233 protein-coding genes and 9 pseudogenes (2 of these 242 cut by a window edge) are annotated in these 224,891 nt (G+C 55.5%); 122 read left to right on the forward strand and 120 right to left on the reverse strand.

All coding sequences use genetic code 11. From position 1 onward, the window contains the following. The 7 genes and pseudogenes from RZS32_RS06620 to RZS32_RS06650 all read left to right on the forward strand — a co-directional run. Positions 1-453 (forward strand): annotated as a pseudogene (locus tag RZS32_RS06620) (RluA family pseudouridine synthase) (it extends 587 nt beyond the left edge of the window). Then, positions 450-1,136 carry an HAD-IA family hydrolase gene (locus RZS32_RS06625; RefSeq protein ID WP_317056227.1) on the forward strand — a complete coding sequence of 229 codons (687 nt, stop codon included), beginning with the start codon at positions 450-452 and terminating at the stop codon, positions 1,134-1,136. Before RZS32_RS06620 ends, RZS32_RS06625 begins: the two are co-directional and overlap by 4 nt. After that, the gene (locus RZS32_RS06630; RefSeq protein WP_317056228.1) at positions 1,133-1,843 is read left to right on the forward strand and encodes an ATP12 family chaperone protein; all 711 of its coding nucleotides are present in this window, start codon (positions 1,133-1,135) and stop codon (positions 1,841-1,843) included. The genes RZS32_RS06625 and RZS32_RS06630 overlap by 4 nt, the downstream gene beginning before the upstream one ends. Before the next feature lie 208 nt (positions 1,844-2,051). Further along, positions 2,052-3,074 (forward strand): amino acid ABC transporter substrate-binding protein, encoded by a 1,023-nt coding sequence (locus RZS32_RS06635; protein ID WP_317056229.1) that lies wholly within the window; start codon positions 2,052-2,054, stop codon positions 3,072-3,074. A 114-nt stretch (positions 3,075-3,188) separates the two neighbouring features. Beyond that, a complete protein-coding gene (locus RZS32_RS06640) occupies positions 3,189-4,418 on the forward strand; it encodes an amino acid ABC transporter permease (RefSeq protein ID WP_317056230.1) in 1,230 nt (409 codons plus the stop codon). Between the two features lies 1 nt (position 4,419). Then, positions 4,420-5,725: pseudogene (locus RZS32_RS06645) on the forward strand (amino acid ABC transporter permease). 12 nt (positions 5,726-5,737) lie between these two features. Further along, positions 5,738-6,505 carry an amino acid ABC transporter ATP-binding protein gene (locus tag RZS32_RS06650; RefSeq protein ID WP_317056231.1) on the forward strand — a complete coding sequence of 256 codons (768 nt, stop codon included), beginning with the start codon at positions 5,738-5,740 and terminating at the stop codon, positions 6,503-6,505. A 137-nt stretch (positions 6,506-6,642) separates the two neighbouring features. On the opposite strand, the gene RZS32_RS06655 is transcribed toward RZS32_RS06650, so the two are convergent. The 10 genes from RZS32_RS06655 to ttcA form a co-directional block, all read right to left on the reverse strand. Then, on the reverse strand, positions 6,643-7,764 hold the full coding sequence (locus RZS32_RS06655; protein WP_317056232.1) for an acetoin utilization protein AcuC: 1,122 nt from the start codon (positions 7,762-7,764) through the stop codon (positions 6,643-6,645). Between the two features lie 6 nt (positions 7,765-7,770). Next, positions 7,771-8,265, reverse strand: a complete 495-nt coding sequence (locus RZS32_RS06660; RefSeq protein ID WP_317056233.1) for a SixA phosphatase family protein — start codon at positions 8,263-8,265, stop codon at positions 7,771-7,773. Further along, the gene (locus tag RZS32_RS06665; RefSeq protein WP_317056234.1) at positions 8,262-8,894 is read right to left on the reverse strand and encodes a ferredoxin; all 633 of its coding nucleotides are present in this window, start codon (positions 8,892-8,894) and stop codon (positions 8,262-8,264) included. The genes RZS32_RS06660 and RZS32_RS06665 overlap by 4 nt, the downstream gene beginning before the upstream one ends. Next, entirely contained in the window at positions 8,891-9,685 is a 795-nt protein-coding gene (locus tag RZS32_RS06670; protein WP_317056235.1) for a sterol desaturase family protein, read from the reverse strand. Before RZS32_RS06670 ends, RZS32_RS06665 begins: the two co-directional genes overlap by 4 nt. A gap of 87 nt (positions 9,686-9,772) precedes the next feature. After that, a complete protein-coding gene (gene argB / locus RZS32_RS06675) occupies positions 9,773-10,636 on the reverse strand; it encodes an acetylglutamate kinase (protein ID WP_317056236.1) in 864 nt (287 codons plus the stop codon). 62 nt (positions 10,637-10,698) lie between these two features. After that, the gene (gene yihA / locus RZS32_RS06680) at positions 10,699-11,349 is read right to left on the reverse strand and encodes a ribosome biogenesis GTP-binding protein YihA/YsxC (RefSeq protein ID WP_317056237.1); all 651 of its coding nucleotides are present in this window, start codon (positions 11,347-11,349) and stop codon (positions 10,699-10,701) included. Next, positions 11,349-12,092 (reverse strand): MOSC domain-containing protein, encoded by a 744-nt coding sequence (locus RZS32_RS06685; RefSeq protein WP_317056238.1) that lies wholly within the window; start codon positions 12,090-12,092, stop codon positions 11,349-11,351. Before RZS32_RS06685 ends, yihA begins: the two co-directional genes overlap by 1 nt. After that, positions 12,092-13,906 (reverse strand): membrane protein insertase YidC, encoded by a 1,815-nt coding sequence (yidC, locus tag RZS32_RS06690; RefSeq protein WP_317056239.1) that lies wholly within the window; start codon positions 13,904-13,906, stop codon positions 12,092-12,094. The genes RZS32_RS06685 and yidC overlap by 1 nt, the downstream gene beginning before the upstream one ends. 118 nt (positions 13,907-14,024) lie before the next feature. Next, positions 14,025-15,341, reverse strand: coding sequence for a putative bifunctional diguanylate cyclase/phosphodiesterase (locus RZS32_RS06695; RefSeq protein WP_317056240.1), 1,317 nt, complete (start codon positions 15,339-15,341; stop codon positions 14,025-14,027). Between the two features lie 244 nt (positions 15,342-15,585). Then, positions 15,586-16,455, reverse strand: coding sequence for a tRNA 2-thiocytidine(32) synthetase TtcA (ttcA, locus tag RZS32_RS06700; protein ID WP_317056241.1), 870 nt, complete (start codon positions 16,453-16,455; stop codon positions 15,586-15,588). A gap of 156 nt (positions 16,456-16,611) precedes the next feature. Here ttcA and RZS32_RS06705 point away from each other — a divergent pair, with 156 nt between their 5' ends. Both RZS32_RS06705 and RZS32_RS06710 read left to right on the forward strand, forming a co-directional pair. Then, a complete protein-coding gene (locus RZS32_RS06705; RefSeq protein ID WP_317056242.1) occupies positions 16,612-17,646 on the forward strand; it encodes a helix-turn-helix domain-containing protein in 1,035 nt (344 codons plus the stop codon). 104 nt (positions 17,647-17,750) lie between these two features. After that, positions 17,751-17,987, forward strand: a complete 237-nt coding sequence (locus RZS32_RS06710; protein WP_317056243.1) for a hypothetical protein — start codon at positions 17,751-17,753, stop codon at positions 17,985-17,987. Here RZS32_RS06710 and RZS32_RS06715 read toward each other — a convergent pair. Beyond that, positions 17,984-18,541 carry a TlpA disulfide reductase family protein gene (locus RZS32_RS06715; RefSeq protein WP_317056244.1) on the reverse strand — a complete coding sequence of 186 codons (558 nt, stop codon included), beginning with the start codon at positions 18,539-18,541 and terminating at the stop codon, positions 17,984-17,986. The two genes, RZS32_RS06710 and RZS32_RS06715, sit on opposite strands and share 4 nt — an antisense overlap. 22 nt (positions 18,542-18,563) lie before the next feature. On the opposite strand from RZS32_RS06715, the gene argH reads away from it, so the two are divergent. Genes argH through RZS32_RS06740 form a run of 5 tightly spaced genes read left to right on the forward strand, consistent with a single transcriptional unit; the run spans position 18,564 to position 24,458 of the window. After that, positions 18,564-19,955 (forward strand): argininosuccinate lyase, encoded by a 1,392-nt coding sequence (argH, locus tag RZS32_RS06720; RefSeq protein ID WP_317056245.1) that lies wholly within the window; start codon positions 18,564-18,566, stop codon positions 19,953-19,955. Then, the gene (locus RZS32_RS06725) at positions 19,952-20,209 is read left to right on the forward strand and encodes a hypothetical protein (protein WP_317056246.1); all 258 of its coding nucleotides are present in this window, start codon (positions 19,952-19,954) and stop codon (positions 20,207-20,209) included. Before argH ends, RZS32_RS06725 begins: the two co-directional genes overlap by 4 nt. Continuing rightward, entirely contained in the window at positions 20,206-20,526 is a 321-nt protein-coding gene (locus RZS32_RS06730) for a DUF2834 domain-containing protein (RefSeq protein ID WP_317056247.1), read from the forward strand. The genes RZS32_RS06725 and RZS32_RS06730 overlap by 4 nt, the downstream gene beginning before the upstream one ends. A gap of 23 nt (positions 20,527-20,549) precedes the next feature. Further along, entirely contained in the window at positions 20,550-21,815 is a 1,266-nt protein-coding gene (gene lysA / locus RZS32_RS06735; RefSeq protein ID WP_317056248.1) for a diaminopimelate decarboxylase, read from the forward strand. A gap of 36 nt (positions 21,816-21,851) precedes the next feature. Beyond that, the gene (locus RZS32_RS06740) at positions 21,852-24,458 is read left to right on the forward strand and encodes a TIGR02302 family protein (protein WP_317056249.1); all 2,607 of its coding nucleotides are present in this window, start codon (positions 21,852-21,854) and stop codon (positions 24,456-24,458) included. Positions 24,459-24,491: 33 nt separating this feature from the next. Here RZS32_RS06740 and RZS32_RS06745 read toward each other — a convergent pair whose 3' ends face one another. Further along, complete coding sequence (locus RZS32_RS06745) at positions 24,492-25,466, reverse strand: zinc-ribbon domain-containing protein (RefSeq protein ID WP_317056250.1); 975 nt, start codon at positions 25,464-25,466, stop codon at positions 24,492-24,494. A gap of 170 nt (positions 25,467-25,636) precedes the next feature. Here RZS32_RS06745 and RZS32_RS06750 point away from each other — a divergent pair, with 170 nt between their 5' ends. Genes RZS32_RS06750 through RZS32_RS06765 form a run of 4 tightly spaced genes read left to right on the forward strand, consistent with a single transcriptional unit; the run spans position 25,637 to position 28,542 of the window. Beyond that, complete coding sequence (locus RZS32_RS06750) at positions 25,637-26,314, forward strand: cell division ATP-binding protein FtsE (RefSeq protein WP_317056251.1); 678 nt, start codon at positions 25,637-25,639, stop codon at positions 26,312-26,314. Further along, on the forward strand, positions 26,311-27,216 hold the full coding sequence (locus RZS32_RS06755; protein WP_317056252.1) for a cell division protein FtsX: 906 nt from the start codon (positions 26,311-26,313) through the stop codon (positions 27,214-27,216). The genes RZS32_RS06750 and RZS32_RS06755 overlap by 4 nt, the downstream gene beginning before the upstream one ends. After that, on the forward strand, positions 27,213-27,953 hold the full coding sequence (locus RZS32_RS06760; protein ID WP_317056253.1) for a lysophospholipid acyltransferase family protein: 741 nt from the start codon (positions 27,213-27,215) through the stop codon (positions 27,951-27,953). The genes RZS32_RS06755 and RZS32_RS06760 overlap by 4 nt, the downstream gene beginning before the upstream one ends. Then, positions 27,940-28,542 carry a pyridoxamine 5'-phosphate oxidase family protein gene (locus tag RZS32_RS06765; RefSeq protein ID WP_317056254.1) on the forward strand — a complete coding sequence of 201 codons (603 nt, stop codon included), beginning with the start codon at positions 27,940-27,942 and terminating at the stop codon, positions 28,540-28,542. Before RZS32_RS06760 ends, RZS32_RS06765 begins: the two co-directional genes overlap by 14 nt. 33 nt (positions 28,543-28,575) lie before the next feature. Here RZS32_RS06765 and RZS32_RS06770 read toward each other — a convergent pair whose 3' ends face one another. The 13 genes and pseudogenes from RZS32_RS06770 to RZS32_RS06830 form a co-directional block, all read right to left on the reverse strand. Next, positions 28,576-29,427, reverse strand: coding sequence for a DUF533 domain-containing protein (locus tag RZS32_RS06770; protein ID WP_317056255.1), 852 nt, complete (start codon positions 29,425-29,427; stop codon positions 28,576-28,578). A gap of 117 nt (positions 29,428-29,544) precedes the next feature. Beyond that, complete coding sequence (gene lpdA, locus RZS32_RS06775; protein ID WP_317056256.1) at positions 29,545-30,933, reverse strand: dihydrolipoyl dehydrogenase; 1,389 nt, start codon at positions 30,931-30,933, stop codon at positions 29,545-29,547. 138 nt (positions 30,934-31,071) lie between these two features. Continuing rightward, positions 31,072-31,482 (reverse strand): MAPEG family protein, encoded by a 411-nt coding sequence (locus RZS32_RS06780; RefSeq protein ID WP_317056257.1) that lies wholly within the window; start codon positions 31,480-31,482, stop codon positions 31,072-31,074. Then, positions 31,479-31,853 (reverse strand): hypothetical protein, encoded by a 375-nt coding sequence (locus tag RZS32_RS06785; protein ID WP_339106855.1) that lies wholly within the window; start codon positions 31,851-31,853, stop codon positions 31,479-31,481. The genes RZS32_RS06780 and RZS32_RS06785 overlap by 4 nt, the downstream gene beginning before the upstream one ends. Positions 31,854-31,882: 29 nt before the next feature. After that, entirely contained in the window at positions 31,883-33,427 is a 1,545-nt protein-coding gene (gene odhB, locus RZS32_RS06790) for a 2-oxoglutarate dehydrogenase complex dihydrolipoyllysine-residue succinyltransferase (protein ID WP_317056259.1), read from the reverse strand. Between the two features lie 6 nt (positions 33,428-33,433). Continuing rightward, entirely contained in the window at positions 33,434-36,391 is a 2,958-nt protein-coding gene (locus RZS32_RS06795; protein WP_317056260.1) for a 2-oxoglutarate dehydrogenase E1 component, read from the reverse strand. Between the two features lie 33 nt (positions 36,392-36,424). Further along, positions 36,425-37,099, reverse strand: coding sequence for a hypothetical protein (locus RZS32_RS06800; RefSeq protein ID WP_317056261.1), 675 nt, complete (start codon positions 37,097-37,099; stop codon positions 36,425-36,427). Then, positions 37,099-37,979 (reverse strand): annotated as a pseudogene (sucD, locus tag RZS32_RS06805) (succinate--CoA ligase subunit alpha). Before sucD ends, RZS32_RS06800 begins: the two are co-directional and overlap by 1 nt. Positions 37,980-37,997: 18 nt before the next feature. Beyond that, positions 37,998-38,591 (reverse strand): hypothetical protein, encoded by a 594-nt coding sequence (locus RZS32_RS06810; RefSeq protein WP_317056263.1) that lies wholly within the window; start codon positions 38,589-38,591, stop codon positions 37,998-38,000. Between the two features lie 5 nt (positions 38,592-38,596). Further along, positions 38,597-39,790, reverse strand: a complete 1,194-nt coding sequence (gene sucC, locus RZS32_RS06815; RefSeq protein ID WP_317056264.1) for an ADP-forming succinate--CoA ligase subunit beta — start codon at positions 39,788-39,790, stop codon at positions 38,597-38,599. Between the two features lie 222 nt (positions 39,791-40,012). Further along, positions 40,013-41,524, reverse strand: a complete 1,512-nt coding sequence (locus tag RZS32_RS06820; RefSeq protein WP_317056265.1) for a hypothetical protein — start codon at positions 41,522-41,524, stop codon at positions 40,013-40,015. 77 nt (positions 41,525-41,601) lie between these two features. Further along, positions 41,602-42,564, reverse strand: coding sequence for a malate dehydrogenase (gene mdh, locus RZS32_RS06825; protein ID WP_317056266.1), 963 nt, complete (start codon positions 42,562-42,564; stop codon positions 41,602-41,604). A gap of 289 nt (positions 42,565-42,853) precedes the next feature. Then, positions 42,854-43,156, reverse strand: a complete 303-nt coding sequence (locus RZS32_RS06830; RefSeq protein ID WP_317056267.1) for a hypothetical protein — start codon at positions 43,154-43,156, stop codon at positions 42,854-42,856. 208 nt (positions 43,157-43,364) lie between these two features. Here RZS32_RS06830 and RZS32_RS06835 point away from each other — a divergent pair, with 208 nt between their 5' ends. From RZS32_RS06835 to RZS32_RS06885, 11 genes are all read left to right on the forward strand, one after another. Then, positions 43,365-44,228, forward strand: a complete 864-nt coding sequence (locus RZS32_RS06835; RefSeq protein WP_317056268.1) for an HpcH/HpaI aldolase/citrate lyase family protein — start codon at positions 43,365-43,367, stop codon at positions 44,226-44,228. A 5-nt stretch (positions 44,229-44,233) separates the two neighbouring features. Next, positions 44,234-44,782, forward strand: coding sequence for an NnrU family protein (locus RZS32_RS06840; RefSeq protein ID WP_317056269.1), 549 nt, complete (start codon positions 44,234-44,236; stop codon positions 44,780-44,782). A 4-nt stretch (positions 44,783-44,786) separates the two neighbouring features. Then, positions 44,787-44,990, forward strand: coding sequence for a DUF1737 domain-containing protein (locus tag RZS32_RS06845; protein WP_317056270.1), 204 nt, complete (start codon positions 44,787-44,789; stop codon positions 44,988-44,990). A gap of 2 nt (positions 44,991-44,992) precedes the next feature. Continuing rightward, the gene (locus RZS32_RS06850; RefSeq protein ID WP_317056271.1) at positions 44,993-46,024 is read left to right on the forward strand and encodes a MaoC family dehydratase; all 1,032 of its coding nucleotides are present in this window, start codon (positions 44,993-44,995) and stop codon (positions 46,022-46,024) included. A gap of 46 nt (positions 46,025-46,070) precedes the next feature. Then, positions 46,071-46,760 carry a DUF1194 domain-containing protein gene (locus tag RZS32_RS06855; RefSeq protein ID WP_317056272.1) on the forward strand — a complete coding sequence of 230 codons (690 nt, stop codon included), beginning with the start codon at positions 46,071-46,073 and terminating at the stop codon, positions 46,758-46,760. 171 nt (positions 46,761-46,931) lie between these two features. After that, the gene (sdhC, locus tag RZS32_RS06860) at positions 46,932-47,315 is read left to right on the forward strand and encodes a succinate dehydrogenase, cytochrome b556 subunit (protein ID WP_317056273.1); all 384 of its coding nucleotides are present in this window, start codon (positions 46,932-46,934) and stop codon (positions 47,313-47,315) included. Positions 47,316-47,325: 10 nt separating this feature from the next. Continuing rightward, positions 47,326-47,697, forward strand: coding sequence for a succinate dehydrogenase, hydrophobic membrane anchor protein (gene sdhD, locus RZS32_RS06865; protein WP_317056274.1), 372 nt, complete (start codon positions 47,326-47,328; stop codon positions 47,695-47,697). A gap of 15 nt (positions 47,698-47,712) precedes the next feature. Beyond that, entirely contained in the window at positions 47,713-49,518 is a 1,806-nt protein-coding gene (gene sdhA / locus RZS32_RS06870) for a succinate dehydrogenase flavoprotein subunit (RefSeq protein WP_317056275.1), read from the forward strand. Beyond that, positions 49,518-49,844, forward strand: coding sequence for a succinate dehydrogenase (locus RZS32_RS06875; RefSeq protein WP_317056276.1), 327 nt, complete (start codon positions 49,518-49,520; stop codon positions 49,842-49,844). Before sdhA ends, RZS32_RS06875 begins: the two co-directional genes overlap by 1 nt. Next, positions 49,841-50,167, forward strand: coding sequence for a hypothetical protein (locus RZS32_RS06880; protein ID WP_317056277.1), 327 nt, complete (start codon positions 49,841-49,843; stop codon positions 50,165-50,167). The genes RZS32_RS06875 and RZS32_RS06880 overlap by 4 nt, the downstream gene beginning before the upstream one ends. 51 nt (positions 50,168-50,218) lie before the next feature. Further along, positions 50,219-50,998, forward strand: a complete 780-nt coding sequence (locus tag RZS32_RS06885) for a succinate dehydrogenase iron-sulfur subunit (RefSeq protein WP_317056278.1) — start codon at positions 50,219-50,221, stop codon at positions 50,996-50,998. Here RZS32_RS06885 and RZS32_RS06890 read toward each other — a convergent pair. After that, the gene (locus tag RZS32_RS06890; protein ID WP_317056279.1) at positions 50,995-51,441 is read right to left on the reverse strand and encodes a MarR family winged helix-turn-helix transcriptional regulator; all 447 of its coding nucleotides are present in this window, start codon (positions 51,439-51,441) and stop codon (positions 50,995-50,997) included. The two genes, RZS32_RS06885 and RZS32_RS06890, sit on opposite strands and share 4 nt — an antisense overlap. Before the next feature lie 136 nt (positions 51,442-51,577). Here RZS32_RS06890 and creD point away from each other — a divergent pair, with 136 nt between their 5' ends. The 5 genes from creD (at position 51,578) to RZS32_RS06915 (ending at position 57,475) form a co-directional block, all read left to right on the forward strand. Further along, on the forward strand, positions 51,578-53,005 hold the full coding sequence (creD, locus tag RZS32_RS06895; protein ID WP_317056280.1) for a cell envelope integrity protein CreD: 1,428 nt from the start codon (positions 51,578-51,580) through the stop codon (positions 53,003-53,005). 63 nt (positions 53,006-53,068) lie between these two features. Beyond that, the gene (locus RZS32_RS06900; RefSeq protein ID WP_317056281.1) at positions 53,069-54,715 is read left to right on the forward strand and encodes an FAD-binding dehydrogenase; all 1,647 of its coding nucleotides are present in this window, start codon (positions 53,069-53,071) and stop codon (positions 54,713-54,715) included. An 85-nt stretch (positions 54,716-54,800) separates the two neighbouring features. Next, on the forward strand, positions 54,801-55,766 hold the full coding sequence (locus RZS32_RS06905) for a D-cysteine desulfhydrase family protein (RefSeq protein ID WP_339106857.1): 966 nt from the start codon (positions 54,801-54,803) through the stop codon (positions 55,764-55,766). A 207-nt stretch (positions 55,767-55,973) separates the two neighbouring features. After that, entirely contained in the window at positions 55,974-56,816 is an 843-nt protein-coding gene (locus RZS32_RS06910) for an urea carboxylase-associated family protein (RefSeq protein WP_317056284.1), read from the forward strand. A 17-nt stretch (positions 56,817-56,833) separates the two neighbouring features. Then, the gene (locus tag RZS32_RS06915) at positions 56,834-57,475 is read left to right on the forward strand and encodes a class I SAM-dependent DNA methyltransferase (RefSeq protein WP_317056285.1); all 642 of its coding nucleotides are present in this window, start codon (positions 56,834-56,836) and stop codon (positions 57,473-57,475) included. Between the two features lie 3 nt (positions 57,476-57,478). Here RZS32_RS06915 and RZS32_RS06920 read toward each other — a convergent pair whose 3' ends face one another. From RZS32_RS06920 to RZS32_RS06970, 11 genes and pseudogenes are all read right to left on the reverse strand, one after another. Next, the gene (locus RZS32_RS06920) at positions 57,479-57,769 is read right to left on the reverse strand and encodes an SCP2 sterol-binding domain-containing protein (protein ID WP_317056286.1); all 291 of its coding nucleotides are present in this window, start codon (positions 57,767-57,769) and stop codon (positions 57,479-57,481) included. A gap of 74 nt (positions 57,770-57,843) precedes the next feature. Continuing rightward, positions 57,844-58,287: a molybdenum cofactor biosynthesis protein MoaE gene (locus tag RZS32_RS06925; protein WP_317056287.1), complete on the reverse strand. Its 444-nt coding sequence runs from the start codon at positions 58,285-58,287 to the stop codon at positions 57,844-57,846. 5 nt (positions 58,288-58,292) lie between these two features. Next, positions 58,293-58,538: a molybdopterin converting factor subunit 1 gene (gene moaD, locus RZS32_RS06930; protein ID WP_317056288.1), complete on the reverse strand. Its 246-nt coding sequence runs from the start codon at positions 58,536-58,538 to the stop codon at positions 58,293-58,295. 3 nt (positions 58,539-58,541) lie between these two features. After that, positions 58,542-59,201, reverse strand: coding sequence for a CDP-diacylglycerol--glycerol-3-phosphate 3-phosphatidyltransferase (gene pgsA / locus RZS32_RS06935; protein WP_317056289.1), 660 nt, complete (start codon positions 59,199-59,201; stop codon positions 58,542-58,544). 99 nt (positions 59,202-59,300) lie between these two features. Beyond that, positions 59,301-61,184 (reverse strand): excinuclease ABC subunit UvrC, encoded by a 1,884-nt coding sequence (uvrC, locus tag RZS32_RS06940; protein WP_317056290.1) that lies wholly within the window; start codon positions 61,182-61,184, stop codon positions 59,301-59,303. 287 nt (positions 61,185-61,471) lie between these two features. Beyond that, the gene (locus tag RZS32_RS06945) at positions 61,472-62,269 is read right to left on the reverse strand and encodes an SDR family oxidoreductase (RefSeq protein ID WP_317056291.1); all 798 of its coding nucleotides are present in this window, start codon (positions 62,267-62,269) and stop codon (positions 61,472-61,474) included. A gap of 13 nt (positions 62,270-62,282) precedes the next feature. Beyond that, a complete protein-coding gene (locus RZS32_RS06950) occupies positions 62,283-63,251 on the reverse strand; it encodes a calcium/sodium antiporter (protein ID WP_317056292.1) in 969 nt (322 codons plus the stop codon). Further along, positions 63,248-63,438 (reverse strand): annotated as a pseudogene (locus RZS32_RS06955) (hypothetical protein). Before RZS32_RS06955 ends, RZS32_RS06950 begins: the two are co-directional and overlap by 4 nt. Further along, positions 63,419-64,215, reverse strand: a pseudogene (locus RZS32_RS06960) (S49 family peptidase). The pseudogenes RZS32_RS06955 and RZS32_RS06960 overlap by 20 nt, the downstream one beginning before the upstream one ends. Positions 64,216-64,341: 126 nt before the next feature. Continuing rightward, on the reverse strand, positions 64,342-65,103 hold the full coding sequence (locus RZS32_RS06965) for an ABC transporter permease (protein ID WP_317056295.1): 762 nt from the start codon (positions 65,101-65,103) through the stop codon (positions 64,342-64,344). Further along, positions 65,100-66,029 (reverse strand): ABC transporter ATP-binding protein, encoded by a 930-nt coding sequence (locus tag RZS32_RS06970; RefSeq protein ID WP_317057853.1) that lies wholly within the window; start codon positions 66,027-66,029, stop codon positions 65,100-65,102. The genes RZS32_RS06965 and RZS32_RS06970 overlap by 4 nt, the downstream gene beginning before the upstream one ends. A 247-nt stretch (positions 66,030-66,276) precedes the next feature. Here RZS32_RS06970 and RZS32_RS06975 point away from each other — a divergent pair, with 247 nt between their 5' ends. Then, the gene (locus tag RZS32_RS06975) at positions 66,277-66,642 is read left to right on the forward strand and encodes an SGNH/GDSL hydrolase family protein (protein ID WP_317056296.1); all 366 of its coding nucleotides are present in this window, start codon (positions 66,277-66,279) and stop codon (positions 66,640-66,642) included. After that, the gene (locus tag RZS32_RS06980) at positions 66,639-66,959 is read left to right on the forward strand and encodes an SGNH/GDSL hydrolase family protein (RefSeq protein WP_317056297.1); all 321 of its coding nucleotides are present in this window, start codon (positions 66,639-66,641) and stop codon (positions 66,957-66,959) included. The genes RZS32_RS06975 and RZS32_RS06980 overlap by 4 nt, the downstream gene beginning before the upstream one ends. Here RZS32_RS06980 and RZS32_RS06985 read toward each other — a convergent pair. Beyond that, positions 66,949-67,452: a CoxG family protein gene (locus RZS32_RS06985; RefSeq protein ID WP_317056298.1), complete on the reverse strand. Its 504-nt coding sequence runs from the start codon at positions 67,450-67,452 to the stop codon at positions 66,949-66,951. The two genes, RZS32_RS06980 and RZS32_RS06985, sit on opposite strands and share 11 nt — an antisense overlap. Positions 67,453-67,585: 133 nt before the next feature. Between RZS32_RS06985 and RZS32_RS06990 the strand changes: the two genes are divergently transcribed. Then, entirely contained in the window at positions 67,586-68,572 is a 987-nt protein-coding gene (locus tag RZS32_RS06990; protein WP_317056299.1) for a DMT family transporter, read from the forward strand. Positions 68,573-68,582: 10 nt separating this feature from the next. After that, positions 68,583-69,674 carry a CaiB/BaiF CoA transferase family protein gene (locus tag RZS32_RS06995; RefSeq protein ID WP_317056300.1) on the forward strand — a complete coding sequence of 364 codons (1,092 nt, stop codon included), beginning with the start codon at positions 68,583-68,585 and terminating at the stop codon, positions 69,672-69,674. On the opposite strand, the gene RZS32_RS07000 is transcribed toward RZS32_RS06995, so the two are convergent. Continuing rightward, positions 69,666-70,373, reverse strand: coding sequence for a helix-turn-helix transcriptional regulator (locus RZS32_RS07000; RefSeq protein WP_317056301.1), 708 nt, complete (start codon positions 70,371-70,373; stop codon positions 69,666-69,668). The two genes, RZS32_RS06995 and RZS32_RS07000, sit on opposite strands and share 9 nt — an antisense overlap. Positions 70,374-70,454: 81 nt before the next feature. Between RZS32_RS07000 and RZS32_RS07005 the strand changes: the two genes are divergently transcribed. From RZS32_RS07005 to RZS32_RS07050, 10 genes are all read left to right on the forward strand, one after another. Then, entirely contained in the window at positions 70,455-70,907 is a 453-nt protein-coding gene (locus RZS32_RS07005) for a hypothetical protein (RefSeq protein WP_317056302.1), read from the forward strand. Next, a complete protein-coding gene (locus RZS32_RS07010; RefSeq protein WP_317056303.1) occupies positions 70,904-71,368 on the forward strand; it encodes a hypothetical protein in 465 nt (154 codons plus the stop codon). The genes RZS32_RS07005 and RZS32_RS07010 overlap by 4 nt, the downstream gene beginning before the upstream one ends. Beyond that, positions 71,365-72,186 carry an isocitrate lyase/PEP mutase family protein gene (locus tag RZS32_RS07015; RefSeq protein ID WP_317056304.1) on the forward strand — a complete coding sequence of 274 codons (822 nt, stop codon included), beginning with the start codon at positions 71,365-71,367 and terminating at the stop codon, positions 72,184-72,186. The genes RZS32_RS07010 and RZS32_RS07015 overlap by 4 nt, the downstream gene beginning before the upstream one ends. Then, positions 72,183-72,365 carry a hypothetical protein gene (locus tag RZS32_RS07020; protein WP_317056305.1) on the forward strand — a complete coding sequence of 61 codons (183 nt, stop codon included), beginning with the start codon at positions 72,183-72,185 and terminating at the stop codon, positions 72,363-72,365. The genes RZS32_RS07015 and RZS32_RS07020 overlap by 4 nt, the downstream gene beginning before the upstream one ends. Further along, the gene (locus RZS32_RS07025; RefSeq protein WP_317056306.1) at positions 72,358-72,804 is read left to right on the forward strand and encodes a hypothetical protein; all 447 of its coding nucleotides are present in this window, start codon (positions 72,358-72,360) and stop codon (positions 72,802-72,804) included. Before RZS32_RS07020 ends, RZS32_RS07025 begins: the two co-directional genes overlap by 8 nt. 34 nt (positions 72,805-72,838) lie before the next feature. Then, the gene (locus tag RZS32_RS07030; protein WP_317056307.1) at positions 72,839-73,480 is read left to right on the forward strand and encodes a LysE family translocator; all 642 of its coding nucleotides are present in this window, start codon (positions 72,839-72,841) and stop codon (positions 73,478-73,480) included. Positions 73,481-73,741: 261 nt separating this feature from the next. Then, positions 73,742-74,218, forward strand: coding sequence for an SsrA-binding protein SmpB (gene smpB / locus RZS32_RS07035; protein WP_317056308.1), 477 nt, complete (start codon positions 73,742-73,744; stop codon positions 74,216-74,218). A 107-nt stretch (positions 74,219-74,325) separates the two neighbouring features. Continuing rightward, entirely contained in the window at positions 74,326-74,616 is a 291-nt protein-coding gene (locus tag RZS32_RS07040; RefSeq protein WP_317056309.1) for a hypothetical protein, read from the forward strand. 69 nt (positions 74,617-74,685) lie between these two features. Then, on the forward strand, positions 74,686-75,543 hold the full coding sequence (gene sseA, locus RZS32_RS07045) for a 3-mercaptopyruvate sulfurtransferase (RefSeq protein WP_317056310.1): 858 nt from the start codon (positions 74,686-74,688) through the stop codon (positions 75,541-75,543). Further along, positions 75,543-76,727: an amino acid aminotransferase gene (locus tag RZS32_RS07050; RefSeq protein ID WP_317056311.1), complete on the forward strand. Its 1,185-nt coding sequence runs from the start codon at positions 75,543-75,545 to the stop codon at positions 76,725-76,727. The genes sseA and RZS32_RS07050 overlap by 1 nt, the downstream gene beginning before the upstream one ends. Here the strand turns inward: RZS32_RS07050 and RZS32_RS07055 are convergent. Together RZS32_RS07055 and RZS32_RS07060 are read right to left on the reverse strand one after the other, a co-directional pair. Continuing rightward, positions 76,724-77,353, reverse strand: a complete 630-nt coding sequence (locus RZS32_RS07055; RefSeq protein ID WP_317056312.1) for a TetR/AcrR family transcriptional regulator — start codon at positions 77,351-77,353, stop codon at positions 76,724-76,726. The genes RZS32_RS07050 and RZS32_RS07055 overlap by 4 nt on opposite strands. Before the next feature lie 106 nt (positions 77,354-77,459). Further along, complete coding sequence (locus RZS32_RS07060) at positions 77,460-77,618, reverse strand: hypothetical protein (RefSeq protein ID WP_317056313.1); 159 nt, start codon at positions 77,616-77,618, stop codon at positions 77,460-77,462. A 224-nt stretch (positions 77,619-77,842) separates the two neighbouring features. Here RZS32_RS07060 and mbfA point away from each other — a divergent pair, with 224 nt between their 5' ends. Genes mbfA through RZS32_RS07105 form a run of 9 tightly spaced genes read left to right on the forward strand, consistent with a single transcriptional unit; the run spans position 77,843 to position 86,089 of the window. Beyond that, positions 77,843-78,820, forward strand: a complete 978-nt coding sequence (gene mbfA / locus RZS32_RS07065; protein ID WP_317056314.1) for an iron exporter MbfA — start codon at positions 77,843-77,845, stop codon at positions 78,818-78,820. A 47-nt stretch (positions 78,821-78,867) separates the two neighbouring features. Continuing rightward, positions 78,868-79,800, forward strand: a complete 933-nt coding sequence (locus tag RZS32_RS07070) for an AEC family transporter (protein ID WP_317056315.1) — start codon at positions 78,868-78,870, stop codon at positions 79,798-79,800. Positions 79,801-79,810: 10 nt separating this feature from the next. Then, complete coding sequence (locus tag RZS32_RS07075; protein WP_317056316.1) at positions 79,811-80,521, forward strand: nitroreductase family protein; 711 nt, start codon at positions 79,811-79,813, stop codon at positions 80,519-80,521. Position 80,522: 1 nt separating this feature from the next. Next, positions 80,523-81,356, forward strand: coding sequence for an S-formylglutathione hydrolase (gene fghA / locus RZS32_RS07080; RefSeq protein WP_317056317.1), 834 nt, complete (start codon positions 80,523-80,525; stop codon positions 81,354-81,356). A 3-nt stretch (positions 81,357-81,359) separates the two neighbouring features. Further along, positions 81,360-82,790: a Si-specific NAD(P)(+) transhydrogenase gene (gene sthA / locus RZS32_RS07085; RefSeq protein WP_317056318.1), complete on the forward strand. Its 1,431-nt coding sequence runs from the start codon at positions 81,360-81,362 to the stop codon at positions 82,788-82,790. A gap of 3 nt (positions 82,791-82,793) precedes the next feature. After that, on the forward strand, positions 82,794-83,246 hold the full coding sequence (locus RZS32_RS07090) for a YaiI/YqxD family protein (RefSeq protein ID WP_317056319.1): 453 nt from the start codon (positions 82,794-82,796) through the stop codon (positions 83,244-83,246). Then, on the forward strand, positions 83,243-84,196 hold the full coding sequence (locus tag RZS32_RS07095) for a DMT family transporter (protein WP_317056320.1): 954 nt from the start codon (positions 83,243-83,245) through the stop codon (positions 84,194-84,196). Before RZS32_RS07090 ends, RZS32_RS07095 begins: the two co-directional genes overlap by 4 nt. Before the next feature lie 58 nt (positions 84,197-84,254). After that, a complete protein-coding gene (locus RZS32_RS07100; protein ID WP_317056321.1) occupies positions 84,255-85,172 on the forward strand; it encodes an ornithine cyclodeaminase family protein in 918 nt (305 codons plus the stop codon). Then, positions 85,169-86,089, forward strand: a complete 921-nt coding sequence (locus RZS32_RS07105; protein ID WP_317056322.1) for an alpha/beta fold hydrolase — start codon at positions 85,169-85,171, stop codon at positions 86,087-86,089. Before RZS32_RS07100 ends, RZS32_RS07105 begins: the two co-directional genes overlap by 4 nt. A gap of 3 nt (positions 86,090-86,092) precedes the next feature. On the opposite strand, the gene RZS32_RS07110 is transcribed toward RZS32_RS07105, so the two are convergent. Continuing rightward, positions 86,093-87,334, reverse strand: coding sequence for an MFS transporter (locus RZS32_RS07110; RefSeq protein ID WP_317056323.1), 1,242 nt, complete (start codon positions 87,332-87,334; stop codon positions 86,093-86,095). A gap of 130 nt (positions 87,335-87,464) precedes the next feature. On the opposite strand from RZS32_RS07110, the gene zapE reads away from it, so the two are divergent. Then, positions 87,465-88,526 (forward strand): cell division protein ZapE, encoded by a 1,062-nt coding sequence (gene zapE / locus RZS32_RS07115; RefSeq protein WP_317056324.1) that lies wholly within the window; start codon positions 87,465-87,467, stop codon positions 88,524-88,526. Further along, complete coding sequence (locus RZS32_RS07120; RefSeq protein ID WP_317056325.1) at positions 88,523-90,169, forward strand: choline dehydrogenase; 1,647 nt, start codon at positions 88,523-88,525, stop codon at positions 90,167-90,169. Before zapE ends, RZS32_RS07120 begins: the two co-directional genes overlap by 4 nt. On the opposite strand, the gene RZS32_RS07125 is transcribed toward RZS32_RS07120, so the two are convergent. Together RZS32_RS07125 and RZS32_RS07130 are read right to left on the reverse strand one after the other, a co-directional pair. Continuing rightward, positions 90,170-90,889, reverse strand: a complete 720-nt coding sequence (locus tag RZS32_RS07125) for a type 1 glutamine amidotransferase (RefSeq protein WP_317056326.1) — start codon at positions 90,887-90,889, stop codon at positions 90,170-90,172. A gap of 94 nt (positions 90,890-90,983) precedes the next feature. After that, entirely contained in the window at positions 90,984-91,943 is a 960-nt protein-coding gene (locus RZS32_RS07130) for a GlxA family transcriptional regulator (protein WP_339106860.1), read from the reverse strand. Between the two features lie 84 nt (positions 91,944-92,027). Here RZS32_RS07130 and RZS32_RS07135 point away from each other — a divergent pair, with 84 nt between their 5' ends. The 6 genes and pseudogenes from RZS32_RS07135 (at position 92,028) to RZS32_RS18985 (ending at position 98,140) form a co-directional block, all read left to right on the forward strand. Continuing rightward, positions 92,028-93,278, forward strand: a complete 1,251-nt coding sequence (locus RZS32_RS07135; protein ID WP_317056328.1) for a sarcosine oxidase subunit beta family protein — start codon at positions 92,028-92,030, stop codon at positions 93,276-93,278. A 13-nt stretch (positions 93,279-93,291) separates the two neighbouring features. Continuing rightward, positions 93,292-93,578 (forward strand): annotated as a pseudogene (locus tag RZS32_RS07140) (sarcosine oxidase subunit delta). Continuing rightward, positions 93,575-96,523 (forward strand): sarcosine oxidase subunit alpha family protein, encoded by a 2,949-nt coding sequence (locus RZS32_RS07145; protein WP_317056330.1) that lies wholly within the window; start codon positions 93,575-93,577, stop codon positions 96,521-96,523. Before RZS32_RS07140 ends, RZS32_RS07145 begins: the two are co-directional and overlap by 4 nt. Then, on the forward strand, positions 96,516-97,085 hold the full coding sequence (locus RZS32_RS07150; protein WP_317056331.1) for a sarcosine oxidase subunit gamma: 570 nt from the start codon (positions 96,516-96,518) through the stop codon (positions 97,083-97,085). Before RZS32_RS07145 ends, RZS32_RS07150 begins: the two co-directional genes overlap by 8 nt. 60 nt (positions 97,086-97,145) lie before the next feature. Next, on the forward strand, positions 97,146-97,949 hold the full coding sequence (locus RZS32_RS07155; protein ID WP_339106861.1) for a hypothetical protein: 804 nt from the start codon (positions 97,146-97,148) through the stop codon (positions 97,947-97,949). A gap of 20 nt (positions 97,950-97,969) precedes the next feature. Beyond that, positions 97,970-98,140, forward strand: a complete 171-nt coding sequence (locus RZS32_RS18985) for a helix-turn-helix domain-containing protein (RefSeq protein WP_422395960.1) — start codon at positions 97,970-97,972, stop codon at positions 98,138-98,140. 51 nt (positions 98,141-98,191) lie between these two features. On the opposite strand, the gene RZS32_RS07160 is transcribed toward RZS32_RS18985, so the two are convergent. After that, the gene (locus RZS32_RS07160) at positions 98,192-100,660 is read right to left on the reverse strand and encodes a hypothetical protein (protein WP_317056333.1); all 2,469 of its coding nucleotides are present in this window, start codon (positions 100,658-100,660) and stop codon (positions 98,192-98,194) included. 258 nt (positions 100,661-100,918) lie between these two features. Between RZS32_RS07160 and RZS32_RS07165 the strand changes: the two genes are divergently transcribed. Next, positions 100,919-101,566: a thiamine diphosphokinase gene (locus RZS32_RS07165; protein ID WP_317057854.1), complete on the forward strand. Its 648-nt coding sequence runs from the start codon at positions 100,919-100,921 to the stop codon at positions 101,564-101,566. 9 nt (positions 101,567-101,575) lie between these two features. Here the strand turns inward: RZS32_RS07165 and RZS32_RS07170 are convergent, their stop codons facing one another. Then, positions 101,576-102,949: an L-serine ammonia-lyase gene (locus tag RZS32_RS07170; protein ID WP_317056334.1), complete on the reverse strand. Its 1,374-nt coding sequence runs from the start codon at positions 102,947-102,949 to the stop codon at positions 101,576-101,578. Positions 102,950-103,368: 419 nt separating this feature from the next. Between RZS32_RS07170 and rpiA the strand changes: the two genes are divergently transcribed. The 6 genes and pseudogenes from rpiA (at position 103,369) to RZS32_RS07200 (ending at position 109,450) form a co-directional block, all read left to right on the forward strand. Continuing rightward, the gene (gene rpiA, locus RZS32_RS07175; protein WP_317056335.1) at positions 103,369-104,157 is read left to right on the forward strand and encodes a ribose-5-phosphate isomerase RpiA; all 789 of its coding nucleotides are present in this window, start codon (positions 103,369-103,371) and stop codon (positions 104,155-104,157) included. Positions 104,158-104,168: 11 nt separating this feature from the next. After that, positions 104,169-105,527: a glutathione-disulfide reductase gene (gene gorA, locus RZS32_RS07180; protein WP_317056336.1), complete on the forward strand. Its 1,359-nt coding sequence runs from the start codon at positions 104,169-104,171 to the stop codon at positions 105,525-105,527. Between the two features lie 72 nt (positions 105,528-105,599). Beyond that, positions 105,600-106,744: pseudogene (gene hflK / locus RZS32_RS07185) on the forward strand (FtsH protease activity modulator HflK). A gap of 1 nt (position 106,745) precedes the next feature. Beyond that, a complete protein-coding gene (gene hflC / locus RZS32_RS07190) occupies positions 106,746-107,627 on the forward strand; it encodes a protease modulator HflC (RefSeq protein ID WP_317056338.1) in 882 nt (293 codons plus the stop codon). Further along, entirely contained in the window at positions 107,624-107,821 is a 198-nt protein-coding gene (locus RZS32_RS07195; RefSeq protein ID WP_317056339.1) for a DUF2065 domain-containing protein, read from the forward strand. Before hflC ends, RZS32_RS07195 begins: the two co-directional genes overlap by 4 nt. A gap of 102 nt (positions 107,822-107,923) precedes the next feature. After that, a complete protein-coding gene (locus tag RZS32_RS07200; protein WP_339106862.1) occupies positions 107,924-109,450 on the forward strand; it encodes a DegQ family serine endoprotease in 1,527 nt (508 codons plus the stop codon). A 49-nt stretch (positions 109,451-109,499) separates the two neighbouring features. Here RZS32_RS07200 and RZS32_RS07205 read toward each other — a convergent pair whose 3' ends face one another. The 4 genes from RZS32_RS07205 to rbfA form a co-directional block, all read right to left on the reverse strand. Further along, a complete protein-coding gene (locus RZS32_RS07205) occupies positions 109,500-110,078 on the reverse strand; it encodes a DUF1643 domain-containing protein (protein WP_317056341.1) in 579 nt (192 codons plus the stop codon). Next, positions 110,071-110,991, reverse strand: coding sequence for a tRNA pseudouridine(55) synthase TruB (truB, locus tag RZS32_RS07210; RefSeq protein ID WP_317056342.1), 921 nt, complete (start codon positions 110,989-110,991; stop codon positions 110,071-110,073). The genes RZS32_RS07205 and truB overlap by 8 nt, the downstream gene beginning before the upstream one ends. An 84-nt stretch (positions 110,992-111,075) precedes the next feature. Next, positions 111,076-111,840: a phosphodiester glycosidase family protein gene (locus RZS32_RS07215; protein WP_422395938.1), complete on the reverse strand. Its 765-nt coding sequence runs from the start codon at positions 111,838-111,840 to the stop codon at positions 111,076-111,078. Then, a complete protein-coding gene (gene rbfA, locus RZS32_RS07220) occupies positions 111,812-112,207 on the reverse strand; it encodes a 30S ribosome-binding factor RbfA (protein WP_317056343.1) in 396 nt (131 codons plus the stop codon). Before rbfA ends, RZS32_RS07215 begins: the two co-directional genes overlap by 29 nt. Positions 112,208-112,292: 85 nt before the next feature. Here rbfA and dapB point away from each other — a divergent pair, with 85 nt between their 5' ends. Continuing rightward, entirely contained in the window at positions 112,293-113,111 is an 819-nt protein-coding gene (dapB, locus tag RZS32_RS07225; protein WP_317056344.1) for a 4-hydroxy-tetrahydrodipicolinate reductase, read from the forward strand. Positions 113,112-113,166: 55 nt separating this feature from the next. Then, positions 113,167-113,520, forward strand: a complete 354-nt coding sequence (locus tag RZS32_RS07230) for a dihydrodipicolinate reductase (RefSeq protein ID WP_317056345.1) — start codon at positions 113,167-113,169, stop codon at positions 113,518-113,520. 21 nt (positions 113,521-113,541) lie between these two features. Here the strand turns inward: RZS32_RS07230 and RZS32_RS07235 are convergent, their stop codons facing one another. Next, the gene (locus RZS32_RS07235; RefSeq protein WP_317056346.1) at positions 113,542-113,718 is read right to left on the reverse strand and encodes a DUF1674 domain-containing protein; all 177 of its coding nucleotides are present in this window, start codon (positions 113,716-113,718) and stop codon (positions 113,542-113,544) included. Positions 113,719-113,797: 79 nt separating this feature from the next. Between RZS32_RS07235 and RZS32_RS07240 the strand changes: the two genes are divergently transcribed. The 7 genes from RZS32_RS07240 (at position 113,798) to RZS32_RS07270 (ending at position 122,338) form a co-directional block, all read left to right on the forward strand. After that, positions 113,798-115,069: an RsmB/NOP family class I SAM-dependent RNA methyltransferase gene (locus tag RZS32_RS07240; RefSeq protein ID WP_317056347.1), complete on the forward strand. Its 1,272-nt coding sequence runs from the start codon at positions 113,798-113,800 to the stop codon at positions 115,067-115,069. An 82-nt stretch (positions 115,070-115,151) separates the two neighbouring features. Continuing rightward, positions 115,152-116,897: a heparinase II/III family protein gene (locus RZS32_RS07245; protein ID WP_317056348.1), complete on the forward strand. Its 1,746-nt coding sequence runs from the start codon at positions 115,152-115,154 to the stop codon at positions 116,895-116,897. Between the two features lie 28 nt (positions 116,898-116,925). Continuing rightward, positions 116,926-118,515, forward strand: a complete 1,590-nt coding sequence (gene purH, locus RZS32_RS07250; protein ID WP_317056349.1) for a bifunctional phosphoribosylaminoimidazolecarboxamide formyltransferase/IMP cyclohydrolase — start codon at positions 116,926-116,928, stop codon at positions 118,513-118,515. 46 nt (positions 118,516-118,561) lie between these two features. Continuing rightward, positions 118,562-119,032, forward strand: coding sequence for a signal peptidase II (lspA, locus tag RZS32_RS07255; RefSeq protein ID WP_317056350.1), 471 nt, complete (start codon positions 118,562-118,564; stop codon positions 119,030-119,032). A 52-nt stretch (positions 119,033-119,084) separates the two neighbouring features. Next, on the forward strand, positions 119,085-119,615 hold the full coding sequence (locus tag RZS32_RS07260) for a DUF3035 domain-containing protein (protein ID WP_317056351.1): 531 nt from the start codon (positions 119,085-119,087) through the stop codon (positions 119,613-119,615). 78 nt (positions 119,616-119,693) lie between these two features. Then, positions 119,694-121,028, forward strand: a complete 1,335-nt coding sequence (locus RZS32_RS07265; RefSeq protein WP_317056352.1) for a M16 family metallopeptidase — start codon at positions 119,694-119,696, stop codon at positions 121,026-121,028. Beyond that, complete coding sequence (locus tag RZS32_RS07270; protein WP_317056353.1) at positions 121,025-122,338, forward strand: M16 family metallopeptidase; 1,314 nt, start codon at positions 121,025-121,027, stop codon at positions 122,336-122,338. The genes RZS32_RS07265 and RZS32_RS07270 overlap by 4 nt, the downstream gene beginning before the upstream one ends. Here RZS32_RS07270 and RZS32_RS07275 read toward each other — a convergent pair. The 15 genes from RZS32_RS07275 to RZS32_RS07340 form a co-directional block, all read right to left on the reverse strand. After that, positions 122,331-123,224 (reverse strand): dihydrodipicolinate synthase family protein, encoded by an 894-nt coding sequence (locus RZS32_RS07275; RefSeq protein ID WP_317056354.1) that lies wholly within the window; start codon positions 123,222-123,224, stop codon positions 122,331-122,333. The genes RZS32_RS07270 and RZS32_RS07275 overlap by 8 nt on opposite strands. Before the next feature lie 15 nt (positions 123,225-123,239). Further along, positions 123,240-124,208 (reverse strand): D-2-hydroxyacid dehydrogenase, encoded by a 969-nt coding sequence (locus RZS32_RS07280; protein ID WP_317056355.1) that lies wholly within the window; start codon positions 124,206-124,208, stop codon positions 123,240-123,242. Next, positions 124,205-125,590: an MmgE/PrpD family protein gene (locus RZS32_RS07285; protein WP_317056356.1), complete on the reverse strand. Its 1,386-nt coding sequence runs from the start codon at positions 125,588-125,590 to the stop codon at positions 124,205-124,207. Before RZS32_RS07285 ends, RZS32_RS07280 begins: the two co-directional genes overlap by 4 nt. Then, complete coding sequence (locus RZS32_RS07290) at positions 125,587-126,333, reverse strand: maleate cis-trans isomerase family protein (protein WP_317056357.1); 747 nt, start codon at positions 126,331-126,333, stop codon at positions 125,587-125,589. Before RZS32_RS07290 ends, RZS32_RS07285 begins: the two co-directional genes overlap by 4 nt. Further along, positions 126,333-127,415, reverse strand: coding sequence for a pyridoxal phosphate-dependent aminotransferase (locus RZS32_RS07295; protein ID WP_317056358.1), 1,083 nt, complete (start codon positions 127,413-127,415; stop codon positions 126,333-126,335). The genes RZS32_RS07290 and RZS32_RS07295 overlap by 1 nt, the downstream gene beginning before the upstream one ends. Further along, positions 127,412-129,070, reverse strand: coding sequence for a hydantoinase B/oxoprolinase family protein (locus RZS32_RS07300; protein ID WP_317056359.1), 1,659 nt, complete (start codon positions 129,068-129,070; stop codon positions 127,412-127,414). The genes RZS32_RS07295 and RZS32_RS07300 overlap by 4 nt, the downstream gene beginning before the upstream one ends. Further along, positions 129,067-131,163, reverse strand: coding sequence for a hydantoinase/oxoprolinase family protein (locus RZS32_RS07305; RefSeq protein WP_317056360.1), 2,097 nt, complete (start codon positions 131,161-131,163; stop codon positions 129,067-129,069). Before RZS32_RS07305 ends, RZS32_RS07300 begins: the two co-directional genes overlap by 4 nt. A gap of 217 nt (positions 131,164-131,380) precedes the next feature. Next, on the reverse strand, positions 131,381-133,798 hold the full coding sequence (gyrB, locus tag RZS32_RS07310) for a DNA topoisomerase (ATP-hydrolyzing) subunit B (RefSeq protein ID WP_317056361.1): 2,418 nt from the start codon (positions 133,796-133,798) through the stop codon (positions 131,381-131,383). Between the two features lie 185 nt (positions 133,799-133,983). Next, positions 133,984-134,790, reverse strand: a complete 807-nt coding sequence (locus tag RZS32_RS07315) for a nucleotidyltransferase domain-containing protein (protein ID WP_317056362.1) — start codon at positions 134,788-134,790, stop codon at positions 133,984-133,986. Between the two features lie 97 nt (positions 134,791-134,887). Next, entirely contained in the window at positions 134,888-135,706 is an 819-nt protein-coding gene (locus RZS32_RS07320) for a hypothetical protein (RefSeq protein ID WP_422395939.1), read from the reverse strand. After that, positions 135,670-135,891: an AAA family ATPase gene (locus RZS32_RS18990; RefSeq protein ID WP_422395940.1), complete on the reverse strand. Its 222-nt coding sequence runs from the start codon at positions 135,889-135,891 to the stop codon at positions 135,670-135,672. The genes RZS32_RS07320 and RZS32_RS18990 overlap by 37 nt, the downstream gene beginning before the upstream one ends. Before the next feature lie 85 nt (positions 135,892-135,976). Then, positions 135,977-137,095 carry a DNA polymerase III subunit beta gene (gene dnaN, locus RZS32_RS07325; RefSeq protein ID WP_317056364.1) on the reverse strand — a complete coding sequence of 373 codons (1,119 nt, stop codon included), beginning with the start codon at positions 137,093-137,095 and terminating at the stop codon, positions 135,977-135,979. Positions 137,096-137,184: 89 nt separating this feature from the next. Further along, the gene (gene dnaA / locus RZS32_RS07330) at positions 137,185-138,555 is read right to left on the reverse strand and encodes a chromosomal replication initiator protein DnaA (protein WP_317056365.1); all 1,371 of its coding nucleotides are present in this window, start codon (positions 138,553-138,555) and stop codon (positions 137,185-137,187) included. Between the two features lie 481 nt (positions 138,556-139,036). After that, positions 139,037-139,300 (reverse strand): 30S ribosomal protein S20, encoded by a 264-nt coding sequence (gene rpsT / locus RZS32_RS07335; RefSeq protein WP_317056366.1) that lies wholly within the window; start codon positions 139,298-139,300, stop codon positions 139,037-139,039. Positions 139,301-139,475: 175 nt separating this feature from the next. Further along, entirely contained in the window at positions 139,476-140,345 is an 870-nt protein-coding gene (locus tag RZS32_RS07340) for a LysR substrate-binding domain-containing protein (protein ID WP_339106864.1), read from the reverse strand. Positions 140,346-140,444: 99 nt separating this feature from the next. Between RZS32_RS07340 and glyA the strand changes: the two genes are divergently transcribed. Further along, the gene (glyA, locus tag RZS32_RS07345) at positions 140,445-141,758 is read left to right on the forward strand and encodes a serine hydroxymethyltransferase (protein ID WP_317056368.1); all 1,314 of its coding nucleotides are present in this window, start codon (positions 140,445-140,447) and stop codon (positions 141,756-141,758) included. Between the two features lie 22 nt (positions 141,759-141,780). Here glyA and RZS32_RS07350 read toward each other — a convergent pair whose 3' ends face one another. Together RZS32_RS07350 and mutM are read right to left on the reverse strand one after the other, a co-directional pair. Beyond that, a complete protein-coding gene (locus RZS32_RS07350) occupies positions 141,781-142,557 on the reverse strand; it encodes an enoyl-CoA hydratase (protein ID WP_317056369.1) in 777 nt (258 codons plus the stop codon). A 65-nt stretch (positions 142,558-142,622) separates the two neighbouring features. Next, positions 142,623-143,474: a bifunctional DNA-formamidopyrimidine glycosylase/DNA-(apurinic or apyrimidinic site) lyase gene (gene mutM / locus RZS32_RS07355; protein ID WP_317056370.1), complete on the reverse strand. Its 852-nt coding sequence runs from the start codon at positions 143,472-143,474 to the stop codon at positions 142,623-142,625. 96 nt (positions 143,475-143,570) lie between these two features. Here mutM and ubiE point away from each other — a divergent pair, with 96 nt between their 5' ends. Then, positions 143,571-144,314 carry a bifunctional demethylmenaquinone methyltransferase/2-methoxy-6-polyprenyl-1,4-benzoquinol methylase UbiE gene (ubiE, locus tag RZS32_RS07360; protein ID WP_317056371.1) on the forward strand — a complete coding sequence of 248 codons (744 nt, stop codon included), beginning with the start codon at positions 143,571-143,573 and terminating at the stop codon, positions 144,312-144,314. 3 nt (positions 144,315-144,317) lie between these two features. Further along, positions 144,318-145,850: a 2-polyprenylphenol 6-hydroxylase gene (ubiB, locus tag RZS32_RS07365; protein ID WP_317056372.1), complete on the forward strand. Its 1,533-nt coding sequence runs from the start codon at positions 144,318-144,320 to the stop codon at positions 145,848-145,850. A gap of 126 nt (positions 145,851-145,976) precedes the next feature. On the opposite strand, the gene RZS32_RS07370 is transcribed toward ubiB, so the two are convergent. Further along, on the reverse strand, positions 145,977-146,648 hold the full coding sequence (locus tag RZS32_RS07370) for a flagellar hook capping FlgD N-terminal domain-containing protein (RefSeq protein WP_317056373.1): 672 nt from the start codon (positions 146,646-146,648) through the stop codon (positions 145,977-145,979). Positions 146,649-146,665: 17 nt separating this feature from the next. Continuing rightward, positions 146,666-148,318, reverse strand: a complete 1,653-nt coding sequence (locus RZS32_RS07375; RefSeq protein ID WP_317056374.1) for a flagellar hook-length control protein FliK — start codon at positions 148,316-148,318, stop codon at positions 146,666-146,668. Here RZS32_RS07375 and RZS32_RS07380 point away from each other — a divergent pair. The 6 genes from RZS32_RS07380 to RZS32_RS07405 all read left to right on the forward strand — a co-directional run bounded on the left by RZS32_RS07380 (position 148,317) and on the right by RZS32_RS07405 (position 152,362). Continuing rightward, entirely contained in the window at positions 148,317-148,832 is a 516-nt protein-coding gene (locus RZS32_RS07380) for a rod-binding protein (protein WP_317056375.1), read from the forward strand. The genes RZS32_RS07375 and RZS32_RS07380 overlap by 2 nt on opposite strands. Next, positions 148,822-149,181: a flagellar protein FlgN gene (locus RZS32_RS07385; protein WP_317056376.1), complete on the forward strand. Its 360-nt coding sequence runs from the start codon at positions 148,822-148,824 to the stop codon at positions 149,179-149,181. Before RZS32_RS07380 ends, RZS32_RS07385 begins: the two co-directional genes overlap by 11 nt. 223 nt (positions 149,182-149,404) lie before the next feature. Then, positions 149,405-150,715 carry a flagellin gene (locus tag RZS32_RS07390; protein ID WP_317056377.1) on the forward strand — a complete coding sequence of 437 codons (1,311 nt, stop codon included), beginning with the start codon at positions 149,405-149,407 and terminating at the stop codon, positions 150,713-150,715. An 83-nt stretch (positions 150,716-150,798) separates the two neighbouring features. Next, complete coding sequence (gene flaF, locus RZS32_RS07395; RefSeq protein ID WP_317056378.1) at positions 150,799-151,176, forward strand: flagellar biosynthesis regulator FlaF; 378 nt, start codon at positions 150,799-150,801, stop codon at positions 151,174-151,176. Beyond that, the gene (gene flbT, locus RZS32_RS07400) at positions 151,173-151,577 is read left to right on the forward strand and encodes a flagellar biosynthesis repressor FlbT (protein ID WP_317056379.1); all 405 of its coding nucleotides are present in this window, start codon (positions 151,173-151,175) and stop codon (positions 151,575-151,577) included. The genes flaF and flbT overlap by 4 nt, the downstream gene beginning before the upstream one ends. Then, on the forward strand, positions 151,577-152,362 hold the full coding sequence (locus RZS32_RS07405; protein ID WP_339106865.1) for a DUF1217 domain-containing protein: 786 nt from the start codon (positions 151,577-151,579) through the stop codon (positions 152,360-152,362). Before flbT ends, RZS32_RS07405 begins: the two co-directional genes overlap by 1 nt. A 172-nt stretch (positions 152,363-152,534) precedes the next feature. Here the strand turns inward: RZS32_RS07405 and RZS32_RS07410 are convergent. Continuing rightward, a pseudogene (locus tag RZS32_RS07410) lies at positions 152,535-153,921 on the reverse strand (FliI/YscN family ATPase). A gap of 84 nt (positions 153,922-154,005) precedes the next feature. Between RZS32_RS07410 and RZS32_RS07415 the strand changes: the two are divergent. The 9 genes and pseudogenes from RZS32_RS07415 (at position 154,006) to RZS32_RS07455 (ending at position 158,566) form a co-directional block, all read left to right on the forward strand. Next, positions 154,006-154,392 (forward strand): FlgB family protein, encoded by a 387-nt coding sequence (locus tag RZS32_RS07415; RefSeq protein WP_317056382.1) that lies wholly within the window; start codon positions 154,006-154,008, stop codon positions 154,390-154,392. Between the two features lie 14 nt (positions 154,393-154,406). Beyond that, the gene (gene flgC, locus RZS32_RS07420) at positions 154,407-154,796 is read left to right on the forward strand and encodes a flagellar basal body rod protein FlgC (protein ID WP_317057856.1); all 390 of its coding nucleotides are present in this window, start codon (positions 154,407-154,409) and stop codon (positions 154,794-154,796) included. A gap of 21 nt (positions 154,797-154,817) precedes the next feature. After that, the gene (fliE, locus tag RZS32_RS07425; protein ID WP_317056383.1) at positions 154,818-155,108 is read left to right on the forward strand and encodes a flagellar hook-basal body complex protein FliE; all 291 of its coding nucleotides are present in this window, start codon (positions 154,818-154,820) and stop codon (positions 155,106-155,108) included. 4 nt (positions 155,109-155,112) lie between these two features. Beyond that, positions 155,113-155,381, forward strand: a pseudogene (locus tag RZS32_RS07430) (flagellar biosynthetic protein FliQ). Between the two features lies 1 nt (position 155,382). Further along, positions 155,383-156,096 (forward strand): flagellar hook-basal body complex protein, encoded by a 714-nt coding sequence (locus tag RZS32_RS07435; RefSeq protein WP_317056385.1) that lies wholly within the window; start codon positions 155,383-155,385, stop codon positions 156,094-156,096. Positions 156,097-156,113: 17 nt separating this feature from the next. Beyond that, complete coding sequence (gene flgG, locus RZS32_RS07440) at positions 156,114-156,899, forward strand: flagellar basal-body rod protein FlgG (protein WP_317056386.1); 786 nt, start codon at positions 156,114-156,116, stop codon at positions 156,897-156,899. Continuing rightward, positions 156,899-157,324, forward strand: coding sequence for a flagellar basal body P-ring formation chaperone FlgA (gene flgA / locus RZS32_RS07445; protein ID WP_317056387.1), 426 nt, complete (start codon positions 156,899-156,901; stop codon positions 157,322-157,324). Before flgG ends, flgA begins: the two co-directional genes overlap by 1 nt. Before the next feature lie 12 nt (positions 157,325-157,336). Next, on the forward strand, positions 157,337-158,065 hold the full coding sequence (gene flgH, locus RZS32_RS07450; protein ID WP_422395941.1) for a flagellar basal body L-ring protein FlgH: 729 nt from the start codon (positions 157,337-157,339) through the stop codon (positions 158,063-158,065). Positions 158,066-158,074: 9 nt separating this feature from the next. Further along, complete coding sequence (locus RZS32_RS07455; protein ID WP_317056388.1) at positions 158,075-158,566, forward strand: flagellar basal body-associated FliL family protein; 492 nt, start codon at positions 158,075-158,077, stop codon at positions 158,564-158,566. A 6-nt stretch (positions 158,567-158,572) separates the two neighbouring features. On the opposite strand, the gene RZS32_RS07460 is transcribed toward RZS32_RS07455, so the two are convergent. From RZS32_RS07460 to RZS32_RS07500, 9 genes are all read right to left on the reverse strand, one after another. Continuing rightward, the gene (locus RZS32_RS07460) at positions 158,573-159,007 is read right to left on the reverse strand and encodes a hypothetical protein (RefSeq protein ID WP_317056389.1); all 435 of its coding nucleotides are present in this window, start codon (positions 159,005-159,007) and stop codon (positions 158,573-158,575) included. Continuing rightward, positions 159,007-160,092, reverse strand: a complete 1,086-nt coding sequence (locus RZS32_RS07465) for an EscU/YscU/HrcU family type III secretion system export apparatus switch protein (RefSeq protein WP_317056390.1) — start codon at positions 160,090-160,092, stop codon at positions 159,007-159,009. Before RZS32_RS07465 ends, RZS32_RS07460 begins: the two co-directional genes overlap by 1 nt. After that, complete coding sequence (locus tag RZS32_RS07470) at positions 160,089-160,865, reverse strand: flagellar biosynthetic protein FliR (protein WP_317056391.1); 777 nt, start codon at positions 160,863-160,865, stop codon at positions 160,089-160,091. The genes RZS32_RS07465 and RZS32_RS07470 overlap by 4 nt, the downstream gene beginning before the upstream one ends. Positions 160,866-160,950: 85 nt before the next feature. Then, complete coding sequence (flhA, locus tag RZS32_RS07475; protein WP_422395942.1) at positions 160,951-162,945, reverse strand: flagellar biosynthesis protein FlhA; 1,995 nt, start codon at positions 162,943-162,945, stop codon at positions 160,951-160,953. 204 nt (positions 162,946-163,149) lie between these two features. Further along, positions 163,150-165,429, reverse strand: a complete 2,280-nt coding sequence (locus RZS32_RS07480; protein WP_317056392.1) for a tetratricopeptide repeat protein — start codon at positions 165,427-165,429, stop codon at positions 163,150-163,152. Continuing rightward, positions 165,426-166,295: a flagellar motor stator protein MotA gene (gene motA / locus RZS32_RS07485; RefSeq protein WP_317057858.1), complete on the reverse strand. Its 870-nt coding sequence runs from the start codon at positions 166,293-166,295 to the stop codon at positions 165,426-165,428. Before motA ends, RZS32_RS07480 begins: the two co-directional genes overlap by 4 nt. Positions 166,296-166,368: 73 nt before the next feature. Then, positions 166,369-166,971, reverse strand: coding sequence for a MotE family protein (locus RZS32_RS07490; RefSeq protein ID WP_339106866.1), 603 nt, complete (start codon positions 166,969-166,971; stop codon positions 166,369-166,371). Continuing rightward, entirely contained in the window at positions 166,961-167,341 is a 381-nt protein-coding gene (locus RZS32_RS07495; protein WP_317057859.1) for a hypothetical protein, read from the reverse strand. The genes RZS32_RS07490 and RZS32_RS07495 overlap by 11 nt, the downstream gene beginning before the upstream one ends. 10 nt (positions 167,342-167,351) lie before the next feature. Then, positions 167,352-167,843, reverse strand: coding sequence for a flagellar basal body-associated FliL family protein (locus RZS32_RS07500; RefSeq protein ID WP_317056394.1), 492 nt, complete (start codon positions 167,841-167,843; stop codon positions 167,352-167,354). 123 nt (positions 167,844-167,966) lie between these two features. On the opposite strand from RZS32_RS07500, the gene fliF reads away from it, so the two are divergent. The 4 genes from fliF to fliP are packed head-to-tail and all read left to right on the forward strand — an operon-like array spanning position 167,967 to position 171,239. After that, positions 167,967-169,598, forward strand: a complete 1,632-nt coding sequence (fliF, locus tag RZS32_RS07505; protein ID WP_339106867.1) for a flagellar basal-body MS-ring/collar protein FliF — start codon at positions 167,967-167,969, stop codon at positions 169,596-169,598. Beyond that, entirely contained in the window at positions 169,598-170,203 is a 606-nt protein-coding gene (locus RZS32_RS07510; protein WP_339106868.1) for a hypothetical protein, read from the forward strand. The genes fliF and RZS32_RS07510 overlap by 1 nt, the downstream gene beginning before the upstream one ends. Continuing rightward, a complete protein-coding gene (locus RZS32_RS07515) occupies positions 170,203-170,502 on the forward strand; it encodes a FliM/FliN family flagellar motor switch protein (RefSeq protein ID WP_317056396.1) in 300 nt (99 codons plus the stop codon). Before RZS32_RS07510 ends, RZS32_RS07515 begins: the two co-directional genes overlap by 1 nt. After that, positions 170,499-171,239, forward strand: a complete 741-nt coding sequence (gene fliP, locus RZS32_RS07520) for a flagellar type III secretion system pore protein FliP (protein ID WP_317056397.1) — start codon at positions 170,499-170,501, stop codon at positions 171,237-171,239. The genes RZS32_RS07515 and fliP overlap by 4 nt, the downstream gene beginning before the upstream one ends. A gap of 102 nt (positions 171,240-171,341) precedes the next feature. Here fliP and RZS32_RS07525 read toward each other — a convergent pair whose 3' ends face one another. From RZS32_RS07525 to tsaD, 10 genes are all read right to left on the reverse strand, one after another. Beyond that, the gene (locus tag RZS32_RS07525) at positions 171,342-172,463 is read right to left on the reverse strand and encodes a flagellar basal body P-ring protein FlgI (protein ID WP_339106869.1); all 1,122 of its coding nucleotides are present in this window, start codon (positions 172,461-172,463) and stop codon (positions 171,342-171,344) included. Continuing rightward, entirely contained in the window at positions 172,460-173,470 is a 1,011-nt protein-coding gene (locus RZS32_RS07530) for a flagellin (RefSeq protein WP_317056399.1), read from the reverse strand. The genes RZS32_RS07525 and RZS32_RS07530 overlap by 4 nt, the downstream gene beginning before the upstream one ends. 2 nt (positions 173,471-173,472) lie before the next feature. Further along, positions 173,473-174,927: a flagellar hook-associated protein FlgK gene (gene flgK / locus RZS32_RS07535; RefSeq protein WP_317056400.1), complete on the reverse strand. Its 1,455-nt coding sequence runs from the start codon at positions 174,925-174,927 to the stop codon at positions 173,473-173,475. Positions 174,928-174,966: 39 nt separating this feature from the next. Continuing rightward, positions 174,967-176,268, reverse strand: a complete 1,302-nt coding sequence (locus RZS32_RS07540; protein ID WP_317056401.1) for a flagellar hook protein FlgE — start codon at positions 176,266-176,268, stop codon at positions 174,967-174,969. Positions 176,269-176,390: 122 nt separating this feature from the next. Then, positions 176,391-177,266 (reverse strand): flagellar motor protein MotB, encoded by an 876-nt coding sequence (locus tag RZS32_RS07545; RefSeq protein ID WP_317056402.1) that lies wholly within the window; start codon positions 177,264-177,266, stop codon positions 176,391-176,393. A 296-nt stretch (positions 177,267-177,562) separates the two neighbouring features. Next, the gene (locus RZS32_RS07550; protein WP_317056403.1) at positions 177,563-177,958 is read right to left on the reverse strand and encodes a DUF1761 domain-containing protein; all 396 of its coding nucleotides are present in this window, start codon (positions 177,956-177,958) and stop codon (positions 177,563-177,565) included. 54 nt (positions 177,959-178,012) lie between these two features. Continuing rightward, positions 178,013-178,432: an EVE domain-containing protein gene (locus RZS32_RS07555; RefSeq protein ID WP_317056404.1), complete on the reverse strand. Its 420-nt coding sequence runs from the start codon at positions 178,430-178,432 to the stop codon at positions 178,013-178,015. 3 nt (positions 178,433-178,435) lie between these two features. Then, on the reverse strand, positions 178,436-178,705 hold the full coding sequence (locus RZS32_RS07560) for a YciI family protein (RefSeq protein WP_317056405.1): 270 nt from the start codon (positions 178,703-178,705) through the stop codon (positions 178,436-178,438). Continuing rightward, on the reverse strand, positions 178,706-179,665 hold the full coding sequence (locus RZS32_RS07565) for an NAD(P)H-dependent glycerol-3-phosphate dehydrogenase (protein WP_317056406.1): 960 nt from the start codon (positions 179,663-179,665) through the stop codon (positions 178,706-178,708). Next, entirely contained in the window at positions 179,662-180,756 is a 1,095-nt protein-coding gene (gene tsaD, locus RZS32_RS07570) for a tRNA (adenosine(37)-N6)-threonylcarbamoyltransferase complex transferase subunit TsaD (protein WP_317056407.1), read from the reverse strand. The genes RZS32_RS07565 and tsaD overlap by 4 nt, the downstream gene beginning before the upstream one ends. 72 nt (positions 180,757-180,828) lie before the next feature. On the opposite strand from tsaD, the gene RZS32_RS07575 reads away from it, so the two are divergent. The 3 genes from RZS32_RS07575 to RZS32_RS07585 all read left to right on the forward strand — a co-directional run bounded on the left by RZS32_RS07575 (position 180,829) and on the right by RZS32_RS07585 (position 184,402). Beyond that, entirely contained in the window at positions 180,829-181,560 is a 732-nt protein-coding gene (locus RZS32_RS07575) for a uroporphyrinogen-III synthase (protein ID WP_317056408.1), read from the forward strand. Between the two features lie 93 nt (positions 181,561-181,653). Then, positions 181,654-182,874 carry a COG4223 family protein gene (locus RZS32_RS07580; protein WP_317056409.1) on the forward strand — a complete coding sequence of 407 codons (1,221 nt, stop codon included), beginning with the start codon at positions 181,654-181,656 and terminating at the stop codon, positions 182,872-182,874. 19 nt (positions 182,875-182,893) lie between these two features. Further along, positions 182,894-184,402: a heme biosynthesis protein HemY gene (locus RZS32_RS07585; RefSeq protein ID WP_317056410.1), complete on the forward strand. Its 1,509-nt coding sequence runs from the start codon at positions 182,894-182,896 to the stop codon at positions 184,400-184,402. Positions 184,403-184,588: 186 nt separating this feature from the next. On the opposite strand, the gene RZS32_RS07590 is transcribed toward RZS32_RS07585, so the two are convergent. After that, on the reverse strand, positions 184,589-184,969 hold the full coding sequence (locus RZS32_RS07590) for a GFA family protein (RefSeq protein WP_422395943.1): 381 nt from the start codon (positions 184,967-184,969) through the stop codon (positions 184,589-184,591). 94 nt (positions 184,970-185,063) lie between these two features. Between RZS32_RS07590 and RZS32_RS07595 the strand changes: the two genes are divergently transcribed. Continuing rightward, a complete protein-coding gene (locus RZS32_RS07595) occupies positions 185,064-185,780 on the forward strand; it encodes a DarT ssDNA thymidine ADP-ribosyltransferase family protein (protein WP_317056411.1) in 717 nt (238 codons plus the stop codon). Then, complete coding sequence (gene darG, locus RZS32_RS07600; protein ID WP_317056412.1) at positions 185,777-186,814, forward strand: type II toxin-antitoxin system antitoxin DNA ADP-ribosyl glycohydrolase DarG; 1,038 nt, start codon at positions 185,777-185,779, stop codon at positions 186,812-186,814. The genes RZS32_RS07595 and darG overlap by 4 nt, the downstream gene beginning before the upstream one ends. A 5-nt stretch (positions 186,815-186,819) precedes the next feature. Here darG and hslU read toward each other — a convergent pair whose 3' ends face one another. The 12 genes from hslU to regB form a co-directional block, all read right to left on the reverse strand. Further along, positions 186,820-188,127 (reverse strand): ATP-dependent protease ATPase subunit HslU, encoded by a 1,308-nt coding sequence (hslU, locus tag RZS32_RS07605; RefSeq protein WP_317056413.1) that lies wholly within the window; start codon positions 188,125-188,127, stop codon positions 186,820-186,822. Between the two features lie 46 nt (positions 188,128-188,173). Continuing rightward, complete coding sequence (gene hslV / locus RZS32_RS07610) at positions 188,174-188,728, reverse strand: ATP-dependent protease subunit HslV (protein WP_317056414.1); 555 nt, start codon at positions 188,726-188,728, stop codon at positions 188,174-188,176. Positions 188,729-188,836: 108 nt separating this feature from the next. After that, positions 188,837-189,157: a thioredoxin gene (gene trxA / locus RZS32_RS07615; RefSeq protein ID WP_317056415.1), complete on the reverse strand. Its 321-nt coding sequence runs from the start codon at positions 189,155-189,157 to the stop codon at positions 188,837-188,839. A 57-nt stretch (positions 189,158-189,214) separates the two neighbouring features. Continuing rightward, positions 189,215-189,595, reverse strand: coding sequence for a PD-(D/E)XK nuclease family protein (locus RZS32_RS07620; protein WP_339106870.1), 381 nt, complete (start codon positions 189,593-189,595; stop codon positions 189,215-189,217). 5 nt (positions 189,596-189,600) lie between these two features. After that, entirely contained in the window at positions 189,601-192,594 is a 2,994-nt protein-coding gene (addA, locus tag RZS32_RS07625) for a double-strand break repair helicase AddA (RefSeq protein ID WP_422395944.1), read from the reverse strand. After that, a complete protein-coding gene (addB, locus tag RZS32_RS07630; protein WP_339106872.1) occupies positions 192,594-195,149 on the reverse strand; it encodes a double-strand break repair protein AddB in 2,556 nt (851 codons plus the stop codon). The genes addA and addB overlap by 1 nt, the downstream gene beginning before the upstream one ends. Then, positions 195,149-195,532, reverse strand: a complete 384-nt coding sequence (locus RZS32_RS07635) for a hypothetical protein (RefSeq protein WP_339106873.1) — start codon at positions 195,530-195,532, stop codon at positions 195,149-195,151. The genes addB and RZS32_RS07635 overlap by 1 nt, the downstream gene beginning before the upstream one ends. Then, entirely contained in the window at positions 195,525-196,211 is a 687-nt protein-coding gene (locus tag RZS32_RS07640) for a nucleotidyltransferase family protein (RefSeq protein WP_317056418.1), read from the reverse strand. Before RZS32_RS07640 ends, RZS32_RS07635 begins: the two co-directional genes overlap by 8 nt. Continuing rightward, the gene (locus RZS32_RS07645) at positions 196,193-197,212 is read right to left on the reverse strand and encodes an aminoglycoside phosphotransferase family protein (protein ID WP_317056419.1); all 1,020 of its coding nucleotides are present in this window, start codon (positions 197,210-197,212) and stop codon (positions 196,193-196,195) included. Before RZS32_RS07645 ends, RZS32_RS07640 begins: the two co-directional genes overlap by 19 nt. Next, positions 197,205-197,681 (reverse strand): tRNA (adenosine(37)-N6)-threonylcarbamoyltransferase complex ATPase subunit type 1 TsaE, encoded by a 477-nt coding sequence (tsaE, locus tag RZS32_RS07650; RefSeq protein ID WP_317056420.1) that lies wholly within the window; start codon positions 197,679-197,681, stop codon positions 197,205-197,207. Before tsaE ends, RZS32_RS07645 begins: the two co-directional genes overlap by 8 nt. Before the next feature lie 44 nt (positions 197,682-197,725). Continuing rightward, complete coding sequence (locus tag RZS32_RS07655; protein WP_317056421.1) at positions 197,726-199,243, reverse strand: PAS-domain containing protein; 1,518 nt, start codon at positions 199,241-199,243, stop codon at positions 197,726-197,728. An 81-nt stretch (positions 199,244-199,324) separates the two neighbouring features. Further along, a complete protein-coding gene (gene regB, locus RZS32_RS07660) occupies positions 199,325-200,719 on the reverse strand; it encodes a sensor histidine kinase RegB (protein WP_317056422.1) in 1,395 nt (464 codons plus the stop codon). 88 nt (positions 200,720-200,807) lie between these two features. Between regB and RZS32_RS07665 the strand changes: the two genes are divergently transcribed. Together RZS32_RS07665 and RZS32_RS07670 are read left to right on the forward strand one after the other, a co-directional pair. Continuing rightward, positions 200,808-201,428 (forward strand): SCO family protein, encoded by a 621-nt coding sequence (locus RZS32_RS07665; RefSeq protein ID WP_317056423.1) that lies wholly within the window; start codon positions 200,808-200,810, stop codon positions 201,426-201,428. Positions 201,429-201,496: 68 nt separating this feature from the next. Beyond that, positions 201,497-202,048: an ActR/PrrA/RegA family redox response regulator transcription factor gene (locus RZS32_RS07670; RefSeq protein ID WP_317056424.1), complete on the forward strand. Its 552-nt coding sequence runs from the start codon at positions 201,497-201,499 to the stop codon at positions 202,046-202,048. Positions 202,049-202,051: 3 nt separating this feature from the next. Here the strand turns inward: RZS32_RS07670 and RZS32_RS07675 are convergent, their stop codons facing one another. The 3 genes from RZS32_RS07675 to RZS32_RS07685 all read right to left on the reverse strand — a co-directional run bounded on the left by RZS32_RS07675 (position 202,052) and on the right by RZS32_RS07685 (position 204,082). Further along, entirely contained in the window at positions 202,052-202,543 is a 492-nt protein-coding gene (locus RZS32_RS07675) for a GNAT family N-acetyltransferase (protein WP_317056425.1), read from the reverse strand. Next, positions 202,534-203,100 (reverse strand): HD family hydrolase, encoded by a 567-nt coding sequence (locus RZS32_RS07680; protein WP_317057862.1) that lies wholly within the window; start codon positions 203,098-203,100, stop codon positions 202,534-202,536. The genes RZS32_RS07675 and RZS32_RS07680 overlap by 10 nt, the downstream gene beginning before the upstream one ends. Positions 203,101-203,179: 79 nt before the next feature. Beyond that, positions 203,180-204,082, reverse strand: coding sequence for an FkbM family methyltransferase (locus RZS32_RS07685; protein WP_317056426.1), 903 nt, complete (start codon positions 204,080-204,082; stop codon positions 203,180-203,182). 243 nt (positions 204,083-204,325) lie between these two features. Between RZS32_RS07685 and RZS32_RS07690 the strand changes: the two genes are divergently transcribed. From RZS32_RS07690 to RZS32_RS07705, 4 genes are all read left to right on the forward strand, one after another. Then, positions 204,326-204,640 (forward strand): hypothetical protein, encoded by a 315-nt coding sequence (locus RZS32_RS07690; protein ID WP_317056427.1) that lies wholly within the window; start codon positions 204,326-204,328, stop codon positions 204,638-204,640. A gap of 138 nt (positions 204,641-204,778) precedes the next feature. Beyond that, complete coding sequence (locus RZS32_RS07695; RefSeq protein ID WP_317056428.1) at positions 204,779-205,096, forward strand: hypothetical protein; 318 nt, start codon at positions 204,779-204,781, stop codon at positions 205,094-205,096. A gap of 76 nt (positions 205,097-205,172) precedes the next feature. Continuing rightward, positions 205,173-206,561, forward strand: coding sequence for an adenosylhomocysteinase (gene ahcY / locus RZS32_RS07700; RefSeq protein WP_317056429.1), 1,389 nt, complete (start codon positions 205,173-205,175; stop codon positions 206,559-206,561). Positions 206,562-206,807: 246 nt separating this feature from the next. Beyond that, entirely contained in the window at positions 206,808-207,149 is a 342-nt protein-coding gene (locus RZS32_RS07705) for a DUF2853 family protein (protein ID WP_317056430.1), read from the forward strand. A 46-nt stretch (positions 207,150-207,195) separates the two neighbouring features. Here RZS32_RS07705 and RZS32_RS07710 read toward each other — a convergent pair whose 3' ends face one another. Genes RZS32_RS07710 through RZS32_RS07740 form a run of 7 tightly spaced genes read right to left on the reverse strand, consistent with a single transcriptional unit; the run spans position 207,196 to position 213,053 of the window. Further along, positions 207,196-207,843, reverse strand: coding sequence for a DUF1989 domain-containing protein (locus RZS32_RS07710; RefSeq protein ID WP_317056431.1), 648 nt, complete (start codon positions 207,841-207,843; stop codon positions 207,196-207,198). 1 nt (position 207,844) lies between these two features. Beyond that, complete coding sequence (locus tag RZS32_RS07715) at positions 207,845-208,294, reverse strand: nucleoside deaminase (protein WP_317056432.1); 450 nt, start codon at positions 208,292-208,294, stop codon at positions 207,845-207,847. 9 nt (positions 208,295-208,303) lie between these two features. Further along, a complete protein-coding gene (locus RZS32_RS07720) occupies positions 208,304-209,185 on the reverse strand; it encodes a polysaccharide deacetylase family protein (protein ID WP_317056433.1) in 882 nt (293 codons plus the stop codon). Next, a complete protein-coding gene (locus RZS32_RS07725) occupies positions 209,182-210,252 on the reverse strand; it encodes an ABC transporter ATP-binding protein (protein WP_317056434.1) in 1,071 nt (356 codons plus the stop codon). Before RZS32_RS07725 ends, RZS32_RS07720 begins: the two co-directional genes overlap by 4 nt. Next, entirely contained in the window at positions 210,249-211,043 is a 795-nt protein-coding gene (locus tag RZS32_RS07730; protein WP_317056435.1) for an ABC transporter permease, read from the reverse strand. The genes RZS32_RS07725 and RZS32_RS07730 overlap by 4 nt, the downstream gene beginning before the upstream one ends. After that, on the reverse strand, positions 211,040-211,888 hold the full coding sequence (locus tag RZS32_RS07735; RefSeq protein ID WP_317056436.1) for an ABC transporter permease: 849 nt from the start codon (positions 211,886-211,888) through the stop codon (positions 211,040-211,042). The genes RZS32_RS07730 and RZS32_RS07735 overlap by 4 nt, the downstream gene beginning before the upstream one ends. Before the next feature lie 34 nt (positions 211,889-211,922). After that, the gene (locus tag RZS32_RS07740; RefSeq protein WP_317056437.1) at positions 211,923-213,053 is read right to left on the reverse strand and encodes an ABC transporter substrate-binding protein; all 1,131 of its coding nucleotides are present in this window, start codon (positions 213,051-213,053) and stop codon (positions 211,923-211,925) included. A 155-nt stretch (positions 213,054-213,208) separates the two neighbouring features. Here RZS32_RS07740 and RZS32_RS07745 point away from each other — a divergent pair, with 155 nt between their 5' ends. The 4 genes from RZS32_RS07745 (at position 213,209) to RZS32_RS07760 (ending at position 217,250) form a co-directional block, all read left to right on the forward strand. Continuing rightward, complete coding sequence (locus tag RZS32_RS07745) at positions 213,209-213,946, forward strand: adenine phosphoribosyltransferase (RefSeq protein ID WP_317056438.1); 738 nt, start codon at positions 213,209-213,211, stop codon at positions 213,944-213,946. Beyond that, positions 213,943-214,563: a phosphoribosyltransferase family protein gene (locus tag RZS32_RS07750; RefSeq protein WP_317056439.1), complete on the forward strand. Its 621-nt coding sequence runs from the start codon at positions 213,943-213,945 to the stop codon at positions 214,561-214,563. The genes RZS32_RS07745 and RZS32_RS07750 overlap by 4 nt, the downstream gene beginning before the upstream one ends. Positions 214,564-214,569: 6 nt before the next feature. Further along, positions 214,570-215,787 (forward strand): NAD(P)/FAD-dependent oxidoreductase, encoded by a 1,218-nt coding sequence (locus RZS32_RS07755; protein ID WP_317056440.1) that lies wholly within the window; start codon positions 214,570-214,572, stop codon positions 215,785-215,787. Between the two features lie 239 nt (positions 215,788-216,026). Further along, positions 216,027-217,250, forward strand: coding sequence for an MFS transporter (locus RZS32_RS07760; protein ID WP_339106874.1), 1,224 nt, complete (start codon positions 216,027-216,029; stop codon positions 217,248-217,250). On the opposite strand, the gene RZS32_RS07765 is transcribed toward RZS32_RS07760, so the two are convergent. From RZS32_RS07765 to RZS32_RS07775, 3 genes are read right to left on the reverse strand one after another with little or no spacing between them, the layout of a single operon-like run. Then, on the reverse strand, positions 217,233-217,784 hold the full coding sequence (locus RZS32_RS07765; RefSeq protein ID WP_317056441.1) for a Smr/MutS family protein: 552 nt from the start codon (positions 217,782-217,784) through the stop codon (positions 217,233-217,235). The two genes, RZS32_RS07760 and RZS32_RS07765, sit on opposite strands and share 18 nt — an antisense overlap. 26 nt (positions 217,785-217,810) lie before the next feature. Further along, positions 217,811-218,848 (reverse strand): murein transglycosylase A, encoded by a 1,038-nt coding sequence (locus RZS32_RS07770; RefSeq protein ID WP_317056442.1) that lies wholly within the window; start codon positions 218,846-218,848, stop codon positions 217,811-217,813. Then, the gene (locus RZS32_RS07775) at positions 218,845-219,507 is read right to left on the reverse strand and encodes a Tim44/TimA family putative adaptor protein (RefSeq protein ID WP_317056443.1); all 663 of its coding nucleotides are present in this window, start codon (positions 219,505-219,507) and stop codon (positions 218,845-218,847) included. Before RZS32_RS07775 ends, RZS32_RS07770 begins: the two co-directional genes overlap by 4 nt. 110 nt (positions 219,508-219,617) lie before the next feature. Here RZS32_RS07775 and RZS32_RS07780 point away from each other — a divergent pair, with 110 nt between their 5' ends. Both RZS32_RS07780 and secB read left to right on the forward strand, forming a co-directional pair. Beyond that, on the forward strand, positions 219,618-220,115 hold the full coding sequence (locus RZS32_RS07780; RefSeq protein ID WP_339106875.1) for an FxsA family protein: 498 nt from the start codon (positions 219,618-219,620) through the stop codon (positions 220,113-220,115). 57 nt (positions 220,116-220,172) lie between these two features. Then, complete coding sequence (secB, locus tag RZS32_RS07785; protein WP_317056444.1) at positions 220,173-220,706, forward strand: protein-export chaperone SecB; 534 nt, start codon at positions 220,173-220,175, stop codon at positions 220,704-220,706. A gap of 9 nt (positions 220,707-220,715) precedes the next feature. Here secB and dnaQ read toward each other — a convergent pair whose 3' ends face one another. The 4 genes from dnaQ to RZS32_RS07805 are packed head-to-tail and all read right to left on the reverse strand — an operon-like array spanning position 220,716 to position 223,423. After that, entirely contained in the window at positions 220,716-221,411 is a 696-nt protein-coding gene (gene dnaQ, locus RZS32_RS07790; protein ID WP_317056445.1) for a DNA polymerase III subunit epsilon, read from the reverse strand. Next, positions 221,404-221,997, reverse strand: coding sequence for a dephospho-CoA kinase (gene coaE / locus RZS32_RS07795; RefSeq protein WP_317056446.1), 594 nt, complete (start codon positions 221,995-221,997; stop codon positions 221,404-221,406). Before coaE ends, dnaQ begins: the two co-directional genes overlap by 8 nt. Further along, entirely contained in the window at positions 221,994-222,827 is an 834-nt protein-coding gene (locus tag RZS32_RS07800; protein ID WP_317056447.1) for a shikimate dehydrogenase, read from the reverse strand. Before RZS32_RS07800 ends, coaE begins: the two co-directional genes overlap by 4 nt. Then, positions 222,824-223,423 (reverse strand): Maf family protein, encoded by a 600-nt coding sequence (locus RZS32_RS07805; RefSeq protein ID WP_317056448.1) that lies wholly within the window; start codon positions 223,421-223,423, stop codon positions 222,824-222,826. The genes RZS32_RS07800 and RZS32_RS07805 overlap by 4 nt, the downstream gene beginning before the upstream one ends. Positions 223,424-223,835: 412 nt before the next feature. Between RZS32_RS07805 and hemJ the strand changes: the two genes are divergently transcribed. Together hemJ and rho are read left to right on the forward strand one after the other, a co-directional pair. Continuing rightward, the gene (gene hemJ, locus RZS32_RS07810; protein ID WP_317056449.1) at positions 223,836-224,285 is read left to right on the forward strand and encodes a protoporphyrinogen oxidase HemJ; all 450 of its coding nucleotides are present in this window, start codon (positions 223,836-223,838) and stop codon (positions 224,283-224,285) included. Positions 224,286-224,404: 119 nt separating this feature from the next. Beyond that, positions 224,405-224,891, forward strand: partial view of a transcription termination factor Rho gene (gene rho, locus RZS32_RS07815; RefSeq protein ID WP_317056450.1) — the 5' portion only. 785 nt of this gene lie beyond the right edge of the window; 487 of the gene's 1,272 nt are visible here — the first part of the coding sequence; its start codon is at positions 224,405-224,407; its stop codon lies beyond the right edge, outside the window.

Raw genomic sequence — 224,891 nt, forward strand, 5'->3', positions numbered from 1 at the left:
CCGGGTCACGGGTCCAAAGGTGAAGGCGAAAAGATGTTGTGCCTGCACCCGCGTGATATTGACCAAACACCGGGCGCCAAACCCGCGACGACAGATTACGCTGTGGTCGAAAATGCGGGCACGCGTACGTCCTGGATGGCTTTGGTGCCCATTACCGGACGCACACATCAACTTCGCGCGCATATGGCCGAGATCGGGCATCCGATTGTGGGGGATGGCAAATATGGCGGCTCAGGTCAGGAAAACCTGGGCGATGGGTGGGGCGCGCAACTCGGTGGGGATATCAGCCGCAAATTGCATCTGCATGCCCGGTCGCTCAGCCTGAAACACCCTGTCACCGGAGCGCAGCTTTCCCTGACCGCTCCATTGCCGGACCATATGGCGCGAACATGGGAGACGTTTCAGTGGCGGCCTCAGGATGCAGCGGCAGATCCGTTTGAGGACCTGTCATGACAGATCCGTTGCGCCTTGTGATTTTTGACGTCGACGGCACGCTGGTCGACAGCCAGGGCGATATTGTGGCGGCCATGACAGCCGCCTTCCAAGACGTGGACCAACCCGTCCCTGATCGCGCGACGATCCTGTCGATTGTCGGTCTCTCGCTTGATCATGCGATGGCCCGGCTTGCGCCGGACCGTTCCGCAGCAACTCAGGCACGAATGGTCGAGGGATACAAAAATGCGTATGTCAACTTGCGCGCAAAGACAGGGGCCGCAGACTCATCTCCGCTTTACCCAGGCGCGCGAGACGCACTTGAGTTTTTCAAGCGGCAGGACAATCTTCTTCTTGGTGTAGCCACTGGTAAGTCCCGGCGTGGTCTGGATAAATTACTGGAGGCACATGATTTAGAACATATGTTCGTCACCCAGCAAGTCAGCGATCATCACCCCTCTAAACCACATCCATCAATGATAGAAACCGCGCTTGCGGAAACGGGTGTAGAGACGCAAAACGCCGTAATGGTTGGAGATACTAGCTACGACATGGACATGGCGCTGGCCGCGCATGTTGGCGCGATTGGTGTTGGCTGGGGATATCATGACGTAAGCTTGCTAAGCTCAGCGGATCGGATTGTCTCAGCTTTCGCTGAGCTGCCAGACGCGGTAGCAGGCGCTTGGAAGGTGACAGCGGCATGAGCGAATGGAAAGCCAAGCGGTTTTGGAAAACGGTCAATGTCGTACCAAGCGGCGCGGGCTATGGAATCCGCTTGGATGATCGTCCGGTCAGAACCCCTGCAAAATCAGAACTGATCGTCCCATCTGAGGCGCTGGCACAGGCGATTGCACTGGAATGGGAAGACCAGAGTGAGAGTGTGAACCCGCTGTCGATGCCGATGACACGGTCTGCCAATGCGGCGATTGACAAAGTAACGGCGCAACATGCCGAGGTTGCGGACCTTGTGGCGGCTTATGGTGACGCGGATCTTCTGTGCTATCGCGCAGACGGCCCGGCCTCTTTGGTCAAACGCCAGGCTGAGACCTGGGATCCACTTCTTGATTGGGCCGCGGACAGATTCGGCGCAAGGCTCTTACCGGTATCAGGTGTTATGCATAGCCCGCAGAACCCAAAGGCATTGATGGTGCTGACGCAGAACGTTCGGGAGATGGACGCATTTACGTTAACGGCGTTCCATGACCTTGTCGGATTATCTGGGTCGTTGGTGATCGGGTTTGCAGCACTCTACAACTATGCCGATCCGGTGGTGCTTTGGGGTTGGTCAAGAGTTGATGAAACCTGGCAGGAAGAGCAATGGGGCGTGGATGAGGAAGCTCGCGAGCTTGCGGAGCACAAGCTTGGAGAGTTTGAACACGCCAAGAGATTTCACGATCTCGCGATTAAATAACATGCGGATTCGCTAAACATTGGTTTCCTCAGCGGAAACAACAGAAAAAGTGGCATTTTTTTGTCACCAAAACCCTTGACCTTGACGGGTGAATCCACACAAACTCCCGGGCACTGACATGGGGAAATGACCCTTCACAGTATCGCCCGGTCCGGAAGGACCGATTGAACCGCCCTAGAGAGGGCGGGCATATCAGGAAGAGGTAAACATGAAAAAATCCGTAATCTTCGGCGCGCTGACTGTTGCTGGCATGGCCGCAGCTGCAAGCGTCGCCTCTGCAGGTACGCTTGACGACGTGAAAGCACGCGGCAAGCTGAACTGCGGCGTAACAACCGGTCTGGTCGGCTTTGCTGCACCTGACGCAAACGGTAACTGGGACGGCTTCGACGTCGGCGTTTGCCGTGCGGTCGCAGCGGCTGTTCTGGGGGATCCGGCGGCAGTGGAATTCGTTCCCACCACAGGTAAGACACGCTTCACAGCGCTGGCTTCCGGTGAGATCGACATGCTGGCACGGAACACCACCTGGACCTTCAGCCGCGACGTTGACCTGAAGTTTGAATTCGTCGGTGTGAACTACTACGACGGTCAAGGCTTCATGGTTCCGAAAGATCTCGGCGTTTCTTCGGCCAAAGATCTGGACGGTGCGACCGTCTGCATCCAGACCGGAACAACAACCGAGCTGAACCTGGCGGACTTCTTCCGCTCCAACGGTATCAGCTACGAGCCGGTTCCGATTGAGACAAATGCCGAAGCGCAGCAGCAATACCTTGCAGGTGCATGCGACGTTTACACAACTGACGCGTCCGGCCTGGCCGCGACACGTGCTGCGTTTGAAGATCCTGCAGGCCACGTGCTTCTGCCAGAGATCGTCTCCAAAGAGCCACTTGGCCCACTTGTTCGCCACGGCGATAATGAATGGGGTGACGTTGTTCGCTGGACGCTGAACGCTCTTATCACCGCAGAAGAGCTGGGCGTCACAAGTGCCAACGTCGGTGAATTGGCTGGCGCTGCTGGCGACAATCCGGAAGTCAACCGTCTGCTCGGCACCGAAGGCAACCTGGGCGAAATGCTCGGCCTTGACGCCGACTGGGCTGTGAAGGCTCTGGCCGGTGGCAACTACGGTGAGATCTTTGAGAAGAACATCGGTGAAAACACACCGGTCGGTCTGGCTCGCGGCCTGAACGCGCAGTGGACCGAAGGCGGCCTGCTCTACTCGCCGCCCTTCCGCTAAAATCACTACTTCAAAGGGCGCGGTCACTCCGCGCCCTTTGTCTATGAAAAGCAATGATCGGCCCACCGCGCAAAAGCGCATCAAACAATCCGGGCCGGCAAGGGGACACCTCAGATGACAACCATGACCGACCCTCCTCAGGAGTCGTTTAGACTGTCTATGTTGCTGAACGATACGCGCTATCGTTCCTACACCTTTCAGTTTATCGCCCTGATCGCTCTGATTTCTCTGATTGCCTATCTCGGTTCCAATCTGGTGCAAAACCTTCGCGCTGCAGGTTTGAACATTTCCTACGAGTTTCTTGGGGAACCAGCAGGCTATGACATCAACCAGCGACTGATTGAATACGACAGTCAAAGCTCACATTGGCGCGCCTCGATTGTGGGCATTCTCAACACGCTTCTTGTGGCCTTTCTGGCTTGCGTGACCGCAACAATCCTGGGGGTCGCCGCCGGTGTTCTTCGGTTGTCGAACAACTGGCTTGTGCGCAAGCTCATGGCGGTCTACGTCGAAGCGTTCCGCAACGTGCCTGTCCTCATCTGGATCATCATCATCTTTACCGTAATGACGGCTGTTTTGCCCGGGCCCCGTGCCTTTAGAGGGGATGATCCGGCCGCCAGCATGGTGCTCGACATGTTCGCCTTTACCAACCGTGGCGTCTATGTCCCCGCCCCTGAATTCACATCAGGCATTTTCCAGGGTGCCGGAAACTGGCTCGTCATTCTGGCGTCGCTTGTCGCATCCTTGTTCATCACGCGCTGGAATGTACGGCGTGCCGATCAGGTGCAAGAAGCCACCGGCCAAAGGCCAAACACGTTGTGGGCCAATCTGGCGATCTGGTTCGTGCCTTTGGTCGCATTGTGCTGGATCATGGGGCTCACCTGGAATTACCCGGAACTCAAAGGCTTTAACTTTGCAGGTGGTTGGACCATTCGAGGCTCCTTGATCGCCCTCTGGTTCGCTTTGGCCATCTACACAGGGGCCTTTATCGCCGAAAACGTCCGCGCGGGCATTCAGGCGATTTCCAAAGGTCAGACAGAGGCCGCAGCTTCGCTGGGTCTGCGCCCGGGCCGCATCATGAACCTTGTGATCCTGCCTCAGGCGCTTCGAGTGATCATACCGCCGCTTATCTCGCAATACCTTAACATCACCAAGAACAGCTCGCTCGCCATTGCCGTGGGTTATATGGACATCACCGGCACGCTGGGGGGCATCACGCTCAACCAAACTGGCCGCGCGATTGAATGCGTGCTGCTTCTGATGCTGTTCTATCTGATCATCAGCCTCAGCATCTCTGCAGTGATGAACATCTACAACAATGCTGTTAAGCTCAAGGAGCGCTGATATGACTGATGCAACTTCACAGCGCACTGAGCCCTTTGTCAGAATGGATATGCTCCCAGAGCAGGAGCCACCGGCCACACAGCGTGGCGTGGTCAAATGGGCGCGCGAAAACCTGTTCTCCAGTACCGCCAATTCCGTCCTGACGGTCGCGGCGATTGTCACCGTTTACTATATCCTAGTTTCATCAATGCCCTGGCTTCTGAACGGGGTCTGGAACTCGGACTCGATCCGGGAATGTCGCGAAATCCTGGAAGGTGCCACAGGCGGCTGTTTTGCCGTTCTGACCGAACGGTGGAACCAACTGCTCTTTGGCTTCAAGTACCCACCGGATCAATACTGGCGTCCGACGCTGGCCTTTGTCCTGCTCTTCGTTGCGGCGGCCCCGGTGATGTTTTTCAAGTATCTGCCGAGCAAGATGCTGATCTTCACCGGTCTCTACCCCTTTATCGCCTTCTGGCTGATTTGGGGCGGCTCGATCCTGACACCATTGCTGGTTCTGGTCGGGTTCGTACTCGCAGCACAAGCCTTTACCCGGCTGGAGCACAAAGGCTTTGCCATCGCTGCACTGGCGGCTATCGCAGCCGCCGCGATCATGTTCTGGCTCGCCAGTACGATTGGCTCTGGTGGCGGCTCCGGTGGCTTTCTAAGCCTTGAGCCGGTGCAATCGCGCGACATGGGGGGCTTTATGCTCAACATGATCCTCGGCACGGTCTGCGTCTCTTTGTCGATCCCGTTTGGTATCGCATTGGCCCTTGGACGTCAGTCAGACATGCCGATCATCAAGTGGATTTGTGTGGTCTTCATCGAGTTCATTCGCGGTGTGCCTCTTATCACGCTGCTTTTCGTCGCCAACGTGGTCCTGGCCTACTTCCTGCCACCGGGCACAACCTTTGACCTGATTGTGCGGGTGATCATCATGATCACGGCCTTCTCTTCGGCCTATATCGCCGAAGTGATCCGGGGGCCTCGCGGCCTTGCCCAAGGGTCAGTATGAGGCCGCAGACAGTTTGGGGCTGGACTACGCCCAGGCCATGCGGCTCATCATCCTGCCTCAGGCGCTCAAGATCTCAATCCCGGGTATCGTGAACGTGGCGGTGGGTCTCTTCAAGGACACCACGCTTGTCTCGGTTATCTCCATGTTCGACCTGGTCGGCATGATCCGGGGTCCGATCCTGGCATCCACAGAATGGAACGGTGTCTATTGGGAGCTCTTCGGCGCTGCCGCGATCCTGTTCTTCGTCGTGTGCTACGGCATTTCACAATATTCGCAATGGCTCGAACGTGAGCTTGCGACAGATCATCGATAAGGAGGGTTCCCCATGGCGGAAGCTGCTCAACTGCAAGTCAGCGACGAGATCGCGATCCAAATCGAAAACATGAACAAATGGTACGGGTCATTCCACGTTCTGCGGGACATTGACCTGACCGTTTACCGCGGTGAACGCATCGTGATTGCCGGGCCTTCTGGGTCCGGTAAGTCAACGCTCATCCGGTGCATCAACGCATTGGAAGAGCACCAGCAGGGTAAAATTGTTGTCGATGGCACGCTGCTTAGCTCGGATATCAAGAATATCGATACGATCCGCTCAGAGGTTGGTATGGTGTTTCAACACTTCAACCTCTTCCCGCATCTGACAATTCTTGAGAACCTGACACTCGCTCCGATCTGGGTGCGCAAAACGCCCAAGAAAGAAGCCGAAGAAGTGGCGATGCACTATCTGAGCAAGGTGAAGATCCCTGAACAGGCCGACAAATACCCCGGCCAGTTGTCAGGGGGTCAACAACAGCGTGTAGCGATTGCCCGCTCGCTTTGTATGAAGCCTCGGATCATGCTCTTTGACGAACCCACTTCTGCGCTCGACCCAGAAATGATCAAAGAGGTGCTCGACACGATGGTCGAGTTGGCCGAGGAAGGCATGACCATGCTCTGCGTCACCCACGAGATGGGCTTTGCCCGTCAGGTGGCGAACCGCGTGATCTTTATGGACCAGGGTCAGATTGTAGAACAGAACGAACCCGAAGAGTTCTTCAACAACCCCAAATCTGAACGGACCAAACTGTTCCTGAGCCAGATCCTCGGCCACTGAACAGGGCCAAAAGACATACAAGACCCCCGGCGTTTTGCGACGCCGGGGGCTTGTATTGGAGGCTGCGCCGTCCCCCGGTTCGGCACTGACGCGGCTTTGTGTCACTGTCCCCAGCACTCCCAGCAGCCATCGCCCTCTCAAACCCAGATCTTCCGTCGCGCGCGCAAAACCTGCATTCGGTCTCGCACCGCCTCCGACACATCCCCGCCTCGCGGCGTATCGCGTAGCGTCTCCACCAGATACTCTGCCCGTTCCCCCCGTTGCCGGGTCCAGCTCAGAGCGGCCAGCACCGCGCGGCCTTGTTCCGGCAATCGGTCCGGGATCTCGATGCCGTTAAGTGTCGCCCACACGCCAGACCAAAGCCGCCCGACGCTCCATGGGTTGTACCCGCCGCCGCCCAGCACCAAAAGCCGAGGTGCCATGTCCATGAGCGCCGCCACCAGCCGCCAATGGCTGTTATTCGACAGATCAAGCCGCGCCAATGGGTCCTCAGTGACGGCGTCCGCCCCGCATTGCACCACAATCACCTCTGGTCGGAACGCCTGCACATTTGGCAAAATCACCTCATCGGCAATGCGCGCGAAATCATCGTCATGCGTGCCCCGCGGCAAAGGCAGGTTGATCGCCTGTCCTCCCGCCCTGTCCTCTATAGGACCGGTAAAAGGCCAGCGCTTTTCCTCATGTGTCGAGATCATCTGCACGCGGCTCTCGCCCTGAAATGCCGCAGCCACCCCATCACAATGATGCGCGTCAATATCCACATAGACCACACGGCAAAGCCCTTGTGCCAGAAATGCCTTGATCGCCAGAACCGGGTCATTGAGATAGCAAAACCCTGCCGCGTGATCGGCCATGCCGTGATGCGTACCGCCGCCAGGGTTGTAGACCACACCGCCCTTGGCCAGCAGCTCAGCCGCAAGCAAGGATCCTCCTGCTGCAGTGGCGGGACGACGATAGATTTCGGGGAATATCGGATTGCTGAGCGTTCCGATCTTGTGCCTAACCCGGGTCTCATCCGGTACAGCGCCCTCGGCTTCGGCGTCTTTCAGCGCTTCGATATACTCAGGCGTGTGAAACGTAGTCAGCGCCGCTGGTTTGGCCATAGGGCTCACGCGGTATTGCGACTTTGGCAGCCAATCCATGGCGCGGCACAGGTCGATCACAGTTGGCACGCGCGGAATGCTCAGTGGGTGTTTCTCACCATAGCTGGACCCGCGGTAAATCTCTGAACCGATAAAAAGAGGCTTGGGCAGAGACATGCCCGGCTACTCGCCCAAGAGTTCCCGTGGGGTGACAAAGGCCTCGACCCGCCCTCGACCCGGTCGAAGATCGTGCCAATGCGGGATGTCGAACCGTGCAACCAGCGTGGCGCAGGTTGGGTAGTCATCAAACCTCGGATGATCGGGCGGCGTGGCAACAAGATCATGGGCAAACCAAGCAATGCCAGGATTGTGGCCAAGCATGAGAACAGTGTCGCCAATAGCAGTGCCCAGCGCTGCGCGCATGTCATGGGCCCCGGCATGGTAGAGACGATCAAGATAGGTGACGTCACAGGCCAGCCCAAGAGCGTCGAAGGTCTCTCGCGTCCGGGTCGCACTTGAAACCAATGCCTGATCAATCGCGACACCTTCGGTACGCAACCAATCTCCGAGCGCCTTTGCCGATCTTTGGCCGCGCGCGTTCAAAGGCCGGGCATGATCCCCATCCACCGGACTGCTCCAGCTTGATTTGGCATGGCGCATCAGAACCAGTCGCTTCATTTGAACGCTCTCATGTGAAAGGCGGATTGATCTTCGACCCGGCCATAGTTTTGGCTCACAGGACAGACACGCCGGACAGCGCACCCTTGGATCATGCAGGTGTTGGCGGGTCTATCGAGATCCGCTTTGCAGGCGACAACATCGTAGCCTTCACCGGCAAAGGCGTCGACGGGGCAGGCCGTGATGCAGGGCTTTGTCTCACAAGATGCACAAGGCGATGGTCCGGGGCGCGGTGTCTCTATCCTTTCAGAAAACCCCAACGCCCCGCGATAGGACACCATCAAACCCGCCACATCATGAACCAATAATCCAACCGGAGAGAGATGCGCCCTGCCACTGTCTTGTGCCCATTGGATAAACGGCTGATAGGGCGGGCCGCCGAATGGGAAGAACGCTTGCGCTCCGAGCGCGCCTGCCAGTTGTCCGATCACGCGTGCAGACCAACGATCCAAGGGATTTTCTGCACCGTCCTTGTATTCTTCGGACCCGGTGAAATGTCGCCAAAATCCCGGTTCGAGCGGACCTAATAGCACCAGCGTTTTGACATTTTCTGGCAAATTGTCCGAAACCGTCCCAAAGACGGTCAACTGCGTTTTAGCCGCCAGGTCTTCGATCTGTTCCAATCTCATTTGCGCTGAAAAGGTAGGCTGAGAGACCAGCCCAGTTTGGAAGGCCGATCATCCTGCCATTCAAGACCAATGGTCATCTCGTCATGCCCCTTTTCAGGTTGCGCAATATAGGTGCCAAACATCTGGTCCCAAATCGACAGGGCAAAGCCGTAGTTGCTGTCATGCTCACTGCGCTGATCAGAGTGATGGACCCGGTGCATATCTGGCGTTACCAGAATACGCCGCACGATCGCATCGAGCCAAAGTGGCAGCTTGATATTCGCATGATTGAACATGGCCGTGCCGTTCAGAACGATCTCAAAAATGATGATGCCAATCGCGGGTGGGCCAAGCAGATAGACCAGCCCGATCTTCAAAAGCATCGAAAGCGCAATTTCCACCGGGTGGAATCGGATTGCCGTGGTGACGTCAATGTCACGATCGGCGTGATGCACACGGTGAAATCGCCACAAGATCGGGACTTTATGCGTGATCAGGTGCTGTGCCCAAATCGCAAAGTCAAAAATCAGGACAGTGACAATAATGGCCAGCCAAAGCGGCAGATCCAAAGCGTTCATCACGCCCCAGCCTTGGCTCTGCGCATCCATGGCCGCGCCCACGGCGAGAAGCGGCAAGGCGAGCGCCAGAAGGCGAAGGGTCAGCGTGTCAATCACGATAATCGCCCAGTTGGTGATCCAGCGCGTCCCGCGCGGTTGCGTGCGCACACGACGCGGCACCCAGGCCTCAATTAAGGCAAGGGTTGCAAATAGGCCCAAGAACACGCCCAATCGAATGACAGTTTCGTTTTCCATGCGCTAGACGTTAAGCGAAACTTAAGCCGGGGCAAGCGCCAAGACTTCACAAAACCGCAAACGCGACCGAGCACCGCACTTGATACGCTACCCCGTCCGGATCAGTGATCCCGCGCCATGTTCGGTAAAGAGTTCCAGCAAAACCGCATTGGGCGCCCGCCCATCCAGGATCACAACCGCCCGAACGCCATAGGATAGTGCATCCAGCGCCGTTTCTGTCTTGGGGATCATTCCACCAGCAATAACGCCGCCTTTCGTCAGCTCTTGGATTTGACTCGACGACAGTTCGGTTAGAACCGCGCCATCGGCTCCGCGTACCCCGTCCACATCGGTCAAAAGCAAAAGCCGGTCCGCCTGCAACGCTGCGGCAACGGCTCCGGCGGCGGTGTCGCCATTGATGTTAAACGTCTCACCATTGCGGCCTGCACCCAAAGGCGCAATCACCGGAATGGTGTCATCACGGAACAGAGTATGAAGAATAGACGGGTCCACCTTATCGGGTGTGCCAACAAGCCCCAGCGCCGGGTCAGTCGGCACACAGGTGATCAGGTTGGCATCCTTGCCCGATAGTCCCACGGCCTTGCCGCCTTGCGCATTGATCGCTTGCACGATCCGCTTGTTGACCTGACCCGAAAGCACCATCTCAACCACTTCCATGGTGGCTTTGTCCGTGACCCGCTTGCCGTTCACAAACTCTGACTTTATGTCGAGCTTTTCCAGGAGCCGATTGATCATCGGCCCGCCCCCGTGAACGATCACCGGATTCACGCCCACCTGACGCATCAGAACGACGTCACGGGCAAAGCTTTCCATACCTTCGTCACTGCCCATAGCATGACCGCCAAGCTTGATAACGACAATCGCATCATCATAGCGTTGCAGGTATGGCAGCGCCTCGCTGAGCGTGCGCGCGGTGGCGATGTTGTCGCGGGTCATTTCTCGTTTCTTCATAAAGCCGTCCCTCGGATGCATCCTCTAGCGCGGATGAAACCGTTTTGCCAAGCAGCTTTGCTTTATTCCAAACCGGCGATGACTGCGCGCAAGGTAGCGATCCCATCGCCTTTTTCCGAGGATGTTACGATGAGTTCCGGAAAAGCCGCCGGATGTTTTGACAGTTTTTCCCGGACTTGGGCCAAAACCTTGTCCAGTTCCTTCGACTTCAATTTATCGGCTTTGGTCAGCACACATTGGAATGTCACGGCCGCGCTATCGAGCAGGGACATGATCTCTTCATCAACGGCTTTGATACCATGGCGGCTATCAATCAGAACAAAGGCCCGGCGCAGCGTGGCGCGGCCCGAGAGGTACTGTTTCAGCAGAGCCTGCCATTTTTGCACCTTGTCGAGAGGCGCGTTGGCATAGCCATAGCCCGGCAAATCGACCAGGTAACTTTGGCCTCCGAGATCGAAGAAGTTGATCTCTTGCGTCCGTCCGGGCGTGTTGGAGGCGCGCGCGAGTGATTTGCGGCCGGTCAGCGCGTTGATCAGGCTTGATTTCCCGACATTGGACCGCCCGGCAAAACAAACCTCGGCGCGATCAGCGGGTGGCAGGCCGGACATGGCAACCACGCCTTTGACGAAGTCAACAGGCCCGGCGAAAAGCTTTCGCCCAAACTCGGAGGTGATTTGATCAGGCGCGTCCGCGACAGGGAATGGCAAAGGCATCAAAGCACCTCAACTTTGTCGCCAACCGTAACTTCGCCAGTTTTGGTGACAATCGCGTAAACACCAAAATTCTGATGTCCAAATGTGCCGTTGAGCGCACCCAATGTATCCGCATCCCGGACACCAGTCTCTGGGTTTGCCGCAGTGGCCAGGCAGCGTTCAATACGTTCCTCAATCTTGAACTCAGCTGTCCCGATGCGCAGGGATTTCCCGACCCAGCCGAACTCGGCCCACGCTTCTTGACCCGTAAGATGGATGTTTCCACGCCAGCGGTGCATAGAGATGTCTTGCTGTAAAACCTCTGCAACGGCATCACTTGAGGCTTGGTTGATCAGACTGAGGGTCGGGTAGTTGCTATCGGTCATGCCCTGAGTTTGGCTGCGGACCAGACGCACGGATTGCGCGCGGTTGGCGGGCATTAGCGGACGCACCCAATTGAGAAAGATGTCGCTCTCTTGGTCCGGGTCGAAGGTGATGTCTTTTAGCTGAGGGTGCGAGAGTGTGAGCTGGCCAGTGCGCTTATCCGTAATGGCCGTGATTGCCATGATCGCGGGCACTTTGGCCGCTCGTGTAAACGACGCGCAATGCGCCCATGCAGACCCGTCTGCTTCAGACATCTCATGCGCAACAGCCCACTGGCGGTCACCGGGCATGGTCTGCCCCTCAGTCAGCACGATATGATCAAGCGCTTCGCGCCCATGCGCCTTGATGGGGTGGCGCCAGAGGGCCGCCACCTTGGCCATCACTTGTCCTCCGCGTCGGGCTTTTTCTTAAAGCTTTCCATAATGTTGCCAAAGACATCCGGTTTGTAGCCCTGACTGCGCATGATCAGGTATTGCTGTGAGAAGGTGATCACGTTGTTGGCGATCCAGTAGACAACCAGACCCGAGGCAAAGCTGCCCAGCATGAACATGAAGACCCAGGGCATCCAGGCAAAGATCATCTTTTGCGTGGGGTCGGTCGGGGCCGGGTTGAGCTTTTGCTGCATCCACATCGAGATGCCGAGCAAGAGCGGTAGAATACCAATAAAGATCAGCGCAAGGATGGATCCGGGCTCTGGTCCGGTCCAAGGGAAGACACCCCAAAGGTTATAGATCGAGGAGGGATCCGGCGCAGAAAGGTCTTTGATCCAGCCAATCCAAGGGGCGTGGCGCAGCTCAAGCGTGACAAAGATCACCTTGTAGAGCGAGAAAAAGATCGGGATCTGCAACAGGATCGGCAGACACCCCGAGGCCGGGTTCACCTTTTCCTTTTTGTAGAGCGCCATCATCTCTTGCTGCAGCTTCTGACGATCATCGCCAGTGCGTTCCTTGATCTTCTCCATCTCGGGCTGAAGCTCTTTCATCTTCGCCATGGAGACATAGGATTTATAGGCCAGCGGCAGCAGCACGAGTTTGATGATGAAGGTGAGCGCGATGATGGCCCAGCCCATGTTGCCAATCAGTACATTGAGCCAGTGCAGCACCGCAAAGATCGGCTTGGTCAGGAAAAAGAACCAGCCCCAGTCAATGGAATCGAGAAACTTTCCGACACCCTCGTTGTTCTGGTAGTTGCGGATTGTGTCCCATTCCTTCGCCCCGGCAAAGAGGCGGGTGGTTACGGCCATGTCTTGCCCGGGCTGAAGCGTCGTGGTGCGTTGTTTGACGTTGGTTTGGTAGATATTCCGCGATGCGTCCTGAAAGGTACTGAATTGCGCGCCTTCGGATTGTCCGGGAATGAGTGCGGTCATCCAGTAGTGGTCGGTGAACCCGGTCCAGCCGCTTTCGGTTAGTGTGACATCTTCCTGAGCGCCGAAAGGTTCGAAATCGTCATAGTCTGTCTCGACCAGTTCGCCATCTGCGATGCTGATCGCTCCCTCATGCAGAATGAAGAAGTTTTTCAGATCTGTGGGTTGGCCGTGACGCGCAAGGATACCATAGGGCGCGACGGTTGCAGTGGTGCTTCCGGTGTTCTGCACCGATTGCGTGACAGTGAACATTGACTTGTCGTCAACCTGCATTTCGCGTCGAAAGGTCAATCCGGCACCGTTGTTCCAAGTGAGCACCAGTGGCGTTTCCGGTGTGAGAGTTTCACCCGAGGTCACCTGCCAGATCGTGTTGGCACCCGGCACTTGGTCTGCACTCAGCCCACTTCCCGGAGCCCAGCCAAACAGAGCGTAATAGGCGTGATCGCTGCCTATGGGCGACAGCAAAGTCACAATAGGCGCATCCGGCTCAAGTGTTTCGCGGTAATTCTTGAGAAGCAGATCATCAATCCGACCGCCACGCAACGACACGGATCCTTTCAAGGTGGGTGTGTCGATGTCCACGCGTGGGGCTTCGGGCGCGTCCTCAGTGATCTCTTGAGCCGTGGCCGTTTCGCTGGTTTCGCCCGTCCCGGCAGATTGCGGCACGAGTGCTGTGTCTCCTGCAGGCGCAGTTTCACCAGAGGTGGTTTCCCCGCTTGCAGTGTCAGTAGGCTCCGGCGGTTCGGGCGGTGGGAAAAGAGCGAACCAAATGACAATCACAAACAGGCTCAGGCCTGTCGCAAGCAGAAGATTCTTATTCTGTTCATCCATCGCAGATGACCACCCAATCGTTGTTTGTCACCCCGGGGGTTCAACAGAGTGCGGGGACAAAGGTCAAGGGGTATGCGCAGATTCCTTGTCGTTTGCAGGTTGTCAAAATGCAGCTTGTTTAGGCGCGTCCAATTTTTGGTGGAGTTTGCACACGAGCCAGATGATCTCCGATCCAGGCATATGTGTCCTCAAGCGGCATAGGGCGACCCAGACCAAACCCTTGTACATATTGGCATCCCAGCTGGGCCAGCATCGCGTGTTCACCCGCCGTTTCGACGCCCTCTGCCAGCGTTTCCAGGTCCAGTTGCTCAGCCATGAGCTGAATGGCGTTCACTATGCGTTGTTGTTCTGGGTCGCAATCCACCTTTGTAACAAAGGACCGGTCAATTTTCAGACGCTTCACCCCAAATCGTCGGATCGACGCAATGGATGTGTGGCCGGTTCCAAAGTCATCGAGGTCAATGAAACATCCCAGCTCTGCCAAGCGCCGGATGTTACGTGTTACTGTATCGTCAGGCGACGAAGACACGACCGTTTCCAAAACTTCTATGGCAAGGCGTTTCGCCTCGACTCCAAACGTATCAAGTTCAAATTGCACACGATCTGTCAGCTTAGGATCACGCAACTCTTCTTGTGAAAAATTTACACCGACCTGAGCAATATCCCAACCTAAATGGTCCCATTGCTGCAGCGCGGTTAAAGCGTCACGGAGAATCTTGGCACCAAGCACATGAGCTTGGCCTGTGGTTTGCACGGTCGAAAGGAAATCACTGGGTGGAATTACACCGCGCGTCGGATGTTCCCACCTTGCCAGAGCTTCGAACCCACACACCTCTCCAGTGTCCGTTGACACTTGTGGCTGGAACCAGGCACGAATCTCGCCATTTTCGAGCGCATGCGAAACTTCCAATTCGTTGTCTTGGATATTGGCCAAAAAATACTGAAGTTCAGGACTATACGTCCGGATTGCAGTCGGCCCATGACGTCGCGCATCCAGCAAAGCAATACCAGCAGCCTTGGTTAGATCACTTCCGCGGTGCCCTTGTACAAACGTGTCAAGGCAGATGCCAATGGACACCGAAATATACACAAAAGTCGACCCCAGAGACAACGGCGCATCCAGTGCATTTTGCAGCCGTTTGGCCACCTCCAAAACATCATCTGTGCCGAGCTTGCGTACTGGTTCTAGAATGATCCCGAACTGACCGTTGGCTAAGTGGAACAATCTGTCCTGTTGACGTAAATAATCATTGAGCTTTTCTGCCACAGTCCTTTGCACGTGATCCGCTCCGGTTAGTCCATAGCGGTCGAGAAGCGTGTCGAAGTCATCAATTTCAACGATCATACAAGCCGTTCTGCGTAAATGCTGACGTGCGGAAACCAGCGTGTCGTGAACAGATGTTTCAAACGTGTCAGAAGATATATTTTTGTTCATCTTTTGTTCCAATTGCTTTGGCAACAAAACACAAATTGGCAACAAGATCGCAAACACCAGTAAAACAGTTTGTCCGCCAAACCAGACAGCCGCGAGTGTCAAAGACGGCAGAATCAACAAAGCCTGCGTACTGGACAAAACCGACGAAACCGTCGCCCTGAAATCAAAATCTGGTCTGCTGGACTGCATCTATCTTCATCCTGATCACGCCGCAGAACACTAGATGCCGTGTCTCAAGATGCGCTTAACGCAATCTCGGCAAACCTTCTTCGTTTGGATCAAATTTTACCGTTTCCCGCTCCAACCCCGCAAAATCAAAAAGCTTGGGATCCAGCAAATGCGAAGGTCTTGCATTCATCAGTGCGCGAAACATCACCTGGCGGCGTCCAGGGCTTCGCGATTCCCAGCCATCCAGGATTTGTTTGACCTGCTGACGTTGTAAACCATCCTGCGACCCGCACAAATCACAGGGAATTATTGGGTATTTCATCGCCTTGGCAAAGCGATCACAGTCTTCTTCGGCCACATGCGACAGAGGACGATAAACGAATAGATCTCCCTCTTCATTCACTAGCTTCGGCGGCATCGTGGCAAGCCGTCCCCCATGGAACAGATTCATGAAGAAGGTCTCAAGGATGTCATCCCGGTGATGGCCAAGTACCACAGCCGAACACCCTTCCTCACGTGCAATCCGATAAAGATGCCCGCGACGCAGGCGCGAACAGAGTGCACAGTACGTCCGGCCCTGTGGCACCTTGTCGACCACAACAGAATACGTGTCCTGATATTCGATCCGATGTGGGACATTCATGTCTTCGAGGAATTTAGGCAGAACCGTCGCTGGAAATCCCGGCTGACCCTGATCAAGATTGCAGGCCAAAATATCCACGGGCAGAAGGCCGCGCCACTTCAGTTCATAGAGAATAGCCAAAAGCGTGTAGCTGTCTTTGCCACCCGAGAGACAGACAAGCCAGCGCGTATCCTTTTCCACCATGCCATACGCCTCAATCGCCTCACGCGCATTGCGCACAAGCCGCTTGCGCAGTTTGCGAAACTCGGTGGTCTTGGGCGCACCGGAAAAGAGCGGGTGGATATCGTCGGCCTCATCGAGCATGGGCTGAGGCTTTAGACAGTTTCACGTGCAGCGGCAAGCGGACGGAGCGCAGCTACCAGTCATCGATTTCTCGAAAAGTGACTGATTTTGAGAAATCGATAAGCCAACCGCCGGGCGTGTTCATATATAAAACAGGCATTACAGAAGGAGCCGCCCGTGCTGGCCGAAATTGATCTTCTCATCCGAGGCGCCCTCATCGGGGTCTGCATGTTGTGTTTTATCCTCTTGTGGTTTGGACGTGAGACCCGGCAAAAATCCTACTCTCTGGGGGCCATTGCCCTGTCACTCTCTGCCGCTATGGCCGTTGAGCAGGGGATTGGAACCGTCTGGTCCACACAGGCACAGAATATCGCGCTGGTGTTTAAAGAATTCATGCCACTGGCCCTGACATGGTTCGTGCTGGATATCTTTCTGGAACCCAAAGAACAGCGTGGTGCGTGGCTTGGTCTCTTCGCGCTTGCGGCCTTGATCACAGCGCTGTCCTTTTTGCCAATTTCGGCTGGGTTGCTTCAGGCAGGTCTCAAGCTCGCGCTCTACCTGGGTTTGCTGGCCGTCGTCATCAAAACGGCGGCCTGTGATTTGGTCGAGGCGCGGCGGTCGTTCCGGATTGTGTTTGTCAGTGCCGTCGCAATTTTCGGCGTATCAAAGTCTGTTCTTGATCTGTCACTTGATGCGGCAGCGCGGCCAGAATGGTACGGCACAGCACATGCCATGGCGCTTTTGGCCTTTGCAGTGGTTTTTGCGCATTGGGCTTTGCGCCCGGGCAGTGACATTTGGATAAATGAACAACCCAGAGCAAAACCGGTTGCCGCCAATATCCGTCTTGTTGACAAACAGACGCTCGACCGGATTGAGACGGCGATGCAGGACGAAATGTGGCGACGCGAGGGCTTAACGATTGGGGCCATGGCCGATGATCTCGGTCTTCCGGAACACCGCCTGCGGAAGGCCATCAATCAGGATCTGGGGTTTCGCAACTTTGCCACCTTCGTCAATGGCTACCGCATAGATGCCGCCAAAGAGGCACTGGCCGCGCCGGACCGCGCGCATCAGACGATACTTGAAATTGCCTATGAATGCGGCTTTGCCTCCCTGGCGCCCTTCAATAAGGCCTTTCGTGCAATGACGGGGCAAACGCCCACGGATTTCCGCCGACAGCAGCTCGACGGATACGCCTCGATTTCTGCATAAAGCGCCTCGTTTCCCAAAAAACCCAAGCGATTTCGAAACCGAAGAGAAGGCGGCACCCGCCCACCACATGTTGAGTTTCACACAGTCCGAAAAGGAGACTCTACATGTTGAAACAGTATATCACCGCAGGCGTTATCGCAGTCACACTTGGCGCAGGCCCAGCCCTGGCTCTGACACCGTCATTTGATGTGCCCGGAACGTGGCCTGCAGACGGGGCTTTTGATGGTAAGAAGTCACGCAAGTCAGACGCTGGTGTCACGCAGGACCGCATAACGCCACTCACCAACCCTGAAGCAGAGCCCAAAGCTCAAAATCTTGGGGACGAAGCGAAAAGCCGTTAAGTCCCGGCTTTCATCATCGCGCGGATGATATTCTTGGCACTGTCCGAGTTCCACTGTGCATCCCCCTGCAACCGCGCGACCTCTTGTCCGTTGCGATCCAGAAGGATCGTGACGGGCAAACCAAAAACACCCATTTCGCGCGAAAGACCCATACGCGGGTCCGCATGCAATGGTAGGTTTTCAACACCGATCTCGCCAAAGAACTGCACCATTGCCTGCGGCGCGTTGCGTCCCATCGCAATCGTGACGACTTCGAAATCATCACCGCCAAGTTCCGTTTGAAGGTCCGACAACATCGGCATTTCGTGACGGCATGGTGCGCACCATACGGCCCAGAAATTCACTGCCGTGACTTTGCCTTTAAAATCCTTGAGAGACATTTGCCCGCCATCTTCCGCATTGAATGGCGTGTCGGACACGTTCAAGGGCTCTGAATGCACCACGAGCTTTTTCATGTCCCCTTCACGCAACTCCGCAATTTGCGCAGAATCCGCCAGCGCAGCGTTTGCACCGAACGCGAGGGCCATATAAAGGACCAAAGACTTTACTTTCATAGGGCCTCCGAGGGGCTGGAACATGACAAAAAAGACCTCAAACCAGATGTGGGGCGGCCGCTTTGCCGCTGGGCCGGATGCGATTATGGAGGCAATTAATGCCTCAATCGGTTTCGACAAGCGGTTGGCAGCCCAGGATATCGAAGGCTCAAGGGCCCATGCCGCCATGTTGGCGAGCACCGGCATACTGACTGATAAGGATGCCAAGGCCATTCGGGAAGGCCTGCTCACGGTGTTGTCAGAGATTGAAAGCGGAGATTTCCAGTTTTCAACCGCGTTGGAGGACATTCACATGAATGTCGAGGCGCGTTTGAAAGAGATCATTGGTGAGCCTGCAGGTCGATTGCACACAGGGCGCAGCCGCAACGATCAGGTCGCGACAGATTTCAAACTCTGGGTGCGGGATCAGCTGGACGCGTTTGAAGAGGCGCTTGTGACGTTGATCCAGGCCTTTCTTGGGCAGGCCGAACAAGGGGCTGATTGGGTGATGCCGGGCTTTACCCATCTTCAAACAGCACAGCCGGTAACATGGGGCCACCACATGATGGCCTATGTCGAAATGTTTGGCCGCGACCTGAGCCGCGTGCGGGATGCGCGGGCGCGTATGAACGAAAGCCCGCTGGGGGCTGCGGCGTTGGCTGGCACCTCGTTTCCGATAGATCGGGATATGACAGCCAAGGAACTGGGCTTTGATCGCCCTGCTGCCAATAGCCTTGATGCCGTGAGCGACCGGGATTTTGCTCTCGAATTCCTCAGCGCGGCGAGCATCTGTGCGATGCATCTCAGCCGTTTGGCCGAAGAACTGGTGATCTGGTCCTCAGCGCAGTTTCGCTTTGTGGCGCTCTCGGATCGGTTCTCAACCGGCTCCTCTATCATGCCGCAAAAGAAAAACCCGGATGCGGCAGAACTTATTCGTGCCAAGATCGGGCGGATTTTCGGGGCAAATGTCGCGCTGATGACGGTGATGAAGGGCCTTCCGCTGACTTATTCAAAGGACATGCAGGAGGACAAGGAACAGGTCTTTGATGCCGCCGACAACCTGATGCTGGCTCTAGCAGCCATGAATGGCATGGTGCGCGACATGACAGCTAATCGCGAGAGCCTGGAAGCCGCCGCCGGTTCAGGATTTTCCACCGCCACTGATCTGGCAGACTGGCTTGTGCGTGTGCTTGGCCTGCCCTTCCGCGAGGCGCATCACATCACTGGCGCTCTTGTGGCCATGGCCGAAGCGAAGGGATGCGATCTGCCTGAGCTGAGCCTGGCCGACATGCAATCGGTGCATGGCGAAATTAGTGAATCGGTCTATGATGTTCTTGGTGTGCATAACTCCGTGGCCTCGCGCACGAGTTATGGCGGCACCGCCCCAGTGCGTGTGCGCGAGCAGATCGCACGTTGGAAGGAGGCACTGAAATGAGAGTATGGATTGCGTTTGCCGGCTTGCTGGCGCTCATGGCCTGCGGAGTCGATGGAGAGCCTATCCCCCCCGGTCAGGAAGATGCACCGGCTGTGGATGAGGCTGAGGCGGATGAGACCGTATCCCAGAACACGCCTCAGACGACCACGTCGACCTCAGTCGTCTTGTCCGGTGGATCAAGCGGCGTAGGTGCGGGCGTTGCGACAACGCTCAATCGTGGCAATGTTAGCGTAACATTGGGAACCTTCTTTTGAGATACCTCTTTCTGGCGCTGGCCATCTGGGGGGCGATCCACCCGATGGCCTATTTCCTGCAATGGTTTAACGAAAACGGCTACGACATCATGGCCATGGTCGACGCGTGGCACGTCAATGCCGCGACAAGCGGTCTTGTCTGGGATCTCACGATTGCCGCAGTTGCGCTGACCTTTTGGGTCATTTGGGAAAGCGGCAAGCGGCGCGATTGGCTTGGGTTTTTGGCTATTCCGGCAACATTTTGTATCGGTGTCAGTTGCGGATTGCCGCTCTATCTGTTTTTGAGAATGCGGCACGGCGATACGCCGGGCAACTAAGCACTCAAGCCAAGAAGAAGCGTATGGACCACTTTCTCTACAAGGACGGCGCCTTGCATGCCGAAGACGTGCCAGTGGCGGATATCGCCGCCGAGGTGGGCACGCCCTTCTACTGCTATTCTACGGCCACACTGACCCGGCATTTTCGACTGTTTGACGAGGCATTGGACGGCATTCCCCATTTGGTTTGCTATGCCATGAAAGCCGCAAGCAATCAGGCAATCCTGAAAACGCTCGCTCAGGCGGGTGCTGGTATGGACGTCGTATCCGGCGGCGAATACCTGCGGGCCAAAGCGGCGGGTGTGCCCGGAGATCGCATTGTGTTTTCCGGTGTGGGCAAAACCCGTGATGAGATGCGTGTTGCATTGGAAGGCGGCATTCGGCAGTTCAATGTGGAAAGTGAGCCTGAAATGCAGGCTTTGAGCGAGGTGGCCAGCTCTTTGGGGATCGAAGCCCCAATCACTGTACGTGTGAACCCGGATGTAGATGCCAAAACCCACGCCAAAATTGCCACGGGCAAAAGCGAGAACAAGTTCGGTATTCCCATTGCACGAGCGCGCGAGGTCTATGCCGAGGCCGCACGTTTGCCGGGTCTCAAAGTCATCGGCATTGACGTGCATATCGGCAGTCAATTGACCGAGTTGGAGCCATTTCGCATTGCCTATCAGAAAGTAGCCGAGCTGACAGAAGTTCTGCGCGCCGATGGGCACGAGATCACGCGTCTGGATTTAGGGGGTGGGCTCGGCATTCCATACACGCGTTCTAACGAAGCCCCACCGTTGCCCGTCGAATACGGTGAACTGATTAAAGAAACCGTAGGGCATTTGGACTGTGAGATAGAAATAGAGCCCGGTCGGCTTGTGGCAGGCAATGCCGGGATCCTTGTCACCAAGGTCATCTATGTCAAATCCGGTGAAGGGCGCGATTTCCTGATTCTGGACGGGGCAATGAATGATTTGATCCGCCCAGCGATGTACGAGGCCTATCACGACATCATTCCGGTCACTGAGCCTCATCCAGGCGTCGAACAGTCAAAATTCGATATCGTCGGCCCGGTTTGCGAATCTGGTGATACATTTGCCAAGGAACGCCTTATGCCGCCTGTGTCAGAAGGGGATTTGGTGGCGTTTCGCAGTGCTGGAGCTTACGGCGCCGTTATGGCCAGTGAGTACAATACGCGGCCTCTTGTGCCCGAAGTTCTGGTGCATGAGCATCAATTTGCCGTCATCCGACCCCGTCCGACCTTTGACGAGATGATAAATCGCGATACCATCCCAGAATGGCTGTAGCGTAATCTTTGCGCTGGAGCGAAAAGGGAAAGGCATATGTCACAAGGGCAGACGCGTCTGACACCTGTACTGAAACGCCTGCGCAGACCGCTTTCATTGACTTGGGCGGGGCTGATCGCAGAGCGTGTTGTGCATTCCTTCTGGCCTTTGTGGAGCATCGTAATTGCCGTGGCTGCTGCCTTGATGCTCGGGCTGCACGAATTGGCGCAAGTCGAAGCGGTCTGGATCATCGGGACGCTTGCGGCAATGGGCGCACTTTATTTCGCATTCAAGGGCGCAATGCGGTTTCGCTGGCCAAACCGACAAGAAGCCATCGACCGCATGGACGCCGCCCTTCCCGGGCATCCGCTGGCTGCGCTTTCGGATCAACAAGCCATTGGGGAAGGCGATGCAGGTTCAGAACAGCTCTGGCGCGCGCATTTGCGGCGGATGGAAGACCGGGCGGCAACCGCAAAAGCAGTTGAACCTGATCTCAAGCTCTCGCGACGCGATCCATTTGGCCTGCGTTACGTGGCGCTTCTTGGTCTCGTGGTGGCAATGCTCTTTGGTTCGGTTTGGCGCGCGGGCACGGTGACGCAACTGGGCGTTGGCGCGGCGCCACAGGTGGCCAGTGGCCCAACATGGGAGGGCTGGATCGAACCGCCCGCCTACACAAACCTGCCCAGCCTTTATCTGAATGATCAGGAAGACAGCATTCGCGTGCCCCAAGGCAGTCGCGTCACCATCCGGCTTTACACAGATGTGGGCGACCTTAGCGTGGCCGAAACGGTATCCGGTCGGACAGAGGACCTCGGCGCGGCCACCGATACGGAACAGGAGTTTGTGATCAACTCAGATGGTGCTTTGCGGATTGATGGTCCGGGCGGCAAAGAGTGGACCGTCACCGCCATCCCGGATGCGCCCCCCAATGTGGCCGCGAACCCCGGCGATCTTGAGGTCACATTTGATGGTCAGATGAGTCAGGCTTTTGAGGCCAGCGATGACTATGGCGTGGAGGGCGGCAAAGCGACATTCACACTGGATTTGGCTGCGGTTGACCGTCGGCACGGTTTGACAGCAGAGCCTGATCCCAGAGAGCCGATTGTGCTTGATCTGCCGATGCCCATCACCGGGGGGCGGGATGAGTTCTCTGAAGCGCTGATCGAGAACCTGTCAGAGCATCCATGGGCGCATCTTCCGGTAACATTGACGCTGGAAGTCAGTGATGCGGCGGATCAAACCGGGGCCAGCGAAGCGGTGTTGATGGACTTGCCCGCGCGGCGTTTCTTTGACCCGCTCGCCGCGTCGGTTATCGAACAACGCCGGGATTTGTTATGGGCCAAGAGCAATGCCAAGCGCGTGGTGCAAATGCTGCGCGCGGTCTCACATGCGCCTGAGGATGGGCTCTTTCGGTCAGATACCGCTTACTTGCGCATGCGCGTGATCCTGCGACGGCTTGATACGCTGGTGCGGCATGACGGTTTGACGGACGAAACGCAGGCCGAGATTGCCGAAGCGCTGTGGGATCTGGCGATTGTGCTCGAAGATGGCGACATTGGGGATGCCTTGGAACGCATGCGCGCGGCTCAGGAGCGCCTGAGCGAAGCCATGCGCAACGGGGCGAGCGAGGAGGAAATCGCGCGGCTGATGCAGGAACTGCGCGATGCCACGCAAGACTACTTGCGCCAGCGGACCCAACAGGCCCAGCGCGAAGGTGAGCAAGGTGGCCAGCAGCAGCAAGCGGAAAACATGCAGACGCTGGATCAGCAGGATCTGCAGGAAATGATGGACCGGATCCAGGAATTGATGGAGCAAGGTCGCTTCGCAGAGGCGCAGCAGGCCTTGGAAGAGTTCCAGCAGATGATGGAAAACCTTCAGGTCACGCAAGGCCAGGGACAGAATGGCGACAGCCCCGGTCAACAAGCCATGGAAGGTCTGGCCGACACGCTTCGCAATCAGCAAGGGTTGACCGATGAAGCATTCCGCGACTTGCAGGAGCAGTTCAACCCAGGCGCGCAAGCTGGTGAATCTGAGGGCAACGAAGGCCGCAATGGAGGTCAGGGACAAGGTCAGAGCCATGAAGGTACTCAAGGCCAGGGCGAGGGCCAGGAACCGGGATCTGGTCAGGGCGGCGACAGTCAGACAGCGGAAGGACAACAAGGCGGCGGTCTCGCAGAAAGCCTCGCAGACCGTCAACGCGCCCTGAGACAGGAATTGCAGCGCCAGCAGGATGGATTGCCCAATCTGGGTGGAGAGGCCGGCGATGCAGCACGCGACTCCCTTGATCGTGCAGGTCGTGCGATGGATGGAGCAGAGGATGCGTTGCGCGGCGATGATCTGGCCGAGGCCATTGACCGGCAGGCAGAGGCCATGGAAGCGCTGCGCGATGGCATGCGCAATCTCGGCGAAGCCATGGCTGAGAACAATGAAGGCCAGCCGGGCCAGGGTCAGGCGCAAAGCGAGAGCTTGGGTCAATTCGGCGAACGCGATCCTCTTGGCCGCTCCCAACGCGGGTTGGCTGGCGATCAGGGTGAATTCACAGCACGCGACGACATCTATCGCCGTGCGGGTGAGCTTTTGGATGAGATTCGTCGTCGGTCAGGGGAAACCGGGCGACCCGAGATCGAGTTGGATTATCTGCGCAGGTTGCTGGACCGCTTCTAAGAGTAGAGCGGTTCGAACCGTTGAATGTCAGCGCTACTGGTCTGACAAAGACGACGCAAAATTTTTAATCACACCATCAAGCCCAGACCGCCATCCATCAACCATGTTCTGATATTGCATCAGGGGTTCAGAAAGAGCAGGCACTGCTTCGGCCAGCTGTGGGGCAAAGATGTAAACCAACAACCCAATCAAAGCCAAAATGACTGCGAGACGAAATCCTGTGCGGAACCCGCTTTTGCGCGCCGCCACTGGGACTGGCTGATCTGAGATCGCAGAGCTGGCCTCACCGGCGTTTTCCGGACCCAATGACGAATTGATTTCATCAATATCCGGAAGAAGGTTTCGGCGCGACGCCTGATCATCAAGGGCGGAGTCGACTTCAATCTCTTCCGTCCCGCCTTCTGTGGCGGGATCAGCGACATCATCTCCGCGCAAACGCGCCATTCGGCTTCGCGCCTCTTCCGAGCGTTGCTGTGCAGCGCTGTCCTGAGCGTCAAGGCCAAGCTCTTGTTGGGTTTCCAGGCCACCTTGCTGATCAGAAGCGCGTGCGCTGGTTTCCAATTCGGCTTCTTCACGCAAAACTTCGGCAACCGATGGATCGAGCTGTCGCGGGAACACTGCGCTCGGGGGCTGAGGCTCTTCCACCGGCTCTTCATCCGCGTTGTCGTCAGCGTAATCTTCTTCGAAGTCCTCTGCCGCCTCGCCATGCGCTTCGACCATGCGGTCAACGTCGGAAACGCTCTCTTCGGCGTCATCGTCTTGTGTATCTTGGTTGCTTACATCTTTGGGTTCATCAGCAACCGAAGCCTGCGCCTCAGACGCATCTTCCTCGGCATCTTCAACCCAATCCGCTGCGACGTCTTCTTCTTCAGGCTCGGGTTGATGATCCGGGTGATGTTGAAACCACGTGTTGCCGCAATCCGAGCATTGCACATCGCGCCCTGATGTCGGAATGACTTCGTCTGGAACTTCGTATTGTGCCCCGCAATTCGGGCAAATTAGCCGCATAAGTCCACCCTTTGCATGGCGCTACGGCACGGCCCGTGCGCGTCTTGGAATTGCTCAAACCATAGGGGTAAAAGCCGCACTGTAAAAGAGGCAAAGGTTTGACCCTCGTGATCGTTGCACAACTGTGTCTCGTGAGGCATGTAGGAACAAACGAAGTGAGGGCGCGGGTTTTGATCGAACTGGACAGTGTGGCCTATAGCTATGGCGGCGGTGAATTGCTGAGTGATATCTCACTCAAGCTTCAGCCCGGATCGTTCCATTTCCTGACCGGGCCATCGGGATCTGGTAAAACAACTCTGCTAAAATTGTGTTACGGCGCGTTGTTTCCTACAGCAGGGCACGTGACCCTGTTTGGCCAGGACGTGCACGCGATGGAACGTGATGACATCGCCATGGCGCGGCGTAGAATTGGCGTCGTGCACCAGGATTGCCAGTTTCTCGATCACATGAACGTCTCGGATAATATCGCCCTGCCCTTGTTGGTATCTGGTCGTGATATTCTCAGCCAATCTGCCAATTTGAGTGAATTGATGAACTGGGTTGGCTTGAAAAGCCGGGCAAGCGCGTTACCACCAGAACTGTCCGGCGGGGAACGGCAGCGTGCTGCGTTGGCACGGGCCGTGATCATGTCGCCCGATGCCATTCTGGCTGACGAACCCACGGGCAATGTCGATTGGGACATGTCGCAACGTCTGTTGCGCCTGCTCATCGAACTGAACCGGATGGGCAAGACCATCATGGTGGCCACCCATGACCTGGCCTTGATCCGAGCGGCCAAAAGCCACGTACAGGCTCGTGTTCTGCGTATCTCCAATCAGCGGCTGCAATTGGCGGGTGCGGATCTATGAAGTTTGACGTCTCAAAAGTTGCAGAGCTAATCGCCGGGGACACGCAAGCCGACCGGGTGGTACCACCCACTGGGTATACAGCTTCCCTCACATTGTTCAGCGCAGCCGCCATGGCTTTTCTGGCTGTATTTGCCGTCGCGCTCTCCATGGCCACTGGCCGCTTGGCAGATCGTTGGGGCTCTGAACTGGCGCAAAGCTCTACCATTCGCATCTCAGCACCCGAAGGACAGATGCAGGCGCAGACCACCGCGGCGCTTCGTGTTCTGGACACCACCAGCGGCGTGGCGTCGGCACGTGCGCTTGATGAGGCGGAACAGCGCGCTTTGCTTGAGCCATGGTTTGGCCCTGACCTCCCGGTGGAAACGCTGCCAATCCCTCAGCTTATAGAGGTGATTGAGGAAGGTGACGGCTTTGACGCCGAAGGGCTGCGACTGCGGCTTGCCGCCGAAGTGCCCGGGGCTGTTCTGGACGATCATACGCGCTGGCGGCGACCCCTGGTCGATGCAGCGTCACGACTTAGAACACTGGGGCTTGTATCGCTTTTGCTGATCGCGGGCACAACAGCGGCCATGATCACGTTGGCCGCCAATGCCGCGCTGGCCGCAAACACGCAAGTGATCTCCGTGCTACGCCTTGTGGGCGCGCAAGACAGCTATATCGCGCGCGCATTTGTGCGGCGCTTTACCCTGCGTGCGCTTTTTGGCGCTGCGGTCGGCGTTCTGCTTGGCGGATTGGCCGTTTTCCTGTTGCCCGCAGCACAGGAAGAAGGCGGGTTTCTGACAGGTCTGGGCTTTCACGGATGGCAATGGATTTGGCTGATCGTCATCCCGCCGCTGGCCGCGGCTGTTTCCTTCACTGCCACTCGGACCGCGGCACGCAAAACGTTGAAAGATCTGTCATGAGAGACGCAATTCAATGGCTGCGGTCCCTCATCTTCGTCGGACAGATTTACTTCATGATGCTCCCTTTGGGCATTCTCTTCTTTCCCTGGGCGCTGTTGGACAGGCGCGGGGCCAACGCTGGCTGCAAAGCCTGGTGTCACTGGGTGACATGGACGGCGCGCTGGATGGTGGGGTTGCGGACGGAAGTGCGCGGCACGCCACCCACAGATGAAGTTCTGGTGGTGGCCAAGCATCAATCCTTCCTCGATATCATCCTCATCTTTGCTGCCGTTCCGGCCGGCAAGTTCATTATGAAACGAGAGCTGATGTATGCGCCTATCCTGGGGCAGTACGGTCTCAGGCTGGGCTGCGTGCCAGTCGATCGCGGCAAGCGCAGCCAAGCCATCAAGAAAATGGTCGATGACGTGGCCAAAGGGCGTCAGGCCCCTGGGCAGTTGATTATCTACCCCCAAGGCACGCGCATCGCCCCGGGTGTCAAAGCACCCTATAAGATCGGGTCAGGCATTCTTTATGAAGAAACCGGGCAGGATTGCGTGCCAGTGGCCACCAATGTGGGTGTCTTCTGGCCACGCAAGGGCATCATGCGCAAACCGGGACTGGCCGTGGTTGAGTTCCTGCCACGCATTCCGGCTGGTAAGGAAAAAGAGACATTTATGTCCGAGTTGGAGGAGGTGATCGAAACCAACTCGAACCGGCTGATGCGCGAAGCGGGGTTTGATCCGGATGGAGTATCTTGAGGACATTGCGGCGCTCGAAGCGCTCTATGGCTCGCCCGGCGCGCCATCTTTGCGCAAGGTGGCGCATCGGCTGACACCGCTTTATCGCAAATGGATCATGACCTCGCGGTTTTGCGTGCTCAGTACCGTTGGCCCAAACGGCACGGACGGCAGCCCACGTGGTGACGATGGGCCGGTTGTCACCGAACTGGATGAACATACCCTCGCTATGCCCGACTGGCGTGGGAACAACCGTTTGGATTCGTTGCGCAATATTGTCGAAGACGGGCGGGTGTCGCTGATGTTTATGGTCCCAGGATCGAATACAATTGTGCGACTGAACGGAGACGCGCGTCTGACCACTGATCCCGATATGCGCTCTCGATTTGAACGCAAAGGCCGCCAGCCTGCGACAGTGATCGTGATCAAGATTGGTGAGATTTACACGCAATGCGCCCGCGCCCCGATGCGCGCCGGGATCTGGTCGCGGGATGATAGCGAGGGGCTTCCAACGGTTGGAGAGATCCTCGCCGAGGCGTCTGATGGAGAAGAAGGCGGCGCAGACTACGATGCAGCGTGGAGTGCGCGGGCGGCCAAGACGATGTGGTGACCCCGCCCAAGGGCGAGGTCACAAGTCTGGCCGTTACTCTGCTGGCTGCCCCTGAGCAGAGCCTACCACGTCATGCAGGATTGTCTGCACCTGTTCGCCGGACATCCGCATGGCTTTGGCCAGTTTGCCGACAAACTGTTGCTCGCTGTCGGCCAACCGACCATCGGCAGCCACAACCATCAAAACACCGCGCATCATAACATCAAACTCGGGCCCAGTTCGGCCTTTCACAAGGCGCTTGAAATCCTTGTCCGAGGGTTTGCCCTCGGCCAATTCCGCCATTCTTGCGACTTGCCCTGGATCAAAGCTTTCACCGGTCATGCGCTCTGCCGCATCGGCAATAGCGGCAATCTCTGAGGCATCGATATGCCCGTCCGCCTTGGCGGCATGACACATGGCATCCAGGATCGCGACAGCGGCGGGGGAGGCTTCTCCCATCATGCCCTGACGTTCCTGGCGGCGTTTCCGGGCGTTCAGCGCACCATATCCTGCAAAGGCCAACACACCCGCCACAAAGAGCCAGCCTATGTGGCCCGTAATGAGGTCTGACGTGGACAGTTTAGGCTCATTGGGTATCGCCGCATCAATCATGCCAGCTTCTTTAGCTTCGGCGATATCTTCGACTGACATTGGATAGTAGGCGGTAGTGTCGCACTTGTTCTCGGCCAACGCATATGTCTCTACGCTTCGGAAGAGGTTAATTCCAAAAGCCGAGCGTTCATTCACCAGTAGACACAAGGAATAGGGTACGCCCTCTTCGATAATCTTGGTCTCTGCAACAAACAGCAACTCCTGGTGCTCGGACCCACCACGCCGGGCCTCTGCCGGTTCGGGAAGGGCCACAAGAAAGGTCGTGGCCAAAAGGGCCAGCATTGAACTACGCATCGAAAAAGAACTCCTAACCAAATTTCGATGTGCAGTCAGACCTTTGTTTATGGCCAAAGAATGACGGAATTTCCCTCTAAATCAGGCTGTTGTAGGAAAATCTCACGATTCAACAAATCAGGCGTGGATCGGTCCATCCCCACAGGCCAGGGCCGCCTCGCGCACAGCCTCAGAATAAGTGGGGTGCGCGTGGCAGGTCAGGGCAAGGTCTTCTGCGGATGCACCGAATTCCATCGCGACACAGACCTCGTGGATCAAATCCCCTGCTGCAGGGCCGATGATATGCGCGCCAAGAATGCGATCCGTTTCCTTGTCTGCCAGAAGTTTCACGAACCCGTCGCCCGCAAACACCGCCTTGGCGCGACCGTTGCCCATGAAGGAAAATTTGCCGACTTTGTAGGCGCGGCCTTCTTCCTTCAATTGATCTTCGGTCAAACCAACGCTTGCGACCTCGGGATGTGTGTAGATCACGCCGGGGATCACGCCATAATTTACATGGCCATGCTTGCCTGAGATGACCTCTGCGGCGGCCATGCCTTCATCTTCGGCTTTGTGAGCCAGCATAGGGCCATCGATTGCGTCACCGATGGCATAGATCCCTGCCACGTTGGTGCGCCATTGGGCGTCGGTCTTGATCTGACCGCGCTCACTCATTTCGACACCCAGCGCTTCAAGGCCCAGACCGTCAGTATAGGGGCGGCGGCCGGTGGCAACGAGAACGACATCAGCATCAAGAGACGCCTCACTATCATCTTTGCGCAGTTTGTAGGTGACTTTGGCCTTTGTCTTGGTCGCAGAAACACCTTGCACGGCGGCTCCCATGATAAAGGTAAGCCCCTGCTTTTTCAGCATTCTTTGGAAAGTCTTCTGCACCTCGCCGTCCATGCCGGGAGTGATGTGATCCAGGAACTCCACGACCGTAACCTCGGTGCCAAGCCGGGCATAGACCGATCCCAACTCAAGCCCGATCACACCTGCACCGATCACGACCATCTTTTTGGGGATCTTTGGCAACTCCAGCGCACCGGTGGAGGTCACAACGATCTTCTCATCTACTTCGACACCCGGCAGACTGGATGCCTCTGATCCACTGGCGATGATAATGTTCTTGGCCTCGTGCACCTCGTCGCCGACCTTGACCTTGCCCGCTTCGGGTATCGATCCCCAGCCTTTGATCCAGTCTATCTTGTTCTTTTTGAATAAAAATTCGATGCCTTTGGTGTTCTGGCCGATGACGTCATTCTTGTAGGTCAGCATCTGCTTCCAGTCGACTGACGGCGCTTTGCCTTTGAGGCCCATGGTTGCGAAATTGTGCTCGGCCTCATGCAACATATGGCTGGCATGCAGGAGGGCCTTGGATGGTATGCAGCCGACGTTCAGGCACGTGCCGCCCAGCGTCTCGCGCCCCTCGACACAGGCGGTTTTCAGGCCCAGCTGCGCACAGCGAATGGCTGCGACATAGCCGCCGGGGCCGGAACCGATGATGATGACGTCATAGGATGCCATGGTTGTTCTCCTTGGAATTTTCGACGTCGGTATCACGTCGGTATTGTGTCGGTATCACGTCGGTGTTTTTACGCGATCCTGCCGGGCGGAGGGCCAAGCGTAAAGGTCGGATTTGGGTATTTTCGACAAGAAAGAAGCTCATAGAAGGGCGCTCAGCAGCATCAGCGCGGTCGCACCAAAGCCCACCATCCAGATAAGCGACCGCCAGGGCCGTAGGCCGAGATAGTAGGCCGGAACATAGAAGATGCGCGCGATCAGGTAGGTCCAGGCGCAGGCGGCAGTGAAGCCGGTGGATTGGTTCGACAGGGTGATCACGACGCAGGCGATGGTGAAGAGGATCAGACCCTCGAAATGGTTGTTCAGGGCGCGGTAAAGACGCGCGATTTTTTCGCTGAGTTGGTCTTCGAGTGAGCCGCCCAGCTTTGAGCGGTCGCGGGCCGATGTGGTCTTGCCCGGGCCAAGTTCGAGGTTGGCGGGGACGGACATCAGGACGAACTGGAGCACCTGAAGGAGGGCCGCGAGGGTGAGGACGGTGAGTTCGGGGGTCATAGTGCCTGAACCTTCGACACCACAGTCCAAACACCGAATATGAATGCAGCTACAGAAGCAAACGAAAAGCCGAAGTATCCAAGGTATGTTGCCCAGTCAGGCAGTGCTGCTTTACCAGTGTATGGATTGGAAGTCAGTGCAACAATATACGCAGTCAAGATAACTATAAGTGCCAACACTATCCCCACGAGGAAGCAAAAAAGGCTCGCCTTGATCGCCGCTAACGGGAGAAAAAATGCCGTTTGGGCGGCGGCATTACCCAAAAATGTGAGCATTACAACAAAGGCGCCACTGTTTAGAGTGACCATTGTCTTTATTGCATAAAGACCTAGCTCACGCGTCGTTTGGATCGACGCGCGATACCAGTCCATCTTGAGTTCTTTGTGATCCACCGGATTGCTCACAAATCCATCAACAACCGCCGCGGATCCTCAAGCGCGTCTTTCACCCGCACGAGGAACGTCACCGCGCCTTTGCCATCCACGATGCGGTGATCGTAGCTGAGCGCCAGATACATCATCGGGCGTGCGACAATTTCGCCGTTCACGATCATAGGGCGTTGCTGGATTTTGTGCATGCCGAGGATGCCGGACTGGGGCGGGTTGAGGATCGGCGAACTCATCAGCGAGCCGTAGACGCCGCCGTTGGAGATGGTGAAGGTGCCGCCCTGCATTTCGGCCATGGAGAGTTTGCCGTCCCGCGCGCGGGCGCCTTTTTCGGCGATGGCTTTCTCGATGGCGGCAAAGCTCATTTGATCCGCGTCTCGGATCACGGGCACAACAAGGCCCGTTGGCGTTCCGGCGGCGATGCCCATATGGACGAAGTTTTTGTACACGATGTCGGTGCCGTCGATCTCGGCGTTGACCTCGGGCACTTCTTTCAGCGCGTGGCAGCAGGCCTTGGTGAAGAAAGACATGAAGCCCAGTTTCACGCCATGCTTTTTGAGGAACTCTTCCTTGTATTCACTGCGCAGCGCCATGACCTCGGTCATGTCCACCTCGTTGTAGGTGGTGAGCATGGCGGCGGTGTTCTGGCTGTCCTTGAGGCGCTTGGCGATGGTCTGGCGCAGGCGGGTCATCTTCACGCGCTCTTCGCGCGCCGCATCATCGGCCGAGACCGGTGCACGCGCGGCGGCGGCAGGCGCGGCAGACACAGCAGGGGCGGCAGAGGCCGCAGCCGCAGCGCGGGCGACGTCTTCTTTCATCACGCGTCCATCGCGGCCTGAGCCTTGCACCTGATTAGGCGAAAGGCCTGCTTCGGCCATGGCTTTCTTGGCGGATGGGGCGTCTTCGACATCCTTCGCGTCGCGCCCGGCAGGCGGGGTCGTGTATTGATCCCCGTTGGTTTCACCATCCCCTGTGGCTGGACGCTTGGCAGGTTCCACTGCTCCATCGGCACCACCGGACATCACGGCAAGTTTGCCATCCGCCTTCACCGTGTCGCCCTCTTTCGCAAGAATTTCAGTTAAAACACCTGCTGACGGCGCAGGCACTTCGACCGAGACCTTGTCGGTTTCCAACTCGCAGAGCATTTCGTCTGCGGAGACGCTGTCGCCTACGGATTTAAACCAGGTCGATACGGTCGCCTCTGTCACGGACTCGCCCAAGGTAGGCACCATCACGTCGATGCTGCCACTGTCCCCAGCTGCGGGCTTGGCTTCTGCGGTCGCAGAGGAAGGCGCGGCAGACGGGGTTTCACCGGCGCTTTCGCCTTCGTTGATGGTCGCCAAAAGCGCATCGACCCCCACGGTCTCACCTTCCTTGGCGACGATCTCGGCCATGGTGCCCGAGGCCGGTGCGGGAACTTCGACTGTGACTTTATCGGTTTCCAATTCACACAACATCTCATCGGCGCTCACAGCATCCCCCGGTTTCTTGAACCAGGTGGCCACGGTGGCCTCAGTGACGGATTCGCCCAGGGTGGGTACGCGTACTTCGGTGGTCATTGGGTCTTATCCTTCGATGGTCAGCGCGGCATTCACCAGCGCTTCTTGTTGTGCTTTGTGTTGGCTGGCAAGCCCCGTGGCCGGAGAGGCCGAGGCTGGGCGACCGGCATAGGTCGGGCGGGTATGCTTGGCCTTGATGCGCTGCAGGACCCATTCGATGTTGGGTTCGATAAAGGACCAGGCGCCCTGGTTCTTGGGCTCTTCCTGACACCAGACCATGTCGGCGCCCTTGAAGCGTTCCAGCTCCTTGACCATGGAAATGGCCGGGAAGGGATAGAATTGCTCGAGCCGCATCAGGTAGACGTCATCCAGCCCGCGTTTGTCACGTTCTTCGAGAAGGTCGTAATAGACCTTGCCGGAACACATCACGACACGGCGGATCTTGTTGTCAGGTTTAAGCTTGAGATCGGAGTTGCCGTGCTGGGCGTCGTCCCAGAGCACCCGGTGAAAGCTGGAGCCGGTGACGAAATCCTCGGTCTTGGAAATGCACATCTTGTGCCGCAAGAGCGATTTCGGCGTCATCAGGATAAGCGGTTTGCGGAAGGTGCGGTGCAACTGGCGGCGCAGGATGTGGAAGTAGTTCGATGGAGTCGAACAGTTGGCAACGATCCAGTTGTCCTGTCCACACATTTGCAGGAAACGCTCCAAGCGAGCCGAGGAGTGTTCCGGCCCCTGCCCCTCAAATCCATGCGGCAAAAGGCAGACAAGACCGGACATGCGCAACCATTTGCTCTCACCGGAGCTGATGAACTGGTCGAACATAATCTGCGCACCATTGGCGAAATCGCCAAACTGTGCTTCCCACATCACCAGCGCGTTGGGTTCTGACAGGGTGTAGCCATACTCAAAGCCAAGCACCGCATACTCCGAGAGCATCGAGTCGATGACTTCATATTGCGCCTGCCCATTGCGGATATGGTTAAGCGGGTAATAGCGCTCTTCTGTGTCTTGGTTGATCAACCCGGAATGGCGTTGGCTGAATGTGCCGCGCGTGCAGTCCTGACCCGCCAGACGCACAGGGTATCCTTCGGTCAGCAATGAGCCAAAGGCCAGCGCCTCGGCAGTGGCCCAGTCGAAGCCTTCTCCGGTTTTGAACATGTTGGCCTTGGTCTCGAGCAGACGCGCGACGGTTTTGTGCAGTGGAAAGTCCTTGGGTGCCGTGGTTAGTGCCTTACCAATTTCAGTGAAGGTCTTTTTCTTGATGGAGGTCGCGCCGCGTTGGTAGTCCTCATCCTTGCGGTCAAGATGAGACCATTTGCCATCCAGCCAATCGGCCTTGTTGGGACGGAACTCTTTGCCGGCTTCAAACTCATCGGCAAGATAGGATTGGAAAGCCGCTTTCATGTCCTCAATCTCACCTTCAGGGATCAAGCCGTCTTTGACCAACCGTTCGGTGTAGAGCGCCAGAGTTGTCTTCTGCGTCTTGATCTTTTTGTACATGACGGGGTTGGTGAACATCGGTTCATCCCCCTCGTTATGGCCAAAGCGGCGATAACAGATCATGTCGATGACCACGTCTTTCTTAAACTTCTGGCGGAATTCGGTGGCGACGCGGGCTGCGTGCACCACGGCCTCGGGGTCATCGCCATTGACGTGGAAAATCGGCGCTTCGACCATAAGCGCGATGTCAGTTGGATAGGGCGACGAGCGCGAGAAGTGGGGTGCGGTGGTGAAGCCGATTTGGTTATTCACGACGATATGCATCGTGCCACCGGTTTTATGGCCGCGCAGACCGGATAGACCGAAGCCTTCGGCGACCACACCTTGCCCGGCGAACGCAGCATCACCATGCAACAGGATACCCATAACAGACGTCCGGTCCGTATCGTTCATCTGGTCCTGCTTGGCGCGCACTTTGCCGAGAACCACAGGGTTCACCGCCTCAAGATGTGACGGGTTCGCGGTCAGACTGAGATGCACGGAGTTGCCGTCAAACTCGCGGTCTGAGGATGCGCCGAGGTGATACTTCACATCGCCGGAGCCATCCACATCCTCGGGCTTAAAGCTGCCGCCCTGAAACTCGTTGAAGATCGCGCGATAGGGTTTGCCCATCACATTGGCCAGCACCGACAGACGCCCCCGGTGGGGCATGCCGATGACGATGTCCTTTACACCCAACTGCCCGCCGCGTTTGATGATCTGCTCCATCGCGGGGATAAGGCTCTCGCCGCCATCCAGACCAAACCGCTTGGTGCCCATGTATTTGACATGCAGGTATTTTTCGAACCCTTCGGCCTCTACCAGCTTGTTCAGGATCGCCTTGCGCCCTTCACGGGTAAAGCTGATCTCCTTGTCATAGCCTTCGATGCGTTCCTTAAGCCAAGCCGATTCAACCGGATCGGAAATATGCATGTATTGCAGCGCAAAGGTGCCGCAATAGGTGCGTTTGACGATGGCCAGAATTTCGCGGATGGATGCGACCTGCAGTCCCAAGACATTGTCGATGAAAATGGGCCGGTCCATGTCAGCCTCGGTGAAGCCATAGGATCGTGGATCGAGCTCGGGCCGCGCAGGTGTTTCACGCAGGCCCAGCGGGTCAAGGTCCGCCGCGAGATGGCCGCGGATGCGGTAAGCGCGGATCAGCATTAGGGCGCGAACACTGTCCAGCACGGCACGTTTGATGGCCTCATCCGAGACCTCAACACCGGTCTCTGCGGCCTTGGTCTTGATCTTTTCCCCCGCCTTCTTGGCCTCAATTTCGGGCGGATACTCGCCCGTCAAAGCACCGGTCAGTTCGTCCTGCGGTTGCGGCGGCCAGTCAGGACGCGCCCAGCTTGGTCCGGCGGCTTCCCGCTTGACTTCAACCTCACCATCGCCCAACTGCGCAAAAAACGCCTGCCAAGCCTCATCGACCGCATTGGGGTCATTGGCGTAGCGCGCATAGAGCTGTTCAAGATATTCCGCGTTGTGCCCCTGCATGAAGGACGAGGCGTGGAATTGGTCGTTGGGAGATTGGTCGGTCATGTGTCTTTCCCCTGCTGACAGACGCGCAGCGCGTCAGGGCCTGATGCCCCATTGTGAAACGATGGCGTCGTCGCCCAGTGCCGCTTTGGCTCCGTCCTTGGGGCGCAACTGCCGAAAAAAGATGAAGGGTTCGTCCTGTCCGTTTGGCGTTGAAATCGCGTCGGTCAGAAACTCTTGTTCGAAGGACTGATCCGGATTTTTGATGCCAGCAACGTCGTCGAACTCTCCAGCACGTAACGCGCCGTGGTCCAAACTGGCGACATGCGTGAATCCGCAATGCTCAGGTTCAACGACAGAGGTGATCACAAAGAATGTGTCATCCTCTGGAAAAACGTAAATCTGCTGTCCGTCATCCGCGTCTTCGACCATTGCGGCGATGATACCAGTAAAGATTTCAACCGCATTGGCGTGCAAGGCGGGGTTGGGGGCCTCACCTGTTTGAGCATAGGTGGTCAGGCGCTCTGCATATGTCAGTTGCGCCCCCACGCGATCAACATGAGCATCGGTGAGATGTTCGAAACCGGCAGATGCCAGATTGGCGTCGAAGTCTTCCGGCGCAGCATCGGTGCAGGCCGCGATGGCCTTGCTGGCGATTTTGTTCCATTCGCCCGCTTGGGCGGATGAGGCCGCCACAATGAAAGCCGCACCCAGAAATGCCAGGGTCGCGTGCCGGGCTGAAGCCCGACCTACGGCTTTCATCTGGGACATTAGCCAATCGCCTCCAGAACGGCCTCACCAAGACCTGCGGGGGACTCAGAGACCACAATCCCAGCCGCGCGCATGGCTTCGATCTTATCATCCGCGCCGCCTTTGCCGCCCGCGACAATGGCACCGGCATGGCCCATGCGACGGCCCGGAGGGGCGGTGCGCCCGGCGATGAAACCGGCCGTGGGTTTCCAGCGGCCTTTCTTTTTCTCATCAATGAGGAACTGAGCCGCCTCTTCCTCAGCAGACCCGCCGATCTCACCGATCATGATGATGCTTTCCGTTTCATCATCGGCCAGGAACCATTCCAGCACGTCGATATGCTCGGTGCCTTTAATTGGGTCGCCGCCGATGCCGACACAGGTCGACTGGCCCAGACCCACATCGGAGGTCTGTTTCACCGCCTCATAGGTGAGCGTGCCGGAGCGCGAAACCACGCCGCAGGAGCCGCGCTTGTGGATGTGGCCCGGCATGATGCCGATTTTGCAGGCATCGGGCGTGATGATCCCGGGACAGTTGGGGCCGATGAGTTTCGATGTGCTGTCCATCAGCGCGCGTTTGACACGCAGCATGTCGAGGACCGGAATGCCTTCTGTGATGCACACAATGAGCGGCATCTCGGCATCGATGGCCTCAAGGATGGAATCGGCGGCAAAAGGGGTGGCACATAGATCACGGACGCATTTGCGCCGGTCTCATGCATGGCTTCATGCACGGAATTGTAAACCGGCAGATCAAGATGCGTCTGCCCGCCTTTGCCCGGCGTCACGCCGCCGACCATCTTGGTGCCATAGGCGATGGCCTGTTCAGAGTGGAACGTCCCCTGCGAGCCGGTAAGACCCTGACAGATGACTTTGGTGTTTTCGTCTACGAGGACTGCCATGATTGTTGGCTCCTTAGGTTATTGTGTCTTTGCGCTGGACAGGATGGTGGTTTCAGAACCGGTTTCTGAAACACGCCGAGCTACAGTTATTAATCCGGACAGACCGGTATCACCGTAATCTATTTGATAAACATCAGATCCAGTTTCCGTTGTTCCAACTTGGCTTATGGTTGACCCTTCGCTCACAACGCCTGCGAGTGAGATGAGTTTTTCAGTTACTGTTTCTTTCGGATGCGCAATCGCAACCTGACAAATGTTCTCTCCGTTGAGACTATAGAAAACCAAAGAACCACGCTCATTGTGTTTCACTTTGTCTGGTGAACGTCCCACAGAAGCGAAAGAAACAGACCTGTCTGAAACGAATGCCATTTCAATCCCATCAACAGTCGTCTCTTTAGAACTGCCACCCATGACCGTCATGGTCGCAGTCGCATCTTTACGAGTAACGCTCGGGTTGGCGCATTTGGTCGCGAAGGTAAAAACACCCTGAGTTACGCTGGTGTATTCTGCAGTCCGGACCGGTTCATTACGCTTGTAGGTCCAATACGCGCCAAACACTGCTAGCCCGATGCATACGGGCAGAAAATTCTTTCTGAACGTGGAAGAACTCACGACGATCAGCCCTTCACCGCCGCCACGATCTTCTCAGCGCCGTCTTTCAGGTCATCCGCCGCAATCACATCGACATCCGAGTTGTTGATGATGTCCTTACCCTTCTCGACATTCGTGCCCTCAAGCCGGACGACGAGCGGGACTTTGAGGCCTACCTCTTTCACAGCGGCCACGACGCCCTCGGCGATCACGTCGCAGCGCATGATGCCCCCGAAGATATTGACCAGAATGCCTTTGACCTGTGGGTCTGAGGTAATGATCTTAAAGGCTTCCGTCACCTTGTCCTTGGTCGCACCCCCGCCCACGTCGAGGAAGTTGGCCGGCTCTGATCCGTAAAGCTTGATGATGTCCATCGTTGCCATGGCAAGGCCCGCGCCGTTGACCATGCAGCCGATTTCGCCATCCAGAGCGATATAGTTGAGGTCATACTTAGACGCCTCAAGTTCTTTGGGGTCTTCTTCGGTCACATCGCGCAGCTCGGCAATGTCGGCGTGGCGGTAGACCGCGTTGGAATCGAAACCCATCTTGGCATCGAGGCATTTGAGGTCGCCGCCTGTGGTCAGGATCAGTGGGTTGATCTCCAGCATCTCCATGTCTTTTTCGAGGAACATCTTGTAAAGCGTGCCCATCAGCTTGACGCATTGCTTCACAGCACCACCGGTGAGTTCCAGCATGAAGGCGATGCGACGGCCGTGAAAGGCCTGGTAGCCGGTGGCTGGATCAACACTGAAGCTAAGGATTTTCTCAGGCGTGCTTTCGGCCACTTCCTCGATGTCCATGCCGCCCTCGGTGGAGCAGACGAAGCTGATACGCGAGGTGCCGCGATCCACGAGCAGGGCGAGATAGAATTCCTTGTCGATGCCAGCGCCGTCTTCGATATAGACGCGGTTGACCTGCTTGCCTGCCGGGCCGGTCTGTTTGGTGACCAATGTGCGGCCCAACATGTGCTTGGCCTCTTCGGCAGCTTCACTCACGGATTTGGCGATGCGCACGCCACCTGCACTTCCGGCTTCGGGTTCCTTGAATGTCCCCTTGCCGCGACCGCCTGCATGAATCTGTGCCTTGACGACCCAGACCGGGCCATCAAGCTCTCCGGCGGCGGTTTTGGCTTCTTCTGCGCGCAGCACAACGCGGCCATCAGAGACCGGCGCACCGTAAGAACGCAGCAAGGATTTCGCCTGGTATTCGTGAATGTTCATCGCACAATCCCGTCTTGGTGTGTTTCCCTCTCGGTATAGACACGGATTTGGACGGACTTAAGTGCTTTGTCGTCGGTTTATGGGTTTTGCGGCCAAATAATAACTTTTGTGATCACAGCATTAAAAACTGTGATCACAAATTTACAAATATGAAGCTAGGAGCGAATCAATGCGCAGTTTCAAGCCTCTGCTTGATATGATGGCAACATCAGCATGTGACCCTTAGTTGAAGAAGATCGCAAATCCACCGGGGTTTCCATTGGTCAAACGTTGAAACGCATTCCAACTTTGCGCGGTGAGCCGTGGCCCCTTGGCGGCATAGCGATACGCACCAATGCCATGCACCCATTCGAGCAAGGACAATGGGCTGGGGTCTTCAACATAGGCTGGAATACTGATGCCGTGACCGGGTGGCAAAAGCGGGTGCGTGATCAGCAGATCGCCTTGCAGCACCGCCTCGATATCCGCCAGGATCGCTTGCCAGGCCTCGGGCGCACCATCAGGGATTTCTACCGGCAAGGCCGAAGTCTGGGTCGCGTTGGGAATCCATTCGCGCTCATTGTCAGTCTCTTCGGCCAGCCGCGTCCAAAACACCCGGTTTTGCGCAATCATGCCCATCCAGTTGTCGCGCACAGCCCGGATGTGATCAGCATCGGGTTGCTGATCCAGGGATCGGATCAGAACGTAGATGAAATCAATCGTCTCGGCCTGCTGTGCCGCCATCCTTTGCATGTCGCCAACCGCTTCGGGCTGTTTGGCCTCAATGGCGCGCTTTTCGTTGCGGATGAACTGAAGACTGCGGCGCAGATCGCTTAGGTCTCTGCCCATTGCTCTGTTTTCAGTCTGCATTGCATCGGCGGTTTCCTGAAGCGCATCTTTTTCAGCACCGTCAGGCATTTCTCTTATTTCATCGTAAAGCGTGCGGTACGCGTCGTTCTTGGCGTTGAAACTTTCCTGCAGTGCCTCCGTTTCAGCCTTTATCTCTGCCTCTTCTGCCTCCAACGCCGCGAGTTCTTGTTCCAGTTGCGCCTGATCGTAGATGTTCGGAATCTCTGGTGCGTTGCCCAGCGCCGTGCGTTCGGCTTCCAGTTTTTGGAACACCGGTTCGGGGTCAAAGGCCAGGTAGAGGTGCCCAAAGCCTGACAACATATGAGTGTAGGCCGCCAGCCAGGCATGATCTGCGGCATCAAAACGAACACTGATGGGTGTGTCTTTCGCCTCTGACTGAGAGAATTCACGATAGGCGCGCCCGCCAATCACCAATGCCCCCAAAAGCTCGGTGACGTTTTCAGACCGTGCGCGCTGTCCGTTTCCATCCACATCAAACCACAGATCTTGCAGCGTCAGATCAAAGGCAGGCGCATCGTCGCCTGAAGTCAGCGTTGTGCGCGCCACCTCCATATCTTCGACAAACTGGCGCATGATGTCCGAGAGCGTGCCAGTGTCAGACGGCTTGGGGTTCGGATTAGGTGTCAGCGCGCCCTGAATGCGCAGAACCGGAAGCATCGGCACGCTCTGCCCGATCCCATATTCGTATCGTGTTTGCAGGGTTTTTTCGACCGCACGGAGCGTTTGTAACATCCCCAATTCAAAGGTGTTCGCGTTGGGGTCTGCGGACAACCGTTCAATCGTTGGGGCCAGCCCGTCTTCGGCCAATGACTGCGCCTGTAGGGGAAGTGCGGTGGCACTCAACAGCGAAAACGCTGCCGCACCGAGAAGGAAAAATCGTTTCAAAAAATCAACTCCTGAAATAAAAAACGCGCGGGTCTGAGGCCCGCGCGTTCCAGCTTAAACTTGTCTAGGGAAGAGGATCAAGCGAGTGAGCTGTCGATCCCTTTGCAGGCTTCAACCAAGCCCTGAACGGCTTTGACGGAAGCGTCGAACATCTCTTGCTCTTCCTTGTTGAGCTTGATGTTTACGATCCGCTCAACCCCGCCTGCGCCGATAACAGTCGGGACTCCGACATACATGCCTTTGAGGCCCAGATCGCCGTCACAGTAGGCGGCACAGGGCAGAACGCGCTTTTGGTCCTTGAGGTAGGCTTCGGCCATTTCAATCGCGGATGTGGCGGGTGCATAGAAAGCAGAGCCGGTCTTCAGCAGGCCTACGATTTCAGCACCGCCGTCGCGGGTGCGTTGCACAATCGCGTCGAGCTTTTCTTGCGTGGTCCAGCCCATCGCAACCAAGTCTGGCAGAGGGATACCGGCCACTGTGGAGTAGCGCACGGAAGGCACCATTGTGTCGCCATGTCCGCCCAGAACGAAGGCGGTGACGTCTTTCATGGAGACGTTGAACTCTTCGGCAAGGAAATGGCGGAAGCGGGCACTATCCAGCACACCGGCCATGCCGCAGACTTTGGCATGAGGCAGGCCCGAGAATTCACGCAGGGCCCAGACCATCGCGTCGAGCGGGTTGGTGATGCAGATCACGAACGCATCTGGTGCGTGATCGCGGATGCCTTCTCCCACGGATTTCATGACCTTGAGGTTGATGCCCAGAAGGTCATCGCGGCTCATGCCGGGCTTGCGCGGGACACCGGCGGTGACAATGCAGACATCCGCGCCCGCGATGTCCGCGTAGCTTTGTGTGCCCCGGAGTGAGGCGTCAAACCCCTCAGACGGGCCGGATTCGGCGATGTCGAGCGCTTTGCCCTCTGGAATGCCTTCGGCAATGTCGAACAAAACGACATCACCAAGTTCTTTCAAAGCTGCAAGATGGGCAAGCGTGCCGCCGATTTGTCCTGCGCCGATAAGGGCGATCTTGGGTCTGGCCATTGGAATGGTCTCCGGTCGGTTGGAATGTTGCGACACGGCCTAGTCGCAATCGGCGTCTGGCGCAAGTGCGCTGCAATGCAGCACCGCGGAAATTGATCGAACTTAGAATCCGACAAGACCAAAAACCATGTGCACAACAGTGGCTTGACCCAACTTAGCCACTCAGAACTGCAAGATTGGGCAAATCGGCATACGGGCCAAGAAACGACCGGCAATCAATTCAGACGCACAGGCGATTCTTTCATGCCATCAACCGCTGCTTGATCGCTCATCTTGCGATTTTGCGTCGCTACGCATCGTTGTCATCAACCGGGAGCACCTCGGCCAGTTCTTCAAACGCCTGACCGCTGGCCACCATGCAGGTCACTCCGTGCACTGAGGTCACTGTGATCGTCCAAGTTCCGGTTTCTTCCGAGGCGAACACCTCAACAACGGCATTGTTGGCCCCAAGGCCCATAGACTGTCGCGATTCGCCGTATTTCTTGGCCAGGTTTTCAACCACCATCTCACGTGGGGCACAGTTTGAGGCAGCGGACGGGCCAGCCAGGCAGACCGCAATCGCGGCCGTCGTTATCTTCGCATTAAGCTTCATCATTCTCGCCTTTCTAAGCTTGGTCCCTGCCTTTTGAATGTTTGAAAGCGTGCTTTCATGGCTACCAAAACAAGGTTAATGCGACGTTCGCCTCGCTTATCTTTCGTATGTTTCTGCACTGCGGCGGGAAAATCCTTGAACTTTTCAGGCAAAAAATGGCAATGCTGCGCAAGAAAATTTCTATCGACTTTGGAAAGGAGCCGTTTGAATGGACCTTCAGACGCACCCCTATCGTTCTGTACTTTATATCCCTGGCTCCAAGGAACGTGCGCTTGAGAAGGCGCGCAGCCTTCCGACGGACGCGATCATTTTTGATCTGGAAGATGCCGTGGCCCCCGATGCCAAGGCCGAGGCCCGGCAGACACTGGCGCAAGCTCTCAGCGATGGCGGCTACGGCAATCGGGTCAAAGTGGTGCGGATCAACGCCCTGACCACCGAGTGGGGCTTTGAAGATGTACGTGTTTTGGGCAACGCCGGAGCCGACATCATCCTACTGCCTAAGGTGAACAACTACTCCGATGTTGATAGCCTCGCCGATATGGTTGGACCAGATATGCCGATCTGGACGATGATGGAGACGCCTGCGAGCGTGTTTAACGCACGTGAGATTGCCGCGCATCGCCAAGTAACGGGCCTGATTACAGGAACCAACGACCTGACCAAGGAATTGGGGTGCCGCTACCGGCCGGACCGCATGCCTCTTTTGTCATCCTTGCAAATGATCGTGATGGCCGCACGTGCGGCGCGCGGAGTTGTAGCGATTGATGGCGTCTACAACCGATTTCGGGATGGCGATGGATTGAAAGCGGAATGCGAACATGGCCGAGATCTGGGCTTTGATGGCAAGACGCTCATTCACCCAGCGCAGATTGAAGTAACCAACACCGCCTTTGCGCCAACGCAGTCTGAAATCGACCTTGCCAAGCGACAGATCGAAGCCTTCGAGGAAAGTCAGCGGCAGGGACAGGGCGTGGCCGTTGTTGACGGTCAGATCGTAGAAAACCTACACGTGGTTGCAGCCCAGCGCATTCTGGCCAAATCGGAAGCAATTGCCGAGATGGCAGCGGAGTAAGCGACATGATCTATCTCATTCTTGGTCTTGTTCTTTGGAGTGCCGCACATCTCCTGAAGCGTCTTGCGCCAGGCCTGCGCGCAGCTTTGGGGGAAGGACCAGGCAAGGGGATTATCGCTGTCACGTTGCTCATCAGCATTTGGCTCATGAGCAAAGGCTATGGTATGGCCGATGGCGCGGTTTTCTGGGGGCGTAGCCCGGCGCTTGTCGGCATCAACAATCTGCTGATGTTGCTTGCGGTCTACATGTTCGCCGCATCAGGTATGAAAACAGCTCTGGCACGCCGGATGCGTCACCCGATGTTGGGTGCGGTCAAGGTTTGGGCCTTGGCGCATATTCTGGTGAACGGGGATGTTCCATCTTTCATCCTCTTCGGCGGCCTTTTGGCCTGGGCTGTGGTGCAGATGATTGTCATCAACAAAGCGCAACCTGAATGGACCCGCCCCGATCCTGTTCCACAAAGCAAGGAACTGATGGCGCTTGGCGGCACCGTTGTGGTCTTTGCCGTGATTGCAGGGATACATTACTGGCTTGGCTATCCGGCCTTTGGGTAAACGCATGAAACTCTATCGGTTCCTCTCGGCAGACGACACATCCGACTTTTGTCACAAGGTCACTGAAGCCCTGAACAAAGGATGGGAGCTTTATGGCGACCCGACTTACGCGTTCGACGCAGCAAACGGCGTCATGCGCTGCGGACAAGCGGTCGTCAAAGAAGTCGACGGCACTTACGACGCAGACGTCAAACTTGGAGAACACTGAACATGGTCAAGACCAACCCGGGCCGGTTTTTTGAAGACTACACCGTCGGCGAGACCATTCATCATGCCGTGCCTCGTACGGTGTCCGGAGGAGAGCGCGCGCTTTATCACGCGCTCTATCCTGCGCGGCATGCGCTCTATTCATCCGATGAGTTCGCCCGCGCCTGCGGCCTGCCTGCAAGTCCACTGGATGATATCGCAGCGTTTCACGTGGTCTTCGGAAAGACTGTTCCCGATATTTCACTCAATGCGATTGCCAATCTTGGCTATGCAGAGGGACGGTGGCTGAAGCCGATTTATCCGGGCGATACGCTACGTTCGTCATCGGAGGTGATCGGCCTCAAACAGAATTCGAATGGTAAATCCGGGGTTGTCTGGGTTCGCACAAAAGGCACGAACCAAAGCGGTGAGGTGGTGCTTGATTATGTGCGCTGGGTCATGGTGCGCAAACGCAATGTCGATGCACCCGCGCCCGACACACTCATTCCTGAGTTAAAACCGGCGCTCGAAGTAGCGGATCTGGTGGTGCCCGAGGGGCTTACTTTCGACGACTACGATTATACCCTTGCCGGAGAACCACATCGCTGGGGCGATTATGATGTCGGTGAAACCATTGACCATGTGGATGGCGTCACGGTCGAAGAGGCCGAACATATGATGGCCACGCGTCTTTGGCAGAACACAGCGAAGGTCCATTTTGATGCGACCCTTCGCGAGGATGGCCGGCGGCTCATCTATGGCGGTCACGTCATTTCCATGGCGCGTACGCTTAGCTTTAATGGGCTGGCCAATGCGCAGATCGTTGCTGGATTGAATGCCGGGGCGCATGCGAATCCATGCTACAGCGGTGATACGATCAAGGCCTGGTCTGAAGTGCTGGACAAAGCCGAAACCGGCGTACAAGGCGTCGGCGCACTGCGTTTGCGATTGGTGGCGACCAAGGGTGGAGCGCCTTTCACCCTGAAAGGCGAGGATGGCAAGTACCTGCCGCACGTGATGCTTGATCTGGACTACTGGGCGCTCATGCCGATGTGAATGTCAGCCCCTAGGCAGCGGAGATGAAATTGGTCATGCTCGAGGGATGATCAAACGTCTTGGCCTCGCGATTATCTTTATGCTTGTGACATGCCGCGCCATGGCTTGTGAGGTGGCATTGGTTCTGGCCGTGGACGTCTCAGGCTCAGTGGACAACGAGGAATACCGCATCCAGATGCAGGGGATTGCTGATGGGTTGCGCGACGGGTCGGTTGCCGAGGCGCTTGTTACTCAAGAGGCCGCTGTGATGGTCTTGCAGTGGACCGGGTCTTCGCGCCAACGCGTGGTCACGCCATGGACCCGGATGACCGATTTTGATGTGCTCGAGAATTTTGCGGCGCAAGTGGAATCAACGCCGCGTGTCTGGCGCAACTTCTCCACAGCCATCGGCGAGGCCCTCGCCTTTGCAGGGGCGCAGTTTGCTGATGTCCCAGATTGTGAACGGTGGGTCATCGACATTTCCGGCGATGGATCATCCAATGAAGGGGTGGACCCCAAAGAAGTACACAAAATACTGAGTTCATCGAATATCATCGTAAATGCTCTGGTCATCGAAGGTGCTGAACTGTTGATGACTGAGTATTTCTGGGAGAATGTCATTCTTGGAAATGGAGCTTTTGTGATCACAGCTAACAGCTACGATGATTATCCCAACCGGATGCAGCGCAAGCTTTTGCGCGAGGTAACAAAACAAATATCTGGAAGACGTCCTGCTTCTTGGAATCCCAATTTGTGATCACTGAAAATACAATGTGATCACAAAAACCCAAATTGCGACCAAATGCCTGCAGATTCTATAGATTCAGGGTTTGCACCGGCAGCAATTGGTTAGATAAAAAGACTCAAGTGGTGACATTGCTGCGTGTCAACGGGACATGCGTGTCACCCGACGAAGAAGGAAGGGTACATGGCTGATGTCAATCGCGGCAATCGTCCGCTCTCGCCTCACCTGTCAATCTACAGACCCCAGCTAACATCTATCACATCGATCCTCACGCGTATCACTGGAAACGCTTTGCTGGTCGCGGCACTGCTGATCGTATGGTGGTTCCTCGCGGCGGCCACTTCTGAGGAATACTTCGCTGTAGCCAACGCTGTGGTGACAAGTTGGTTCGGAGACATGATCATGTTCCTGTCGCTCTGGGCGCTGTGGTACCACACCCTCGCCGGTGTGCGTCATCTCATCTGGGACAACGCGATGATGCTTGAAATTGAGACCGCTGAGAAACTTGGTTGGTGCATCATTGGCGGTTCGGTTGTCCTGACCATCCTGACAGCTCTTATCGTGTAAGGGGACCAGCATGAGATACCTGACTGACCGTAAACGTGCCGTTGGAATGGGCGCCGCCAAATCCGGCGTTCATCATTTCTGGGCAATGAAAGTGCAAAGCGTGGCACTGCTCATCCTCATACCGCTCTTTATATTTACCTTTGGGGCAACGCTTGGCGGATCCTATGAAGACGTGACCGCATATTTTGCACGCCCCTTCCCAGCGATTGTGGCGGCGCTTACGATCATTGTTGGGTTCAAGCATTTCTCGGACGGTGCACAAGTTCTTATCGAAGACTATGTGCACGGCACCGCACAGAAAATTAGTATCATCCTGGTCACGTGCCTGAGCTATGGCGCTATGGCCACGGGTCTTTTTGCCATCGCACGGCTGGCGCTGTGAGACCGGAGTAACGACATGGCATCTTACGAATACGAAACCCATGACTACGACGTGGTCGTTGTCGGCGCAGGTGGCGCAGGCTTGCGTGCCACGCTCGGCATGGCCGAGCAGGGACTGCGCACGGCATGTATCACCAAGGTCTTTCCAACCCGCTCTCACACAGTAGCAGCGCAGGGTGGCATTGCCGCGAGCCTGGGCAATATGGGTCCCGATAGTTGGCAGTGGCACATGTATGACACGGTCAAAGGTTCTGATTGGTTGGGTGATACCGATGCGATGGAATACCTTGCGCGTGAAGCGCCAAAGGCGGTCTATGAGCTAGAGCATTACGGCGTGCCGTTTTCACGCACCGAAGAAGGCAAGATCTATCAACGCCCGTTTGGCGGCCACACGACAGAGTTTGGCGAAGGACCAGCCGTGCAGCGCACCTGTGCTGCGGCAGACCGGACCGGTCACGCGATCCTTCACACGCTTTATGGTCAGAGCCTGAAGAACAACGCTGAATTCTACATTGAGTATTTCGCTATTGATCTTTTGATGAGCGATGATGGCATCTGCACTGGCGTGGTCTGCTGGAAACTCGATGATGGCACGATCCATGTTTTTAACTCTAAGATGGTCGTTCTGGCCACCGGCGGCTATGGCCGCGCCTATTTCAGCGCCACATCTGCGCATACGTGCACCGGCGATGGCGGCGGGATGGTCGCGCGGGCTGGATTGCCTTTGCAGGACATGGAGTTCGTGCAGTTCCACCCGACCGGGATTTATGGCTCTGGCACTTTGATCACCGAGGGCGCGCGTGGTGAGGGCGGGTATCTGACCAACTCCGAAGGTGAGCGGTTTATGGAGCGCTATGCGCCCAATTACAAAGACCTCGCACCTCGCGATTACGTTTCACGCTGTATGACTATGGAAATCCGCGAAGGGCGTGGTGTTGGTGAAGGAGGGGATCACATTCACCTGAACCTCAGCCACCTGCCGCCGGAGGCGTTGAAACTTCGGCTCCCAGGCATCTCGGAATCAGCCAAGATTTTCGCCGGTGTCGATGTCACCAAGCAACCCATTCCAGTCCTGCCGACTGTGCACTACAACATGGGTGGCATTCCGACGAATTACTGGGGCGAGGTGCTCAATCCTTCCAAGAAGGACCCAACCGCGGTTGTGCCTGGTCTTATGGCTGTGGGCGAAGCGGGTTGTGCTTCGGTGCATGGCGCGAACCGGCTTGGTTCCAATTCGCTCATTGACCTTGTTGTGTTTGGTCGGGCCTCGGCCATCCGCGCGGGCAAAGTTGTCGATCGCGAGAGTGCCGTGCCGGACACCAATGTAGCGCAGGTCGACAAAGCGCTGGATCGGTTCGATGGAATCCGCCACGCAGATGGCGCCGTGCCAACTGCGGACCTGCGGCTCGAAATGCAGCGTACGATGCAGGCCGACGCGGCGGTGTTCCGCACCTCCAAAACACTGTCAGACGGCGTTCAGAAAATGGACGCGATCGCCACCAAGATGGATGACATCAAGGTCACCGACCGCAGCCTTGTCTGGAACAGCGACCTGATGGAGACGCTGGAACTGACCAACCTGATGCCCAACGCACTGGCTACGATTGCCGGGGCAGAGGCCCGCAAGGAAAGCCGTGGAGCTCACGCGCATGAGAATTTCAGCACGCGGGATGACAAGAAATGGCGCGTCCATACAGTTGCGCGCGTTGATGGCCGGAAGGTAAGTCTCAGCTACCGTCCGATCATTGAGGCCCCACTGACAACTGAGGCCGAAGGCGGCATCAGCCTGAAGAAAATCGCGCCGAAGGAACGGACCTTCTGATGCGGGTTGTGCTGATATGTGTCGCGCTCGCGCTGACGGGTTGCACGGCGGCCAATGATGCAGCCGATGCGTTGGCGCGCAAGCAGGCCAAGACTGTTGTGAATGAGGTCATGCAAGCCCGGTTTCCCGGGCTGAATATCGCGCCGGTGACGGACTGTGTGATTGATGCGGCCTCCGCCGGGGAAATCCTTGGCCTTGCACGCGCATCAGTGACACAGGTCACCACGCAAACGGCCGAAACTGTGATTGAAATCTCAACCCGCCGGGAGGCGGTGCAATGCTATGCTGAAAACGGTCTTCCACTTCTGACAGGGCTGGCAGGATGATCAGATTTGCGTTCGTCATTTTGACTTTTCTTGTACCGTCTGCCGTGCTTGGCAATGACCTGGTCGGACAGGTGGCGGCGGTGTGTGTTGCGCAAAACGCCACGCCAGAGACCATAGATGCGCAAGACAGGCCAGCCTACTGCCGGTGCGAGGCCGAGATTTGGGCGAAGAACGGGACAGAAAATGAACTCCGTGGCGCAATGACATTTATGACCGGAGATGAACGTCATATGAATGGCGCGCCGTATTCTTATGATGACGCGCTCGATTTCATCGTTGCTCAAAGTGACAATGTGGCACGAGCATGTGATGTCGAATATTGATAACATGCATCGCCTGACCACGAGGATAGTTGGTCGAAAGGACATCTGACCATGGTACAACTCACGCTTCCCAAGAACTCCCGGATCACGACCGGCAAGACCTGGCCCAAGCCTGAAAGCGCCACGAATGTCCGCAAATTCCAGATCTATCGCTGGAACCAGGAAGACGGCAAAAACCCGTCAGTAGACACCTATTTCCTCGATATGGACAAATGCGGCCCGATGGTTCTGGACGCGCTGATCAAGATCAAGAACGAGATTGATCCGACCCTGACCTTCCGCCGCTCTTGCCGCGAGGGGATTTGCGGCTCATGTGCGATGAACATCGACGGAATCAATACGCTCGCCTGTATCTATGGGCTGGATGAGATCAAGGGGGATGTGAAGATTTATCCACTGCCGCACATGCCTGTGGTCCGCGATCTGATCCCGGACCTGACACACTTCTATGCACAACACGCGTCCATCATGCCGTGGCTTGAGACCAAGACAAACCGCCCGGCCAAGGAATGGAAGCAGTCCATTGAAGACCGTGAAAAGCTCGATGGCTTGTATGAATGCGTGATGTGCGCGTCCTGCTCAACCTCGTGCCCGAGCTATTGGTGGAACGGCGACAAGTACCTTGGACCGGCCGCCCTCTTGCATGCCTATCGCTGGATCATCGACAGCCGGGATGAGGCGACGGGTGAACGGCTGGATGATCTGGAAGATCCCTTCAAGCTCTACCGCTGTCACACGATCATGAACTGCGCCAAGACGTGCCCCAAAGGGTTGAACCCGGCCAAGGCGATTGCGGAAATCAAAAAGATGATGCTGGAGCGTGCGGTTTAATCCGCCGCTTCCGCCGTGTCATCAAGCAGTCCCAAAAGCCGTGTCATGCGCATCAATTGACCCGGCCGGGCGCGTGGCCCGAAAAACTCGACCAGACTTGCATCGCGCACCCGCTTCATGCGGATATGTGTATCGGCACCGCTTTCCGTAACCTTCAAGAGCTTTGACCGCTGGTCGCCGGGGTTGGCCACACGCGCGACGAGCCCGTCTTTCTCCATGCGGTCCAGCAAACGCGACACGCCGTATTGTGGCATCAGGAGCGCTGTTTCCAATGCTTTGGCCGTCAGCTGCGTCTCGCTTTCAACCAGCGCGTTAAGCGCATCAAAAACATCAAGCGTAGGAAGGTTTGCAGATTTGAGAGCACCCTCCAACGCGCCCCGTGCCTGGCTATATCCCCGCGACAGGGCATACCACATCGCTTCTTGTTGAGGCAGGTTACTCATACGCAAAGTCTACATGCAGGTGCATGATCACACAAGCCCCCTAATCTGCGCAAAAACTGCGCAAAATCATGGCAATGCACTGCACGCAGCTGGGCCAAAACGGACAGCATCGGAACAGTTGAGACAGGAGTATTCCATGCATCGATCCGCCGGGCTTCGCTTTATCATCGTGGGGCTATTGGTCTTGCTCATGACCATCCCCGTCTTCTTCGTGGGCGCCATCATCGACAGCCGCGCAGACTACAATCGCCAGACCATAAGCTCGGTCGGCCATGAATGGGGCGGGGCGCAAAAGCTATCTGGCCCCGTGCTGATCATCCCTGTGGAAGAAACCGTGACAGTGCGAGAAAAGAGTGAGGTGATTGACCCGCTGACCGGCGAGCAAAAGCTCGACGCCAAGGACAGGCCGGTCTTTCAATTCAAGACCGTGACCAAAACATTGCGCCGTGCCCCGGTCTATATCCTGCCGGATAAACTCGACATCGAAATTGAAAAAACGACACAGGAACGCAGCCGAGGTATTTTTACCGTTCCGGTCTACACCTCAAAATCCGACATGGCCTTTGATTTCCCGGCAGAGGATGCCGAGAACGTTTTGCGCGGCGAAGAAGTGCTTTTGTGGGACAAGGCCGAGCTGCGCATCAATGTCAGCTCCAACCGCGCCTTGCGTGGGGAAACGCGGCTTCTGGCCGATGGTCGAAGCCTGGCTATGGAACCAGCGGCCAGCGACAATCGCTGGGTCGGTGGTGTACGGGCGGCCACGGGGGATCCCAGGGCGATCAAGGCTTACACGCTCAAGCTTGGTTTCAATGGTGCCGAAGCTGTTTCATTTGCGCCAGTTGGACGCGAAACGCGGGTGGTGATGCGCTCGGACTGGCCCCATCCGGAGTTCCAAGGCGCGTTCCTTCCGGACACACGGGAAATTACCGAGACGGGGTTCACCGCAGAATGGGTGATTCCCCATTTGGCACGCGCCCTGCCACAGATCAGCCGTGAAGATCAGGATGAACTTGCCCGCAACGAGACCAGCTTTGGCGTCGGCCTCTACCGTCCCAATGATTTTTACCAAAAGGCCTATCGCGCCGCACGCTACGGTGTGCTGTTTATCGGGCTGACCTTCCTCACAATCTACCTTGTTGAGGGTCAGACCAAGCGCCCGACCCACCCGGTGCAATACATCCTGATTGGCCTGGCGCAGTCGACCTTTTTCCTGTTGATGCTGGCGCTATCAGAACAAGTAGGGTTTGCTTTGGCCTATCTCATTGCCGGAAGTGCCACGGTGGGTTTGGTGACTGCCTTTGCGGCAACCGCGCTGAAACTGGGCAAACGGACTTTGGTTGTCGCAGTCTTGCTGGCCGTGCTGTACGGCGTGCTTTACCTCATCCTGCGCAGCGCGGACTATGCCCTTCTGGCGGGATCCATTCTGCTCTTTGCGGCCATCGCAGGCACCATGTTCGCGACCCGCAATGAGAACTGGTATGGCGAGCCACGCGAAGGCCCGCGCCGCGGATGGTTCCGCCGGGCAGAGCCAAAAACACCGGACACACCTGCGCCCGCAGGCTGACGCCACGTTTCTTTCCCACCTACGGACCAGCCCTGTTAGGCTGGTCCACAACGGGAGGGAAGAATGCCTGACAAAACAGATGTTGCGATCATCGGGGGCGGCTTGTCCGGCCTCGTTGCCGCATTTGAAGCAACAAAGCGAGGGCGCAAAGTCGTTCTCATTGACCAAGAAGGACCGCAATCATTGGGCGGTCAGGCGTTTTGGTCCCTTGGCGGTTTGTTCATGATCGACACCCCCGAACAGCGGCGCATGGGCATCCGCGACAGCCGCGCTTTGGCAGAACAGGGCTGGCTGGGAAGTGCCGGGTTTGACCGCGCCGAAGATGCGATGCCACAGGCCTGGGCCAGCGCCTATCTCGACTTCGCCGCAGGTCCAATGCGAACTTATCTGCAAGAGATCGGGATGCGATGGTTTCCCGTAGTCGGCTGGGCCGAGCGTGGCGGTGGCGCCGCAGATGGGCACGGCAATTCCGTACCACGTTTTCACATCACCTGGGGCACGGGCGAAGGCATCATTGCGCCCTTTGTGCAGCTCGCCCGAGAGGCAGAGGCCACCGGACAATTGCAGTTTGCGTTTCGGCACCGCGTGACCGAGCTTGTTGCGACCGATGGCAGGATCACAGGTGTGCACGGTGAGGTCTTGGCCGAGGATGAAGCCGTTCGCGGGGCATCCACTACGCGCGAAGTTACAGGCAGCTTCGAAATTGAAGCCGAGAACGTGATCGTGGCCTCAGGCGGCATTGGCGGTGACCATAACAAGGTGCGCGCCCTCTGGCCCACAGACCGGCTTGGCCCCGCCCCGGACCGCATGGTGGCGGGCGTGCCCGACTACGTGGATGGCCAGATGCAGGAGATTGCCAAAGCTGCCGGGGCCGATGCCATCAACGAAGACCGCATGTGGCACTATTGCGAAGGAGTGCAGAATTGGAATCCGATCTGGCCCAATCACGGCATTCGCATTCTGCCAGGGCCGTCTTCGATATGGTTTGATGCACAGGGCAACCGGATGGAGGCGCCTTGCCTGCCCGGGTTTGACACGCTCTCAACTTTGCGTCGCATCCTGTCCACAGGCCACAGCCACAGCTGGTTCATCCTCACGCAAAAGATCATCGAAAAGGAATTCGCGCTGTCAGGCAGCGAGCAAAACCCAGACCTGACATCGGGCAAATGGAGCGCCGTGTTGAAGGAGCGTCTGGGCAAAGGGGTCACACGCGCTGTTGAGGCATTCAAGGACAACGGCGCAGACTTTGTCGTGGCACAAACCCTTGATGCATTGGTCGACGAGATGAACAGGCTCACGCCAAATACGCCGCTGGATCCGACCCATCTGCATGCCCAGATCGCCGCGCGCGATGCACAGCTGAACAACCCTTTCGCCAAGGATGCTCAGATCATCGCGATCCGTCAGGCCCGTGCCTATCGCGGGGATAAACTCATCCGTACGGCCAAGCCACACGCCATTCTGGACCCCGAGAACGGCCCATTGATCGCCGTGCGGCTGAACATTCTCACACGTAAATCCTTGGGTGGATTACACACCGATCTTGAGGCGCGAGCCTTGCGGTCTGATGGGTCAGTACTTGAAGGGCTTCTTGCGGCTGGTGAAGTCGCAGGTTTTGGAGGTGGCGGTTACCACGGATACAACGCATTGGAAGGAACCTTCCTGGGCGGGTGTGTTTTCTCGGGTCTCAAGGCCGGTCAATCCGCCTGACCCGCAGATTGACAAATCGCCTCTGTCCGGGTGCTAGTAAGGCATGACTTTGCATGACCACCTGAAACGATTTCCACGCGCTCGGATGGGACATCTCCCCACCCCGCTTGAACCGATGCTAAACCTTGGCAAATCCGTTGGCATCGACCTTTGGGTCAAGCGCGACGACTGCACCGGGGTGGGTCTGGGCGGCAACAAGGTGCGGCAGTTGGAGTTCTATCTCGGCAAGGCACAAGCCGAAGGGGCCACGCAAGTTCTGATCACCGGGGCGATACAGTCGAATTTCGTACGCACTGCGGCGGCGATGGCCGCGCGTCTTGGCATGGGGTGCCACATACAGCTGGAAGACCGTGTGCCGGGCAAAAACGAGATATATCGCGAGAACGGCAATGTGCTTCTGGACCGGTTGCTTGGCGCGACACTGCACAGCTATCCCGAAGGCGAGGATGAAGCGGGAGCAGACGCGCAACTGCGGGTGATCGCAGAAGACTTGCGCCATGCCGGGGAACACCCCTTCATTGTTCCGCTCTCGGCGGATCAGCCACCCACCGGGGCATTGGGATACGCGGATGCCGCGATTGAATTGTTGTCACAGGCCGAGCAATTCGACGAGATTTTCCTGGCGTCCGGCTCTGCCATTACCCATTGCGGCCTGCTCTTTGGACTACGCGCGCTCGGCGACAAAACTCCAGTGACCGGTATTTGCGTGCGCCGAAACGCAGAAGTGCAAACGGATCGAGTCACGAGACGCATACAAGATCTGGCTGAACTGACGGGCATGGAAAACCCGGTGACGCCCAAAGATATCCGCCTCGACGACAGCGCCTTTGCGCCCGGCTATGGCCAGCTTTCTGACCCACTGATCTCGGCTATGCAACTCACTGCACGCACCGAAGGGCTGATCCTTGATCCCGTCTACACCGGAAAAGTCATGGCCGGGCTTCTCGCTCAAAAAGATCGACTGGCCGGAAAGCGTGTCCTGTTCTGGCATACAGGCGGGCAGCCGGCGCTCTTTGCCTATGCTGACCTATTGGACGCCAAGCTCAAATGATCGTCGTTGTTGGGCTGATCATAGCCTTTATTCTGATTGTTCTTTTCGCCAACCGCCGGACGCGCTCGTGCCGATGGCGGGCGGTGCGTTCAGGTGATCAGGACGGCCAAAGCCTTTATCGCTGTGCCGCCTGTGGTGCTGAAGTCTTTACATCCGATGGCAAAGTGCCGTCAGATTGCCACGCGTTTTCCAAAAGGTGATCCGCTCATGACCCAACCCCCTGATGCCGATGCGCGCCGCGCCGTCAAACCGGTGATATGCTATCCCAACGATACACTGCCCAAGCCCAATCTGGCACTTTATCAGGCTGCACGCGACGGGGCCACGAAGATTGATGAGGTCATCGCGCCCCCGCGTGAGGCTGCCTGTTTTCGTGCCGCCGCAGGACAATTCTTTCGCATCACCAGTGTCGAAGGCTCCCAAGTGGGCGACCTGAACCTATGGAATGCCAACGATCTGAGTGAACGGTTCTACTCCGGCAAAAGCCGCGCCTTGCACGGCACGCACCTGACCACCGGCGAACGCATGTGGTCAAGCTTTCCGCACCTGCGCCCCATGGCGACGATCACCGAGGACACTCTAGGCTGGTACGGCATCGACGCCTATGGCGGCTCAGTGCATGACGTGATTGGCACACGCTGCGATCCCTACACAGGGAACCTGCTGGCCGGATCGCAGTATCACCATTGCTGTCATTCCAATCTCACGCGGGCCTTGGCGGATGAGTTGGGTGTTTCTCTGTCTGAAGCCGAGCCACACGTGCATGACGTCCTCAACGTTTTCATGTGCACCGGCTTCACCCGCGACACGGGCCAGTATTTCATGAAATCGAGTCCCGTGCGACCCGGCGACTACATCGAGTTCTTCGCCGAAATCGACATCCTTGGCGCGCTCAGCGCCTGTCCCGGCGGCGACTGTTCGTCTGAACATTCCAGCGACACAGCGGTGTGCTATCCTCTCAAGGTCGAGGTGTTCGCCCCGCAAGCTGGCGCGCTGGACGAATGGCAGAGCCCTGATGTCAACGGCTATGACCGCAGTCACGGGCGCTAGAGCGAAAGGACATCTCCATGGGACAGGAAGAACTCCCCGACAATCAAGCCGACCGCGTGGATTGGGTCATCCGCGCGCCCGACAACCAGGAACTGCGCCGTCGCTACGATATCTGGGCTGCACAATATGACGGCGATGTCGGATCGGTGGACGACTATCTTGCGCCGCTGGAACTGGCCAAAACGGCAACCCGGCATCTCACACCGGACATGAGCATCATTGATGCAGGTGCTGGCACCGGACTGGTGGGCGAGGCCCTTCAGCGCGAAGGGTTCAATCATCTCACCGCACTGGATTTCTCTGAAAACATGCTGGACATCGCCCGCACCAAAGGCATCTATGCCGCACTGCACCAGTGCGATCTGAGTCAGCAAACAGCGTTAGATGCCGATTGTGCCGATGCGCTTGTCAGCTGTGGAACCACCACGCAAGTTCCCTGCGCCAGTTTGCGGGAATACGCCCGGCTGGTGCGGCCCGGCGGTAAAATCATCTTTGCAGCGGTTCAGGGCACGTGGGATGAATTTGGTTATGCCGATGTGCTGGCTGAGTTGGAATCCGCAGGCAAACTGCGCGTCACCGAGCGCGGCCAACCCTTCCAGATGATGCCGACAACCGAGCCGCAATTCATTTGTGAGATTTGGGTGATGAACGTGTCCTGACATTCATTCCGTGAGTATCGCGCTCACTTTCAACGCCCGCTGCGTGTTGCCCTCAACCTTCAGCTTGCCAGACATAAAGGCCATGACCGGGTTTTGATCCCCCGAAAGAATATTCCGAAACACCTCGTCACTGGCGATGAGCACCACATCCGCCTCGCCGTCACCTTCCCGCGCGCCTGCTTCATCAAGCATCACCGAGCCTTCCCCAGTGATGACGAGCTTCGCAGTCCCACGAATGGTCCCCTTGGCTTTTGGGTCCAGTTTTTCGACATATTCGGCAACAACAGCACTCATCTCGGCGGGTCCTTTGGTCTGGATATTGGTTTGGTCTGACGCCGGGCTGCGCACGGGTCAACGCAAACCTTACGTCAGTTCCAGCGCGTCAACGCGTCTTCGTCTTCATCCTTAGCCGCCACCCAATCTTCGCCTGATTTAGTGACTTCTTTCTTCCAGAACGGCGCGCGAGACTTCAGATAGTCCATCAGAAATTCCGCTGCTGCAAAGGCATCCACCCGATGCGGGGCCGAGGTGGCCACCATCATGATCAGGTCATCCGCCCTAAGCGCGCCATGTCGGTGAATGACCAGAACATCCCCAAGCGACCACCGCGTCTTGGCCTCTTGAGCGATCTTGGTCAGCGCCTTTTCGGTCATGCCCGGATAATGCTCGATCTGCATCACATCGAGCCCCTCGGCGAGGTCACGCACAATACCGGTAAAGCTGACAACGGCACCCATGCCGGTCTGCCGTGCGGCAAACCTGTTCAGTTCTGCGCCCAGATCAAACTCAACATCCTGAACGCGCACGTCCATGTGCCTCAACCTCCGGTCATGGGCGGAAAGAACGCGACCTCGCGCACCCCGGACAAGGGCGTATCAAAGTCGGCAAGTTCCTGATCGACGGCCACGCGCAACGCATCCAAATCGGCAAAGGCCGCTTCATAGCGCGGCTCACGCGCACGCAATTCTTGTACCAGCTCACGCACCGTCGCGGCACCAGTATCTACTGTGTCCTTGGGTTGACCGATCCGCTCGCGCACCCAGGCAAAATAAAGCACATCCATCGCTCAATCCTTCAGATACGGCACCGACTTGCGGAAATAGTCGATCCCGGAAATCAGCGTCATGGCTGCAGCCAGCCACAACAGCCACAGCCCTGCATGTCCAGATATGATCATCCCCTGAAACTTCCAGCGTAGACCAAAGAGATCTTCCTCACGCCCCTCCAGAATATCGACCACAATCTGATCATTCATTCCCAGCGAAGACATACCAAAGTAGTGTTCGAACACGCCTTGAGCAAAGAGCACGGCAATGGCGATCATCTGAAACGTCGTTTTCCACTTGGCCAATTGTGTGACCTTCAACGTCCCCGCCGTGTCGCCGAGGTATTCGCGCAGGCCCGAAACAAACACCTCACGAAACAGAATGACTGTGGCCGGAAGCACCAGCCAGGGAGACATAGAGGAATACCCCAGGATCACAGCCAATGCGATTACCACCATCGCCTTGTCTGCAATGGGGTCAAGCATCGTGCCAAGCTTTGTTGTCTGTTTCCAAAGGCGTGCCAGATACCCATCAAACCAATCGGTCACTGCCGCGCTGACAAACAGAACCAGGGCAAACCAATCCGCCCAGGGGCGATTGAAGTAAAGGAACATCACTGCCACCATTGGCGCCGCCAATAGGCGCAGCAGAGTCAGCACATTTGGAATGTTCCATGTCATAAAGAACTTAGTAGACCCAAGCGCCACATGGGGAAAGCCCTGTTCTTGCGGCTTTCATCGTTCCGGAAATACTCTGGGGAGCGCGGGGGGCAAAAGCTCTCACCCTTTCTCATGAAAGTGATCATAGACCTTTTGCGCCAACGCTTCGGACACCCCCTCGACCGCCTTCAAATCTGCAAGAGCGGCTCGGCTCACGGCCTTAGCCGATCCAAAATGCGCCAAAAGCGCCCGTTTTCGTGCAGCACCCACACCGGCTATGTCATCCAGCGGCGATGCGCCCACCGCCTTGGCGCGTTTGGCCCGGTGCGTACCAATCGCAAACCGATGTGCTTCATCACGCAAGCGTTGAATGAAATAGAGCACCGGATCATTGTGGCGTAACGCCATTGGCATTTTGCCTGTCCGGTGGAATTCTTCCTTGCCGTGATCCCGGTCCACGCCCTTGGCCACGCCCACCATCGGCAGATTGTCGACGCCCATCTCACGCATGATTTGAGCCACTGCGCTCACCTGCCCGGCACCCCCGTCAATCAAAAGCAAATCTGGCCAAAGCCCTTTCTCCCGTTCAGGATCTTCTTTCTGCAGCCGTTTCAATCGTCGCTTCAGAACCTCTTTCATCATCCCGAAGTCATCTCCCGGGGTTAACTCTTCACCCTTGATATTGAACTTGCGATACTGGCTCTTCATGAACCCTTCCGGGCCGGCAACGATCATGGCCCCGACGGCAAACGCACCCTGGATGTGCGAGTTGTCATAAACCTCGATCCGCTCAGGCGGGGCTTGCAGATCAAACGCCTCAGCAACACCCTTGAGCAGCTTGGCCTGCGTCGCGGATTCCGACATCTTGCGCGCCAGACTTTCCCGCGCATTGCGTAGCCCGGCCTCGATCAACTCCGCCTTCTCGCCACGTTGCGGGACAAGGATTTCAACCTTGCGTCCCAACTTGCCCGACAGCGCATCCGCCATCAGGTCCGCATTCTCAATCTCATGGCTCAGGATCAGTTGCCGTGCAGGATCCTTGGTGTCATAAAATTGTCCCAGGAACGCTTCCAAAACCTCGGCCTCGGCAACATCTGCGCCGACACGCGGATAGAAGTCCTTGTTCCCCCAATTCTGCCCAGCCCGGATAAAGAAGACCTGAACACATGCCTGACCTTTGTCCATATGCAATGCCACAAGATCAGCCTCATCCACGGTGCGCGGGTTAATGCCTTGCGCAGTCTGCACCTGCGTCAGCGCCTTGATCCGGTCGCGAAGTGCAGCAGCGCGCTCAAACTCCATCGCTTCAGACGCCTCTTGCATCTGCGCTCCGAGCTTTTCCTGTATCTCTGTGGATTTGCCTGAGAGATAGCGTTGTGCATCGGCTACTTGCGCCGCGTATTCTGGCTTTGAGATCAGCCCGACACAAGGCGCAGTGCAGCGTTTGATTTGATATTGCAAGCAGGGACGCGTGCGCGTTTCAAACTGCGTGTCTGTGCAATTGCGCAACTGAAACACGCGCTGTAGCTGACCCAATGTGCGGTTTACAGCACCGGCACTGGCAAAGGGACCGTAGTAGCGCCCCTTCTCTTTTTTCGCGCCACGGTGCTTCTTGATCATCGGGAAGTCATGCCCCGTGACAAGGATATTTGGAAAACTCTTGTCGTCGCGCAGAAGCACATTGTAGCGCGGTTTGAGCTGCTTGATCAGGTTTTGCTCAAGCAAGAGCGCTTCGGTTTCCGTGGCGGTCGTCAGGAACATCATCGACGCGGTCTCCGAGATCATCCGCGCAATACGCGGCGTGTGCCCCGTTGGTCGCGAATAGCTCGACACCCGTGCTTTCAGATTGCGCGCCTTGCCCACATAAAGCACCTGCGACTGCGCCCCCAACATCCGGTATACACCCGGCGATCCATCAAGGGTTTTGAGATAGCTCAGGATAACCTCATGCCCTGTCGGGATGGGTTCTTCATCGGCCTCAGAATGCGGTGTCTGCTCGGACATATGCCTGACTTATGATTCTCATGCTGCGCTGCAATCTTATCGAAGTGGGAGCAAGAGGAAACATGTCCACGAAAGATGTGGATAAGTTTGCTGATAACTTTTGGACAGGGTGGTTTTTTCGTTGTTTTCAGGCGCTTTCGTTGATTTGCCTAAAAAATAGGCAGTTATGTAGCCTTTTGATTTTAAAAGGAAAAAACTTCTTCCAAAGTCAAAACACTGAAAACATTAAAACTTTTGTGAAGACTGCATGTCAATTCCGTGAACGGTGAACAACTTGGCGCTGCACATCACAGATCGACACCCACCACATCGGGAGTTTGCCAGGCAAGATGCTGTCCACCATCGACGCAAAGTAGCTGCCCTGTGATGGCAGGAGCGTCGATGAAATAGCCCAAGGCCGCCGTGATATCTGCCGGACTCGCACCACGTTTAAGAACCGTACGCGCCCGTTGTTTGGCAAACTGCTCAGATGTTTGTTCCGTACTTTGTAGGGTCGGCCCTGGCCCAATTCCGTTGACGCGCACACGCGGGGCCAGCGCCTGCGCGGCAGTTCTGGTCATCGCCCAAAGACCCATCTTCGCAATCGTATAGCTCGCGAAATCCGGAGTCAGCTTGCGCACACGCTGGTCGATCATGTTAACCACCAAACCTTGGGCGACCGGCTCGTTCATGTCGTCCATCACCGGGTCCGGGATTTGCGAGGCCAGCGCCTGCGTGAGCACGAATGGCGCCCGCAGATTGGACTCGATATGCATATCCCAACTATGTCGCGTCGCCGTTTCATAGGTGTCCTGCTCAAAAATCGACGCATTGTTCACGAGCAAAGTCAGCGGCCCACCCAGCGCCGCTACTGCACTCGGGACCAGCGACTGTACGGCACCTTCATCAAGCAAGTTCGCCTGAAGCGCAGCGGCTGTTTGATCCATCGAACGGATCTCTTTAACAACTTCGTCGGCCCCGGCAGAAGAGGTGGCGTAGTGAACCGCCACATCAAACCCTCGACGCCCCAGATACAGCGCCATTTCCCGGCCAACTCTTTTGCCCGCCCCGGTTACAAGCGCGCGTTTTGGTGAAGTCTTTGCCACAAAGTTGCTCCCCTCAGGTCAAGACAACAAGAATGTAGACCAGATATAGCGCAGTCAAACAAACACCCCAGACTCGGGTAATGTCGCGCTTGAAAAAAACGAACGGGATAATGAGGAGCGATGCACCTAGCATCACCCACAAATCAAATCTGAGGAACTCAGGATCAACAGGGATCGACCCAACAAGCGTTGTGATGCCGATAATGGCCAATAGGTTGAACATGTTCGACCCAATGACATTGCCCAACGCCACATCCGCCTGTCCACGCCGTGCGGCCATAACGGTCGTTGCCAATTCCGGCAATGATGTGCCCAGCGCCACAAGCGTCAGGCCGATCACAGCATCGCTGACCCCAAAGCTCTTGGCGATTATCGACGCATTGGTGACCAACAAATCCGCGCCCAGTGGCAGCCCAACAAGCCCAAGCGCAAGAAAGACAATGATCTGCCACCAGGGCATGTTTGGATCCGCGCCTTCAAGCTCTTCTTCGTCCTCCTCGGCACATCCGGCTTCCGGTGCGCCACAGGACTTGCGATGGCGATGCGCATCGCGAAAAGCGTCGAACAGCACATAGGCCAAAATCGCCAGCAATATGGACCCCGCGAGCGCATCAAATACGCCTCGAAATGCAAGAGCAATGAACACGAGCGTCGATACGATCATGAAAACATAGGTTTTGCGCGTGTTGCAATGTGACGTGTAGAGCACGGCAAGCATCGCCGGGACGCCCATCACCAACAGAATGTTCGCTGTGTTGGAGCCAACAACATTGCCCAGAGCCAGGCCCGGCTTGCCTTCCAGAACGGCGTTGATCGCGATCAACAGTTCAGGTGCAGAGGTGCCAAAGGCGACAATGGTGAGGCTCACGATAAGCGCTGGAACACCCAGACGAAGGCTTAGGTTCACGGCGCCTTTGACAAGAGCATCCCCAGCCAGAAGCAAGATCAGCAGGCCCAGGCCAGAGAGCAGCCAAGGCATCATGCGCGGCCATCCTTACCACATGGGCAGCGTCCCTTTCCGATCCGAAACCGTCCGCATTTAGAGCACTTGGCGGATTGAAGCTTTTTTGCCCAGGAAAGCGCAGTCGCCCGAACATCGCCAGAATGGCCATGAACACCAGAAAGAGTATGGCGATCTTCGATAGCACGTCAGAGACCGAACCGCGCATAAGCCGCGCGCTCTTCTATTGCGGCAAAGGCGTCTTCGGCCATGGTCATACCAAAGCGTTGAAAAAGACCCCGCTTGCGGCCATAGACCGAGAAGCGCACCTTGTCGCCGTAGAGTTGTTTGAGCTTGGGAACCAGATGCCCGACCCCGTCAGCCAAGCCAAGCTCAACACCACGAGAGCCCAACCAGAATTCACCTGTGAAAAGATCCACATCACTGGTCAACCGATCACCACGTCGCGTCTTGATCTGAGCTGTGAACGACGTGTGCATGTCCTCAAGCAGGGACTTGAGCCGCGCCACATCTTCTTTCTTTTCCGGCATGAAGGGATCGAGCGTGCTCTTGGATTTTCCGGCGGTGTAAACACGGCGCTCAATGCCTTGTCTTGACAAAAACACATGCGCCCCGAACCCCGCCGAGATCACCCCGATAGACCCGACAATCGAATTCTCATCGACCCAAATGTCATCCGCCGCGCTTGCCAGCCAATACCCGCCAGACGCCGCCACATCCTCAACAAAGGCATGGACCGGAATTTCCTTTTCCTCCGCCAGCCTTCGGATACGCGCGGCAATAAGCGCCGATTGCACCGGCGACCCCCTGGCGAATTGATCACCAAAGCCACCGCAGCGGGCTTGCCTTTGCGAAAGGCCTTTTCAATCACGGGCGCCATGGCCTCGTCATTCAGAGGCAACCGCCCTCCGGCGCCAATGGCACCGTTCAAGCGAACGACCGCAACCATAGGGTTCCGGTTGATGAAAGGCAGACGCAATTCCATTGGTGGCATGTAGAATGTCGAGCCCGCGCCGACAAGGTGTGTGGCGTCATGGTTTGAAAACGTGACCTAAAAAGATTGGGTCACGGGCATTTTGGCCACGCCATACGCTCCCGTCATTTTTCCGCCTCAGCTTCTGATGCGGTAGCCCGTTTTGAAGATGCGCCAGACCAGAAACAAGCAGATCGCAGTAAAGGCTGCGATGGCGAAAAGGCTAAAACCGATGGACACATCCGCCTGCCCAAAAAAGGACCAGCGAAAGCCCGAGACAAGATAGACCACCGGATTGAAAAGCGTGATGGTCTGCCAGACCGGTGGCAGCATCGAGATTGAGTAAAAAGACCCACCGAGGAAGACCAGAGGCGTGACGATCAGGAGGGGCACAAGCTGTAGCTGCTCGAAACTCTGCGCCCATATGCCGATGATGAACCCGAAAAGCGAAAAGCTTATGCAGGTCATCAGAAGGAAGGCCACCATGGCGAGTGGATACTGAATTTGCAGGTCCACAAAAAGCGCAGCAGTGGCAAGGATCACGGTGCCGATGAACAGCGCCTTGGTCGCCGCCGCACCGACATAACCAATGACAATCTCAAAGAAGGTGACCGGGGCGGAGAGCAACTCGAAAATTGTGCCGATGAATTTTGGGAAGTAAATCCCGAATGACGCCGCCGAGATGGCCTGTGTCATGACCGACAACATGATCAACCCGGGCACAATGAACGCGCCATAGCTGACGCCTTCCACCTCTTGAATCCGAGAGCCTATCGCGGCCCCAAAGACAACGAAATACAGTGAGGTCGACAGAACCGGCGATACAAAGCTCTGCAAAAGCGTGCGAAAAAACCGCGCCATTTCAAATTTATAGATGGCTCTGATCGCAAGGAAGTTCATGCCGCACCCTCCTTTACGAGACCCACGAAAATCTCTTCCAGACTGGACTCTTTCGTCTGAATATCACGCAGCGACAGCCCCGCCCCTGCAAGATCCTGCAGGAGCCGCGTGATACCCGTCCGCTCGGCCCGTGTGTCGTAGGTGTAGGTCAGGCTGGCGCCATCCGTACTCAGCTCAAGATCATATCCGGCCAGCGCCTCTGGCACGGCCTGCACCGCCGTGGTGAGGTCAATCCGAAGCACTTTGCGCCCCAGCTGCTTCATTAGCGCAGCTTTCTCTTCGACCAAAAGGATTTCACCCCCGTTGATCACCGCCACGCGGTCGGCAATCGCCTCCGCCTCTTCGATGTAATGCGTCGTCAGGATAATGGTCACACCGTCCTGACGCAGTTCCTCAACGATCTGCCACATGTCCCGGCGCAACTCGACATCGACGCCCGCAGTGGGCTCATCCAAAAACAAAACCCGTGGCTCATGACAGAGCGCCTTGGCAATGAGCACCCGGCGCTTCATCCCGCCCGACAGTTCCTTGATCTGCGCGTCGCGTTTGTCCCACAAGGTCAGCTGCCGCAAAATCCGCTCGATCAGCGCATCATTGCGCGGCTTGCCAAAAAGCCCCCGCGAAAAGCGCACCGTGTTGATCACCTTCTCAAACGGCTCCAGCGCCACCTCTTGTGGCACAAGCCCAATCAACCGCCGCGCCTCTCTGAAATCCTTCTGAATGTCATGGCCGCCAACAATGGCGGAGCCAGAGCTGGGCTGGGTGATGCCACACAGCGTCGAAATAAGGGTCGTCTTGCCCGCCCCATTGGGCCCCAGCAATGCAAGGATTTCACCTGCCTGAATGGTCAGAGACACGCCCTTGAGCGCTTCGAACCCTCCATTATAGGTTTTTCTAAGGTCTTTAACCTCGACAATAGCTGGCATTGTGTCCCCGCTTTTCACGCGCATGCCTGGTGATGGCGTATCGGGCAATTTAACTCCCTGACTTCGGTGTGCAACATACACATCACCCGAGGGACTTGTGCATTTTTGCATATCAATGACACCCTATCGTCAACGCTGTGTTTCCAAGTTCTGGATTGATTAGCGCTCCCTTAACCTCAACCATGAGATGTTGAGGCGGGTTGGGTCCGCCTTGGGGTTACGTGTGTTTTCAATGGGGTAAGGGCTAATGAAACACCTGTCTTTTCTGGTCGTGGCACTGGTGTGTCTGGGCGTCGCCGGGTGCACTGAAACAATTCAACCTGAGGAAAACCCGCGTATTCTTCTGATGGGGGATTCGATGATGGCGGTGCATGGTGTGCGCGGTCAGGCGGTTGCCGACGCCGTGGAACGACGCCTGGGCGAACAGGTCGTGGATCGCTCAGTCACAGGCGCGCGTTTTCTCTATGCCTTGCCGATATCTGGGGCTGCAGGCCTCAACATCACCAAGCAGTATCGCAAGGGCAACTGGAACTGGGTTGTCCTGAATGGCGGAGGCAATGATTTGCTATGGGGCTGTGGCTGCGGCCATGCAGGGGCAAGATCGACCGCTTGATTTCCGAAGACGGACGGCGCGGCGTGATCCCCGGCTTTGTCTCAAAGATGCGTCAATCCGGGGCCAATGTGGTCTTTGTGGGGTACCTGCGCACCCCCGGTGTCACCTCTCCGATTGAGCACTGCGTTGACGAAGGTCAGGAAATGGATCGTCGTGTGGCCAAACTGGCGGCCCTGGACAGAGGCGTACACTTCGTCTCCCTGCAAGACCTCGTTCCCGATGGCGACCGAAGCTATCACGCGGTTGATCTGATCCATCCATCCACCAAGGGCAGTGATGCCATAGGCGCGCGGATTGCCGAGACAATTATGAAATAAGCCGCTTGAGCCAGCCCTTCTTTTCCGCCTCTTCCGGGGCATCGTCCTCGCTTGGACCTTCGATAACCTTTTCAAGGTTCTCGAAAAACTGATCCGCCATCTTTTTGGCAAACCCATCCACGATCCGGCTGCCAAGCTGCGCCAGCTTGCCACCGACCTTGGCATCCACGTCATAGGCCAGCTCGATACCCTCATCGGTCTCGGTCAACCGCACATCGGCACCCCCCTTGGCAAAACCGGCCGCACCGCCTTTGCCTTCGCCATCAAGACGAAGGCTCTCGCCCTCCACAATGTTCGACAGTGTCACCGTTCCTTTGAACGTGGCTTTCACGGGGCCGACCTTTTGCACAACCGTGGCCTCAAACCCGTCTTCGGGTGTTCCGGAAAGGTCCTTGGCACCCGGCACACATTCCTTAAGCACCTCAGCGCTCAAGAGCGCATTCCAGACGGTGGACTTGTCCGCGTTGATCATGCGTGCGCCGCTCATATGCATCGTAAGACTCCCTGAACTCTGACCTTTCCTTGGTAGTCGAATCGCGATCAGAGGCCAAGACCCGCATAGGGGTCGCAAATGGGCCAGACCCCTTTCCGCTCTGTCTGCTACTCCGCAAGAGAAAGGTCTCTCAATGCAATCGGCACAGGCACAAAGCAATTCAGGCGTGGGCATCGCTTTCATTCTTGTTGGTGTGGTAGCGATCTCTGTGAACGACATGCTGATCAAGTTTCTCTCGGGCGACTATCCGCTGCATGAGATCGTTTTTGCTCGCTCTGCCATTGGCATTGCCTTCAGCCTTGTTCTTGTCCAACTCGAAGGCGGCTGGCGGATTCTGAGGGCTGATCACCCTGCCCTGCACCTGTTGCGCTGCATCATGATTGTCATCGCTAACATGACGTTTTTCTCTGCTCTTGCCGTTCTGCCCCTGGCCGAAGCCACCGCGCTTTTCTTTGTCAGCCCGCTGATCATCACCTTGCTCAGTGTTCCGTTACTGGGTGAAAAGGTCGGCCCCCTACGGCTGGGTGCTGTGCTGGTTGGCTTTGTCGGCGTCATTGTCATGACCCGACCCTGGGAGGCGCAGGATGGGCGCGATATCTCCATGGTGATTTACCTTTTGCCCATCCTTGCGGCCGTGACCTATTCCATCAATCAGGTTCTGACCCGCATGCTAGGCGTCACCGCCAAAGCGTCGGCTCTGACGGTCTATATTCAATCGACCTTTATTGTCGTCAGTCTCGGGTTCTGGACATTTGCCGGGGATGGCCGGTTTGCCGAAGGTTTGACAAATCAAAGCCTGATCTTCCTCCTGCGCGCCTGGATCTGGCCTCAGGGCAGCGACATTTGGCTCTTCCTCACTTTGGGGTTCAACTCCGCCATCCTGGGCTATGCGCTGGCGCAGGCCTACCGCTCCGCCGACGCGGCGGTTGTGGCACCCTTTGAATACGCCATTCTGCCACTGGCCATCTTCTGGGGCTGGCTCATCTGGGCCGACCTACCGGATGCAGTGACGTTAGTGGGCATTGCACTTATCCTCGGGGCAGGGTTGTTTGTGTTCCTGCGTGAATACCAAAAGAAACGCCGTGTTTTGCGCGGCAAGCGTGTCCATGGACGGTGGTGAGACAAAGCGAATGCTTTCAGGGATCAAGGTCGTAGAATTTGAAGGTCTGGGGCCCGGTCCTTTTGCCGCCATGATGCTGGCCGACCTCGGGGCCGACGTGACCGTAATCCAGCGCCCCGGCCCCGCCAATCCAACCATGGGTGAGCACAATATGCTGGACCGGGGAAAGCGCGCGGTTGTGCTCGACCTGAAATCACCCAAAGGTTTTGCGGCGGCCAATGCTTTGGTGAACGACGCCGGCGCCCTGATCGAAGGGCTGCGCCCCGGTGTGATGGAACGGCTTGGCCTGGGGCCAGAGGCGTTCACCACCACAAATCCAAAGCTCGTCTATGGCCGCATGACCGGCTGGGGTCAGGACGGCCCCCGCGCCCACACGGCCGGGCATGACTATAACTACATCGCCACCTCAGGCGCGCTTTGGTACGCGTCGACGCCCGGTGACGTGCCACTGACGCCGCCCACCATCGTGGGCGACATTGGCGGAGGCGCGCTGTATCTCGTGGCTGGTATCCTTGCCGGCATCCTCAACGCCACACGTACCGGCCAAGGCACCGTGGTGGATGCGGCCATCGTCGATGGCTCGGCTCATATGATGGCACTTTTCATGGCTATGGCGGGGGGTGGCAACGTCTCCAAGACCCGTGGTCGCAGCCTGCTCGACGGCCCGCCATGGGGCCGGGTCTATCCCTGCGCCGATGGAGCCTATCTTTCGGTCCAATGTCTTGAACCACAGTTCTACGCCATCTTTCTGGACCAGATGGGCCTGCGGGATGAGCCTGACTTCGCAGACCAATATGACCGGGCGCAATGGCCAAACCAAACAGCCCGCCTTGCTGAGATTTTCGCAGGCCAACCCGTCTCGCACTGGGCCGCGTTGTTCGCTGGGACAGATGCCTGCGTCGCGCCGGTTCTGGACCCATGGTCTGCCATGGACGAACCCCATATGGCCACCCGCGCAGTGTGGTCCGAGGGACAAGGGATTTTACAACCCGCACCCGCACCTCGCTTTGGCGGTATCGCTCCTCAACCTGCATCAATCCCCGAACGCGGCGCAGACACAGAAACCGTGCTGCAAGACCTCAAGACCCGCGGGCTACTCTAAGGGTTTGCTGGCGTTGTAGAGCACCCAGTCTTCTTGCTCCAACGTCTCTGTCCAGGCTTTGTGCAAGACGCCTGCTTCTTGCGGAAACAACTCTCCTGTCGGGGCGAAATCAGAAATCCGGTCAATCCGGAAGCTGCGGAAATCCTGCCGCAACCCGCACCACGCCGCCAGCAAAACCACCTCGATATGATAGGTCAGCGCCAGCGGCTTGATCGCACGTGTCGTGTGCGTGCCCTTGAGGTCGAGATAGGTGATCTGCAATTCCACTGCATCCCGAATGTAGCCGCGCAACTGTTCGGCATCCGCCCCGTCACGTGGCACCCTGTTCCAGCCTGACACCCGCAACGGAACATGCGGTGCCCCTCCGGGCAAGGCCGTCGCAATCTTTTCCGCAGCCCGTCGCGCCGCCCGCTCCAGCCCTGGATCGCCCGTGCGGTGCAACAGCGCCATGCCGACGTAAAGCGCCTCTAGTTCCTCAGCGCTGAACATTAGCGGCGGCAGATCATAGCCTGCGCGCAGCATGTACCCCACGCCCGCCTCTCCATCGATCGGCACCCGCATCGCCTGCAACGCCACCACATCGCGATAGATCGTCCGCTTGGTCACCTCCAGTTCCTCACCAAGACGCTGTGCCGTGACGGGTCCGTCAGCGCTGCGCAAAATCTGGATGATGTCAAAAAGGCGTGTCGAGCGAGTCATACGCACACCCTAGCATGATTGCTGACAGTATGGTGTCAGCAGGGTTTTGATATTCTGATTCAAAGGAGAAGGAGCCCTGATATGACCCACGAACTGGATGACCACGACATGACCCCGGCCGTATTGGAGCGCGAATGGGTTCTCACGATCGACACACCGAATGGCGGATTAGAACCGGTGCTGCTGGCTTTGGGCGAGCATCTGCCACTAAAACAGGGACCATACGACAACTGTATGTATGTCCGCGAAGGTGGGTTTCAGCGCCTGCGCGCGCTCGAAGGCTCTCATGCAGGTGACGAAGGCACCATTCAGCAGGTGCCCGCCAGCCAGATCATTACTTCCATACCGCCCGACCCGGAACTGCTTTCCAAAGCGTTCGACGTGATCTTCGCTATCCACGTAAACGAAGAACCCACAATTCGCGTAACCGAAGAATGGGGCAGCCGCTCCAAACTCCTTGACGACAAAAACAACCCCAACCGCTACTGGAACCGACCTGACGCAAAGGAACTGCATGGAAAGGCTGTGGGATGACACTCGCAACATATCAGGCGCAGTCCGGCACACTCGTGCCGGTCTGGACCCTTGAGATACAAACTCTGCCAGAGGACACGGACCGCATTCTGGATGAAGTCCTGAAAGTGCACTCCTTGGGATATGGCCGTTACCATCGCAACGCATCGATTTCTGCCGTGGGCTGCGAGACGGCTCAGCCACAGGCGAACTCGACCACCACAACCCACAAGGCGGGCTATCAGACAGGTGTCACCGAAACCTATCCTATGGTCGAACTGAAGATTTCGATCGAGCGAGATGCAGACGTGCTTGCCACGGTAATGGACGCCATCCTTTACGCGCACCACTATGAGCAACCCGTGGTTTTTGTGCGCGAAGACTGGGCCAGCCGGGCCAACTACGACCTGAACAACAAAAATCCCAACCGTTGGTGGAACAACGGACGTGGCCTTCCAAATACCTTGGAGACCACGACATGACCTCCTTTCGCGCCCTGCACCAAACGAACACACCATTTGTTATTCCCAACCCATGGGACTTGGGTTCGACACGTATCCTTGCAGCGATGGGATTTCCCGCCCTGGCCACCACCAGCGCCGGCATGGCCTTTTCCAAAGGTCAGATCGAAGGAACCACGCCCCCCGATCAAGTGCTTGATCATTGCCGCGAGATCGTGTCGGCCACATCTCTGCCCGTCAACGCCGATCTTGAACGCGGCTTCGGTGACAGCCCCGAAAGCGTCGCCGACACGATACGCGCCGCGGCGGCAACGGGCCTGGCAGGGGGCTCAATTGAGGATCACACCGGCGACCGCGCTTCCCCAATTTTTGACAAAAACCTCGCTATTGAGCGTATCGCCGCGGCGGTCGAGGCTGCTCAAGCCTTGCCATCAGATTTCGTTCTGACCGCGAGGTGCGAAAGCCTTTTGTGGGGTGAGACAAATCTTGACCCGGTGATTGAGCGTCTACAAGCCTTCGAAGCCGCAGGCGCTGATGTTCTCTACGCTCCTGGTTTGCGTGACCTCGATGCGATCCGAACAGTCTGCGCATCTGTGTCAAAGCCCGTAAACGTGGTGATGGGCATGGCGGGACGAACCTTTCCGCTGGAACAGTTGGCCGATGCTGGCGTCACCCGCGTTAGCGTGGGGTCGGCGCTCTTCCGGGTTGCCTATGGCGCCTTCATCGACGCCGCACGGCAAGTTTTCGACGATGGCACCTTCGACAAAACTGCCAAAGGCATCGGCTTTGCCGAGCTAGAAGCCTTCTTTCAACCCCCGACCAAGGACACCCCGCCATGATCAAATATTACTACCCCGACGGCAGCCACTGTTACCGTGCACTGCACACAACCCATGCCGTCTATCAATCCGAGGATGGCAAGCTCATTGCTCGCACGATGCGGCCTGACAATTCAGAACTCTACGAGTTTGAAATCACCGGGTTCGAGCTTTTGGAAACGGGGGTGCGCTATGGGTGAGACATCCATCATGCAGGACGGATTTGACACGAGGCCCATCGAAATGCTGCCCATGTGGCAGATTGCCTTTCTCGCGCCTGATGAAGATGTGGATCGCATCTTTGATGCCGTGGCAGATGTCGCACCGCTGACCTATGGCGCAACAGACCGCAACGGGTATCGCATGATGGGTGGGGTAGAATATTATCGCCCTACTGACGACGCCCCCACCGGATCAGACGGCCCGCGCCAACGCCCCGGCGTGGATCAGATGCGTATTTTCATTCCCCGCGATATGGACCTTTTGAACGCAGTGATCGAAGCAATCTACGACGTACATTCCTACTACGAACCCCCCATCACTATGACTGAAGTCCTGCGCAGTCAGACCAAAGGTCTGGATGACAGCCAGAACCCCCACCGCTGGTGGAACAAGGACGGCGATTGGAAATCGTCCTGATGCCGAACACGCACGCACATGAAAGGCGCTGACCATGCAAGACCTCTCTATCTATCTTCCCGGTATCCTGCTCGCCTATTCGGCATTCTTCGTTGGCATCGCCAGCCCGGGACCAAATATCCTGGCCATCATGGGAACCTCTATGAGCGTGGGGCGCAGATCGGGCATCGCTCTTGCCCTTGGTGTGGCTACTGGGTCATTCACCTGGGCCGTGCTAACGGTTGTTGGCCTCTCTGCGCTGTTGGCGACCTATGCCGCCGCGCTGGTGGCAATAAAAGTCTTTGGCGGGCTTTACCTGCTCTGGCTGGCGTACAAATCCTTCAAGTCCGCCATGGCAAAGCACGACATCGAGGCACGTCAACTCGCCGGCGGGACCCGTACGCCAATGGGCTACCTCACCCGCGGTTACGTCATTCAGATGACCAACCCCAAGGCGGCGCTCGCCTGGATTGCGATCATCTCGCTGGGCTTACAACAGGACACGCCGCTCTGGGTCGGGGCCATGATCGTCTTGGGCACATTCGCGCTCTCTGTCGTCATCCATGTGACCTACGCCATTGCCTTCTCCACGCCAGTGATGGTGCGCATCTATGGCCGGGCACGGCGCGGCATCCAAACCGTGCTGGGATGTTTCTTCGCTTTTGCCAGTCTGAAGCTGCTGACCTCACGAACATAGCATGAAACACCGCGTGTTGCGCAAAATCTCCGGAATCAATATCTGGCTGCGTTGCGGGGCGCGCGGCACATTTACGATCAGGCTGCCAGCCCCATGTACCGACCCCGCACCGACGCAATACCGATGTGATACCGACGCAATACCGACGTCCAGGATCCTTGTTTTTCGGGCCGTTAACCTTTGAGTCGCACACAAGGGCTTTAAACGCCTGGCGACTGCGGTTATCTTCGTCCTTCGCATATCCGCCGGGACACCCGAAACATGGCCAAGCCAAAGGACAATCCGAACTACAAAGTCGTCGCCGAGAACCGGCGCGCACGGTATGATTATGCCATCGAGGATGATCTGGAATGCGGGATCATTCTGGAAGGCTCCGAGGTTAAGTCCCTGCGCCAGAACACCTCCAACATCGCCGAAAGCTATGCGGCGGTCGAGGACGGTGAACTGTGGTTGGTGAACTCCTACATCGCGCCCTATGAGCAGGCCAAGACCTTCGGCCATGAAGAGAGGCGGAGGCGTAAGCTTCTGGTTTCGCGAAAAGAATTGTCCCGTCTATGGAACGAAACTCAGCGCAAAGGCATGACGCTTGTACCTTTGGTGCTCTATTTCAATGACCGCGGCATCGCCAAAATGAAGATCGGTATCGCCAAGGGTAAGAAGAACTTCGACAAACGTGCCACAGACGCCAAGCGCGATTGGGGACGCCAGAAACAGAGGCTTTTGCGCCACGGCGAGTAAACATCTCGGTTTTTCCCTCTCGTGTGATACGCTCCAGATTGGTATTCACAGGCAAAACAAACGGATTGGGCTTGCGTCCGATCTGATAATCCTGGGGAAGTAAGAGCATGATTCTACTGGTGAATCTCATTGCGGGTGCGTTTGGCGCAAACATAGCCGCTGGTTTTTTCAAGCATCTCAACCTTGGTCTTTTTGGCAACACGCTCGTTGGCGTTCTGGGCGGCGGTGTCGGAGGTCAGGTTCTTGCAAATATTGGATTTCAAGGGCTTGCGGGATCGGTTGCGTCGAAGGACGGGCTGGACACGGTCGCCCTTTTGACGCAGGCCGGAGCCACAGGCGCCAGCGGCGCGGCCGCGCTTCTGCTCACCGGCTTTGCACGCAATCTCGTGGTGCGCTGACGCCCCCTGATCCTCTTGCCCTAAGGACCATCTGGATGTAGGCAGAACACATCCAGAATGGGGGCCAAAATGGCACAGGACGATCCCAAGACCCTTGTTTCCACCAACTGGTTGGCAGACCACCTGAAAAACCCGGATTTGAGGGTGCTTGATGGGACGTACTTCATGCCTGCCGAGGGGCGTGATGCGAAGGCCGAGTATGAGGCCGCACATATTCCCGGCGCGCGGTTTTTTGATATCGACGACATCGCCGACAACCGTTCGGATATGCCCCACATGGCCCCGCCGGTTGAAAAATTCATGTCCCGTCTGCGCCAGATGGGTGTTGGCGACGGGCATCAGGTGGTGATCTATGACACGCATGGTTTGTTCTCGGCAGCGCGCGTGTGGTGGATGTTCCGCCTGATGGGACAGGACAACATCGCCGTGCTGGACGGCGGATTCCCAAAATGGCTGGCCGAAGATCGCCCGGCGGAGGATTTACCGCCACTTGTGCGAGACAGGCACATGACGGTGCGACGCCGCGCTGAGATGGTCAAAGATGTGACGCAGGTTTCGGCCGCCTCCAAGTTGCAGGACTACACAATTTTGGACGCCCGGTCGCCGGGTCGGTTCACCGGATCAGAACCAGAGCCGCGCGAAGGCATGCGTAGCGGGCATATTCCGAACTCGCGCAACGTGCACTACAAGACATTGCTCAATGGCGACAACACGATGAAATCGCCCGATGAATTACGTGCGGTGTTCGATGCGGCCGGGGCTGATCTGTCCAAGCCGGTGATCACCAGCTGTGGCTCCGGCGTAACTGCGGCCATCATCAACCTGGCGTTGGAACGGATCGGCAAGTCCGATCATGCGCTCTATGACGGGTCCTGGACTGAATGGGGCGCGTTCCCGACTGTTCCCGTTGCCACCGGAGACGCCTGATGTTTGAGCTTTTGAATGAACAGCCCAAGGACAAGATCCTGGCCTTGGTACAGATGTTCCGCGACGATTCCCGTCCCAACAAAATCGACCTCGGTGTGGGCGTGTACAAGGACGCCGACGGGCGCACGCCCATCATGCGCGCGGTCAAAAAGGCCGAACAACTTTGGTGGAACACGGAAGACTCCAAGGCCTATGTCGCCCTGGCCGGGGATCCCGCGTTTTCAGACGTGATGGTTGACCTGGTACTGGGCGACGCTGCGGAGCGTGACAGCGTTGCGGCGGTGGCCACGCCGGGCGGCACGGGTGCCGTGCGGCAAGCTTTTGAGTTGATCCAGATGGCCAACCCTACCGCGCGCGTGTTCGTGTCTGACCCCACCTGGCCCAACCACCTCAGCATCCTGAAGCATCTTGGGATTGAAGTCGTACTCTATCGCTATTTTGACAGCGAAAGCGGCAGTGTTGATTTCAATGGAATGCTTGAGGACCTGGGCGGCATGCGCCCCGGTGATGTCGCGCTCTTGCACGGCTGTTGCCACAACCCCACCGGTGCCAACCTGACCATGCCAGAATGGGATGCGGTGATCGCGCTTTTGAATGACAAGGGCGCCGTGCCGATGATCGACATCGCCTATCAGGGATTTGGCGAAGGGCTTGAGGCCGACGCGGCGGGCACACGCGCGGTTGTGAAAGGCTGTCCCGAAGTTCTAATCGCGGCCAGCTGTTCCAAGAACTTTGGGATTTATCGCGAACGAACCGGCATCTTGATGGCCGTGCACCACGATGGCACGCGCAAGGCACTCACGCAGGCTAACCTGGCGCATCTCAACCGCCAGAACTACTCCTTCCCGCCCGATCATGGCGCGCGGCTCGTGACCCTTATTCTGGGCGATGCGACGCTGCGCGCGGACTGGGAGGCAGAACTTGAAGCCGTACGCCGAGGAATGCTTGATCTGCGCACGCAACTGGCCAGCGAACTTCAACGTCTTTCGGGCTCAGATCGGTTCGGCTTTGTCGCACAGCACCGGGGCATGTTTTCACGATTGGGTTTGTCACCGGAGAAGGTGGAAGAACTGCGCCGGGACCACGCGATTTACATGATTGGCGACAGCCGGATCAACATCGCGGGACTCAATGCGCAAACAGTTCCGATTTTGGCGAAAGCGATTGTCGAGGTGGGTGCTTAACGGCTTGTCTTGGCCGCATAGCGTGCCAAAAACATCTCGACGGCACCATTGACCACGCGCTCAATCTGGACGTCAGACTTGTCGCATTCCACGCCACACAGGCACCGCACAAACAGATCACTCTTGCACAGCTCACCGAATTGCGCCGAGGCAAGCTCCATGTCGTCGATGACAAGGTCACCTGTGTCAAGATAGGGCTGAAGCACCTGTTGAAGCCGATTGCGCAACAAGGCCGGGCCAGACTCATAAAATCGCTGGCCCAATTCAGGAAACCGGTACGATTCCGAAACGCAGATACGATAAACCTGAAGCCCGAATTCCGACAGAAAGAAGCTGACGATGCGTGTGGCGGCTTCCTTGAGAACATCTTCCAGAGACATGTCGGGTGCCATCACCTGAAGCGCTTCTTCGGCCTGGCGATTGCATTCCACACGCGCCACTTCGGAGAACAGGATGCGTTTGTCAGGGAAGTAGCTGTAGAGCGTGGCCTTTGAAACGCCCGCTGCACGGGCAATGTCATCCACACTCGCCCCTTCGAAACCATCTCGCATGAAAATTTGCCGTGCCCCTTCGAGCACCTGATCGAATTTACGACCTCTCTTAATTTCTGCGGCCATGGCGATCATGCACGAACTCCTGCAAACCATGTCAACTTAGCCGCGAGGTGTGGCGTTCTGCAAGCCCAGTGAGAAATGGCCGCACCTCAGCACGGCCATTTCACGCATTGTTAAGCTATTTGTCGATACCATCCAGGTCCTTCGTCACAGGTTCCGGTGGCTCTTCGGGGAATGTAAGAGGCGGGGTGATAGACGTGGTCGAGAAGCTGAACGCAGGCCCGGTTGCTGTAACAAGAGCCAGAGTGAGAATGAGCGCTGAAAGTAGAGGTTTCATAATCGCCTTCCTTTTCTGAACTGATTAGTTCACTTTTCAAGTTAGAGATCACAGGCGCTCACGCAAGATCAAAAGTGAACAATTTAGTTTACTTTTCTAAATGTCTGCTATGCAAAATTGCATGGCGACTTTTGTCACGCATCCAAACCAAAAAGACAAAGACTTGGGGTTGCTCTCATAATTTCATGCGTTAGTTTAGAACTATTCTAAACTGAGGAAAAAATATGATACCTGGTGTTGCCTCGCGCCGTCGGTTTTCCGACCTGACCGAACAAGAAGTCCTAGCTTTGGCGATTTCGTCCGAAGAAGACGACGCGCGCATTTATCGGTCCTATGCCGAAATGCTGCGCCAGGATTTCCCGGACACGGCCAAGGTTTTTGACGGCATGGCCAAGGAAGAGGACACGCATCGCCAGCGGCTGATTGACCTGCATGTTGATCGGTTCGGCGAAGTGATCCCGCTGATCCGGCGCGAACATGTGGCGGGTTACTATGCGCGACGCCCTGTGTGGCTGGTGGAAAATCTTGGGTTAGACCGCATTCGCGAAGAAGCCGAAGCAATGGAGCGTGACGCAGAGCGGTTTTATCTCAAGGCCGCCCAAAACACTCAGGATGCCGCGACTCGCAAACTCTTGGGTGATCTGGCCGCCGCCGAAGCCGGTCACCAAAACCGGGCCGGTGAGTTGGAGAAAGAACATCTCGACGCGGAGGCGCGGGACAATGAGGACAGCACAGCCAAGCGTCAATTCATCCTGACATGGGTGCAACCGGGGCTAGCGGGGCTGATGGACGGCTCGGTCTCAACCCTGGCCCCGATCTTTGCCACGGCCTTTGCAACACAGGACACATGGACCACGTTCCTTGTGGGTCTGGCCGCCTCCGTCGGCGCAGGCATTTCCATGGGTTTCACCGAAGCGGCCAGCGATGATGGCGAACTCTCTGGACGCGGCAGTCCGATCAAGCGTGGCTTTGCGTCGGGCATTATGACCACCATCGGGGGGCTGGGTCACGCTTTGCCCTATCTCATCCCGGACTTCTGGACAGCGACGATTGTCGCGATCATCGTGGTGTTTATTGAACTTTGGGCCATTGCCTGGATTCAGAATAAGTTCATGGAAACGCCGTTCTTTCGAGCGGCCTTTCAGGTGGTTCTTGGTGGCGCATTGGTGTTCGCGGCGGGGGTTCTGATCGGCAGCGGCTAGCGCGTTATCTTCATTGACGCGCCCCGCCCACATGATACGACCAAACCATGCTCGCCATATTCATCCAGACCCTTCCCTTTTTCCTGTTGATCGGGCTGGGATATGGCGCAGGCCGCACCAAATTTTTCAGCGAAGAGGCGACGGCCTATCTGACGAAGTTTGTGTTTTACTTCGCCCTCTCTGCCATGCTGTTCAAGTTTTCTGCGAACCTGTCTATCTCAGAGATCTTCGACTGGCGGTTTGTCATGGCCTATTTCTGGGGCACGGCCTTTGTCTATGGCATCGTGACACTGGTGGCGTTGATGCGCCGCCTGCCCGCAGAAGAAGCGGCGTTTGAGGCGCAATGCGGTGTGATTGGAAACGTTGGGTTCCTAGGCGTGCCCATGCTCACTCTGCTGATGGGACCAGAGGCGATTGGTCCGGTCATGCTGGTCCTCGCGGTGGACTTGATCTTTTTCGGATCGTTAATCGTCATCATCATCACCGGATCACGCGACGGGCGGATGAGCCTTGGCATCCTGCGATCCGTTGGGATCGGTTTGTTGAAAAACCCGATGATTGTATCAATTGTCCTGGGCCTGACCTGGTCCGCGCTGAGCATCCCGATCCCAACTGTGATGAACGACTTCCTGTCGCTACTTGGAGGAGCCGCCACACCCGGCGCGCTATTTGCCATCGGGGCATCCTTGGCCACAAAATCTGCCGAACGGCCCATCGTTGCCGGCTGGCTTTCCGTTAACAAACTGGTGCTTCACCCGGCCTTCGTCGCATTCTCCGCGCTCATCCTGTTCCCGGTTGAACCCTATGCAGCGGCAGTGATGATCGCCACTGCATCGCTGCCTGTGGCGGGCAATGTCTACATCCTCGCGCAGCACTATGGCGTTGCTCCGCAACGCGTGTCGGCATCGATCCTGATCTCAACGGCTGTTGCTGTTGTGACGGTTTCGCTCGTGATCGGCTGGGCCAACGGGCTTTACTAGTCTGCGTCAGATGACAAACGAAACATCATATCGCCCGCTTCCCCTGCCCGACAGACGTGAGCTGACAGATGCCGAGGGTCTCGCCGAAGTGAGACAATACCTCGACCTGATGCGCACACGGCACAGCATTCGCGACTATTCGAACCGGCCTGTGCCTGAAGAGATCATCACCACCGCTATTGCCGCTGCTGGCACGGCACCGTCAGGGGCCAATCAACAACCGTGGTTTTTCGCGGCGATCTCGGACCCTGAGTTGAAGGCGCAGATACGCGAAACCGCGGAAGCAGAGGAAGAGAAGTTCTATTCGGGACGCGCCGGAGACGCCTGGCTTGCAGCGTTGGAGCCAATTGGCACGGGCGTGGAGAAACCACATTTGACCCAAGCGCCCTGGCTTATCGTGATTTTTGCTCAACGCTACGGCGTGGCACCGGATGGGACGCGACAAAAGCACTATTATGTGCCGGAAAGCGTGGGCATTGCCACGGGCATTCTGATCACGGCTTTGCATGCAGCCGGGCTTTTCTGTCTGACGCATACGCCCAACCCGATGGGATTTCTCAATCAGACGCTGGATCGGCCCGAGCATGAAAAACCGTTGATGATTTTGGCGGTTGGCCATGCCGCTGAGGATGCTACGGTACCCGCGGCTGCCAAGGTCAAAAAGCCGTTGGACGAGATCATGGCGCTTTATCAAGTCGAGACACGTGAGAGGGACAAATAGGATGGAAACAGTTTCGGAAAACGCTTGTTTTGGCGGCGTTCAGGGGGTTTATTCACACAGCTCAAAATCCTGCTCCTGTGACATGACCTTTGGTTTGTTCCTTCCTGAAGAGGCGCAATCCGGTCCGGTGCCGGTGCTGTGGTATCTCTCAGGCCTGACCTGCACGCATGAGAATGCAATGGTGAAGGCCGGGGCGCAACAATGGGCGGCGGAACAGGGCATTGCACTGATCTTTCCCGACACATCGCCTCGCGGAGAAGGGGTGGCAGATGACGACGCCTATGATCTCGGGCAAGGCGCAGGATTTTATGTGAATGCCACGCAACAGCCCTGGGCGCCGCATTTCCAGATGTGGGACTACGTGGCCGAAGAATTACCGGCGCTGGTGTTCAAGGAGTTCTCACTCGAGCCAGAACTACAGGCCATAACCGGGCATTCCATGGGCGGCCATGGGGCTTTGACATTGGCAATGGGTCTGCCTGGACGATTTAAGTCGGTGTCGGCGTTTTCACCAATCTCAAACCCCACCAAAGGCGATTGGGGGCGCAAGCAGTTAAGCGCCTATTTAGGTGAAGATGAAAGCAAATGGGCCGCACATGACGCCACGCTGATGATGCAAGAGCATGGCTTTGACGGACCGGTTTTGACGGACACGGGCACCAAGGACCAATTTGTCGATCTGCTTATGCCCGAAAGCCTCGCCCAGGCCTGTGCTGCACGGCGGCAGGTGTCGACGCTCAGGATGCAGCCGGGGTACGATCACAGCTATTTCTTTGTTTCGACTTTCATGGAAGACCACGTCGCCTTCCATGCCGAAGCGCTCTATGGCGGGTGAATGATGAGCCACTACGACCTCATCATCATCGGCTCAGGTCCCGCAGGCCGTGCAGCCGCCATTCAGGCGGGTAAGCTGAAACGACGTGTGCTTGTCATTGATCGCAAGGATAGGCTGGGCGGGGTGTCGGTCCACACAGGGACGATCCCATCCAAGACTCTGCGTGAAACGGTTCTGAACCTGTCCGGCTGGCGCGAACGGAGCTTTTACGGGCGTTCCTATCGGGTGAAAGACGACATTGAAGCGCAGGACCTCAAGGTGCGGCTTCACAAAACGCTCGACTACGAAGTTGACCTGCTGGAGCATCAGTTCAACCGAAACCATGTCGATACGTTGCATGGGCTGGCGAGTTTTGTCGGGCCTAAAGAGATCGAAGTGGCCACTGAGGCCGGGGAAGTCACACGGCTTTCGGCAGATCGGTTTTTGATTGCCACGGGCACCAAGACCTATCGGCCCGACGATGTGCCTTTCAACAAGCGCACGATCGTTGATAGCGATGAGTTTCTGGAACTGGCGCAAATCCCACGAAGCCTTATTGTGGTGGGTGCGGGTGTCATTGGCGTTGAATACGCGACGATGTTCTCGACGCTGGATGTGCGCGTGACCCTCATCGAGCCGCGCGAAACGTTCCTCGATTTCATCGACAACACGCTCATTCAGGACTTTACGCATCAAATCCGGGAAAACGGTGTCGATTTACGGCTGGGCTCGGCTATTCAAAAGATTGAGGATGCTGGCGAGCATGTCGAAGTGACGTTGGAAAACGGGCGGCATGTGCGTGCAGAGATGTTGCTGTTTGCAGCAGGGCGTATGGGGGCGACCGAGAAACTCAATCTCAAGGTAACAGGGCTTAAAACCGATCATCGCGGACGGCTTGAAGTAGATCGCAAGACATATCAGACGGCGGTGCCGCACATCTATGCGGCAGGCGATGTAATCGGGCGGCCCTCACTTGCATCAACCTCTTTGCAACAGGGTCGAATTGCAGCCTGTCACGCATTGGACACACCAACACTGCCGGAATCGCCATGGTTCCCTTATGGCATCTATTCGGTGCCGGAAATCTCGACCTGTGGCATGTCAGAAGAGGAAATGTGTGAACGCGGGATCCCTTATGAGGTCGGTGTGGCGCGGTTCCGGGAAACGTCACGGGGCCATATTATGGGGCTTGAGCATGGCATGCTGAAGATGTTGTTCTCGCTGAAAACGCGTAGGGTGCTCGGCGTACAGATCGTCGGCGAAGGCGCGACGGAGCTGATCCATATCGCGCAAGCGGTGCTGAACCTCAAAGGCACAGTGGATTACTTTGTGCAGAACACCTTCAACTATCCGACCCTTGCCGAGGCCTACAAGATTGCTGGGCTGGATGCGTTTAACAGGATGCCAATTCCAGAAGAGTTCAAGGTTAAGCGCTCTGACTCTTCGAGCGCGTAAGTCATGGCGCTCTATGTTGATGCTGATGCCTGCCCTGTGAAAGCAGAGATTGAGCGTGTTGGCACACGGCACAAGGCGCAGATGTATTTCGTCTCGAACGGCGGGTTGCGCATGTCGCAAAACCCTTTGGTCGAGATGGTGATCGTCCCCGAAGGTCCGGACGTGGCTGATATGTGGATTGCCGAGCGGGCAGGCCCCGGCGACGTGGTCATAACGGGGGACATCCCATTGGCCGCCAAATGTGTTGAGGCCGGCGCGTTGGTGCTGAAGCACAACGGCGAAATGCTGACTGAGAAAAACATCGGCAACGTTTTGGCCACACGGGACCTGATGAGCGATCTGCGCGCGGCGGATCCTTTTCGGCAAGGCGGCGGCAAAAGCTTTGGCAAGGCGGACCGATCCCGGTTTCTGGATGCTCTGGAACGGGCCATGCGCATGGCGAGCTCACGGACATGACCACCACGCGCACCAACCTTGTTGGCGCGCTTTGTGCTCTGGTTGCCGTGATCTGCTTTTCGCTGAACGATGTCGGGATCAAGTTCTTGTCGGGCGACTATGCCCTGCACCAGATTGTTTTCTACCGAACACTTGTGGCGCTGACGACATTCGCGATCTTTTTCCTGCCGATTTATGGAATCAAAGTTCTGCGCACACGCCGCCCCGGTGCGCATCTGCTCCGCGGGCTCTGCGTGGTGGCGGCCAATACCTGCCTTTTCCTGGGTCTGGCAGCGATGCCCATTGCCGATGCGATTGCGGTCTTCTTTGTGTCGCCGCTGGTCATCACCATATTTTCGATCATATTTCTGAAAGAGAGCGTAGGACCACGTCGCTGGAGCGCCATTGCAGTTGGTTTTCTTGGCGTTCTCATCATCGTGAAACCCGGCACATCCGCGTTTCAGATCGCCGCGCTTTTGCCCATGGCCGCCGCTGTACTTTACGCCGTGATCCATATCGTGGCTCGAAGAGTGGGCGGAACCGAGTCCGCGGCAACCATGGCGGTCTACATTCAAATTACCTTTTTCGTCGCGTGCAGCTTGATTGGTTTGGGACTTGGCGATGGAAAATTCGCAGATCAGGACCACCCGTCTCTGGCCTTTCTTTTCCGGGCCTGGGGGCCGATTGACCCCGGCGATTGGTGGATCCTTGTGATGCTTGGCGTGAGTGGCCTTTTGGGCGGCTTTTTCATCAGCCAGGCCTACCGCATTTCAGAGGCGGCTTTTGCGGCACCATTTGAATATGTCTCGATGCCGATGGCCATCTTCTGGGGCGTGTCAGTGTTCGGGACATGGCCCGATAAGACGGCCTGGATCGGGATCATATTGATCCTCAGCTCTGGGCTTTACATGGTGTGGCGCGAATCCAGAGCGCCGGTCAGCGACCCCAAAAAACCGCGGATCGCGCGCTGAAGGTTTGACCCCGTATGGTGATCCACGCATGTTGGGGGAAATCAAACGGGGCCATGTCATGACGATCTCTATCATTCCATTTGCAGAAGGTGAGGCGCGGCTTGACTGGATCGCCTTGTGTGACTCCCTTGAGGCAGGGCACCGCTTGCCCAAGGCCGAGATCGGCGACACGTTCCTCTACCGTGATCCTGACACATTACTGAGCCGGGCGGCCTGGATTGACGGGATGGGCCTGGCCGTTAAATCGGCAACGGTGTTCCCGAAGAACCCTGAGGCAGGCAATCCGATGATCAACGGATCGGTCAGTGTGTTCTCAGACGCAAATGGGGCGCTGGAAGCGGTGATTGATTTTCATTTGGTCACCAAATGGAAGACCGCAGGCGACAGCCTTTACGCCGCGCGCAAACTCGCACGCCCTGATAGCCGGAAAATCCTGATTGTTGGGGCTGGGACGGTCGGGCGGTCACTCTTTCAGGCCTATAGCGCCGGGTTTCCAGAGGCTGAGTTCTTGCTTTGGAACCGTACTCCAGGGAATGCCGAAGCGATGCAGTTGGACTGTCCCGGCATAACGATCATGACTGATCTGGAAGAGGCCGTGAGACAGGCGGACATTGTCACATCTGCCACCATGTCCACCGAACCCTTGCTCAAGGGTGAGTGGTTTCAACCTGGACAGCATATTGATGTCATCGGGGCCTATCGCCCCGATATGCGCGAAGTGGACGACGAGGCGCTTTTGCGCTCAAGAGTTTTTGTCGACAGCTATGACACGACCGTGGGCCATATCGGCGAGATCAAGATTCCGCTGGAGGCTGGAACGATCACACGGGATCATCTGGTCGCAGACTACTATGAGCGTGAAAAGTATCGGCGCGAGAGCGATGAGGAGATCACTCTCTTTAAGAACGGCGGCGGTGCGCATCTCGATTTGATGACAAGCCGTTACATTCTCGATGTCTGGCGTGCAGCCTCATGATCTGGTGGGTTTTGATTGGCCTCGTGGCGCTTGTTGTTTTCGGACCGTTTCTGCTCGACCTGACACGCCCCGGAATGAACAGGGCTACACAGGCATTTGCGCCGGGGGCATTTGCGGACCTGCCAAAAGGTCGGGTGCACTATCAGTGGCTGGGTGCCGATGAGGGGCCGGTTGCCGTCTGTGTGCATGGGCTGAGCACGCCGTCCTTTGTGTGGGGGCCTGTGGCTGCGCATCTGGGAGGCCTGGGGTTTCGGGTGTTGATCTTTGATCTCTATGGGCGGGGGTATTCTGATCGCCCGGGCGGCGAGCAGGATGGCGCGTTTTTTAATGCACAACTCAACGCGCTTTTGGAACACCAAGGCGTAGAGGACGATATCACGTTGCTGGGGTACTCCATGGGCGGAGCGATTGTCGCGCGCTATGCAGCAGAGCATCCAGACAGGCTGCGGCAGCTTTGCCTGATCGCGCCTGCGGGCCTAGGGCATGACCTGGGGTCCATCGCCGATCTTATTATCAAATACGAGTGGTTCGGTCGTTGGGTGGCCTATGCGTTTTTTCCCAAAATCCTCAGACAAGGGATCGCGTCCGAGCAGAGCACACCTGCGGCCATTCGGGATATCTATGACATGCAAACCGCCGAAACCCGCCGCCGTGGATTTGCTCATGCCATGTGGTCATCGCTGCGCGGTGTTCTGGATGAGGATCTGGAACCGGCGCATCGCGCCATTGCCAAGGCGGGTATCCCTGTCCTGGCGATCTGGGGACGCGAGGACGATGTGATCCCCATCGCAGGACTTGGTAAGCTGGCGGAATGGAACCGGGCTGCGCGTCATGAAGTCATCGAAGGTGCGGGGCACTCGCTCACATACACACGTGTCGAGGATGTTGGAAAAGCATTGGACTTGCTGGAGCGCTAAGTCTCAGGCCGGCTGAGGTGTTGGCAAGGCGCGTTCCCGGATGGGCAGGTGCACAATGGCCGAAAATGCCCCGACACCCACACCAATCCACCATACAAGATTGTAATCGCCAAAAGCGTCATACATGCGTCCACCGAGCCAAATGCCAAGAAAGCTTCCAAGCTGATGGCTGAAGAACACAATGCCGTAGAGCGTGCCCATGTAGCGCAGCCCGTAGATATGCGCGATCAATCCGCTGGTCAGCGGCACAGTGGCTAACCAAAGGGATCCCATGCCAATGGAAAACAGGACGACGGATATCGGTGTCACGGGCAGCAAAATGAACACCGCAGCGATCAAGGTTCTGCCGGTATAAATCCCGGCCAGAAGGTATTTTTTAGAGTAACTCTTGCCCAACCAACCGGCCAGAAGTGAACCGCCAATATTGGCCGCTCCAATAAGTGCAATCGCCATGGCACCCAGCGCGGATGTTGTTGTGACACCCATGCCGCGCAAAAGGCTGCCTGGCTCGATGGGCCCGCAAACCTCGGTCACGAAGGCTGGGAAATGCGCGGTGATGAACCCAAGCTGATAGCCGCAGGAGAAGAAGCCAAGGAATATGAGTGTATAGCTGGGATCGCGAAAAGCGCGGCCCAGCATATGGCTCAGGGTTTCTTCGAGAGCGGCAGGGCCAGCATCGCTTGGCGCACGCAACATCGGCAGCAATAGCAGAACCGTTAGAATTGCTACCGCAAAGAGGACGAAAACACTTTGCCAGGGCATGACCGCCAAAAGCGCCTCTGCAATGGGAGGGCCGACTATCTGCCCGCCGGACCCGGCGGCGGCGGCAATGGCCAGGCTCATCGAGCGATTTTCGTCGCTGCTGGCACGACCCACGATGGCCAGAATCACACCAAACCCGGTTCCCGCCACTCCGAAGCCAACAAGAACCTCATAGAATTGATGCGCCTCTGGCGTGACCGCAAAGGACGACAGTACAAGGCCCGCAGCATAAAGGAGTGTGCCGATGATGATGGCCTTTCGGTCACCAATCTTTTCAGCAATCGCGCCAAAAATCGGTTGGCCGATGCCCCAGGCGAGGTTCTGTATGGCGATTGCGAGGCTGAATTCGGCACGAAGCCAACCGAACTCTTCGGCGATCGGAATTTGAAACACACCAAAAGAAGAGCGGATTGCGAAGGACACCAGAAGGATCAGGCCGCCTGCAATCAGAACCGGGGTAAAGAGGGGTGTCGACTTCTGCATCAAGGCCTCCGGACACGCAGTCTGAATGGAGCGGGAACGCCCGTCAATTCAGCTTTTGTGCCAGGTACAATTCCGATTGCTGATCCTGTTCCTCCTTTTCTCTGTCGATTGGCTTCGTTATCCAACTTTTATGGAAACGCTGATCGAGCGATATGAACGGCTTGTCTCTGAGGGGGTTCTGACCCGCGATGAAGCACAAGAGGCGGTGTTGCCGCAATTTGAGCGTGTCCGGGAGGAGCTTGCAAAGCCGGTCAAGAAGGGGCTTTTCCGAAAAAAGACCGAGGCACCCATGGGACTCTACCTTTGGGGTGGCGTCGGTCGTGGCAAATCAATGTTGATGGACATGTTCGTTGAGACGCTAGCCGTGCCGAACCGACGCGTACATTTCCATGCCTTCATGCAAGAGATTCATGCCGGGCTTCACAAGGCGCGTGAAGAGGGGGCTGAGGACGCGCTTCTGCCGGTCGCCAAATCAGTTTCGGACAACCTGCGCTGTCTCGCATTTGACGAGATGCAGATCACCGACATTACCGATGCCATGATCGTGGGACGTCTTTTTGAGGCGCTTTTTGAAGCTGGCGTTGCGGTTGTGACAACCTCGAACCGGGTGCCCGACGACTTGTACAAAGATGGGCTGAACCGCCAGCTCTTCCTGCCGTTCATTGATCTGTTGAAAGAGCGCATGATCGTGCATGAAATGGTCAGCCCAACGGATTACCGACAGGGGCGGCTGGCCGGGACACCCAGTTACTTCACGCCAATCAATCCCGAGGCGCGGGCGGCCATTCAATCTGTTTGGGATGACCTGACAGGCGGCAAGGGCGCGCCTTTGACACTTGTCGTGAATAAACGAGACGTCGAAATCCCCGCCTTTCACAACGGTGTGGCGCGTGCTTCGTTCTATGATTTGTGCGGACGCCCCTTGGGTGCCGCGGATTATCTTGCACTGGCACAGGCGGCGCGGGTTTTGGTGCTAGAGGATGTCCCTCTCTTAGGCCGCTCGAACTACAATGAAGCCAAGCGTTTCGTGACATTGATCGACGCGCTTTATGAGGCCAAGGTGCGCATTGTGTGTTCCGCGGCGGCCACGCCTGAGTTTCTCTATATCGAAGGCGAAGGTACGTTTGAGTTCGAACGCACGGCAAGCCGCCTGAGAGAGATGCAATCCGATGGCTGGGGCGACGACGCATGAGCCAGATCGCATCTGAGTATGACTATATCATCATCGGCGCGGGGTCTGCCGGATGCACATTGGCCAACAAACTGGGGGCCGACTCATCCAAAAGCATCCTGATCCTTGAAGCAGGCCCAATGGATCGGGATCTTATGATCCACATGCCAGCCGGTGTTTACAAGGCCTGGCGTGATCCAAAGCTGAACTGGAATTACAATACTTCCCCTGAACAGTCGTGTGTTGATCGTGAGATTTTCATGCCGCGCGGCAAGGTCGTTGGTGGGTCCTCTTCGATCAACTCCATGGTCTACATGCGCGGTCATCCTCTGGACTACGAAGCATGGGCAGATGAGTTTAGACTATCGGACTGGCGCTACGAAAACTGTCTTCCCTATTTTCGTGCAGGCGAAACCTATGCCGGTGGCGGTGATACCTATCGCGGGGATAGCGGGCCTTTGGGGACAATGCCGGGCAGCTACGACAATCCGCTGTACGACGCCTTTATTGAGGCGGGTGTGCAAGCTGGCCAAGGGCAGTCTGATGATCTGAATGGCCACAATCCGGAAGGCGTTGCGCGCCTGGACGCAACCAAGCGCAACGGGCGGCGGTGCTCTGCGGCGGTGGCGCATCTTCGCCCGGCATTGCAGAGGGGAAATGTTACGCTCCTGACACGTGCGATGGTGCAGCGCATTCAGGTCAGCGGCAACCGCGCAACCGGAGTAGAGGTGTCTCAGGGCAAGGAAAACTTCTCCGTGGTCGCTGGTCGCGAAATCATACTTTCAGGCGGTGCAATCAACTCGCCTCAGCTGCTGATGCTCTCTGGCATTGGACCCGCAGACCACCTTAAAGAAATCGGCCTTGAAGTGGCGCATGACTTGCCCGGTGTCGGTCGCAACCTGCAAGACCACGCAAGTGTTATCCTGCAATTTGGATGTCTGAAATCTTATCCTATCCACCGCGTGGATCGGCCCTGGAACAAACTTCGTGCTGGCGTCCGCTGGGTGTTTGCGCGCGACGGAATTGCGGCATCAAACATTTGGGAAGCGGGCGGATTGATCAAGGGAAATGCGGATGTCACCTACCCGAACTTGCAGTACCACTTTGGCCCTGTCGGGTTTGAATACATCGGCAACGAGATATCACTGATGCAAGCCTTTGCTTGTCACGTCGATCAGCTCAGACCACGTAGTGTGGGTCAGCTTCGGTTGGTTTCGCCAGACCCGAATGTGCATCCTATCCTACACTTCAACTATCTCTCGGACCCGCATGATCTGCGCGAGTTGGTTGAGGGCGTGCACAAGGCGCGGGAACTCTTTTCACAACGTGCCTTCGATGGACTCAGGGGCGCAGAAATTGATCCCGGGTCGGATGTGAAAACCGATGCGGAGATTGCCAATTGGGTACGGGCAAACGTGACCACCGATTTCCACCCTAGTGGCACGTGTCGCATGGGTCATGGTGCGGATGCTGTTGTGGATGACCGGTTCCGCGTGCATGGGCTCGAAGGACTACGGGTTGTTGATGCCTCGGTTATGCCCAAGGTGATCAGTGCCAACCTCAACGCACCCACACAGATGATTGCTGCGCGCGCTGCGGACTACATTTCGGGGGCGCCGCAGTTGAAGCCGGTCAAAGCGCGCTTTTCGTTTGAGAACGCCTGATCAGGTGCTTGCTGTGGCTTGTAACCAGTTGATGTAAAGCCGCTCGGCCATGGAATTGAACGTCTCCATGCGTTCAGCACAGGCCGCTTCAAGCTCTGTCACCTTGCCCTTGCCAATCGCCTTGTCGAGCGCCCCTGCATACTCAGGAATGTTGTTCCAGTTATGCACCGTGTCGCTTTCAATCTCGACATGGAACTGGGTTGAAAACGCACGCGTCCCCCATTTCATCGCCTGTACTGCGCAGGCCGGAGATGTGGCCAGAACCTGTGTGCCTGCAGGAATGGCCGTGACTTCGGCTGAGTGCCATTGCAGGCATTCAAAAACTTCAGGAACGCCATCGAAGAAAACACCGCTGGCTCCGGCCTCGGTGAGCTGAACCTCCAGCACACCGATTTCCGGGGTCTTGGCTGGCTCTACCTTGCCGCCCAGCGCTTCGGCCAGAAGCTGATGACCGAGACACAAACCCAGATAGGGTAAGCCACGCTCTTCTACCGCGTCCCGAATGAAAGCTTTTTCTTCCTTCAGCCACGGGTGCTCGTCTTCTTGCCACGTGTCCATCGGGCCGCCCATGACCCAAAGCGCATCATAGCCATCAATAGATGGCAGAGGCTCTCCTTCATCAAGCTCTACAGCATCCCACGTGTGCCCGTCTTCTTTCAGGAAATCACGGAAAATGCCGGGGTGTTCGACACGTTCATGTTGCAGGACAAGGATGTGCATTTGGGCCTCCGAAATGGTTAAAGCGCAGCCTAAAGTATCCGCTGTGGTTGGCAAGATGGCTGGCGCAAATCAACACGGCCTGACGCGAACGCGGTCATCTGTAGCTAGAGGGTGGCTGCCCGAATTGTTCAGAGAAGACGCGTGAGAAATGAGCGGAACTGGCAAAGCCCGTGGCCAGTGCAATCTCAGTCAGGCTCAATGGTGAGTTTCGTAGCAGGCTTTGGGCTTTTTCCAACCTCAGTTCCCGATAGTAGCGCATGGTTGAGCGGCCAAGCTTGGATTGGAAAAGCCTGTTAAGCTGGCGTGGCGACAACCCCGCGGTGTTGGCCAGCGCCGCGAGGGATACAGGCTCTGCCACGTGCGCTTCCATTGCTTCAACCGCATCAAGGATAGCAGGCACCGTTGTGCCTACACGTTCGACAAGCCCCGCCCGCTGCGGCCCGGCGGATGGGCGAATTTCTGTGTGCATGAACCAGTCACTGACGATCCGTGCGAATGGAACACCATGGTGCTGCGCGATCAGCGCGTGCATCAGGTCCATCGGCGCAGTGCCCCCGGCACAGGTCACACGGTCACGGTCAATCACATAGAGTGAGCGCTCTAGCAAAAGATGAGGTGAGATCTCCGCCAGTGCGCCGGCATGTTCCCAGTGCACCGTCATGCGACGACCGGCCATCAGACCCGCACGGGCCAGGATGATTGGCCCACCTGACACGCCGCCCAGAAACGTTCCTTCACGTGCCAGACGCGCGAGCCATCGCATCACCGGTCGGTTGTCGTAGAGCGTTGGATCGCCTCCGGCGACAACAAAGAGGTAGTCAAGTTTGGTCTCTTCCCCCAAACGCGCTTCGGGCATCACCACACCGGCGCCAGAGCTTGGAATGGGTTTCTTATCCGTTGAAAACGTGACCATATGGTAGAGGTCTTGCCGGGCCAACAAGTTGGCCGCGCGCATAGGTTCTGTAAGCGCTGCAAAAGACATCATTGCAAAACCGGGTATGGGCAGGATGCCAATGTACCGCGTGCTTTCCGATTCTGAACCAATTATGACCATTAAAGTCACATATCCGTCTTTTTCAGGAAAGTCGAGCACTCTGGTCTGCGCCAATCTGGTTCAAACTAAGCTGGGATTCGCCGCATGCGCTACAGTGGGTTCAAAGTTCTTTGGCAGGGACTAACCGGAAACAAGGGCTGGACACGCGCCTGGCGTGAGCCAGAGCCGAAGCCGGAATATGACATCATCATCATTGGCGGTGGTGGGCACGGGCTGTCTACGGCTTACTACCTGTCGAAAGAATTCGGCATGACGAATGTGGCCGTGCTCGAAAAGGGCTGGCTTGGGTCAGGCAATATCGGGCGGAACACCACGATCATCCGGTCCAACTACCTCCTGCCTGGGAACGAGCCGTTCTATGAGCTCAGCATGAAGCTCTGGGAGAACCTGGAGCAGGACACAAACTACAACTCGATGGTCTCGCAACGGTCGATCCTGAACCTCATCCATACCGATGGTCAGCGTGACGCGTTCGTGCGGCGCGGCAATGCGATGTTCCTTGCGGGTGCTGATGCGGAATTGGTCGATGCCGCGCAACTGCGCGAAGAGCTTCCGTTTCTGGACTATGACAACGCACGCTTTCCGATCAAAGGCGGGCTGTTTCAGCGGCGCGGTGGCACGGCGCGGCATGATGCGGTGGCGTGGGGCTATGCCCGGGGCGCGGACAGCCGTGGTGTGGACATCATTCAGAACTGTGAAGTCACAGGTATCGACATTGAGAACGGGCGGTGCGTGGGTGTGCAAACCTCACGCGGAGCGATCCGCGCCAAGAAAGTGGCGATGTGTGTGGCCGGGTCTTCGGGGCGCGTCGCGGCTATGGCGGGCATGCGGCTACCGATTGAGAGCCATGTGCTTCAGGCCTTCGTTTCGGAAGGTCTCAAACCAACCCTGCCGGGGGTGATTACCTTCGGTGCTGGGCATTTCTATGTCAGTCAATCGGACAAGGGCGGACTTGTCTTTGGCGGCGACATTGATGGGTACAACACTTATGCCCAGCGCGGAAATCTGCCGGTGGTCGAAGACGTTTGTGAAGGCGGCATGGCCATCATGCCAATGATTGGCCGCGCCCGTTTGCTTCGGTCCTGGGGTGGGGTCATGGACATGTCGATGGATGGCTCGCCCTTTATCGACAAGACCCATATTGACGGGCTCTATTTCAATGGCGGCTGGTGCTACGGCGGGTTCAAGGCAACGCCTGCCAGCGGGTTCTGTTATGCCCACCTACTGGCTCGAGACACACCGCATCCGGTGGCCACGCAAATGCGGCTTGATCGGTTCATGACCGGTAATCTCATCGACGAAAAAGGCGTGGGCAATCAGCCCAACCTGCATTGAGGAGGGACAGACAATGATTATCAATCACCCCTTCTCGGACCACGTGACGCCGCCGAATTTGTCTATCTGGGCGATGCATCTCTGATCGACCGCCCCGACTGGCAAGCTGAGGACGCGATGGATCAATTTCACGCATACGGCTACCTGCGCGATAACCCGGCTGGCGAGCACAAAGAGCTTTGGTATCACGAACAGGGCGATCGCTCGTGGCTGGTGGTGACGCGCAACACCCTGACGCATGAGATTACAGGCGTTGAAATGGCCCGCGATGTGGCACGTGCACGGGGGCGCGATAAATGAGTCAATCTAAGCGCATAGACGGTGGGCTCGTCGACCGAAGCCAACAGATCAAATTCCGGTTCAACGGAAAGTGGATGCGTGGCTTTGCCGGTGACACGCTGGCCTCGGCCTTGCTGGCCAATGGTCAGCTTCTGGTGGGGCGGTCGTTCAAGTACCACCGCCCGCGGGGTGTCTTCACCGCCGGGTCCGAAGAACCAAACGCCTTGGTACAACTGCGCGACGGCGCGCATCAGGAACCCAACACGCGTGCCACGATGGTGGAGCTTTTTGAAGGGCTTACCGCAACGTCCCAAAACCATCGCGGGTCGCTGGAATATGATCTTCTGGCGGTCAATGATCTCGTATCGCCATTCCTTTCGGCAGGGTTCTATTACAAGACGTTCATGTGGCCCAAAGCGTTTTGGGAAAAGCTCTATGAGCCTGTGATCCGGGCAGCCGCCGGGCTTGGTAAGCTCTCGATGCAGAATGATCCCGATGCCTATGACAAGGGGTTCCTGCACTGCGATCTTCTCGTCATTGGCGCGGGGCCGTCAGGTCTGATGGCGGCTTTGACAGCAGCGCGATCTGGTGCACGCGTCATTCTTGCTGATGAAGACTTTCGCCCAGGCGGGCGGCTGAATGCCGAGACGCTTGACGTCGCTGGAATGTCCGGTGCGGATTGGGCGGCTCAGGCCGTGGCGGAGTTGAGCAATATGCGCAATGTGCGCCTAATGACACGGACCACCGTTTATGGTGCGTATGACCACGGTGTCTATGGCGCATTGGAACGGTGCACCGATCATCTGGCCGATAGCGGCGGCAAGCCACGGCAGGTCCTATGGCGCATCTATTCCAAACGCGCTGTGTTGGCTGCAGGTGCCACTGAGCGTCCCATCGCCTTTGGCAATAACGACCGTCCAGGCACCATGCTGGCGGGTGCGGTTCGGACATATGCCAATCGCTACGGTGTCACGCCGGGTCAGCAGGTTGCGGTCTTCACCAACAATGATGACGGCTGGCGCACGGCAGCGGATTTGCAGGCCAAAGGTGTGAACGTGCCGGTTGTGATCGACAGTCGCGACAAACCGGCGACACTGAACCTTCCCGGCGTCAAACACATTGCCGGAGAGGCCGTAATGGACACCGTGGGCCGCAAAGGTCTGAAGTCTATCACCCTGACAAATGGCAAGGTTATTCCAGTTGATGCGCTTGCCGTGTCGGGTGGATGGAACCCCAACGTGCATCTGACCTGTCACCAACGTGGTCGCCCGACATGGCGCGACGATCTTTGCGCGTTCGTGCCTGGCGGCGAATTGCCCGTCGGCATGACGGTTGCGGGCGCGGCAAATGGAGCAATGACTCTTGCCGCCGCTCTGGCTGAGGGTCACGCACAAGCTGTAGCGCAACTGAAGGACCTCGGAGTCAAAACCAAGAAAACTGACATACCCGAGGCCGAGGATGAACCACGTGACTGTGCCGCCTTCTGGCATGTGGGTGAAAGCAGGAAACGGGCTTGGGTTGACCTTCAGAACGATGTGACGGTCAAGGACATCAAGCTGGCCAATACCGAAGGGTTCCGTTCGGTCGAACTGCTCAAGCGCTACACCACCATGGGTATGGCCACGGATCAGGGCAAGACGTCCAACATTGCCGGTCTTGCCATTCTCGCCGAAGAAGCGGGCAAGACGATCCCCGAAGTTGGGACAACGATCTTCCGCCCACCTTATACACCGGTGCCTATCGGCGCATTGGCTGGCCGCGCGCGCGGCAAGGATTTCCGGCCCTATCGCCTGACACCATCGCATAAATGGGCTGAGGAAAATGGCGCGAGTTTTGTGACTGTTGGCAACTGGCTCCGGGCTGAATGGTACACGCGGGATGGTGAAAAGGGTTGGCGCGACTCTGTTGACCGTGAGGCGCGCATGACCCGTCAATCGGTGGGCATTTGCGATGTGACTACGCTGGGTAAGATCGACATTCAAGGCAAGGACGCAGGCGCGTTTTTGGACAAGGTCTATTCCAATACGTTCTCAACCTTGCCCGTTGGTAAGGTCCGCTATGGGTTGATGCTCCGCGAGGATGGCATCTGCTATGATGACGGCACCACAGCGCGCATGGGTGAGAACCACTATGTGATGACCACCACGACAGCCAACGCCGTGCTGGTGTTCCGCCGTCTGGAGTTTGCGCGGCAATGTTTGTGGCCCAACATGGACGTGCACCTCATCTCGACCACGGATGGATGGGCGCAGTTCGCGGTTGCCGGGCCCAATTCGCGGAACCTTCTACGCAAGGTGATTGACGCAGAGCATGACATCTCGAATGAGGCGTTTCCTTTTATGGCCTGCGGAAACATCACGGTTTGCGGCGGCGTGCCTGCGCGGCTTTTCCGCATCTCATTCTCAGGCGAACTGGCCTACGAGATCGCGGTGCCTGCACGATACGGCAATTCCATGATGGGCGTATTGAATGAAGCAGGTGCAGAGTTTGGCGCCGTGCCATATGGCACCGAGGCGCTTGGCGTGATGCGGATTGAAAAGGGTCATGCCACAGCGAATGAGCTGAACGGTCAGACCACGGCGCTGAATATCGGGCTGGGCAAGATGGTCAGCCAGAAGAAGGAATGCATCGGCCAAGTGCTGTCGCAGCGCCCTGAGATGAACCGCGACGATGCGATCAAGCTTATGGGGTTCCGCCCGGTGGACCGGACTCGCAAATTGATCGCTGGTTCTCATTTCCTGAACAAACACGACCCGGCCGACATGGACCATGATCAGGGCTGGATGACTTCGGTGGCCTATTCGCCAAACCTGGGTCATCACATCGGGCTTGGCTTCATAAAGGAAGGACACAAGCGCAAGGGTGAAATCGTGCGCGCAGTCAGCCCGGTTCATGGTGTGGAAATGGATGTCGAGATTGTCTCGGCCCACTTTGTTGATCCAGAAGGGGAGCGTCTTCGTGGCTGAGTATACTCTGATCGCTGAACCGCCTCTTGCGGGATACGATGAAACCTTCGGTGACATGCGCCTCGTTTCGCCTGCGGATTTTGCATTGGTCTCTATTGCTTTGCCGCTTGGCGATGAAGCCAAAGCACTCAAGGCCATCAAGACCGGATACGGAGTGAATTTGCCCGAGGTCGGTGAATCTATTCTGTCAAAAGACGGCAAGGTCCGGCTGTTGCGGATGGCCCAGGATCAGGCCTTTGTGATGTTCACGCATTCAAAGCCTGATGCAGCGCAGGTCGTGTCTAAAAAGATCAAAGACAGCGCCTATGTCACCGATCAAACCGATGTCTGGACAGCGCTTCACCTGTCTGGCCCATCAAGCCGAAGTGCTCTGGAACGCATTTGCCCGATTGACCTAGACACCGAAGCCTTCGCGGAAGGTCACGTGGCTCGGTCGGTCATGGAGCATTTGGGCGTCGTCATTTTGCGGGATGCTGCGGACAGCTTTGTCTTGCTTTCGGCAAGCTCGTCTGCGGGATCGTTTCTGCACGCGGTAGAGACGTCAATTCGCAATGTCACGTGAAAGGCGCTGTAATCATCTTTGTGATGGGGCCTGCCCGGGAAAAAGAAAGGATACGCGCTGATGTATCTGCATAATTTCACCAGTGAACCGACTTCTGAATCGGAGCTCGCAGAGCGGCCGCGCAGTCTGACTAGCGATTTTGTGTTTGTATCCCAATACGCAAGCGTGGACTTCATCGCGAATTCCTGTGCCCATGTTCTGAATGCTGCGAACCAGCTTCTGGAAAGATCCGCCTATTCCTGGACTCACCTGAGTGCAGAGAGTTTGCCGGGTGGAAACGGCCCGATCTGTGGACCTGACCAAACCCTTGTTCTTATCGGTGGAACTGATCAGGCCTGGACCCCTGACCCTGAGCAGTTGCGTATCCTGCGCTCCGCCATCCGAAGCGCTATGCGGGTTTGCGTCGTTGGGTCAGCGGTATTCGTGCCTTTGACGGCTGGTGTGTTGGGCACGAAAAGGTTAGCTGTTCATTCGGCGTTTCAAACCGGCGTGTCCGAGATGAACTGTTCGATTGAGTTGCATCCCGGGGCAACGTGCCACAACAAATCGCTGAGCAGTGCGACGGGGCCTGCCGCTGCGATGCGCATGATGGTGGAGTTGGTCGGATCCCGCGATGGCGATGTTGCAGCGATGGCGCTGTCTCGTGACCTGGGGCTCAGCGATGGAGAAGCGCCATGTGGTACCGGTGAACACCTTCGGTTTCAGCGTATGTCTCAGGGTGACCAAGTCATTCAAGAAGCGCTGCAGATGATGGAAGATCATTTAGAGGACACGCTGAGCGTAGCACAGATTGCCGAGATTATTGGTGTTTCTCCACGAAAACTGGAGCGCAGCTTCGGGGATCGCTTGGGTCGGTCCCCCTAAAGGTTTACCGAGACTTGCGGTTGCACCGAGCACATACTCTTTTGGCACAAACGGCGATGCCTTTGAGCGAGGTGTCTGTCGCCTGTGGCTTTTCAAACGTCACGTTGATGAAGCGCTGGTTTCACCAAAAATACGGGCAATTGCCACACGATGTGCGGCGGCAGGCCTTTTGCGGGGCGGAGCACGCATAAAAAAACCCGGCGGATTTCGCCGGGCTTTCGCTTATTTTGGTTTAGGTCCGTCTAACCCGCATTGCGCGCTTCGCTGCGGAATTCGGTTTCGTCTGTCACAGCAAACCGACCACCGCGAATTTTACGAAGTTTTCCCCCTCGCAACAACTCTCCAAAGGAGCGCAGACCATCTTCGCGAGAATAGCTGTCTGACGTCACTTCTTTCAGCTTGCTCATCAGCATTGGACGAGAAAACTCGGCGCGGCCTTCAACATCAGACATATAGGCCGCAGCGGCTTCTAGGATTTCAGGAAGTTCCGTAGCACCCATTTCCTCGGCAAATGTCGCGAACCCACCCATCATATCCGATTGCATTTCTGACTCGGATTGACGTTCGCCAGCGGAAACACGGCGCGGACGAACCGGGTCACGCTCAACGTCAACGCGTTGTTCAGCGACAAGCTTCAACGGCGCGGGATCCAGGTCTTCTGGCCGTGTTGGGCGACGTGACGCAGTTGTCGTTTCGGACGTGCTGGGACGACGCGGACGTACAACTTCGGCCAGATCAGAGCGATAAGGCGACTCATCCACGTCATTGTCGATCTTTCCGCCAGCTTTGTGTTCTGCTCGGGTCGCGGCGACAGCGGCGCGCAGATGCTGAATCGCGTTGCGGCGGAGTGACGCCTCTTTGTCTTCCATCTGCGAGTCAGCTTCGTCAAAGATGCGCTCAACGTCTTGCTCCGGCTCATTTTTCCCCATGCCAAGCAAGCGTTTCAAACCACGTGGCTTTTCTTTTTCTGGTTCCGGATCAGCCTCGATGGCAAGGTCCATCTCAGCTTCTGGAGTTGGATCGAGATCAGACGCTGTCGTCATATCCTCCGCGCTGCTCAAAGCGTCTCGCTGTTCCGCCATTGCCAGAGCGGCATCGGCGATTTCTTCGGCCTCAGCCAGATCAATTGCTTCCTCGGGCGCCTCAGCGACCTCGACCGCATCTTCGATGACGTCCTTCACTGACGCATCGGCCTCTGTGCTCATCTCGGCTTCAACCTCTGCGAGTTCGCGCAGCAGATCCGCTTCGTCTTCGGGACTTAGGGTCGAGTCACCAAGATTATCTTCCAAGATTTCTGAGAGATCTTCTTCAACGATTTCAACACGGTCGTCGCTACCCAGGACGAGCGGCTCGGGATCTTCTTCAAGTGCCGCGACATCTTCGACAACATCGCCCGACATTTCGTCTGCGGATTCGAAGTTGGTTACTGGAGTCTCGCTTGCCTCTGTCGTGGCAAGCGCTTCCACATCAGTGTCCGCAAAGTTGTCAGGAGTGGCATCTGCCAAAAGTTGAGCCAGCTCATCTTCGTCGATGGTTTCCGTCTCTTCCTTCGGCTCTATGTCAGCCTCGACTGCTTCGACAGCGTCAGTGTCAAAAACCTCTGAACTTTCCTCAGTTTCCGAGGTTTGACTTGCATCGGCAGCAGCATCTTCATCGTCGTCCAGAAACGCGTCTTCAAGGGTTTCAACAGCGCGGTCCAGTTGAGGTGTCGCATCGACATCTTCTTCTTCATCCCGCGTTGACGCTAGCAACGCTTCCAGCTCGGAAGATGTATCCTCCAGCAAATCTTCCGCGTGTTCATCCTCACTGAAGTCTTGCGCCGGGAATTCAGTTTCGCTTTGCGCCGCAATAGCGCGAATACGCTGCAGCTTTTCGGCAATGTCATCTGTTTCGGATTCTTTGGGATCGTCTTCTGTAGCAGTTCCTGCATCGGCTGAATCAGCAATAAAATCAGACAATTCTAGCGGTTCATCCCTCTGGATGTCTTCAAGTCCGGCGATTTCGGCCTCTATTTCGTTGACTTCAACCGCTTCGTCCACCGACTCATCATGTTGCGCGGCAGCCATTTCAGCCTCTTCAGCCGCAGCATCGGCCATGAATGCCGCAATGTCTGGATCAAGGTCGTAGGGTTCGGATGCCGGCGCGTCTTCTTCGGCTTCCGCTTCTTCCGAAGCAGGCTCTTCTACCTTTGCTTCGTCCGATTCAGCTGTTTCGCAAACCTCAAAATCTTCTGCTACCGGAGTAGCTTCATCTTCAGCAGAAGTTTCTGGCTCATCCAGCGCCTCTTTGGCTGAGAGGTCGTCTGCGAATTCCTCTTCTTCCGCTACTTCTTCGGATGAAGTTTCGGGGGTCTCATCAGCTTCAACAATGTCTGCAGGATCTGTCGCAACAGGTTCAAGTGCCTCTACCGGCTCTTCAGCAATATCATCCGTCTCTTTGAGAACGTCGTCTGCCGGCGCGGCGTCGTCTGCCGGCGCGGCTTCAACTGGTGTTTCTGCCTCAGGCGCAAGCAATCCGGTCGTAGCGAGAGCGCCATCGGCATCCTGAGCGCGCAGGTGAATTTTGCCCTGGTCTTCATGCGCTTCAACGCGGCGAGCGATTTCGCGTTCAGCAATGCGCGCGAGCATTTCGGCGTCGGGTGTCGGCGGTTCGGCCCCGAAATAGCGATCATCGGCGGCCAAATCGCGGAAATATTCCGCAATTGCCTTCATTGTATCGAAAGAATCATCGAATCCTTCTAGCGTGCACGAGAACGTGCCGTACGAAACTGTTAGGATTTTACTTGTACTTACCATTTTTTATTGCTCGCTCTGCATGACCTGCGACATCAGGATTTACCATGTTGCCCTAGACCAAAGCGGCCCGATTCTTAGAATTTTAGCGTATCATTTCACGGCTAGAATGTGTCTTGTTTCCAAAATAGAGGTTAATCCGGGGAAAATTAGGTGATTGTTTACAATTCTTACCCTGTGACTTTGGTTGGTGGTGGTTCCTTGGACAAAAGTGACCTGAGTCGCGCTTTGTCCATAGGATCTTACACAGTTGCGGCCGATGGCGGCGCAGAGGCCGCGATTAACCATAATGTCCTACCAAACGCGATTATTGGCGATTTTGATTCAATCTCAGATAAATACCTTTCCAAAATTCCCAGCGATGCACAGCACCGAATCGAAGAACAAGACAGCACGGATTTCGACAAGTGTCTGCGCAACATTGATAGCCCACTCATCCTTGCCGTTGGGTTTACAGGCGCGCGAATCGATCATCAGCTTGCCGCATTCAACACCCTCGTGCGCTATCCCGACAAGCGGTGCATCCTGCTCGGCCCTTGCGATACCGTTTTTCTTGCACCGCCAGCGATCAATCTGGACTTGCCTGCGAGTACGACCGTGTCGCTTTTTCCGATGGGCGCCGTTGAAGGGCATTCTGAGGGTCTGAAATGGCCTATATCCGGTATTTGTTTCACACCAGACGGCCAAATCGGGACATCAAATGAAGCCACAGGCCCAGTATCGCTTGCCCTGACCGCACCAAAAATGCTGGTCACAGTTCCATCAGAGCATTTTGAACTGGTTGCGAACGCGTTGCAGAACACAGCGTCCCATTGGCCAAGTTAAGAAATCGTATCAACAGTTTGGAATGTTGACAGCGAGACCGCCCAGCGAAGTTTCTTTATAGCGTTCGCTCATATCGAGACCGGTTTGGCGCATGGTCTCAATACAGGCATCTAAAGGGACAAGATGTGTGCCGTCACCGCGCATAGCGAGGCTGGCTGCGCTGACGGCCTTAATTGCGCCCAACCCATTGCGTTCGATGCAAGGTACCTGCACCAGACCTTTGACTGGATCACAGGTCATTCCAAGGTGATGCTCAAGCGCAATTTCAGCCGCATTTTCGATCTGAGCTGGTGTGCCGCCCAGGACTGCGGCCAAACCAGCGGCGCCCATTGCGGCAGCACTTCCCACCTCGGCCTGACAACCGGCCTCGGCTCCGCTGATCGAGGCATTGAATTTGACAAGGCCGCCGATGGCTGCGGCTGTCAAAAGGAAGGTTTCAATCTCTGATTCAGACGCGCCCGGAACATGCTCCAGCCAGTATTTGATCACTGCAGGCACAACGCCCGCGGCCCCATTGGTGGGTGCCGTGACAACTTGCCCCCCGGCGGCGTTTTCTTCGTTGACAGCCATCGCATAGACACTGATCCAGTCATTAATCTTATGCGGTGCATTCAGGTTTGTGCCACGCTCGGCAATGAGCGCATCGTGAATGCCCTTGGCGCGGCGCTTCACCTGCAACCCGCCGGGCAGGATGCCCTCTTGCGTGATACCACGTTCAATACAGCCATTCATCACCTGCCAAAGCCGAGCGACACCACTGCGCAGGTTTTCAGTACCGCCACGCTCAATTTCGTTGGCCTTCTTCATTTCAGCGATAGACTTGCCACTGGTTTCAGCCATTTGCAGCATCTCTTGGGCAGATTTGAACGGATAGGGTATGGGCGCGCCTTCATCCGTATCCTGACCTGAGGCAAGCTCTGCCTCGGTCATCACAAAGCCACCGCCAATGGAGTAATAGGTCTCTTGCAAGATCACATCGCCTTGGCTGTCGGTGGCCATCAGGATCATACCATTGGCATGACCAGGCAAGTTCGGGCCAAAGTCAAACACCAGATCATCTTTGGGATTGAATGACAGCGTCGGAAGATCAGGTGGTGTGACAGTCTGCGTTTCGCGAATGGCCTCAAGCGCCGCCTCAGCCTGATCATGGTCATAATCATCAGGACGAAATCCTGCGAGGCCCAAAATAGTCGCGCGATCCGTCGCATGCCCAACACCGGTAAAAGCAAGAGACCCATGCAAAGATCCGCGCAATCCATGAAATTCAAAGGGAGATGCCCGCATGGCATCCAGAAAGCGCGCAGCCGCAACCATCGGTCCCATTGTATGGGAGGACGACGGTCCAATGCCGATTTTGAACATATCAAAGACGGATAGAAACATAGCTCTTGCTTAACATAGGTGGCTGTCCGTGGCTCTTTTATGTTGTGGGATCGAATACACAATGTGCAAAAGCGACCAAGAACACAAAGTCCCCGCCACAGATCGGTTTGGTTTGTCTTCGTGATCTCATATTCACCGTAATTTAACAGGCTTTGCTCAGACTGATGTCACAGACGCAACTGAATATAGCCCAGAGGCGGTCAAATGCAGACAGCAGGTTTTATACTGATGCTGGCCACAGGTGTTCTTCTTTTCTTTGAAGCAGGGCATGACACTCAAACCAGTTCCTCGATGAACTGGTCCATCGTGGCACAGCCGTGAATGATGCAGAGGGCGAAAACTTGGCAATTCGCCCTCGCCCCCGGGAACAAACTCCGTATAACGCGCCCTGAACCGATTGGTATCTGGGGAGATGCGTCATGACCGGAGAACTGTCACCGATTGATAAGGCCAAATTCGTGGCGGCCAAACGGTCTGTGGATTTTGTAGAAGACGGCATGCGTGTGGGTCTCGGCACCGGATCAACCGCCGCCTGGATGGTGCGCTGCCTTGGCGAACTGGTCCGCGAAGACAGTCTCAAAATCCGAGGCGTTCCCACATCCACAAGAACGGCCGAACTTGCGCGTGAAGTCGGCATCGAGGTCATTAGCCTGGATGAGGCACGTTGGATTGACGTGACAATCGATGGCGCGGATGAATTCGATGGCAATCTCAACCTGATCAAAGGTGGCGGCGGAGCACTCTTGCAGGAAAAAATCGTCGCCACGGCGTCGGATCAGATGGTGGTCATCACTGACGCCGGCAAGGAAGTCGAAAAACTGGGTGCGTTTCCCTTACCGGTTGAAGTCATTCCATTCGGCTGGCAAACAACCAAGTCGCTTATCGAGGAACTTTTGATCTCGATGGATGTGCTGGGCCGCGATGCGTCTCTTCGCATGAACGGCAGCCGTCCGTTTGTAACAGATGAAGGCAATTATATTCTCGATCTGCATCTGGGCCGCATTGGCGATGCGCATCAGATGGCCATGGTCCTTAATCAGATGCCTGGCGTGGTTGAAAATGGGCTTTTCATAGATATCTGCGATATAGTGGTGGTTGGCTTCGGCGATGGCCGGGTCGAAACTCGCGATATCAACGATGGAACAGTGGCAGAGGATCGTCTTGATTTTGTTGAGACAGACAATCTGTTTTCTGATCTTCAAGATTAAGGCAGAAACTCATGGCATTTGACTACGACCTCTTTGTCATTGGCGGTGGATCGGGCGGGGTACGTGCTGCGCGCGTGGCAGGCCAAGGCGGCGCGAAAGTGGCCCTGGCAGAAGAGGACCGTTATGGCGGAACCTGCGTCATTCGCGGCTGCGTGCCCAAGAAGCTCATGGTTTTTGCCTCTGAATTTGCCCAAGCCCCCGCTGAGGCGCAGGCTTATGGTTGGGACATGTCACTTGGTGCGTTTGATTGGACCGCCTTTTCGGGAAGACTGAATGCAGAGCTGGATCGGCTGGAAGGTATCTATCGAAGCTTACTGAGAGGTTCCAATGTCGAGAGCTTCGATGCGAGGGCCCGGATCAAGGACGCGCATACGGTAGAGCTTGCAACTGGTGAAAGCTTCACCGCCAAGCACATATTGATCGCCACCGGAGGCCATCCGGTGCGACCTGACTTGCCGAATGCGGAATTGGGAATGGTGTCGGACGACTTATTCCATATGAAATCCCTGCCCAAATCCATTCTGATCGTGGGTGGCGGCTATATCGCGTGCGAATTTGCCTGTATTTTGAATGGTCTTGGCGTGGAAGTGACACAATACTATCGCGGCGCGCAGGTCCTGAGGGGCTTTGACGATGAAGCGCGTGGCCTGATTGCGGATTCCATGTGCGAGAAAGGCATCGACCTGCATGTTGGAACCAATATTCTGGAGATGTCAAAATCAGAAGGCGATGCTGTCCGGGTAAAATCCACGAATGGGATCGAACGTAATTTTGACGCTGTGCTCTTTGCCACGGGACGTGACCCTAATTCGGCAGATATGGGTTTGGAAGACGTTGGTGTAAAGCTGGGGCGGCGCGGAGAAATTGTGGTCGATGAATACAGCCAAACCGCCGTGCCATCCATTTACGCGATTGGCGACGTGACCAACCGGGTGAACCTCACACCAGTGGCCATTCGAGAAGGCATGGCCTTTGTCGACACCGTGTTCAACGGCAAGCCAACACCTGTGGACCACGATTTGATCCCATCAGCCGTGTTCACACAACCCGAGTTTGGATCGGTTGGCCTTAGCGAAGAGGCCGCGCGTGATCAGGAACCCATTGACGTCTATTGCACCTCTTTTCGCCCGATGCGTACCGCCTTTGCCGAGCAACCGGATCGCGTTTTGATGAAACTCGTCGTGTCGAAAGCCACAAATAAGGTATTAGGCTGCCATATCGTCGCACCGGGGGCGGGTGAAATGATCCAGATGGCCGGCATTGCCGTCAAAATGGGCGCGACAAAAGAAGATTTTGACCGGACAGTGGCGGTACACCCCACAATGTCTGAAGAACTGGTGACAATGCGCGAGCCGATGAGAAGCGCTTGAATTTTTACCTGTCCTGCACAGGTTATGACTTAGAAACGCGCGTTTTGCGGGTAGAGGAAGGAAGAAAGTTTAATGGCTGGACAATCTGGCGGCCCTTGGGGCGGCGGAGGTGGCAACCGGGGCGGCGATGACGATGACCGCGGCAACCGTGGCAACAACGGACGCAGACCCCCGAAGGTGGCGGTCCGCAGATTCCGGAAATTGATGAACTGGTGCGCAAGGGCCAGGATCAATTGCGCGTACTCATGGGCGGTCGCGGTGGCGGCGGCAATTCCGGAGGCGAAGGTGGGGGCGGACCGACCTTTGGGCGCGGCAGCATTCTCATCGGACTGGCCATTGGCGTTATCCTTTGGGGCGCCGCAAGCTTCTACACGGTCCGTCCAGAAGAACAGGCGGTCGAACTCTTTTTGGGTGATTATTATCGCACAACCAATCCAGGTTTGAACTTTGCGCCCTGGCCACTTGTGACGCATGAAAAGCTGGCCGTGACACGCGAACAGAACGAAGACATTGGTGTCGGTGGCTCGGGGTCTGATGCAGGGTTGATGCTAACTGGCGATGAAAACATCGTGGATATCGACTTTCAGGTTGTTTGGAATATTTCCGACCCGGCGAAGTTCCTCTTCAACCTACGTGACCCACGCCCGACCATTCGCGCTGTTTCAGAATCTGCGATGCGCGAAATTATTGCCCAGTCACAGCTGGCGCCTATCCTGAACAGGGATCGTGGTTCCATCGCAGGACGGCTGGAAGAACTGATCCAATTGACGTTGGACAGCTACAACAGCGGCGTGAACATCATTCGTGTAAACTTTGACAAAGCCGACCCACCGCGTGAAGTGATCGACGCTTTCCGCGAAGTGCAGGCCGCAGAACAAGAACGTGACCGCCTTGAGAAAGAAGCGGATGCTTATGCAGCTCAGGTTCTCGCTCAGGCACGTGGTGAAGCAGCACAGACTTTGGAAGAATCCGAAGCCTACCGCGCACAGGTCGTGAACGAAGCCCAGGGTGAGGCCAGTCGGTTTACGGCTGTTTTAGGTGAGTATCAAAAAGCACCTGAAGTGACGCGAAAACGCCTGTATCTGGAAGCAATGGAAGAAGTGCTTGGCGATATGGACAAAATTATCCTGGATGAAAATTCCAGCGGTGGACAAGGCATCGTGCCGTATCTTCCGTTGAATGAGCTCCGCCGAAATCCGGCGGCGGGAGGACAGTAAAATGAAAAAGACAAGTTTCCTTCTGCCCATCCTTGGTGTGGTTATCATCACGGCTTTGTCGTCGATTTTCATCGTGGACGAACGTGAAAAGGCACTGGTTCTTCAGTTTGGTCGCGTTATCAGTGTCAAAGAAGATCCTGGGTTGGCGTTTAAACTGCCGCTGATCCAAGAGGTTGTGCGCTATGACGACCGCATTCTCAGCCGTGATATCGATCCGCTTGAGGTGACGCCTCTGGACGACAGGCGTCTGGTTGTGGACGCCTTTGCACGCTACAGGATTACCGATGTGGAGCGCTTCCGTCAGGCTGTTGGCGCTGGCGGCATTGAATTTGCCGAAGACAGGATTGACTCGATCCTCCGCGCGCAAACCCGTGAAATCCTTGGTTCGGTGGCCTCCAACGACATTCTGAGCTCAGACCGGTTTGCCCTGATGCTGCGCATTCGTAACGGTGCCGTGGCACAAGCCAATTCGCTTGGTGTTGAAATCATCGACGTGCGTCTGAAGCGTACAGACCTTCCGGCGCAGAACCTTGATGCGACTTTTGCCCGGATGCGCGCTGAACGTGAGCGTGAAGCAGCGGACGAACGTGCGCGCGGGAACGAGGCGGCCCAACGCGTTCGCGCGCAAGCTGACCGGACACAAGTCGAGATTGTGTCTGAAGCGCGACGCGAAGCCGAGATCACGCGCGGTGAAGCAGACGCGCAGCGCAACGCTATTTTCGCCCAAGCCTTTGGGGAAGATGCAGAATTCTTTGAGTTCTACCGATCACTCAATGCCTACCGAAAAGCGCTTCGCGGAGAAAATTCTTCAATGGTCCTGTCTCCTGACAGCGAATTCTTTAACTATCTGCGGTCAGATCAGGGCGCTGCGGCAAGTCAATGATTGAAACGATCTTTCTGGCCCTTGGGCTGGTGCTGATTGTCGAGGGGCTGGTGTATGCACTGGCCCCTTCGCTTGTCGAGCAACTGCTTGCTGCATTGCGTAGCCTTTCGGAAGAGCAAAGGCGTATGATGGGCCTGATTTCAATTGCGCTGGGAGTGGTTCTGGTTTGGTGCGCCAAGGCTCTCGGTTTCTGACAAAACACTTGTGTGAAAGATTGACAAATCATTCACATGACCGTGACATATTGTTGAGAAGTTTGCGCAGTGAAGTCGCGCACCTAGATAAATGATTAGAAAATGTGCAAATGGCCTGTCGCCAATTTGCGCAAAACCTATTTTGGCAAGGAGTGTTTCCGCGTGACAGCTAAGTCCTTAACCTATCCTCGTGCTTCCGCACATGCGATCCGCGCAGTGTGGCTCTTGGCACTTTCTCTGGCGTTCATCTTAGCGCAAGCCATTGCGTCGCAGGCGCGCCCCGAAAGCTTCGCCGACCTTGCAGATGAAATTAGCCCGGCTGTGGTGAACATCACGACCTCGACCGTGGTTGCGCAAGGGACTGGCCCTTCTCCAATCGTTCCAGAAGGCTCGCCGTTTGAGGATTTCTTTCGTGAATTCCAAGACCGCAACAACAATGGCGACCGCCCCCGCCGAACGTCAGCACTGGGATCGGGGTTTGTGATTTCTGAAGACGGCTACGTTGTGACGAACAACCATGTCATCGAATCCGCCGATGAGATCATTGTTGAGTTCTTCTCCGGCGAAGAACTCGAAGCAACGGTTGTGGGCACAGATCCAAACACGGATATCGCTCTGTTGAAGGTCGAAACGGATGAAGCTCTTCCTTTTGTCCGCTTCGGCGACAGTGATACGGCGCGTGTTGGTGATTGGGTCATGGCAATGGGCAACCCGCTGGGACAGGGCTTTTCCGTTTCGGCCGGTATCGTTTCCGCACGCAACCGCGAGCTTAGCGGCACATATGACGATTTCATTCAAACGGATGCTGCGATCAACCGCGGCAACTCTGGCGGGCCGCTCTTTAACCTGGATGGCGACGTCATCGGCGTTAACACGGCCATTCTTTCACCCAATGGCGGTTCGATTGGCATTGGTTTTTCAATGGCGTCTAACGTCGTGACGCGCGTGGTCGATCAGCTCAAAGAGTTTGGCGAAACACGTCGTGGCTGGCTTGGTGTCCGCATTCAGGATGTCACTGACGATGTCGCAGAAGCTATTGGGCTGGAAAAGGTGGCCGGCGCCTTGGTCACAGATGTGCCTGATGGTCCGGCCCTGGATGCCGGCATCGAGTCCGGAGACGTTATTCTGCAATTCGATGGGTTCGACGTGGACGACACACGTGGACTGGTCCGCCGCGTAGGCAACACTGAAGTTGGCAAAACTGTTCGTGTGCTGGTATTCCGCGAAGGCAAAACACAAACTCTGAAGGTGACACTAGGTCGTCGTGAAGCCGCAGAAGGCGTTGTTCCTGCAGCTCAACCAAATACCGAGTCCGATGAACCCGCAGAAACCGAAGTTCTCGGCTTAACTCTACAACAGCTCAATGATGAACTTCGTGGTCAGCTTGAGCTTGATTCTGACGCCAGCGGCTTGGTTGTGACAGACATCGACACATTGTCAGAAGCGCACGAAAAAGGTATGCGCGCAGGCGACGTGATTACCGAAGCGGGGCAGCAGAAGCTTGCAACGGTTAGCGATCTGACAGACCGCATCGAAGAGGCGACAGAAGCAGGACGCAAATCAATCCTGCTCCTTGTGCGCCGCGCCGGTGAGCCTCGGTTTGTGGCTCTGTCTCTCGAAGACAGTTAGGCAGCTTTAGATCCAGGTCAGAGATGGGCGTTCTTTATGGGCGCCCATTTCACTTTTGCGCGTACGGAAAATCCATCAATTCCGTATCTTTTCGCAGATAAAGCGGGTGCTTTGCCGAGCCGTCCTTGTTCAAGCCCAGGCATTTGAGCGGGCGACCGGTTGCGGCGAGGGACTGGATAACCGTCTGCACAATACCAGAGTAGCGTTGGTGCAATTTGCCGTAGGCCATCACCACAATTTCGGAGTCTTGCGCCATGTCCAGCAGGGCGGGAAGATTGGCTGAACTGGCCGCGCGATCAGGATCGTGTGGAATGTCCTTGGGCGATGTCGCGCGCCAATCAAGCACATTGCCCTTTAGATACCGGGTGAACCCCCAGTCGCGTGCAAACATCAATTCACGGTGACACGTTGGATCAGACGCGCTGGCATCTGCGACCGAGGGGTTCATGCCCACAAAGAGAAGCGCGCGAGGTGTTGCCCCTTCCGGCGTCCAATCTCGAGTCAGGGCCTGACGATAGTGACCACAATCCGAGAATGTCGCGCCGCCAATCACACCATCGGGCAGACGCAGGCGTACTTTTCCGCCGGGGTCGTGTGCATCTGTTGTAGGCACAGTCGACTTAGCCATTGGGCGCATCCAGATTGAAGACCCGAGACGGGTGCAATTCCCCACCTTTGAAGCGACCAACGGCCACCGCACGCTCATCATAGGCAGCCCAGCATTCCTCACCATAGTCAAGATCAGACGCAATGACTTGCCCAGGATTGCCATTGCGCAGACGCGCCAAGCCCACATCCGTGCATTGGGTTTTCGGCAAATCCGCTAAACCTGTCTCCAGTGGCTTCAAGTAAGCATCCAATTCCGGGCTTTGCGCCATGGCCTCGATCTGTTCAAATGTGAGGCCATCTTCCGCCCGAAACGGCCCTGACCAAAGCCGCCGGAGCAACAGAACATGCCCGTAGCATCCAAGTACCTCGCCCAGATCACGCGCGATGGACCGCACATAACCCCCTTTGCCGCAGGTCATTTCAAGCTCTATCGTGTCGGCATCCATACGGTCGGTCAGGATCAGCTCTTCCACCCAAAGCGGTCGCGCCTGGACCTCGAAATCCTCACCGTCACGCGCCAGTTTGTAAGCCCGCTCGCCATCAATCTTCACCGCAGAGAACTTGGGCGGCACTTGCTCGATATCACCAACAAACTGACCCAAAGCAGCCTTGATGGCCTCGTCATCGGGGCGCAGATCGCTTTCGGCGACCACCTCGCCTTCGGCATCATCGGTGTTCGTCGCCTGACCAAGTCGAACGGTAAACCGATAGCATTTCAAAGCATCCGTGATGTAGGGCACAGTTTTTGTGGCCTCACCCAGCGCAATGGCCAAAACGCCCGTCGCCTCGGGGTCCAGCGTACCGGCATGGCCCGCTTTCTGCGCCTGAAATGCCCAGCGCACCTTGTTCACAACAGCGGTCGAGGTCATTCCGGCGGGTTTGTCGACAACCAGCCAGCCCGAGATGTTGCGACCCTTGCGCTTGCGTCCCATGAGTGTTCCTACACTTGATCAGAGGGACGCGGCGTACCGCAGCGATACCTATGTGTCAATCAAACCGCGCGTTGGCCTTGGCCGTTACTTCTCTGCAACGACGCCAACGATAGGTCCCATCGGAAACCCTCCATCGTGGCGGCCAATCTCGGGTGCATAAAGCCTTGAAATATTTCCGTCAAAGTAAAGCGCTTGGGGCACGCCGAGATGATCTCGAAAGAGCCGTGCGAAAGCATGGAAATTGACCGGTTCATCCGAGATGGCGAACCACGTCTTCGCGCCATCTGCGGATGTCCCCACGCCATTTCGGATAAAAAGACTGTCGCTGTCTTTGAGAAACTTTGGATGCAGAGCGCCATCAATGACCAGCATCGGCCCGGATTGCGTTGCGAATTTGCAGTCGGGCGTAGTTTCCTCAAACACAAGGGTCTCAATCACATCTGACCGACCCTCCCGGATGCAAAACACACCATTGGGCAAAAGGCCAAAATTCCCCGGACCATCGCGCGTGATCAGCGGTGTGTTGACGGTGCTGTTTTCAACATAGTGTCCCACCGGGCTTCGGTCTTGATGATACATGCCCGCATTCATCGCAAAGCGCAGCTTTTGATCCGCGCTCTCAAGATGCTGATCTACATTGTCAAAGCTGGCCAATGGCGCGCCGGTTTCCGGATCATTCAGAAAAAGCTTGAGCGTGTTGTCGGCGCTATTCACTTTGCAGATGGTGTAACCTGCTCCATCGAATTGAACCGACGTGCACTCCGCCGCATGAGCCGCAAATGGAGCCAGCCCCAAGACGAACACCCACCTCAAGATGGCACTAGTCTTCGATATCACGTCGTACGGCATCCTGGGCAAAAAGCCTCCGGGTTTCGTCAAGCTGGTCAAAAGTCTCATCCAGGCGGAACCGCAATTCGGGTGCGAATTTCAGCGCAAGTTTCTTGCCAATGATCCGGCGCAGTTCGCCTTTGTTCCGGGCAAGCAATTCGATCACGTCATCGCGTCCCTGCCCACCCAAAGGCAGCACATAGGCTGTCGCCACCTTTAGGTCCGGTGATGTGCGCACCTCGCCCACCGTAACCGAAAGACGATTCAGATCGGGATCATGCACATCACCGCGCATCAAGACATCCGAAAGCGTGCGACGGATCAACTCTCCAACGCGCAGCTGTCTTTGTGAGGGGCCAGGGCCGTCATGAAACTTGTTCTTCGCCATATTCCAGCATCTATGCCCTGCGTGAGGCTTTGCCAAGCGATGATCACCACGCTAAGGAAGTCTGGCGGAATTTTGGAGACAGATCATGACAGATGCGCCAGGTATCGTCGTCACCGGGGCCTCGGGTCGGATGGGACAAATGTTGATCGAAACGATCAATGCGTCTGATCGCGCAACGCTCGTTGGGGCGATTGAGCGCTCCGACCATCCATGGGTGGGCAAGGACCTAGGTGAGATGATGGGCGGTGCAAGTTCGGACGTTGTTGTGACGGATGACGCGCTAGAGGCTTTTGCAAAGGCACAGGCGATCGTGGATTTCACCTCACCGGCGGCATCCGTTGAATTTGCAGGGCTTGCAGCGCAGGCGCGATGTGTTCACGTGATTGGAACCACGGGCTTTGCCGAGGATGAGCTGCAAAAAATCAATGCGGCAGCACGCCATGCAACGATTATCCGCGCTGGAAACATGAGCCTAGGCGTCAATCTTTTGGTGCAACTGACCAAGAAAGTGGCAGCGGCCCTGGATGACGACTACGATATCGAAGTCATCGAAGCGCATCATAACCAAAAGGTCGATGCGCCATCAGGAACGGCATTGATGCTTGGTGAAGCGGCCGCAGAGGGGCGAGGCGTGTCGCTGGGTGAGGTCGCGGACAGAGCGCGTGATGGTATCACCGGAGAACGCAAACGCGGCCAAATCGGCTTTCACGCTATACGCGGCGGAGACATTGTGGGGGAGCATGACGTTCTCTTTGCGGCACTCGGGGAACGCATTGTGCTTCGTCACGTTGCCTCGGACCGCGCGGTGTTTGCGCGTGGTGCACTCAAGGCCGCGCTATGGGGACAGGGCCGCAAGCCCGGTGAGTATGACATGCTGGATGTCCTGGGCTTGACAGAAAACTGATCCAAACCATTTTCCACGTCGTAGAAGTTTAAATACTGATCACGGGTGTGGACACATGCGACTTTTTTCAGCTTTACTCATCGGCCTCTTGGCCGCCTCGCCAGCAATGGCTGACGGGTTTGACAAAATTGATGATCGCGACACGTTTGTGGAAGTGATCAAGGACAAAAAGCTCAAGCGGTTTGGCATTGATCTAACAGTGTCACCAGGCGGTGAGATTGCCGGCAGGGCATTTGGGCGGTCTGTCACAGGTGCCTGGCAATGGAAATCTGGCTACTTTTGCCGCGACCTTTACTGGGGAAAACGTGATTTGGGCCCGAATTGTCAGGCTGTAAAAATTCAAGGTGAGACAATCCGTTTTATCTCGGACCAGGGCACAGGCCAGTTCGCTGATCTTGTGCTAAAATAGATTTCGTAGATCGCGGTCGCGTCAAAAGTCGACCGCGATGCCCTTTTTCTCCCAATCACCGTAGCGCACAGGGTCAGGACCTTTTCGGCCACCCAACTCCTTGGGGCGTTCCATTTCCTTGGCCTTCTTCCGCCGGTCTTCAGCCTCTGCCAGGGCGCGTTTGGCGGCTTCGGGTAGGTCTTTTTGGTCTTGTGTCATAACGATTTAGCCTTCAGCTCTGGCCGTACTGTCCAACGCTTGATATACGCCGCCTTCGTCAAAAGGCCAATCTACACAAATGACATCTCGTAAAACTCATTCGCCACGCGGCGCGGCTGTAGCCTTGCTGGATCAAGTGATTGGCCAGGGCCGTTTGCTGTCGGAAACGTCCGGCGTACTGCGCGATATGGCCGGAGCACAAAGGGCCGAAGCACTTCGCCTGGCGACGGATACGTTGCGAGGTCTCGACCGCGCAGACCGTTTGTTGTCACGCGCCGTGCGCAAAAAGCCTCCACTCCACGTTCGCAATGCGTTGAGACTTGGCACGGTAGAGCTCTGTCTCGGCGGTGATGCACATGGCGTGGTCAGTGATCTGGTTGGATACATTTCCAAGAACAATCGGTATCGCCATCTCAAAGGCCTCGTGAACGCCGTGCTGCGTCAAATGGCCGATGGCGCGGGCAAACCCTGGAACGACTTGCGTATTCCGCGCTTACCCAAGTGGTTGCGTGATCCCTTGACCGAAGCATGGGGCAATGGCTCTGTCTCAGCGATGGAGGCCGCGCATTTTAGCGGCGCTCCATTGGACGTGACGGCTAAATCTGATCCTTCAGGTGTGGCAAAGACGCTCGGCGGCACGCTTCTACCCACAGGCTCAATTCGTCTTTCCAGCTATGGTCAGGTGTCTGCGCTTGAGGGGTTTGAGAACGGTGACTGGTGGGTTCAGGACGCAGCGGCGGCCATTCCTGTCCAAGCGCTCAAGCCCGGCCCAGGTACGCGCGTACTCGACATGTGTGCCGCACCAGGCGGTAAGACTTTACAATTCGCTGCAGCCGGGGCCGAGGTGACCGCAATTGATGCATCTGATCGACGGATGGACCGTGTGCGCGAAAACCTTGAGCGCACCAAACTGTCGGCAGAGCTTGTTGTGGGCGATGTTCTTGAGTTTGAGGCCGAGGGCTACGACATCATTCTGCTTGACGCGCCCTGTTCTTCCACAGGCACAATTCGGCGACATCCCGATCTTCCCTATGCCAAGGATGGATCAGAATTTGGCGATTTGATCGCTTTGCAGACCAAGATGCTCGACCATGCTGTGTCCCTTCTCGCTCCTGGTGGTCGGCTGATGTATTGCACGTGCTCGCTTTTACCTGATGAGGGCGAGGTTCAAATCGAAGAGCTTTTACAGCGACGAGATGAATTGAGAACCGACCCAACCATATTTGACATACCCGGCATAGACCCTGAATGGCTCACAGAGGAAGGCGGGTTGCGGCTGCGCCCTGACTATTGGCCTGACCTGGGTGGAATGGACGGATTCTATATGGCCTGCGTGACATTGCGCACATAAGCGAAAGCGCCGTGACTCACCTCAATCCTGAGGGTATAGTTGTCACACAACGCCACAAAGAGCGTGCCGAGGCCGGGAACACATGTCGCGATCCGAGAACTTGTCCCATCGATTAACTGATTTGCGGAACCGTTTCGCGGCACGCCGTGCAGCCATGACGCGCGCCGCCACGGCATTCGTCTCGCAACCCGAACCACGCACGATTGGCAGCTTTGCCAAGGGGCGTCAGCTCACAGCAGGCAACTACCTCTTTGCTGGGCATCTGGTGCAGAAACCTGGGGCAGGTCTCTGGGAGATCACGCCGCCGGACCAAGGATTTACCAACGAGCTTCATGGTTTTACATGGCTCGATGATCTCGCAGCAGCAGGAGATAGTTCCGCGCGCACTGCGGCGCAAACCTGGCTATGGCAGTGGATCGACGCATTCGGTCAGGGCAAAGGACCGGGATGGACCCCAGACCTTACGGGGCGGCGGCTCATTCGGTGGATCAACCACGCGATCTTTTTGCTCACAGGACAGCACAAAGATCAATCAGACGCCTTTTACCTTTCCTTGGCACAACAGACAAAGTTTCTGGCACGTCGTTGGAAGGCAACCGCGCCCGGCTTGCCTCGGTTTGAGGCGCTAACCGGGTTGATCTATACCGGCCTGTCCCTGGAAGGTATGGAAGCGCATATTGAGCCAGCCGCGAAAGCTCTGGATCGCGAATGCCTTAGCCAAATCGACGATCAGGGTGGTTTGCCCACGCGCAATCCCGAAGAGCTTTTGGAAGTGTTTACACTTCTGACCTGGGCAGCCGTGGCGCTCAGCGAATCCGGGCGCAGCCCATCAGAGGCCCATTGGGCTGCGATTGAACGAATTGGCCCTACTTTGCGCACGCTGCGCCATTCCGATGGTGGGTTGGCCCGCTTTCATGGCGGCGGTCGCGGCCTTGACGGACGGCTCGACAGTGCGTTGGCCGCCAGCGGCGTGCGCGGGCGCAAGGCAGACGGATTGGCTATGGGTTTTGCTCGTTTAAACGCTGGGCGAACGTCGATTATTGTCGATGCAGCTTGCCCACCGTCCGGGCCGGCTTCAGGCAATGCGCATGCGTCTACACTTGCGTTTGAACTGACCTCAGGGCGCAGGCCGCTGATCGTGAATTGCGGATCGGGTTCCAGTTTCGACAAAGACTGGCGCCGTGCAGGACGGGCGACACCTTCGCATTCAACTCTGGTTGTAAGCGGTCAGTCCAGCAGCCGTCTTGGTGCATCTGTAGCAAAGCAAGACTGGCTCATGGACGTTCCGACCAACGTGCCAATCGGAATCAGCCAAGCTCCGGATGGGTTCCGATTTGAAGGCGGTCATGACGGGTACCTGGAGAATTTTGGCCTGACCCATATCCGCAAGCTGGACGTTACGTTTGACGGCGCTGGCATGGTCGGTGAAGACAGCCTCATGGCGCTCGATGACGTCGCACGGAAGCAATTTGACCGCGTCATGGACCAAACGCAACTGCAAGGCATTCCCTTTGAAATCCGGTTTCACGTCCATCCGGACGTGGATATCTCACTTGATATGGGTGGCGCGGCGGTTTCACTCGCCCTTAAAAGTGGTGAAATCTGGATTTTTCGTGGTGAGGGATCGACCCAAATTCAAGTTGAACCCAGCGTTTACCTGGAAAAAAACCGTCTCAAGCCACGTGCGACCAAACAGATCGTTCTCTCTGGCCGCGCAATGGAGTATGCGACGCGCACAAGGTGGTCGCTTGCGAAACCCGCAGACTCACCGGTCGGCATTCGCGACTTGGTGAAAGACGAGGCATTCGCCGACGCCACCGATACATAACTGACTGTCTTCCGAGGGATTGCTGCCAATGTCTGATCTTGCCCCTGTGCGCCGCGCACTTCTGTCTGTGTCCGATAAAACCGGATTGATTGAGCTGGGCCGCGCGCTCTCGGAGCGAGGTGTGGAGCTGGTATCGACCGGGGGAAGCGCAAAGGCTTTGCGCGAGGCTGGGCTTGACGTGCGCGACGTGGCGGACATCACCGGCTTTCCCGAAATGATGGATGGTCGGGTCAAGACCTTGCATCCCATGGTCCATGGCGGGTTGCTGGCTTTGCGTGACAAAGATGATCACGTGGCCGCAATGGAAGAGCACGGCATCGGTCCAATCGACCTTCTCGTGGTCAATCTTTATCCGTTTGAGGAAACGGTCGCCAAGGGTGCCGATTATGACACCTGCATAGAGAATATCGATATCGGTGGCCCTGCTATGATCCGGGCCGCCGCCAAAAACCATGCTTTTGTGTCTGTTGTCGTGGATGTTGACGATTACCAGCCGCTTCTGGCCGAATTGGATGCCAATGACGGGCAAACCACCTATGCATTCCGTCAAAACCTTGCGTTGACAGCTTACGCGCGCACTGGCGCATACGACGCTGCTGTGTCGTCCTGGATGGCCAAAGCGTTGGCCCAGGACACCCCACGCCGCCGTGCTTTTGCCGGGCATTTGGCGCAGGGGCTTCGCTATGGCGAGAACCCACACCAAAATGCGGCCTTCTACACAGATGGCTCGGCGCGTCCCGGTGTGGCCACTGCGGCTCAAGTGCAGGGAAAAGAGCTAAGCTACAACAATATCAATGACACCGATGCCGCGTTCGAGTTGGTCAGCGAGTTTCGCCCCGAAGACGGCCCGGCCTGCGCCATCATCAAACACGCAAACCCTTGCGGCGTGGCACGTGGCGAGACACTGCGCGAGGCTTACATTCGGGCGTTCGATTGTGACCGCACCTCAGCCTTTGGCGGGATTGTTGCTCTGAACCACCCTCTGGATGGGGCCACAGCAGAAGAAATTTCTCAGATTTTCACCGAAGTTGTGATTGCACCCGGTGCCGATGACGCCGCGCGCGAGGTCTTCGCCAAGAAAAAGAACCTGCGGCTTTTGACGACCGAGGGTTTGGCCAATCCGACCGAGGCATCCCTGATGATAAAACAGGTTTCCGGCGGCTATCTCGTGCAGGACAAAGATAGCGGCGCGCTTGATCCGCGTGACCTAAAAGTTGTGACCAAACGCAAACCGACCGATCAGGAAATGACTGACATGCTCTTCGCTTGGCGGGTGGCGAAACACGTCAAGTCGAACGCGATTGTCTATGTCAAAGATGGCGCTACGGTGGGCGTGGGCGCCGGTCAGATGAGCCGCGTTGACAGCTGTCGTATCGCCGCCCGAAAGGCCGAGGATATGGCCAAAGAGCTTGGATTGGATCACCCATTGACCCAAGGCAGCGTTGTGGCTTCTGATGCGTTTTTCCCTTTTGCCGATGGTCTTTTGACCGCGGCGGAGGCAGGCGCCAAAGCTGTGATCCAACCCGGTGGGTCGATGCGCGATGACGACGTGATCGCGGCGGCTGATGAGGCGGGTCTGGCCATGGTCTTGACCGGCATGCGACACTTCCGGCACTAAGGCTCAAATCGTGGAACAAACGCGATACCTGACCGAGGAGAGCAGAATGCGCACCGTTTTTTGGGTGGCAGCGATTATCTTTGTTGTCGATCAGGTGTCCAAATACCTGATCGTGCATACCCTGAACCTCAAAGACGTTTTGCGGATTGATGTTTTTCCACCTTTTTTGAACCTGCGCATGGCGTGGAACACCGGGATCAACTTCGGGATCGGCGCAAGTGATAGTCCCTATATGCCTTGGGTCCTCATAGGCGTTGCGTTGGTCATCGTGGCGTTTGTCCTTTGGTGGGTCCACAAAGAGCCCCAAGGGCGAGGGCAACGAGTATTTGCCGGGGTGCTCGTTGGTGGCGCACTGGGAAACGTAGTCGATCGGGTGATTTACGGCGCGGTTGCGGACTTTCTCAACATGTCTTGCTGTGGGTTCACGAACCCAACGGCGTTCAACGTAGCCGATATAGCAATCTTCGTAGGTGCCTTCGGTTTGATCCTATTTGGCACAGAGAAAAAGTCGACGTGACCTTGCCCGACGAATCCGTTAAAACCCTTCTTGGTAACCTGGGAACTGGGCGATGAAGCTTCCAACGATTTCTTTGCTTGTATTGACAATGGTGCTGTCTGCGTGCGGATCGCGCGACAAAGAGGTGGTGCTCACAAAACTCAAAAACGACGACTCCGGTCCGGAAGAGTTTGGAATTGTGCCGGGAAAACCGCTGCAAGCTCCTGAAAACTATACAACCCTGCCGCAACCCAACCCGGGCGGCGCGAACATTACAGATCAAACCCCAAAGGCGGACGGTATTGCAGCGCTGGGTGGAAACCCAGCAACGACAGCGGGCGGTATCTCCGCTGCAGATGGTGCTTTGGTCAACCATTCCCGTCGTTTTGGCGTCAATTCTGGCATCCGACAAACTTTGCGCATCGAAGATTCAGAGACTCGTCGCAAGTATGGTCGGGTTAATATTCTTCGGCTAGGCCCAAACAACTACGATCGCGCCTACCGCCGTCAATGGTTGGATTCCAAGCAAGAGACTGCTCGGCTCCGCAACTTGGGCATCCCAACGTCATCATCTCCACCCATCCTACCAGGCCGCCGACGCTGACAAAGCTGTCAACACAGTTGAAACCTCGCAATTGAACCGTATTTAATGACCCAGGCAATTCTTGCTGGGAGGCATACAATGCGCGCGTTTTTGACCGGGCTGGTTCTATCGTATTTTACGGCGGCGTCTGCCATCGCGAGTGATCAGGTGACAACATTCACGTTGGACAACGGTATGGACGTTGTTGTGATCGAGGATCACCGTGCACCGGTTGCGGTGCACATGGTGTGGTACCGCGCTGGAAGCGCGGATGAAGATCCGGGCGTGTCGGGTGTTGCGCATTTCCTTGAACATCTGTTGTTCAAAGGCACAGAAACGCTCGAACCAGGTGAGTTTTCCGCGACCGTCGCGCGAAATGGTGGCTCAGATAACGCTTTCACCAGCTTTGACTACACAGCCTACTTTCAGCGCGTGGCCGCCGACCGCCTAGAGTTGATGATGCGGATGGAAAGCGACCGTATGGTTAACATTCAGCTCACCGAGGATGACATTCTAACCGAGCGTGATGTGATCATCGAAGAGCGCAATCAGCGTGTTGAAAACAACCCCTCATCGCTTTTCCGCGAACAACACAGTGCGGTACAGTTTCTGAACCACCGCTATGGCGTTCCAATCATCGGTTGGCAGAACGAGATGAGCAAACTTACGCGTGATGATGCTCTGGCGTTTTACAAGAAATTCTATGCCCCAAACAATGCCATACTGATTGTGGCAGGTGATGTGGAGCCTGAAAACGTTAAGGATTTAGCCGAGACGTATTATGGCGTGATCCCCACCAATCCGGACTTGCCAGAACGCGCCCGCGCGCAAGAGCCGCGTCAAATGGCTGAGCGCCGTTTGAACTTTGAAGACCCTCGTGTAGCGCAGCCTTATGTGACGCGCTCTTATCTTGCACCAGAACGCGACAGCGGGGCGCAAGAAAAAGCAGCTGCTCTGACCCTGCTTGCGGAAATCCTCGGCGGTGGCACCACATCGGTTCTGAACGAAAAACTGCAGTTCGAGACGCGCAAGGCGGTTTATGCCGGCGCGTTCTACAGGGGCATGTCACTGGATGACACAACCTTTCATCTTTCGATCGCGCCCGCACCCGGTGTGACACTGCAAGAGGCAGAAAAAGCTATGGATGATGTCATTGAGACCTTTCTTGAAACAGGTATCGACTCCAAGCAGCTAGAGCGCATCAAGAGGCAAATTAAGGCCTCAGAGATTTACGTGCGCGACGATGTTAGCGCGCTGGCCAACAGGTACGGTCGTGCTTTGACCCAGGGCTTGACCGTCGAAGATGTTCAGGCCTGGCCGGATGTTTTGAATGCCGTGACCGAAGATGACATTATGGCGGCGGCCAAAGAACTCTTTTCGAAGACAAACAATTCCGTGACCGGCTATGTGCAAGCCCCGGAGGTGACACAATGATCCGTTTTGTATTCGCAGCTCTGCTGGTATTCGCGGCACTCCCGGCGCGTGCCGATGTGGACATAAAGGAAATCACCACACCCGGCGGCATTGATGCATGGCTGGTTGAAGATCACAGTATTCCGTTTGTTGCATTGGAACTGCGTTTTCGTGGCGGCGCATCTCTGGATGCACCAGGCAAACGTGGTGCGGTAAATCTCATGACTGGTCTTCTTGAAGAAGGCGCCGGCGATCTTGACGCACGCGCTTTTGCGCGTGAGGTCGAAGGTCTTGCCGCATCCTTCAGCTACAGCGCGCAGCAAGACGCAATCAGCATTTCGGCCCGCTTCCTGAGCGAAAACCGTGACGAAGCATTGGCTCTTTTGCGTGAAAGCCTGATTAATCCGCGCTTTGATGAGGATGCGATTGAAAGGGTTCGGGCGCAGGTGGTATCTGGCATCCAATCAGATGACAAAGACCCCGACGAGATTGCCAGCCGGTCTTTCGGCGGGCTTGTGTTTGGTGACCATCCCTATGGAAGTTCATTGAACGGCACTTTGGAAACTGTATCGGCTCTGACGCAAGATGATCTTGTGTCCGCGCACAAGGCTACGTTGGCACGCGACCGTCTTTATGTCAGCGCCGTCGGTGATGTAACCGAAGAGGAGCTTGCGAGCATTCTCGACGCGCTGCTGGGTGATCTCCCAGAGACGGGCACACCATTGCCCCAGGATGCCGAGCTAAATTTGCCAGGCGGAACCGAAGTCGTGGACTTCGAAACACCACAGTCGATCGCAACCTTTGCACAGCCGGGGATTGACCGCGATCACCCAGATTTCTTCGCCGCTTTTGTGCTCAATCACATCCTTGGCGGCGGCGGATTTGAGAGCCGTCTGATGCAAGAAGTACGGGAAAAACGCGGTCTTACTTACGGCATCTATTCGTTCATCCTGAACCGCGATGGTGCTAATGTCTGGATGGGGCGCGTGGCTTCAGCCAATGATCGTGTGGCGGAAGCGGTTGAGGTGATCGGCGACGAGTGGGAGCGTATTCGCAGCGAAGGCGTCACTGCCCAGGAATTGGAGGACGCCAAGACTTATCTCACCGGTGCATACCCGCTTCGCTTTGATGGTAACGGCACAATTGCCAATATCGCTGTTTCAATGCAGATGGATGGGTTGGGAATTGACTATATCGCCACTCGCAATGACAAGGTGAACGCCGTAACGCTTGAGGACATAAATCGCGTCGCCCAGGAATTCCTGGATCCCTCACAACTGACCTTTGTTGTTGTCGGACAGCCTGAAGGCCTAACCGACACAGTCAACTAAGCGTATCGGCCAAGGCGCGCCCAAGTGCCGGATCTGCATTCATCAAAGGCGGCCGCAGGTTCAACCAGCGGTCGTCTTTTGATTGCAACGCTTTAAAAGCCTTAAGCGCCGGGATGAGACCGCCGTCCTGAATCGCTTTGCGATGCGCGTTGATCGGCGCAAGCGCGGCTTCTGCACCATTCCAATCTTCGGACCGGGCCAAGTCATACATGGCCCGGATTGCAGACATGTTGGTGTTGCAGCTCGCCGAAATACAGCCACCACCGCCCAGCTTCATCGCGTCGATCATGAAACTCTCAGAGCCTGGGAACACCGAAATACCAGGGGCCGCTTTGATCACTGCCTGTGTATTGTCCCAATTGCCAGAACTGTCTTTATAAGCCACGACAATATCGGGAAACGCTTTATTCAGCCGCGCAGCCAGTTCGGGTGATATTCCGACACCAGCGTTTTGCGGAATGTGGTAAAGACAGACACGCATTGCATCTGATCCCACCGCTTCGATCAGTTGGCTGAAGTAGCGATAATACCCTTCATCATTGGCTTGCGTGAAGAAAAAGGGCGGCAATGTCATCACCGCCGCGCATCCTAAATCGACGGCGTGTTTGCATAGCGTCAACGTGTCCTCAAAGGCGCAAAGCCCTGTGCCTGGCATCAGCTGATCAGCGCGCGCCGTGCTGCTATCAACCAGAAGCTCCAGCATATGCATCCGCTCTGAGACCGTATTGCTAAGCGCTTCGCCGGTCGTCCCGAAGGGTGATAGGTAATGGACCCCGCCAGCGAGGCAGTCACTAGCATGGCCCAAGTAAAGATCTTCTGCGATGCTGAGATCATCGTTATAGGGTGTCAGAATCGGCGTGATCACACCGGAAAAACGGTCTGCCATGAAAAGTGTCCTTCGCTAGTAGCCCCTGTTTGGGTCCACGATATTGTTGAGTGAGTCACCGGCTTGCCAGCGTTTCAGATTGGCCAGAAACATGTCAAACGAGGCAAGATCCCAGCCTTCGTACACGGCCGAACAATGCGGTGAGATGAGCGTATTTGGCAAATCCCAATAGGGGCTGTCGGCTGGCAAGGGTTCTGTTGCAAAGACGTCAAACGCAGCCCCTTTGATCTGACCTTTGGTCATGGCAGAGATTGCCGCGTCTGGTACGATCACGCCACCGCGTGACACATCAACCAGAATGGCGGTGGGCTTCATTGCGTCAAATGCAGCCTGATCCACCAGACCGCGTGTTGAGTTGAGGAGCGGAACGCAAACGCATATCACATCCGCCTGCCCCCACAACTTGGGCAAATCATCCGCAGCATGAACCTCATCGACATGGTCTACGGGGCTGGGCCGTGCCCGCGTGCCCAGAACATGCATCCCAAACGCCTTGGCGCGGGCCGCCACGGCCTGACCTGTTTGACCCAGACCAACGATCAGGAGGGTTTTGCCCTTCAACGGGCTGACCATCCGGATAGGCCAAGTCCTGTTGGCCTTATCCTGCTGCAGACGCGGGATATCGAGCGTGAAATGCAGCGCACAGCCAAAGACAAACTCGGCCATCATGGCAGAGGCCACACCGGCTGAATTGGTGACGGTTGTGCGCTCTGTATTCCACTTGCCAAGGTGATCGCATCCCGATCCGCCAACGGATATCCAGCGGGGACCGGCATCGCCCAAAAGGGCGTCCCGGGGGAACGGTTGGCTGACATCAAACCGCACCGAATACACCACATCCGGCCGAAACGATCCGATCGCGTCCTCCAACTCTGCATTCGAGTGACAGGCCAGCGCATCTAAATCGGGTGCCGCCTCATACAAACTCGCCATCATTGCGTCTGTGGTGTCGTTGTGCACGACAACGCGAAGCCCATCACTCATGCGTCACAACCCGGGTTTACAAGTTTGGCAAGATCAGAAAACCGCGTCTCAGGCGATAGCATCGCATCGCGCATGGCCCAGATGGATTTGGCGCGGGTTTCACTCAGCCGCCCTTCGCAAAAGCTATGAAATTTGGCCTCAATATCGGCATCCGGCCTCCAGGCATCGGGCCCGCCGCTGGCAGGTGTGTCTTCGGATTGCAGACGTGTGCCGTCCGTCAACACCACCTCAACATCCGACCAACGCCCCTCTGGAAAGCGCGCATTGTGCGCCTGTGCGGCCTTCGCTGTGATCTTGGGGATAATCGTTGCAATCTCCGGATCTTTCAAACCAGCCCCGGCGATATGGGCAGGCGCAACTGTGCCGTGTTTGAGCATCACCGCCATGACAAATTGCAGCGAGTACTGCGCCTGCGTGGTGCTTTCCGGCATACCCGCAAAGAGCCGCGCCGCTTCGTCAAAGGTACGCACCTCGATCGAGGCAACGCTGTTCTGATTGACCTGCGGATTGTCCCGCATCACCTGCTGCAAGGCATCAAGTGCAGCATGCCCCCAGCGGCAACTTGGATAAGGCTTGATGTAGTTCTCAGCGACGGTCCAGCTTTGCCCGAGATCAGACCAATACCCGGCCACCTCGTCTGCCTCCGCCGTGATCGCAGGCGCGCCTGTGAACCCGCGCATCGCCAGCAGTGTGGCCGAGCACCCAACCAAGGCCCCCATGCCAGACCCATCATGCAACATCGTTGGATTATCGATCTCGCGCATCATCTGACTTCGCGGGCCGTGGTACTCGGCTAAGCCCATCGCATGCCTGAGCTGATCAGCGCTGGCCCCTTTCAAACGGCAGCCCAACGCCGCAACACCCAGCGCGTTCCAAGCTCCGGACGTGTGATAGTCACTCACCGTCGCATGCAAAGCCAACCCTGCCCGTGCCGCAATCTCGTAGGACATCGCCAGCGTGCGCAACGCGTCTAGGCCAGTCAGATCAGGCTGTGTTTCGGCGAAGGCAAACAAAGCTGGAACCACCGCACACCCGATATGCCCTTTGGTCTTGTTATACCCGTCATGCCCATCAAGGTTGTCGATCTGCGTGGCAAGCGCCCATGCCGCGCCGGGCAGACTGACCTTGCGACCATCAAAGAGCATGCTTGCCGCATTTTCAGGACTGCCAGCCGCATGAAAATCAACCGCGAAGTCACGTGCAATATGTCCAACCTCCAAAACAGTCGCGCCCGCCGCAACGCCCAGGGTATCAATTAACAACGTAGAACAATGCTGCAGAGCATGGTCCGGGATCGACAAATCTGCTCCAAGGGCAAAATCGGCAATGGCCGCGAACTGTGCCTCGCTGGGCAGAGCCACAGGGTTAAGATGCTGATTCATGCGCTTATCCTTTCGAAAAGCTGGCCAAAGCCCTTGGGTGCCGGGCCAAGATTGGCAATGTCCATTACTTGAAACATCATCGCCTGATTGGATGTGACAACCGGCTTACCGAGTTCCGCCTCCAGCTCGGCGATAACTTCAACAGCACGCATATCCGTACAGGACAAAACGACAGCATCGGCCTCAGGGTGATCCGCGCGTTTGCCAAGTTCGAAAACATCTTCAGGCAAGAGCGCGCCTTGTCCTTCGTTGTCCAAGGTTCCGTCAACATCGGCACGCCCGACTGATTCAAACCCTTCGCTGGCCAAAAAGGCGATGGCTTCATCGTTGAGACTGGGCACATAGGGCGATGCAAACCCAATGCGGTGCGCGCCAAGCTTCTTCAAAGCATGGACCAGAGCACCGGCAGCAGTCACCGTCTTGGCCGCGCTTTGCGCGGCGATACGCGACCGCAGGTCTGTATCAAACTTCGGACCATGCGCCAGTGTTGCAGACGTGCAGCCATAGATGACCACATCGGGACGCACACCCTGGATCAGGCGCAAGGGCTCTTCCATATCCGAAGCCCCCAATTGGGCCATCTGGCCCTCATCCGGAATTTCATCCGCATCATAGCCCCCAAGGCGCGCAAAATGCAGGGATGTGCCCTCCGGCCTGAGCATCATCATGTCAGGTTCCAGATTGGTGTTTGTAAATGGTACAAACACACCAATACGCGTACGGCCTCGTGTCTCTGCAGCCATCAGGATGCTTCCTCCTGCAGCGCAGCTTCGATCAATTCTGCCGCAAGGTCCATGTCATCTGCGACACCCACCGTCGCACGCAGGCAATTGGGCAGGCCAGCACCACCCTGAGCTCGCAGGAAAACACCCTCTTGGCGCAAGGCCTGATCTACGCGCCTCGCGGCTTCTTCAGAGGCAAACTGCAAGAGGGCAAAGTTGGTATAACTTTCCGGAACATGTAGCCCCGCAGTTCGCATTCGTTTGATAAAGTGATCCCGCAACTTCGCTGTTTCTTCACAAGTCGCGCGCATATAGGCTTGATCTTTCAGAGCTGCCAAACCCGCCATTTGACCCGCCAGCGCAACATTGTTGGGGTTCATCACCTTGCGCATTTGCGCGGCAATATCCTGAGGAAAATACCCCCATCCGACACGCATCCCCGCCAAGCCGTAGGCCTTCGAGAATGTGCGTAAGACCAGTGTATCGCCTCGACTAACCAGATCGAACATCGGCTCGTTCAGGTGATCAGCAAATTCGCCATAAGCCTCATCAACGACCAAGAGCACCGTTTCAGGCAAAGCATCGCGTAAGCGCCGAACCTCGGCGCCAGAAAGACGTGTGCCGGTCGGGTTGCCTGGGTTGGCGAGGAAAACGATCTTGGTATCAGGCTGAACCGCGGCCAACAAAGCATCAATATCTGCGCACAGGTTTGTTTCCTTGGCGGTGTCGAAACGCGCGCCAGTTGTCAAAGTGGCTGTCTTGAAAAACGGATAGGCATGCTCTGGCGCCAAGGCCGCGTCATCAGCGGAAAGATAGGCCCGCGCCAGGCATCCGATCAGGTCGAGTGATCCATTGCCGCAGAGGATTTGATCTGGATTTTGGCCATGCAGGTCAGCCAGGGCATATCGCAGCTCGCTCCAATCCGGATCGGGATAGAGATGCGGGTTTTCAGCGGCCTTGCAGATAGCTTGGGCCACCTTGGGGGACGGAGGCCGCGCGCTTTCGTTTTGGGATAACGAAATCGGTCGTTTGCCCTCAGGTGCACTCAGGTCGGCCAACGCATAGGGGGCCATTGCGGCGACATGCGGGTGTGGCGCTATCATTTTTCGCCCTCCCAGCCGTAGTGCTCTTGCGCTGCATCGAGCGAAACCAGACCCTCTTCAAGGTCACGCGCGACGTCCTCCTTCGCCCGGTCCTGAGGCGGGCCAAACCCACCACCACCTGGTGTCTCAAGGATCATCGGAACACCGGCAGGCACGCGAAACTCGCCCTTGCTGGGCAAATCATCACTCGCCTGCCCGATGCGCATGCGCCCTTTGGCTCCGGGCTGGCCGCCATGTCGGCCTGCTGCTGGAAACAGGATGCGTTCCACAGATGGGAACACCAAAAACTCAGTCTCCTCAGAAGACTGGATTTCGATATGCTGCCCCAGCCCGCCGCGATGCTGCCCCGGACCGCCGCTGTCGATGCGCAATTCGCGCTTGGTGATCAGAACGGGCGCAGTCGCCTCAGTTGTCTCAACCTGACTGCCCCAGACGCCGCTTGGAAAGGCCGTCGCAGACAATCCGTCACGTGTCGGTCGCGCGCCGGTCCCGCCGTTGTAAACCAACTCCAATGCAAAATGCGCACCGCCATCCCGTGCCGCTTCGGGTGTGTGTCGAATGGGCAGGTCATAAAGGCAGGACGCACCCTCGGCAGGCACCTTGTCAGGCACCGCCTGGGACAAACACCCATAGACAAGGTCCGGTGTCATCTGCCCCAGCGAGTGGCGCATGGCCACAGGCACCGGAGGTTGGGCGTTCAGAATACACCCTTTGGGACCAGTCACCCGGAAAGGTTCAAGCGATCCCGCGTTGTTAGGAATGTCCGACCCGATGATGCAGCGCAGAGCAAAGACCGAATAAGCCGTGGCATAGTTCAAAGGCACGTTGATGCCTTTGTCGGAGCACCCATCGGTTCCGTCAAAATCAAGCAGGATGTGGTCCTCGGCCACTGTCAAAGTTGCAGCCAACTTGATGGGATGTTCATATCCATCCACCATCAGTTCGGACCTGTACACGCCCTTTGGCACCTCAGCGATCGCTTGGATCGTGCCTTGCCGCGAGGTGTCTATAATGTAGTCAGCCAGTGCGTCCAGATCCTCCAGATCAAACTCAACCATCATACCAGCTAGCCGTTCTGCCCCCGTTTCGCAACACGCGATGAGCGCATATATGTCACCTTCGTTGGCAATCGGTTCGCGAGAATTGGCTTTGACGATCTCCATCAGAAAGCTGTTGATCTCTCCAGCATCGAGCAGTTTGCAGGGCGGGATCAGAAGGCCCTCGTCGAACACGTCTGAACCTTCCGGCCCCATACCCTTGCCTCCCAGATCGGCAAGGTGGGAGGTGCAGGAGGTGAACCCCACAACGCGGTTTTTGTGAAACACCGGCTGCATCAACAGAAAGTCATTGAGATGCCCTGACGCGAGCCACGGATCATTTGTCATGTAGATATCGCCGTGGCGCATGTTCTGGATCGGAAACCGCTCCAACAGGTTTTTAACCGCCTCGGCCATCGTGTTGATATGCCCCGGCGTGCCGGTCACCGCTTGCGCCAGCATACGTCCCCGCAGATCAAAGATGCCTGCCGAGATGTCCCCGCTTTCGCGCACAATGGGACTGAAGGCGGCACGGATGAGGGCTTGTCCCTGCTCTTCCACAACTGCCAGCAAGCGGTTCCACATTACCTGCAGACGTGTTTTTGGAATCGACCTCATGGCGCGCTCCCTTTCTTCAGCAAGAGGATATTGCCCAGCGCATCCACCTTGGCTGAAAAATCTGCGCTGACATAGGTGGTGGTCTGTGGCTCAACGATCAGTGCGGGTCCTTGAAGCGTTGTGCCTGGACTCAACGCCGCGCGGTCGTAGATGGCGGCCGGGCGCCTTTGTGAGGTCACTTCGCAGAAGACAGACGTTTGCCTGTTGGGTGGGGCGCAGGTCACTTCCGGCGTGGCGGAGGGTTTGCCTGGCGGGGTATCCCGACTGGCCACGCGCACAAACCAGTTAAGAATTTCAACCGTCATCCCCGGCACAGCCCGTGAAAACTGCGCGCTGTATTCTGCCTCAAATGCTGCCTGTAACTCTGCGATGCGGTCTGCTTGCAGCTCGCCAGAAGGTAAAGGAATTTCAATTTCATGCCCCTGCCCGCGATATCTCATAAACGCGGATTTGGTGATCTCTAGGTGACCTTCCGGTGCGCCAGCCCGTACAACGTCACTTGCCTCCTGGATCAACCTGCCAAGGAACGCATTGATCGCCGCTACATCAAGATCTTCCAAGGTGCTGTAGCGACTGCGTACGATTTCAAAAGACACAGGCGCAAAGAGGAAGCCAACAGCGGAGCCTACACCGGGGTCATTGGGCACAAGGATGCGGCTCACGCCCGCGCGGCGCGCCACTCGTGTTGCATGGAGCGGCCCGTTCCCGCCAAAGGCAATCATGGTGCGTGCGCCAAGATCCTTGCCCGACTCCACGGCGTGCATTCGTCCTGCGGCGGCCATATTCTCATCCACAATTTCGCTAAGACCCGCGGCAGCTGCCTCGATATTGGTTTCCAAGGCTTCTGCAATGTTTGTGTTTATCGCCTGGCTTGCCGCTTCAGCATCAATCGCAAGACGGCCCTCGGCAAAGCTGGAGGGTTCAATCAGACCCTGCACCACATCGGCGTCGGTCACTGTTGCCAATGTTCCGCCTTTGGAAAACGCAGCCGGACCAGGTTCGCTGCCCGCGCTCTCTGGCCCCACCTGCAGCCGACCTAAGCGGTCTACCGATGCAATTGACCCACCACCCGCGCCGATCTCAATCATTTCCAATACCGGAATGCGCACCGGCATACCTGATCCTTTGATGAAGCGCGCGGCGCGTGCAATCTCAAATCGCCGCGCACTTTGCGGCTGGTACTGGTCTATCAAGCATAGCTTGGCGGTTGTGCCTCCCATATCAAACGACAACACGTCCTCTGCCCCAACCTGAGCCGCAATGCGCGCAGCCAGGATCGCCCCGCCAGCTGGCCCGGATTCGACAAGTCGAATGGGTAAGGCAGCAGCCGTTTTCAGCGTGGTCATGCCACCCCCAGCCGTCATCATCAGAATGGGGCACCGCACGCCTTGGGATGAAAACCGGGTTTGGAAATCCTCAAGATACGACGCCATCAGCGGTTGGATGTAAGCGTTCGCGATGGTCGTGCAGAGGCGGTCAAACTCGCGGGCCTCTGGACTGACTTCACTCGAGATCGAAATTGAAACGTCGGGCAACTGCGCCTGCAAAAGCGATTTGAGCCGATGCTCATGTGTCGGGTTCGCGTAGGCGTGCAAAAGACAGATCGCAACCGCTTCGGCGTTGGAGTCCTCGAGTTGCCGCACAAGCTCAGCCACCGCTATTTCATCAAGCGGTGTGTATTCATCACCGGTCGCCGTGATCCGCCCGCCCACAGTAAACGCCCGGCTGCGCGGGACCAAGAGATCAGGCTTTTGCAGGTTTATGTCGTACTGGCTATAGCGCCGCTCATACCCGATCTCCAGAATATCGCGGAACCCGGCACTGGTGATCGTGGCAACCCGTGCACCCCGCCGCTCAATCAGCGCATTCGTGGCCAGAGTTGTGCCATGGATGAAGCCTGTCAGATCACGCCAATCGTGCCCTGCATCCTGCAAGACCAAGCTGACACCCTCAAGCGCTCCAAGCGTTGGGTTGGTCGGAGTGGTTGGCGTTTTGTTGGTGGAAAGGATGGTTCCGTGCGCATCCACCAGAACTGTGTCGGTAAACGTCCCGCCGATATCAACGGCGACGCGCAGCCCAGAAACCTTTGTCATATGATTATCCGAAAGAGGATGCCTAACATCCGGTTGCGTCAACAAACCCAGCGCGCCAAAGCGCGAATGCGTTGCCTATACGACCAGATCACACCGTAGCGTGCGGCGATCAAAGCGCAGTGCAGCAATCAGATGAGACATGTTGCGTTGCCTTCCTTACGGATTTGGCAACGCTGCTTTGAAACTCGGATTCTGTCAATAGGGGTGTAGGACCAGATCAGAAATCGAGGTTTTCGACGTTGAGCGCATTTTGCTGAATGAACTCGCGCCGTGGCTCAACCACATCGCCCATCAGTTTGGTAAAGAGATCATCCGCCTCGGCCATATCATCAACCTTGACCTGCAAGAGCGTGCGCGCGTCCGGATCAAGCGTGGTTTCCCAAAGCTGATCTGGGTTCATCTCGCCAAGGCCCTTGTAGCGTTGCAGAGACAGGCCCTTTTCGCCCTCTTTGAGAATGGCATCCAACAGGTCCAATGGGCCGAAAATGCTCTGCGTGCGCTCCTTGCGGTGCAGCGTTGCCGGACGCGCATAGACCTCTTGCAATGGCTTGGTCAGCTGCCCAATCCGCCGCGCCTCGCCGCCCCGAAGGATAGGACCATCCAAGGTCCGCACCTCTTCTACCCCGCGCAGCATGCGCGCCAAACGCACACCATGGTCCTGCGTTGGCCTTCCCTGCCAGCCACGTTCCCATTCCAGCGCGATCAGGTTCAAACGGTCCGCAACGGCATCCGCGACACCTTGAAGGTTGGCATCCACGCGGCCCGATTCAAACGCACCGGCGATTACGGCTTGTTCCAGAATATGGCGCGGATAGTGCGTCGGGAACGCATCCAGGATGCGATTGGCCTGACGCGCCTCTTCAACCACGCGCACAAGGTCCTGGCCGGTGATATCTTCACCGCCCCCCAAACGCAGAATGGTGTCGTCCGTGCCTTGCTCGATGAGATAGTCCTCAAGCGCTGGCTGGTCTTTGAGATACACTTCGGATTTACCCCGACTTACCTTAAAGAGCGGCGGCTGCGCGATATAGAGATAGCCCCCTTCAATCAGCTCCGGCATTTGCCGGTAAAAGAATGTGAGCAAGAGCGTTCGGATGTGGGCCCCGTCCACGTCCGCGTCTGTCATCAGGACAATCTTGTGATAGCGCAGCTTGCTCAGATCAAACTCATCTCGTCCGATGCCCGTGCCCAGCGCCATCACGAGATTTCCGATCTCCTGGCTCGAGAGCATGCGATCAAACCGGGCCCGCTCTACGTTGAGGATTTTACCCTTCAGTGGCAAAATGGCCTGTGTGCCGCGATCACGGCCGGTCTGAGCCGACCCCCCGGCGCTGTCGCCCTCGACAATAAACAATTCTGTCTTGGCGGGGTCCTTCTCAGAGCAATCTTTCAACTTGCCCGCCAGATAGTTCACATCCATCGCCGTCTTGCGCCGCGTCAATTCCCGCGCTTTGCGCGCCGCTTCTCGCGCCAAAGCAGCCTCAACGATCTTGCCGACGATCATCTTGGCCTCGTTGGGATTTTCCTCGAACCATTCAGACAGCTTTTCGTTAACAAGACCTTCCACCGCCGGACGCACCTCGGATGAGACAAGCTTATCCTTGGTCTGGCTGGAGAATTTCGGATCAGGCACCTTGACTGACAACACACAAGTGAGGCCCTCACGGGCATCATCGCCGGTGAAGCTGACCTTTTCCTTCTTCGCGATACCGCTGTCTGCGGCATATTTTTGAATGACACGCGTCAGCGCGCCACGAAAGCCCGCCATATGCGTGCCGCCATCGCGCTGGGGGATATTGTTTGTGAACGGCAAAACATTTTCGTGGTAGCTGTCATTCCACCACATCGCCACTTCGACACCAATCTCATCGCGCTCTCCGGTGACAAAGATCGGTTCGGGCATCAAAGCGGTTTTGCTGCGGTCGAGATAGCGGACGAATTCCTTCACGCCCCCGTCGTAATGCAGCTCTGTTTCCAGTGGCTCAGCGGGGCGTTCGTCGCGCAAAATGATGCGCACACCGGAATTGAGAAAGGCCAACTCGCGCAGGCGTTTTTCAAGGGTTTCAAATACGTAATCCAGGTTAGAGAACGTATCCGTAGAGGCCAGAAACCGCACTTCGGTTCCACGCCGTCCATTGGCCTCCCCTACGACCTTCAGGTGATCCACCGTTTCACCACCTTCAAACCGGGCAATATGCTCTTTGTCCCCTCGCCAAATCCGCAGCTCCAGCCAATCTGAGAGCGCGTTGACCACTGACACACCGACCCCATGCAGACCGCCGGACACCTTGTAGGAATTACTGTCAAACTTACCGCCGGCATGCAGCTGGGTCATGATGACTTCGGCGGCGGACACACCCTCCTCCTCGTGCAATTCCACCGGAATTCCGCGGCCATTGTCGCCGACAGAAACCGAGTTATCACGATGAATACACACCGAAACATGGTCCGCATGACCGGCCAAAGCCTCATCAATACCGTTGTCGACGACCTCGTAGACCATGTGGTGGAGGCCGGAGCCGTCGTCGGTGTCGCCGATATACATGCCGGGGCGCTTACGAACCGCCTCTAAGCCTTTGAGAACTTTAATGGAATCTGCGCCGTAGTCTTCGGGTGACGCTGCTGCTTCTGCCATGCAGGCTGTCCTTCGTATTTTTCATGATTTTATACGATTTTCTGGGGGGTTTGTCACGTCATGACCACAATATTTTGTGGTTTGGGGCCAGTTTTTCAGGCGGTGTGGGAGCCGGGATTGGCAACGTCGGTAAAACGTCGGTATTGCGTCGGTATCACGTCGGTGCGGATCAGGGTGTGACAGACCTACCTGAAGGCAGTCTCAGACAGTTCAAGGTGCAGTCGTGAGGCCTCTTCCCACAGCGCGCGGATGTCGTCTCTGGGGGCTTCAGACACCCAATCTTCGGCGGCGCGCCATTCGGAGTCCACAAGCTCCTCTAGCAAGAGATCGACCCCCTCCATTGTGGCTTTCTCCTTGGCCGCCATCTTCCGAACCAACAGTGCATCAATGGCGTCTTCGGTGCTCTTGTCGAGGCCAGCACCGGCTCGCAGGCGGGCCAAATCCATCGGCGGCATGGCAGAAGTGTTGAGCCGCAACCATCGCAACGCCAATGCAGGGCGCAGAATGTAGAACCAACGCTTGACCCGCAGACGTCCCTCTGGATCGCGCACGCGAGATTTCTGACGCCGCATCAGGGACAGGTAGTGCCATGTCACAGACTTGCGGCTCAGGGCCTGCTCCGTGAACGTCGTCAATTGGTCTATGACGCCCGGCTGGGCGCGGTACTGGATGGGTGACTGTAGCCATTCCGCAATCACGGCATTCGACCCCAGCGCCAGTTCAAGCGCCTTGGAAAGCTCCCAGCCGGAGAGATCAAGCTCGTCGTCGATGGGTCGCTCAATGACATCGCGCTTCTTGCCCAGTTTGTAGAACCAGTCGCGCGGACGGGCATAGACAAACCGCACGTCGTAGTCGCTGTCAGGAGAATGAAACCCCCAGGCCCGGGACCCGGATTCAACGGCGAAGAGGATACGCACGCCGTCTTCCTGCTCGATGGCGGTCAGAGCACTTTCAATTTCGGCACGCATGGCCGGACCAACGGGTGACTTCATTTGATGGTCTCCAAATGCGACGCGCCATCAGTTTCGTCTACATGGATGTGGTGCGCACGGTCCCCAAGTTCCTCGAACAGTTCAGGGCCCGTCCCCGTCATCCAGGCTTGGACCCCAAGCGCGCAAATCTCATCATAGAGCGCGGCCCGTCGGTCTGCATCGAGATGCGCTGCGACCTCATCCAACAGAAGTATGGGGGTGCCCCGAAGTCACGCGCAAGCGCGCGGGCGTTTGCGAGGATGAGCGAGACCAACAGTGCCTTTTGCTCCCCGGTCGAACAGTCCGAGGCTGGGACACCCTTGGCGGCATACACCCCGTAGAGATCAGCCCGGTGCGGGCCAACCAATGTGCGACCGGCGGCGATGTCGCGAAAGCGGCTTTCATGCAGAGCCTCGCGAAAATCATCCTCGGAGAGCGGCATCTCGCCTTCGGTGGTGGTCAGTTCTAGCTCTGCCGTTGGAAAGGCCGTCTGGGCCTCTGCCTGTGCCTGGCTAAGCTGCTCAAGTGCAGCAACCCGGTTCGTGTGAATGGCCGTGCCTGCCGCGGCCATCTGGCGTTCAAGCGCGACATACCAATGGCCATCGCGCACCTGATCCTTGAGCAGGCGATTGCGCTCACGCATGGCTTTTTCATAGGCTAGTGTCGCCTCGGCGTGGAGGGGCGTAAAACTGAGCGTCATGCGATCGAGGAAACGCCGCCGACCTTCTGCCCCTTCGATCCAGAGCCGGTCCATCGACGGGATGAGCCAGAGCACACGGGCAATCCGACCCAGCGCGATTTGGCTGGCAGGTTTGCTGTCGATCTTGAGTTGACGGGCGTTGCCCTCTTCTGACCAGATCTCGATCTCATGCGTTTGGTGAAGACTGCGCAAATGGCCGGTCAGTTTCCATCCGATAGCGTCTGGTCGGCGCGCCATGTCTTGCGCCGCAGATCGGCGCAACCCGCGCCCCGGAGAAAAAGTGAGACCGCTTCGAGGATGTTTGTCTTGCCAGCGCCATTGGGGCCAAAGAGTGCGATAGGCCGACCGTCTCCTTCGATCCGCGCGGTTTTGTGCGAGCGGAAGTGGGAGAGTGTGAGATGTGTCAGACAAAGCTCTGTCATAGGTACGACGCCGTTTTCTGCGTAGAAAACGGGCTAGAAAATTCGCATTTTCTAGAATGGAATTTTGGAAAATTCCAATGCCCGATCACACCCGCATCGGCATGACGACGTAGACCGCAGAGGTATCATTCCCCTCACGCATCAGGGTCGGGTCGCCGGAGGAGTTAAACATGAAAACAGCGTTTTCCCGATCAACTTGACTTGCGATTTCAAGGAGATACTTGGCGTTGAACCCAATCTCCAACCGTTCGTCCCCGTATGCAACGGCCAGCTCCTCTTCCGCAGCGCCACTGTCAGGGGCATTCACGGAGAGCACCAAACGGTCCTCATCGAGTGCCAGTTTCACCGCGCGAGAGCGTTCAGAACTCACGGTTGCGACCCGATCAACCGCCTGAGCAAACTCAGCCGCATCTACTTCTAGCTTGCGCGTGTTGCCTTGCGGGATGACGCGTGTGTAGTCCGGGAAACTGCCGTCGATTACCTTGGAGGTCAGCGTGATGTTCGGTGTGGAGAACCGCACCTTGGTCTCAGACACCGACACCGCTATGCTCATGTCGTCATCTTCCAGGAGTTTGCGTAACTCACCCACGGTTTTGCGCGGCACGATCACGCCCGGCATATTATCCGCCCCATCGGGCAACTCTGAGTCGATGCGCGCCAGCCGATGACCATCGGTGGCGACACAGCGCAGCATCTTGCCACCCTGACCCTCGGCCACATGCATATAGACGCCGTTCAGGTAGTACCGGGTTTCTTCGGTCGATATCGCAAATTTTGATTTGTCGAAGAGGCGGCGTAGTTCGGGCGCTTTGGCAGAAAAGTTGCTGGTGTATTCCGATGAGGCCATCACCGGGAAATCCTCTTTCGGCAAGGTGGCCAGTGAAAAGTTTGAGCGCCCGGCCTCGACCGTCAGACGCCCGCTGGTGCCATCGTCGGCCAGTGTCACCAACGCACCGTCCGGCAATTTACGCACAATCTCATGCAGCGTGACAGCGGACACCGTCGTGGCGCCTGCGCGCTCCACCTGAGCCGGAGCCTTGTCGAGCACTTCGATATCAAGATCCGTGGCGCGGAAGAGGACAGAGTCCCCTTCGGCCTCGATCAGCACATTAGCGAGGATCGGAATAGTGTTGCGTCTTTCAACGACCGACTGGGCCTGAGACACGGCTTTCAATAGCGTGCTGCGTTCAATGCTGAGTTTCATGCCCTCGCTCCCTGCATATGGCCTCTGACGGGCTCTGGGACCGGCACGTTAGCAAACTCCGCCTTAGGCTCAAGCGTTTTGTTGTGTTCTTAGCCCTCGAGTGCGCGCCGCAGGATTTCCAGATCTTCTGCAATCTGGGCGTCCTGGACCTTCAACTCTTCGATCCGGCGCACGCCATGCATGACTGTGGTGTGATCGCGACCGCCAAATCGGCGTCCGATTTCCGGCAAGGACCGGCTGGTCATTTGCTTGCACAGATACATGGCGACTTGACGGGGTCTGGCGAAGCTGCGTACGCGTTTGGGGCCGATCATGTCGGACAATCGGATGTTGTAATGCTCGGACACCTGACGCTGAATTTCTTCGATGGACACTTTGCGCTCGGAGGCGCGGAGGATGTCGGCGAGGCAATCCTGCGCCAGTTCCAGCGTGATTTCGTGGCCGACAAGAGATGCGAAGGCGAAAAGCCGGGTGAGTGCACCTTCGAGGACACGGACGTTGGTTGAGATGCGATGCGCGAGGAATTCGAGCACGCCGTCGGCCATGTTGAGGCCGGGGTATTGTTTGAGAAAGCTGCCTGACTTGGTTTGCAGGATGCCAAGACGAAGCTCATAGTCAGTGGGGTGAAGATCCACGACCAGGCCGCATTGCAGGCGGGATTTGATGCGCTCTTCCAGATTTGCGATCTCGCCCGGAGCGCGGTCTGCGGAGATGATGATTTGCTTGTTTTGGTCGACCAAGGCGTTGAATGTGTGGAAGAATTCCTCTTGGGTAGAGTCTTTGCCGGCGATGAACTGCACGTCGTCGACCATGAGGACGTCAACCGAGCGGAACATCTCTTTGAAGTCCATCATGCGGCGGTCGCGCAGGGCTTGTACGAAACGGTACATGAATTGCTCTGCTGACAGGTAGACGACGTTGAGGTCAGGGCGTGCGGTTTCAAGCTCCCACGCGATAGCATGCATGAGGTGCGTTTTACCAAGGCCCACACCACCATAGAGAAAGAGTGGGTTGAAGGTCACAGGGCCGCCTTCAGCGACTCGTTTCGCTGCGGCATGGGCCAGCTCGTTGGGCTTGCCCACCACGAAGGTATCGAAAGTGAATCGATCATCTAAAGCCGCGCAAGTCAGCGGACCATCAAACGCCCGGATCGCAGTTTTCTTGGGTTGCGGCGCCTGCTCGGAACGTGTTGTGCCGTCTGAGGGACGGGCGGCAATGTTTGCCGCAACTTTAAAGTCCACACGTCGGACTTCGGGGGCCATGTTGCTGACCTTGAACAACATCAGCTCACCAAAGTTCTGCGATACGTAGTTTCCGTGAAAAGAATTCGGGACATCGAAAAGTGCGACGTCGCCCGTAATCCCTGCAAGATCGACTGGCTCAATCCAGTGTTTGAAGTTGTTGCGCCCTACTGTTTCCAGCAATTCTTGTTTGATTTGGCCCCATTGTTCCCGTGTCATGCTCACCTGTTCCACCGCGAGTGTTGCTCTTTAGCGCACAATTCCTTGCACACTCCTCCTGTGCGGCTCACATTCAGTGGGCGTAAAACACAGCTCCGCTTTGCCCAGCCCACGTATGACCAGACACAGAGCCTTCTTACGGCTTTTTAGCTTCGCAACAGAGGTTGACCACATCGTCCCCAGATCAGGTCGAACCGCTCCGTGTTACGCGCTATGTTGATGGACAATTGACTTACGTCCGCAAACAACGTGAGTACCAATAAACCAACCGCAGAAAGGTCGGCGCGGAATAAAAGTCTGTCCCCCCAAGCGTGAATCGCCTCGTGAAATTAGCAACTGACTCTGGGCGTCGGCAACTTATCTTCGCGCTTGACAGCGGCTTTGCGCGAAAAGAATCTATCGGGCTTATTTTTCAGCTTCCGACAAAAAAAGAAGCCCTAAGGGAGGGCCTCTTTTTCGATCAATAACTTAGCTCACAAAGTCAGCCCAGAGCTTTGACCCGGGCGGCCAGTCGAGACATTTTTCGTGCAGCCGTGTTTTTGTGAAACACACCTTTGTTCACACCGCGCATAAGCTCTGGTTGAGCCGCGCGGAGTGCATTTTGTGCGGCATCTTTGTCACCGGATGTGATCGCTTCCTCGACTTTGCGGAGGTATGTTCGAATCCGTGAGCGACGTGCTTTGTTGATTTCCAGACGGCGCAAATTCTGACGTGCGCGTTTCTTGGACTGGGCAGTATTAGCCATGGGTTTAGACCTTTTCTCGGGTTCATGTCGTTCATTGGTGCACGAGGGTTAACCCGATCCGGCAGGTCCACAGCCGGTGTGATTCTGGCCAGAGCGGGCCGCACGCGCATGTCTTGCGGCGGCATATAGCCAAGTTAGCCACGTTTGCAAAGCTTAAAAAACCAACTTCAATCCGTCAGGTCACAAGCCCCTTGATGCGTTGGGCCAAAGCATGCGCGCGCTTGGTGGCTGTCATGATCAGGCAGAGACCGGTGGAAACTCGATGCTGGAACGGGGCGACCAGGCTGCCGTCTCGTAACGCAGGTCGCACGAGACTCTTGTGACCGATCAAGACGCCTGCACCGTTTCGGGCTTCTTCAAGGGCCAGAGCGTAAAGAGAGTATTGTGCGGCCTCCTCCAAGTTCCGAAGGTCCAAGCCAGCAGCCTCGCACCACATACTCCAGTCAGCCCGCCAAGACGCATCAAGGATAAGCGTTTCGGCTTGCAAATCAGATGGTGCTTTAAGGCGGGCCGCAATGTTTGGGGCGCAGACTGGGAATATTTCATCTTCCTCAAGAACGGTCTCTTCCCTGATACCCGTTGGTGCCCCAAGGAAAAACGTCATGTCAAAGATGTCACGCTTCAGGTTTGGAGGGTCTTCCAAAGCTGTGACTGATAATTTTGTGCCCGGAAACTCGGACCGCAAAATTGACATGCGCGATGGCAGCCAAAGCTGCGCAACACTTGGCAGCGCCGCGATCTGGATGGCACGTTCAGGTGCTTCATCGCAAAGATCTCGTACTGCCGCGCCCAACGCATCGAAGGCTTTGATGAACCCAGGCGCCAAACGCACGCCGGTTTGAGACAACACAACGCCCTGTGACTGTCGTTCGAACAGCGCCACGCCCACCCAGCTCTCAAGCGATTTGATATGTTGGGATATCGCACCCGGACTGACAGATAGTTCCTCAGCAGCCTTGGCAAAGCCACCCAGTCGCGCGGCGGCTTCAAATGCCCTCAATGCATTCAGAGGTGGACTTTTCGGCCGAGGAGGTGAGATGGACATTTTCTAGCCTTAGTTTTTCTAAACTCAATTTTTGATAAACTGGTTTGCCGACCAGGTCGAGGCGGGTGATGCTTGGATGAGACCAAAGGGAGAGAGTTGATGCATCTCATGAAAAGGAACTGGGTGCCGGAAATTTGTGAGACGCTAGTTCAAGAAATTGCGGCCCAGACTGCGGAATCTTGCAGTGCTACGGTTCTTGACCGAATTTCTCAGCTGGTTGAAGACAACCGGGTGATCCACGAAAGTGCTTGTTTCAACCTGAATCCCGCCACCAACGTGATGAACCCTCGCGCAGAGGCGGTTCTCGCCAAAGGGCTGGGGTCGCGGCCGTCTCTTGGCTATCCAGGCGACAAGTACGAGATGGGTTTGGAAGCCATCGAAGAGATAGAGGTCATCGCCGCCGAACTGGCTGCTGAGATTTTTCAGGCGAAGTTTGCGGAAATTCGCGTCGCCTCGGGCGCAATGGGAAACCTCTATGCCTTCATGGCCACCTGTCAGCCGGGTGATACGATCATTGCCCCGCCAGCCACGATTGGCGGGCATGTGACGCATCATGCAGAGGGCTGTGCCGGACTCTATGGTCTGCGTTCTGTGCCGGCGCCGGTAAACGCAGATGGGTTTACCGTGGATCTGGATGCGCTTCGCGAGCTTGCCAAATCTGAAAAGCCCAAGCTCATCACCATTGGCGGCAGTCTGAACCTGTTTCAGCATCCGGTGGCGGAGGTGCGCGAGATCGCGGATGAGGTGGGGGCGAAGGTTTTGTTTGATGCCGCCCATCAATGCGGGCTGATTGCCGGGCGCGCATGGCGCAATCCGTTGAGTGAAGGCGCACATGTGATGACGATGAGCACCTACAAGAGCCTTGGTGGCCCCGCTGGCGGTCTTGTCGTGACGAATGAGGCCGACCTGGCCCAGCGCCTTGATGCGATCGCTTTTCCCGGAATGACCGCCAATTTTGATGCAGCAAAATCGGCGGCTCTGGCCATCACCATGCTTGATTGGCGCGACCATGGCAAAGCCTATGCCAATGCGATGATCGACTTGTCGCTCTCTTTGGCCAAGGCGTTGGCGGACCGGGATGTCCCGGTGTTTGAAACGCGACATGGCCTAACGCAATCGCATCAGTTCGCTGTAGAGGCTGCGCGCTATGGCGGTGGGCAGGCCGCATCCAAGACTTTGCGACAGGCCGGTTTTCTCGCTTGCGGTATTGGGCTTCCACTTGAAGCGGTTGAGGCGGACATGAACGGTCTGCGGATTGGCACCCCGGAATTGGTACGTTGGGGCGTGACACCCGACCATGTGCCTGATCTTGCCGATCTGATTGCGGAAGGGTTGTCAGGAAATCCTGGCGACGTGGCCCCGCGCACGCAAGTGATGCGCGAGACCTTCAATAAAGTGCATTATGTGAACTGAGACGCGAAGCGCTTGCCGCACATTACTTGTCGCGGAACTGCGCCTCGCGCTTTTCCGCAAAGGCGGCCATGCCCTCTTTTTGGTCTTCGGTGGCGAAAAGCGAGTGAAAGACGCGGCGTTCGAATAGCAAGCCTTCGGCAAGTGGCACTTCGTACGAGCGATTGACCGCTTCTTTGACAGCCATCACGCTGACCATCGATTTCTCTGCGATCTTCTGAGCGGCGCTCATGGCCTCATCCAGCAGCTTTTTGGCAGGGACCACACGGCTGACGAGGCCCGCGCGTTCGGCTTCTTCGGCATCCATGAAGCGACCGGTGAGGTTCATGTCCATGGATTTGGATTTGCCAATAAAGCGTGTCAGACGTTGCGAACCGCCAAGACCGGCCATCACACCAAGATTGATCTCGGGCTGGCCGAATTTGGCGGTGTCTGAGGCGATGATAAAGTCGCACATCATTGCCAATTCGCACCCGCCGCCCAGTGCGTAGCCAGAGACGGCGGCGATGATGGGTTTACGGACGCGCATGATCGCGTCGGCCTCGGGTCCAAAGAGGTCACCGGAAAATACCTCGACGAAGCTTTTCTCGGCCATCATCTTGATGTCTGCCCCCGCAGCGAAGGCTTTATCGGAACCGGTGAGCACAATGCAGCGCACTTTGTCGTTGCCTTGCGCATCCTGAAGGGCATCGACCAGTTCGCTCAACAACTGACTGTTAAGAGCGTTCAAAGCATCGGGGCGGTTCAGGGTGATTTTGGCGACGTGGTCTTCTACTTCGACGATGATCGTCTCATAGGCCATGAAATCTGCCTTTGTTTGTTTCTGTCAAAAGTGATTCATTACCATTTGCGTGGCTCGGATCAACCTCATCTTTGGCATTGCGCGCAATAGAAGCTGGATCGACCTGATTGGACGATCCGGCGGATTGTTCCTTTGCAATCGGGGCGGTTGCAGGGCTCTGCTTCGCGACCGTAGACGTCAAATCTGTGCTGAAAATATCCAAGTTCTCCATCGGCTTGGCGGAAATCGCGCAAAGAGGATCCTCCCGCCTCGATGGCATCGGCCAGCACCTCTCGGATGATGGGAACCAACGCAGCGGCGCGGCGTTTTGACAGGCCCCCTGCGCGTTTTTTGGGCGAAATTGACGCTCGGTAAAGAGCTTCACAGACGTAGATATTTCCCAGACCGGCAACGATTCGTTGATCCAGAAGGGCGGATTTGATGGGTGTATTCTTCGCTTTCAGCGCTCGCAGCAGATAAGGTTCATCAAAGCTGTTGCCCAATGGTTCGGGGCCAAGTTTGGCCAGCAATGGATGGCTGTCGATCTCGCGGGTAGGCATCAGATCCATCGCGCCAAAGCGGCGCGGGTCGTTGAAGGTGATGCGCGCGCCATTGTCCATATCGAGCACCACATGGTCATGTTTTGCAGGGGTTGGGTGGGTATGAACGAACTGTCCCAACGGGTCGCCCGAGACCAACATACGCCCAGACATGCCTAAATGAACAAGCAGCGTTTCGTCTGAAGACAAATCTGCAAGGATGTATTTGGACCGGCGGCGCAGACCGCGAACGGTGGCACCCGTCAGCCGCTCTGCCATACGTTCGGGGAAGGGCCAGCGCAAATCGGGGCGATTCACCTGAGCCTTGGCAATTTTTGCACCTGTCATGGCCGGTTCCAGGCCGCGACGTACTGTCTCTACCTCTGGCAGTTCAGGCATTTTAGGTCCTCTGATGGGCAAAGCGGCGCATTGTAACCCGCACGTAGCGGCCTATAAGAAGGTCTGAGATAGAAAACAGCAAGGCCTCTCGCGGAAATGACCGAGAAAACAACACATTTTGGATTTGAAGATATCCCCGAAAGCCAGAAGGCCGGGCGGGTGCAAGGCGTCTTTGGGTCTGTGGCGTCGAAGTACGATGTGATGAACGATGCCATGTCCTTTGGCATTCACCGCATCTGGAAAGACGCGATGATGGACTGGCTTGCGCCAAGGGCTGGTCAAAAACTATTGGATGTGGCCGGCGGCACCGGGGACATCGCCTTTCGGTTTCTGAACCGCGCGGGCAGCGGTCATGCGACGGTTCTTGATCTGACAGAGCCAATGTTGGTCGAAGGGCGCAAGCGTGCCGATGCTGAACAGAAGGCCGATCAGCTGGAATGGATCGTCGGCGATGCCATGGTCTTGCCATTTGAGGACAACAGTTTTGATGTCTATACGATCAGCTTTGGCATTCGAAACGTGACACGCCCAGAGGAGGCTTTGGCTGAGGCATACCGGGTTCTCAAACCGGGCGGGCGGCTTATGGTTCTAGAGTTTAGCCAAATCCCCAACGACATGATGCAGAAGGCCTATGATCTTTATAGTTTCAACATCATTCCGCGCATGGGTCAGATGATCGCCAATGATCGCGATAGCTATCAGTATCTGGTCGAATCGATCCGCAAATTTCCGGACCAAGAAACATTTCTCAGGATGATCCAAGCTGCGGGATTCGAGCAGGCCAAGTACCGCAATCTGAGCATGGGCATCGCCTGTTTGCATTCCGGTTGGAAAATCTAAGCGGTGCGCGGGCCACACAATATTCTGCGCCTGATCCGCACGGGGGCAACGCTTGAACGCACAGGTGCCATGCGTCTTATCATGGATGCGATGGATGCGCCGCCGCTGGTGCGCGGCACGATGCGCTTTCTGGCCTGGCCGTTTCAGTGGCTGGGCTACAAGGGTGATACCTCAATGCCGCCTGCGCTGCGCGCACTCACGGCCCTTGGCCCGGCCTATATCAAATTTGGTCAGGTGTTTTCGACGCGGCCCGACATCGTGGGTGATGATCTGGCTACCGAATTGCGCGTTTTGCAGGACAAGCTGCCGCCCTTCAGCGTGGCCAAGGCCAAAGCAAGCGTCGCACAAGAGCTTGGCCATGACGTTGACGCGCTTTTCACCGAGTTTAGCGAACCGGTCGCGGCGGCGTCGATTGCACAAGTTCACAAGGCGCGCCTGAAAGACACAGGTGACCCGGTGGCCGTCAAAGTTTTGCGGCCCGGTATTGAGAAAGCGTTCCGCAAGGACATCGACGCGTTTTATTTTGTCGCGCGCATGATTGAGCTGTTGTCGCCATCTTCTCGACGGCTGCGGCCGCGGGAAGTGATTCAGCATTTTGAAGGCGTGGTGCAGGGCGAACTGGATCTTCGGCTTGAAGCTGCATCGGCCAGCGAGTTTGCCACCAACATCACAGATGATCAGGGCTTTGCGCTTCCCGCTATTCGCTGGGACATGTCAAACCGGCGTGTGATGACAATGGAGTGGGCCGATGGTGTGCCCATGGGTGACAATGACGGATTGGATCAGGCAGGGCATGATCGGGCTGAGCTTGGCGAGCGTGTCTTGCAGCTTTTCCTGAACCATGCACTGCGCGACGGGTTTTTTCACGCGGACATGCATCAGGGCAATCTCAAGGTGAGGGCCGATGGTGACATCATTGCCTATGACTTTGGCATTATGGGTCACATCGATGAGTACACGCGGCGAGTTTATGCAGAGATTCTCTATGGCTTCATCAAGCGCGACTATAGGCGTGTGGCCGAAGTGCATTTTGAAGCGGGCTATGTGCCAGCCAATCAGGATGTCGATGAGTTTGCCCGTGCATTGCGCGCTGTAGGGGAACCCATTTTTGGCATGGATGCGACACATATCTCTATGGGCGGGCTACTCAGCTATCTCTTCGAGGTGACAGAGCGGTTCGGGATGGAGACGCGTACGGAGTTAATCCTCTTGCAGCGGACCATGGTTGTAGTCGAAGGCGTCGCACGGAGCCTCAATCCGCAGATCAACATCTGGCAGGTCGCCAAACCTGTTGTGGAAAACTATATCCGCAAAAACCTGGGTCCCGGTGCCGCGCTTCGGGATTTGCAGAAAACGATGATGGTGTTGTCACGCTATGGGCCACGTTTACCACAGATTGTGGAACAGGCGCTGATAAGGCAGTCGACACCTCAGGTCGAAACCAAACCGGCAATCCGCTGGAAATCTGTGTTTTGGCTTTTCCTGGGTATTGCGCTTGGCGGGATGACAGCCGCTCTGATCACATTACTAAGTTGACGGGCGAGTAGCTTAAGGCGTTCGACCCAAAACCTGACTCACAGCTTTGGGTCGACTGCAGCGCAAGATATGAGTGTCGCGTGCGCCCTGCCTTTATCTGATGTCTCAGGTCAAAGACCGGGCGCATTAAGGTTCTCTTAGACCAAGGATGTTCGAAGATATCACTTCTTGCCCTCCTTCCAACACAAGATGAGTCTGACCATTCTGAATACGCGCTTCAGTTATGCGGCCGTGCACCTGCACCGGGCTCGTGGCCACAAGCGCACCTTGTGAAAAGGATTCGATGTCGATTTGATACGTCCCGTTCGGCAAAGGATTTCCGTTTGAGTCATAACCAGCCCATGCGACCGTTTGGCGTTCGCCCGTCGTCTCTAATCGCTGCACAACCACACCGTTCGTATCGCGCACCACCAACTCGTGCGTATCTGCCAGAGAAGAGCCATGTGTTGTCAGTGTAACCGGCTGCCCGTCAAACTCTACAGGCACATGCGCGCGTCCTTCCATGCCTATCCAACCAGAAAGCTGCGAGACACCAAGCGCGCTTAGCTGAGCGCCAAGATCACTCAAGAGATCGTTGGTCAGAACCTGTTGCTCCACGCTTGAAAACGTTGCGAGCTGAGTTGCAAATTCCGTTGATTCCAGCGGATTGAGCGGATCCTGATTTTGCATCTGAACCGTGAGCATACGGATGAAGGTTTCAAAATCAGAACTCAGAACTGTGTCTGTCTGATCGCTGGTCGCCGGCGGGTTGGCGGGTTGGGTCTGGTTTGGCGTTTGTGTGGGTTGCGACACATCCATAGTTTGCCCTTTCTGGATCAAATTCGAATATCAACGCGGTCAAGGTCAATGTGGCCGGGTATCGCCAAATGACCTTCATCACTCGCTCTCTGAAGCATAGGGAGATTGGGGGCGGTGGTTTCACCGCTCTGTTCACTGTGCTGATCATCGCGTGTCTGGCGTTCACCAGACCCGGCACCGTCAAAGCGGAATTCTGATTGGCCATAGCCGATATCCTGAAACTCATTGGCAAGTTGATCGATATGACGACGCATGAGTTCCAAAGTTTCAGGGCGTTCAGCAATGACATGCACAACAACGCCTGCTTCGCTCGTCGACATGCTGATTTGCACACGGCCCAGCTCGGCCGGTTTGAGAGTGATCGCGACAGAATTATCTGAAGTTGTCCGAACCGCTGTTGCCATCTGTTGGGCGACATGTCTGGGCAGATCTGGTGTCTGAAACACAGTAGAGTGCCCTTGCTTCGGGGTTTGCACAATCTCGGTAGCGCCAAGTGATGCGAAGGATGGCTGAAGATCGAAAGCAACTTCTTGACCAGATGACGCATGCGATTTTGGAAAAGACATCTGACTCAAAAAAGGCGAAGGGGAAGAAGGCGCTGTGGGCTTGTCCGAAGGGGCGACCAATTTTGGGGTGTGTTCTTCAGAGCTGAACGCTTTTTGCCCGCGTGGTGCATCCGGATTAGTGCGGCTCGGCCATAGGTACGAGACGTTTTGGTACGGCGAAGGAAGCTCGGATTGGGTAGATTTGGCGGGCACGTGATTTTGCGCCAGAACCCCTGGGCGAAGTGGCTCAGTTGGCTCTTTTTGTGTTTGAGGTGTTGTTGCGTCGCTAACTGCGGGCGGTGGAACCTTGATCTGGGCTGGCGTCCATTTTGGCGTCCGGTCATCCATCCCTTCTGTTGGGTTCTGCATAAGGCCGGTTACATTCCTGGTTGGAACAGGCGACTCAGGTACCTTATTAGAATTTGGTATTGTCTCCCATTGCTTAACGGGTTCAAAAACAGCTCTGAGAGCAGTCTGATCATGCGCCTTAGCTGTTCTAAACTCTGAGAGAGTCGCAGTGGGATCCTGATGAAGCTTTGCCTCATGAGTTCTGGGTGAGTTTTTTTGGATCTGTACGGGCGGTGTGTGTTCGCCTGCCGCGTCATTTGTTGCATGCAGAGCAGTTTGGCGGGGAACTGAGTTGTCGCCCGCTGAGACTGGAAGCTTTTGGAATATTGTGGAGTCTGGCAAAACCTGAGGAGTATTTGCCGGGTGTTGTGCGCGTTCCAAAATGCCTGATGACTTTGAGACACGCGTGACGCCCACGCCTTCTTGCAACTCCAAATCCGTCTGGGGTTTTTCGTCTTTTGGCATTTTGTGGTCGTTATGACCTACAAAATCTGACGTGCTCTCTGTTGGGGTGGGTTTGTTTTCAAAGTTTTCCGCGGGTTTGGCCAACACTGCAACGTTGAGTGGATCAATCTCGGACTCAATTGCCCCATGGATCTCGTCGTCCAGGGCAATATCATAGGCCGTCGCTCGCATGTCTGTACCTTCGACAACAGTTTTTCCCGGTGCGGCCTCTTCTTCTCTTTGCTTGTTTGAGTTTGCTTGGTTTTTCGGAGTCGCAAGACCATCGACAAACTTTTGGTCCACATCGTTCGAAGCAATCACGTCCTCAAGCATGCCAAGGAAGTCACCCTTGGGTACCCCGTCGGAGACAACCTCAGCGGCAGAAGACAGAGTTTCCGCACCTGTCCTCGCCAAAAGATGGTTCATCAGAATATGCAACATGTCGGCCTCCGCGGATTTCTTCCTCAGCGCGGCCAACATTGCAAAACACAGTTACCAGTTCTTTACCGCTTTGGGATCAAATGCAGATCAGTTCCAAGCAATTCGAGTGAAATACGTGACAGAAATTTTACAGGTTAATCCTATCTCCAAAACATCCACTGCAAACATTTCTCGCACCGAAGACATCAAGTTGGCCGCCGAAAAACTAGAGGCGACGTTTCTGGCTGAGATGCTAAAGGCTGCAGGATTTGGCGAGCAGGAAAACTCGTTTTCCGGCGGCTCGGGCGAAGATCAGTTCGCCTCATTTCATCGACAGGTGATCGCAGACCAAATTGCTGCTGCAGGGGGTGTGGGGCTAACCGAGCATATTATGAGAGCACTAATGGAGACTGAGAATGGCGCATAGTTCCACGCAGAGCCTTTTTGATGAATTGGACGACTTACTAGAAAACGAACGAGAGGCCCTGCTCAAAGGTGATCTTGAGAAAATCGCGGCACTTCTGGCGTCTAAGGAGAACCTAATTGACAAGGTGAACGCGTTGAATGGCACCAAAGCAGAGCCACTAAAGGAACTGCATAGCAAGATCGTGCGCAATCAGGTGCTGCTTGACGGTGCTTTGCAAGGCATTCGACGCGCGTCCATGCGATTGGCCACCATACGCCATATTCGCCGGAATCTGGAAACATATGGCAAAGACGGACAGAAAAAGGTGATCGAAGGTGAAGTCGTGCGCAAAGTCGAAAAGCGCGCTTGAGCGATTGTTTTTCTAATTTTCACTAAATCCGCTTCAGAAGGTGGATTGAGTTTAGCATTCCTTTAGCACTTCCGCGCGAGAACCCGACATGCGTCCTGAGACGGATGGCGCGGGTCAGGCTGGTTTGGTCCCGCACTGGTCAGAACGACATCAGAGGTTGCTCATATGTCGTGAGCACATGTTGCAAATGGCGCAAAAGCGCCGCAGGCTAAAGGAATAATTTATGTCCAGCATTCTGACAAACAATAGCGCGATGGTCGCGCTTCAAACGCTGCGTTCTATCAACAAGAACCTTGCGGCGACGCAAAGCGAAATCTCGACAGGCAAAACCGTCGGATCAGCGAAAGATAACGCCGCCGTTTGGGCAATTTCCAAAGTGATGGAAGCCGACGTGAAGGGGTTTCAATCGATTTCGGACAGTCTTTCACTGGGTGAATCAACTGTTGCCGTCGCTCAAAACGCATCGGAGACGATTTCTGACCTCCTGACGGACATCAAGGGAAAGATCGTTAACGCTCAGGAATCCAACGTGGACCGCAGCAAGATCCAGGATGATATCAACGTTCTGCGCGATCAAATCACAGCCGTCGCGGGGGCGGCACAATTCAATGGTTTGAATCTCTTGTCCAACCGTGAAAATACAGCGGACACGGGGACCGTACAGGTTCTGAGCTCACTTGACCGTGCAAGCAATGGGACGGTCGGTATCAGCTATATCGATGTGTCAAAGAACGATCTTGGCCTAGAAGTAGCTGATTACACGGCTGGCACGGCGACAGCAACAGGTTCTGGCGGATCAATCAGTGGTGCACTGGATGCGGCTTCGGTAGTTGCTTTGACGGGCGCGGCAACACCACCGACGCAAACACTTGTGATTGATACTGTAGCGGCAGGTACAGCTGTTCAGGTCAACATCTCTGCCGCGGCGGGAACCGTTGGCGCGGCCTTCAATGATGCAACGCGAGAGGTTGCCTATGTTGCACGTGACGGCGACACGCAGGCGGATGTCGCCAATGCCTTGGCGGACGCATTTAATGCACGCGTTTCAGCCGCTATTGATGACGGCACGCTCGCAGAGACATCTACAATTGCAGCCGCTGTGACAGTGGCGGGGACCGGAGTTGCCACAATTACGTTCACTGGTGAAACCGGCACAGGCAACAACTTCTCCTTGCAAGCTGTGGAAACCGTTGGTGTGACGCAAGGTGGTGGCCTTGAAGACCTGGCCGGCATTGATGTGACCACTGATGCCGGGGCCGAAAGCGCCTTGGAGGATATCGAAGGCCTCATCCAAACAGCCATTGATGCGGCTGCAGATTTCGGATCGGTTCGAGGCCGTATTGAAACGCAGTCCGAGTTCATTTCCAATCTCACGGACTCGCTGAAATCAGGCATTGGTGCGTTGGTGGACGCTGATATGGAAGCTGCATCTGCGCGCCTTCAAGCGCTTCAGGTGCAGCAACAGCTCGGCGTACAGGCTCTCTCGATTGCCAACAGTGCACCACAAACCATCCTGTCTCTGTTTAGAGGCTGATACAACGATGGGGCGCCATCCTGGCGCCCCATCCCTTTAACAACAAAACCCTATAAAGATTATTTCCTGCGGAAGGACGAGCTGTGAACGCCACCTTATATGCGCAAAACGCGTATCGCGACCAAACTCAATCGGTCAAAACCCACAAGGAAACGGAATTCGATGCCTTCGCCCGCATCACAAGTCGGCTAAAGCAGGCCTCTTCCCTTGGAAGAAAGGGATTTAAGGAACTTGCCGCGGCCTTGCACGATAACCGCCGCTTGTGGACTTTGCTGGCCAGTGATGTTGCCAGCACGTCAAACGGCTTGTCGCCAGAGTTGCGCGCGAGGATCTTTTATCTTTCAGAGTTCACGCGCCAACACAGTACACAGGTTTTAAAGCAGACAGGAACTGTCGAACCGCTGATCGAGATCAACACGGCAATCATGCGCGGGTTGCGCAGCGGAGGACAAACATCATGACTGGACTGGTCCTAAAGCTTGGCCCAAAGGAACGTGTTCTGGTGAACGGGGCCGTTGTTGAGAACGGCGACCGAAGATCACGTCTGTCGATTTTGACACCGAACGCAAATATTCTTCGACTCAAGGATGCAATTCATCCAGACGCAGCCACAACTCCGGTCCGACGCGTTTGCTACGCAGTGCAACTGGTGCTGAGCGGCGACAGCAATGCTGCGGACACGCGCCTGTCGTTGATGCGGAGAATCGAAGAGTTGAGCCAGGTGTTTTTAGACTCTGAGAGCCGAACCTGGCTGACACGTGCCACAGAGGCGCTTTTGGAAGATCATCACTATCAGTGCCTGAAGGCCTTGCGCATGCTCTTGCCGCGCGAAAAGCAGCTTCTGGCGCGGGGCGCAGCCTAGTGTTTCAGCCAGTTGTCCCTTTTTCGGGCGTCAGCGGTTGGGTGTTTTTGCAAAATACCCTCGAAAGCCAGACGAACGCGTTCGAAAAATCTCCCGAGATCGTGCGAGACACAGACTACTTTGAGAAAACGATCGCCACCATTCACACGCCAGAAGATCTGGTTGGTGATAGGCGATTGCTGCGCGTGGCGCTTGGCGCCTTTGGTCTTCAGGACGATATTGACAACCGGTACCTGATAAAAACCGTCCTCGAAGAAGGTACACAGGATAGCGATGCTCTAGCCAATCGGCTCGCGGACGACAGATACGCCCGGCTTTCCGAAGCCTTCGGCTTTGGCGAAGCAGAGACGCTCAGGACAATTGAAACAGGCTTTGGCCGCGAGATCACCAACCTATTTCGAACACGAGAATTCGAGGTCGCTGTCGGCGAGAGAAACGAAAGCATGCGACTGGCACTCAATGCAGATCGTGAGCTAGTTGAGATCGCGAATTCGTCTTCATCTGAAGATGCCCGTTGGTTTCAGATCCTCGGGACGCCTCCGCTTCGTACAGTATTTGAAACTGCGCTTGGCCTGCCATCCGGATTTGCTCAATTGGACATTGATCGTCAATTGGAGGTTTTTAAAGAAAAGTCTCAGCGCACCTTGGGTCTAGAGTCTTTAGATGCCTTGGCGGATACCGAAACAAGGGAAGCCGTATTGCACAGTTTTTTGGTTCGAGATCAAATCCAGAGCGCAACTATACAATCTCCAATGTCCATAGCGCTCAGTCTGCTTCAAGCTTAACTCACCGAGCGCTTCGTTTCACATCTATCCCGGTCCACAATAGCTGTGTTTGTACGCGCCTGGTCTCAATGCTTTTCGTACTGGGCGTCTTCGTTTCTCATTCGCTCTTGTTTCGAGGCCTGTTGCATTATTCAACCCCAAAGATGTTTTCCATGAGCACCGGAAGGTCGTTTTAACTCTTTGCCCTCACTTGAATTTTGTTTGGTGATTTGGTTACTGGCCCACCAACCTGCGACTGTGTTGCACGTCTGAGGATCAATGCAAGTCGGTCGAAACTATGTTGCGTGTTTTGTGCTTCTGGCTCCGCCAGAAAAGCATCCAGATCAGGCCATGCGCGTATCGCCTGGTCAAGTTGAGGGTCACTGCCCTCTGCATAGAGCCCTGCTCGGATCATCGTTTCAGAAGCCTGATAGCTGCCGAGGAGATTTCGTGCCTGCATAATCAAGGCGTTTTCGCTGTCACTGGCGGCTGAAGGCAAGCTGCGTGACACGGATCTCAGGAGTTCAATCGCTGGATAGCGACCGCGTTCTGCTATTTGACGATCCATCACGACGTGGCCATCGAGCACCCCGCGAAGAATGTCGGAAATTGGTTCGTCCATATCCGAACCGGCGACCAGCACGCTGAACACCGCCGTAATATCGCCCTGCTCCATTTCACCTGGCCCAGCGCGTTCGCAGAGTGACATGAGCATATGTGCTGTAGAGGCCGGAAAACCGCGCAAAGCTGGAAGCTCGCCGGCAGCCACCGCAACTTCGCGATGAGCTTCTGCAAACCGCGTCATCGAGATCCGCCAAGAGCAAAACATGTTTGCCCTGATCACGAAAATGCTCAGCCACGCACATTGCCGCCCAAGCGCATTGCCGCCGCAGAAGCGGTGATTGATCTGATGTGGCTGCGATGATGACAGAACGCTTCATGCCGTTGGGACCAAGGCCATTCTTGGCAAAATCCAGTAGCTCTCTCCCACGTTCGCCAATGAGCGCGAACACAACCACATCGGCCGCCATGTTTTGCCCTAATGTGGCCAAAAGCTGTGACTTGCCCACACCCGATCCCGCAAAGAGGCCGATGCGCTGACCCCGAACGATTGGCAACAGCGTGTTGAAAACAGCCATACCTGTTTCCAGCCGAGTGCCCAAAGCACGTCTTTGGGACGGCATCGGTGGAGGCGATTGCAGGCGTCTGGCGTACGACCCTTTCATAAGAGGCTTTCCGTCCAATGCCCGGCCGAAGGGATCAAGAATGCGGCCGATCCAGCTATTGCTTGGAGAAATCTGTCCAGGGCGCCCAAGGACAACGCGGTCACGCAGAGAAATTCCAACTGGCGCTTCGTCAGGCAACACAGACGCTTCACCCTCGACAAGACGTATGATCTCTCCGGACACATTTTGGCCGTCGGCGGAAACGATGCGCACACGATCCCCCAATCGCGCAACACCTGAAAGGCCGGACACTCGAACCATCGTTCCGTCCACAGATGACACGCGGCCGACAGATCGAACCAAGTCCAAAGTCGAAATTTCGTTCTTGAGCGCATGTAGTTCCATCAGGCTCATCAGAGTCTCCAAATGATTTTCTGAAAACAATTTCTAAAGGAATCAGGGTTAAGCCTTGATTGAGGCAGCACGGGAGAATCCCTAATGTTTAAAAATGTGGAAATATTCCGTATCGCACAGGCATCCGCCATGCATGCGGGTGCACGGCAATCCGTGATCGCGCAGAACATGGCAAACGCAGACACTCCGGGATACGCCGCAAATGACATCCCCGCTTTCCAAACACATGTCCGTTCCGGCGAAGGCGAATTTGCCCTCAAGGCAACTCGGGGCTCCCATATTCATGGTAACACGACACCGATGTCCTTTGATGTCGTTAAACGCTCAGGCGCTCTGACAGATCCCAATGGCAATAGTGTCTCTGTTGAGACGGAAATGCTTCATGCCGTGGATGTCAAACGTCAACATGACCGCGCGATCGCCGTTTACAAGTCTGCGATGACCATGCTGCGCACATCATTGGGTCGTTGAGTCATGAGGCACGGATGACAGACTTCAGTAAATCTCTTTCGGTTTCAAGCAGCGCATTGCAGGCACAAAGCCAGCGGCTTCGACACGTTTCTGAAAACATCGCAAACGTGGACACACCCGGCTACAGGCGCAAAGCCGTTTCCTTTGAAACCGTGCGCCGCGGGCAGCAGAGTGGTGGCGTTGCTGCCGGCCCGGTGAGGCTAGGAAAGACTGAATTGCAACAGGTTTTTGATCCTAGCCATCCGCTGGCTGATGCGACGGGTCACTATCAAGGTTCCAACGTGAACCTTGTGATCGAGCTTGCAGACGCGAGAGAGGCGCAACGCAGTTATGAGGCCAATCTGAAGCTGTTTGATCAAGCTCGACAGATGTCATCAAGCCTACTTGATCTTTTACGGCGATAACTTCCACGAAAGGAGTCCAGAATGGACATGAACCCAGTTAACGCGGTGCATAGTTACGCATCTGCGCGATCCGCCACCGCCCCTCGGGCTGACCAAAATCAACCTAGAGATGCGGCACTCAACCTGGCACGCGATTTTGCAGCCACGTTGCAAGAAGGCGAGACGATGGCAACTGCCGCCATGGTGGGTGAAGCTGATCCTCATGCAATGGTTCAGGCGCTGGCACAAACAGAACTGGCTGTGGAAACGGCCGTTACCGTTCGGGACAAGGTGGTCGAAGCCTATCAGGAAATCCTGCGGATGCCGGTGTAATTGCATGCTCGACGAAACCATTTTCTTTGACACTTTAAAACAAGGGCTGTGGGTGGCGGTGATCACATCGCTTCCAATCCTGAGCGTCGCGCTGGTGGCTGGGCTTTTTGTGGGTCTGTTCCAGGCGCTGACCTCGATTCAGGAACTGACTTTGACATTCGTACCAAAGCTCGCGGCCATCGTGGCCGTGTTTTGGCTGACTATGGGATTCATGAGCCAAACCCTGGTAGCTTTTTTCAAGACCGGCTTGTGCCGCTGATGATCGGAGGCTGACATGGAAGCCACGGGATACACAACATTGAACCGCCAAGCCGGGCTTTTGCGGGAAATGCAAACTGTCGCAAATAACATCGCAAATAGCGCGACCACCGGGTACCGCGCAGAAGGCATCATTTTTTCCGAACATGTGTCGCGCACCCAAAACGGGCCATCCTTGTCCATGGCGACGGCGAATATCGGTCAGACATCGCTTATCACTGGCACACTGACGCAGACCGGCTCCACGCTGGATGTGGCGATACAGGGCGATGGGTTCTTTCTGATTGAAACACCCAATGGCGAACGGCTGAGCCGGGCGGGGTCCTTCTCGCTATCGGCAGAGGGCGATTTGGTGACGAATGATGGATATCGTGTTTTAGACACCGGAGGTGCACCGATTTTCATTCCACCGGATGCCGCTGATCTTGGCATTTCTACGGATGGCACAATCAGTGCGGGCAAGCGGCTTTTAGGGCAGCTTGGCGTCGTGATGCCAGACAACCGAGATGACCTTATCCGCGAAGGCGGTGTCATGTTCCGCGTTGAAGGCACTTTTGACACCGTTGCCACCCCGCAGTTGCTGCAAGGGTTTCTGGAAGGGTCGAACGTAAACCCGATCAGTGAGATGACGCGGATGATCGAAGTTCAGCGTGCCTACGAAATGGGACAGAGCTTTCTGGACGCCGAAGACAATCGCATCCGCGATGTCATCAAAACTCTCACACGCTAGACCAGAAGGATGGACAAATGCGCGCTTTGAAGATTGCTGCGACCGGAATGGCCGCCCAACAGATGCGGGTTGAAACGATCTCCAACAACCTGGCGAATATGTCGACGACTGGATACAATACTCGTCGAGCAGAGTTTGCAGACTTGCACTACCAGCAACTGGCGCGCGCTGGGACTGTCAACTCAGCCGATGGCACGGTTTTACCTACGGGCGTGCAACTTGGGCTTGGCGTACGACCCGCAGCTGTGTCGATCACATTGGCACAAGGATCTTTGTCGGGAACCGGCGGTGATCTGGATCTTGCCATCGAAGGCAGCGGGTATTTTGAAGTCACCTTGCCATCAGGCCTGTCGGCTTACACACGTGATGGGGCTATGAAACGATCAGCCGACGGGTTGATTGTGACATCTGAAGGGTACCCGGTCGCTCCGGAAATCACGATCCCAGATGATGCGCGCACCATTTCCATCAATGCAGCTGGCGAAGTTTATGCCTATTTCGCAGAAGCAACAGAAGCTCAGCTTTTAGGTCAGATCAACATGGTGGGCTTTACCAATCCGAAGGGGTTGGAAGCTGCGGGCGGTAACCTCTTTCTTGAGACCGAAGCTTCCGGGACTCCTTTGTCCAGCACACCAGGAGAAGATGGGCTGGGCACTGTGCGACAAGGGTATCTGGAAGACAGCTCTGTAGATGCCGTGCGTGAAATCACTGAGTTGATCGAAGCACAGCGCGGATATGAGCTCAATGCGAAGGTGATCACAGCAGCAGATCAAATGTTAAGCGCGACAACACAGGTGCGCTGATGAGGTTTCTGCGCACTTTAACCCTAGTCACCTTGACGCTCGCGACCCCGGCTAGCGCGGATACAATTGTCGCAGCTCACACCATTCGGCCAATGACTGTGCTGAGCGAACGCGACTTGGATTACATCGAAAAAGATGTTCCGGGCGGCGTAGCAGATCCCGAGCGTCTTGTTGGTCAGGAGGCCCGTGTAGCGCTTTACGCCGGTCGACCAATTAGAGAGGCCGACGTACAGGCGCCTGCGGTGATAGAGCGCAATCAAGTTGTTGAATTGATTTACGAAACTAACGGGCTGCGCATCGCAACCGAAGGTCGGTCTTTGGATCGTGCCGGATTGGGGGAACTTGTGCGCGTCATGAACCTGTCATCGCGCAGCACAGTGTCTGGTCGTGTCAGCAAAAGTGGTCAAGTCATTGTATCGAAATAGGAGATATCTGGTTTGAAAGTCATTGCCGGAAGTTTTATTGTGTTCATCCTTCTTGGGGGATGCGCGCGCATGGATCATCTTGGAAAACCGCCAAGCTTTTCCCCAAGTGAGCAATCCTTTGAGCGACGCGCGATGACTGCGCCGCTGGTGACAAACGAGCACACGGCAAAGCGCGATATTGACCATGCATCGCTTTGGAGTGGTGGTCAGCAATCGCTTTTGGGTGACCGGCGCGCTGTTAAGCAAGGTGATATTCTAACCGTGGTTATAGAAATTGATGAAGAGGCCGCAATTTCCAACTCAACCGACCGGTCTCGAAGCGGTTCGGAGCGACTTAGCGTTCCTGATCTGTTGAGTATCCCGCAACGCATTGATCCACGTCTTCCTGAAGGCGCAAGTTCCGCCGAAGCTGTGAATATAGATTCGTCATCACGTTCCGGCGGAAATGGTTCCGTCAGTCGTCAAGAAGAGCTAACTCTGCGCATTGCTGCTGCGGTCACACAGGTTCTTCCAAATGGCGTTCTGGAGATTCGCGGGTCTCAAGAGGTGCGGGTGAACTTTGAGCTGCGCGAACTTCTGGTTCAAGGCTACGTCCGGCCAGAGGATATCTCACGGCGCAATGAAATCACCTACGACAAAATTGCATCTGCTCGCATTTCCTACGGAGGACGCGGCCAGATTTCGGACATGCAGCAGCCGCGTTACGGGCAGCAGGTCCTTGATATGATTTTGCCATTCTGAGCCCCCGCCATGAAAGCACTTATTGTACCTATTTTGATGGGCGTTTTGGGCTTCGCCAGCGGCGGCGGGGCGGGGTATTTTCTACGTGCGCCTGTCGAAGAACCTTCAAAACAAACAACACAAGAGATGGCCTCAATAGTTGAAGAAGACGCAAAGAGTATTGAAAACACTCACGCCTCTTCGGAGTATGTAAAGCTCAACAATCAGTTTGTCGTGCCAATCGTGGTAGGCGATCTTGTAAACGCTCTTGTGGTCATGTCACTGAGCATCGAAATTACCGAAGGTGAGACAAGCACTGTCTACGCGGTCGAACCCAAGCTGCGTGATGCATTTTTGCAGGTCCTGTTTGACCATGCCAACATGGGCGGCTTCAAAGGTGAATTCACCGAGGCGCGCAACATGGATTTACTGCGCACAGCTCTTACGGATACGGCGCAAAATCTCGTTGGAGACGTGGTGACCAGTGTTCTTATCACCGACATAGCACGCCAGGACATGTAGCTCTTTCTAACCGTCCTGCTTGCCAGCCGCGTCTAGGATGTTCAAGCTCTGCTGTTCTGATTGGTGCTTTTTGCTGTCTTGTTTTCGGGTATCAGCAGAATAACGTTCTCTGAGTTGCTCGGCCGCAAGCCGGCGACCAAATGATAAACGCAGAGTTTGCAGCAAATGCTCTTTCTGCGCCCGAATTTGTGCCATTTCCAGTTGCCTGGCCTCGCGCGCACGACTCATCCATGCCTGCCATAGCACATCACCGCCCAAAGATTTTTGCCCATTCAGCTCGGACAACAAGGCGGCCGCGTTTCGTCTGCGTGACGTGTCTAACTCATCCAGCGCACTGCGCACATTGTCCTCGGCCTCTTTTAAGGTCGCCAGACGCGCCAAATCCGCTTGATACTTAGCGTTAGTCAAATCTGACAATTGCTGAAGCGTGTTTTTTCTCATCACAGGCCTTTCGCACGTTTACGCATGGCTTCGGCAAAACGCACTGCGGCTGCGACAGCGCGGTAGTGTGACGGATCGATTTCCTCACCGATTTCTGTTGAGGCAAAGAGCGCACGCGCCGTTGGCGCGTCCTGCCGGACAGGCACGCCATGTTCCATGGCCACATCACGAATGGTCATCGCCATATGGTCCACACCCTTAGCGACACAAACTGGGGCAGCCCCGGGCATTCGGCTCCACTTCAGGGCCACGGCAAAATGCGTTGGGTTCATGATCACAACTTCAGCGTCCTTCACATCACTGATCATTTGTTCCGACGCGACACGCGCAGCACGCTGGCGGCGTTCACTTTTGAGGTGCGGGTCGCCCTCGTTTTGCTTGAATTCTTCCTTAAGTTCTTGATGTGACATGCGGTTTTGTCTCAGATGGTCGAAGTAATGCCAGATGTAGTCAATTGCGCCTATGCCCAGCGCAATGCCCAGAACAACACACATGAAGTCGACCAAAATACGCGCCATAAGCGCCCCAATCTGAGCCGGTTCTGCATGCAGACTCCCGGCCAGTTCGGGCAGGCGGTAAATCATAAAGATTGCAAGCAGGCAGGAATAGAGGACCAGTTTTGCGAAGTTCTTGAAAAACTCGAACAGGCCTGTTGGACCGTATTTGTTTCTGGCGTTCTGGATAAGGCTGATCCGCGATAATTTCGGCTTTAGCTTCGACGGCGTAACGATGAAGCTGCGTTGGGCAAACACGGACGCCAATGCTGTTGAAGTCGGTAAAATGAACCAAGCCGAAAGACCGACGGCAAGTATGCTCAGGATTGCACCTGAAACGACATGTTGACTGCCTTCAAAAAACAGTTCCGAAAGCGTACCCGATTGTAAAATCAGTGTTTTGAACAACGATGCGAGAGCGTCTACCGATGCCTCTCCCGCAACAAGCGCCGTAAGGAGAAAACCACCATAGGCTGCGGCCGTAGTCAAATCAGCCGATTTTGCGATTTGACCCTTTTTTCGTGCCTCTGCCAGCTTATGAGGCGTCGGCTCGTGCGACTTGTCGGTATCGTCATCTGGTTTGCCACTCATCGGACAATCTCAAACGGATTGATCATAAACGCCTGAAAACCTTCCACCCATAAACGCAGCATAATGGCTGAGAGCAAGAACAGCAGAGTAAGGCCCATGAACGTGATCACCGGAGCGCCAATGAAAACCACCATCATTTGCGGCATGGCGCGGTTAATCACGCCGAGCGTAACGTTGTAGACAACCGAGACGATTACAAATGGTGCGGCGAGGGTAAATGCCAATGAGAACGCATCTGATATTCTATAAATTCCCCATTGCGCGACCGAACCCGCATCGGGAACGACGGCTGTTGGAAGGACCTCGTAGGTCAAAACAAGCATTCTGGCTAAATGAACATGCATGCCCAGGATCATGCCCAATGTCAGTGCGCCAATCGCCAAAAGATGGCCCATCGCCGGTAGCGGTGTGACACCTAAACTGCCAAGGATTTGAGAAAGGGATGTGACCTGCGCCGCAATGGACCCCGCAGTCTGTAGTGCGAGGAGAAAAAGCCGCAACCCAAGGCCAATCAATGTGCCAAGCCCGATTTCTACAAAGATGACCTGTGTGAAAGCCATAACATTGTCCGGCATTTCGATCAGATCTGGAGTGAGAACGGGTGTTACAGTTACGGTAAACATAAGGGCCAGCAACAGTTTGAAGCGCGCTGGTATGGATTGCTCTCCTAGGCCGGGGAATAGCGCCATCGCCGGTGCGACGCGCAAGAACACGACAAAATGTACCCATAAAAGCTGATTTGTCAGATCCAGAAGGGCTGCCAATTCGGTCATGCCGGGATCACACCGACCAATGTGGGCTGAGCATTGACGCCAATCTCTTCAAACGACAAGACCGGGTTCGTAATGTTTTTTGCCATCAACACTGTGCGCAAGAATCGACGGCGCGGGGCTGATGTGACAATCGCGGGAAAGCCCCCCTTTCGCTGGCTTGCGCCACTTGCTCTGATGCCGCTGCAGTCAGCGAATTGAAGAGTTCAGGCGGTAGCGCGACATCCAGTCGACCCCGGTCAGTTTCTACCTGATAGGTCAAAAACGTATCCTCCCACTCAGGTGCCAGCTGGATCAGAGGCAGATTTCCATCTTCGGTGACAAGCTGTGAGACAAGCTGAAACCCCAGTCGCTGGCGAACATGTTCACACATGGCTTCGGTCGATTTGTGGACCTGTCTGGCTTCGCACAAAGACTCAAGGATCAGCGGCATATTCCGGATCGAAACCTGCTCGTTCAAAAGCAACCTCAAAACGGCGTGCAGCAAATCCGTTGGAACGCGATCAGGCACCATTTCATCGAGCAGTTTCCGGTTCGCGTCAGAACGGGCAGAGTCGCTGAGGTTAACCATTTCATCAAGCAGTGATCGCATCGACTTCATCGTGAGCAAACGGCCAAGATTGCGCTTGATGATCTCAAGCAGATGCGTCGCCAAAACCTCAGCCGGGTAGACCAATGTGACACCAGAAACAGCGGCCTCTTGCTCTTCAGACTGCGGAATCCAACAGGCTGGTGCACCGTAGACCGGTTCACTCACGATTTCCCCGCTTGGCAAAGACGGGTGGTTGGCAGGATCCAAAGCCAGAACGTGGTCCAGCCGCAAATTTGCCCGCGCCTGTTCAACGCCTTGTATGCGGATCAAGTAAGTTCCTGATGGCAATGATGGCTCGTCGGTGAGGCGAATTTCGGGGAGTATCACACCAAAATGGCTGGCGATGTGACGCCGCATATTATCAATCCGAGCATCCAGTCCAGAACCGGGGTCCAACACCATATTCACCAAATCCGGCGCAAATTCGACGTGCACATCGTCCAGATCCAGAAGATCGCCTAGCGACTTGCTGGCCGGTAGGATTTCTGGAGCGGGTTCTGTTGCGTTGTTTGACTCATTCTTCTTTTGTGACATCTGCCAGAAGGCAGCACCGCCAAGGACAAGGCCACCAATTGTAAAAGGTACGAAGGGCAATCCGGGCACTATCGCGAACAAGATCATCAAAAACGAAACAGTCAGCATAGCCGAAGGATGCCGGCCGAGCTGCGCAAAGAGCGCGATGTCAGTTGCGCCTTTGGAACCTCCCCTCGCTAACAACAACGCAGATGAAATTGAGATAATGACAGCCGGAATTTGTGTCACCAGCCCATCGCCGACCGTTAGGATGGCATAGGTTTCAAACGCTTTGGAAATGGCCATATCATGAACGACAAGACCCATGATCAAGCCAACGATCAGGTTAAGCAGCGTGATCAGAACACCGGCAATCGCATCGCCCTTAACGAATTTCGAAGCTCCGTCCAATGAGCCAAAGAAAGTGGTTTCCTGTTGTTCACGCTCTCTGCGCTCACGGGCTTCTTTGTGATCGATTGCGCCCGCAGACATATCGCTGTCAATCGCCATCTGCTTGCCCGGCATACCATCCAAAGCAAAGCGTGCGCCCACTTCGGCCATACGTGCAGCGCCCTTAGTGATCACCATGAAATTCACAATGAGCAGGACACCAAACACGACCAACCCGAGGAACACGTTTCCTCCCATCACAAAGCTGGCAAAGCCTTCAATGACATCGCCCGCCGCATCCGTACCTGTATGACCTTGCCCGATAATGAGCTTTGTCGATGATACATTCAAAGACAGACGAAGCATGAGCGATGCCAAAAGTATTGTCGGGAATGAAGAGAAATCGAGCGGTCGCTCAATGAAAAGAGTGACCGTGAAAATCAGAATGGCCAATGCAAAAGACGCGGCAAGGCCGACATCCAATACCCAAGCTGGCATCGGCAGGATCATCATGATGATGATGGCCATAAGCGCCAATGCGAGCAGCACAGTTGGTTGAAAAATTGCGCCCGGTGCATTTTTGAACATTACGACCTCCCTTTGCGACAGCGTGGGAGTGACGACTCCAACTTGCCAAGGCGGCCAGACGCGTCAGCCTTCAAGAGTTGCAAAACAGCCCAGTTGTGGGGAGTTATAAAAGCCAAAACGATCTCCGAAGATTGCGGTTGCTCATCCTTCAATTTCCGCAACTCTGAAGCTTTTTCGTTTAAATTTAGTAATTTAAAGTGAAAACTAGGGATTTGTTTCCTGCAGGCGGGGGACAGCGGACAGCATGGCTTCGATGGCTGTTCTTGAGTTGGACGCTGTATCAATCAACGCACTGCTTTGAGCCAACTGTCCTTCATCCACAGGTGGCTCTGGTCCGTCATACAAATTTGCAACGGCACCAAAAACTCCGCTTTCTTCAGGAAGCCTATCCCATTCTCTTGCCAACCACGCTTCTCTTAACGCAGCAGATGCCATACCCGCGGATTGGTACAGAGCCACAGCTTGGTCATGATGCCCCAACATGCTCTTGGCATGCGCGCGCAGAACATTCACATCTTGACCATCAAGCCCAAGAAGCGCGGCTTCCGCAGATCTTGGGTTGTCCTGCGCCAGCGATATCTCGGAACGTAACAAACGCGCATTTCTTTGCAGAGTTTTTGGAAAAGAACGGTTCAAATAAAGCAAAGCGGCTTCATAGAACCGCATGGTCTTTAATGTTTTGGCGATGCCATATGCCGTTTCTGGGGTAAGGTTTTGCGCCTCGCCAAGCTGTCCAGACAAAGCAAATCGAAGAGTTTCAAATTGGTCACCGCTGGAAGCAAGAATATCTGCGAGTTCCGCGCGAATGCCGTTTGCAGAAGACATCGGTAATTGCTCAGTCGCTTCCAGTACCTGAAATGCTGCGGCAAAGTCACCTGAAGATGCCAACGCCAAGATGTGTACCCGCGTGATTGCAGGACCTAAATCATGATACTGTCGCTCATATGCGTACGCTCCAGCCAAATCGGCAATGTCGCGCGGGATCACTTCGCCGCGCTCCAGCATCACTTCAATCATTTTGACAAGTGCAGATGCCGAAGGACGACTGTCTGATTCCACCACAGTTCCAAAATGTTCAGTTGCCAATTCAGCCTCACCCGTCGCTGCGAAATGCTCGGCCTTTGCCAACATCTCCTCAGGGTTTTTCGTTTCTTCTACGCGTTCCAAAATCCTGAGTACGTGCGCACTTTCCTCGACAAATCCCGCGTTAAGAAACAATCCCGACAAAGTAGGGCCCAAATGTGCTCTCAAGTGCCTGGGCAGCTCAGAAAATGAAAAGAGAATAGCGTCTAAGTTCGCATCCAAATCACTCGATAAGCTTGGGCGAGATAGGGCCGCCCAAAGAGCCGCAGCACCATCACACGTGAGCTGATTTTGAAAGACGGATGGCACAGGCACAGGATCACCATCCATGATCGCGGCAATCGTCGCGTAGATTGCACGGTCGTCTTCGGAGAACGAGGCATTTGCTTGCACGCTGAGAGCTTCTAAACCAAAGCCAAAATACAAGTAAGATCTTACTAGGCTTTCTGTGGCCTTCATATTGGGTCGATCAAGCTCGTTTGTGAGTTCAATCCTTAAAGGGCCAATCCGTTGAGAGAATGAAACATCATCCACCCAGGATCCAACATCCACGCGGTCTTGTGCAAGGCACTCAGAGATCGTCTCCTTCGATCCAAGGATTTCCAACCCGGCCAGAAAATCGCGGTCGATGCTTGTGATGGCATTTACGCTAACACTATCAGCAGGGTTCAGATTTTTGTTGCGATCCTCTTGGTTATCTTCGGGGTCGCGCCCATCCGTCGGTTTTACAGTGTTTTCTTTCTGTTGTTTTTCGACCTTCAAAGCATTCTTTGCCGTTAAAAGGCCCTGAGTTGCAGCACGCGCCAGGCTTCGCAGAAGCTCTTTATTTGTCTTGGAAATCGCTGCGACTCTTGCCTCGCTTTCAGAAGCACTTTGATTTTGGCTCACGGCTGTTTCATCCAAACCCATAGTGGTTTCAAATAGCCGTGCTGTTCGAGAAGTGCGTTCAGCAGGAAGGCGCATGCCCGGAACAGTTTTTGGATTGATATCAAGACTTTGATTTGGGTTGCGTGACGGCACGAAGTGAGCTGCTTCGGCTCTCTCTATGTCGATCACATCAACAACCAGCCTAGAACGGCCGTGCCAGAAGGTTTCGATCCTGCAAACGCAGGCAAACTCTACATAAACGGAACTGGAAGATTTGGCAGTTTTAACAGTTGTGATCCTGTTTTTGTCGAGCTTTGCGAAAACAGTACTTGTATCCAGAACAAGAGCCGTTTCATCAAACCGCAGAATGAACCCGTCTCCAAAGTCATCAATCGACCATTCAGTACGGTTTGGCAGGTTGAATACAAGGCGTGAAAACCCTTGGTGCTCACCAGCTCGAATTGTTACTTTTTGCGCGAATGCAGGTGTAAGCCCCAAAATGAAAAACACCAGGATTGCGCCGCAAAACTTCATGCCGCTTCCTGCTTCATTTCCTTAAGCGCAGTCTCCAGATCGACAAAACTTGGCCGACAATGCGACGGCGTGTTTTGGCGACCAACTTCTATACAGATGTTGGTTGCATGGTTGTGAAGATTGGCCACAAGGACTTCGCGAATTAGTTGGTAGAAGTGACCGTCCTCTTCAACCACCGCTTTGACCTTGCCGGCAAAGGGACCAACAAGACCATAGGCAAGAAAGACGCCCAAGAATGTCCCAACCAAAGCACCACCAATCATTTTGCCAAGCACTTCTGGCGGCTGATCAATTGAGGCCATCGTCTTGATAACCCCCAAAACCGCCGCGACAATCCCCAGCGCCGGCAGACCATCTGCCATTGTCTGAAGCGCGTGACTGGAATGTAGCGCGTGATGCATGGATGCTTCCATGCGCTTGTCCAAGACATCCTCAACCTGATGCGGATCATCGTAGTTCATCGAGGCTGATCGCATTGTATCGCAGATCAGTGCTATGGCTTCTTTGTCGCCAAGAATTTTTTGGTACTTGCTGAAGATCGTCGACTCTTCTGGTGTCTCAATGTGCTCTTCAATTCCAACTGGGTTTGCACGCGCGAGCCTAAGAAGTTCAAAGAGCAGACATAGCAGCTCTCGGTAATCATCTGGCTTCCATTTTGGGCCTTTGAAAACTTTTCCGATGTCTTTTGCTGTATGCTTGATTGCCCCCATATCATTGCTGATCAAGAACGCACCGATTGCCGCCCCTCCGATCATCATCATCTCAAATGGGAGAGCTTTGAGAATAATCCCAAGCTTTCCACCAGCCGCGAGATAGCCGCCAAAAACCATCGCAAAGATTACAAGAATACCGATAATTCCGATCATACCGTTCACCACAGAAAACAGATTGAGGTTAAATTGGCATGGCGAAGTTAAGAAATGGCTGAGATTTTTGATTTCATTCGCGCGGCACATTGGCATTGCGGCCAGCCAGAACAACACTGAAGAGATGCGCGGCTTCCGGGCTCAGTCCAGCCATAATGGCGGCCGCTGCATCCGGACGCATTCGTCCGAGGAATCCGGCCGCGAAGTTCGGGTCCATCTCTTCAAACAGCGCCGCAGCCTGTTTCGGTTTCATGGTTTCGTAGACACGCGTGAGCCGACCCAGATCCGTCTCGGCGGCTGTATCTGCAAGAGCAATTGTATCTCTAAGATTTTGTTCTGCACGTTCAAGTTGGGCAAGCTTCTTGCTCACCTGATCTTCTGCGATATCCAGCGCATGCATCCTGTCACGCAGGGCAGTTTCTCTTTCAACCAAACCGTCTTCACGTTGATTGAGAACAGTGAGAATGTTTTCAAGGTCATTCGGCGTTGGACAAATGGGGATCTCATCGGCTTGTGGCGATGCAATGGTTTCAATTTCACCGGGACCTCGTGCGAGAGCTTGCCCAGTGCCTTCACCGAGGCGTAAAAGTGCCGAACCAATAAGCAGTACAATAATCACCTGCAGACTTCCGGCTTTTTTGACTGCTTTTTTCGAGAGAATATTTTCATGCTGCATCACCGTTCGACGTGTTTGCATGACGCCGGAAGACTGCAGTGGGCTGTGTATCCTGTTGCGAAGAAGATGGCTGAGCGACCGGTTCTGTTGGAATGTCATGCATCGCGGCAACCAGGATTTCCAACCTTTTGGCGACGCTTTCCGCACGATCTGTTAGTCCGTCCAGAGACATAGTCGACGCAGATGCAGTGTGCTGCGCGGACTGGAGTGTTTTTGTCAAGTCATCCACTTGCGCCGACAGCACCGCAACGGCGCCTCCGATACCCTTTTCCAAATCGTTGAACCGACTAAGACGGCGCGCGAGAACAAAACAGTAAAACCCTGCGCCAATAGCCCCAGCTACCAAAAGTACATCTGCAATCATGTCGATCATTTCGCCCTCAGTTCAGTACAAATTCCATGATCAAGAGATCGTTCACTCGGTTGCCGCCCGTCACAACCTGAATACGGCGCAACATTTGCGCTCGAAGCGTGACAAGTGCGGAATTTCTGCGAAGATCTTCCAGATCAACAGCGCGCAAATAAGAATTCAGAACGTCCATGACCCGAGGTGTGACTTTGGCCACTTCATCGTGATACGGCGCATGAACCTCCAGTTGCGCTCGAAATCTCAGGTTTGGACCATCTCCACCACCAAAGGACACAACAAGCGGATCAAGCGCGACAAATGACATATCCGGCATGTCTTTGACGGCAGGATGCTCGTCTTCTGTATGCGACTCTGTCTTGGACTCTTCACCCATTAGCAGACCTGAGTTCACGGCATAAAATCCAGCGCCTCCTCCAACGAGGAGCAACGCAATGCCCAATAAAAGTGGGAGTTTGGATTTCTTTGTCTGCGCTTCTGGCATTTCAGCCTCTGGTTCGGCCATGGCTAAGTCCTGGTTTTAACATGTGCCGCAGATAAGCACGTATAAACTAACCGATTGTTAAGCCTGATCGGCGAAACATGCGCACAAGCCTTGGCAGAACGCCAATGATCAGGAGGCAAGAAATTGCAACAATTGCTGAATGTCTGGATGAGCTTGGACGCACGACGACGCGTAATTGTCTCTCTGGCAACTGTCGGAGTGTTTGCTGCGATTCTTGCGATGACCAAAGTGGCCTCTACGCCAAGCCTAACTCTCCTTTATGCGGGCCTGGACAGCGGCGCCGCGGGAGAAGTCATCCAATCGCTTGAACAACGAGGCGTTACTTATGACGTAAAAGGCGGCGCCATTTATGTGGACGCATCGCGCCGGGATGAGTTGCGCATGACATTGGCCAGCGAAGGGTTGCCTGCAAACTCCACATCCGGTTACGAGCTTTTGGATGGGCTCTCAGGATTTGGGACGACATCTCAAATGTTTGATGCCGCGTATTGGCGCGCCAAAGAGGGCGAACTGGCCAGAACTATTCTAACACACCCCTCCGTTTCCTCCGCACGTGTTCACATTGCAAACAAAGGTTCGAACCCGTTTCAACGTGATGTGAAACCATCAGCATCCTTATCAATTAAAACCACGGGTACCGGATTGTCTGGTCAACACGCCCGCGCGCTTAAGTTTCTCATCGCGTCGGCTGTTCCCGGACTCATGCCAGACGATGTTTCTGTTATCGACAGTGATGGAAGTCTAATTGCTCACGTGGATGACGCTCAGCCTAATTCAACAGATGAAAAAGCCGAGCTTCTCAAAGCCCGCGTCCAACGTATGTTGGAAGCTCGAGTTGGCCCGGGAAATGCCGTCGTAGAAGTCAGCGTTGAGAACGTCACAAAGAGCGAATCCTTTACAGAGACTGTCATAGACCCTGAGAGCCGGGTCGCAATCAGCACCGATACCGAAGAAGTTTCCAATGCGGCTTCTGATCAGGGTGGTTCTGAAGTCACGGTTGCTTCAAACCTGCCAGATGGCGATGCGGGCGGTGCGGACTCCTCATCAAGCGAAACCAGCGAAACACGCGAGAGGATCAATTACGAAGTCTCTCAAACAGAGCGCCAAGTGACACTCATTCCCGGCTCGGTCAAACGCTTGACAGTGGCAGTTTTGTTAAACGGCATATCCAAAACTGATCCTCAGGGTGTAGAGCAATTCGAAAATCGTTCCGAAGAAGAACTTGCTGCGCTCAAAGAGCTTGTTGCGTCTGCGGTAGGCTTTGATGAAGCACGTGGGGATGTCATCACTCTCAAGACGATGCAATTTGAATTGATTCCCGAGCAGGGCACCGATGCGCAAAGTTCCTTTTTGTCGAGTTTTTCAATGGATTGGATGGCGCTGATCAAATCCGCAATTCTTGGGCTTGTTGCTCTTGTCCTTGGACTATTTGTCGTAAGGCCGCTGCTGTCGCGCCCAGTGTCAACTGAGGCCCCTCAGTTGGAAGCAAAGGCACGCAGCATATCTGAACCTGGACTGGAAGGCATGCCTTCGCTGGTTGGCGAGATTGATACCGGGGATGTGTCCGCAGAGTCTATGACGCTTATCTCATCTGCAGATGACACTGGCAGCCTATTGGCCGGAGACAGTTTGCCCTCTCTGCAAGGTAGTCCCGAAGACCCAGTTGATCGATTGCGTTTGATGATCGGTGAACGGCAAGACGAGACTGTAGAAATCCTTCGGAGTTGGCTGGAAGGCGAGGAGGAACGCGCGTGATGTCCTTGTCAGGCTTGCTTGAAGACTTCGGCACTATTGCGAATGGGCGCATGCTGGAGATATCCGATGTCTCACTGGAAGAAGAAAAACTCGCTGCCTTCGAGAAAGGGTACCAGGCGGGTTGGGAAGACTGCAATGCCGCCAGCAACGAGGCACGTGGGTCTCATTCAGCTGACCTAATTGACGCTTTGCGGGACATTTCGTGCGGTCTCAAGGAAAGTCAGTGCGATGTTTTATTTCAAGTGAAACCGCTTCTAGATCAAATCGTTAGCACATTACTTCCCAAAATTGCGCAAAAGACGCTTGGCCCAAAGATCAATGAAGTCGTGCATGAAATGCTTGAAGCACATGGACATCAACAAATTCAAATTCACTGTGCCACCGAGCATGTGAATGAGCTGAAAAACACTTTGTATGAATGCGAAGGCATGCCCATTTCCATCGCCGAGGACCCCCAGCTCAAAATCGGGCAGGTGCATGTCAAATTTGGTGGTCTAGAGGAACAAGCGATTGACTTCACTTCCGTGATTGATGGGATCACAGAAGTTATCGACACATTCTTCAAAGCCAACACCCCAGACATTGAGACAAAGGATGTTGCCTGATGGCGGATGACCTAGATGTTCCCGAACGCAATGAGACAGAAACGCGAAATCCATTTTCCGCCGTACCGATCGAAATCACAATTTCTGTTGGTAAGGCGCGACCTCTGATCCGTGACTTACTCAAAATGGGAAAAAACGCCGTATTGCCTTTGGACAAGCGGGTCGACGATGCCGTCGAACTGTATGTCGGAGAACGTCTGATTGCCCGTGGTGAATTGGAAGAAATGCAAGGCGAAAACCTGGGTCGGCTATCTGTCCGCCTTACAGAGGTCGCAGATCTTCAAGACGGTTTGGGATGACATTCTCTCACCGCGCTAGCCTTCTGGCGCTCGTCTTTCTAGTCGCATCCTACGTGACGCCTGCATTTGGACAGGAGTTGTCAGTTTCCCTCGGCGAAGGGGAATCGATCTCTGCAAGAGCGATACAGATCCTTGTTCTTGTCACAGTCCTTAGCCTTGCCCCTGGTTTGGCCATTATGATCACATGTTTCCCGTTTATGGTGACTGTGCTCGCGATTTTAAGACAGGGTATTGGACTTCAACAATCTCCGCCAAACATGCTCCTGATCAGTCTTGCCTTGTTTCTCACATATTTTGTAATGGAACCCGTTTTCAACGAAGCTTGGTCTGCGGGCATAGTGCCTCTTTTACAGGAAGAGATATCGACCGAAGAAGGTGTTCGGCTGGCACTTGATCCTTTTCGTGCATTTATGTCGTCACGGATTGATCAGGATACGTACTTAGCCATGGCCTCATTGAGACCGGAGTTCCAGGATGTTCCGGATACCTCTTCCGCACCTTTGTCCTTACTAATCCCAAGCTTTATGCTCTCGGAAATCTCCCGTGCCTTTCAGGTTGGCTTCCTGCTATTTCTCCCATTCCTGATCATTGACCTTGTCGTTGCAGCGGTTTTGATGTCCATGGGCATGATGATGGTCCCACCTGCTATTGTCTCGCTTCCATTCAAGCTGGCGTTCTTTGTGATTGCAGATGGATGGACTTTGGTCGCAGATGGCCTTGTACGCGGATACTTTTAGCGGACAAATCTGATTGCATTCCAACAAGCTAACTCCACTGGTTCATCAGAATAACAAGGACAACTGATTTTGCAGATGGTGAGGTCAGTTTGCCTTTACATGTCAGCGCACAACGAACTCAGCATGTAAAGCCCCAGCAGCTTTGATACTTTTCAGGATGTCGATCATATCTCTGGGCGAAACACCCAGAGCGTTTAATCCGGCGATCACTTCCGAGAGGGATGTGCCTGGGCGCACCTCTGCAAGCCCAATTCCAGGTTCTTCTTCAATCTCCGCAGTTGTGCGGGGAACAACTACGGTTTCACCTTGAGAAAAAGGGTTTGGTTGAACCACCAAAGGGGATTCCTCAACGCGAAGTGTCAGGTTTCCCTGAGACACTGCGACCCGAGAAATCCTTACATCTTCTCCCATCACTATGGTTCCCGACCTTTGGTCGACAACAACGCGGGCTCGACGCTCTGGCTCAACAAGAAGGTTTTCGATCCTGCTCAGTGCATGCGCAGTTGATCGCGCATTGGTTGCGTCCACATCAATTTTGACAGTGCCTGGATCAAGCATCAAAGCAACAGGCCGCCCAAATTCGGCATTGATGCTCGCTTCAATGCGGCTCGCTGTTGTGAAGTCAGGCTCGCGCAGAGCAAGCCTCATGGTGTTCAGCGCCGAGAGTTCGAAATCGATTTCCCGTTCAATGCGCGCGCCCGATGGAATAACACCCGCGGTTGGAACGCCTTGCACCACAGCGCCAGCTTCACCTTCTGCGGCGCTGCCTCCGGCAATCACCGTACCTTGGGCAACCGCATAGATTTGACCATCAGCCGCATTTAGCGGTGTCATGACCAGCGTTCCTCCCAAAAGGCTCTTGGCATCGCCAATGGCCGATACCGTCACATCGATCTGAGAGCCAGACCGCGAAAATGGCGGAATGCTGGCGGTGACAAACACTGCCGCCACGTTTTTTGGGCGGAACTGCTCGCCCGTGATGTTGACGCCCAGCCGTTCAAGAATGTTTGACATGATCTCTTCGGTGAAAGGCGCGTTTCTGATGCCGTCGCCAGAGCCGTTTAATCCAACAACAAGCCCATATCCGATCAGATCGTTCCCACGCACACCGTCAAACTCGACAAGATCTTTAAGCCTGATTGGACTGGCCGCAACATCTGCATTCAATACAAACGCGCACCAAAGCAGAGAGACCAGTGTCAAGAATTTAAAAAGCGTTTTCATGAAAGGAAATTCACAAGGCTAAGACGGAAAGACCGCGAAGTGATTGTGTAAAGCGTCTCAAGCTGGTTTTGCGTGGCCTCAAGATCCGTCGCCGTTTGAAACGGGTCGACGCCCAAAAGCGCATCGCGCCCCAGGTCTACTGCTTGTATTTCCGTTGCGGTACGGGTAGCCGCAGCATCAATACGTTGTTCAGCATATCCTAGTTCAGCCCGCAAACCAGTAATCTGACTTTGGTTCGACAGCGTAAGCTCCGCTAAGTTTTCCGCCAAACGCCTTTGTTCCGCAACATCCAAAGACCCTGACAAATCGCCCAGCATTGCGGACAGAGCGACAGCCTTCAGCGTGGTTCTGAAAACAGGATCATCGGCGCGCACGTCAAGTAGAACAGAATCTCCCGAGCCCAATGACACAGGCGACAGGTTTTCCGTCGCACCCAAATAGATATCTGTCTCAAATCCACCACCGGGCGCATCAAAATAGTTATCTGCTGCGGCCAGAACATCAGCAGCTGTAGTTTCTCCTGCAATTGTTGCCGCAAGACCACTGAGTATCCCATCTATGTTTTCTATTGGCGAGATGTCGACCGTTGTCCCTGAAAACAAGGAACGGCCAGAATAACGTGTGTTCAATGATGAAATCACACTTTCGAGCGTGGCTTTCGCTTCACCGGACAATGCATCGACATTAACGGCCGAAATTGAAACTGATGCGACCGCGAGATCATCGGCAAGACTGCTTGTTTGGGCTTGTATGTTCTTTAGCGCGATCTGAATCACGCTGGCCTGTGACTGCAATTCAGCAACGACGACGGACTGGCTTTTGAGGATTTTACTCTCGTGTTCGAGATCCGACAACGGTGCCAAACGTCCGGAAAGATGAGCCGCGACGTCTGTCGTACGGCCGCTTGAGAGCTCCTGGGTCAAACGCTCCAAATTTTGCTTCAGAAACGTGTTTTGGCGACGCAGCACAAAGTTTCTGCTCAGATCACCTAATGTGAAATCAACCACGACTATATCCTCAGCAATGTATCAAGAAGGTCTTCGACGGTCTGGATCATGCGCGCATTTGCGCCATAGGCCTGTTCAACGAGAAGAAGACGTTGCAACTCGGCATCAGAGTCTACTCCATTCTGAAGTTCCAATTCGACCAGGCTGGTTTGCTGAGCTGTGGCAAAACTTAGATTTTCTTCAAAAGTTAAACGCTGATGCGAAACCTTTGAGGCCAGAGACGCAATATGTCCGTCAAATGAACGCTGCGTTGCACCTAACCCACCAGATGCCATTGCGTTGGTTCCATTCAGTGCATCCTTAAACGCGTTCAGCAGCACGCCATTTCCCGTTGGTCCCGCAGCCAAAGCACCCAGCCCGTCACGGAGATGTCTCAGGTCTCCGCCTTTGTCCGGAACCACGATGTGATTGACAGAAATTCGACCTGCCAATCCCAGTTCATTGGATGACGTAAAAAAGGTGCCGCCATCTGTAAACAAACCTGGGTCTGTGGCCGCAGTCGTCGGATCCAAACCAGGGTTTTGAAAGCGCTCGACAAGATTACGAGCAATTGCGTCGATTTCCGACTGTGCTGTGACCGACAGAGAATCCCGGACTTCAAAAAGAGCAGCGAGTCGACCCCCTGAGATTGGGCTTCGATCACCCGAGGCTGCGACCGGAACGTCATTTATCTCCAACCCGGATATCAAGCCGTTCTCGACAGTCATATGCGGCTCGATCAGGTTTGAAGAAGTAAAAGAAAAACTTGCTGGTTTTCCATCAACCAACACAGCACCACCTGGTGTGTAGATAGCCACAGTCCCATTAGTTCTTGGGGTCAAGCGGACCGGCACATATTCCGCTAAGGTGTCGATTGCACTTTGCCGCTCATCTTGCAGGGATGCGTTTGGATGTCCCGCGTTATTGGCGTTCGCAATTTGCGCGTTCAAGCGTTGAATCTGTTCTAGCTTTGTGTTGATGGCACCAACTGCCTGAGCGATCTTCTCATCAGCACGAACGCGTTCTGTTTGAATGTGGTCCGATATCGCGTTCAGTTTTTCGCCAAGTTGATCGGCGCGCAGGGCCACTTCCGATAGACGAATATCGTCCTCAGGCGTAGCGCTTGCGGCAATAAAAGCAGCCTCTAGTCTGGCGAACCGGTCACTCAACGATCCTGTTTTACCGGGTATTCCGATTTCTGCTTCCAGACCTGTCGCAAAATCAGCAAGCGGCGTGTTGTATGCCATTGCGCTATCGGCAAGACGTCTTTCGCCCAGAAGAACGGCATCGACATTGCGTGTGACGGACCCGATTGACACGCCGCCGCCATGTCCATCGCTGCGTGTTGTAAGCTCAATACCTCGTGGTGCGTAACCTTCTGTGAGGACGTTGGCTAAGTTGTTTGACACAACCCCGGCAGATCGCGAACTTGCCGCGAGTCCTGACAATGCGTTGGACAGGGCAGATGAAATGCTCATCCCATCACCTCCGGTTTAATGCGAGCTTCACTCACGGGATCAACGCTTAATGTTCGTTGTTTCTTGCAGCATCTCATCCACAGTCTGAATGACCTTGGCATTGGATGAATACGCGCGCTGCGTCTGAATCATATCGGTGAGCTCACCGGCCACGTCCGTCGCGGACTCTTCTCTGGCAAAGGACACCACATCACCGGTCGGACCATCGCCAGCATCCCATAGGAAAAACGATCCGCTATCCGGAGAGGGCAGATATGTCTGCTGATCCATCGCGACCATCCCGTTGGGATTTGGCAAGTCGACCAAAGGCACTTGGTAGATGATCCGTGTGATCCCTGTGTCGAATGAAGCGTGCACAAATCCGTTTTCATCAACCTCGGCTGCAATCATATTGCCGACTGGTGATCCATCTTTGGATATTGAGAGGGGCGCGAAGCTATCTGACAACTGTGTAAGACCATTTGATGCGCCTAAGTTGCCGATGTTGATTTCCATCGGGCCACCATCGACATTCACAAGAATCGTGCCATCAGTTGCATTGTACGTGCCCCCGGACGTGGTCGCGACATTCTGTAGCGTTCCACCGGACGTTCGGGAGTCATCGAATGTTAGAACGTATTCTCCAACAACCGCTCCGGCCTGCGCTGAGTCTGTCAGCGTCATGGTCCATTGGTTGCTAGAGCCTGTAGCCGGTATCGTTGGCGTGAATTGAATCAGAATATTCTCTGATTTTCCCAGGTTATCATAATACTCGATAGAGAGTTGCTGCGGATCACCAGGAGCGCTGGACTCTGTTTCGGTCGCAGGGAGATTTACGCCAAGATCAAGCCGTGTCGTTGGTTCGCCAGTCAGCTGGTTTACGTTAATCTGCACTGGCTGCAATCCATCGCTTGTGTCACGCGGGAATTCTGGAACAGTGCCATCGGGATTTGCGGGCCAGCCGAGAAGAACCAGGCCAGACTCCGTAACAAGTCGTCCATCTGCATCTGTCCGAAACGACCCCGTCGTTGTCAGGAACATCTGATGCGCGCCGTTGGCAACCTCGACCTCGCTCGAAAGCGCTACCGGCAACATGCCACGGCCCCGCACAGCCAAGTCTGTCGCGTTCGATGTCGAGACAAGCGATCCACTTTCATCAATGAGACGTTGCGTGCTCGACCGAACACCACCGGCAGAATAGCTCCCACCACTGGACGAAATGACCATGGATTGAAAATCCGCTTCGACCCTTTTGTACCCATAAGTCGCAGAGTTTGCGATATTGTCGGAAATTGCGGCGAGTCTGGTTGCATTTGCCCCAAGGCCCGCAACACTCGCGTTCAAAGCGGAAGAAATTGTCATGGATACGCCTTTCTGCTGTACCAATTACCATTTGGACGCAGGTTTAAGGCGCGAGGTTTAACAGCACGCTAACAGATAAAATTCACCCTAATTCCATCTCTGTTACGGAACATCATACGTCATCACGGGCTTCCATCGCGAAGCAAGATAACCTCGAGGCGATTATTTCGGACAGACATTTTGTTTGACGTAGTTGGTTCACGATCAGCATGTCCGGTGACACGGCTAATCCTCTCTGTGGTCAAATTGGCATCTTCCAGCAACTCGCGCACGCGGTCCGCGCGTGCAATGGATATGTCCCAAACCGGATTTTCCTTTTTCACAACTGGAGCGGCCCGGACATGGCCCTCAATAGCAACATCGTTTTCCACAAGTCGAGAAGCGGCTGCGACCAACGCAACGATCTCTTGTAGAAGCTGAGTTTCTTGATCTGTATTGCCCTCAAACAAAGGCGCATTATCGCGGTCAAAAATTTCAATTATCAGACCTTCATCGGTCACACGAGTGACAATATGTCGGCGTGTATCCTTTGACACAGTGCTTTCGCCGCTTTTGCCAGCCAGTATATCTTCAATGTTTTCCTTGGCCTGAACCAGCACATCTTGCTGACTTTCGTCGATTGTATCAGAACTTGCACCATCTTCATTCAAACCCATTTCGCCTCGTGCCTGACTTGATTCTGTTGGGCGCATCTGTGTCGCGCCGGTGCCGTTTTGGGGAAGAACAACTTCAGAGAAAACGCTCTCTCCGCCAAAGTCACCATCGCCACCACCCGACACGCGGCTGATCGGCACTGTCGGACTAAAGTAATCTGCAATACCTTTTCTCTGTTTTTCCGTTGTCGCATTCAGAAGCCACATCAAAAGAAAAAACGCCATCATGGCGGTCACGAAGTCAGCGTAAGCAACCTTCCAAGCACCCCCGTGATGCCCGTCGCCGCCGGTAACCTTTTTCCTTTTGATGATGACTGGCGCAGCGTTTTCGCCGGACCCACTCATTTCACCACCTATTTCTCACACCCACGGAAATGGTTAGCAAACGAAGATTACCGAGGGTTTAAGATATCAGATCATGGGTGCATGTCTTGCTTGTCTAAGTTACTGTAAATTTGAAGATAATTGACGGCACTATGTCTTTGGAGATTGCGTCGCCGACATATATAAGGAGGCAGCAAGGTCAGTAGGCCGAGACCAGTTCTTAGTCACGTGTGGTGTGTAGGGAGCACGTGGGGTAGAAGGAGGGTGTCGGTTTTTCCAACTGACATCCTCCTTTTTGTTTTGAGAGACTGTGACGCTTAGAACAGTGTCAGAACAAAACCGATGATGGCACAGCCAAATGTGGCATACCCGCCGTCAATTAGGATGAGGCGAAAGGGGCGACCCGCAAAGGCATTGTTGATCATGATCCATGGGCTTGCCAAAAACAGACCAATTCCCAGACCCGAAACAAACCCTTTGCCAATCGTATCGATGCTGCTCAACTCAAAAATATGCCGCATCATTCCCGCGACCAAAAGCGCGGCAACGAATGCCAGAATGTAGGGAAGCGGGTTGCCACTATTCTCCGGACGTCCATCGGGTCCTTTGGCAACACCCGCTGCGTCCATCCAGGGATTGGCCAGCGTCATGTACCAAACGGTGCCAAATGCATAGCTGGCAATAGCCGCAACAACTACGTTAACGATCTCCATCTTGTCCCTCCTTGTCGTTGTGAGAGCAAGTGTCGCTTAGTCCGGCCCCGCGCGCTAGGGTGAAATACCAGCCAGCCCGCAGACAACTTTCCATTCTTCGGCGGTTACAGGCTGCACAGACAGCCGGGAATTCTTTACAAGAACCATGTCATCCAACCTGGGATCGGCCTTGATCATCTCCAAAGTCACCGGCGCCTCAACCGGCCAGAGCGCTTTGATATCCACGCATTCCCATCTGTCATCATCTGTGGTGCTGTCCGGGTGGGCCTCGGCGATCACTTCGACAATGCCAACCACGGCCTTCTCGGTTTGGCTATGGTAAAAGAAGCCTCTGTCACCGACTTTCATCTCTCGCATGAAATTGCGCGCCTGGTAGTTGCGCACGCCGTCCCACTCTTCACCGTCATCGGCTTTGGCGACTTGCTGATCCCAGCTCCAGGTTGAGGGTTCGGATTTGAAGAGCCAATACCGCATGGGTCAGATCACCTTCTTCCAGGGGATAAGCTCAACGCTTTGGAACAATCCTGCCTTTGCATACGGATCAGATGCAGCCCAGGTTTCCGCCGCCGCCATGTCCTCGACATCAAGCACGATCAAAGACCCAATCATGTCTTCATTGGCATCCAAAAGCGGACCCGCCTGCGACACCATGTTGGTGGATTTGAGATACGCGATATGCGCGTCGCGATTGTCCAAGCGGGTCTGTAGCGCGCCAGGCTTGTCACGGGCGATTAGGGCAACCAGCATTTATTCTTCCTTCAATGGTCTGGACAACAACATATCCATTGCATCCCGAACCTTCAATTTTCCTTGGACCAATCCGCAGACAGCTGTGGTCACGGGCAGATCAAGACCCTGGTCCTGGGCAAGCTGGGTCATGGCACGTGCTGTCGCCGCACCTTCGACGGTAACAGTCTCGTCAAAGACATCGCCTCGACCGATACTTTGACCATACATGTAGTTTCTGGATTGCTCAGACGTACAGGTCAGAACCAGATCACCAAATCCCGACAGACCAGACAACGTGTCCCGCTGCGCCCCGTGTGTCGTAGCAACACGCACGATTTCAGCAAACCCGCGCGTCATAAGCGCCGAGCGTGCGCTTTCGCCCAGACCCGCACCGATCACCGCACCGCATCCGATGGCCATCACATTTTTCAGGGCACCACCAAATTCTGCGCCAATGACATCGGTGGTGCGATAAACCCGAATATTGGGGGTAGTGAGTTGCGCCTGTATGCCTGTACCCGACTCCGCATCCGCGCAGGCAAACGTCAAAGCCGTTGGCAACCCACGCGCCACATCCGCCGCGAATGAGGGGCCTGTCAGTATGGCACTAATCCCTTGCGGCCGAAGCGCTGAGATCACCTTCGTCGGGCTCAGCCCAGTTCCAAGCTCCATTCCCTTGCAACAGGCAATCAAGGGCCCCCTACCAAGCTGAGCAACATGCGACTCCAGAAACCCTCGTAGTTTCTGTGTTGGTACAGCAAGAAGCGTCAACTCGCCGTCTTTCGGTGCAGGCATAGCTGAGGTCACAGTCAAATTGTCAGGTAACCTGACACCCGGCAGGCGCTTGCGATTTTCACGGGTCTCCTGGATCTCTTTTGCCTGCACTTTATCCCGGAGCCAGAGTGTAACCGGTCCGTTTTGCGCCAAGGACACAGCTAGGGCTGTGCCATACGCCCCTGCGCCCATCACATGGATCATGCTTTCGCACCTTTCTTCCCACTGCCCAACAACGCGGCACTGCTCGTATCCAAAGGCCAACGCGGCCGGGCACTCAGGGACATGTCATCGACGCTACCTGCCCTGAACTGTTCCCCTCCCGCATAGGCAATCATCGCCGCATTGTCCGTGCAAAGCGAAAGAGGCGGCGCTACAAATACCGCTCCAAATGCACTTGAAACTGCCTCCAGCTTGGCCCGAATGCGCGTATTGGAGGCGACGCCACCCGCAACGGTAAGAACCGTATTTTCACCCAATTCTGCCGCAACTTCCTGCAAAGCACGGCGCGTTTTTTCGGCCAGTACATCAGCCACCGCATCCTGAAAGCCAGCACACAGGTCGGCACGGTCCTGTGTCGACAAGCCACCCTTGTCAGCCACAACTGTATCCCGCGCTCGGATCACAGCGGTTTTCAGTCCCGAAAAGGACATGTCGCAGCCAGGTCTGTCAAGCAAGGGCCGGGGAAAAGCAAACCGCGTCGCGTCCCCCTTTGTCGCGTCTCTTTCTACTAACGGGCCACCTGGTTGCGGCAATCCCAGAATCCGCGCAGTTTTGTCGAAGGCTTCTCCCGGGGCATCGTCAATTGTGCCTCCAAGACGCCTAAAGGTATTGCAATCACTGACCAACAATAGCTGACAATGACCTCCAGACACCAAGAGCATGACATATGGATAGGCAATGTTGTCTGTCAGACGCGGGGTGAGTGCATGACCAGCCAGATGATTGACCCCGACCAGCGGAATTCCAGAAGCTGCGGAGATGCCTTTGGCACACATCACGCCTGACAGGACACCGCCAATAAGACCGGGTCCTGCCGTCACGGCAATCGTGTTAATGTCTTTCAGCTCAACCTGTGCAACGGTCAAAGCCTCTTCAATGCACGTGTCGAGCTTTTCGACATGCGCGCGCGCGGCAATTTCCGGAACGACACCACCATAGGCCGCATGCAGATCGTTTTGCCCTTTCACAATGGATGACAATATATCTGCACCACTGTCACTCAGTCGCACAACCGCCGCAGCAGTGTCGTCGCAACTGCTTTCAATTCCAAGCACTGTAAGAGCGTTTGTCATATTCGTGTCCGTTGCGCCGAGGCTCTGGGGCAGGTATCACCTGATGGGCGTTCAAACAACTCTGGACCGGCAATGACCGTAAAGATCCTGATCACCCGGCCGTCACATTCTGCAAATGAATTTGCAGAGCTGCTACACGCCAGGATAGGGCCAGATGTCCCGCTTATCCTCTCTCCTTTGATCGAGATCTGCCATCTCTCGCCCAAAATTCCAACCGAAGGCGTTCAAACACTTGTTTTTACTTCTGCACATGCTGTTCGTGCATTCGCAGCTCTAAAAAGGGAACGGCACTTCACATGCTACGTCGTTGGGCTCGCCACCGGCGATGCGGCACGCGAGGCTGGGTTTGAACCAATCGAAGGCGGGGGGACCGCTCAGTCGCTTGCAGAAAAACTTCTGAAAGACGGTCCGGCAGAGCCAATTCTCTACCTTCGGGGAAACCATATCGCGTTTGATCTGGCGGATGCGCTGGCGCAATCGGGTACAGATTTCCGCCAAACCGTTGTTTACGACCAGCGCGAGAGGCACCTGACGGAAGAAGCTCAAACGACCCTCGCGACTGCGTCAGGGGTTGTTCTTCCTTTATTTTCCCCGCGCAGTGCTAAATTGTTCTTTGATAATCAAACGTGGCGTGGACGTCTTTTTGTAGGAGCGATGAGTGAAAATGTGGCGCGTAACGTGCCGGAAGAAAGTGTGGCGATGCTGTCAACCGCTCAGAGCCCCTCAGCAAGCGCCATGCTCGACGTTGTCGAACAGCTTTGGACCTCTGCCAACCGCCTTGAGGGCAAATCATCTGCGAAGTAATGTCATCAAGGGTATTGATGCTCTGAGATTCGAGAAAGGCTGCTGACGTGGCGAAAAAAGACGTCCAGATCGACAAAACCGGCAGCCGAGGATTTGGTAGACGAACAATCAACGCAAGACGTGTCGGAAGGATCCGAAGAGACATCAAGCGGCGATGATGGCACAGAGCAGGAAAACAACTCCGAGTCTGATGAAACTGAAACCGCGTCCGAAAGCACCGAAACAAGCTCTTCCAATGAGGTTGAAACAGACACGCACGATACGACTATCGAGAGCGACCCGGTAGAAGAGCCAACGCCAACCGAGCATTCCAAGAACCCTGCATCTGCTTCGCCAGAGACCGAAAGCTCGTTCTTACCCATGGCGCTTGGCGGTGTTGCCGCTGGGGCGATTGGTTTTGCCGCGGCATTTTTTGGACTTGCGCAAAAACCCGACACAGAAGCCGCGGCCCTGTCTCAGCAAATCCAACAGATTGAAGCATCCGTGGGCGAACAAAGTGAGGCAATGAGTTCTCTAACACAGCAAGTGGACGACCTTGGTGCGCCCGATATGTCTGCGGTTGAAAGCCGTGTTGGCGATGTACAAGCGTCTGTGGCAGACCTCTTGACACGTCTTGAAAGCACTGAGGCCACGCTGAATGGCGTCGACACGCGATTGACCACTTTGGAAAAACGTCCTGTCACCGAAGGCGCGTCTCAAGAGGCCGTTGCCGCCTATGAGCGAGAGCTTGAAGCCGCTGCAGCGGACATTGCACGGCAACGTCAGGAGCTTGAAGCGCTGATTTCCAATGCAATAGACACCGAAGACGCAGCGGAAGAGGCCTCCAAAGCCGCGATACGTCGCGCAGGCATCAGTCGTTTGCTATCAGCCTTGGAAAGCGGCGCTCCCTTTGAGGGCGCTCTGGCCGATCTGCAAGACGCCGGTGCAGAGGTGCCAGAAGCCCTGAATGCGGTAGCTGCTACAGGCGTGACGCCGGTGACTGACCTTCAGCAATCATTCCCCGACGCCGCACGCGCCGCTTTGGCGATTGCGCGTTCAACGGATGGCACAGCCGATGGATCAGGAGGCTTCACCAGTTTCCTGCGCACACAACTGGGCGCCAGGTCACTTGAGCCTCGAGAAGGCAATGATCCCGATGCGATCCTGTCACGTGCAGAGGCGGCCACACGGGAGGGGCGGCTTTCGGATGCGCTGTCCGAGATTGACACCCTGCCGGATGACGCGAAGGCAGAATTTTCAGCTTGGTCAGAGCAGGCAACGGAGCGTTTGAACGCTCTGCGCGCCGCACAAGATCTAAGCGAAACACTGAAGTAATGGCTGGGGGCGAAGTGTAATGTTGTGGTCTGTGATCAAGATAGTCCTCTTCCTCTGCCTGGTGGTGGCAGCGAGTTTCGGCGCGATATTCCTGTTGGAACTGGAAGGCGGGGTACGGGTCGTTATGGCGGGGCAGGAATTCAACCTGACACCGCTTATGGCCGTGGTCGCGCTTGTTGCGCTGGTCATTTTAATATGGCTGTTGTTGAAATTGGCCTCACTGCTCGTCGCTGTGGTACGCTTCATCAATGGGGATGAGACCGCACTGTCGCGTTATTTTGATCGCAACCGTCAGGAAAAAGGATACCGCGCCCTGTCCGAGGGCCTTGTGGCGATGGCCTCTGGCGAGGGCGATGTGGCGATGGCCAAAGCAAACCGCGCAGAGAAGTACTTGCGCAAACCGGCTTTGACCAACCTGATCACAGCGCAAGCCGCTGAGATGTCCGGCAATCGCCGTAAGGCCGAGGAGGTCTATAAGCGGTTGTTGACCAATGAGAAAACCCGCTTTGTCGGCGTGCGTGGGATCATGCGGCAGAAGCTGGCAGATGGGGACACTGACACGGCACTGAAACTGGCGCAAACGGCGTTTGGCCTAAAGCCCAAGCACGAAGAAATCCAGGACACGCTCTTGCAACTTCAGGCGCAAACCGAAGACTGGAAGGGCGCGCGCGAAACGCTCAATGCCAAGCTGAAGTCCGGGAACCTGCCACGCGATGTGCATCGCCGCCGCGATGCTGTTCTGGCCTTGTCAGAAGCCAAAGGTATCCTGGAAGAGGGCAGCAGTATCGAGGCACGTGAGGCGAGCATTGAAGCCAATCGCCTATCCCCCGATCTTGTGCCCGCAGCAGTTCTGGCAGCGCGCGGATACCTTGAGCAAGGCAATAAACGCAACGCGGGCAGAGTGATCCGCAAAGCTTGGAGTGCGCAGCCGCATCCGGATCTCGCGGCGGTGTTTGCGGAGATGGAATCGGAGGAGAGCCCGGAGGCTCGGATCAAGCGGTTTGGGAAGTTGCTCAAGCAGCATCCGGACAATCGGGAGACCAAGCTGATTGAGGCGGAACTGCATCTGGCGGCGGAGGATTTTCCGGCGGCGCGGCGGGCTTTGGGGGACTTGGCGGAGGTGGAGCCGGACGCCCGGTCGCTGACCATCATGGCCGCAATTGAGCGGGGGGAAGGGGCGCCGGACAGCGTTGTGAAGGGCTGGCTGGCACGGGCTTTGACGGCACCGCGCGGGCCGCAATGGGTCTGTGACAGCTGTCAGCACATCCATGCAGAATGGGTCCCGGCCTGTGAAAACTGTCAGTCTTTTGACACACTTAGCTGGCGTGCGCCACCGGCCACGACGCTGACGTCAAGCACCGGGCTTGAGATGCTGCCACTGATCGTGGGGGCCATTGAGGATAAATCGGAAGAGCCCGAAGAGGTGGCCGAGGCCGAGGTGGTGGAAGACGAGATGGTCGCGGAAGACCCTGTGATAGTCGAGGCGGAAATCGTCGACGAAGAGCGCAAAGAGCCGACCTCAACCTGACCTTTCGCAAAATATGATGCGCGGCGCGCGGTGGTCCCGACCGCCGTGCACAACGCTTTTGCGCGAAGCGAGGTTAACGCCCGAAAAACAAGGGATTTGGCGTGTCGGTTTCACGTCGGTATTACGTCGGTGCGGATATCGGTCTTTTCCCGGATTAAGACACCGCGCGGGGCGGTCATAACCGGTTTACGATTTGGTGGTGGGATGATCCCGCTCAAAGCACACCGTCCCGTCGATGGGAGGAAGCCACGCCTCTCGGCGACAGGTCCAAAGCTCATAGGTGGGGCGAAACTGATCCGGGGTATCCATCGCGCCGAGATGCAACTCAACCTCATCGCCCGTCCGGGCAAAGACGGAAGAGCCACAAGTGGGGCAGAAATGCCGCCCCTGATAGGAGGCCGTGTCACCGTCAATCGTGACCGCGACTTGCCGGTAAATGGCGGCGGCATAAAACACCGCCCCATGATGCTTGCGGCAGTTCAGACAGTGACAGAGGCCTACACGATCCGGGGTGGTGGGCGAACGCGACGATTTATGGGCGTGGACATATGAAGTAATCCCAAGCACTTCTCTGGCGTATGTGTTTACACCGTAACAATTAAGGGTTGAAATTCTCGGACTAGTACATTGGTTTGAGACAAAGCAGATTTTGGGGTTCGAAATGCCAGACAGATTTATTTTCCGGCAAACGTATTGGGGTGATCTGGCCAAGTTTCTTTTTGACGGAGAAATTCGAGCAAAAAATCATCCATACCCACAGTTATGTCATCAGACTTCTTATCAAGAGATTGTTGACCGGCGGGGCACTCAGGAATTCGAAATGCCAAACGGAGCCGTTGTAAACGACTTTGTTCCATTTTACTTCAGTCCGATAACTTCATTTACGTATACAATTTATCAACAGAATGTTCCGCTAGTTGCACCGGACGGGACACATCTAGGACAAGCCTGTGAAGATGATCGAATATTGTTTGTAGGGCGTACAGATCGCTTTCGAGGGTCGGATTTAGTCTATTGTTTTAGCGACTATGCCTTGAATTCCAACGCACCACTCCCAACTGTCGAGACCAATCTTGATCTACTTGAAGAACACGTTCACTGGGATGTTTTCGACGATACGCCTCGCGTTGCTTATATACATGAAGTCGGGTATTTCGGAGTGTGCAAGTGGTTCCATAACATGGCAAGTCCTCCGAATAGGATGACTCGTAGCCCTAAACGTATGGCAGAGTTTCTAGTTCAAGGCGCGGTTCCTCTGCAATTCATTGACTGCATCATTGCCAAAAATGACGTCATGAGTAATAAATTAAGGGAAATCATGGATGCTTCTGCTTGGAACATACCCATCTATACAAAGCCGGGATGCTACTTCGGATGACAATTAAGTTCAAAAATGGCGATATGTTTTCGGAGCCAGTAGAGGCGCTCGTTAACACCGTGAACTGTGTTGGTGTCATGGGGAAAGGTGTTGCACTTGAGTTTAAAAATAGGTGGCCGGCCAACTTTAAGGCATATAAAAAGCTCTGCGATGCAAAGGGACTTAAGCCTGGGCAAATATTTGTTTTCGACACCCAAGAACTGTTTCCAGGGAATGGCCCTAGGTTCTTGATTAACTTACCAACGAAAGCACATTGGCGATCTAAGTCAAAACTTTCGTACGTTGAAGATGGACTCGATGCTTTGGTCGAAACGGTGGAAAAGTTTGAAATCAAGTCAATTGCGCTTCCACCTCTAGGTTGCGGAAATGGTGGACTGGACTGGGAAGATGTTAAACCTTTAATCGTTTCGAAACTGGAACCGCTTACCGATGTAGAGATTGTCGTGTTCTCTCCGAAAGGCGCACAGGATGAGCCGGAACACGCTCATGCAAGCGTTCGTATGACACATGCACGCGCGACGCTTTTGAAAAGCCTCAACGATCTCGAACCGTTTTTCGATGGATCATTTGACCGGATATCTTTGCAGAAATTAGCCTATTTTCTTCAAGCGCTTGGGGTCGACTTTAAGCTTAAATTTTCTCGGAATCTTCATGGTCCTTACTCAGAAACTCTGAAGAAAGCTTTTATCGCCTTTGAGAACCATGGATTGATAAGCGGTTTCATGAGCGGCGAGCGGCAAACGCACGTCACCAATAGCGGCTGCGCAGTGGCTGAAGAATTTCTCAGTAATACAGTCGAAAACAGTGATGAAGTCGTGGATCGACTGAGTAAGCTGATTCAAGGGTATGAAAGCCCATATGGTTTGGAGTTACTTTCATCCGTCCACTGGCTTGCTCATCATGAGAAACATTATCCTATCGAGAAAATTATTGAGGAAATGGTAGGCTGGAACGAAAATAAGCGCAGTTCTTTTACCGAACAGGCCATTCGTCGAGCATATGATCGTTTATGTGAAGACGGACTTCTAAATTAGTCAAACTACAAAACATACCGCGACAAATCCGCGGACTTCATCAGTTCTCCCAAATTCGCTTCCACAAAGCCTGCGTCGACCACGATCTTGTCGCCTGAGCGGTCGGGGGCGGTGAAGCTGAGGTCTTCGAACACGCGTTCCATCACGGTGTAGAGCCGGCGCGCGCCGATGTTCTCGACCGTCTGGTTGACCTCGGCGGCGATGCGGGCGAGGGCGGCGATGCCGTCTTCTGTGAATTCAACCGTCACCTCCTCGGTCCCCATCAGTGCGGTGTATTGCCGGGTCAGCGCATTGTCCGTCTCGGTCAGGATGCGCACGAAATCTTCCTCGGTCAGCGCGCGCAATTCGACGCGGATGGGCAGGCGGCCTTGCAGTTCTGGCAGCAGGTCGGACGGCTTGGCGATGTGGAAGGCGCCCGAGGCGATAAAGAGGATGTGGTCGGTTTTGACGGGGCCGTATTTCGTGGACACGGTCGTGCCCTCGATCAGCGGGAGCAGGTCGCGCTGCACGCCCTCGCGGCTGACATCGGCGCCGCGGGCATCGGAGCGGGCGCAGACCTTGTCGATCTCATCGAGAAAGACGATGCCGTTCTGCTCGACCGCGTCCATGGCGGTGCGGTTGACGCTTTCGTCGTCGAGCAGTTTGTCGGCCTCTTCGCTGATGAGCAGATCATAGCTTTCGGCGACGGTCAGTTTGCGGCGCACGGTGCGGCCGCCGAAGGCTTTGCCGAAGATATCGCCGAGATTCATCATACCCATCTGGCTGCCGGGTTGACCGGGGATGTCCATCATGCCCATCGGGTTGGAATTGTCGGCGACGTCAAGTTCGATTTCGGTGTCGTCAAGCTCACCTGACTTGAGCTTTTTGCGGAACATCTCGCGCGTTGCCTCGCGGGCGTCTTCCCCGGCGATGGCCTCGATCACGCGGTCCTCGGCCTGTTGATGGGCACGGGCCTTGACGTCTTCGCGCATATGCTCACGGGTCTCGATGATGGCGGCGTCGACGAGGTCGCGGATGATCTGTTCGACGTCACGGCCGACATAGCCGACTTCGGTGAATTTGGTGGCCTCAACCTTGATAAAGGGGGCGCGGGCGAGTTTGGCGAGGCGGCGGGAGATTTCGGTTTTGCCGACGCCGGTGGGGCCGATCATGAGGATGTTCTTGGGGTACACCTCCTCTCGCAGGTCATCAGCGAGCTGCTTGCGGCGCCAGCGGTTGCGCAAGGCCACGGCGGTGGCGCGCTTGGCGTCATTCTGGCCGATGATGAAGCGGTCAAGCTCGGATACGATTTCGCGGGGCGTGAGGTCAGTCATGTGAGATCCTGCAAGAATTCAGAAGGTGCGGCATGGCCGGGTTTTGTCACTTGGAAATGGTTTCGACCGTCAGATTGCCGTTGGTGTAGACGCAGATGTCCGCCGCGATGGCCATCGCGTCGCGGGCCACCTGCTCTGCGGATTTATCGCCATCCATCATGCCGCGTGCTGCGGCCAGCGCGTAGTTGCCGCCCGAGCCGATGGCTGTCACGTCATGTTCCGGTTCCAATACGTCACCGGCACCGGTGATGACGTAAAGCTCGGCCCCGTCAGAGACGATCAGCATAGCCTCCAGTTTTTGCAGATACTTGTCGGTCCGCCAGTCTTTGGCCAGTTCGACAGATGCGCGTTGCAGTTGCCCTGGCGTGGCCTCCAGCTTGGATTCCAGCCGCTCAAGCAAAGTGAAGGCATCGGCGGTGGAGCCTGCAAAGCCAGCGACGACTTCATATCCTCCTGGAGACAGGCGGCGCACCTTGCGTGCTGTGCCTTTAATAACGGTTTGACCAAGGCTGACCTGTCCGTCGCCTGCAATGACCACTTCGCCGCCTTTTTTGACGCCGATGATCGTGGTGCCGTGCCAGCCGGGGAATTCTTTGCTCATGTCCGCTCCTGTAATTTGGCCAGACTATGAAAGCCCGATGCGCACAACGCAAGCGCGCCAAAGAAAAAGGGCCGCGGGAAACGGCCCTTTTCGAGAGAGAAACTGGGTTTAGATCGACTCTTCGATCCAGCTTTGCAGCGACGCTTTTGGGGCGGCGCCTGCACGGTTCGAGACAACCTTTCCATCCTTGAAGATAAAGAGCGCCGGAATGCCCCGCACGCCCATTTGCGACGGTGAGTTGGGGTTTTCATCCACGTTGACTTTGACAATCTTCACCTTGCCATCCATTTCGGATGACAGCTCTTCCAGAGCGGGGCCGATCTGTTTGCAGGGGCCGCACCATTCGGCCCAGAAATCCACCACAACCGGAATGTCAGAGTTTTTCACTTCGGCGTCGAAGGTGTCGTCGGTTACGGCAACGGTGGCCATGTTCAATCTCCTTGAGTGTCAGGTTCGATGAGAACCTATGTAGCTGTCGCAAGAGCGTCAAGATATATGGGTGTTGTGCAACGCATCCGTCACAAGATCGTGTGGCAGGCGCATAAGCGTTGCGGTTCGCGTCCAAAGTAGGGCGGTTTCCACCTGACGACCGGGGTAAATCTGTTGCAAAGCATGGGCATACGCCCCCATCTGCCGCAGCAGACCTTCAGGGCAGGCTTCCGGAGATTCTGGAACGGCCGCATTTGTCTTGAAATCCACAATCAGGACTTTGTCGTTCGAAAAGATCAGGCGATCGACAATGCCGTGAATACGGCGACCGGACAAAGCCTCGACAGGTGCAGAAATGGTCACTTCCGCGAGGCTATCTTGAGCAAAAAGAAATGCCAGAGCAGGCGTGGCAAGAACCTCAGACGCCTCGGCCAGCAAATGGGCTATTTTCTGTGACTCAGCCTGGTCAGGTCCGGAGGACAGCAAGTCCTCAGCGCGTGATGGCCATTGGTCAGGGGGTCACTCGGCAGGTGCTCCAGAAGCGTGTGAATTTGTCGTCCGCGTTGCTTGGCAGCTGCTTCGTCCTGGCCCTCGTCCGATGGCAGGGCTTTGGCCCCGCCAAGATCAGAGGGTGTCAGAACTTCTTTGATTTTATCTGGATTAGAGACTGTTTTTGCGAAAACTTCCGGCAGCTTTGGTATTGTGCCTTCTTCTGATGATGCATCTTCTGTCATGGTCGCGGGCCATGCTCCGTCTTCAAGACGAAGACCTGTTCCGTTGGCAAAGTCATGCGCCTCTGCTTGAGCCGCGAGAAGACCGGCCTGCACTTTGCTGTACCAATCCGCTTTTTCTTTATCGAGATCACCTGCAGCGGCGACGATCAACCATTGCTCGGCGCGCGTCATAGCGACGTACAGCAAACGATCTCTTTCAGCATTTTGCATGGCGAGCTCTGCGTCCCGCGCGTCTCGCAGCGCCGCCGGAAGGTCATCCTTGGCGGGTCGCCAAAATGGCAACTTGTTTTGAACGACGATTTGCGAATCCAGCCGGACGTCGCGTTTCGCACAATCAGGCAGGATGACGATCGGGGACTCCAGACCCTTGGCCCCATGCACGGTCATCACGCGGATGCGGTCCCCCGCGGCGTCCATCTGGCGTTTGATTTCGAGCTTGTCCGCCTCCATCCACACAAGAAACCCTGTAAGGCTGTCGACGGACCGACTTTCGAAAGTCATAGCGAGGCCTAGAAGAGCATCGATGCCGTCTTCTGCCTCTGTACCCAGTCGCGACAATAACAAGTGTCGACCACGATGCCGCGTCAGACTGCGCTCCAAGAGATCATACGGCCGCAGAAAGTCCGCCCTGTCGCGCAGATCGTCAAGAATCGAGACTGTTTCAGCAAAATCCGCTTTTCGGTCACGCAGTTCGGCCCAGAGATATTTCTGCTTGCGTGCATGGGCGAGGTCGAACAGCTCTGCTTCGCTCCAGCCAAAAAGCGGAGAGCGCAAAACAGCGGCAAGCGAAAGATCATCCTCTGGTGTGGCGAGAAAAGAAAGCAATGCAAGCAAATCGCGCACGGCCAATTCTGCCGTCACGCGAAGCCGGTCTGAGCCTGCAACAGGCAGTCCGAGCGCTTTGCATTCGCGGATGATCTCGTGGAAAATCTTGGATCTTCGCTGCACGAGGATGAGCACATCTCCGGCATTGATCAGCCGCGTGGCTGTACTATCGTCGTTCGGAAGTGGCGTGCCGATCATTGACTTGATCTGATGTGCAATGCTGCGGGCCAGCTCAGTGGCCGGGTCATCTTCGGACAACACGTCGACCGGCATGTACCAATCCGGTGGCTCTGGTGTTTTTGGCTTTTCGAATACGGGCCAAAGATCAACGCGGCCCGGCATTTCAGCTTTGAACGCCTTGTGCGGCTCGCGTTGGGTAAAACCGCTTGCCTTATGGTTCGAAAAGGTCTGATCCACCGCCTGAAGGATCGTATGAGCGGAGCGAAATGAATACTCCATCTCCATATCCTGCAGAGAGGTATTGGCATGGGCCAACCGCGCGGAAAAATCCGCCTTCATGCGGTCAAACCCGTCTGGATCAGCCCCCTGAAAAGAGTAGATTGACTGTTTCTTGTCCCCAACCACAAAGATCGTGCGATTCTTGTCGGGTTGCGCACCCTGCCCGGCTGTAAATTCCGAAGTCAGCCGTTCAATCAGATCCCATTGTTCAGGGCTATTGTCCTGTGCTTCGTCGATGAGAATGTGATCAATCCCACCGTCGAGTTTGTAGAGCACCCAGTCGGCAACCTTGCGATCTGTCAGGAGATCACGCGCCTTGAGAATTAGATCGTCAAAATCAAGCTGAGCCTGTCGAAGTTTGGCCTCTTGGTAAGTCTTGAGAAAAACGGTCGCAAAGTCATGAAGCACGACCGTTTTCTGTGCTGTTTCCAGAGCTAGAAGAACCTGTTTAGCCTCTGACACCCGATCCATAAACGCATGCAGTTGGTCGATGATCGGCGTAAGCTGAGCGATCGCATTTTTGTGGTTGCTTTGCGGAAAATTGGTCGACTTGGATGACCATTTCAGGTTGGAGCCACTTGAGCTTTTGTAAAGAAACAGATCGAAGAGCGTCTCAAGATCGCTCTCTTTCGGCGCCTGAATATCCACTGTCGCAAGACGCTCTGCCATTGCTGGATAGAAAGCGCCGCCGATACTGCGCATAAGCTCAAGCAACTGTGGCCAAAAAACGCTTTCTGTGCCGTCAAAAGCTGTATGAAGCGCCAGGGCCTCTGATGCCTTTTCCGGCAGGTTTAGAGCCTGATATATGTCCTTTCGGCACATCTTGCGGAAGGCATCGCGATGCTTTGCGATGTCCTGTGTCAGGGACGCAAGGCTTTCGCCACTGAATTGCCGCGCAAGCGCGTGCAGACTGTCTCTTTCTGTTCCGGAGGCGATGCTTTCGATGATCTCTTCGCGCAGTTTTTGATCTGCGCGCTCGTCCATCTCAACAAAATTGGGAGAGATCCCAGCCTCCAGCGGAAAGCGGCGCAGGAGGGATGAACAAAACGAGTGGATCGTCTGAATCTTGAGACCGCCGGGTGTTTCTATGGCAATCGCAAAGAGGCGGCGGGCATTGCCAAGCTCTTGGGTAGAAATCTCCCCATCAATGCCGAGCGACTCTAGCTCTTTACGGAGTTTCGCATCCGGCAGCATCGCCCAGGCCCCAAGCCGTTCGAACAACCGGTTTTGCATTTCTGCCGCGGCGGCTTTGGTGAAAGTCAGGCATAAGATGTGCTGTGGGTCGACGCCCTCTAGAAGCAAGCGTGCCACGCGATCTGTCAGAACCTTGGTCTTGCCAGAGCCCGCATTGGCCGAAAGCCAGGTCGAACGGCCCGGCAGGGCCGCATCAATTTGGCGTTGGGTGGGCAAGTCGCGCATTACCCCACCTTTTCCGGATTGGGGCTGTCCACCTGTTCCCATTCGCCAAAGCGGGAAAGATGATCATAATCGCCAACCGCTTCGATCTTTTGTACGGCCCGGCGCGACACGAAACCCTGATCATCCTGGAGGTACTGCGCGATCAAACGGTTCAGCTTGGACCACGTGTCAGCTGGCGACTCTTCTTCAAGCGGTGCGTGGCTTTGCCCGGGTTTATTGCCCAGAGCTACATAGGTGGCCTGAGCTATGGGCGATGGTGGAATATTTTCAAAACCTGCACGCTCGGCAATAGCGGCTTCGAGCAAGAGCTGTTTGTCGAAATTTAGCTGTTCCGCTTTCGTTGGCGCCGATCCGGTTTTGTAATCGTAAATGTAGAGGTTACCGTCTGGACCAATGTCGATACGATCCGCCTTGGCGGTCAGGGTAAAGCCAAGCGCAGGCATGTCTGCGGCGCCCAACGTTTCAAAGGCTGATGGATGGGCAAGCGTGCGGCGCTCGAGCTCTGTTTCGATGAACCAGTCGGCCACGCGGTCAATCCGGGCCTGCCACAAGGCTCTGGCCTCGGCCCAATGCACGTTTTCATTCAGGACGCTGGCCGTGACGTCTCTGAGATTTTGCGCAGTAAGTTGATCTTGTGATGCTGCGGTGTCCCGAACGAAAGTTTCAAAAATCTCATGAAGCACCGTGCCTCGCAAAAGCGCGTCGGGCATACGCATCAGAGAATTGAGCGGCCTCAGCCTCAGGACATGGCGCGCATAGACGGCATAGGGATCACGGATAAGGCGTTTGATATCTGTCACAGACAGTTTGCGTGGCCGGAATTTTGACGGCGGACAGGGAGCAGGACGTAGGGCAACAGGTTTCTCATCAGGCTGTTCGAGCATTCGAACCAAACTGAGCCAATGCTGCCCGCGGCTTCGCATGTCGACAAATGCTTGTTTTCCATGTCCTTCTGGCAATCCACAGACAAGGTTTTGCAAGCGATTGAGCCAACGCGATGGAACTGTTTGTGCGTCCTCTGTGCGCAAGGATCGGGTCAACCAGACATCGCGCGTACAGATCGCCTGTTGGAAATCATGTGCCGACAGCCCGATACGACGTTCAGGCAAGGTCAGGCCAACCTGCTTGCGCATGTCGCGATTGAGCCACGGGTCTTGCGGCGGCGCTTCGGGCCAGATGCCCTCGTTCAAGCCGGCCAGAATCAAAAGCTCAGCACCCTGCACACGTGCCTCAAGCGTGCCCCAGATCAGGACCTGAGTATGTGGAGCATCTGCGCTGCGAACGGATTCTCGTGACAAGATCGCGTTAAAGAGATGCGCGTAATCGCTGGCATTGAGAGCGCCGCTTGCCGATGCGTGTTCGGCCAAGTTAGAGACTGTTTTTAGACTTTCTTCACCTGCTTCGCCCTTCCATAGCTTGACCTGGCCCTCCGTAGTTTGACCGCGCGCAATAGCTTCACTGATTGCGATATGGCGCGTGATCCTGTCCGCGACGGAGACAGGGTCTGGAGCTTGATGATCTAGAAGATTTTCGATGACCCACTGACACCAGCCGGCGGCGTCCACGCTCTCTTGATGCAAAGCCCATTCGCGCATGATGTCGGCAGTGGGAGCCGGACAACCACGCTTGCGAAGGTAAAGTTCCAGTTCTCGTGTAAAGCGTAAATGTGGACCGCGATCCGTGGTGCTGTGGGTCAGGGGGTGTTTTAACAGCGTGAAGAGCTGTTCCGTTGTGGCAGGCGCACGGAAGAGGTCGGCAACATGGCGCATGAACCGGCCGGGCGCGGATAGCTGCAAAGGGATGCCTGCACTGTCATCGGGCACAATATTCCAACGATCCAAAGCAGCAGTGACCTGACGCGTTAGAGTTCGGTCGGTTGATATCATGGCCGCTGTGACGCCATCTTCAACCGCCTGACGCAGGCGCATGGCAATACACAGCGCTTCTACTCTGGGCGAGGGAGCTTCGAGAAGGGTGATTTGTTTGGTTGCGTCGTTAATGTCTCGTTCCAATTCAGGACCATCGCGCAACCATTGATCCGTCACTGGGGCAGGGCGCATAGCGAGCGAAACAAGACGGTTGCGCGCAGGGATTGAGGGCTGGCAGTCGGGCCATTGCAAAACATCCTTTGGATGAGCCCCCAACCGGGACATAAGGTCGGCAAACCGGAACTGCGGGTGATCCTCAGCAGCACCCCGTTCGATCAACTCATCCCAAACATCTTTTGGCTGATCAAAATCAAACCCTGGCAGCACGACTTTGCCCTTTGGCAGTCGCGCCACGGCCTGAATGAGAGTCTGGGTCGGCCCGCGTGAACCCGTGGACCCAGCCAGAATGACAGGATGATCAGGCGGATTTTCCTGCCATTCCTGTGCCAGGTGCCCGATGACCAGTCTTTGGCGGCATTCGCGATCCGGCGGACCAGCATCAAGATCGAAATAGGGTCTGATAATGCGCAAAAAGGCCAGAATTCGCGCCCAATGACCAGATTGATCGCTGATGTCGATGTCTTCGATTTCTTCAGGCCGTACACCTTGCGCCTGCATCTCATCCATTAAACCGGCAAGGCTGTCAGCCAGACTATAGAGATTTGCCCGGGGGCGAGATCGGGCTCAGCCTCCAACAGACGGCCGACAAGCTGGACCAGTTCCAAACGTCTCCGCAGCGGCGGCACCGGTTGGGGCAGTTGCGTTGTTGCGTAGGTTTCAGCAAAGTCAGTGACCAGGCTAATACGGGGCAAAAGGCAGGGTGGGCCTGCGTCAAACAGCGCCCGCATCCTGCGTGCCATACGGCGCGTGTTGACGATGAGCCTGACACGCGCCAGAGCCTCTGGCGGCTGATGCTGGTACTCTTTGCGCAACGCGTCCACCACAGCCATAGGAAAATCCGCGCCGAGCGGCACGCCGTAGACCTGTAGGGGACGAGACGTATCAGACATCGCCGTGCCTCAGAAACTCTTCGGCCAAAACCACTCCGGCAGGTGAGCCAACATCGCACCACCGGCCCGGATAGGTGACAGCGCAAAGCCGCGCTTCTGCAATCAGCCGATTCCACACCAGGTTCAAAGAAAAGACCGTTTCTGGAACATCGGCCACAGACGCGGTCTTGATAATTTGCAGCCCGGTGTAGATCACGCCTGGCCCTCTGATCGCGCGGCTTTCGGACTCGATCACAAAATCCCCCGCACCAGAATGGCCTATCGCGTTTTCCTGCGGCACACAGAGCAAAAGCGCATCCATCCTCTCCGGATCCCACATGTTCGCAAGACAGCTCAATGGATTGGGCCCACGCCAAACAGCATCCGTGTTCATCGTGAAAACGGTTTCGCGTGTCAGCAGGGGTAGAGCCGCTTTCAAACCGCCGCCAGTGTCGAGAATGTCAGGTTCTTCGCGCGAAAAGAGAACGCCAGACCCCGCCAAATGAGCCTCTAGTGCTTCAGGCAGATAGTGCAGGTTGCACAAGACGCGTTTGGCACCGAAGTCGCGAACCTGATCACGTGCATAGTCAATCAGCGGACGGCCCGATACCTCCACCAAAGGCTTGGGACGCGTCTTGGTCAGATGTTGCATGCGCGTCCCAAAGCCCGCGGCAAAAAGCATTACGGTGTCTGGGCGCATTTCTCTTCCAATGTGCTGAGTGCTTTTGCTGAGGGTTCCGGCAGTATCTCCATCACCAGAGTCTGCAAGCTTTCCAGTTTTGGATGCGCAAGGTCACGTAAAAGCAAAGTCCAAACACGGGGAATGTATGCAATGTATCCTGGCTTACCATCACGCATGCAAAGACGGGCGAAAACACCAAGAATGCGAAGATTCCTCTGTGCTCCCCAAACGGCATAGGCCGTTTTGAACTGTTCTTCGTTCTGATCTGTATTGGCGATGTAGCGATCAAGCATTTTCGTCTCGATCTCTAGCGGCACGTTGCGACGAGCGTCTTGGAGCAAGGACACTAGATCGTACGACCTATGCCCGGTCAACGCGTCCTGAAAGTCCAAAAGACCCACGCGATGATGATCCGTGCGCTCTGGACGCCAAAGCAGGTTTTCGGAATGATAATCTCTTTGCACCAAAACATCGCACTCAGGCGCGTGTGTGGTGATCAAACGTGCCATTTCGGCACTCAACTGCTCCTGCGCAGTGGTTTTTTCTGTGCCTGAAATCCCGAATGCGTACCAATCACTGGCCAGAGCGGCTAGCTGTGCTGCTGTTTGGGCATCATAGGTTCCAAGACCCTTAGGCGGAGCGTGCCGATGCAGCTCAATCAAAAGATCGGTCGCGGCGGTATAAAGTTCGGTCTCCAGGTCCGGTTGCGACTTCGCAAGGCGCGCAAAAAGATCATCGCCCAAATCCTCCAGGAGCAGGAACCCATTGGTTTCGTCCTGTGTGATAATTTCGGGGGCGCCAAGACCCACGCCACGCAAATACTTGGCAATGCGGACAAAAGGGCGGATATCCTCTCCCTTTGACGGCGGCGCATCCATGAGAACAATGGTTTTGCCATCAGGTAATTTGAGACGGAAATATCGCCTGTTTGACGCGTCACCCGCTAGGTTAACGCATGGAGCGCAGGACAAACCGTTGTCCTCCAAAAAGCGAGCTATCTGATCTTTGCGCCTAGTCATCGGCAATCTCGTTCATCAGGCTGTCCCAGCGCGTATCTTGCCATGTGATCAAAAGGTTTCGGTCCTCTTCATGCATACCACTGGAAAACGCCAGGTTCAGAGCCGAATCTGGAGCCATATCGCCAAGCCGATCCGGCCACTCCACCAGACAAATCATATCGGAAAAGGCCTCCAGCAAACCAAGCTCAACGACCTCGGACTTGGTCTCAAGACGATAGAGATCGACGTGCCAAACGTCTCCGCGAGTCGTTTCATAGGCTTGTACAATGGTGAAAGTCGGTGACGGGATATCTTCGGGTACAGGCAGGATTTCGGAAAGGAGTTCCCGGGCGAAAAAGGTCTTTCCAGCGCCAATCTCACCACTCATCAACAGCGTATCCCCTGGTTCCAGGAACACTGCCAGACGTCTCGCCAATGCACCGGTGGCTTCGGGATCAGGTAGGGTGATGTTTGTTGAGCGGCGAGGCATGCCGGAACACTACACACACGCGCGAAGCCTGCAAGCGGCGGGTATCAGGCGGTTGCGGCTTTGAGCTCGGAAGAAGGAAGGGTTGCGTGCCTGTTCTGGCTGATCGAGATGTTCATTGAGTTGCCCGGCAATAGCTCAACAGAGCACAAGTAATCCGTTCCATTTTTGCATGTGACCACGCGCTCAAGTTCAGTTCGGCCGAGAATTGCCTTTTCACACGCATCCCAGAACCAGACATGCGGCAATTTCTCGTCGCACGTAACAAGGAAGTCCTTGAGCGACATTTCTGCGAATGAAGAGTCCGGGTCTATTCCAAGGAAGTCAGAACATGCGCGATTGCATAAGAGAATAGAATTGTTTGGCCCGGTAATCGCAATGGCATGCGTCACGACGTCAAGTGCGGCCTGCCGAAGATCAATTTGACTGCGGAACCGTCGGGTCAAAGCAACCTCATCAGATATATCCTCAAACAAAAAGGCAACCGCCCCATCCGGATGCGGTCGCCCGGTGATGCGATAGGTCATGCCGTTCGGCAGCGACCAATCATCGATATAGAGGCCCTCACTCGCGCTTTTGATCATTGCGTTCATTTGGTTGCGCCAAGATCCATAGTTTTTTGGCTCCGGCATCATATTGCTGTCACGTAATCGATCAAAGACTTCGGCAAGATGCGGCTGGCCGGACAGGAAGGACGGATTGAGCCCCGTTAGATCCAACAGCGCAGGGTTGAAAAGCGCAAGGCGCTGGTTTTGATCGAATACCGCCAAGCCAGTTGTCAGATTGGCAAAAGTTTTTGTGAGTGTCTGGATGAATTCGCGCCGCGCTTTTTCGGCATTCACCACCTGCGTGACATCGCTAACATAGAGCACCTGGCAATCTTCACGGTCCAGATGATTGAGCTCTAGGTAGGTTTCTACCTGACCATGTTGCGCAGGGAGGTGTACGCGCTTGCCGTTCTCAAGACAAACCGGTGCTTTTATCAAAAGCTCAGCCTGCTCTTCGGAAAACTCCGCGAAGCTCTGATTATACCATGCGGTTTCGTGGATTTTGTCAAAAACACGGATTGCACAAGGCGTTTCATTTAGTACCGCACCAAAACGCGCGACAAAAGTTTCCAGCTCTCTGGCCCGATGTGCCCCTGATGGGTCTTGTTCTGAGGGGTCCTTGAGCTGCACCCGTTGAACATCTTGCAGCCCAGACAGAACCAAGACAGCAAGGTCTTCTTTGTCAGTTGCCGGAAATTCGCGGTGCTCTCCATCCTTTAGTTCGCGCAGTTGCGTTGGAAGAGAGCCAAACCTGCGGCCCAACCAAGATCGCAGGTGGCGCCATTCCGACACCTCGACATCGTCCGACCAGGGAAGCTTGCGCAGCACACAGTCGGAGTCCGTAAGCCGCTCATCTTTGAAAAGAAATGTCGCCAACCGGACAGGCTCAGCGCCAGCCGCAGCTGTTTCAACGCGGAACCTCTGAGCCACAGCGCTTAGATACCAAAGAATGGCAAAAACAATCAGGCTGGCGCTAAGAATGGCGACAAGAATCCAAGGCGTGCTGAGGTACTGCATGGTATCCCCTGCTGTACGGCTTTTACTTAGATTGCGCTTAGAAGGTTAACCTTTCGTTAACGTCACAGGGCCGAGTTGGCGCTAAATCTCTATCGGCACGTTGCTTCCCAGCGATCGCCGGTCAGCCCATGCTGCTTCTTCCAATCGTTCTCGCGGCCAAGTGACCTCGACGAATGCGCCCTTGCGCTCTGCAAAGTCCGCCCGGTTCGTGAAAGTGTCTGATCCGTTGGCAAAACTCAATTCAGCACCTGACCGTTCCAGAAGCGTTTTGGCAATAAACAAACCAAGCCCCATGCCCTCATACTCGGGGCGTTGCGGATCGGTCTGGGGCGTGCGCTTGCGCATGAAGGGCTCTCCAATGCGACCAAGATACTGAACCGGGTAGCCTTTGCCATCATCCATGATCCGCACTGTAATCGATTGATCCGTCCAATCGCTATCAACCCAGACACGCCGCTCGGAAAAATCGACTGCGTTTTGGATGAGGTTGCGAACACCATGAATAACCTCAGGCCGCCGCAATATGGTTGGTTGGGTGCTCGGGTCGACATCCTTGGACACCGCGTCAAACAAAAGTTCCTTACCACGATCCAAATGCGGCTCTGCGGCTTCTTCAATGACAGCGGTCAAAGGCGCGCGACGCAGGTGAAGGTCATCTTTTCCCGCCCGTCCCATAGAGCGCAGAATGTCGCGACATCTGTCGGCTTGTTCTTTGATCAAGAGCGCGTCGTCACGCAGATCTTCGTCTTCCGTCAGCTCTTCGGCCAACTCCGAACTTGTAAGTTTTATGGTCGCCAGAGGAGTCCCAAGCTCATGCGCCGCAGCAGCCACGACGCCACCCAGATCGGTAAGCTTTTGCTCTCGGGCCAAAGCCATTTGCGTGGCCTGCAGAGCCTCTGACATGGCATGCATTTCTGAGACCAGACGACGCGCATAAACGCCAAGGAATGCCACCGCGATGACAATCGCAATCCAGTTTCCGAATAAAAAGATGTCTGGCATGCTGAGTGTCACGCCATTTTGATCGGTCAGCGAAATGTAGAACCACGACAAAACCGAGGTGATGACGACCGCACAAAATCCAAGAAAAATTGTGGAACGAGTGCTCAGTGCAGACGCAGATACAATCACAGGACCCACAATAAGAATTGAGAAGGGATTGTGCAGCCCGCCCGTCAAATAAAGCAAAAGCCCGAGCTGCAACATGTCGAACAGCACGAATAAGAGCGTTTCACCCTCGGATAAGCGTTTGTTTTCAGGAAAAATAAACCCGGCAACCACATTGGTGATCACAGACACACCAACGACGAAGTAGCACAGCCCATATTCCAGTGAGAGATTCAGAATGTGCTGCGCGACCAATAACGCGCCGAATTGACCCGCAACGGCCCACCACCTTAACAAGATAAGAGTGCGCAACCGAATCCAGTTGCGATCGGCTCTTCTGGCGGTTGGATTGATTGGAGCGTCAGACATGCGGCGTGAGGTCTCTCTTTCCAAGGTATTTTGATAAGCTTAGATAGGTGTCACAACAATCTATTTCGAAAAAAAGCGGAGGCTTATCATGACGCGGCTCATAGCAATGCTGGCAGGTGTGGCCGTGGTTGGCCTTGTTGCAATCACATACCTTTTGACTGCTGGCGCCTCTTCAGATGACCAGTTTGCGCAATGCAGGGCCACGCAAGTGGCCGGCGGGACCTCCGAAATCGGCGGGCCGTTTACATTGGTCAGTGAAACGGGAGAAACCGTAACGGACGAGGACGTTATTGATCAACCGACATTGATTTATTTTGGATACACGTTCTGTCCCGATGTTTGCCCGATTGATATTGTAAACAACACCGTTGCCATCGACATACTTGAAGACAAAGGTCTGCAGGTGAAGCCGGTGTTTATTTCAGTAGATCCCAAACGAGATACGCCCGAAGTGATGGCGGACTTTACTGAAAACGTTCATCCCAGATTACTTGGGCTGACGGGAAGCGACGAGCAGGTCAAGGCCGCGAGCGAGGCCTATCGCACTTACTACAAGGCTCAGGACGGCGACGATGAATATTATTTGGTCGATCATTCGACCTTCTCCTATCTGACCTTGCCGGAAGTCGGATTTGTTGAATTTTTCAGACGAGGCACCGAGCCCGAGGCAATGGCCGACACAATTGCCTGCTTTCTCGAAGCTGCTTGACGCTGCGATAGTTTGACGCATCTGCTTGAGGGCGTTACACAATCTGAGCGCTGCAGGAGGAGAAGTGAATGGCGTCTGATCTGCGAGAGATTAGCGGCGACAAGTCTTTGTTGCTTGTTGATGATGATGAACCGTTTCTGCGGCGTCTGGCAAAAGCCATGGAAAAACGTGGTTTCGAAGTGGAAACGGCTGGATCCGTAGCCGCCGGTCAAGCGATCGCGACAGCGCGTCCCCCCGCGTATGCAGTGTGCGACCTGCGGCTGGAAGATGGCAATGGGCTTGATGTCGTTGAGACCATTCGGGAGAAGCGTCCAGACAGCCGTATCGTTGTTTTGACCGGATACGGGGCGATTGCCACGGCGGTCGCAGCAGTCAAAATCGGGGCGACCGACTATCTTTCGAAACCTGCAGATGCCACGGACATTACCAACGCCCTGTTGGCTAGTGACGACGAGATGCCGCCGCCACCGGAAAACCCGATGAGCGCAGATCGCGTGCGCTGGGAGCACATTCAGCGCGTTTATGAATTGTGTGATCGCAATGTTTCGGAAACTGCGCGTCGCTTGAATATGCATCGCAGAACACTTCAGCGTATCCTCGCAAAACGCTCACCGCGCTAACGCTCAGAGGTCATAACGTTTACATACCCGGTCGACGATCGTGCCGTCGGCCAGTTGGGTATTTGGGATACGCTTGTAGTCCTCAAACCCACGGCTCTGGTAATACGTCAGCCCGCTTTCATTGTCCGCGCGGATGGTGGCGTTGAGCCACGTGAATCCAAGCTTGCGTGCCTCGGTCTTGGTCCTTTCAAAGAGTTTTGAGCCGATGCCATGGCCTGTCTTGCCCAGCTTCACAAAGGTCGCGATATCCGCGGCGTCTTCCGGTAGGGTTTTGTGCGGCATTATGTTCTGAAAACCAAGTATCTCGCCCATATCGTCTTCTGCCAGAATCCAAGCAGTTCGGCCTGTATAGAGCCGCATTTCAGCCTCTAGCATATCAGGTCCAAAAGGTTTGGTATGTGCGGTTGTTCCACCTTTTGCGACTATCGCATTCAGAAGCTCGGTCATCTGACGAGTATCAGAGGCACCCGCAGGGCGTATATGGATCACGTGCATTTCTCCAGTAGCTCCACATGTCGGGCGACAAATGCGGCGCGTGTCTCCATCGGCGGACGCAGAACGATGTCTTCTGATGCTATGAAATCTGCATCAGGCTGCCCAAAAAACCGGTTGGCTTCATCCTCAGTGAATCCTGCGATTTTTGTGGCCTCCATCCACGCGCTGATCTTATCGGCCTTTTTGATCTGCTTTTTGACGATCACGGGCAGGACAGCTGGCAAGCCGAATTTGATGTGAACAGCCGCGCTCAGACGTTTATCAAGTTCGTCATATCCAGGGCCTACTGCGGCTTTGACTGGAGAGATCATGTCACCGATCACATATTCCGGCGCATCATGCAGCAGGGCGGCGAGTTGCCATTTTGGGTCGGGTTTTGCAACCAGACGGGAATACAGCCGCTCAACCAAAAGCGAATGTTCAGCAACAGAATAGGCAAAATCGCCCAAGGTCTGGCCATTCCAGCGCGCCACGAAGCTAAGCCCGTGCGCAATGTCTTCAATTTCAATATCAAACGGCGTGGGATCCAACAGGTCCAGTCGACGACCTGAGAGCATCTTTTGCCAGGCGCGGGCTACAGGCACATGTCCTCCCATGGATTGAATTGTCCCGAATGCTCCGGTGATACAAGGCGGGTTAAGGTTTTGCAAAACCTTCGAGGAGGCCTGCTAAAAGATCCGAGCCTTCGTGGGCTGCGAGGAAGTTGTAGCCGGTGTATTTGTCGCCCTTTTGCGCAAGAACCTCCTCCACGGAATGCAACCGTTTCAAGCTATTTTGCACGGAATAGAGTCTAATTCCTGGTAAACTCAGCAAATGCGCGCTGGGCGCACAGCTTATGTCACTTCCATGGTCCTCATAGATAAGCACCGACCCGTCCATCAGAGCTCTTTTCGCCCCATCAATCGCGGAAATCTCGGCCCCTTCCACGTCGAGCTTGATAAGCGCCGCTGTTTTTGCCGGTAGCAGGTCATCGATGGCGATCGTTTCGACTGTCTCTACGCTGTCGGATGATCCCCCGGCTCCCAAACGGGCTGAGGCGTGGCTATTGTGAACGTTCACAAAGCTCAATTCTTCGTTGCTTTTGCCATAGATCGCTGCCCAGCGCCGACTGACATTGGCGAGGCGTTCTGTATTTTCGGTCAGAGTTTTGTACGTCGCGGATGATGCTTCGATCGCGAAGATCTGCTTGTAAAGCGGCGCGGCGAACACGGACCAATATCCTTTGTTTGCACCCAGGTCACAGAATATGTCTGCGTAGCCCTGCGCCTTTTGAATAACCTTACCGACCTCAAGCTCATAGTCATCCCGAAAGAGCGCAAAGCGCGTCCAATACGCATCGTTGAGATAAATCTTGTACTGTCCGCCCGAACTAAGCGTCAGAAGCACCGCATTTTCAGAAGGAAAAAGTCGTGCAAGCGCACGAGTGAAAATTCCAAAAAAATAGCGGTTCAATACGGCCAGTCGAAACAGGCCCATAAGCGTCATATACTGCGCTTTGGCACTGCTGCCGACAAAGGTGAGGGGCTGCCTGTCTGCCATAGGTTTCTCCGTGAACCGTTACAGTCTTGAAATAAGGGTTCAGTTCACGGCAGTGCAAGTGCCACATTCTTGCCACAATTTGCGCGCAGATTTTCCTTGTTCTGGGTCGCTTAGAAAAAGTGCCGGGTCAAAAAAGGGGCAGGAACCAAGAGCAGGGCCCGACCATCCAGGTGCAGAACAAGAACAGCAGGCGAACGCACGCTCCTCGCAGTTCGTCTCAAAACAAAAAAAGAGGAGCTTGATATGGTCAGGCAACTTTTAACAACGATGGCTGTTGTGGGACTTGGTTTTGCGGCCATTCCAGCGCATGCGGCCAGCTGTGCAAATCGAGATACCGTGGTCGAGCGTTTGGAGTCTCAATATGACGAGGTGTTCTCCGCAGGCGGTCTTCAGACAATTCGGAACAAACAGACCCTGGTCGAAGTGTGGTCCTCTCAGGAGACCGGTACGTTCACTGTGATGCTGACAACGCCGGACGGATTGGCCTGTGTTGTGGCAACAGGGACAGATTGGCATCAGATTGATGTGGATGCGCTTCCACAAGGGTCTGAGAGTTAACACTGTCATAGATCACGGAACTGCACACGCTTGTGCGCTAAGTTTAGTGGGATCCAGAAACAGACTCTCCATCTGTTGGTTATGCACATCGCGTTCCGGCACGACGCCGGATTCTGCACGAACCAAAAGGAGAATCACATGTTTAAGCGCACAATCACATCCGCCCTTATCTTTGGTGCCGCAGCCATCGCACCGCCCAGCTTCGCCCAACCTCAATCTGCGCAATGCATGCCACGTGATGCATTAGTTGAACGGTTGCAGTCGAAATACGGCGAAAGTCTCAATGGTGGGGGGCTTCAATCGTCCAGTCAGCTGCTCGAAATCTGGAGCTCTGAAAAATCAGGAAGCTTCACGGTGTTCATTACACAACCCAACGGCCTGAGTTGCGTTGTTGCAACTGGTCAAAACTGGAATTCCAACACAACCATGGCCACGGCAGAAGGCATCGCAAGCTAAGCACGCAATCGCGCGTTGCCGAAGGCCGGGTCGAGTGCTATCTGCCCTGCAAAGCCGATTTGCAAGGAGCAGACAGATGGCGAAAGACTTTGTTGTGAAAGATATCAGCCTGGCCGCATTTGGCCGTAAAGAGCTGGATATCGCGGAAACCGAAATGCCCGGCCTGATGGCTCTTCGTGACGAGTATGGGAATGAAAAGCCCCTGAAAGGTGCACGGATTGTCGGCAGTTTGCACATGACGATCCAGACTGCGGTCCTGATCGAGACACTTGTCGAGTTAGGTGCCGATGTCCGCTGGGCCTCTTGCAACATCTTCTCGACGCAAGACCACGCCGCAGCCGCGATTGCGGAAGGCGGCACGCCGGTGTTTGCGGTAAAAGGTCAGACTCTTGAAGAGCATTGGGACTACCTGGACCGGTCGTTCATGTTCCCCGAAGGCGCCAATATGATCCTCGACGATGGTGGCGACGCGACTTTGTACGTGTTGCTGGGTGCTCGCGCAGAAGCAGGCGAAGATATCATTCCAGTGCCGTCGTCCGAAGAAGAAGAAGTCATCAAAGCACAGATCAAAAAGCGGATGGAGGCGAGCCCCGGCTGGTTCACCAAGACCCGCGATGCGATCAAGGGTGTTTCTGAGGAAACCACCACCGGCGTGCATCGCCTTTATGATCTGCACAAGAAGGGCCAGCTGCCTTTCCCGGCGATCAATGTCAACGACAGCGTGACCAAGTCGAAATTCGACAACAAGTATGGCTGTAAAGAGTCGCTTGTAGACGGCATTCGCCGTGCCACGGATACGATGATGGCGGGCAAGGTTGCGGTCGTGATGGGCTATGGCGACGTTGGCAAAGGATCCGCCGCAAGCCTTCGTGGTGCGGGCGCGCGCGTGAAAGTAACCGAAGTCGATCCAATTTGCGCGCTTCAGGCGGCGATGGATGGGTTTGAAGTTGTTCTGCTGGAAGACGTTGTCGATAGCGCAGACATCTTTATCACAACCACCGGCAACAAAGACGTCATCCGCATTGAGCATATGCGCGAGATGAAGGACATGGCGATTGTCGGCAACATCGGCCATTTCGACAATGAAATTCAGGTGGCGAACCTCAAGAACCACAAGTGGACCAACATCAAAGAACAGGTCGATATGATCGAAATGCCGTCAGGCAACCGGATCATCCTGCTATCAGAAGGGCGTCTGCTGAACCTTGGCAACGCCACCGGTCATCCGTCCTTCGTGATGTCTGCAAGTTTCACCAACCAAGTTCTGGCGCAGATCGAGCTTTGGCAGCGCGGCGATCAGTATGAAAACCAGGTCTACATCCTGCCCAAACATCTCGATGAAAAGGTCGCGCGCCTGCATCTGGATCGGATTGGTGTGAAGTTGACACCACTGGATCAGGACCAGGCTGACTATATCGGCGTAAAACCGGAAGGTCCGTACAAACCAGAGCATTATCGCTACTAAAATTCTATAGAGTCACAGAACGCCTGGCCCAGCGGGGCGTTCTTCTTTTCGATCCTGCAAGACAGGCCCTGTTAACGCTCAATACACAGGTCCAAAGCGAAAATGGGCGGTTTCGTGCGCCCAGGGGAGACAAGTGGAAGTTTTCCCTTTGTGCACCGCACTCCTATGGGTATCTTGTCAGGCGTGCCTTTCAGGCAATTCTTGAAACAACAATCCGGAAAAATCCGGACAGGTGGGAGTGTATATATGGGACGTCGTGACGATCTGATTGCGAAATATGCAGATGATCTAAAGAACAAGTGCGGGATGAGCCCGGACATGGATCTTTTGACCAAGGTAACCATTGGATGTGGCCCGTCAATCTATGACGCGGATGCTTCGACAGTGGCCGCCGGTCAGCCGCAAGAGCTCGAAACAGTGAAAGACAATTTCCTCATCAAAAAGCTGGGCCTTTCGGATGGTCCGCAATTGATGGATGCGATCAATCAAGCGATTGAGACCTATGGTCAGTCCGAGCGCAACAAGTATCGCGCCGTGATCTACTACATGCTCACCAAGCATTTCGGCAAAGAGTCTGTTTACGGCTAAATCGACGTAGACAAGGTGAACAGCGCCCGCCAAGTGGCGGGCGTTTTTATTGGAAGATAATGGCGCGGATGGGCGACGGGCCGCCGCCTGCGGCCGCATTCAGCTCTTGCGGGCAATTCGACAGAACCGCAATCACATCCATCTCAGCGCGCAGGTCAACAAAGTCCCCCGCACGAGACTGACTGTCGGTGATCTCAACATGCCCGTCCGACCCGATTGGGACATTCATGAAAAAATTTGCGTTGGCCACGACGTGCTCTGGCCCCAGCCCATGCTTTTCCATCTCACGCTCAAAATTACGCTGGCAGCACTCGGCGTTCTGCTTGCCATAACGCACCTGATCCACGGCAAAAGAACAGCATCCAAAGATCGTGTCATGCCCGCCGCAGCTATCGTCCGTGATCGTCATCATGGGGCGTGCAAATTGCGAATAAAGCACTGTGCCTTTTTCAAGAAAGATGTGCTTGGGAACCTTGATCGTGTTGGGCATATGATATCGCTCGACCTGGTTTTGATAAGGGTCGGTGCCGAAGCAGAGAAAATCAATAGCCTGCTGGCCTTCCAGATCAATCAGGCGAAGCGTTTGCCCCTTTTTGAGCACAGCACTCCAGGGTGCACACGGTGCAACAATCGTATCTTCGATGATCTCTGCATCGGGGCGGGCAGCTGCTCCGGTGATCAACGTATCGGTCATATCAATCCTCCGCGATATCTTCGTTCCAAAGCTCCGGCTTTTCCTCGATGAACCGCGTCATCAGCGCGATACAATCCGGATCATCCGCAACGATCACTTCCACACCCTTGGAACGCAGAAAGTCCTCGTTGCCGCCGAAGGTTTTGTTCTCTCCGATCACCACACGCGGAATACCAAACTGAATGATCGTGCCGGTGCACATCATGCAGGGGCTGAGCGACGTATAAAGCGTGGTATCTTTGTAGGTCTTTTGTCGCCCCGCCTTGCGCAGGGCGTCCATCTCTCCATGAGCGATTGGGTCACCCTGTTGAACCCGCTGATTTCGCCCTTGGCTCACCACAGTATCGCCGCGCGCCAAAACCGACCCAATCGGACAGCCACCTTCGTCATACCCGGCCTTGGCCTCGTCATAGGCGACACGCAGGTGTTTCTTGTCGGTCTCAGAAAGCATCGGTCAGCCTCATTTTTGCGGGTCAGTAAAATAGGGAAGCGTCTCGGTGCGAAGATATGTGCCCTCTGCGCTCACCTTGTCGAGGTGATCAGCAATGTCTTCCAACCTTGCGAACCAGACATCTTTGGCCGCCAACGTCTTTTCGAGCCACGCCTCGACCTGACGCCAACGCGCTAGGCGTCCTGTCAAAAAAGGATGCACGATCAGCATGAAAAACCCGCCCGCCTCGTATTGCGCATCGAACTCTTCCCAGAACCCTTCAAGTCCAGCCGATGGGCCACGCACGGGCATCAGATAGCCAATCTCATCATAATGCGCGAAAGGAGGCCAATCATCCGTGCCCCAATGGACTGGCATTTCGTAGAGAGAGCCTTTGTCCGTCTGCATCCGGTAGGGAATGTCATCCGCCATGAGCGAGCTGTCATAGCGGAACTCATGCTCAATCAGTAAATCGATCACCTGCTGCGTGACATTGTAAACCGGTGCGCGATAGCCACGCGGTTTGCCCCCGGCAATACGGTCATGCGTATCGAGAGCTTTTTCAAACGCCTCTTTCTGTGCGCCACCCTTGGTGACAATCGGATCTTCATGAATCCAGCCGTGGTGACCGATTTCGTGCCCGTCCTTCAGGACCGCCTCTACCACGTCGGGATAGGTCTCAAGGCACCAACCCGGCATAAAGAAAGACTGTTTGATGCCAACACGACGGTAGGTATCAAGGATACGAGGCATCGCGACCGTAGGCCCATACCGGCCCATAGAAATCGGATAGAGCCGATCATGGCTATCCTCAGGGCGGGCAATATGGATGAGGCTGTCGGCATCCATATCAAAGGTGATCGCACACGCGCAGCGCGCACCATTGGGCCAGGGAATGGGATTCTGGATCATGTCGTCCCCTCAGTCAAAAGATGCCCATCGCTTTGCGCCCAGCTTAGCGTATGTCTGCGCCCAGCGCTCAGATCAAGATCGCCCAGCGCGCGTTCCTGCATCTGGATCTTCAATTCTGTGCCGTCCTCGGCTTCGAGAAAGATTGTCACCATCGAGCCCACGAATTCCTCAGACAGCACCGTAGCCTCAAGCGTGTTTTCCCCCGGCCCGATTTGCATCATGTCCGCCGAAACGACGATGGCGACATCCGATCCCACTTCGGTTTTGCCCGGTACTGTGAAGGTGCCCAATGCGGTGTCCACCGTCGAGACATCTTTTGCATGTTCCGTGACACGCCCTTGCAGGATGTTGTTCCTCCCCACAAATTCGGCCACAAACCGGGTTTTGGGCGCGCGGTAAATCTCACGCGGCGTGCCGATCTGCGCAATCTCACCCTTCGACATGATGACCACGCGATCGGCCATGGCAAAGGCTTCGGACTGCGAATGGGTGACATAGACAAAGGTAATGCCAAGCTCTCGCTGAAGGCGCGTCAGCACGGATTGCATCCGGATCACAAGATGCGCATCAAGCGCGGACAAAGGTTCGTCCAAGAGCAAAAGCTGCGGTTCTGTCACTAGGGCGCGGGCCAAAGCCACGCGCTGACGCTGACCTCCCGAGAGTGTCTCGACATTGCGCTCTGCAAACTCGCCGATCTCCATCCGGTCCAGCCAGTTGAGCGCACGCTTACGTCTCTCACCCGCCTCGACGCCGCGCATCTTCAAACCAAACTCCACGTTTTCACGCGCGTTCAGATACGGGAAAAGCGCAAGGCTCTGCCAGACCATGGGCGTGTCGCGTTCATGCGCGGGAAGGTCATTCATCCGCTTGCCCGCGATGCGAATCTCGCCATTCGTCGGCGCATCAAGACCAGCCAACATGCGCAAGGTCGTCGTCTTGCCACATCCCGAAGGCCCCATGATCGCAATGAATTCCCCCTGCCCGATGGTCAGGTTCGCATCACGCACGGCAACAAAATCACCGAAGTGCTTTTCAACCCCGTCCAGTTCAACCAGCGGTTCACTCATGACGCAGCCCTTTGCAGTCGGAAGAAAATAAGTGCCTGCGATATGACAACAAGCGTAATGGAAACACCAAAAACCAGTGTGCCGATGGCATTGACCTGCGGATCAATGGTGCCCTGCACAATCTCAAGCACATGAACCGGCAATGTCTTGTTCAGACCCGAGACAAACCAGGCCACGGTAAACTCGTCAAACGACACGGCCGCCGTCAGGAACAGCGAAGACAGGATCGCAGGCTTGCAAAACGGCAGGATAACCTCTCGCATTGCGCGCCATTCACTGGCCCCAAGATTCCACGCTGCGGCCTCAAGGCTGTCGTCGATCTGGCTAAGGCGCAGGCGAATGATGGCCATGGCAAAGGGGGCCGTGAGAACGGTATGCGCGGCGATGATCGACACCACCTGCCCCGACAGGCCCACACGGCTGAACCACGCCAGCATGGCGAGCGCGATGATGATGAGCGGTATGGTTGGCGGAAGCAGGATGATGGCAAGGAACAGACTCTTGCCCCTGAAGCTGTAGCGATAGTCGGTATAGGCGGTGCAAAACCCGAGGAACGTTGCAATTACAGACGTCGTCGCAGAGACGATCAGACTGTTGCGAGCAGCCCGCCAGAAGTCCGGATCAGCAAAGATGGTTTCGTACCATAGAGTCGTGAACCCGCTCATGGGCAAGGTTGGGAAGCGATCAGAGTTGAACGAAAACAGGAGGCTCACAAAGATCGGTAGGAAAATGAACGCCGCCACCAAAAGCGTGTAGGCCCGCAGGAAAAAGTCGAGGCGCGGTGTTCTCATCGGCTCGCCCTCTTGCGGTAGGCATACATGATGGCGGCAAAGGCAACTGTGAAAAGCGTAAGCATCATCATAACTGCAACTACCGCAGCGCGAGGCCATTGCTGACCCGCCTTGGTGGTGTCGATGATCAGAATCGGCATCGTCGGAGGCTTGGAGCCGCCAAGATAGTAAGGCGCCACGAAATCCCCAAAGGACAGAATGAAAGCGAACAAGGCCGCTATGACGAACCCGGTTTTGCCCGCGGGCAAGATCACCGTTCTGATCGTGCGCGCTGGTGAACAGCCAAGGTTGCGCGCCGCCTGGATCAGGCGGTCATCGATGTTGGCCATGGTCACTGTTTGCAAGATAAGTACCAGCGGCAGGATAAGCGTCAAGTATCCCACCAGCGTTCCAATGGGCGTGTTTAGAAAAGTATAGGGCCCCAATCCGACAAGCCCGAAGGCCCCGTTCAAAACTCCGGCTTCGGCGAGGATCGTGTACCAGGAAAACGTGCGCACCAGGTAGCTGGTGAAAAACGGAATGATGAGCAGTAGGATCGCGAATTGCCTTATTCGCGCCGAACATCGAAAGGCCAGGAACCACGCCGCCGGAAAAGCCAGAAGCGAGGCCATCATTGCAGCCAGCCCGGCCATCAAAAGCGTGTAGCGGTAACTCGACCAGACATAGTCACGGCTAACCATCTTGGCCCAGCTCGTAAGTTCAAAGGTCTCGACCATCTGATAGTTCTTCACCACGAAGAACGACATTGCGATCACAAAGAAAAGGGGACCAACAAAGAACAGGGTCTGCCAGATGATAATGGGCAGACGAAACGTCAAAGCATACGCGTTGAGGCGGCGCTTCATCAGCGCCGCTCCGGTGTCTTAGTTGAAATCACAGTCAGGCGTTCTTGTATTCCGACCAGAAGTCATTCCAGTCTTCCAGAGATTGCTGAACAGGAATGTCACGATAGCTGATCCGCCCTTCATTGATGAGCGTGATCGGATCCTGCGGATCGCCGTCCACCTGACGCGAGCGCTGTGCTTCGGCCGGATCGACCTCGTTGAGCATTGCACGGCCCGCCTTGGTCACACAGTGACCCGGATAGCCAAGCATCTGTGCGGTTTTCACCTGACCCTCTGGCGACATGGTGTAGGCCAAGTACTTCAGCGCGAGATCGGCTTTCTCAGATGTCTTGGCAATCGAGTAGCTTTCCGTCCACTGAATGCCGCCCTCTTTTGGCACGACCGACGACACAGGCGCGCCATCGCGTTCCAGAATCCCGGTGACCCAGTCTCCAATCCCGACCATGGCCAGCATCTCGGCATTTTTCAGACCCGAGAATGTACCGCCAAAGTCAAAGTATCCGCCGACCTGCGGCTTGAGTGACAGGGTTTTCTCCTGCACCGCCTGCCAACCGGCATCATCGATATCAAATGGGCTTTCATTGCCGACGAGCAGACTCATCTGACCCAGCGACGGCAGGTGCCAGTCGAAATGCCCGACCTTGCCAGTCAAACGCTCATCCCAGAAAATATCATAGGTCGACGCCTCTTCCGCAGTCAGCACGTCTTTGTTGTAGGACACACCCAGGTGCCCAAACCGAGAGATCAGTGAATAAAGATTGCCGCTGTCATCCCAGTGGCCCGAGAAGGATTTGAAATCATCATGCAATAGGTCATCCATGGGATAATCATTGGCATCAAGCTGCATCACCAGATCATTCGCCACCAAAAGTTTGGCGTATTCCGCATCGGTGTGAATGATGTCAAACGTTCCGGGCGGGTTCTGCGCCAGAGCGGCCAGCATGTTGTCTCCGCCTGCATAATATTTTGGCACGAACTTGACGTTGTTCGCCTCTTCGAACGCACCCACCATGTCGGGTTCTGCGGTCCCATACCATCCCAACATCGTCAGTTCTGTCGTTTCCGCCCACGCGCGGTTCACGAATGGCGCAGACAAGGCAACCGAGGCCAACCCTGTCTTTAGAAACGTCCGTTTGCTTTGAATAAATTTGCCGTTGTTCGACATCCCCACACTCTCCTGTCAGTCGTCATATTTGGTTATTTCGCCAGCTTCGATATAGATACCGAGGCAGTCTCTGGCGCATCCGATTCCCGGACCTGTGGCCAAGTCTGCGCCAAAATCGTGCGCAATGCACAATTTTTATTCGAAGGGTCCAAGGGATGGACAGATTTGAATTTCGCGCGTCCTTTGGATCGCAAGGCCCGGTTGTGCTTCCGGTCATTCACGTGCTCGAAACAGAACGGACTTTGAGGAACATTGAGGTGCTGACAAAAGCAGGCGCACCGGGTTGCTTTCTCATCAACCACGACTTTGGAGTCTCGCCATTTTTGGAGATCCTTCGTGAGGTTCGCGAAGCAAGGCCTAAGCTTTGGATCGGAGTGAATTTCCTGGCTGTGACCGGCAAGGATGCTTTCCCACAACTCGCCACGCTTGGCCGTGAAGGATGCCACATTGATGCCTATTGGGCCGATGACGCGCGGATTGATGAACGTGTCACAGACCAGGTCGAGGCCAAAGAAATTGACGCGGCCCGCGTCGGTTGGGATGGGCTTTACTTCGGCGGAACAGCATTCAAGAAACAGCGTCCCGTTGATCCATCCGACTATGCACGATCAGCGGAAACTGCCCGCGATTGGATGGATGTTGTCACCACTTCTGGTTTGGCAACTGGCATCGAGGCAGATGACAAAAAGATTGAAACCTTTCGCGCCGCGATTGGCGACAAACCCCTTGCACTGGCCTCGGGAATCTCGCCCAAAAATGCCCACCGCTATCGCGAAGTCGATTGCTTTATGGTGGCGACCGGGATCAATTATGAGGACAATTTCTATGAAATCGACCCGGCGCGCCTGAGACGCCTGCTTGATATTACTGAAGATCTGAGGACAGATGAATGACCCAAGATAAAGGCCCCCGTGACGACCGCTGGTATTTCAAACTCATGTCTCCCAACACCAAGGGGCCCAAGTTTGCCTGGCTTGACCCCACCTCCATCTACATCAACCAACGCGCGTTTCAGGATTTGCTGGCCGATCTGCTGGCCGATCTAGACGGGGTCGAATTTGACGTGGTCGGCGGGCTTGATGCCATGGGGTTTGTCCTAGGGGCCGCATTGGCCGCGCGGCGAGATGTCGGGTTTTTGCCGATCCGCAAAGTCGGAAAGCTCTGCGTGGACACCGACAAGGTCAGCTTTACTAACTATTCGGGTCGCACCCAGGATATGGAAATGCGCCTGCCCGCCTTTGCGCCGGGTACTCGTGTGCTCTTGGTGGATCAATGGATCGAAACCGGCGGGACGATGGAAGGTGCCATAGATCTGGTCACACGACAGAAGGGCGTGGTTGCAGGACTCGTGGCCATCGCAATGGAAGACACGCCCCGGGCCTCGGTGCTTCGCGACACACATACGGTAGTCACAGCAATCCAACCCGCCACCAAATGGCAGGAAGAGTGCAATGAACAGACCTTGTCGAGCTTTGCCTCCTACGATGCACGCGACGCATTCCCGATCTGACTCCACATGACGCCCACCACACCGAAACACGCATCCTATGACGTCATCATCATTGGTGGCGCGATCATGGGGTCGTCCACCGCCTGGTTTCTGAGCGACAATTCCGATTTCAACGGTTCGGTGCTTGTCATCGACCGTGATCTGACCTTTGAGACCTGCTCGACAGCACACACGAATTCCTGCATCCGGCAGCAATTTTCATCCGCGCTGAACGTCAAAATCAGCCAGTTTGCCGCTGATTTCGTCAAGAACATCCGCAGCTACATGGGCGGTGACGAACGCGTGCCCAATCTTTCCATTCGGAATTTTGGTTACCTGTACCTGGCCAATACGGATGCTTTCGCCGAGGTGCTGCGTGAAAGCCAAATGGTGCAAAAGGCCGCCGGTGCCGCGACCGAGGTTTTAACCTCAGATGAGATCAAGGCACGCTATCCCTTTTACGATGTAGACGACATCGTCGCGGGTTCGATCAACACGGTCGATGAGGGCTATTTCGATGGGCTGGCTGTCTTCGACTGGTGGAAACGTCAGGCGCGCGAGCGCGGCGTTGAATATATCGAAAACGAAGTTATTGCGATCACCAGGACTACCTCTGGCACGCGGGTCAAAAGCATCACATTGAAATCCGGAGAGGTGATTGCCTGCGGTCAGGTTGTGAATGCCTCTGGCCCTCGCGCCATCCTGACCGCCGGCATGGCCGGTGTTGATCTTCCGGTGGAGCCGCGCAAGCGCTTCACCTGGATCTTCAAGGCGGATCAACCGTTGGATCAGAACCTACCACTGACCATCGATCCAACTGGCATCCATGTGCGCGAAAACGGTGGCGGGACCTATGAGGTGGGCGGATACAATCACAACGCTCCTGATCTGGCTTGTGCCTATGACGACCACCAGATGGATTTTACACTTTGGGAAAACTACGTCTGGCCCATCGTCGCCACACGCATCCCTCAATTTGAAGCGGTAAAGGTTCAATCCGAATGGGCCGGGCACTATGCCATGAACACGTTTGACCACAACGCCATCATGGGCCCGCATACCGAGGTCGAGAACTTCATTTTCCTCAACGGGTTTTCCGGCCATGGATTACAGCAATCCCCCGCCATGGGGCGCGGGACGGCAGAATGGATTACCTATGGCGAATATCGGACACTGGACATGACACCTTTCAACTATGCCCGCATTCCCGAAAACCGACCGATCATTGAGAAGGCTGTGATCTGAGCGAATGTTATGACGCTTTTGAAGTTCCCTGAAGCATCGATAACAAAGCTAGGCAATTGGTAAATCTACAGTTCGCAGCTTTAATCCACCCAAGAACCGACACCCGCACCGACGTAATACCGACGTGTTACCGATGTCATACCGACGCCGGAATATGTGCAAAACAACGGCGTTAACCATCGAATCGCGCGAAACTGCTTTTTTCTTTCTTTCACGCGGTTTTCAGGCCACCAAGAACCATGAAGATTCTGGACTTTCTGCGTGGCAACCTGCCCTGGCTATCCGCCGGCATGCTGCTCACTTTTCTCAGCAGTTTTGGCCAGACATTCTTTATCTCAATCTTTGCCGGTGAGATCAGAGAGGGTTTTGATCTGACCCATGGCCAGTGGGGCGGCATCTACACACTGGGCACCGCCGCTTCGGCGTTGGTCATGGTCTGGGCTGGGGGTTTGACGGATCAATTCCGGGTCCGGGGGCTTGCGCCAATCATCCTTGTTTTGCTGGCACTATCCTGCGTTGCGATGGCATTGAACCCGGTCTGGTGGGGGCTGATCCTGGTCATCTTTGCGTTGCGCTTTACCGGCCAAGGCATGACGAGCCACATTGCGCTTGTTGCCATGTCCCGCTGGTTCGTCGCCACACGTGGCAAGGCGCTTTCAATTGCCACATTGGGGTTTGCAGTTGGCGAGGCGCTCTTGCCATTGATTTTCGTGGCTTTGATGGTCTTCATCGATTGGCGATTGCTATGGTTGGCCGCAGCGGCACTAGCACTTATGGGGATACCTTTCATTCTTGGTCTGTTACGCGCAGAACGTACCCCACAATCCGTTGCCGAACAAAGTCAGGCGACCGGCATGGACGATCGTCAATGGACTCGAAACCAAGCCATGCGCCATTGGCTTTTCTGGTTCATGATCCCTGCACTACTTGGACCATCCGCCTTCAACACGGCCTTCTTTTTTCATCAGGTCCACTATGCCGAAATCAAGGGTATCGCCAATGTTGAACTGGTTGCGATGTATCCGTTTTACACCGTTATCGGCATCGCCGCGATGTTGGGGTCAGGTTGGGCATTGGACCGATTTGGAACCGCACGCCTGATCCCGTTTATGCAAATTCCCATGGTGATTGGGTTTGTGATTTTTGCTTACGCCGGATCGATCTTTGCGCTGTTGGCCGGGCTGTTTTTCTTCGCGCTGACAACCGGGTTCAACACCACTCTGCCCAATGCTTTTTGGGCGGAGTTTTACGGCACGCGGTACTTGGGCTCTATCAAAGCTATGGCGGCGGCTGTGATGGTCTTCGGATCCGCCATTGGCCCAGGTTTGACCGGATGGGGCATTGACGCAGGGTTGGGACTGGAATCGCAATATGTGCTGGTCGCGATCTACTTTTTATTCTCGACGGTTATGATGGTGATTGGCATTGGCCGCGCCAAACACGTCTTACCGCGCGCGGCGTAGATAGACGTAGTAGGCCCCGCCGCCACCGTGGCGATTATGCGCCTGGGTGATCTGAAGCACGAGCGAAGACAACGGGGCCTGCGCCAACCATTGCGGGACTGCATGGCGCAAAATTCCGTGCCGTACAGGAATCGGTCCGCCATTATCGGTATTTTTACCTTTGCCTGTAATAACGAGGACGAGTCGTTTGCCCTCACCATGGGCAGACAGGATGAAACGTGTCAGCCGTGGGTGCGCCTGCGCCAAGGTCATACCGTGCAAATCAATACGGGCTTCGGGTTTTAGTTTCCCTGACTTCAAACGCTGATGCGTTTTTTTGTCCATTTTTATGGGTTGAAACGCCAGCTGATCCTGTATTTGAGGCAGGACATCATTCTTGGGTGAAGAAGAATGAGCACCAATACCGACCTGAAATGACTCTTGTATGGTAAACTGTTTCGTGGATGGTTTTTGAAGTTCTTCATCCAGGAATGTATCTTTGCGATCCAGCCCAAGCTTTTCAGTGGTTTTTGCAACCTGGTTCCAAAGCGCCAATTCCTCCGACGTGACTTTTCTGCGACTCAAAGCCCGGGCTCCGTCTCCATGGCGTAGGCTCTTTGAATAGGAAGAAGTGTGACCATGCGGCCCGGGTCACGCAATCGACCAGCTTGCCGCCCGGCCTGATCGCCAGTGCCCATAAAAATATCGGCCCGCTGCGCGCCTTTGATCGCCGATCCGGTATCTTGCGCAATCATCAGCCGACGGATCGGATTGGCTCCTTCTTTCTCAATCCAAACTGGCGCGCCCAGAGGAACATAGGCCGGATCCGCAGCAATCGTGCGTCCTGTTGTGACAGAACGATTCATGGCGCCAAGGGGACCTTTATCTGCAGGAACCGAGTCAATCCTGCGAAAGAAAACATAGGATGGATTTGACCAGAGCAATTCCTGACCTGCGATCGGATTGCGCCTTACCCAGTTCTTGATGACTTGTGCGGATACTTGATGCGCCTCGAACACGCCGCGTCGTACCAACTCCACACCAATGGACCGGTACTCATGCCCATTGGCCCCTTGATACCCAACGCGGATCATCCGCCCACTTGGAAGCTTGACCCGGCCCGATCCTTGAATTTGAAGGAAGAACAACTCAACCGGGTCATCAACCCAAGCAATCTCAAGACCCCGGCCCCGCATCAAATTGCTGGTTTCAATAACACGCCGAGGATACCAAAGACCCGAGTTAACTGACTCTGGGGGCTGGCGATAAAGCGGATATCGGTAGCGCGCGCTCGGAGTCAAAGACCCCGAAAGCTCTGGTTCGAAATAGCCGGTAAAGAGGGCCGCGGCCCCGTCTTCAATTAGAACCGGACGAAAGAAAAGTTCGAAAAATCCTTTGGCATCAGGTTTTTGTTGAGCCAAAGCGCACAGTGCAGACCAGTCAGGATCTTTGAGATCAGGACATGTGACCAAAAACGCTTCCAGCGCTTTTTCATGATCATCCTTTTCCCAATCTCGAAGATCTTCGAAATCAACAACTGTATGTGTGGCGTCGTTAGAGAAGGCAGCAAGAGAAGAGCTGACCGCAAAAAGAGAGGCTGCGATCAGAGCCCGTATCATTCGCCCGTCGCGACAAGCCGCCAATTGGGATCATCCGATCCCATGACCCGTTCAAACGTCCAGCTGTCTTTTTGCCGTTTGGATTGACCGGGCTTGCCTTCGACAATTTCACCCGATGCGTCCCGCACAACAGACACCAGTTCTCCTACAAAGCGGACAGTAATTTCGGAACGACCGGTGTCTTCGTCAAATTTCGCATCCAGTAGGCTGGTCTCACGAACGCCTGCAAAATCGGCTTCAATTTTAAGCCCTTGTTCCTGACGTGCGTCGACAACCTGCGAGAAAGCTTCAAAAACATCTTCGGACAAGAACGGCGCGATCTCGTCCATTTGACCACGTTCAAAGGCCATCAAAATCCACTCGTAAGCTTGCTTTGCTCCTTGCAAAAATTCGCCAACGGTGAAACTGGGCTCGACGCGTTTCATACCTGCAAGCGCTTCCGCCGCATCACTGTCTTCTGCAACATGGTCGGTAATGTCATAATCCGGGCCACCTTCGATTACCTCGAAATCCTGCCGACGCGTAGCAGATTGAGAGCTCTGCCGGGGTTGCGGCGGTGCTTCAAACCCATCACGCGTGCCAAGGACGCTTTTCAGGCGCAGAATCAGGAAAATCGCAATTCCTGCGAGCACCAAAAGCTGAAGTAGCGGCGAATTCATTCTTGCCTCTCACAATGTCGAGGATGGTAACATCCCCTGCTGGCACTTATGTAGGTGGTTCACCTGGTCAAGTCCACCTTACGGGGCGTTTAAAAAAGGGGGTTCTCAACATGTGGCTGTTTCTGGCGTTTCTCGCAGTGCCATTGATCGAAATTGCCCTCTTTATTCAGGTAGGAGGTTGGATTGGGCTATGGCCGACGCTGGGCATCGTCGTGTTGACAGCAATTCTTGGAACCTTCCTTGTCAAATCACAAGGATCGTTGGCTATGGGACAGTTGCGAAGCTCGTTTTCGCGACTGGATGATCCAACTGAACCGCTCGCTCACGGGGCGATGATACTTGTTGCCGGTGCCTTGCTTTTAACACCAGGGTTTTTCACGGACGCGCTGGGGTTTGCACTTTTGACGCCGCCAGTTCGGAGTGCTGTCTTTGCGTATCTGAAGAAACGTATTCGTGTACAACGTTTTGAAATGGGCGAACGTCATCCAATGGATTCATCTGAGCAGCAACCGTCCAATCCGGACAAAGGTGTGATAGAAACCGAGTATCATGAGGTTCATCCGCCAAAAAAACCAACTCACGGAAATTCGGGCTGGACTAAGCATTGAGGCCCCTTTGGCATCCTGCTAAGCGTGCCGAAACGAGAGATCCCACTGGAGAAGCACATGGCAGATCAGGAAAACGGCGCCGCAAAGCCCGACGTAGAGGCAAAGCCACAATCACAAGAATTGCCAACTGGACCCCAGATGAATGTTCTGACGCAATTTATTCGGGATATGTCATTTGAAAACGTACTATCCCAGCGAGGTGTTGGCGGAGAGGTGACCCCTGATGTTCAGGTTGCTGTTAATCTGGATGCAAAGAAACGTGCGGTCGAAAATCAATACGAAGTGGTCACCAAACTGGTTGTGACTTCCAAAAACAAAACCAATGAAGAAAAGCTGTTCCTCTTGGAGCTGGAGTATGTCGGGGTTTTCAACATTGAGAATGTTCCTGAGGACCAGATGCATCCTTTCTTGCTTATTGAATGTCCTCGGATGCTCTTTCCGTTCATGCGGCGGATCGTCAGTGACGTGACTCGTGATGGTGGCTTCCCGCCTCTTAACCTTGAAACGATCGATTTTGTGCAGCTGTACCGAAACGAAATCATGCGTCGTCAGGCAGAAGCGGCGCAAAGCAAAGCGACGCCTGACGCTTAGGTTTATAATTTAGGGACTTTTCTTCCAGATCGCGCCGTCACCGAGCTTTTCAATAAAAGCTGCGTGGGCGGAGGATTCTTCATCCGTTATGCGTTTTGGCAGCGTCGTTGGCCTGGGCAATGGGCGCCAGTCTTCGGTTCGCGTATCGTTCTTTGAGGTCTCGACATGCGCACCGGCTAAGGCGAAGTCTGGCTGACGGCCTCCAATGAGTTCGAGGTAAACCTCCGCAAGGATTTCAGAGTCGAGCAAAGCGCCATGGAGCGTGCGGTCGGAGTTATCGATGCCAAACCGGCGGCACAACGCATCCAGAGATGCCGGCGAACCCGGAAACTTCTTTCTTGCAATGGCCAGCGTATCAATCGCCTGATCCCAGGGCAGTTGTGGAAGCTTAAGCCACCCAAGTTCGGCATTTAAAAACTTCATGTCAAAAGCTGCGTTATGAATGACAAGCTTTGCGTCACCCACAAAATTCAGAAAATCTTGAGCAACCTCGGAAAACAGCGGTTTGTCGCGAAGAAAATCGTCACCAAGCCCATGCACCTCAAACGCTTCGTTCGGCATGGAACGTTCTGGATTGATGTATTTGTGAAAGGTCTTTCCCGTGGGCATGTGGTTGAAGAGCTCAACACCGCCAATCTCAACGATCCTGTCACCTTGCTCGGGTTCAAAGCCGGTGGTTTCGGTATCCAGTACGATTTCACGCATGGGTAAGTGACGTCCTAATCTGCCTTAAAATATCTTGGACTTGGGCTTTGGCATGTTCAAGCGTATCAGTAATAATCACAAAGTCGGCGCGTTGGCGTTTTTCGCTGTCCGGCATTTGGCTCGTCAGGATGACGTTAAACTGCTCTTCTGTCATTGTCCCTCTTTCCAAAACTCGCGCCTTCTGAATACTTGGACCAACAGAGACGCAGATTGTCGCATCCATTGTTTTGTCAGAACCTGTTTCAAAGAGAAGCGGTATGTCAAAGACGCAAATTTCCGATTGTGTGTGTTCCAAGAAATCTGCGCGATCCTGAGCCACGAGGGGATGCACGATGCGTTCGATGTCTTTTAACGCATCTGGTTTGGACTTCAGGATTGTTTTCAGCTTGTCCCGCGAAACAGCCCCATCTTCGATTGCCGTGGGAAACAGACGCGCCATGGGTTCGACTGCCCCACCGCCTTTGGCATAAAGGCGGTGGACTGCGGCATCCGCATCCCAGATATCGCATCCTTCTTCGGCAAATAGTTTTGCCGTAGTCGATTTGCCCATCCCAATAGAACCGGTCAATCCGAGTTTAAACGTCATCTGAGCGCTGCGGCGCGGGTTGCGCTGTCAACTTCTGGACGTATACCAAACCAGCGCTCAAAAGCAGGGACAGCCTGATGCAACAACATGCCCAGCCCATCAACTGTTGTGCATCCCATTTCTTCGGCTTCGGCGAGAAGCTTGGTTTTCAAAGGAGCGTAAACCAAATCGGTCACCAAAGTGCCTTTTCTCAAACCATCCAATGGTACACGTAATGGAGGTTTACCAATCATGCCAAGTGAAGTTGTGTTCACAACTGTAGCAGCATCCTCAAGCATATTCCCCGCCTGAACCCAGTCGATGACAACAAGTCGCTTGCCAAATTCCGTTTTCAGGGCGTCGGCACGTACACGTGTCCTGTTGGAGATCATGATTTCTGGCACCCCTGTTTCCAGGAGAGCCGAAATCACAGCACGCGCTGCACCCCCTGCCCCAAGCAGTGCTGCTGGTCCAGCTTTGGGATTCCATTGGGGTGCGTTTTGTTGAAGATTACGGATAAAGCCCACGCCATCTGTATTGTCTGCATGAATTTTTCCATCCTTCCGGAAAATCAGGGTATTTGCAGCTCCGATCAGCGTAGCTCTGTCAGTTACAAGGTCGGCAATCTCTAAAACTTTTTCCTTGTGAGGTATGGTAACATTTGCGCCTACAAATCCAGCTTTCGGCAAGGATCGGATTACTGTCTCCAGGTCGTCAGCACTTACTTCCATCGGAATATAGTGCCCCTTGATGCCATGCGTTTTGAGCCAATGTGTGTGAATTTGAGGAGATTTTGAATGTGCGATTGGCGTACCAATAACACCCGCCAAAGGAATTCTTTGTTCCATCATGTTTCTAGCTCTCCTTTGAGGCTGAGATACGACAAAATTTCCAGAAGAGGCAAACCCAAGACGGTAAAATAGTCGCCATTGACCTGAGCAAAGAGACGGGCGCCCTCTTCTTCGAGCTTGTAGCATCCAACAGACTCGCGGATGCTTTGCCAATTTCTATCAACATAGCTTTGAAGATACGCGTCGGTCATTTGGCGCATGACCATTTTTACGACGCCCACATGTCGCCACAAGGGTTTTCCATTTTCGCAAATTACAGCTGCGGACAAAAGTTCATGCCGGTGCCCGTTCATTGCCAGAAGTTGTGCCAAACCGGTTTCAGGGTCAGAAGGTTTGGAAAGAAGTGAGCCCTCAAAGCTCAATACTTGGTCACATCCCAGGACGGTTTTGTCTGGATTCTTTGCAGAGATCTTAAGTGCTTTCATCTCGGCAAGTGTGTCAGCAATGTCCCTGGGTGGCGCGCCTTCTTCCTGCATAGCCTGTTTTACCATCTCTTCATCTATGCGCGGCGCCTGCGTTGCAAAATCCACGCCTGCATTCTGCAAAAGCGTCTGCCTCGTCCTGGAACCGGACGCGAGGATTATTGTGCGGGGCATGTGGAAAACCTGTCAGAAGGAGTTGAACAATTTGGGGTCAAATTCCTCATAAAACAAAATTTTGGAGCATGCGCGATAAAGAGCACCTGTTTTAAAAACTTTCACTGATTTTATTCCAAGTGGAAAAGAACAAGTTGCTTTGGTTGAAACTCAATTTTCTTATCAAAAAGTAATTAAGAACGTCCACTGATTTCTTTGCTATGATCCCACATTAACATACTGTTTTTATTTATTTATTTTAGATGCATAGTTATGGTATTCATCTTATCAACACAGTTTTCAACAAGCAGCCGTCTTGTCCAAAACTCTGTGAAAAAGTCAATAATCCACAAAAATCGGTGACACTACTAAATCATCATCCTTTTTCTTTTCTTATTTTATTTATAGGAGCAAAAGGGAAAGGTGGAAAACCATGAGCGATACGTTGGCTTTGGCATATCCGTGGGTGAAGTCACTTCACATCATGTCAGTGATAGCTTGGATGGCAGGTCTCTTCTACCTCCCTCGTTTATTTGTGTATCACGTCGAACAGTCTAACCCCGGTGATAGTAGAGATACTGTATTTCAGACAATGGAACTGAAACTACTTCGCGTGATTATGAATCCGGCGATGATCGCGACATGGGTGTTTGGTCTTTTGCTCTTGTTCACGCCTGGGATCGTGGATTGGGGTTCTGTGTGGCCCTATGTGAAGCTGACTTGTGTTGCAGCTATGACTTGGTTCCACCACTGGCTCGGCCGACGACGCAAAGAGTTTTTGAACGGACGTAATACGCGCACCGGGCGTCAGTTTCGGATGATGAATGAAGTACCGACAATTCTAATGGTACTGATTGTCATCTCTGTTGTGGTGAAGTTCTGATCCGTTGACTCCCTGATCTTAAATCCCTAGAGAGCTAATTTAGGTGCCCGTCCGGGCAAACCGTTTCCCAAGACCAAATCAAAAGCCGTGGACTAGATGTCCACGCCGAAGGATATAATATGCCAGATGATCGTCTGAACCTTTCAGATCTGAAAGCTCATACAGCCAAAGACCTGTTGTCGATGGCAGAAGAACTGGAAATCGAAAACGCCTCGACGATGCGAAAAGGCGAAATGATGTTTCAGATTTTGCGTGAACGCGCGGATGAGGGATGGACTGTCTATGGCGATGGTGTGCTTGAGGTTCTGCAGGATGGCTTTGGATTTTTAAGGTCTTCAGAGGCAAACTATCTTCCGGGACCAGATGATATTTATGTTTCTCCGGAAACGATCCGTAAGCATTCCTTACGTACAGGCGATACGATTGAAGGTGAGATCAAAGCGCCGGAGGATAACGAACGGTATTTTGTTTTGACTCTGGTAACTCAAATCAACTTTGAGGAACCGGAACGCGCGAAACATAAGATTGCGTTTGATAACCTAACGCCTCTTTATCCAGATGAACGCCTAAAGATGGAGGTTGATGATCCTACAGGTAAAGACCGAT

This window comes from Roseovarius sp. W115, assembly GCF_032842945.2.
Classification (GTDB): Bacteria; Pseudomonadota; Alphaproteobacteria; order Rhodobacterales; family Rhodobacteraceae; genus Roseovarius; species Roseovarius rhodophyticola.

What these genes read in the sequence shown, in the direction of transcription:
- RZS32_RS07370 (WP_317056373.1), bottom strand. Translation starts at nt 146,648, where the DNA reads ATGGATGTGTCGCAACCCACACAAACGCCAAACCAGACCCAACCCGCC.
- RZS32_RS06710 (WP_317056243.1), top strand. Translation starts at nt 17,751, where the DNA reads ATGTTGAAACAGTATATCACCGCAGGCGTTATCGCAGTCACACTTGGC.
- gorA (WP_317056336.1), top strand. Translation starts at nt 104,169, where the DNA reads ATGGCATTTGACTACGACCTCTTTGTCATTGGCGGTGGATCGGGCGGG.
- RZS32_RS07295 (WP_317056358.1), bottom strand. Translation starts at nt 127,415, where the DNA reads ATGATAGCGCCACACCCGCATGTCGCCGCAATGGCCCCCTATGCGTTG.
- RZS32_RS07735 (WP_317056436.1), bottom strand. Translation starts at nt 211,888, where the DNA reads ATGAAGCGCCGCCTCAACGCGTATGCTTTGACGTTTCGTCTGCCCATT.
- RZS32_RS07260 (WP_317056351.1), top strand. Translation starts at nt 119,085, where the DNA reads ATGAAGCTTCCAACGATTTCTTTGCTTGTATTGACAATGGTGCTGTCT.
- truB (WP_317056342.1), bottom strand. Translation starts at nt 110,991, where the DNA reads ATGGGACGCAAGCGCAAGGGTCGCAACATCTCGGGCTGGCTGGTTGTC.
- RZS32_RS06915 (WP_317056285.1), top strand. Translation starts at nt 56,834, where the DNA reads ATGGGACAGGAAGAACTCCCCGACAATCAAGCCGACCGCGTGGATTGG.
- RZS32_RS06840 (WP_317056269.1), top strand. Translation starts at nt 44,234, where the DNA reads ATGATCTATCTCATTCTTGGTCTTGTTCTTTGGAGTGCCGCACATCTC.
- coaE (WP_317056446.1), bottom strand. Translation starts at nt 221,997, where the DNA reads ATGACGTTTAAACTCGGATTGACCGGTTCTATTGGGATGGGCAAATCG.
- RZS32_RS07730 (WP_317056435.1), bottom strand. Translation starts at nt 211,043, where the DNA reads ATGAGAACACCGCGCCTCGACTTTTTCCTGCGGGCCTACACGCTTTTG.
- RZS32_RS06780 (WP_317056257.1), bottom strand. Translation starts at nt 31,482, where the DNA reads ATGACCCCCGAACTCACCGTCCTCACCCTCGCGGCCCTCCTTCAGGTG.
- RZS32_RS07725 (WP_317056434.1), bottom strand. Translation starts at nt 210,252, where the DNA reads ATGAGTGAACCGCTGGTTGAACTGGACGGGGTTGAAAAGCACTTCGGT.
- lpdA (WP_317056256.1), bottom strand. Translation starts at nt 30,933, where the DNA reads ATGGCATCCTATGACGTCATCATCATCGGTTCCGGCCCCGGCGGCTAT.
- RZS32_RS07645 (WP_317056419.1), bottom strand. Translation starts at nt 197,212, where the DNA reads ATGACTAGGCGCAAAGATCAGATAGCTCGCTTTTTGGAGGACAACGGT.
- RZS32_RS06630 (WP_317056228.1), top strand. Translation starts at nt 1,133, where the DNA reads ATGAGCGAATGGAAAGCCAAGCGGTTTTGGAAAACGGTCAATGTCGTA.
- moaD (WP_317056288.1), bottom strand. Translation starts at nt 58,538, where the DNA reads ATGGATGTGCTTTATTTTGCCTGGGTGCGCGAGCGGATCGGTCAACCC.
- yihA (WP_317056237.1), bottom strand. Translation starts at nt 11,349, where the DNA reads ATGCCTTTGCCATTCCCTGTCGCGGACGCGCCTGATCAAATCACCTCC.
- RZS32_RS07390 (WP_317056377.1), top strand. Translation starts at nt 149,405, where the DNA reads ATGTCCAGCATTCTGACAAACAATAGCGCGATGGTCGCGCTTCAAACG.
- flgK (WP_317056400.1), bottom strand. Translation starts at nt 174,927, where the DNA reads ATGAGCATTTCATCTGCCCTGTCCAACGCATTGTCAGGACTCGCGGCA.
- RZS32_RS07020 (WP_317056305.1), top strand. Translation starts at nt 72,183, where the DNA reads ATGATCAAATATTACTACCCCGACGGCAGCCACTGTTACCGTGCACTG.
- RZS32_RS07245 (WP_317056348.1), top strand. Translation starts at nt 115,152, where the DNA reads ATGTCGCGATCCGAGAACTTGTCCCATCGATTAACTGATTTGCGGAAC.
- RZS32_RS06695 (WP_317056240.1), bottom strand. Translation starts at nt 15,341, where the DNA reads ATGAACAAAAATATATCTTCTGACACGTTTGAAACATCTGTTCACGAC.
- RZS32_RS07340 (WP_339106864.1), bottom strand. Translation starts at nt 140,345, where the DNA reads ATGTCCATCTCACCTCCTCGGCCGAAAAGTCCACCTCTGAATGCATTG.
- RZS32_RS06740 (WP_317056249.1), top strand. Translation starts at nt 21,852, where the DNA reads ATGTCACAAGGGCAGACGCGTCTGACACCTGTACTGAAACGCCTGCGC.
- fliP (WP_317056397.1), top strand. Translation starts at nt 170,499, where the DNA reads ATGACATTCTCTCACCGCGCTAGCCTTCTGGCGCTCGTCTTTCTAGTC.
- RZS32_RS06670 (WP_317056235.1), bottom strand. Translation starts at nt 9,685, where the DNA reads ATGGAAAACGAAACTGTCATTCGATTGGGCGTGTTCTTGGGCCTATTT.
- RZS32_RS06845 (WP_317056270.1), top strand. Translation starts at nt 44,787, where the DNA reads ATGAAACTCTATCGGTTCCTCTCGGCAGACGACACATCCGACTTTTGT.
- smpB (WP_317056308.1), top strand. Translation starts at nt 73,742, where the DNA reads ATGGCCAAGCCAAAGGACAATCCGAACTACAAAGTCGTCGCCGAGAAC.
- RZS32_RS07130 (WP_339106860.1), bottom strand. Translation starts at nt 91,943, where the DNA reads ATGGTCATAATTGGTTCAGAATCGGAAAGCACGCGGTACATTGGCATC.
- RZS32_RS07685 (WP_317056426.1), bottom strand. Translation starts at nt 204,082, where the DNA reads ATGGCAGACAGGCAGCCCCTCACCTTTGTCGGCAGCAGTGCCAAAGCG.
- RZS32_RS07545 (WP_317056402.1), bottom strand. Translation starts at nt 177,266, where the DNA reads ATGAGTGGGTCCGGCGAAAACGCTGCGCCAGTCATCATCAAAAGGAAA.
- RZS32_RS07575 (WP_317056408.1), top strand. Translation starts at nt 180,829, where the DNA reads ATGACCGTAAAGATCCTGATCACCCGGCCGTCACATTCTGCAAATGAA.
- RZS32_RS06905 (WP_339106857.1), top strand. Translation starts at nt 54,801, where the DNA reads ATGGGACATCTCCCCACCCCGCTTGAACCGATGCTAAACCTTGGCAAA.
- RZS32_RS07195 (WP_317056339.1), top strand. Translation starts at nt 107,624, where the DNA reads ATGATTGAAACGATCTTTCTGGCCCTTGGGCTGGTGCTGATTGTCGAG.
- lspA (WP_317056350.1), top strand. Translation starts at nt 118,562, where the DNA reads ATGCGCACCGTTTTTTGGGTGGCAGCGATTATCTTTGTTGTCGATCAG.
- RZS32_RS07515 (WP_317056396.1), top strand. Translation starts at nt 170,203, where the DNA reads ATGGCGGATGACCTAGATGTTCCCGAACGCAATGAGACAGAAACGCGA.
- addB (WP_339106872.1), bottom strand. Translation starts at nt 195,149, where the DNA reads ATGGATGAGATGCAGGCGCAAGGTGTACGGCCTGAAGAAATCGAAGAC.
- hemJ (WP_317056449.1), top strand. Translation starts at nt 223,836, where the DNA reads ATGAGCGATACGTTGGCTTTGGCATATCCGTGGGTGAAGTCACTTCAC.
- RZS32_RS07675 (WP_317056425.1), bottom strand. Translation starts at nt 202,543, where the DNA reads ATGCACGTGATCCATATACGCCCTGCGGGTGCCTCTGATACTCGTCAG.
- rpiA (WP_317056335.1), top strand. Translation starts at nt 103,369, where the DNA reads ATGACCGGAGAACTGTCACCGATTGATAAGGCCAAATTCGTGGCGGCC.
- motA (WP_317057858.1), bottom strand. Translation starts at nt 166,295, where the DNA reads ATGATCGGAATTATCGGTATTCTTGTAATCTTTGCGATGGTTTTTGGC.
- RZS32_RS07155 (WP_339106861.1), top strand. Translation starts at nt 97,146, where the DNA reads ATGTATCTGCATAATTTCACCAGTGAACCGACTTCTGAATCGGAGCTC.
- RZS32_RS07005 (WP_317056302.1), top strand. Translation starts at nt 70,455, where the DNA reads ATGACCCACGAACTGGATGACCACGACATGACCCCGGCCGTATTGGAG.
- RZS32_RS07715 (WP_317056432.1), bottom strand. Translation starts at nt 208,294, where the DNA reads ATGCTTTCTGAGACCGACAAGAAACACCTGCGTGTCGCCTATGACGAG.
- RZS32_RS06745 (WP_317056250.1), bottom strand. Translation starts at nt 25,466, where the DNA reads ATGCGGCTAATTTGCCCGAATTGCGGGGCACAATACGAAGTTCCAGAC.
- RZS32_RS07170 (WP_317056334.1), bottom strand. Translation starts at nt 102,949, where the DNA reads ATGTTTCTATCCGTCTTTGATATGTTCAAAATCGGCATTGGACCGTCG.
- RZS32_RS07755 (WP_317056440.1), top strand. Translation starts at nt 214,570, where the DNA reads ATGACGCCCACCACACCGAAACACGCATCCTATGACGTCATCATCATT.
- RZS32_RS07350 (WP_317056369.1), bottom strand. Translation starts at nt 142,557, where the DNA reads ATGGCCTATGAGACGATCATCGTCGAAGTAGAAGACCACGTCGCCAAA.
- darG (WP_317056412.1), top strand. Translation starts at nt 185,777, where the DNA reads ATGACAATTAAGTTCAAAAATGGCGATATGTTTTCGGAGCCAGTAGAG.
- mutM (WP_317056370.1), bottom strand. Translation starts at nt 143,474, where the DNA reads ATGCCTGAACTGCCAGAGGTAGAGACAGTACGTCGCGGCCTGGAACCG.
- RZS32_RS07015 (WP_317056304.1), top strand. Translation starts at nt 71,365, where the DNA reads ATGACCTCCTTTCGCGCCCTGCACCAAACGAACACACCATTTGTTATT.
- RZS32_RS07480 (WP_317056392.1), bottom strand. Translation starts at nt 165,429, where the DNA reads ATGAAGTTTTGCGGCGCAATCCTGGTGTTTTTCATTTTGGGGCTTACA.
- fliE (WP_317056383.1), top strand. Translation starts at nt 154,818, where the DNA reads ATGGACATGAACCCAGTTAACGCGGTGCATAGTTACGCATCTGCGCGA.
- RZS32_RS06880 (WP_317056277.1), top strand. Translation starts at nt 49,841, where the DNA reads ATGATCAGATTTGCGTTCGTCATTTTGACTTTTCTTGTACCGTCTGCC.
- tsaE (WP_317056420.1), bottom strand. Translation starts at nt 197,681, where the DNA reads ATGCCTCGCCGCTCAACAAACATCACCCTACCTGATCCCGAAGCCACC.
- RZS32_RS07315 (WP_317056362.1), bottom strand. Translation starts at nt 134,790, where the DNA reads ATGAAGTCACCCGTTGGTCCGGCCATGCGTGCCGAAATTGAAAGTGCT.
- RZS32_RS07705 (WP_317056430.1), top strand. Translation starts at nt 206,808, where the DNA reads ATGGGACGTCGTGACGATCTGATTGCGAAATATGCAGATGATCTAAAG.
- RZS32_RS07670 (WP_317056424.1), top strand. Translation starts at nt 201,497, where the DNA reads ATGGCGTCTGATCTGCGAGAGATTAGCGGCGACAAGTCTTTGTTGCTT.
- RZS32_RS07205 (WP_317056341.1), bottom strand. Translation starts at nt 110,078, where the DNA reads ATGGCTAAGTCGACTGTGCCTACAACAGATGCACACGACCCCGGCGGA.
- RZS32_RS06800 (WP_317056261.1), bottom strand. Translation starts at nt 37,099, where the DNA reads ATGTCCCAGATGAAAGCCGTAGGTCGGGCTTCAGCCCGGCACGCGACC.
- flhA (WP_422395942.1), bottom strand. Translation starts at nt 162,945, where the DNA reads ATGTTCAAAAATGCACCGGGCGCAATTTTTCAACCAACTGTGCTGCTC.
- RZS32_RS06965 (WP_317056295.1), bottom strand. Translation starts at nt 65,103, where the DNA reads ATGAACTTCCTTGCGATCAGAGCCATCTATAAATTTGAAATGGCGCGG.
- RZS32_RS06640 (WP_317056230.1), top strand. Translation starts at nt 3,189, where the DNA reads ATGACAACCATGACCGACCCTCCTCAGGAGTCGTTTAGACTGTCTATG.
- ubiE (WP_317056371.1), top strand. Translation starts at nt 143,571, where the DNA reads ATGACCGAGAAAACAACACATTTTGGATTTGAAGATATCCCCGAAAGC.
- RZS32_RS07290 (WP_317056357.1), bottom strand. Translation starts at nt 126,333, where the DNA reads ATGGCTGCAGAGACACGAGGCCGTACGCGTATTGGTGTGTTTGTACCA.
- RZS32_RS06770 (WP_317056255.1), bottom strand. Translation starts at nt 29,427, where the DNA reads ATGCGTAGTTCAATGCTGGCCCTTTTGGCCACGACCTTTCTTGTGGCC.
- RZS32_RS07320 (WP_422395939.1), bottom strand. Translation starts at nt 135,706, where the DNA reads ATGGCGCGCCGACCAGACGCTATCGGATGGAAACTGACCGGCCATTTG.
- purH (WP_317056349.1), top strand. Translation starts at nt 116,926, where the DNA reads ATGTCTGATCTTGCCCCTGTGCGCCGCGCACTTCTGTCTGTGTCCGAT.
- RZS32_RS07305 (WP_317056360.1), bottom strand. Translation starts at nt 131,163, where the DNA reads ATGACAAAGGTTTCTGGGCTGCGCGTCGCCGTTGATATCGGCGGGACG.
- RZS32_RS07550 (WP_317056403.1), bottom strand. Translation starts at nt 177,958, where the DNA reads ATGGAGATCGTTAACGTAGTTGTTGCGGCTATTGCCAGCTATGCATTT.
- RZS32_RS07525 (WP_339106869.1), bottom strand. Translation starts at nt 172,463, where the DNA reads ATGAAAACGCTTTTTAAATTCTTGACACTGGTCTCTCTGCTTTGGTGC.
- RZS32_RS07200 (WP_339106862.1), top strand. Translation starts at nt 107,924, where the DNA reads ATGTGCAAATGGCCTGTCGCCAATTTGCGCAAAACCTATTTTGGCAAG.
- rpsT (WP_317056366.1), bottom strand. Translation starts at nt 139,300, where the DNA reads ATGGCTAATACTGCCCAGTCCAAGAAACGCGCACGTCAGAATTTGCGC.
- ttcA (WP_317056241.1), bottom strand. Translation starts at nt 16,455, where the DNA reads ATGCTCGATGAGGCCGACGATATCCACCCGCTCTTTTCCGGTGCGCCC.
- RZS32_RS07380 (WP_317056375.1), top strand. Translation starts at nt 148,317, where the DNA reads ATGCCAAGGAAGTCACCCTTGGGTACCCCGTCGGAGACAACCTCAGCG.
- RZS32_RS06655 (WP_317056232.1), bottom strand. Translation starts at nt 7,764, where the DNA reads ATGTCTCTGCCCAAGCCTCTTTTTATCGGTTCAGAGATTTACCGCGGG.
- argB (WP_317056236.1), bottom strand. Translation starts at nt 10,636, where the DNA reads ATGAAGAAACGAGAAATGACCCGCGACAACATCGCCACCGCGCGCACG.
- RZS32_RS07050 (WP_317056311.1), top strand. Translation starts at nt 75,543, where the DNA reads ATGTTTGAGCTTTTGAATGAACAGCCCAAGGACAAGATCCTGGCCTTG.
- RZS32_RS06625 (WP_317056227.1), top strand. Translation starts at nt 450, where the DNA reads ATGACAGATCCGTTGCGCCTTGTGATTTTTGACGTCGACGGCACGCTG.
- RZS32_RS18990 (WP_422395940.1), bottom strand. Translation starts at nt 135,891, where the DNA reads ATGACAGAGCTTTGTCTGACACATCTCACACTCTCCCACTTCCGCTCG.
- RZS32_RS07780 (WP_339106875.1), top strand. Translation starts at nt 219,618, where the DNA reads ATGTGGCTGTTTCTGGCGTTTCTCGCAGTGCCATTGATCGAAATTGCC.
- pgsA (WP_317056289.1), bottom strand. Translation starts at nt 59,201, where the DNA reads ATGACATGGAACATTCCAAATGTGCTGACTCTGCTGCGCCTATTGGCG.
- RZS32_RS06900 (WP_317056281.1), top strand. Translation starts at nt 53,069, where the DNA reads ATGCCTGACAAAACAGATGTTGCGATCATCGGGGGCGGCTTGTCCGGC.
- RZS32_RS07135 (WP_317056328.1), top strand. Translation starts at nt 92,028, where the DNA reads ATGCGCTACAGTGGGTTCAAAGTTCTTTGGCAGGGACTAACCGGAAAC.
- sdhD (WP_317056274.1), top strand. Translation starts at nt 47,326, where the DNA reads ATGAGATACCTGACTGACCGTAAACGTGCCGTTGGAATGGGCGCCGCC.
- RZS32_RS06715 (WP_317056244.1), bottom strand. Translation starts at nt 18,541, where the DNA reads ATGAAAGTAAAGTCTTTGGTCCTTTATATGGCCCTCGCGTTCGGTGCA.
- RZS32_RS07565 (WP_317056406.1), bottom strand. Translation starts at nt 179,665, where the DNA reads ATGATCCATGTGATGGGCGCAGGGGCGTATGGCACAGCCCTAGCTGTG.
- RZS32_RS06835 (WP_317056268.1), top strand. Translation starts at nt 43,365, where the DNA reads ATGGACCTTCAGACGCACCCCTATCGTTCTGTACTTTATATCCCTGGC.
- RZS32_RS07160 (WP_317056333.1), bottom strand. Translation starts at nt 100,660, where the DNA reads ATGAAGGCAATTGCGGAATATTTCCGCGATTTGGCCGCCGATGATCGC.
- RZS32_RS06785 (WP_339106855.1), bottom strand. Translation starts at nt 31,853, where the DNA reads ATGGACTGGTATCGCGCGTCGATCCAAACGACGCGTGAGCTAGGTCTT.
- RZS32_RS06725 (WP_317056246.1), top strand. Translation starts at nt 19,952, where the DNA reads ATGAGAGTATGGATTGCGTTTGCCGGCTTGCTGGCGCTCATGGCCTGC.
- RZS32_RS07110 (WP_317056323.1), bottom strand. Translation starts at nt 87,334, where the DNA reads ATGCAGAAGTCGACACCCCTCTTTACCCCGGTTCTGATTGCAGGCGGC.
- RZS32_RS06995 (WP_317056300.1), top strand. Translation starts at nt 68,583, where the DNA reads ATGCTTTCAGGGATCAAGGTCGTAGAATTTGAAGGTCTGGGGCCCGGT.
- dnaQ (WP_317056445.1), bottom strand. Translation starts at nt 221,411, where the DNA reads ATGCGTGAAATCGTACTGGATACCGAAACCACCGGCTTTGAACCCGAG.
- fghA (WP_317056317.1), top strand. Translation starts at nt 80,523, where the DNA reads ATGGAAACAGTTTCGGAAAACGCTTGTTTTGGCGGCGTTCAGGGGGTT.
- RZS32_RS07555 (WP_317056404.1), bottom strand. Translation starts at nt 178,432, where the DNA reads ATGCGGTATTGGCTCTTCAAATCCGAACCCTCAACCTGGAGCTGGGAT.
- RZS32_RS07585 (WP_317056410.1), top strand. Translation starts at nt 182,894, where the DNA reads ATGTTGTGGTCTGTGATCAAGATAGTCCTCTTCCTCTGCCTGGTGGTG.
- RZS32_RS06855 (WP_317056272.1), top strand. Translation starts at nt 46,071, where the DNA reads ATGATCAAACGTCTTGGCCTCGCGATTATCTTTATGCTTGTGACATGC.
- RZS32_RS06970 (WP_317057853.1), bottom strand. Translation starts at nt 66,029, where the DNA reads ATGCCAGCTATTGTCGAGGTTAAAGACCTTAGAAAAACCTATAATGGA.
- RZS32_RS06875 (WP_317056276.1), top strand. Translation starts at nt 49,518, where the DNA reads ATGCGGGTTGTGCTGATATGTGTCGCGCTCGCGCTGACGGGTTGCACG.
- RZS32_RS07025 (WP_317056306.1), top strand. Translation starts at nt 72,358, where the DNA reads ATGGGTGAGACATCCATCATGCAGGACGGATTTGACACGAGGCCCATC.
- RZS32_RS06755 (WP_317056252.1), top strand. Translation starts at nt 26,311, where the DNA reads ATGAAGTTTGACGTCTCAAAAGTTGCAGAGCTAATCGCCGGGGACACG.
- RZS32_RS07095 (WP_317056320.1), top strand. Translation starts at nt 83,243, where the DNA reads ATGACCACCACGCGCACCAACCTTGTTGGCGCGCTTTGTGCTCTGGTT.
- RZS32_RS07010 (WP_317056303.1), top strand. Translation starts at nt 70,904, where the DNA reads ATGACACTCGCAACATATCAGGCGCAGTCCGGCACACTCGTGCCGGTC.
- RZS32_RS07655 (WP_317056421.1), bottom strand. Translation starts at nt 199,243, where the DNA reads ATGCAGTACCTCAGCACGCCTTGGATTCTTGTCGCCATTCTTAGCGCC.
- RZS32_RS06795 (WP_317056260.1), bottom strand. Translation starts at nt 36,391, where the DNA reads ATGACCGACCAATCTCCCAACGACCAATTCCACGCCTCGTCCTTCATG.
- glyA (WP_317056368.1), top strand. Translation starts at nt 140,445, where the DNA reads ATGCATCTCATGAAAAGGAACTGGGTGCCGGAAATTTGTGAGACGCTA.
- RZS32_RS07300 (WP_317056359.1), bottom strand. Translation starts at nt 129,070, where the DNA reads ATGAGGTCGATTCCAAAAACACGTCTGCAGGTAATGTGGAACCGCTTG.
- ahcY (WP_317056429.1), top strand. Translation starts at nt 205,173, where the DNA reads ATGGCGAAAGACTTTGTTGTGAAAGATATCAGCCTGGCCGCATTTGGC.
- sdhC (WP_317056273.1), top strand. Translation starts at nt 46,932, where the DNA reads ATGGCTGATGTCAATCGCGGCAATCGTCCGCTCTCGCCTCACCTGTCA.
- RZS32_RS07000 (WP_317056301.1), bottom strand. Translation starts at nt 70,373, where the DNA reads ATGACTCGCTCGACACGCCTTTTTGACATCATCCAGATTTTGCGCAGC.
- RZS32_RS07510 (WP_339106868.1), top strand. Translation starts at nt 169,598, where the DNA reads ATGTCCTTGTCAGGCTTGCTTGAAGACTTCGGCACTATTGCGAATGGG.
- RZS32_RS07750 (WP_317056439.1), top strand. Translation starts at nt 213,943, where the DNA reads ATGACCCAAGATAAAGGCCCCCGTGACGACCGCTGGTATTTCAAACTC.
- tsaD (WP_317056407.1), bottom strand. Translation starts at nt 180,756, where the DNA reads ATGACAAACGCTCTTACAGTGCTTGGAATTGAAAGCAGTTGCGACGAC.
- RZS32_RS06885 (WP_317056278.1), top strand. Translation starts at nt 50,219, where the DNA reads ATGGTACAACTCACGCTTCCCAAGAACTCCCGGATCACGACCGGCAAG.
- RZS32_RS07120 (WP_317056325.1), top strand. Translation starts at nt 88,523, where the DNA reads ATGAGCCAGATCGCATCTGAGTATGACTATATCATCATCGGCGCGGGG.
- RZS32_RS06685 (WP_317056238.1), bottom strand. Translation starts at nt 12,092, where the DNA reads ATGGCCAAGGTGGCGGCCCTCTGGCGCCACCCCATCAAGGCGCATGGG.
- RZS32_RS07100 (WP_317056321.1), top strand. Translation starts at nt 84,255, where the DNA reads ATGACGATCTCTATCATTCCATTTGCAGAAGGTGAGGCGCGGCTTGAC.
- RZS32_RS07740 (WP_317056437.1), bottom strand. Translation starts at nt 213,053, where the DNA reads ATGTCGAACAACGGCAAATTTATTCAAAGCAAACGGACGTTTCTAAAG.
- hflC (WP_317056338.1), top strand. Translation starts at nt 106,746, where the DNA reads ATGAAAAAGACAAGTTTCCTTCTGCCCATCCTTGGTGTGGTTATCATC.
- RZS32_RS07280 (WP_317056355.1), bottom strand. Translation starts at nt 124,208, where the DNA reads ATGAGTGATGGGCTTCGCGTTGTCGTGCACAACGACACCACAGACGCA.
- RZS32_RS07415 (WP_317056382.1), top strand. Translation starts at nt 154,006, where the DNA reads ATGTTTAAAAATGTGGAAATATTCCGTATCGCACAGGCATCCGCCATG.
- RZS32_RS07240 (WP_317056347.1), top strand. Translation starts at nt 113,798, where the DNA reads ATGACATCTCGTAAAACTCATTCGCCACGCGGCGCGGCTGTAGCCTTG.
- RZS32_RS06660 (WP_317056233.1), bottom strand. Translation starts at nt 8,265, where the DNA reads ATGAAGCGACTGGTTCTGATGCGCCATGCCAAATCAAGCTGGAGCAGT.
- mdh (WP_317056266.1), bottom strand. Translation starts at nt 42,564, where the DNA reads ATGGCCAGACCCAAGATCGCCCTTATCGGCGCAGGACAAATCGGCGGC.
- sucC (WP_317056264.1), bottom strand. Translation starts at nt 39,790, where the DNA reads ATGAACATTCACGAATACCAGGCGAAATCCTTGCTGCGTTCTTACGGT.
- hslV (WP_317056414.1), bottom strand. Translation starts at nt 188,728, where the DNA reads ATGAGCAAAGAATTCCCCGGCTGGCACGGCACCACGATCATCGGCGTC.
- RZS32_RS07275 (WP_317056354.1), bottom strand. Translation starts at nt 123,224, where the DNA reads ATGGCAGACCGTTTTTCCGGTGTGATCACGCCGATTCTGACACCCTAT.
- gyrB (WP_317056361.1), bottom strand. Translation starts at nt 133,798, where the DNA reads ATGGCAGAAGCAGCAGCGTCACCCGAAGACTACGGCGCAGATTCCATT.
- dnaN (WP_317056364.1), bottom strand. Translation starts at nt 137,095, where the DNA reads ATGAAACTCAGCATTGAACGCAGCACGCTATTGAAAGCCGTGTCTCAG.
- RZS32_RS06950 (WP_317056292.1), bottom strand. Translation starts at nt 63,251, where the DNA reads ATGATGCCTTGGCTGCTCTCTGGCCTGGGCCTGCTGATCTTGCTTCTG.
- flgA (WP_317056387.1), top strand. Translation starts at nt 156,899, where the DNA reads ATGAGGTTTCTGCGCACTTTAACCCTAGTCACCTTGACGCTCGCGACC.
- RZS32_RS07680 (WP_317057862.1), bottom strand. Translation starts at nt 203,100, where the DNA reads ATGCTCTCAGGTCGTCGACTGGACCTGTTGGATCCCACGCCGTTTGAT.
- RZS32_RS06910 (WP_317056284.1), top strand. Translation starts at nt 55,974, where the DNA reads ATGACCCAACCCCCTGATGCCGATGCGCGCCGCGCCGTCAAACCGGTG.
- RZS32_RS07710 (WP_317056431.1), bottom strand. Translation starts at nt 207,843, where the DNA reads ATGACCGATACGTTGATCACCGGAGCAGCTGCCCGCCCCGATGCAGAG.
- flbT (WP_317056379.1), top strand. Translation starts at nt 151,173, where the DNA reads ATGACTGGACTGGTCCTAAAGCTTGGCCCAAAGGAACGTGTTCTGGTG.
- RZS32_RS07125 (WP_317056326.1), bottom strand. Translation starts at nt 90,889, where the DNA reads ATGCACATCCTTGTCCTGCAACATGAACGTGTCGAACACCCCGGCATT.
- sseA (WP_317056310.1), top strand. Translation starts at nt 74,686, where the DNA reads ATGGCACAGGACGATCCCAAGACCCTTGTTTCCACCAACTGGTTGGCA.
- RZS32_RS07770 (WP_317056442.1), bottom strand. Translation starts at nt 218,848, where the DNA reads ATGATACGGGCTCTGATCGCAGCCTCTCTTTTTGCGGTCAGCTCTTCT.
- RZS32_RS07695 (WP_317056428.1), top strand. Translation starts at nt 204,779, where the DNA reads ATGTTTAAGCGCACAATCACATCCGCCCTTATCTTTGGTGCCGCAGCC.
- mbfA (WP_317056314.1), top strand. Translation starts at nt 77,843, where the DNA reads ATGATACCTGGTGTTGCCTCGCGCCGTCGGTTTTCCGACCTGACCGAA.
- RZS32_RS06990 (WP_317056299.1), top strand. Translation starts at nt 67,586, where the DNA reads ATGCAATCGGCACAGGCACAAAGCAATTCAGGCGTGGGCATCGCTTTC.
- RZS32_RS07145 (WP_317056330.1), top strand. Translation starts at nt 93,575, where the DNA reads ATGAGTCAATCTAAGCGCATAGACGGTGGGCTCGTCGACCGAAGCCAA.
- RZS32_RS07470 (WP_317056391.1), bottom strand. Translation starts at nt 160,865, where the DNA reads ATGACCGAATTGGCAGCCCTTCTGGATCTGACAAATCAGCTTTTATGG.
- dnaA (WP_317056365.1), bottom strand. Translation starts at nt 138,555, where the DNA reads ATGACACGGGAACAATGGGGCCAAATCAAACAAGAATTGCTGGAAACA.
- flgC (WP_317057856.1), top strand. Translation starts at nt 154,407, where the DNA reads ATGACAGACTTCAGTAAATCTCTTTCGGTTTCAAGCAGCGCATTGCAG.
- RZS32_RS06925 (WP_317056287.1), bottom strand. Translation starts at nt 58,287, where the DNA reads ATGGACGTGCGCGTTCAGGATGTTGAGTTTGATCTGGGCGCAGAACTG.
- RZS32_RS07435 (WP_317056385.1), top strand. Translation starts at nt 155,383, where the DNA reads ATGGAAGCCACGGGATACACAACATTGAACCGCCAAGCCGGGCTTTTG.
- RZS32_RS07285 (WP_317056356.1), bottom strand. Translation starts at nt 125,590, where the DNA reads ATGAATCAGCATCTTAACCCTGTGGCTCTGCCCAGCGAGGCACAGTTC.
- RZS32_RS07455 (WP_317056388.1), top strand. Translation starts at nt 158,075, where the DNA reads ATGAAAGCACTTATTGTACCTATTTTGATGGGCGTTTTGGGCTTCGCC.
- argH (WP_317056245.1), top strand. Translation starts at nt 18,564, where the DNA reads ATGACAAAAAAGACCTCAAACCAGATGTGGGGCGGCCGCTTTGCCGCT.
- RZS32_RS07215 (WP_422395938.1), bottom strand. Translation starts at nt 111,840, where the DNA reads ATGCCGTACGACGTGATATCGAAGACTAGTGCCATCTTGAGGTGGGTG.
- RZS32_RS06985 (WP_317056298.1), bottom strand. Translation starts at nt 67,452, where the DNA reads ATGCATATGAGCGGCGCACGCATGATCAACGCGGACAAGTCCACCGTC.
- hslU (WP_317056413.1), bottom strand. Translation starts at nt 188,127, where the DNA reads ATGACTGACCTCACGCCCCGCGAAATCGTATCCGAGCTTGACCGCTTC.
- RZS32_RS07775 (WP_317056443.1), bottom strand. Translation starts at nt 219,507, where the DNA reads ATGAATTCGCCGCTACTTCAGCTTTTGGTGCTCGCAGGAATTGCGATT.
- zapE (WP_317056324.1), top strand. Translation starts at nt 87,465, where the DNA reads ATGGAAACGCTGATCGAGCGATATGAACGGCTTGTCTCTGAGGGGGTT.
- RZS32_RS07500 (WP_317056394.1), bottom strand. Translation starts at nt 167,843, where the DNA reads ATGGCCGAACCAGAGGCTGAAATGCCAGAAGCGCAGACAAAGAAATCC.
- RZS32_RS06635 (WP_317056229.1), top strand. Translation starts at nt 2,052, where the DNA reads ATGAAAAAATCCGTAATCTTCGGCGCGCTGACTGTTGCTGGCATGGCC.
- regB (WP_317056422.1), bottom strand. Translation starts at nt 200,719, where the DNA reads ATGTCTGACGCTCCAATCAATCCAACCGCCAGAAGAGCCGATCGCAAC.
- RZS32_RS07560 (WP_317056405.1), bottom strand. Translation starts at nt 178,705, where the DNA reads ATGCTGGTTGCCCTAATCGCCCGTGACAAGCCTGGCGCGCTACAGACC.
- RZS32_RS07595 (WP_317056411.1), top strand. Translation starts at nt 185,064, where the DNA reads ATGCCAGACAGATTTATTTTCCGGCAAACGTATTGGGGTGATCTGGCC.
- sthA (WP_317056318.1), top strand. Translation starts at nt 81,360, where the DNA reads ATGAGCCACTACGACCTCATCATCATCGGCTCAGGTCCCGCAGGCCGT.
- RZS32_RS07105 (WP_317056322.1), top strand. Translation starts at nt 85,169, where the DNA reads ATGATCTGGTGGGTTTTGATTGGCCTCGTGGCGCTTGTTGTTTTCGGA.
- RZS32_RS07540 (WP_317056401.1), bottom strand. Translation starts at nt 176,268, where the DNA reads ATGACAATTTCTTCCGCTTTGAACGCGAGTGTTGCGGGCCTTGGGGCA.
- flgG (WP_317056386.1), top strand. Translation starts at nt 156,114, where the DNA reads ATGCGCGCTTTGAAGATTGCTGCGACCGGAATGGCCGCCCAACAGATG.
- RZS32_RS07030 (WP_317056307.1), top strand. Translation starts at nt 72,839, where the DNA reads ATGCAAGACCTCTCTATCTATCTTCCCGGTATCCTGCTCGCCTATTCG.
- RZS32_RS07075 (WP_317056316.1), top strand. Translation starts at nt 79,811, where the DNA reads ATGACAAACGAAACATCATATCGCCCGCTTCCCCTGCCCGACAGACGT.
- RZS32_RS07385 (WP_317056376.1), top strand. Translation starts at nt 148,822, where the DNA reads ATGGCGCATAGTTCCACGCAGAGCCTTTTTGATGAATTGGACGACTTA.
- dapB (WP_317056344.1), top strand. Translation starts at nt 112,293, where the DNA reads ATGACAGATGCGCCAGGTATCGTCGTCACCGGGGCCTCGGGTCGGATG.
- RZS32_RS06920 (WP_317056286.1), bottom strand. Translation starts at nt 57,769, where the DNA reads ATGAGTGCTGTTGTTGCCGAATATGTCGAAAAACTGGACCCAAAAGCC.
- RZS32_RS07745 (WP_317056438.1), top strand. Translation starts at nt 213,209, where the DNA reads ATGGACAGATTTGAATTTCGCGCGTCCTTTGGATCGCAAGGCCCGGTT.
- RZS32_RS06765 (WP_317056254.1), top strand. Translation starts at nt 27,940, where the DNA reads ATGGAGTATCTTGAGGACATTGCGGCGCTCGAAGCGCTCTATGGCTCG.
- RZS32_RS07490 (WP_339106866.1), bottom strand. Translation starts at nt 166,971, where the DNA reads ATGCAGCATGAAAATATTCTCTCGAAAAAAGCAGTCAAAAAAGCCGGA.
- RZS32_RS07265 (WP_317056352.1), top strand. Translation starts at nt 119,694, where the DNA reads ATGCGCGCGTTTTTGACCGGGCTGGTTCTATCGTATTTTACGGCGGCG.
- sdhA (WP_317056275.1), top strand. Translation starts at nt 47,713, where the DNA reads ATGGCATCTTACGAATACGAAACCCATGACTACGACGTGGTCGTTGTC.
- RZS32_RS06975 (WP_317056296.1), top strand. Translation starts at nt 66,277, where the DNA reads ATGAAACACCTGTCTTTTCTGGTCGTGGCACTGGTGTGTCTGGGCGTC.
- RZS32_RS07720 (WP_317056433.1), bottom strand. Translation starts at nt 209,185, where the DNA reads ATGATCCAGAATCCCATTCCCTGGCCCAATGGTGCGCGCTGCGCGTGT.
- RZS32_RS07375 (WP_317056374.1), bottom strand. Translation starts at nt 148,318, where the DNA reads ATGCTTGAGGACGTGATTGCTTCGAACGATGTGGACCAAAAGTTTGTC.
- RZS32_RS06760 (WP_317056253.1), top strand. Translation starts at nt 27,213, where the DNA reads ATGAGAGACGCAATTCAATGGCTGCGGTCCCTCATCTTCGTCGGACAG.
- RZS32_RS07800 (WP_317056447.1), bottom strand. Translation starts at nt 222,827, where the DNA reads ATGATGGAACAAAGAATTCCTTTGGCGGGTGTTATTGGTACGCCAATC.
- addA (WP_422395944.1), bottom strand. Translation starts at nt 192,594, where the DNA reads ATGCGCGACTTGCCCACCCAACGCCAAATTGATGCGGCCCTGCCGGGC.
- RZS32_RS06830 (WP_317056267.1), bottom strand. Translation starts at nt 43,156, where the DNA reads ATGAAGCTTAATGCGAAGATAACGACGGCCGCGATTGCGGTCTGCCTG.
- rbfA (WP_317056343.1), bottom strand. Translation starts at nt 112,207, where the DNA reads ATGGCGAAGAACAAGTTTCATGACGGCCCTGGCCCCTCACAAAGACAG.
- RZS32_RS07665 (WP_317056423.1), top strand. Translation starts at nt 200,808, where the DNA reads ATGACGCGGCTCATAGCAATGCTGGCAGGTGTGGCCGTGGTTGGCCTT.
- RZS32_RS07690 (WP_317056427.1), top strand. Translation starts at nt 204,326, where the DNA reads ATGGTCAGGCAACTTTTAACAACGATGGCTGTTGTGGGACTTGGTTTT.
- RZS32_RS07270 (WP_317056353.1), top strand. Translation starts at nt 121,025, where the DNA reads ATGATCCGTTTTGTATTCGCAGCTCTGCTGGTATTCGCGGCACTCCCG.
- RZS32_RS06650 (WP_317056231.1), top strand. Translation starts at nt 5,738, where the DNA reads ATGGCGGAAGCTGCTCAACTGCAAGTCAGCGACGAGATCGCGATCCAA.
- RZS32_RS07805 (WP_317056448.1), bottom strand. Translation starts at nt 223,423, where the DNA reads ATGCCCCGCACAATAATCCTCGCGTCCGGTTCCAGGACGAGGCAGACG.
- RZS32_RS07235 (WP_317056346.1), bottom strand. Translation starts at nt 113,718, where the DNA reads ATGACACAAGACCAAAAAGACCTACCCGAAGCCGCCAAACGCGCCCTG.
- RZS32_RS06890 (WP_317056279.1), bottom strand. Translation starts at nt 51,441, where the DNA reads ATGAGTAACCTGCCTCAACAAGAAGCGATGTGGTATGCCCTGTCGCGG.
- RZS32_RS06850 (WP_317056271.1), top strand. Translation starts at nt 44,993, where the DNA reads ATGGTCAAGACCAACCCGGGCCGGTTTTTTGAAGACTACACCGTCGGC.
- RZS32_RS07060 (WP_317056313.1), bottom strand. Translation starts at nt 77,618, where the DNA reads ATGAAACCTCTACTTTCAGCGCTCATTCTCACTCTGGCTCTTGTTACA.
- uvrC (WP_317056290.1), bottom strand. Translation starts at nt 61,184, where the DNA reads ATGTCCGAGCAGACACCGCATTCTGAGGCCGATGAAGAACCCATCCCG.
- RZS32_RS07070 (WP_317056315.1), top strand. Translation starts at nt 78,868, where the DNA reads ATGCTCGCCATATTCATCCAGACCCTTCCCTTTTTCCTGTTGATCGGG.
- RZS32_RS07460 (WP_317056389.1), bottom strand. Translation starts at nt 159,007, where the DNA reads ATGAGAAAAAACACGCTTCAGCAATTGTCAGATTTGACTAACGCTAAG.
- RZS32_RS07230 (WP_317056345.1), top strand. Translation starts at nt 113,167, where the DNA reads ATGCGACTTTTTTCAGCTTTACTCATCGGCCTCTTGGCCGCCTCGCCA.
- lysA (WP_317056248.1), top strand. Translation starts at nt 20,550, where the DNA reads ATGGACCACTTTCTCTACAAGGACGGCGCCTTGCATGCCGAAGACGTG.
- RZS32_RS07635 (WP_339106873.1), bottom strand. Translation starts at nt 195,532, where the DNA reads ATGTCTGATACGTCTCGTCCCCTACAGGTCTACGGCGTGCCGCTCGGC.
- creD (WP_317056280.1), top strand. Translation starts at nt 51,578, where the DNA reads ATGCATCGATCCGCCGGGCTTCGCTTTATCATCGTGGGGCTATTGGTC.
- RZS32_RS07090 (WP_317056319.1), top strand. Translation starts at nt 82,794, where the DNA reads ATGGCGCTCTATGTTGATGCTGATGCCTGCCCTGTGAAAGCAGAGATT.
- yidC (WP_317056239.1), bottom strand. Translation starts at nt 13,906, where the DNA reads ATGGATGAACAGAATAAGAATCTTCTGCTTGCGACAGGCCTGAGCCTG.
- RZS32_RS07640 (WP_317056418.1), bottom strand. Translation starts at nt 196,211, where the DNA reads ATGCGCCCAGACACCGTAATGCTTTTTGCCGCGGGCTTTGGGACGCGC.
- RZS32_RS06665 (WP_317056234.1), bottom strand. Translation starts at nt 8,894, where the DNA reads ATGAGATTGGAACAGATCGAAGACCTGGCGGCTAAAACGCAGTTGACC.
- trxA (WP_317056415.1), bottom strand. Translation starts at nt 189,157, where the DNA reads ATGGCCACCGTTGCCGTAACCGACGACACCTTCGACGCCGAAGTGAAA.
- odhB (WP_317056259.1), bottom strand. Translation starts at nt 33,427, where the DNA reads ATGACCACCGAAGTACGCGTACCCACCCTGGGCGAATCCGTCACTGAG.
- RZS32_RS07040 (WP_317056309.1), top strand. Translation starts at nt 74,326, where the DNA reads ATGATTCTACTGGTGAATCTCATTGCGGGTGCGTTTGGCGCAAACATA.
- RZS32_RS07055 (WP_317056312.1), bottom strand. Translation starts at nt 77,353, where the DNA reads ATGATCGCCATGGCCGCAGAAATTAAGAGAGGTCGTAAATTCGATCAG.
- RZS32_RS07465 (WP_317056390.1), bottom strand. Translation starts at nt 160,092, where the DNA reads ATGAGTGGCAAACCAGATGACGATACCGACAAGTCGCACGAGCCGACG.
- RZS32_RS07760 (WP_339106874.1), top strand. Translation starts at nt 216,027, where the DNA reads ATGAAGATTCTGGACTTTCTGCGTGGCAACCTGCCCTGGCTATCCGCC.
- secB (WP_317056444.1), top strand. Translation starts at nt 220,173, where the DNA reads ATGGCAGATCAGGAAAACGGCGCCGCAAAGCCCGACGTAGAGGCAAAG.